124 protein-coding genes, 1 tRNA gene and 3 pseudogenes (2 of these 128 running past the window's edge) are annotated in these 230,686 nt (G+C 40.8%); 49 read left to right on the forward strand and 79 right to left on the reverse strand.

The window, feature by feature from the left end:
* From IR083_RS13890 to IR083_RS13900, 3 genes are all read left to right on the forward strand, one after another.
* Positions 1 to 299 carry the end of a C40 family peptidase gene (locus IR083_RS13890; protein WP_194224761.1) on the forward strand. The gene continues 907 nt to the left of window position 1, outside the view, so only the last 299 of its 1,206 coding nucleotides appear in the window; its start codon lies off the left edge, out of view; its stop codon occupies positions 297 to 299.
* Between the two features lie 86 nt (positions 300 to 385).
* Positions 386 to 1,531, forward strand: a complete 1,146-nt coding sequence (locus tag IR083_RS13895; protein WP_194224762.1) for a dipeptide epimerase — start codon at positions 386 to 388, stop codon at positions 1,529 to 1,531.
* A gap of 784 nt (positions 1,532 to 2,315) precedes the next feature.
* On the forward strand, positions 2,316 to 3,758 hold the full coding sequence (locus tag IR083_RS13900) for a transglutaminase-like domain-containing protein (protein WP_194224763.1): 1,443 nt from the start codon (positions 2,316 to 2,318) through the stop codon (positions 3,756 to 3,758).
* A gap of 242 nt (positions 3,759 to 4,000) precedes the next feature.
* Here the strand turns inward: IR083_RS13900 and IR083_RS13905 are convergent, their stop codons facing one another.
* From IR083_RS13905 to IR083_RS13940, 8 genes are all read right to left on the reverse strand, one after another.
* Positions 4,001 to 4,498, reverse strand: coding sequence for a hypothetical protein (locus IR083_RS13905; RefSeq protein ID WP_006799851.1), 498 nt, complete (start codon positions 4,496 to 4,498; stop codon positions 4,001 to 4,003).
* 29 nt (positions 4,499 to 4,527) lie between these two features.
* The gene (locus IR083_RS13910; protein WP_194224764.1) at positions 4,528 to 5,979 is read right to left on the reverse strand and encodes a SusD/RagB family nutrient-binding outer membrane lipoprotein; all 1,452 of its coding nucleotides are present in this window, start codon (positions 5,977 to 5,979) and stop codon (positions 4,528 to 4,530) included.
* Between the two features lie 18 nt (positions 5,980 to 5,997).
* Complete coding sequence (locus IR083_RS13915) at positions 5,998 to 9,195, reverse strand: SusC/RagA family TonB-linked outer membrane protein (RefSeq protein WP_194224765.1); 3,198 nt, start codon at positions 9,193 to 9,195, stop codon at positions 5,998 to 6,000.
* 173 nt (positions 9,196 to 9,368) lie between these two features.
* Entirely contained in the window at positions 9,369 to 10,856 is a 1,488-nt protein-coding gene (locus IR083_RS13920) for a UxaA family hydrolase (RefSeq protein ID WP_194224766.1), read from the reverse strand.
* 318 nt (positions 10,857 to 11,174) lie between these two features.
* Positions 11,175 to 11,594 carry an HIT family protein gene (locus IR083_RS13925; protein ID WP_194224767.1) on the reverse strand — a complete coding sequence of 140 codons (420 nt, stop codon included), beginning with the start codon at positions 11,592 to 11,594 and terminating at the stop codon, positions 11,175 to 11,177.
* Between the two features lie 62 nt (positions 11,595 to 11,656).
* Positions 11,657 to 13,099 carry a tagaturonate reductase gene (locus IR083_RS13930; protein WP_194224768.1) on the reverse strand — a complete coding sequence of 481 codons (1,443 nt, stop codon included), beginning with the start codon at positions 13,097 to 13,099 and terminating at the stop codon, positions 11,657 to 11,659.
* Positions 13,100 to 13,125: 26 nt separating this feature from the next.
* Positions 13,126 to 14,253, reverse strand: a complete 1,128-nt coding sequence (locus tag IR083_RS13935) for a DUF4861 family protein (RefSeq protein ID WP_194224769.1) — start codon at positions 14,251 to 14,253, stop codon at positions 13,126 to 13,128.
* A gap of 238 nt (positions 14,254 to 14,491) precedes the next feature.
* The gene (locus IR083_RS13940; RefSeq protein ID WP_194224770.1) at positions 14,492 to 18,913 is read right to left on the reverse strand and encodes a two-component regulator propeller domain-containing protein; all 4,422 of its coding nucleotides are present in this window, start codon (positions 18,911 to 18,913) and stop codon (positions 14,492 to 14,494) included.
* Positions 18,914 to 19,302: 389 nt separating this feature from the next.
* Here IR083_RS13940 and IR083_RS13945 point away from each other — a divergent pair, with 389 nt between their 5' ends.
* The 10 genes from IR083_RS13945 (at position 19,303) to IR083_RS13990 (ending at position 35,148) form a co-directional block, all read left to right on the forward strand.
* Positions 19,303 to 22,551 carry a SusC/RagA family TonB-linked outer membrane protein gene (locus IR083_RS13945; RefSeq protein ID WP_006799859.1) on the forward strand — a complete coding sequence of 1,083 codons (3,249 nt, stop codon included), beginning with the start codon at positions 19,303 to 19,305 and terminating at the stop codon, positions 22,549 to 22,551.
* Between the two features lie 22 nt (positions 22,552 to 22,573).
* On the forward strand, positions 22,574 to 24,502 hold the full coding sequence (locus tag IR083_RS13950; RefSeq protein WP_006799860.1) for a RagB/SusD family nutrient uptake outer membrane protein: 1,929 nt from the start codon (positions 22,574 to 22,576) through the stop codon (positions 24,500 to 24,502).
* Positions 24,503 to 24,530: 28 nt separating this feature from the next.
* Positions 24,531 to 26,141 carry a DUF5123 domain-containing protein gene (locus tag IR083_RS13955; RefSeq protein ID WP_044216095.1) on the forward strand — a complete coding sequence of 537 codons (1,611 nt, stop codon included), beginning with the start codon at positions 24,531 to 24,533 and terminating at the stop codon, positions 26,139 to 26,141.
* 66 nt (positions 26,142 to 26,207) lie between these two features.
* On the forward strand, positions 26,208 to 27,845 hold the full coding sequence (locus tag IR083_RS13960) for a glycoside hydrolase family 28 protein (protein WP_194224771.1): 1,638 nt from the start codon (positions 26,208 to 26,210) through the stop codon (positions 27,843 to 27,845).
* 9 nt (positions 27,846 to 27,854) lie between these two features.
* The gene (locus tag IR083_RS13965) at positions 27,855 to 29,021 is read left to right on the forward strand and encodes a glycoside hydrolase family 105 protein (RefSeq protein ID WP_194224772.1); all 1,167 of its coding nucleotides are present in this window, start codon (positions 27,855 to 27,857) and stop codon (positions 29,019 to 29,021) included.
* Positions 29,022 to 29,028: 7 nt separating this feature from the next.
* The gene (locus IR083_RS13970; RefSeq protein WP_194224773.1) at positions 29,029 to 30,402 is read left to right on the forward strand and encodes a polysaccharide lyase family 1 protein; all 1,374 of its coding nucleotides are present in this window, start codon (positions 29,029 to 29,031) and stop codon (positions 30,400 to 30,402) included.
* A 9-nt stretch (positions 30,403 to 30,411) separates the two neighbouring features.
* Positions 30,412 to 31,371, forward strand: coding sequence for a pectinesterase family protein (locus IR083_RS13975; protein WP_194224774.1), 960 nt, complete (start codon positions 30,412 to 30,414; stop codon positions 31,369 to 31,371).
* Positions 31,372 to 31,645: 274 nt separating this feature from the next.
* Complete coding sequence (locus IR083_RS13980) at positions 31,646 to 32,425, forward strand: rhamnogalacturonan acetylesterase (RefSeq protein WP_194224775.1); 780 nt, start codon at positions 31,646 to 31,648, stop codon at positions 32,423 to 32,425.
* The gene (locus IR083_RS13985) at positions 32,425 to 34,056 is read left to right on the forward strand and encodes a glycoside hydrolase 43 family protein (RefSeq protein ID WP_242052420.1); all 1,632 of its coding nucleotides are present in this window, start codon (positions 32,425 to 32,427) and stop codon (positions 34,054 to 34,056) included. Before IR083_RS13980 ends, IR083_RS13985 begins: the two co-directional genes overlap by 1 nt.
* Before the next feature lie 90 nt (positions 34,057 to 34,146).
* On the forward strand, positions 34,147 to 35,148 hold the full coding sequence (locus IR083_RS13990) for an alpha/beta hydrolase (protein WP_194224776.1): 1,002 nt from the start codon (positions 34,147 to 34,149) through the stop codon (positions 35,146 to 35,148).
* Here the strand turns inward: IR083_RS13990 and IR083_RS13995 are convergent.
* From IR083_RS13995 to IR083_RS14045, 12 genes and pseudogenes are all read right to left on the reverse strand, one after another.
* Positions 35,145 to 36,626 (reverse strand): glycoside hydrolase family 28 protein, encoded by a 1,482-nt coding sequence (locus IR083_RS13995; protein WP_194224777.1) that lies wholly within the window; start codon positions 36,624 to 36,626, stop codon positions 35,145 to 35,147. The genes IR083_RS13990 and IR083_RS13995 overlap by 4 nt on opposite strands.
* Before the next feature lie 5 nt (positions 36,627 to 36,631).
* A complete protein-coding gene (locus IR083_RS14000) occupies positions 36,632 to 37,456 on the reverse strand; it encodes a hypothetical protein (RefSeq protein WP_194224778.1) in 825 nt (274 codons plus the stop codon).
* A 5-nt stretch (positions 37,457 to 37,461) separates the two neighbouring features.
* Complete coding sequence (locus tag IR083_RS14005) at positions 37,462 to 39,558, reverse strand: DUF4450 domain-containing protein (RefSeq protein WP_199343235.1); 2,097 nt, start codon at positions 39,556 to 39,558, stop codon at positions 37,462 to 37,464.
* Between the two features lie 491 nt (positions 39,559 to 40,049).
* A complete protein-coding gene (locus tag IR083_RS14010) occupies positions 40,050 to 41,297 on the reverse strand; it encodes a glycoside hydrolase family 105 protein (protein WP_194224780.1) in 1,248 nt (415 codons plus the stop codon).
* Positions 41,298 to 41,323: 26 nt separating this feature from the next.
* Positions 41,324 to 42,592: a rhamnogalacturonan acetylesterase gene (locus IR083_RS14015; protein WP_194224781.1), complete on the reverse strand. Its 1,269-nt coding sequence runs from the start codon at positions 42,590 to 42,592 to the stop codon at positions 41,324 to 41,326.
* Between the two features lie 12 nt (positions 42,593 to 42,604).
* Entirely contained in the window at positions 42,605 to 42,919 is a 315-nt protein-coding gene (gene rhaM / locus IR083_RS14020; RefSeq protein ID WP_194224782.1) for an L-rhamnose mutarotase, read from the reverse strand.
* Between the two features lie 9 nt (positions 42,920 to 42,928).
* Positions 42,929 to 43,624 carry a rhamnogalacturonan acetylesterase gene (locus tag IR083_RS24655; RefSeq protein WP_410492886.1) on the reverse strand — a complete coding sequence of 232 codons (696 nt, stop codon included), beginning with the start codon at positions 43,622 to 43,624 and terminating at the stop codon, positions 42,929 to 42,931.
* A gap of 57 nt (positions 43,625 to 43,681) precedes the next feature.
* Positions 43,682 to 45,079 (reverse strand): annotated as a pseudogene (locus tag IR083_RS24660) (glycoside hydrolase family 105 protein); the annotation flags it as partial.
* A gap of 88 nt (positions 45,080 to 45,167) precedes the next feature.
* On the reverse strand, positions 45,168 to 46,400 hold the full coding sequence (locus tag IR083_RS14030; RefSeq protein WP_242052421.1) for an oligogalacturonate lyase family protein: 1,233 nt from the start codon (positions 46,398 to 46,400) through the stop codon (positions 45,168 to 45,170).
* Positions 46,397 to 48,427, reverse strand: a complete 2,031-nt coding sequence (locus tag IR083_RS14035; protein WP_194224784.1) for a rhamnogalacturonan lyase — start codon at positions 48,425 to 48,427, stop codon at positions 46,397 to 46,399. The genes IR083_RS14030 and IR083_RS14035 overlap by 4 nt, the downstream gene beginning before the upstream one ends.
* A gap of 91 nt (positions 48,428 to 48,518) precedes the next feature.
* Positions 48,519 to 50,585 carry a RagB/SusD family nutrient uptake outer membrane protein gene (locus IR083_RS14040; RefSeq protein ID WP_194224785.1) on the reverse strand — a complete coding sequence of 689 codons (2,067 nt, stop codon included), beginning with the start codon at positions 50,583 to 50,585 and terminating at the stop codon, positions 48,519 to 48,521.
* An 18-nt stretch (positions 50,586 to 50,603) separates the two neighbouring features.
* A complete protein-coding gene (locus IR083_RS14045) occupies positions 50,604 to 53,726 on the reverse strand; it encodes a SusC/RagA family TonB-linked outer membrane protein (RefSeq protein WP_194224786.1) in 3,123 nt (1,040 codons plus the stop codon).
* Between the two features lie 368 nt (positions 53,727 to 54,094).
* Between IR083_RS14045 and IR083_RS14050 the strand changes: the two genes are divergently transcribed.
* Positions 54,095 to 58,423 carry a two-component regulator propeller domain-containing protein gene (locus tag IR083_RS14050; protein ID WP_194224787.1) on the forward strand — a complete coding sequence of 1,443 codons (4,329 nt, stop codon included), beginning with the start codon at positions 54,095 to 54,097 and terminating at the stop codon, positions 58,421 to 58,423.
* Between the two features lie 299 nt (positions 58,424 to 58,722).
* Here the strand turns inward: IR083_RS14050 and IR083_RS14055 are convergent, their stop codons facing one another.
* The 5 genes from IR083_RS14055 to IR083_RS14075 all read right to left on the reverse strand — a co-directional run bounded on the left by IR083_RS14055 (position 58,723) and on the right by IR083_RS14075 (position 68,463).
* Positions 58,723 to 59,667: a glycoside hydrolase family 43 protein gene (locus IR083_RS14055; protein ID WP_194224788.1), complete on the reverse strand. Its 945-nt coding sequence runs from the start codon at positions 59,665 to 59,667 to the stop codon at positions 58,723 to 58,725.
* A gap of 279 nt (positions 59,668 to 59,946) precedes the next feature.
* Entirely contained in the window at positions 59,947 to 60,699 is a 753-nt protein-coding gene (locus IR083_RS14060) for a rhamnogalacturonan acetylesterase (protein WP_194224789.1), read from the reverse strand.
* Between the two features lie 33 nt (positions 60,700 to 60,732).
* Positions 60,733 to 62,805, reverse strand: coding sequence for a beta-galactosidase (locus tag IR083_RS14065; protein ID WP_194224790.1), 2,073 nt, complete (start codon positions 62,803 to 62,805; stop codon positions 60,733 to 60,735).
* Positions 62,802 to 65,588: a glycosyl hydrolase gene (locus tag IR083_RS14070; RefSeq protein ID WP_242052422.1), complete on the reverse strand. Its 2,787-nt coding sequence runs from the start codon at positions 65,586 to 65,588 to the stop codon at positions 62,802 to 62,804. The genes IR083_RS14065 and IR083_RS14070 overlap by 4 nt, the downstream gene beginning before the upstream one ends.
* A gap of 4 nt (positions 65,589 to 65,592) precedes the next feature.
* Positions 65,593 to 68,463 carry a sugar-binding domain-containing protein gene (locus IR083_RS14075; RefSeq protein ID WP_194224791.1) on the reverse strand — a complete coding sequence of 957 codons (2,871 nt, stop codon included), beginning with the start codon at positions 68,461 to 68,463 and terminating at the stop codon, positions 65,593 to 65,595.
* A 208-nt stretch (positions 68,464 to 68,671) separates the two neighbouring features.
* On the opposite strand from IR083_RS14075, the gene IR083_RS14080 reads away from it, so the two are divergent.
* A tRNA-Lys gene (locus IR083_RS14080) sits at positions 68,672 to 68,744 on the forward strand.
* A 216-nt stretch (positions 68,745 to 68,960) separates the two neighbouring features.
* Here IR083_RS14080 and IR083_RS14085 read toward each other — a convergent pair.
* Positions 68,961 to 70,571, reverse strand: a complete 1,611-nt coding sequence (locus IR083_RS14085; protein WP_410492872.1) for a RagB/SusD family nutrient uptake outer membrane protein — start codon at positions 70,569 to 70,571, stop codon at positions 68,961 to 68,963.
* Between the two features lie 6 nt (positions 70,572 to 70,577).
* The gene (locus tag IR083_RS14090) at positions 70,578 to 73,649 is read right to left on the reverse strand and encodes a SusC/RagA family TonB-linked outer membrane protein (protein ID WP_194224793.1); all 3,072 of its coding nucleotides are present in this window, start codon (positions 73,647 to 73,649) and stop codon (positions 70,578 to 70,580) included.
* A gap of 472 nt (positions 73,650 to 74,121) precedes the next feature.
* Between IR083_RS14090 and IR083_RS14095 the strand changes: the two genes are divergently transcribed.
* The 5 genes from IR083_RS14095 (at position 74,122) to IR083_RS14115 (ending at position 85,180) form a co-directional block, all read left to right on the forward strand.
* A complete protein-coding gene (locus IR083_RS14095) occupies positions 74,122 to 78,297 on the forward strand; it encodes a two-component regulator propeller domain-containing protein (RefSeq protein WP_194224794.1) in 4,176 nt (1,391 codons plus the stop codon).
* A 337-nt stretch (positions 78,298 to 78,634) separates the two neighbouring features.
* The gene (locus tag IR083_RS14100; protein WP_194224795.1) at positions 78,635 to 80,965 is read left to right on the forward strand and encodes a GH92 family glycosyl hydrolase; all 2,331 of its coding nucleotides are present in this window, start codon (positions 78,635 to 78,637) and stop codon (positions 80,963 to 80,965) included.
* 21 nt (positions 80,966 to 80,986) lie between these two features.
* On the forward strand, positions 80,987 to 82,441 hold the full coding sequence (locus IR083_RS14105) for a glycoside hydrolase family 28 protein (protein ID WP_194224796.1): 1,455 nt from the start codon (positions 80,987 to 80,989) through the stop codon (positions 82,439 to 82,441).
* A gap of 21 nt (positions 82,442 to 82,462) precedes the next feature.
* Positions 82,463 to 83,872, forward strand: a complete 1,410-nt coding sequence (locus IR083_RS14110) for a glycoside hydrolase family 28 protein (protein ID WP_194224797.1) — start codon at positions 82,463 to 82,465, stop codon at positions 83,870 to 83,872.
* Positions 83,873 to 83,884: 12 nt separating this feature from the next.
* Positions 83,885 to 85,180 (forward strand): histidine-type phosphatase, encoded by a 1,296-nt coding sequence (locus tag IR083_RS14115; RefSeq protein WP_194224798.1) that lies wholly within the window; start codon positions 83,885 to 83,887, stop codon positions 85,178 to 85,180.
* A gap of 698 nt (positions 85,181 to 85,878) precedes the next feature.
* Here IR083_RS14115 and IR083_RS14120 read toward each other — a convergent pair.
* From IR083_RS14120 to IR083_RS14240, 25 genes and pseudogenes are all read right to left on the reverse strand, one after another.
* Entirely contained in the window at positions 85,879 to 87,093 is a 1,215-nt protein-coding gene (locus tag IR083_RS14120) for a trans-sulfuration enzyme family protein (RefSeq protein WP_194224799.1), read from the reverse strand.
* 130 nt (positions 87,094 to 87,223) lie between these two features.
* The gene (locus IR083_RS14125) at positions 87,224 to 89,269 is read right to left on the reverse strand and encodes an alpha/beta hydrolase family protein (protein ID WP_194224800.1); all 2,046 of its coding nucleotides are present in this window, start codon (positions 89,267 to 89,269) and stop codon (positions 87,224 to 87,226) included.
* Positions 89,270 to 89,343: 74 nt separating this feature from the next.
* Positions 89,344 to 90,600, reverse strand: a complete 1,257-nt coding sequence (locus IR083_RS14130) for an OsmC family protein (protein WP_194224801.1) — start codon at positions 90,598 to 90,600, stop codon at positions 89,344 to 89,346.
* Between the two features lie 37 nt (positions 90,601 to 90,637).
* The gene (locus IR083_RS14135; RefSeq protein ID WP_194224802.1) at positions 90,638 to 92,185 is read right to left on the reverse strand and encodes a RagB/SusD family nutrient uptake outer membrane protein; all 1,548 of its coding nucleotides are present in this window, start codon (positions 92,183 to 92,185) and stop codon (positions 90,638 to 90,640) included.
* A gap of 34 nt (positions 92,186 to 92,219) precedes the next feature.
* The gene (locus IR083_RS14140; RefSeq protein ID WP_194224803.1) at positions 92,220 to 95,324 is read right to left on the reverse strand and encodes a SusC/RagA family TonB-linked outer membrane protein; all 3,105 of its coding nucleotides are present in this window, start codon (positions 95,322 to 95,324) and stop codon (positions 92,220 to 92,222) included.
* A gap of 418 nt (positions 95,325 to 95,742) precedes the next feature.
* Complete coding sequence (locus tag IR083_RS14145; protein WP_194224804.1) at positions 95,743 to 96,924, reverse strand: cation:dicarboxylate symporter family transporter; 1,182 nt, start codon at positions 96,922 to 96,924, stop codon at positions 95,743 to 95,745.
* Positions 96,925 to 96,973: 49 nt separating this feature from the next.
* Positions 96,974 to 98,431, reverse strand: coding sequence for an amidohydrolase (locus tag IR083_RS14150; protein WP_194224805.1), 1,458 nt, complete (start codon positions 98,429 to 98,431; stop codon positions 96,974 to 96,976).
* Positions 98,432 to 98,472: 41 nt separating this feature from the next.
* A complete protein-coding gene (locus IR083_RS14155) occupies positions 98,473 to 101,016 on the reverse strand; it encodes a M14 family zinc carboxypeptidase (protein WP_194224806.1) in 2,544 nt (847 codons plus the stop codon).
* A gap of 18 nt (positions 101,017 to 101,034) precedes the next feature.
* On the reverse strand, positions 101,035 to 102,021 hold the full coding sequence (locus tag IR083_RS14160; protein WP_006800067.1) for a TlpA disulfide reductase family protein: 987 nt from the start codon (positions 102,019 to 102,021) through the stop codon (positions 101,035 to 101,037).
* Positions 102,022 to 102,023: 2 nt separating this feature from the next.
* Positions 102,024 to 103,505 carry a RagB/SusD family nutrient uptake outer membrane protein gene (locus IR083_RS14165; protein WP_194224807.1) on the reverse strand — a complete coding sequence of 494 codons (1,482 nt, stop codon included), beginning with the start codon at positions 103,503 to 103,505 and terminating at the stop codon, positions 102,024 to 102,026.
* A gap of 128 nt (positions 103,506 to 103,633) precedes the next feature.
* The gene (locus IR083_RS14170; RefSeq protein ID WP_194224808.1) at positions 103,634 to 106,774 is read right to left on the reverse strand and encodes a SusC/RagA family TonB-linked outer membrane protein; all 3,141 of its coding nucleotides are present in this window, start codon (positions 106,772 to 106,774) and stop codon (positions 103,634 to 103,636) included.
* Positions 106,775 to 106,788: 14 nt separating this feature from the next.
* Complete coding sequence (locus IR083_RS14175; RefSeq protein ID WP_194224809.1) at positions 106,789 to 107,805, reverse strand: TlpA disulfide reductase family protein; 1,017 nt, start codon at positions 107,803 to 107,805, stop codon at positions 106,789 to 106,791.
* A gap of 14 nt (positions 107,806 to 107,819) precedes the next feature.
* Positions 107,820 to 109,289 carry a RagB/SusD family nutrient uptake outer membrane protein gene (locus IR083_RS14180; protein WP_194224810.1) on the reverse strand — a complete coding sequence of 490 codons (1,470 nt, stop codon included), beginning with the start codon at positions 109,287 to 109,289 and terminating at the stop codon, positions 107,820 to 107,822.
* Between the two features lie 18 nt (positions 109,290 to 109,307).
* Positions 109,308 to 112,490, reverse strand: a complete 3,183-nt coding sequence (locus IR083_RS14185) for a SusC/RagA family TonB-linked outer membrane protein (RefSeq protein ID WP_194224811.1) — start codon at positions 112,488 to 112,490, stop codon at positions 109,308 to 109,310.
* Positions 112,491 to 112,574: 84 nt separating this feature from the next.
* A complete protein-coding gene (locus IR083_RS14190; protein ID WP_194224812.1) occupies positions 112,575 to 113,510 on the reverse strand; it encodes a hypothetical protein in 936 nt (311 codons plus the stop codon).
* 165 nt (positions 113,511 to 113,675) lie between these two features.
* On the reverse strand, positions 113,676 to 113,816 hold the full coding sequence (locus IR083_RS14195; protein WP_194224813.1) for a hypothetical protein: 141 nt from the start codon (positions 113,814 to 113,816) through the stop codon (positions 113,676 to 113,678).
* Positions 113,817 to 114,061: 245 nt separating this feature from the next.
* Complete coding sequence (locus IR083_RS14200; RefSeq protein WP_194224814.1) at positions 114,062 to 114,265, reverse strand: hypothetical protein; 204 nt, start codon at positions 114,263 to 114,265, stop codon at positions 114,062 to 114,064.
* Positions 114,266 to 114,558: 293 nt separating this feature from the next.
* A complete protein-coding gene (locus tag IR083_RS14205) occupies positions 114,559 to 116,574 on the reverse strand; it encodes a hypothetical protein (RefSeq protein WP_194224815.1) in 2,016 nt (671 codons plus the stop codon).
* 688 nt (positions 116,575 to 117,262) lie between these two features.
* Positions 117,263 to 117,913: pseudogene (locus tag IR083_RS14210) on the reverse strand (DUF1080 domain-containing protein); the annotation flags it as partial.
* A gap of 353 nt (positions 117,914 to 118,266) precedes the next feature.
* A complete protein-coding gene (locus IR083_RS14215; protein ID WP_194224817.1) occupies positions 118,267 to 119,694 on the reverse strand; it encodes a Gfo/Idh/MocA family oxidoreductase in 1,428 nt (475 codons plus the stop codon).
* 70 nt (positions 119,695 to 119,764) lie between these two features.
* Entirely contained in the window at positions 119,765 to 119,917 is a 153-nt protein-coding gene (locus IR083_RS14220) for a twin-arginine translocation signal domain-containing protein (protein ID WP_194224818.1), read from the reverse strand.
* Positions 119,918 to 120,051: 134 nt separating this feature from the next.
* Entirely contained in the window at positions 120,052 to 121,206 is a 1,155-nt protein-coding gene (locus IR083_RS14225) for a glycoside hydrolase family 105 protein (protein WP_006800054.1), read from the reverse strand.
* A 94-nt stretch (positions 121,207 to 121,300) separates the two neighbouring features.
* Positions 121,301 to 123,298 carry a RagB/SusD family nutrient uptake outer membrane protein gene (locus IR083_RS14230; protein WP_194224819.1) on the reverse strand — a complete coding sequence of 666 codons (1,998 nt, stop codon included), beginning with the start codon at positions 123,296 to 123,298 and terminating at the stop codon, positions 121,301 to 121,303.
* An 18-nt stretch (positions 123,299 to 123,316) separates the two neighbouring features.
* A complete protein-coding gene (locus tag IR083_RS14235; RefSeq protein WP_242052423.1) occupies positions 123,317 to 126,586 on the reverse strand; it encodes a SusC/RagA family TonB-linked outer membrane protein in 3,270 nt (1,089 codons plus the stop codon).
* A 738-nt stretch (positions 126,587 to 127,324) separates the two neighbouring features.
* On the reverse strand, positions 127,325 to 128,281 hold the full coding sequence (locus tag IR083_RS14240; protein ID WP_194224821.1) for a glycoside hydrolase family 43 protein: 957 nt from the start codon (positions 128,279 to 128,281) through the stop codon (positions 127,325 to 127,327).
* Between the two features lie 297 nt (positions 128,282 to 128,578).
* Between IR083_RS14240 and IR083_RS14245 the strand changes: the two genes are divergently transcribed.
* The 8 genes from IR083_RS14245 (at position 128,579) to IR083_RS14280 (ending at position 140,993) form a co-directional block, all read left to right on the forward strand.
* Complete coding sequence (locus IR083_RS14245; RefSeq protein WP_194224822.1) at positions 128,579 to 132,604, forward strand: hybrid sensor histidine kinase/response regulator transcription factor; 4,026 nt, start codon at positions 128,579 to 128,581, stop codon at positions 132,602 to 132,604.
* Between the two features lie 340 nt (positions 132,605 to 132,944).
* Positions 132,945 to 133,736 carry a TetR/AcrR family transcriptional regulator gene (locus IR083_RS14250; RefSeq protein WP_194224823.1) on the forward strand — a complete coding sequence of 264 codons (792 nt, stop codon included), beginning with the start codon at positions 132,945 to 132,947 and terminating at the stop codon, positions 133,734 to 133,736.
* Positions 133,737 to 134,233: 497 nt separating this feature from the next.
* Positions 134,234 to 135,109 (forward strand): hypothetical protein, encoded by an 876-nt coding sequence (locus IR083_RS14255; protein WP_194224824.1) that lies wholly within the window; start codon positions 134,234 to 134,236, stop codon positions 135,107 to 135,109.
* Between the two features lie 51 nt (positions 135,110 to 135,160).
* A complete protein-coding gene (locus tag IR083_RS14260; protein ID WP_006800046.1) occupies positions 135,161 to 136,219 on the forward strand; it encodes a FimB/Mfa2 family fimbrial subunit in 1,059 nt (352 codons plus the stop codon).
* A 71-nt stretch (positions 136,220 to 136,290) separates the two neighbouring features.
* Positions 136,291 to 137,334 carry a hypothetical protein gene (locus tag IR083_RS14265; RefSeq protein WP_194224825.1) on the forward strand — a complete coding sequence of 348 codons (1,044 nt, stop codon included), beginning with the start codon at positions 136,291 to 136,293 and terminating at the stop codon, positions 137,332 to 137,334.
* A gap of 22 nt (positions 137,335 to 137,356) precedes the next feature.
* Positions 137,357 to 138,940, forward strand: coding sequence for a hypothetical protein (locus IR083_RS14270; protein ID WP_194224826.1), 1,584 nt, complete (start codon positions 137,357 to 137,359; stop codon positions 138,938 to 138,940).
* Positions 138,941 to 138,955: 15 nt separating this feature from the next.
* The gene (locus tag IR083_RS14275; RefSeq protein ID WP_006800043.1) at positions 138,956 to 139,510 is read left to right on the forward strand and encodes a DUF3575 domain-containing protein; all 555 of its coding nucleotides are present in this window, start codon (positions 138,956 to 138,958) and stop codon (positions 139,508 to 139,510) included.
* Between the two features lie 13 nt (positions 139,511 to 139,523).
* Positions 139,524 to 140,993 (forward strand): DUF3868 domain-containing protein, encoded by a 1,470-nt coding sequence (locus IR083_RS14280; RefSeq protein WP_194224827.1) that lies wholly within the window; start codon positions 139,524 to 139,526, stop codon positions 140,991 to 140,993.
* Positions 140,994 to 141,183: 190 nt separating this feature from the next.
* Here IR083_RS14280 and IR083_RS14285 read toward each other — a convergent pair whose 3' ends face one another.
* Positions 141,184 to 142,206: a LacI family DNA-binding transcriptional regulator gene (locus IR083_RS14285; protein WP_194224828.1), complete on the reverse strand. Its 1,023-nt coding sequence runs from the start codon at positions 142,204 to 142,206 to the stop codon at positions 141,184 to 141,186.
* A gap of 870 nt (positions 142,207 to 143,076) precedes the next feature.
* Here IR083_RS14285 and IR083_RS14290 point away from each other — a divergent pair.
* The 17 genes from IR083_RS14290 (at position 143,077) to IR083_RS14370 (ending at position 179,304) form a co-directional block, all read left to right on the forward strand.
* Positions 143,077 to 145,731, forward strand: coding sequence for a family 78 glycoside hydrolase catalytic domain (locus tag IR083_RS14290; RefSeq protein ID WP_194224829.1), 2,655 nt, complete (start codon positions 143,077 to 143,079; stop codon positions 145,729 to 145,731).
* A 109-nt stretch (positions 145,732 to 145,840) separates the two neighbouring features.
* On the forward strand, positions 145,841 to 148,987 hold the full coding sequence (locus IR083_RS14295) for a SusC/RagA family TonB-linked outer membrane protein (RefSeq protein WP_194224830.1): 3,147 nt from the start codon (positions 145,841 to 145,843) through the stop codon (positions 148,985 to 148,987).
* 13 nt (positions 148,988 to 149,000) lie between these two features.
* Complete coding sequence (locus tag IR083_RS14300; RefSeq protein ID WP_194224831.1) at positions 149,001 to 150,683, forward strand: RagB/SusD family nutrient uptake outer membrane protein; 1,683 nt, start codon at positions 149,001 to 149,003, stop codon at positions 150,681 to 150,683.
* Between the two features lie 14 nt (positions 150,684 to 150,697).
* The gene (locus IR083_RS14305) at positions 150,698 to 153,100 is read left to right on the forward strand and encodes a glycoside hydrolase family 2 protein (RefSeq protein ID WP_410492878.1); all 2,403 of its coding nucleotides are present in this window, start codon (positions 150,698 to 150,700) and stop codon (positions 153,098 to 153,100) included.
* A 4-nt stretch (positions 153,101 to 153,104) separates the two neighbouring features.
* Complete coding sequence (locus IR083_RS14310) at positions 153,105 to 154,076, forward strand: ROK family protein (RefSeq protein ID WP_194224832.1); 972 nt, start codon at positions 153,105 to 153,107, stop codon at positions 154,074 to 154,076.
* A 10-nt stretch (positions 154,077 to 154,086) separates the two neighbouring features.
* A complete protein-coding gene (locus IR083_RS14315; RefSeq protein WP_006800035.1) occupies positions 154,087 to 154,665 on the forward strand; it encodes an SIS domain-containing protein in 579 nt (192 codons plus the stop codon).
* Positions 154,666 to 154,688: 23 nt separating this feature from the next.
* Complete coding sequence (locus tag IR083_RS14320) at positions 154,689 to 156,269, forward strand: cellulase family glycosylhydrolase (protein WP_194224833.1); 1,581 nt, start codon at positions 154,689 to 154,691, stop codon at positions 156,267 to 156,269.
* A gap of 22 nt (positions 156,270 to 156,291) precedes the next feature.
* Positions 156,292 to 157,977: a hypothetical protein gene (locus IR083_RS14325; protein WP_194224834.1), complete on the forward strand. Its 1,686-nt coding sequence runs from the start codon at positions 156,292 to 156,294 to the stop codon at positions 157,975 to 157,977.
* Between the two features lie 73 nt (positions 157,978 to 158,050).
* Positions 158,051 to 159,211, forward strand: coding sequence for an MFS transporter (locus IR083_RS14330; protein ID WP_410492880.1), 1,161 nt, complete (start codon positions 158,051 to 158,053; stop codon positions 159,209 to 159,211).
* Positions 159,212 to 159,266: 55 nt separating this feature from the next.
* The gene (locus IR083_RS14335; RefSeq protein WP_194224835.1) at positions 159,267 to 161,342 is read left to right on the forward strand and encodes a glycoside hydrolase family 36 protein; all 2,076 of its coding nucleotides are present in this window, start codon (positions 159,267 to 159,269) and stop codon (positions 161,340 to 161,342) included.
* A 469-nt stretch (positions 161,343 to 161,811) separates the two neighbouring features.
* Positions 161,812 to 163,902: an alpha-galactosidase gene (locus tag IR083_RS14340; protein WP_194224836.1), complete on the forward strand. Its 2,091-nt coding sequence runs from the start codon at positions 161,812 to 161,814 to the stop codon at positions 163,900 to 163,902.
* A 92-nt stretch (positions 163,903 to 163,994) separates the two neighbouring features.
* Positions 163,995 to 165,086, forward strand: a complete 1,092-nt coding sequence (locus tag IR083_RS14345; protein WP_199343236.1) for an endonuclease/exonuclease/phosphatase family protein — start codon at positions 163,995 to 163,997, stop codon at positions 165,084 to 165,086.
* 927 nt (positions 165,087 to 166,013) lie between these two features.
* Positions 166,014 to 168,521: a kelch repeat-containing protein gene (locus IR083_RS14350; RefSeq protein WP_194224837.1), complete on the forward strand. Its 2,508-nt coding sequence runs from the start codon at positions 166,014 to 166,016 to the stop codon at positions 168,519 to 168,521.
* Positions 168,522 to 169,607: 1,086 nt separating this feature from the next.
* Complete coding sequence (locus tag IR083_RS14355; RefSeq protein ID WP_242052425.1) at positions 169,608 to 172,790, forward strand: SusC/RagA family TonB-linked outer membrane protein; 3,183 nt, start codon at positions 169,608 to 169,610, stop codon at positions 172,788 to 172,790.
* A 21-nt stretch (positions 172,791 to 172,811) separates the two neighbouring features.
* On the forward strand, positions 172,812 to 174,857 hold the full coding sequence (locus tag IR083_RS14360) for a RagB/SusD family nutrient uptake outer membrane protein (protein WP_194224839.1): 2,046 nt from the start codon (positions 172,812 to 172,814) through the stop codon (positions 174,855 to 174,857).
* 19 nt (positions 174,858 to 174,876) lie between these two features.
* Entirely contained in the window at positions 174,877 to 175,611 is a 735-nt protein-coding gene (locus IR083_RS14365) for a DUF3823 domain-containing protein (protein WP_194224840.1), read from the forward strand.
* Between the two features lie 75 nt (positions 175,612 to 175,686).
* Entirely contained in the window at positions 175,687 to 179,304 is a 3,618-nt protein-coding gene (locus IR083_RS14370; RefSeq protein ID WP_194224841.1) for a glycoside hydrolase family 2 TIM barrel-domain containing protein, read from the forward strand.
* 79 nt (positions 179,305 to 179,383) lie between these two features.
* On the opposite strand, the gene IR083_RS14375 is transcribed toward IR083_RS14370, so the two are convergent.
* From IR083_RS14375 to IR083_RS14500, 26 genes and pseudogenes are all read right to left on the reverse strand, one after another.
* The gene (locus IR083_RS14375; protein ID WP_194224842.1) at positions 179,384 to 181,321 is read right to left on the reverse strand and encodes an MGH1-like glycoside hydrolase domain-containing protein; all 1,938 of its coding nucleotides are present in this window, start codon (positions 181,319 to 181,321) and stop codon (positions 179,384 to 179,386) included.
* Between the two features lie 9 nt (positions 181,322 to 181,330).
* Positions 181,331 to 184,453 (reverse strand): annotated as a pseudogene (locus IR083_RS25000) (glycoside hydrolase family 2 TIM barrel-domain containing protein).
* 99 nt (positions 184,454 to 184,552) lie between these two features.
* Complete coding sequence (locus IR083_RS14385; protein ID WP_194224843.1) at positions 184,553 to 185,155, reverse strand: lysine exporter LysO family protein; 603 nt, start codon at positions 185,153 to 185,155, stop codon at positions 184,553 to 184,555.
* 2 nt (positions 185,156 to 185,157) lie between these two features.
* On the reverse strand, positions 185,158 to 185,433 hold the full coding sequence (locus tag IR083_RS14390) for a LysO family transporter (RefSeq protein ID WP_194224844.1): 276 nt from the start codon (positions 185,431 to 185,433) through the stop codon (positions 185,158 to 185,160).
* A 28-nt stretch (positions 185,434 to 185,461) separates the two neighbouring features.
* Entirely contained in the window at positions 185,462 to 186,973 is a 1,512-nt protein-coding gene (locus IR083_RS14395; protein ID WP_006800017.1) for a RagB/SusD family nutrient uptake outer membrane protein, read from the reverse strand.
* Between the two features lie 33 nt (positions 186,974 to 187,006).
* A complete protein-coding gene (locus IR083_RS14400; RefSeq protein ID WP_194224845.1) occupies positions 187,007 to 190,375 on the reverse strand; it encodes a TonB-dependent receptor in 3,369 nt (1,122 codons plus the stop codon).
* A gap of 115 nt (positions 190,376 to 190,490) precedes the next feature.
* Positions 190,491 to 191,495 carry a FecR family protein gene (locus IR083_RS14405; RefSeq protein ID WP_194224846.1) on the reverse strand — a complete coding sequence of 335 codons (1,005 nt, stop codon included), beginning with the start codon at positions 191,493 to 191,495 and terminating at the stop codon, positions 190,491 to 190,493.
* A 106-nt stretch (positions 191,496 to 191,601) separates the two neighbouring features.
* Positions 191,602 to 192,195 (reverse strand): RNA polymerase sigma-70 factor, encoded by a 594-nt coding sequence (locus tag IR083_RS14410; RefSeq protein ID WP_194224847.1) that lies wholly within the window; start codon positions 192,193 to 192,195, stop codon positions 191,602 to 191,604.
* Positions 192,196 to 192,923: 728 nt separating this feature from the next.
* Positions 192,924 to 194,606, reverse strand: a complete 1,683-nt coding sequence (locus tag IR083_RS14415; protein WP_194224848.1) for a ribulokinase — start codon at positions 194,604 to 194,606, stop codon at positions 192,924 to 192,926.
* A 43-nt stretch (positions 194,607 to 194,649) separates the two neighbouring features.
* Positions 194,650 to 196,074, reverse strand: a complete 1,425-nt coding sequence (locus IR083_RS14420; protein ID WP_199343237.1) for a DUF4185 domain-containing protein — start codon at positions 196,072 to 196,074, stop codon at positions 194,650 to 194,652.
* An 11-nt stretch (positions 196,075 to 196,085) separates the two neighbouring features.
* A complete protein-coding gene (locus IR083_RS14425) occupies positions 196,086 to 197,210 on the reverse strand; it encodes a DUF4185 domain-containing protein (protein WP_194224849.1) in 1,125 nt (374 codons plus the stop codon).
* Between the two features lie 83 nt (positions 197,211 to 197,293).
* A complete protein-coding gene (locus IR083_RS14430) occupies positions 197,294 to 198,502 on the reverse strand; it encodes a glycoside hydrolase family 172 protein (RefSeq protein ID WP_194224850.1) in 1,209 nt (402 codons plus the stop codon).
* 84 nt (positions 198,503 to 198,586) lie between these two features.
* Positions 198,587 to 199,510 carry a hypothetical protein gene (locus tag IR083_RS14435; protein WP_006800009.1) on the reverse strand — a complete coding sequence of 308 codons (924 nt, stop codon included), beginning with the start codon at positions 199,508 to 199,510 and terminating at the stop codon, positions 198,587 to 198,589.
* A gap of 85 nt (positions 199,511 to 199,595) precedes the next feature.
* Complete coding sequence (locus IR083_RS14440; protein ID WP_194224851.1) at positions 199,596 to 201,518, reverse strand: RagB/SusD family nutrient uptake outer membrane protein; 1,923 nt, start codon at positions 201,516 to 201,518, stop codon at positions 199,596 to 199,598.
* Between the two features lie 12 nt (positions 201,519 to 201,530).
* Positions 201,531 to 204,638, reverse strand: coding sequence for a SusC/RagA family TonB-linked outer membrane protein (locus IR083_RS14445; RefSeq protein WP_194224852.1), 3,108 nt, complete (start codon positions 204,636 to 204,638; stop codon positions 201,531 to 201,533).
* A 201-nt stretch (positions 204,639 to 204,839) separates the two neighbouring features.
* Positions 204,840 to 205,250 (reverse strand): DUF4945 domain-containing protein, encoded by a 411-nt coding sequence (locus IR083_RS14450; protein ID WP_185095962.1) that lies wholly within the window; start codon positions 205,248 to 205,250, stop codon positions 204,840 to 204,842.
* 22 nt (positions 205,251 to 205,272) lie between these two features.
* Complete coding sequence (locus IR083_RS14455; protein WP_006800005.1) at positions 205,273 to 207,030, reverse strand: RagB/SusD family nutrient uptake outer membrane protein; 1,758 nt, start codon at positions 207,028 to 207,030, stop codon at positions 205,273 to 205,275.
* A 12-nt stretch (positions 207,031 to 207,042) separates the two neighbouring features.
* On the reverse strand, positions 207,043 to 210,237 hold the full coding sequence (locus IR083_RS14460; RefSeq protein ID WP_148401894.1) for a SusC/RagA family TonB-linked outer membrane protein: 3,195 nt from the start codon (positions 210,235 to 210,237) through the stop codon (positions 207,043 to 207,045).
* 107 nt (positions 210,238 to 210,344) lie between these two features.
* Entirely contained in the window at positions 210,345 to 212,120 is a 1,776-nt protein-coding gene (locus IR083_RS14465) for an L-fucose isomerase (protein ID WP_006800003.1), read from the reverse strand.
* A 28-nt stretch (positions 212,121 to 212,148) separates the two neighbouring features.
* Positions 212,149 to 214,080 carry a glycoside hydrolase family 172 protein gene (locus IR083_RS14470; protein ID WP_194224853.1) on the reverse strand — a complete coding sequence of 644 codons (1,932 nt, stop codon included), beginning with the start codon at positions 214,078 to 214,080 and terminating at the stop codon, positions 212,149 to 212,151.
* 12 nt (positions 214,081 to 214,092) lie between these two features.
* Positions 214,093 to 216,189, reverse strand: coding sequence for a hypothetical protein (locus IR083_RS14475; protein ID WP_194224854.1), 2,097 nt, complete (start codon positions 216,187 to 216,189; stop codon positions 214,093 to 214,095).
* A 27-nt stretch (positions 216,190 to 216,216) separates the two neighbouring features.
* Complete coding sequence (locus tag IR083_RS14480) at positions 216,217 to 217,467, reverse strand: DUF6786 family protein (protein ID WP_194224855.1); 1,251 nt, start codon at positions 217,465 to 217,467, stop codon at positions 216,217 to 216,219.
* A 4-nt stretch (positions 217,468 to 217,471) separates the two neighbouring features.
* Positions 217,472 to 220,051, reverse strand: a complete 2,580-nt coding sequence (locus IR083_RS14485) for a GH116 family glycosyl hydrolase (RefSeq protein WP_194224856.1) — start codon at positions 220,049 to 220,051, stop codon at positions 217,472 to 217,474.
* A gap of 226 nt (positions 220,052 to 220,277) precedes the next feature.
* Positions 220,278 to 221,438 carry a glycoside hydrolase family 172 protein gene (locus tag IR083_RS14490; protein WP_006799998.1) on the reverse strand — a complete coding sequence of 387 codons (1,161 nt, stop codon included), beginning with the start codon at positions 221,436 to 221,438 and terminating at the stop codon, positions 220,278 to 220,280.
* Positions 221,439 to 221,474: 36 nt separating this feature from the next.
* Complete coding sequence (locus IR083_RS14495) at positions 221,475 to 222,722, reverse strand: sugar MFS transporter (RefSeq protein ID WP_194224857.1); 1,248 nt, start codon at positions 222,720 to 222,722, stop codon at positions 221,475 to 221,477.
* Positions 222,723 to 222,795: 73 nt separating this feature from the next.
* Positions 222,796 to 223,797, reverse strand: a complete 1,002-nt coding sequence (locus IR083_RS14500) for a LacI family DNA-binding transcriptional regulator (RefSeq protein WP_194224858.1) — start codon at positions 223,795 to 223,797, stop codon at positions 222,796 to 222,798.
* Between the two features lie 421 nt (positions 223,798 to 224,218).
* On the opposite strand from IR083_RS14500, the gene IR083_RS14505 reads away from it, so the two are divergent.
* From IR083_RS14505 to IR083_RS14520, 4 genes are all read left to right on the forward strand, one after another.
* Positions 224,219 to 225,283: a hypothetical protein gene (locus IR083_RS14505; RefSeq protein WP_194224859.1), complete on the forward strand. Its 1,065-nt coding sequence runs from the start codon at positions 224,219 to 224,221 to the stop codon at positions 225,281 to 225,283.
* Positions 225,284 to 225,685: 402 nt separating this feature from the next.
* A complete protein-coding gene (locus tag IR083_RS14510) occupies positions 225,686 to 227,311 on the forward strand; it encodes a DUF6377 domain-containing protein (protein ID WP_006799994.1) in 1,626 nt (541 codons plus the stop codon).
* 200 nt (positions 227,312 to 227,511) lie between these two features.
* Positions 227,512 to 228,903 (forward strand): SGNH/GDSL hydrolase family protein, encoded by a 1,392-nt coding sequence (locus IR083_RS14515; protein ID WP_006799993.1) that lies wholly within the window; start codon positions 227,512 to 227,514, stop codon positions 228,901 to 228,903.
* Positions 228,904 to 229,091: 188 nt separating this feature from the next.
* A protein-coding gene (locus IR083_RS14520) for a glycoside hydrolase family 38 C-terminal domain-containing protein (RefSeq protein ID WP_194224860.1) crosses the window boundary here: on the forward strand, positions 229,092 to 230,686 show its 5' portion. It continues 940 nt past the right edge of the window; 1,595 of the gene's 2,535 nt are visible here — the first part of the coding sequence; it begins with the start codon at positions 229,092 to 229,094; its stop codon lies off the right edge, out of view.

The raw sequence follows: 230,686 nt of genomic DNA on the forward strand, positions 1-230,686 counted from the left end.
TTCCTGTGGATATAAGCAATGGTTACGAAAACCTGCGTCCGGGTGACCTGATGTTCTTCGGTAAGAAAGCGCAGGACGGAAAGAAAGAACGGATACGCCATGTTGCCTTTTACAAAGGTGACAAGGAGTTTATCCACGCTTCGGGATATATACGAATAAACAGTCTGGATTCGACCAAAGCAAATTACGACGAACTCAATACCCGTGAGTTTGTACGGGCGTCTCGGGTTATCGGGGCTGTGGATACAAAAGGAATCTGGAGTATAAATAATAGTCCGTTGTATAAGGAGCAAAAATAGTTAGGTAGTTATAAGTTTTCTAGCATGCTAGTATACTAGAAACTAGTACACCCATAGTTTTTCATTTTTAATTTAAACAATATACTATGGCACAATCAAGACGTGATTTTCTGAGAAAGACAGCATTGGCCTCTCTTGGTGCCGGTCTGGCTGCCGGCTCACCATTGAGCATATTCGCACAGAAAGGTAAAGATAAGGTGACAGGCAATAAAGGGAAGATGAAATTCAGTTTCAGGCCTTTCGACCTGCAATTGAGACATGTATTTACTATCGCTAATTTTTCACGTACAACAACCCCTGTTGTATTAACGGAGATCGAATATGACGGTATTACCGGATACGGAGAGGCCTCTCTCCCTCCCTATCTGGGAGAAACGCAGGCATCCGTTATGGAATTCCTAAAAAAAATAGACCTGAGCCAGTTTTCCAGTCCGTTCGAACTCGATGATATACTCACCTATGTGGATAAAATAGCGGAAAACAACACAGCGGCAAAAGCATCTGTGGATATAGCCCTGCACGACCTTGTAGGCAAAATAATGGGGCAACCGTGGTATAAAATATGGGGGCTGGATAAGTCGAAAGCACCGTCCACGACTTTCACTATCGGAATAGACACCGCCGATGTGGTGAAAGAGAAGACCAGGGAAGCCGCGCCGCTTTACAATATTCTGAAAGTGAAGCTGGGACGCGACAATGACAAGGAGATGATAGAAGCTATCCGCACAGTGACCGACAAGCCTATTGCCATAGACGCCAATCAGGGCTGGAAAGACAAGCATCATGCACTGGACATGATATACTGGCTGAAAGAAAAAGGGATAGTAATGATAGAACAGCCGATGCCGAAATACAACCTCGATGATTCGGCCTGGGTAACAGAAAGGAGTCCCCTACCCGTTTTTGCGGATGAATCCTTCCAACGGTTGAATGATGTATTACGGCTCAAAGGCGCTTTTACGGGTGTAAATATCAAACTGATGAAATGTACGGGAATGCGGGAAGCATGGAAGATACTGACGGTAGCCCGCGCAGCCAATATGCAGGTAATGATAGGTTGTATGACGGAAACTTCCTGTGCTATTTCGGCAGCATCCCAATTATCGCCTGCCGTGGATTGGGCAGACCTGGATGGAAACCTGCTGATAAGTAACGATATTTATAAAGGGACAACTGTTGTTGACGGGAAATTGATATTGAATGATTTGCCGGGAATAGGGATAGAGAAATAGTAAGTAATAAGTTTTAAGTAATGAGTAATGAAAATAATTTATTTGAGAAAAATTTATCTATATAGTAAGCTACCAGCTTTAGCTGCTTGCTTATAGCTCTTTGATATTTTGATTGGCAGATTTACAAATTAGCATAATAGCAAATGAATGAAAAAGTGTAACCTTTGTTACCTTTTATTTTTAACCACAGAGTAAACGGAGTAGCACGGAGTTTTTAGAAGAAAAAGTGACAATAAAAATTGTGTAAAAAGTCGTCAGGTTTGTCAGGTTTTGTACATAAGCTATCGGCTAACAGCTATCAGCTAATAGCTGAAAAATGTGTTACTTTTGTTACCTTTTTTATTTAAACACAGAGTAAAAAGAGTAATAGGAGCTTTAGTAAAAAGTAACAATGAAAAACAATACAAAAGTGTCAGATGTGTCAGGTTTTAACAAAGTCCTCAATGTAATGAAAAGGGCTTTACCGCAAAGGAAAAGAGTTACGCAAAGAACACAAGTAAAAAGCATTGAGCAAGGTGTTACTTTTATTACCCTCTAACAAGTAATAAGTTTTGAGTAATGAGTTTTAAGTTGAAGAACTGTTTTCTGTTAACTGATTACTGTTGACTGTTAACTGAAAAATGTGTTACTTCTGTCACTTTTTGAAAAACCGTAGGGGCGAAATATTTTTCGCCTGGTTTCAATTTCGGGCGAAAAATATTTCGCCCCTGCAAAACTATAAAAAGCTGTTACTTCTGTTACTTTTTAACTATAAATAGTTAACGAAACAAAAAAAACAAGATCTATGAAACACTTATATCTTATAATAATCACACTGGCAATATGGGGATGCAATAGCCAACAACCCAAATCTGTGAGTCTGGAGCAAATAGATACGGAAGAAAAGGCCGGAAACTTTACGAAAGCCTCTTATCTGATAGACTTATATATTGCTGAGAATAGACCTTCTGCCGATACAATCTACGACCTCAACTGGAGAAAGGATAAGATGCATCGCATAGCTCTGGACTTCAACAAGGACAAAGAACCGGTAATGGAATACATCAAAAAATACTATCCTGATGTAAATGATGATATGTTGGCCAAATGGGAAGCAGATAAATCTCTGGAATATATGGTTGTAGACGGTCAGAAGAGATATTTCAGCCGTGGAGCGGGCAACCTGTTCCGGCTGGATAAAGATGCTATCACAAAGAAAAAGGAAATAGATAAACCGGGGACAGACGCAAAGGAAGAAACCCTGAAAATACATCTGCCGGAAATAGTATCAGTATTGGGAAAAACAGGAAAAACCCAAATGTCTCCCGTGGCAATGAGAGTAAAATATGAAGTGACGCTGAAACCGAATGCAGTACCCGAAGGAGAAGTTGTAAGATGCTGGCTTCCGTACCCGAGAGAGGATGAGCGCAGACAATCGGAAATAAAGTTGTTGTCGGTAAATGACGATAATTATATTATATCCCCGTCTGAATATGCACACCGCACATTATATATGGAGAAAGTTGCAAAGAAAAACGAGCCTCTGAAGTTTGAGATAGAATTCTCTTATAAATCGGCGGCAGAATGGTTCAATCTTGAGGGCAAAGAGATCAAGCCATATAATACAAATAGTGACCTGTACAAGACATATACTTCCGAACGGGCTCCCCATATCGTTTTCAGTGATTCTATCAAAGCCATATCGGAACGTATCATCGGTAACGAAACAGATCCTTATCAGAAGATGAAAAAGATATTCACTTGGGTGGATGAAAATTTCCCTTGGGCAGGCGCACGGGAATACTCGACAATAGACAATATCCCGGCCTATGTACTGGCAAATAATCATGGCGACTGCGGACAGGTAACATTGTTGTTTATAACGCTGGCACGCTACAATGGCATTCCTGCACGCTGGCAAAGCGGATTTATGATGCATCCGGACGGACTGAACCTGCACGACTGGAGCGAATTCTATATAGAAGGTACCGGCTGGATACCGATGGACCAGTCATTCGGTATCAACAGGTTTACAGATGATGAGAAAGTCAGGTACATATATTCTAACGGGATGGACGCGTACCGCTGGATAGTCAATAACGATTATTCCCGGCCTCTATTCCCCGAAAAGATTTACCCACGAAGCGAAACTGTGGATTTTCAGCGTGGCGAGTTGGAATGGAAAGGAGGAAACTTATACTTTGATAAATGGAACTGGGACTTTGACGTCACATATACTAATAACTAACCGGAAGGTTATTCACTGAAACTAACATTTTTTTAGGGTTCTCCCAGAAAAGGCTTTAGCCATATACCTGTACAGGTCAGACTAAAGCCTTTATCTATTCGTTCTTTGATGTCTTGTTTACTATCCGCACACAGATTATTCTTTCATAATCTTATATTCACCTTTCTGCGTGTATGTACGGCCAAATATATAAGCTTCCAAAATCTCTATCTGACGAATATCTACAGATAAATTCCGTATGATCAGTTCCTTGCCTCCATCTTGGCATTGTAATTAAGCAGATTTACCTGCTCAAAAATAATTATAATATCTTCTGTCTTTTTGGCTTTACTTAAAGCACTCTCAAATGCAGCACTGTCTTCATAAAAAACGAAGTAGGCAATGTCCAGATATTTCGAAAACCTGCTCACAGCCTCGTCTCTCGATAATAATTGTTTCTTAACGGCTTTCTTATAATACTTATCCATTTTCTCTACAGATTGTAGAATATCGGGTTTCTGTACTTCAATCTCAGAGTTATTAAGGCCTACCCTTGTTTCGTAACGCAGCAGATATATATTCTCCACAGCCTGTAGTTTACGGGCTATGAGATCTCCGAGTTCATGCGAAGAATAATCTTTTATATCTTCGACTTTAATGCCATCCCCATAAACATCGTATTCGAAATTTGTTGCTTTCTGTGCCTGCAATGACAATACTGTGTATATAAATACAAATGATAAGCAAACAATCTTTTTCATATCTATTTTATTTTATAAGTTAGTATCCTTTATTTTTCCCACCACGATTTTATGTTGATGTTATCACCACCCATATTCTCTACGGCTTTTTGGTAATTAGTACTATTCATCCGCTTTATTTTAGGTGGGTATTGGTAGCGTATGGGCATCTTGCCATTATTGAGTAATCCTCCATTATCCGGAAGTACAGGCAGCCCTGTTCTTTTGTATTCGAACCATTGCTGATAGTCATTGAAGAACAAAGCTAAATACTTCTGAAGCATTATTCTTTCGAAAGTATTATTGTACGCAGCATTTACATTACTGAAATAGTTAGCCGGAACTACTCCACCCCATTGTTCGATAGCCGCTTTAGTACCTTCTTCATAATAGGTTTTTGCATCTCCCGATATTATATTCTTATATGCCAGTTCTGCCATTATAAACTTAACTTCGGCATAAGTCATCAAGACAATATTCAGAGGAGCCTTTGCCAAGGTCTGATTCAGGTTAGACGGAGTATAATTGAATGTCTGAGTAATAGGACTACCACTTGGGATTCCTTTATATCCGATATTCTTTCCATCCAGGTCCTTCGCTTTCGAAGCCCAGATAGGCAATCTCGGATCGTCCATAGCCACAAGGTTATCTATAAAAAATTCTCCTGCAGCCCGTCCTGTAGTAAAATCCTGTGGTCTGGAAATAGGAGGTAACTGTGGGGCCAACCCTGACAGAGCTAAGATAGCCCCATCTGCATTCTTCTCAAAAACAGGGTATTTAACAGGATCATTCACCATCTTCTTCAATTCAGCATATACATTCATTTCCGAGTCCCTCTTGGATATTCGCAATAAACAGCGCATACGTAGAGAGTTACAAAACTTTTTCCACTTCAGTACGCCTTCTGCCTCAGTATTGGCATTATAGAGAAGATCTCCTATATAGGTTAATTTCTGTGATGTAATGAACATGTCATTTGCCGTCTCGAGATCTGATATAATACGGGTATAAATTTCCTTCTGTGTATCAAACACGGGGTTTAATATCCCTTCTTCAGCTCGTGAAGCCTCTTTCATAGGCACGTCACCAAATGCATCGGTCAAATTTGCGTACAACCAGCTGTTTAGGGTCAGAGCGATTGCCTGTGAATTCGGATCTTTAAACTTTACGGAAGCCTCATACATCTCTTTTACAGACGTTAGCCAGTTATAATAAGTACTCCATACACCTTCACCCGATGTTTCCGTCATATAGTAATGTGCCCTGTCTGTTCCACTACTCGGATGACTTAGAGAGACTTGCATAAAATCGAAAGTCACATCATCGGCTCTCAGGTAATTGTAACTGGCCATTTCATATAAAATAGGACTTAACAGTGAACCTTGTGATATTTCATCTATTCTGTTCGGGTCTTTGTTCAGTTCCTCAAATCCACTGTCGCAAGCTGTAAAGCTGGTAGCGAGGATACATAATACTATCGATATTTTGTCTAGTAATCTCATTTCTTAATCTTTTACATATTAAAATTTAACATTCAGGTTTATCCCCATAGTACGTGAAGAGGGCATTTGACCCATTTCAGTTCCGGGAACAATTGTAGAACTATTTAAGGCTGCCGCTTCCGGATCGAACAGAGGGTATTCCTTTGTCCACATCCACAGATTACGACCAAACAAGGCTACAGCAAGGGAATTCAGTTTCAGCTTCTTTGTTATCGACGATGGGAAGTTATATTCTACCCTTGCTTCCCGAAGTTTTATGAATGTAGCGTCAAATGAATTTGTCTCCACATTTGCCCGGCGATAATAGTCTGAATAATATTGGCTTACCAGCACTCTGGTTGTATTTGGAGAATAAGTTCCGTCTCCGTTAGCAATAACACCATCTCCTACCAATTTACCATCTTCTGAGTCACGGCCGTAAAGGGTGTGTTTCAATTTACCTTGTTCTGTCATTTTATGATGCGACTGAGAATAAACCAAACCGCCGTATTGTCCATCTATGGATAAAGACACCCGTACATTCTTGATCGTAAATTCATTTTGAAGGCCGGCTTTCCATCCCGGATATGCATTACCAACATACTCGACATTTTCGGGTTTTGCTGTCAATCCCGTAGCAGCGTCGTATATGACTTTACCTTCCGGATTGCGGAGCAACTTATAACCGTACATATCTCCCATAGAACCGCCTACTTTCGCATAATAATATACAGTTCCGGCTTGCGCTATCATCTGATCCTCATCATTATCCAGATCTTCAGAAAGTTCCATTATCCTATTCCAGTTCTTCGCCCAATTAAAGGAAGCTTTCCATTTGAAGCTACGTTGTTCCATCAATACCCCGTTCAGGACTACTTCCAGCCCTTGGTTTCTTACTTTTCCGGCATTGATTGTGGCTTTGCCATACCCTGCTGTCGGATCGATAGGTACATCTATAATCTGGTTCTTTGTATAATTCTGATATCCTGTAATATCTATACCTAGCCTGTTTTTAAACATCCGGAAATCTATTCCAGCCTCATAGTTAGTCGATATCTCAGGCTTTAGGTTCGCATTATATAATGTTCCCGGTCTTTCAGCGGCACCCGAAAATTCGCTTACCGAGTAATACTTAGCTGTTTTGTACGGGTCTGTATCATTACCTACCTGTGCCCAGGATAATCTCAATTTAGTAAAAGATATCTGAGACGGCATTTTAACGACATCCGACAGGACGAAACTACCGCTGACAGAAGGATAGAAGAATGAATTGTTCTCGATAGGCAACGTACTCGACCAGTCGTTACGTCCGGTCACATCTAAATACAAGAACTTCTTATAATTAATTGTAGCTGTTCCGTACAAGCTGTTAACCTGCTTATCCCGGTTTGTGGACCTCATAGTTGCACTTGTGAAACCATTGGACAATTTATACACACCCGGAGTCACCAATCCTGTGATATATCCCGCCTTGTAACGATATTCACTCTTTCTCATATTGCCTCCGGCAGAAACTCTCAGTCCTAAATCCCGGTTAAACTGCTCTCTGTAAGAGAAAAGAAAGTCTGTATTTATCTCAAAGTAGTTGATATCCTCCTCTTTATAGTAACCTGTAGCAAAGTTGGCCGTATTGTAAGGACGATGCTGTTCTCTCGCCTCATGCGACATTTCTATACCTGTCCTCACCAGTAAGTCGAACTTCCTTGAGAACTGATACGTCGCACTCGCTGTACCTAATACTGAATTCTTATCCGTAGGATTTTCCATCTCATAGGCTATCAGATAAGGATTGTCTATATAGCTGCTGAAAGGATGTATCTGCTCTACCTGATCCTTATCTTTTTTCCATATCGGACGGTACCAGGCCAAGTCGACGTTAGGATTCTGGAAGATCATAAAATAGGAAATAGACTGGTTGTTATAGCCCGTTCCCGGAAGGTTATCACTATTTCTGTTGGTAAAGCTCACCTTGGAAGAAAAGCGAAGCTTGTTTGTCACTTTATAGTCAAACGAAGTAGAGACTGATGTCCTTTTGAAGCCGGTATTAGGCATCATCCATTCATTGTTCTGATGTGTAAGTGATGCCCTGAAACTCGCCTTATCCGAAGAACCTTCAATGGATATGCTATTGGTGAAGTTGGTACCGGTTCGCCAAAAGTCCTTTATATTATTTTTGTATGGCTGCCATAACTGCCGTTCCAGACTCTGTCCTTCAACGTTCGGGTCATACTGGAAATACATTTGTCCATCAAATTTAGGACCGAATGCACTACTAGTAGAGCCGGTGTTCGTTCCATCCGCCGATGCCCCATATGAATAATACCAATTGCCGTTCTTATCCTTAGCTTGTGTTCCTTGCCCATATTCATACTGATAATCAGGCCATTTTAAAACATTATCCAGACTAAAGCTGGAACTGAATGTCACTCCTATCCCTTTCTGCTTCGAACCTGATTTTGTAGTTATTATCAAAGCTCCGTTTGCAGCACGACTACCATACAAAGCAGCAGCGGAAGCACCTTTCAGGACTGTTATAGACTCAATATCCTCTGGATTCAGATCATTCACAGCATCGCCATAGTCGACAGGAATATCACTTCCCGAACCCGCACCGTATGAGTCGGCTCCTGTACCTGTAGCTGAACCTCCAATCGGGACACCATCAATCACGATAAGAGCATTGTTCCCATCCATATTCATGGAGTTATCTCCACGTAATGAGATACGGGATGTTCCTAATGGTCCTCCGCCGGGACTGATTATACTCAACCCAGCGACTTTACCGGAGAGGGCTGTTGCCCAGTTGTTAGACTTAGAGTCATTTAAGGCTTGTCCTTCAATATTCTCTGTAGCAAATCCAAGCCCTTTTTCTTCCCGCTTGATCCCCAGTGCCGTAACAACAACCTCATCCAGTTGCTTCTGGTCTTCTTTTAATGTAATCGTGTAGTGTTTATTGCTCTCTATCTCCATTTCAACCAGCTGATAGCCTATGTATGAAATGCTCAGGATTCCTGTAGCCGGAGTTTCCAGAGAGAACTTACCATCCATATCCGTTACCGTACCTACAGAAGTCCCTTTAACTTTTATTGTGGCCCCAATTATAGTTTCGCCACTCTCATCCTTAACCACACCGGTTATTGAGGTTGCCTTATTCTGGGCATTCAGCATAGAAATACCAAGCAGGAAAAAGAGTATAAGAATGGCTCTCCTGTTTGGTTTCGTCAGATTTACTTTCATCCGTTTATTTTTATTAATGATTAAAAACTCACGGGCAAAAGTATCCCTCTATGATTACAGATTCGTTAACACAAAGTTGTTATATGATTAAATTTTGGTAAAAGCTGACCAGGGTAACAATAGACTCCAGCCAGCTCTTCAAATATATACATTAACAAAATATTGCCTCTTAATTATAGTGTCACTCCCGACTTAAATATGGCTATTTCCTTAAAGCCTGTCTCTTCATGTTTCAGATGCTTACCATCACAAACTTCGACCGTAAAGTTGATGAAATCATTCAGTACGGTTTCCATACCCCGTCCTTCGAGCAAGACTCCGGCATTGAAGTCTATCCAGTTTTGCTTGAAATTATACAGTTTACTATTAGTCGATATTTTCATTGTAGGAACAAAAGCTCCGAATGGAGTACCGCGACCTGTTGTAAACAGCACTATCTGACAACCCGACATAGCCAGAGCCGATGCGGCTACAAGGTCGTTACCCGGTGCATTCAGCAGGTTAAGTCCATGCTTTACTACCGGCTGGCCATAATCCAACACATCCACGACTTCCGAGTTGCCACCCTTTTGGGTACAACCCAACGATTTATCCTCTAGGGTAGTGATACCTCCGGCTTTATTGCCCGGTGAGGGGTTTTCATATATCGGCTGGTCGAACTTACGGAAATAATGCTTAAAGTTATTGATCAACAAAACTGTATCATCAAAGACTTTTTTTGTCTCGGCACGGTTCATAAGTATAGTTTCGGCACCGAACATTTCGGGCACTTCCGTAAGGATGCTTGTTCCCCCCTGAGCTATCAGCCAGTCGGAGAACTGCCCCACCAACGGATTGGCTGTAATACCGGAAAAGCCGTCGCTACCGCCGCACTTCAATCCTACTTTCAATTTCGATAATGGAAGCGGTTCGCGCTTATCGTTACGCATATTCTCTACCAGTTCCTTCATCAGCTGAAAGCCTGTTTCTATTTCGTCCTGTACCTCCTGTGCGATAAGAAACTTAACCCGCTTATCGTCCCATTCGCCCATTACTTTTTTGAAGTCCTTCTGCTGATTGTTTTCACAACCAAGACTCATGACCAGTACACCGCCTGCATTAGGATGTTTGGCCAGTGCTGCCAATGCCTTCTGTGTATTGACATGATCGTCGCCAAGCTGGGAACAGCCGTAGTTATGAGTATAGACACGTATATCGTCTATATGGGAAACATCGAGTTCGCTTTTTATACGGTTGATGATAGCTTGTGCCTGTCCGTTTACACAGCCTACGGTAGGGACAATCCACAGTTCATTGCGGATACCCATTTCGCCATTGTAACGCAGATAACCGTTTATAGTAAGGTTACTCTTTTTTATATCCAGTTTCGGATGAACCGGAACATAAGCGTATTGTAGATCGTCATGCAAATTAGTCTTCACATTCTGGGTATGTACATGCTCACCGATATGAATATCAGTTGTAGCATGTCCTATAGGGTAACCGTATTTGATAACGTCTTCGTTTTCTTTTATCTCGTCTATTGCAAACTTATGGCCTGTAGGGATCGTATTCCTGATGGTGACTTTTTTGCCGTCTATATCCAGAATATCACCTTCACTCAGATCATCTATTGCCACACAGACATTATCTGTAGGGGCTATTTTAAGATATTTATTCATTTCTGTTTTCTCCTTTTTTTCTATTGATCGTAGAAAAAGTTGACAAACTTGACACTTTTTCATTTTTTTTAGTTGTCACATTTTTTTGTATAAAAAGTAACAAAGGTTACACTTGTTTCATGTTACACTGAGAACCACTGAGAAGAGACTGTGTTTCACTGAGGACTTTGTTAAAAAGTAACAAAAGTAACACTCTTTACATACTTTCTTTTTTGTCACTGTTTCAGTAAACACCGGGGTTACCGAACATTGTATCAAAGAACTATAAACCGGCTATTACAAACCGGTAACTTCATCATATAGATAAAGTTTTCAGATTTACATCAACCTACTCCTGATAGATGCCAGTACGTCCATATACTCTTCATCGGATAAATAAACCTTCTGCGGATTCATCGTAAAAGTAGAACCAAAATCCGGGCCATCCGTATATTTAGGGACTAAGTGCATATGCAGGTGCGGCAATTTGTCAGAGTAAGCACCGTAATTAATTTTAGTGGCGGCGAATATATCTTTCAATGCCTTAGCTACCTTATTTACGTCCTGCATATATGATAAAAGTGTATTATTGTCCAATTCGTATAGCTCTTTTGCATGACCTTCGTAAGCAACAATACACCGTCCCAGATAGGTTTGCTCCCTGAAAAGGTATACAGTAGACACATTCAGTTTGCAAATTTCAATCATCAGATCGTGCTGTGTCTGATTTTTATTGCAATATAAACAATCGTTATTCATAATCGTTCATGTGTATATTGACAGTGGACAATGTTTCGGTTCCATTGTCCATCATCAATTAATTAATTTATTAAAGATTGTAATGCGCTCTGCATTCCATGGTTCAATATCAACTCCACATCCTTAGATACTTCATCGATAAACTGAGGTACCGCAGAGAAATTTTCTTTCCACATCTCCTTATTGTTAACAATACCTGCTACCCATCCTTTGATATTGTTTTTATCGTATGTTTTTTGAATAAACTCGATAAATTCAGGGGTATCATTCGGTGTGAAATTCTTCGCAGCCGACTGACCTGTATAAAGCACCAGTAGTGCAGCAAAAGAAAATGTGGTCAGTTTTGCATTCTTATCCAGCTTCTTACTGCAGTCATATACCGTAGGATAATCCCGTGTCTCCCATTTAGAGATGGAATTTAAAGAAATATCTTTCAGATAATGTTTCAGATACGGGTTGTAGAAGCGTTCTAATATTTTAGCAGCAAAGGCTTTCAGTTCTTCCGGATCTTCGTCGATACACGGTAATACTTCTTCGGCCACCATTTTATTGATATACTTTTCTACTTCGGGTGTATTGAATGCATCCATCACCGTTTCGCAACCAAGCTGGAGAGCCACAGGCACCATAGCTGTATGCGAGCCGTTAAGGATACGTACTTTCTTGGCGCGGAAAGCCTTGATATCGTCCATGAATAGGACATTCAATCCGGCTTTATCCAATGGGAATTTTTCTTTGATGATACTGTCGCCGCCGATAGCCCATACATGGAAGTATTCACCTTTGACTACGAGATTATCATCAAACCCAATCTCAGCTTTGATTTCATCGATATTCTCCCGTGGAAAGCCCGGCACAATACGGTCTACCAAAGTATCATAGAAATGACAAGATGTATTTACCCAGTCAATAAAGCCTTCTCCCAAATTATTGTGCCTGGCATGTTTTAGTACATAATTGTGAAGTGTGGAGCCATTATCTTCAATCAGTTCGCAGCAGATAATAAGAAGACCTTTATCTTTTGCCCCATTGAATTTCTGATAGCGTTTATGCAATAACGCTGTCATTTTAGCAGGGAATGATTTTGGTGGCTGGGCATTCAGATCGTCACCTTCTTCGTAGCGGATACCGGCTTCTGTGGTATTGGAAATTATCATCTCAAGCCCTTCGCTCAGAAATAGTTTTTCGTATTCCGCATACTGACTGTAAGGATTCATGATATCCATGATACTTTTTACCAAAGCGACTTCTTTCACAGGTTTCTTGTCTTTTATACCTTCGAGGTAAACATGGTACATACTGTCCTGATCCTTGAACATCTTTACCATATTCTCACCACCGCCTATCGGCTGTACAGCAATGATGCCGTGGTTCATTACATCTGCATTATTCGCTTTATCTATCATCCAGTCTACAAAAGCGCGAAGAAAATTTCCTTCGCCGAATTGAAGTATCTTTACTGGTAAATCTTTTTTCTCTACTGTTGTTTTATTAAGTGGCTTCATGATATAAGTTTTTATTATAGTTGACTTTAATTCTTAATAGTATATGTTATCGGATTATTCAAGCGGGCCAGTACTTCATCTATACATTTCATAAAATCGTCTTTGGTCACAACCGGTTCTTTATCCAGTTCCCATGTAGGCATAAAATAATATTCGACATAACCATTCTCAGGTTCAAGCACCAATATATGATTCAGATCATCACTTGTTATCTCTTTAACCTGCCGTGTGTGCGCAAACACAACAAGACCCTGCATATCGTTATTCAGGCTTTGCTTACCAAAAGTAGCTATGTAAGACCATTTACTGTCCTTACTATTGCTAACGATAAGTTCCGCTTCTTTTATTTTTATAATCCCTGTAGCAATATTAATCTTTTTATCCACAAGCAACTCCATACGTGAAGCACGGCTACCTGCATCAATGGATATCAGCGAAGTAAGATCGCATTTTACACCATTCGCATCCCATCCGTAATAAATTGTTTTCACCTGCGACCGTATTTTACCGTCGGCAGGAATAAAGCAAGTCATACTATCCTTCTTTTCCACTCGGACAGCTTTTTGTCCGTTCCATACAGCGATAGTCCCGATTCCCAAAGCAGTTCCGACTTTCATATTATCCATTCCCCAGTCTGCCATATTATGATAGTTATCAAAACCATCAACCCCTACAGCAGGAAGGACGATATCGGAAGTCTTTTTACCAAATACGTCTATTGCATTACGATTATCCAAATAGAAACGGAAAGCAACTTTATCGCTCTCCCAACCAGGACCTTCATATTTGATATAATAAGAATGATCTCTGAATGTTCCGGGCAGACTTATATAATTGGGCTTCACCCATGAGTAACCGCCTACATATTTATGTCCTTCGAAGTCCCCGCCTATTTTGTGAGATAGTTCAGCATAGCTACGCTTGGGGTAAGCATCGGCTGTACCCGGCCTTAATGAAATCAGAATTTCACTATTAGCATCTATTTTATCAACAGGCAGTATTGCCAGTTGTCTTCCTTTTGCATCCGTAATTATTTCAACGGGAACATCTGTATTATTTATGGTCGCCAAGTAATTACCTAAAGAAAGATTCAGTTCATCAACAGGTATCTCCAAGGTATAATCAACAACTGCCTGCCCCGAATTATTCTTCACTGAGATGTTTTGCGCCGACAAGAAAACGTTTATCTGTAAAAACAAAAACAGACAAATAAAAAATAACTTTTTATACATTATAGAATAATTGTTCATTGGTCTTTTTTTAAGGTTAGAAATTCTTATAAACGGTGTAAAAGTAAACATTATTCTGCTCCTATAGCAAATATAGGAGTAACGAATCAAATACAAAGGGGTGTTTTTGACTTAATTAGTTTCACCCCGTATATTTACATTATTATGAACGATTTTTCAGGTTCTTATACTCACTTGGGATCATTCCATAAACGTTTTTGAAACATTGCGAAAAGTATTTCGTGTCTGATATACCTATCATAAACGAAACTTCTTTTATTGTATATTGCTGCGTTTCTATCAACTTAGCAGCATGTTTTATTTTTATATCACGGATAAACTCGATAGGAGAAAGCCCTGTAAGACTTTTCAATTTCTTAAAGAATACCGTCCTGCTCATGGCAATGGCATTTGCAAGATCATCCACCACAAAATCACTATTATCGATATTCTCTTCCACCACCTCTTTTATCTTCCTGATAAAAGATTCGTCGTGAGGAGTAATCTTGTGTCCCGGTTCTTCTTTTTTCTCCGGTTCGGCAACATCCAAAGGCCTGCCCGCAGAATAAACATCGTAAAGCCGCTTACGCTGACGAATGATATTTTCGATTCTGGCGCGCAGATACTTCACACTGAACGGCTTGGTTATATAATCGTCAGCACCGTAATCCAAGCTATCCAGTTTACTTTCCATATCAGTCTTTGCAGTAAGCAGGATAACAGGTATATGACTGATTTCGGTAGTAGCCCGTATCTTTTGTAATAGTTCGGTACCATCCATCTCCGGCATCATAATATCACTTACTATAAAATCCGGGACATTTGCCACAGCCTTATCATAACCTTCTTTTCCATCAGCAACATCCAATACATTATAATAAGGTTCCAGTATATTAACAATAAAGCGTCTCAAATCAGAATCATCTTCTACGACCAGTATAGTCTCTTTCGGATTTTCTTTTTCTATAGCTTCGTCCGGATTTTCCTGCATAGTTTCTCCTGCTACTTTTTCTTTAGCAACATCGGATTCCGTCTTTTCTGCAACAGCATCTTTTGCAACAAATGTAAAAGAAACATTTGCATCATCTTTCAGATGCTCAATCCCTGTAGGAAAGAAAACGGTAAAGACGGAGCCTTCATTTTCTTCGCTGTCTACCACTATTTTAGCATGGTGCTTGTCTGCCACTTCTTTAACGATAGACAGGCCGATACCTGTACTCGGTTTGTTCTTATCTTTATTAAATGATGCGAAACGGGTAAACAATTTATTCAGTACATCTTTAGTCATGCCACCGCCCTCATCTTTCACCTGAATGGCAACAGTGTTATCTTTTTTATTGCTAAAAACAGTGACTTCTATCGTTTTATCATCAGATGTATATTTAAAGGCATTGGATAACAGATTAAATATTAGTTTTTCTACATTATCACGGTCTATCCAGATTTTTTCATCTCCGGCCCGGTTATTAAATTCCAACCTTATATTCTGGTATTCGGCCGTCTTGGAGAAATTATTACAAATATCAGACACATAATCCCCAAACTGTGTCTCCTGAATATTGAGCTTCATTTTCTGTATTTTCCTGAAATCCAATATCTGATTCACCATGCGCAGCATCCTGTTGGAGTTCTTCAACACCAGTTGCAATTGTGATTTTATATCGCCCGGTGTGCCTTCATTCTCTATTATATTCTCCACAGGTGAAACAATCATAGTCAGCGGAGTGCGTATCTCATGTGAAATATCCGTAAAGAAGCGGGTTTTCATCTCGGTTTCTTCGTGCTCCAGCTTCACTTTATCCCGCAAACGGTAAAATACAAACAGAGTACGCAATATAGTGTACAGAACAGCAATAATGAGAATAACATACAGGAGATACGCCCAGCCTGTCTGCCAGAAAGACGGCGTTATTTCTATATTTAATATATGCTCGTTGTCCATCCATATACCGTCGCTATTTGTAGATCTCACCCGGAAAGTGTAATTTCCCGGCGATAAATTCGTATAATTGGCAATTCGTTGTTTGGAAGTAATGATCCAATCCTGATCAAAGCCTTCCAGTTTGTAAGCATAATTAATTCTTCTGGGTTCTATATAGTCGAGGGCGACAAACTCAATATTGATAAAATTCTGTTTGTGGTTGAGCTTTATATAATCCAGATCATCGATATTCGCTTTCAGTGGAGAATCTTCTCCGATAGGAACATCTTTATTGGCAATCTGGAATTTAGTTAACGCAACATACGGCGTAAATGTACTCTTATTAATATTCTCCGGATCGACAGATAATACCCCCTTCGAATAGCCGACATATACGATTCCCGACTGAGCTGTATACCTGGCTCCTTCCGAAAAGTTCTGACCTTCTATCTGCCTGTTTATCTCACTATAGGTCTCGAATGATTTTCTTACAGGATCGAACTTGGTGAGATTACCTTCCGATGTTACCCACAGATTCCCTTTCTTATCTTCTGTAAGAGTCAATACGACATCTGAGGGAAGCCCGTCTTTGGTCGTATATGATAAAAACTCGGAAGGAAAGCCTTTTTCATCTACAGCTTTAATCTCATTTACCCCGCCACCGAAAGTTGCAATATAAGTTTCCCCTCTCCGTGTTGTATAAATATCGTAGACGTCGTTTTCGCTAATGCTTTCATTATCCTCCGGTATCCGTGTATAGAACTTATAATCGATAGTATTTACCGATCCGAAATCAGATGAAAACATAATAAGTCCCAATGTTGTGCCCACACATATATTACCGTATTTATCGGCACTCATTGCCCTGATCTGTGAACCATATTGAAACGGATAATTCTTAAGGTCGTTCCTATGATTCAGGAAGTGATTTTTCCCTTCATCCAACAAGTTAAGTCCGCCACCGTACGTTCCAACCCAGATTCGCATCTTATTATCCTGAAATATAGCATATACACTGTTGTTGCTCAGGCTGTATATATTATCATCGGAATGTTTGTATTGCGTTATTTTGTATGTATTATTTACCGGGGTAAGTTTGTATATTCCTTCGCCCTTTGTTCCTATCCAGATATTTTTAGCAGCATCTTCCATCATACAATATGCGACACCTTCCAAGGGCTTACCATATTCTATCTTACCATTACTGCATATATATCCCTGCTGTGTTAATGACTGGTCGTAGACAAATATTTTCCCTCCTTTTGTAGATACCCACAAATTTCGTTTACTATCCTCAAAAATACTGCGAATGTCATTATTTATCATGGAATGAATATTCGGATCAACTACAATTGTCTTAAATACTTCATCATTAAATATTACTTTATCCAACCCATGAGAACGCGTACTCAGCCAAAGGTTTCCCTGCTTGTCGGAGAAAGCCGTATGCATCATATTCGAAAATCTCCAGGTTGGCGAATATGGTTCGTTAAAAAACGGGATCAGGCTATCTTTTTGAGGATCATAGCTAGAAAAGCCTCCTCCCCGTGGATGTACCCATAAGCGGTTTTCTATATCCTCGAAAATAAAAAAATTAGACGGAAATACATTCGACACAACGCTTTCTATTTTCATACGAAAGTGCTTCATAATCCCCGTTTCCGGGTTAAATTTAGAAACCCCCGCCTGGTCTGATTCAAACCATATATTCTTCGATCTGTCAACGTAGCAGGATATAATGTGATTGGTAGACATCCCGGATAAAGTTGATACATCATATTTCTTCAAGTTCTTAGAATTACGGTTATAAATAAAGAAACCATCACTTCTGGTAGCAATCAGTATCTGATTATTATCTATATTCCGGATATAGCTAATATATGAATCGGTGCCGGTCTGCAATAAATCGGATTGCCCATTTCCTTTATTGTAAATCCATATTTTCCCGTTATCAGAGCCGAACCATATTCTGCCCTCCTGTTCCATCACAGAATAAAAACTCTGAGCGGGTTTGGATTCTATATAGGCCTTATCCGAGAAAAAACTGGTTATCTTATTATTTTTAGACAAGAGATAGAGCCCATTATCGGTAAGTATCCAGCTATTCAGGTCTTTATCTTCATATACTTCATATATTTTATTGCTGTTCAATTTACCATTTTCCTTATTAAAAGTCTCTATAGCAAATGTTGAATCGGTAACACAAACACAGCCCATATTATCAGACGACAGCCATACCTTACCCGATTGCATTGTCTCTATCCTGGTAGCGATAAAAGTAAGATTTTCATATCCTTTGACCGACCTTATTCCCATAAAAGTTTCGGTATGGGGGTCAAATCGGTGAGGTTCCCGGTCGTAAGGGAGGGTCCATATATACCCGTATTTGTCTTCGTATATATTATCTATACGATTACTGCGCATATGATATTTGTCCCCCTGTTGAATCCTGTATGTATAGAAATTGTACCCATCGAAACGGCAAAGCCCGTTCCATGTAGAAAACCACATAAAACCTTTTTTATCCTGCACAATACTCATTATGGTATGCTGTGGCAATCCATCTTCAGGCCCGTAATGTTCAAAAAAACATTTTTGCTGCCCGGAAACAGATATACAAACAACGAGAATAAACAAAAAACAATAGAAACGATTAAAAATCATGGTACCAAAAGGTTTTGTACAAATATAGTAAAAACTGAGGAGGGATTCGAATAAATTCGAATCTACCCGAGATATATCCTGTATTGTGTATATATAATCAGGCTTAAATAAAATGCTGTATGATACGGGGTCTAGTCAATTCATCCCCCTTAAAAAAATATTTTAACACCCCTCTGTACCAAAAATGATACATACATTGCATTCGAAATCTAATAACATTTTTTAAACAAAATCCAAAACATTTATTAATGGCTAAAAACATATAAACTATCTATTTCCATAAGAAAAGTATAACTAAATTTAAAAAGAAAAGTCTAAACTGGCAAAACGAACCTCGTCCTTTAGGATAAATTTATTAAAAGAAATACAAATCATAAATCTAAACAACCATGCGAAAGACAATCAAAAGAATTTTGTCTCTTATTTGTATCTCAATGTTTCTGGTATGCGGACAAAACGTATACGCCCAGCAACGGGAGATAAAAGGTACTGTCACCGATACTCAGGGTGAACCTCTGGTGGGTGTTACCGTTTCAATCAAAGGTACAACCAAAGGTACAATGACTGATATCGATGGCAAGTACACTCTTTCTGTCAACAATGCTGACAAAACCCTTTCGGCATCATATATTGGTATGAAACCAAATGAAAAGCCGATCTCCGGAAATATAATCGACTTTGTTATGGAAGACCTTAGTTCCGAACTGGATGAGGTGGTAGTAATCGGTTACGGAACGGTTGCAAAAAAAGACCTGACAGGCTCCGTAGCTTCCATTGGGTCTAAAGATATCGGCTCTATCCCTGTATCCAGTGCTGTTGAGGCTATGACCGGCAGACTGGCGGGAGTAAACATCACTACCACTGAAGGTTCTCCCGACGCAGATATAAAAATCCGGGTGCGGGGTGGAGGCTCACTGTCTCAGGACAATTCTCCACTATATATTGTAGACGGATTTCAGGTTTCAAGTATCAGCGATATTGCACCCACTGAAATACAGAGCATCGACGTATTGAAAGATGCCTCTTCTACAGCCATATACGGTGCGCGTGGCGCAAATGGTGTAATCATCATTACAACTAAAAGTGGCCATGAAGGAAAAACCAGAGTCGACTTCGGAGCATATTTCGGCATAAGAAAAGTCGCTAAAATGACTAAAGTGATGAGTCCGTATGACTTTGCTTACTACCAGTACGAATTAGGCAATACCGACTATGGAGATTTTCAGGATCTGGATATCTGGAAATCTATAGAAGGAAATGATTTTCAGGACGAAATTTTCGGACGCACCGGCAACCAGACACAATATAATGTAAATGTAAGCGGTGGGACCAAAGATATAAAGTACAGCGTAAGTTATGCCCATAACGAAGAAAAAAGCATCATGTTGGGCTCCGGCTTCAAGAAGGATAATATTAATGCAAAAATCAATACTAACCTGAACCAATGGTTGAGCCTGGACTTCAATGGACGCTTGAGTTATACATCTGTAGATGGCTTGAGTGGAGGTGCTGATACAAATGAATCGAATGCAGCTAATTCTATCGTTGCCAATTCGGCCCGTTTCCGTCCTGTTAATCCAATATCCAGTAATACGGACGATGAAGAAAACAATACTTCATCCCAGAAAAATCCATTGGAACGTTTACTGGCTACATACAAAAGACGCAACACATTCAATCAGAATTATAACGCAGGGTTGAATTGGAAACCGACAAAGGAACTTACTTTCCGTTCCGAATTTGGTTATGGCTGGAAATATGACGATACAGACCAAATCTGGTCTGCCGATGCTGTTCAGAACTCAAAACTGAAATATGACGGGCAACCTCAGGCAATATTGTTAAGAACTACAACCAAGAACTGGCGGAATGCAAATACTGTGACTTACGATAATAAGAAAATGTTTGACGGACGCGACCACCTGAATATATTATTAGGGCATGAAGTCTCCAGCAGCCAGGCAAAATCAGTTGAAAACACATCTGTGGAATTTCCTGCTTCTATGACTATTGCCGAAGTGAAGGCTAACATGTCGGCGGGATCTCCACTACCTACAATTACGACAATAGGAGCAAAAGAGAATATGCTATCTTTCTTTGGCCGTGTAAATTATACAATGCTGGGTAGATATTTATTCACCGCGACAATGCGGGCCGATGGCTCCAGTAAGTTTGCCCAAGGTAACCAATGGGGTGTTTTCCCTTCTGCAGCATTGGCTTGGCGAATGTCTGACGAAGAATTCATGAGTAGTACCAATAGTTGGCTATCAAATATGAAATTCCGTCTGAGCTTTGGTACTGCAGGTAATAACCGTATTAAGTCTGGTTTGACAAATACCACTTATTCTATGGCCAGTAATACATCAAAAGCTCCTTTCTTTAATGATAACCGCACCAGTATGCTGGAGGTAGGTAAAACTTTATACAATCCCGACCTGAAATGGGAAACAACTGTTACCCGTAACTTCGGTATCGATTATGGCTTCCTGAACAATCGTATTTCCGGTACTTTAGACTTATATTGGAATACAACCAGGGATTTGCTAATGCAAACAGTAATCCCGTCAAATACAGGCTATGACAATCAATTCCAGAATTTTGGACAGACATCGAACAAGGGCGTCGAACTAGCAATGAATACCATATTAGTAGATCAAAAGAATTTTAATCTGAACTTTAACTTCAACATATCTTACAACAGGAGTAAAATTGACAAGCTACCTATAGAAAGTTCGTGGCAAAGCAGTAGCTGGGCAGGTAGTACTCTTTACAAATACGAAGATTTCCGTGTGGAAGAAGGCGGACGCCTCGGTGAAATCTGGGGTTATAAGACCAATGGATACTTTACGGCATACGACCCGAATACTAATCCCAACGGCGAATTGGTATTGAATGGTACAAACTGGGTATTGAGAGATGGTATTGTTGACAACAGTAAAACCATTACCGGAGGTAACTACTATCCGGGCGCATTAAAAGTCGAATGTGACGAAAACGGAGAACCTCTCAAACAGAGATTAGGCAACACTATAGCTCCTGTTACAGGTGGTTTTGGGTTCAATGGTAATATAGGTAATTTTGATTTCAATGTATTCTGTAACTATTCCATTGGAAACAAAATCATAAACGGGAATAAACTGGCATTGGCTTTCAACACAGGATCTGCAAAAGGTTATAACCTTAATAACGATTTTGCGATAAGCAACCGTTATACATGGATTGACCCCGCAACGGGAATGAATCTTGGTAAAATAAGCAATTCTACGATATCTTATTATGGAAGTGCCGATGCTGTAGCTGCACGCCTGAATGAAATAAATGCAGGAGCCAATATATACAACCCGGCTGCTGTCAGCAATATGCAATTGATAGATTATGCCGTAGAGAATGCCTCATTCCTGCGTATAAACAATGTGACTATAGGCTATAACTTTCCTAAGACGTGGGTAAGAAAAGCCTTTATACAAGATGTAAGAATCTACTTAACAGGCTACAATCTGCTGTGTATCACAGATTATTCAGGATCTGACCCTGAAGTGGACACAAGTAGCAAGAGAAACCCGATGACTCCGGGTGTTGACTATGCATCATATCCGAAAAGCCGTTCTTTTGTAGCCGGTATAAATGTATCATTCTAATTTCTAAAGAAGAAAAACGATTATGAAAAATATAATTAAAACAATAGCATTGTCTGCCGGTATACTCGGCTTATCTGCCTGCTCCGATTTTTTAGACCAGAGTTCACCGTCAGAACTAACAAAAGACCTTGTTTTTGAATCGACATATTACACCGGGTTAACAATAAACAAACTCTATGGAGAGATGACCCTGGACCAAACTTACTCACAATATATCCCTATCGTATGGGGAACAAACACCGATTGTGAACTGATAGACGGATTGGGCGGGGATGCCACCAATACTGCCAATGAACGTGGTAATATGAATTACAATGCCAGCCCGGGTTGGGGGAATATTGCCAAACTATGGGACGCTATGTATGGTATGATCGAAAATGCCAACCTTACTGTTGAAGGCATCAATAGCAGCACCCTGGCCCAATCGGGAGGCAGTGATGGCACCACAATGCTTCGTTTCAAAGGTGAAGCATTAACCATTCGTGCTATGCTATATTTTGACCTGATTCGTTTCTTTGGAGACGTACCGTTGAAACTTGAATCTTCGAAATCCGATTTAAGTAATGCCTATCTCGAAAAAACAGACCGGGATGAGATTATGGATCGGTTAATTACAGATTTGGAGGAAGCCATCGGGCTTCTCCCCTGGGCCGGAGAGGTTTCTTCTTACACTACCGAACGTGTAACCAAAGGTTATGCGCATACATTATTAGCTAATATCGCCCTGACCCGTGGCGGGTGGGCTATCCGTGAGAAATCGAAAAGTGGTTATATCACCGCCACTGAAAATAGCGATGGGACCTACCCCACTCAGCGCTGCGACGATGCTACCCGTAAATCCATGTATGAGTTGGCTTTGACTCATTTATCTGCTGTTATTACCAATAATACCCATAAATTGAACCCTTCGGTCGAAGACCAATGGTACTTACTCAACCAGAGCCGACTGGACCAGACTTATCGTGAGAATATATTCGAAATTCCAATGGGATTAGGTGTAAGCAGTGAACTTGGCTATACGATAGGGGTGCGTATCAATGGAGCCAGTGCTCAATACGGAGAAAAAGGCAACTCTTCCGGAAAACAAAAAGTTACCGCTCCTTTCTTCTGGTCATTTGACAAAAACGACCTGCGCCGTGATATTACATGTGCCCATGTACAATTGAAAGAAACCAACGGAGTTTTGGAAGAATCTACGATAGGAAATACTCCGTTTGGTATTTACGTCGGGAAGTGGGATATCCGCAAAATGAGCGAAGCATGGCGTAATGTGGCAATCGCGACGGGCAATGCAAAATGGATGAGTGGTATCAATGTAGTAAGGATGCGTTATCCGCAAGTATTGCTGATGTATGCGGAAGTAATGAACGAGCTGGCCGGCCCCGATGGAGGTTATACCAATTCGGCCGGGTTGACAGCCCGTCAGGCATTAAGCGAAGTGCATTCCCGTGCGTTTGATGATACACATAAAAGTGTCGCGGAAGAATATGTTGCAAAAATCCCTGCTGACAAAGATTCTTTCTTCAATGCAATAGTTGATGAAAATGCCTGGGAGCTGGCTGGTGAAGGTTTCCGCAAATTTGATTTGATCCGCTGGAATCTGTTAAGCAAAAAGATTGATAAATTCAAAACTGATTACGAAGAGCAGTTGGCAAATAAATATCCTGAAAAAATTTATTTCAACTATACCGATGCATCAAAAACAGTCATCGACATGTCCAGTGTAACATGGTATGAAACGCCGGCCAACACAAGTAACTATGATGCTAATGCATCATTCTTCGGAGCCGAAAGGACTGCTGCTACCCAAACGCAGTTAAAAACCAATCTGCCGTCTATTTCATCCGGATTGAATTCAACGGTAAGGAACCGTTACTTATTGCCGTTGGCTTCGACAACGATTTCGGCATCTAACGGAAAATTGCAAAATTCATATGGATACAGCAATTAATAGTGTACAAAAAAATAAAATGAGCAAGATGAAAAAAATAAAATATATAATCGGTCGGGGAGCATTCACGCTTCTGACCATATTTGCCACTGTGTCTTGTACAGATGGAAATGACTGGGATGTAGACAACTCATACAATCGTTTGTTCAGCGTCACTTCTTCATCACTGAGCATTTCTCCCGAAGCTACAACAGCAGAATTCAAGTGGACGAAAACTCCGGGCACCGAATATTATATAATAGAAGTCAGCAAGGATACTTTATATAACGAGGTACCCATGAATAACACTAATAGCGTTGTTTTCGGCGAAGACAAAACGATCACTCAATCTCCTTATGTATTGACAGACCTGGATAGTGACAGTAAGTACTTTATCCGTATTAAAGCCATGTCTTCGGTAAAAACCGAATCAAAATGGGCTTATCCTGAGAAATTTTCGTTTAAGACTAAATCGGAGCAGATAATGAACTCTGTATCAAACAGTGACAAGACATCGAGCAGTATAAGGCTATCATGGACTGCCGGAGCAGCCGTTACTAAAATAGAATTGCTGAAAAACAATCTGGTAGTTCAGGAAAAAACTTTGACTGCTGACGAAATCGCCGCCGGAGAAACTACTTTGACCGGTCTTGAACCGAATACTTCTTATCAGGCCAATCTGTATAATAACATTATCAGAAGAGGCTATGCTCTTTTTATTACTTTCCCGGAAGCACCTAACGCCGACATTATACTATATCTGGCCACTGACGATATCATCGACCAGACATATCTGGATGGTCTGGCAACACAGTACCCGGGTAAATCGATAACTCTGGCACTAGCTGCAGACGCAACCTACACCGTAGCTGAAAAAATAACAATACCGGATGGAATGTCAATCAACTTCTTCGGTATTCCCGGGAGTAATAAAACGGCACTAAGAATTCAGGGAACTGTAGATTATGCCGGAAGTCATGATTTCATCACATTCCAGAATTTAAATCTTGATTGCCTGAATAAAGGCTATATAATGAATCAGAGTAGTGCCGGACAGGTAAATAAGATTGAGTTTGATGACTGTCTTATTCAGAATATAGCGACAAGTTTTTTCCGTATGCAGAGTACGCCGATAAAAGTTGTCAACTCACTCATTCTTAACAATTGTATCTTCCGTAATATCGGTAGCGGTTACTTCTTTATTCATATCGATGCTAATTCAGGAAGTGGCGTATTAAAGAATCTGACTATAAGCAATTCTACTTTCGATAAAGTATGTGCATCAGGGAAAGGATTTATTTACAGTAACAAGACTAATATGGAGAGCCTGACTATAAGCAATTGCACCTTGTATAAAGTAGCAGGAGCCAGCCAGCGTTTTATTGATTTTAACACTGGTTATGGAGCTACGGCCTTCAGTATCAGCAATACTATATTAGGTATGACTGGTGATGCGACAACCTTAGGTATCCGTTCCGCATCTGCTCCATCCATAAACTCTACATATGCGACAAGTAATTGGGCTCAAACTAATGACGCCGTTACTTATTCTACATATAGCGGTACTGCAGCCGACTTATTTACAGATCCTGAGAATGGCGATTTCTCAATTAAAGACGGCTCGTTCAACAATAATGTCGGAGATCCCAGATGGCGTTAATAAAGAATTAATATATTAACATAGAGGAGGATGTAATATCCTCCTTTATCTAAAAAAAGTAATGATATGAATTTTTTGACGAAAATGTCTTTTGTCCTTCTATGTATTTTGCTTTCTGTAAGCACGGCAAAGGCTGAAAACAGATATAACCATCTTTATAAAAACCTGCCATTCGAAATGCCGGCCATTCAACGTCCGGTATTCCCTGACAATAAAGTATCAATTACCGATTTTGGCGGAATACCCGATGGGATTACCCTGAATACAGACGCGTTTGCAAAAGCAATGGACGCCCTGTCTAATAAAGGAGGCGGAACTCTTTTCGTACCTTCCGGAGTATGGTATACAGGTCCCATTGTTTTCAAATCAAATATAAATCTGCATTTAGAAAAAGGCGCTTTAATATTATTTTCCGCCGATTTCAACCTGTATCCGCTTGTCAACACTGTATTTGAAGGACTTGACACACGCCGTTGCCAATCACCTATATCAGGACGTAACCTTGAAAATATAGCTATAACCGGAGAAGGATCCATTAATGGTTCGGGTGAAGCATGGCGACCTCTGAAAAAAAGTAAAGTGACAGAAATCCATTGGAAAAAAGTAATTAACTCCGGAGGTGTAGTCAAAGATGGTAATTACTGGTTCCCATCAAAAGGCTCTCTGAAAGGACTTGAAATAAGTGATATGAACGTCCCCCGTCATGATCTGACCGAAGCCGAATGGATGGAGATCAAAGACTTTCTTCGTCCGGTAATGGTGAGCTTCATCGAGTGCAAAAATGTATTACTGGAAGGTGTTCTGTTCGAAAATTCACCAAGTTGGAACATACACCCTCTAATGTGCGAGAATGTGATCTTAGACAATGTAATGGTACGCAACCCGGGATATGCGCAAAATGGAGATGGCCTGGATATGGAATCATGTAAGAATTCCATTATAGTAAACAGTATCTTCGATGTTGGTGACGATGCTATCTGCATCAAATCGGGCAAAGATGAAGACGGTCGCCGACGCAATCGTCCTACTGAAAACGTATTGATAGATAATTGTAAAGTTTTTCAGGGACATGGAGGATTTGTTGTAGGTAGTGAGATGTCGGGTAGTGTCAGGAATATATTGGTATCCAACTGCCAGTTTCTGGGTACAGACGTAGGCCTGAGATTTAAAAGTTGCCGTGGCCGTGGCGGTGTGGTGGAAAATATTTATATTAGAGACATAAATATGTTTGACATTGCAACCGAGTCGTTCCTTTTCGACCTTTATTATGGCGGTAAATCGGCGGTAGAATCGCTTGAAGATGGCGATACCATACCTGTAACATCTACTATCCTGGCAGTGGACGAAACAACTCCTGCATTCAAAAATATTTATGTAAAAAACCTTGTGTCGCGAAATGCGCGCCGGGCTATGTTTTTTAACGGCTTGCCGGAAATGAAGATTGAAAATATAAACGTTGAAGATGTTACTATCACTTCAATAATCGGTGCAGAGCTTGTAGAATCGAAAGGTATTCATTTCAAAAATGTAAGGATCAATCCGAAAGAAGGAGCTGCATTGATTCTAAAAAATGTAGAAGATGTATATATATCCGGATTTGAATATCCGTCGACATTGAAAGAGGTAGTAAATATCAGCGGAAGCAATAAAGATATACATTTACCAAAAACGATAGATAAAACTCTTATCAACGAAACAAAATAAAAGGACGGTATGAAGGCTAAACTACTTATTTCTTTATTGTCTATAGCTTCCATCATATCAATGGAAGCCCAGACAAAATATTATGTCCGCCTGACCGATTCGGAAATCAAGCGAAACCCCGAATCGTGGATGCTCGATTTTTCCAAAGCTCCCAAATGGAACTATTGCCACGGACTTGAGTTGCAAGCCATATTTCAAACATGGCAAAAGACTTTCGATCAAACATATTACGACTATGTATATAGTTTTGCCGACCTCATGGTAGAACCTGACGGACAGATAAAAACCTACAAACCTCTGGAATACAATATAGACCGTGTAAACTCCGGTAAATTTCTCTTTCCTATGTATGCGCTTACCAAACAGGAGCGTTTCAAAAAAGCTCTCGACCTGATGCGCGACCAGATGCGGACACATCCGCGTACTGCCGACGGTAGTTTCTGGCATAAGAAGATATACCCCCATCAGGTATGGCTGGATGGGCTATACATGGCAGGACCTTTTCTTGCAGAATATGCTAAGACGTTCAATGAACCCGAGTTATTTGATGATGTTGTTATTCAAATACTGGATGTACATAAATACATGTATGATGCCAAAACAGGCCTTTACTATCATGGCTGGGACGAAAGCAAGGAGCAACGATGGGCTGACAAAAAAACAGGACTGTCTCCTAATTTCTGGTCGAGAAGTATAGGTTGGTATATGATGGCAATGGTGGATATACTTGATTACCTACCTGAAAACCACGAAAAACGTGGGGATATAATCAAATTACTGCAAAATCTGTCGTCCGCTATCGAAAAATACAGGGATGAAAAAACCGGAATGTGGTATCAGGTAACCGACCAGATGGGGCGCAAAGGTAACTATATAGAATCGAGTGCATCGGCTATGTTTATCTATACATGGGTGAAAGGTGCTCAGAAAGGATATCTGGATAAAAGTTATCTCGAAAAAGGAGGAATAGCTTATGACCAGTTTGTAAAAAGATTTATAAAAGATAACGGAGACGGTACTATATCACTCATTGACGGTTGTAGCGTTGCCGGACTTGGCGGAGATAAAAGCTATCGCGACGGAAGTTACGAATACTATATAAATGAGCCCGTAAGGGATAACGACCCTAAAGCAGTAGGGCCATTTATTATGCTTAGTATCTTACTCAATAAATAAACTTCAAATGAAAATATTATTACTGTATCTAACCGGAATATTATGCACCATATCATTAATTTCTCAAACTCCCGCATTCCCCGGTGCAGAAGGTGGAGGTATGTATACATCAGGAGGCAGGGGTGGAAAAGTATATTACGTTAACTCCCTCGAAGATACAATAACGGGTAATAAAAAAACGCAGGAAGGTACACTTCGCTGGTGCCTGAAAAGGCCGGGGGCAAAAACAATTCTTTTTAAAGTCGCAGGTATTATTCATCTGAAATCGAAACTGCAAATATCCGACAGCACCACTATTGCCGGGCAGAGTGCGCCCGGTGACGGTATCTGCATCGCAGATTACCCGGTAAGAGTAGAAGGCAATAATATTATAATACGCTATATGCGTTTCCGGCTTGGAGATTTACAAAAAGTACAGGATGATGCGCTATATGGTTTCCGCAACAAGGATATTATCATAGACCACTGTTCTATGAGCTGGAGTACGGATGAATGCTCTTCCTTTTATGATAATGAGAATTTCACCATGCAATGGTGTATCATTTCCGAAAGCCTGCGGGGGTCTGTTCATCAGAAAGGAAATCATGGCTATGGAGCAATATGGGGAGGAAAAAAAGCTTCATTCCATCACAATCTTCTGGCTCATCACGACAGCCGAAATCCGCGCATGTGCGGAAGCCGCTACAGCAACCAGTCAGAGTTGGAACTCGTAGATTTCAGGAACAATGTAATATATAACTGGGGAAGTAACAGCGGATATGCAGGAGAAGGCGGCAGGTATAATTTTGTCAACAACTACTACAAACCTTCTCCCACTTCCTCAAACCCCGACAGGATATTTTCACCGAATGCCGATGACGGAACAAACAAACAGGTCAAAGGAATATGGGGTAAATTCTTCTTGGATGGAAATTATTTCCCCGGAAATAAAAAAGTAAACAAAAATAATCTGATAGGTTTACAACCTAACCCTTCATCTAAGGACATTAAGGATATCGTGGTTGACAAACCATTCGATGTACCATATATATCAACGGATGATGCAAAGGATGCTTATAAAAAAGTATTGGCAAATGCCGGAGCCAGTTATAAACGGGATAAAACAGATACAAGAGTAGTAAACGAGACTGCCAGAAGACTAACTCCTGTCAGAGCCTCGGGTAGACTTGGAACCAAGCCGGGCCTGATTGATTCGCAAAATGATGTGGGCGGATGGGAAATATATACCTATGCCCCTGCAACCGTGCCCGTCGATTCAAATATAGATGGTATTCCGGACGGATGGCTGGAAAAACATTATCCGGGCAAATTGGCAAATGATATAGACAAAGAAGGCTATACCTATCTGGAAGTTTACCTGAATAGCCTTTTAATAAAATAAAGAATAAGAATGAAAAATATAATTTTAACCTGTTTATTATTATTTTCCACCGTCTTTTATGCTCAGGAGAAGACCGAAATGACCGTCGACCGCAACGGAACCGGCGATTTCAGGAACATACAGGAAGCAATTAATTCTGTCCGCACAGCCGATCCCAGAGGGACAATAACCATATTCATAAAGAGCGGAGTGTATAAAGAGAAGTTGATCATACCTTCGCATATCACTAATATACGCTTGATCGGAGAAGATAGGAATACAACTATCATCAACTATGATGATCATGCGAATATCAATAAAATGGGTACATTCAAGACATATACTTTCCTTCTGAGCGGGAACGATATTACATTAGAAAACCTCACGATAGAAAACTCTTCCGCAGAACTCGGGCAGGCCGTTGCCCTGCATATCGAAGGTGACCGTGTCATACTCCGCAATTGCCGCCTGCTCGGTCATCAGGATACGCTCTACGCGGGTAGAGACGGAGCAAGGCAATATTTTGAGAATTGCTACATTGAAGGTACTACCGATTTTATTTTCGGCCCGTCTACTGCCTGGTTCGAAAAGTGTACTATTCATTGCAAAAGGAACTCATATATTACAGCAGCCAATACACCGGAAAATATCAGATACGGATATATATTCAACAATTGTACAATCACGATGGCCAACGGCGTTAATGCTGTCTATCTTGGCCGTCCCTGGAGGGCTTATTCCATGACTTTATTTATGAACTGTACCCTCCCAAAAGAAATAAATACGACCGGATGGGACAATTGGCGCAATGCCGACAATGAAAAGACGGTCCGCTATATGGAATATAACAACAAAGGCGAGGGAGCAAATACATCAAGCCGTGTAAAATGGGCTAAAATATTATCTTCCAACGAAGCAAAAGAATACACTATTGAAAATGTACTGAATGGCTGCGACAACTGGAATCCATTAACTAATACGGATCAGTAATTAAAGGATAAGTGTTACTTTATCCATATAACTTTATCTGTATATAAGGATAACAAGCGTGTTATACGACAAAAGGTGACAGAATGAAAAACGTTGAAAAGGTTGTTACCTTTGTTACTTTTTAACAGTTACAGGTTACTTCGCCCTTAGGGCAGTTACGAGGAAAAAAATTTAGCTCCGCTGACCGTTGGTTCTTAATTTTTCATTCTTAATTCTTAATTGTTTTCCGTGTTACCTTTGTTACCTTTTTTGAATTGACATAATTAAAATAACCATGAATAAGACATCTGTACTTCTGATAATTACCCTTTGCCTGTTAAGCCTTTCGGCGATTGCACAAAAACGTATTTTTATGATCGGTGATTCCACTATGGCCGATAAGGCTTTATTTAAAACAGTTACCGACAGTATATCGGGCGATTCCATATGTGAACCATTTCCTGAAAAGGGATGGGGACAGCTTCTTCCAACCTTTTTCAATGATAACGTTGAAATAAAGAATTATGCAAAGAATGGCCGTAGTTCACGTTCTTTTATTGCAGAAGGTCTTTGGCAGCAAGTAATAGACAACATTAGTAAAGATGATTATCTAATTATACAGTTCGGACATAATGATGCTGCTATAGAGAAAAAAGACCGTTATACGACTCCGGAAGAATATGAAAAAAACTTTACCATGTTTGTAGAGAAAGCCAAGGCCAAAGGAGCAAAGCCCATCATATGTACTTCGGTAGTAAGACGAAGATTCGATAAGAATGGAGCATTCCAGGACTCGCATGGTGAATATCTTGATTTGGCACGGAGTGTAGCCAAAAAAGAGAAGATACCGATGATAGATATGTATGAAAAGAGTAAAGCATTGATCACCGGGCTGGGAGATGAAGACTCCAAGCCATTATTCCTGCACCTGAAGCCGGGAGAAAACAAAAACTTCCCGAAAGGGAACACAGACAATACGCACTTCAATGAAAAAGGGGCCATAGCAATAGCGACCTTATTTGTGGAAGGGCTTAAAGAACAAAATATAGAGGATTTAGTTAAAGAGTTAAAGTAATGGATATAACAAAAAAAACAATTATAGGCTTTTTGTTTTGTATTATACCTCTCGGTATCTTGGCGCAAGACTATGTGTCTAAGGTATGGGTATCGGACTTAGGAAACGGCAACTACAAGAATCCGGTTTTATATGCCGATTACTCCGACCCTGATGCCTGCCGTGTAGGGGACGATTATTATATGACTGCATCCAGCTTCAACTGTATACCGGGTCTACCGGTTCTGCACTCAAAGGATTTGGTAAACTGGACTATTATAGGCTATGCTATAAATAGGATGCCAAAAGATGCTTCGCTCGGAGAAGGTGTAAATCACGGTGGCAGCGTATGGGCTCCGGCTATCCGTTATCATAAAGGTGAATTTTACATTTACTACGGCGATCCCGATTTAGGGATATTCATGACTAAAACCAAAGACCCTGCGGGAGAATGGGAGTCTTTAACCCTAGTCAAAAAGGGTAAAGGACTTATAGATTCCTGTCCGCTTTTCGATGATGACGGCAATGTTTATCTGGCTCATGGCTATGCAGGCAGTCGTGCAGGAATAAAAAGTTTGCTGGCTGTTACACGCCTGACCTCCGATGGTAAAAAAGCCGTAGGCGAATCGAAAGTAATATACGACGGACACGATATAGACCCTACAATAGAAGGCCCTAAGTTCTATAAAAGGAATGGCTATTATTATATATTCGCCCCTGCGGGAGGTGTTGCCACCGGATGGCAGGTAACCATGCGCTCGAAAGAAATCTTCGGGCCATATGAACGGAAAATAGTAATGGAACAGGGAAACTCTCCTATAAATGGCCCTCATCAGGGAGCATGGATAGATACACAGACTGGAGAAGACTGGTTCCTGCACTTTCAGGATGTAGGCGCTTTGGGACGTATTATGCACTTACAGCCAATGGTATGGAAAAACGACTGGCCGGTAATTGGCGAAGACAGAGACGGTGACGGTTGTGGCAATCCGGTACTGACATATAAAAAACCAGATGTAGGAAAGACATATCCGATAGTCACTCCTGTAGAAAGCGATGAATTCAATACGAATGAATTGGGTCTGCAATGGCAATGGCATGCCAATCCTCAGTCGTGGTGGTACTTTACCAATCAGGAAAAAGGCTGTCTGAGCCTGTATTCGGTTCCGGTAGCTGATGATTACAAAAGCCTTTGGGATGTGCCGAACCTATTATTACAGAAAACTCCGGCTCCTTCTTTTACAGCAACGATGAAACTTACATTCAGGCCAGATGCGCGCTTCTATGGTGAACGTACAGGGCTCGTAGTGATGGGAATAGACTATGCCCTGCTTTCTTTCGAAAATACAAAAGAAGGGTTTCTATTGTCCCAGAATGAATGCATCAATGCTGAAAAAGGTAATACAGAATCTACAAATGAATCGGTGACTTTGAAAGACGGAACCATCTTCCTTCGGGTTAAACTATCCCGGGACGGAACTTGCTCGTTCAGCTATAGCGCCGATGATAAGAAATATGCCAGATTAGACAAAGACTTTAAAGCCAAAGAAGGAAAATGGATAGGAGCCAAAATAGGTACATTTTGTACCCGCCCTATCCAGAAAAACGATGGCGGAAGGGTGGATATAGATTGGTTCAGGGTTACTGAGTAATACTTTCAGTTTAGATTGTTTTTAGGTTTTATTGGGAGGTGGGGCAACTACTACTCATTGCCTCTCCCTCCTGATATAAATGAAGTAGTTATGAGATTTTACTGTACACTTATATTCTTTCTGTGTATATCTGCTATTACGCAAGCGCAGACGGTTATGATAGATGGAATCCCCAGAGATACATCGTTCACGCTGCATAGTGCATATACAAAGGCTCTTAAACAATATCCTCAAATAAAAAAAGCCTTGCCCAGTCTACCAGAATCCGTACAGGTAATAGAACATCTGGTATATTCCAACCCCACAGAAAGCAGGAAGCTACATCTCAACGTATATCGCCCGAAAGGTAACAACAAGTACCCTGCCCTACTTATGGTACATGGTGGCGGATGGAGTTCAGGAGACTTGTCTCTCCAAATACCTATGGCACAACAGATAGCAGCAAAAGGCTATGTAACCATCCCGGTTGAATACAGGTTATCTCCCGAAGCGATCTATCCGGCGGCTCTATTTGACCTGAAAACAGCTATCAAGTGGATACGGGCAAACGCAGACACATACGGCATAGATACTTGCAGGATAGCTATCTCGGGTTGCTCGGCCGGAGGACATCTGGCCATGCTTACAGGAATAACCAATGGGCAGACCGCATATGAGAATTCGATTGAATATCACCAATATTCAAGTAAAGTCCATGCTATCATCAACATAGACGGCATATCCGACTTCTCGGGTGATGAACTGAAAGCATCTCGCATATCCCTGTCTAAAAACAAGATCCCCGCATCGGTCAAATGGCTGGGAAGCACTTATGAGGAAGATAAAGAGGTATGGGAAACGGCCTCTCCTATTCACCATGTAACGGATCAATCTCCTCCTGTATGCTTTATCAACAGCTCCATTCCACGCTTTCATGGCGGCCGGGACGAGATTATAGAGAAGCTGTCTACCTTTAATATTTATACCGAAGTACATACCTTGGAAGATACCCCACACCCTTTCTGGCTGTTTCATCCATGGGTCAACACAACTGTTAGCTATATGGTTAACTTTCTGGATCATACATTCAAGAGTAAAATCAATGACTTTTAAAACTCGGAAATCTCACTCAATTCAACTTTGAATCCCTTTACTTCCGACAATACATAAGGCTCTACGCCCTTTGCCACTTTTGCCCGGTAGTTAATCAAACGACAACCGTCCACATCCTTCAACCAAAGAGAAGGACGATAATCCGGAGTCATAAAATCTACCTGCACATTATTGAGTTCTATATTACGTGCATGGCGGATAAAGAATCCCGATGCGGGTATGGAGCCGAACATCCACGGCTCCGGATATAAGTTCTCATTTTCGGGAGGAGTAAGTTTTGCGTCCTCTGCCGTGCCGCCGCCCTTATATAATATGCGGATATCCGACAGGGTCACATCTTCAATATGGTAATCGGGCACACCGCTAATAATAGAAGCATAGCGCGAATCGGCATTATAGACATTGACATTACTGATTGTTATCCTCGACATGCGCCCCATAGGAGTACCCTTCGGACTTCTCATACGCGAGCCCAGACGAAGAAAGATAGGAGCATTTACTATATCCCGCATTGTAATATTGTTGATAACTATATCTTCCAAGAAGCCTCCGTCCACCGTTTCGAGGGCAAGACCACGGCAACGCTCGAATACACAATTAGATATGCTGATATTCCTGAATCCTCCACTCGACTCCGTACCCAGCTTTATACGTCCGGTTACATAACCCTGATCAGGGGCTTGCGGCTCATTCCGGCGGAATGTACCGTCTATTACCGAGCCTTTGTCGTATCCGCTTACATAGCAGTTCGTTATAGTTATATTCTCCGTATCCCGAAAGAATCCTAAACCATAGCTGCTTTTCAGTACGATAGCATCGTCCCATGGTGAATTTACTGAGCAATCCGATATACGGACATTGCGGCAGCAATCTATATCGAAGCCATCCCTGTTTGTATCTACTTTTACATTGTGGATAGTCATATTATCCACACCTGTAGCCAATAGTGCAAAATGTCCGCAGTTGACCATCGTCACTTCTTTAAGGATTACATTGCGGCATAGTTTCAGGCTCAACGCCTTATTCCCCACTCCGGGCAGCCGGCTTTCTTCGCGGGTAAGTCCGCGACCGTCTATCATACCCTGACCGCAAACCGTTATATTCTCAAGTTCTATCCCCCATATCAGGCTATTCTTCCAGTGGCTATGGCCAAAATCCTGAAAGCGGTTATGTTCATTATCCTCTGCCAGATCATATCCTGATGCTTCTCCGGGATAAGCAGCCAATAATACAGACCCTGCATCCAGATAAAGCGTTATATTGCTTTGCAGACGAACCGAATAGCTCAGGTATGTACCTGCCGGAAAGAATATTGTCCCTCCCCCGTTCTTTGCGGCATCTTCAATAGCCCGGTTTATAGCCGGCGAATCTATTTGTGTGCCATCGCCCTTTGCCCCGTAATCTTTTACATTATAAAAAACGGATGCATTCAAGCTCAAAGAACTGATAACCAACAACATTAAATATATATTTTTCATAACATTCATTCTAACGGCATTAAACGGAATGTCCGCAATTCGGAAGCATTCCCGTACATTGTATGATGTCTCGACAGATTCCAGAATCCGTCTTTCTCTTTTCCCTGACTATTATCATAATCAATAACAGCCCAGCAAAGGCCGATCAGTTTATTCTCCCACAATTCGGAAGCGATTGAATGATCCGCTCCTTTGGGTGAAGCATAATCGAACGGACTTATATAAAACTCAAGTATAAGCTTACCGCTTTCGCCCTCTTTGAAATTATAGTTGTATGCATAATCGGAATATGGTTTCTCTTTGAGCCACTGCTGCGGCCCCCAATACATACACCAATCACCGTTTTTGGCCGGGGTGTATATATGATAATTCTGAGCATGCCGCCCGTGAAACAACTGCCAGGCATCTTCTTTACTTACATCCCTGAACGGATAAAACTTATCTATAAAAGGACCACCCGATCGGTCACCATCAACTACAACTTCGAATATATCTACCATAAGATCGTCACGCGTAAAAGACCAGTAATCGTCATAAGCTTCGTAGAAGAAGTATAATCTGTTCAGCCCTTGTACCCATCCTACTTTCACTTTTATATCCAGATTCGCCTTATCGGGGCGGCGGTGCTTCCCTTCGTCCTCGGTCATAGATTCCATGCCTATAGTATAGCTATCGGGCACAATATCCCAGTCATCGGTGTTTCCGTCTATCCGTGGAATTTTATCTGACGGAAAACAAAATACACTGAACACCATATCGGTCTGCCCCCATAGAGGGCTGATAAACACATATTGTATGAAGAGTATAAATACAGCAATACTCTTTTTCATATCATTCACTTTTTAATTATATAGTCCTTCTCTTTTTGAAAGAGTGCAGGTAACATATAATGGTTATAATCAGCCTTTTCGTTTTGCCTATATATACAGAAGTATTCTTTCTGTTCGCTTTTCAGAGGTAAAACAGCCGCTAAAGCCGGAGCATCCGTCTTTTTCCCCGATTCGAAGAAAGAGAGTGGAGACTGTTGCATATAGGCATCCGACAAACGGATTTCGGAAGAAACCGGCATGACAGCATTGATCGTTTTCAGTTTCATACTTTGCCCGTAATACAAAGTAAAGGCTGTCCACTCCACGCTGAACACATTATACTTACAGTAAACCGGCCTTAAACTACCATTACCTGTCTTTTCCAATGCTTCTCCATAAGCTCCTCCGTACGACCAGAACAGGGAAATATCAGCCGGTATTTTTTCAGCGGAGACCTCTATAATAAGTCCATCCGAAGAGCTCAACGCAACCGCATTTACAGTAATTTCTCCTCCTTTCAATACCGGATCGGAAAGCCTGTATATCAATTGCCTGCCGGATTGCTTTACATTTTTTACTTTGAAATCCCTCAGCCATTTGCTGCTCTGCCCTTGCACGATTCCGAACTTTAAATTTCCGGTCATTTCGGGTATAAGAAAGGCAAATTCAGGATGTGCGGCGCCTTTTATTTCCGCCTCTTTACTTACTCCATTCAAGGTATAAGGAAAATCCGTTTCTATAGCCACAACACCTGACGGGAAATGAACATTCTCACTGTTTTCGATTACAACAGGCTCCCGGTTCTTCGCTTTTATATTTATATTGTCAAATTTCCAGTCTCTTGCATATCTGACATCGCCTATCCTGTCTACATTGGCATCTATATCACTGAAGTTGAAATTCTTCATCAGAGAAGTTTCACTCCCTTCCACACTCATAAACGTTTTCGAATTCCGTACCTTAAAGCCGGATAGATATATATCATTGAAGTAAGGCACCCCTTTGTCGGGTTCCACTTCCTCCAGCATTTTCCTCCAGTGTTCAGGTATTTCTTTGTTTGCATATTCTTTGGGCAAAGTAGAATAACTATATGATGGATTCCAATTCATTGTCGCTTCAAACACTGTTCTCACATTATCCATTTCTACATCCCTGATATAGATATGTTCGGTAATGCCACCCCTGTTCATCGCTGATTTAAGGCGGATACCTACCGTTGTTCCCTTCGCTTTCAACCCTTCGGCAAGCACATGACGGATACCGCCCGAAGTCTCACTGCCGCATGTGAGTAATCCTCCGCCTGCACGCGATATACAATTACGTATCACGATATATTCGGTAGGACGGTTTACCCGTAAACCATCGGCATCACGCCCCGATTTGAGACAAAAATTATCATCGTTACAATCTATATCGCAGTTTTCTACTAATATATAGGATGATGAATCTATATCCACCCCATCCGTACTCGGCCCATGCCCTCCCACGTTGTTTTGGATAATAACCCCGTCCACAGTGCAATAAGACGAATAGAGAATCTGTATAGTCCAGAATCCCGCCTGACGAAAAGTAAGTCCCTTTACCGTTACATCCGACGATTCGGAAACCAAAAGTGTACGCGGGCGTTTACAATCGTAATCCACAATCCACCTTAACCCTTTAGCTTCGTAATCCTTACGCATTGCCCAGTAGGAATCCCAGAATACTTTACCTTGTGCATGCACCACTCCTTCGCCGCTCACCATCACGTTTTTTTGTCCCAGAACATTGATTAACGCCGATGGCCACTGCATCTCTATCCCTGCAACCCGTGTATTCATCTCGGGATAATCTTTCAGATCGGTACTGCCGAGTAGAGTAGTTCGCTTAGGAATAATAAAATGAACCCCTTCTTTCAGATAAACGGAGCCTGTAAGGTATTTTCCCGGAGAAAAGGTAACAGTTCCGCCACCATTCCGGGCACATTCGTCGATGGCCTTCTGAATAGCTTTTGTATTCATTGTAACACCATCGGCCACCGCGCCATAGTCCGCTACGTTATACGACCTGTTACTTTTCGGTATATTTCTCGCACCCGTTTTCTCTACCCAGCTCAATTTGGGGATGCGGCTCGCATAAGCCATGCAAGTCACATATAAACAGATTATTAAAATAAAAAAACGGATACTATTTATCATAATTATATTATTTATTAGTCCCCTAAATACAGTGAACAGTTAGCAGTTAACAATAAAATCTTGTTCTTACAACCAGTCATTATTAACTGTCCATTGTCAACTCTCAATTCAAAAAAGGTAACACATGTAACACTTTTTTTATTATTTTTCTACTGTTACCTTTGTTATTCTCGTAGGGTCAGGTCTTGTGCCTGCCCATTATGTAACAGGCGGGCAACCACAAGGGATTGCCCCTACATAAATTCTCAAAAAGTAACAAAAGTAACAGCTTCTTTCAGTTAATAGTAAATACCTCTTTTTACTTTATACTCAATACTTACTACTTTGAAAAAGTAACAAAGGTAACACATATTACATATTTTAAAACCTGCAACCTTTCACTCATTATCAACACTTTGACAACAATATATAGATAAAATTATTACTTTCCGATCACATTATTTCTTCCGGCTCTGAGACTTTGCCAGTTTCATCATTTCTATACCCGTATCGATGATAAGCCCCAGCCCATGCTTTTCGTTCTCGCCTACCGGACGGTTGTAATAGAAAGGCAAATCGTCGGTGATTCCCGTACCGACACATACATTCCTGAAATGTCCTTCTTCTGTTATCTGTGTTTCCTTCAAGGCCTTCCATGCAATCTGGGCCATAGCGGTATAAGCCGGATCTATCCATTTATTGTTCACAGCCTTAGCAATGCCATAGATATACATGGCTGTAACAGATGATTCGTCATACGATTCCGGCTTATCCAGTAACTGGTTCCACATGCCATTGGCATTCTGGTAACGGGATGCACCGATAATCTGTTTTTCGAGTAGGGTTATCAGTTCCCCACGCCTCGGGTGAGTCTCCGGCATTGCATCCAGAAGCATCACTAAGGAGACAGTTATCCAACCATTCGCCCGTCCCCAGAATGCCACACCATTGCGTTTCATATCAGTATAATAGCAATGGTAAAACAGTTGCTTTTCGGGGCACCACAGGTAACCGGCAACATTGATAATCTGGCGCGCTGCCTCATCATAGTATTTAGCTTCCCCTGTCATCTTTGCCATTTGCGACAAAAAGGAAACACTCATATAAACGTCGTCGGCCCAGACGGTCATCTCACGGGGAAATGTCCGGCAAAGCGTACCGTCCGATAAGCGCACCTGCCCGTTCATTATATGATTGGCTGCCGTTTCTATATATGTCTTATATTCCGCTCTCTTATCCAGCATATATACATCAATCACAGCCGCGCCCATTGCCCCGCAATCATCCAGTTCCTTCGTATTCCATAATTGCCCGAAAGGCCAGTGCCAATGTTTACGGTCGTTACGGAATGTATTTTTAAAATATCCGTAATTGGCAAAGCCAAAAGCGACATGATTTTTCGCATAGTCCGTATATTTCGGCTCATTGAGGTATTCACCCAGATGTATCATACTCATATCCAGCACTCCATTGGAATAATGCCACTCTGTAAGCGGACTTTTAAACCTGACGTCTTCACCTTTTGGTATTTCCTTTGTGCTGTTGTATGTAACTCCGGTGGTGACTCCGACAAACTGTGTCACAGGTTGTTTCAATATATTGTCGGCGACAGCCCTTATACATTCTTCATCGGTACGTTGTTGTCCGAATACCGGGATGGATAATAAAGAGAATAGTCCGAGAATGATTGATGCAGTTCGTTTCATATAATTATTTTTTGTTCAGTTTTACCTTAATTACCATCCGGTTTTACCATTGACGAAAATGGTGTGGCCGGAATATCGAATTTATCAGGGTCGTCGGGATGAGCCGGATCGAAAGGCCTGACATCTTTTCTGATGTATTTTTTTACAGGCAGGTTATTATCGATCATGCCTTTTAGTATGCACCTGGCTATTTCGGTTCCTCCATAAGGATTGAAATGTGTATTATCAGCCAGCGGTTCTTTCTGATTCGGGAAAGTACCTGCGGAATAATGAACAAAAGCTCGTTTCGAACCTTCCACGCCCCATGCTTCATATAACGTCGCACTCATATTATTGAGGTCGATGAGCGTAATATTTTCTTCTTTTGCCAGTTGCCTTACAGCGTCGGGATAATCACCGTGTGTGTTTTTCACCTTCCCGTTTTCATCAAAGAAGCGGCGGTGCATGGATGTTATCAATACGGGAACCGCTCCTTTTTCTCGAGTTTTATCGGCCAGATATTTCAAATCGCTTTTATAGCTTGTATAGGGACCTTTCCCCTCTCCTTTCTGTTTCTGGTCGTTATGTCCGAACTCGATGAACAGGTAATCGCCTTTTCTCATTTTAGAAAGGAGTTTGGCAAATCTTTTTGAGGCAACGAATGTATTGGCCGCTTCACCCGATTCCGCATAATTGGCTATCGCAATATCAGAGGTAAAGAAACCCGGGAAAATCTGTCCCCAGCCACACCACGGCTCTTCAGCTTCATCCACCACAGTAGAATTTCCCGCAAGGAATATGGTCGGAATATTATCGGCCTTTTCTATTTCTATCTTTGCCACCACCGGATTCTTGCCGTTAAACTCCAACGTAAGTTTATCATCCCAAATAAGTTTTCCCATCTCGCGCCTCTTTATCCGTACCGAATCCGTATCTCCTATTTTTGTATTACGAATATTCACGGCAAAAGTATGAGTCGAATATTTACCCTTTGAGGTTTTGATATTGGCAAGCATGAGCCTGCGCGATTCGGCTTTCACGGTTGTGTTGCTTTCACCTTTATCACTGCCCAGTACAACCGTCACTTTATAATTGCCTTCGGGTACATCTACAGAAAAGAAAAAGGAATTTCCATTTGTCGGATTTGTATTCAAATCGTATCCGTATACCGAATTTTCGCCATAGATAGTATTCGACGGCACAGAAACGTAACCTTTTACAGGTTTATCCGTAAAGTTGAATTTATAAATCGTCTGCTGTCCGAGAACAGTTATCGAGCTTAAAAGAAGCAGAAAGATGTAACAGGTTTTTCTCATTTGATATACTGTTTAATCCATATGAAAAACTTCCTGCAATGGAATGGATACAGGCGAGTTATCCGGGTTCGTATCCATAATATCAGCCATATAAGCCCACCACTTCTGCACAATCGGATTACCGCCTAAGTCCTGAGACGAACTATCGCCATCAATAATCTGATAACCAAACAATATATTCGTTTCCTTATCCCGGAAAATCGTATAATCGGATACGCCTGTATCTTTGAGTAATTGCTTCAATTCCGGCCAGATAGCGTTGTGTCTTTTCTCATACTCTGCTTCGAATCCCGGTTTCAAATACATTTTAAAAGCTTGTCTTTTCATGATATGTTATTATTTCAATATATACTGGTTCAAAGAAAAACCATTCAGACTTTGTAAGCCTTCTATTACCGACTGCCCGTTTATGATAGCCCCGTCGTATGTTGTATGCACACTGTCAACGAACAGCTGCTTTCCTTTTTCTTCACCTATTGCATCGCATTTAGCAGCCGTACGGTCATTAAGATCGATAAATTCTACGCCTTCTTGTTGAGCCACTTCTTTTGCCCATCTGGTATATGTTTCGGTCATACGGTTCATTTTTCCGTTTGTCCATCTGTTGCCGGGTGTAGGGGATAGCACAACCGGTATGGCTCCGACCGCTTTCGCCTGACGGATATAGATACGCAGATAGTGACCAAAAGTGAACACTTCTTCGGGGCCGCCGTTACGTTCCATTATTACCACCTGAGACTCATCCCCCGTACCATTGAGTGAAGCACGCGCACGCCCTGTATTCAGAGGGCCGCCATCGTTATGTCCGAACTGTATAAACAGATAGTCGCCTTTGCGGATACCCGGCAATACCTTATTCCAGAGATCTTCGGTAAAGAATGTCCGGCTACTGCGTCCGCCTAATGCATGGTTTTCCACTGATATACGTGTTGTATCGAAAAATTGCTGAAAGAAGCTTCCCCAGCCCCACTGACCGCCGTCACCTTTCCCCCGGCCGTTCTTCACGGTAGAGTCGCCGATAAGGAATATCACGGGAGCTTTATCGTTTACCCGTGAACTGCCTGAGGCTATCGCATCGGGGCGCGTAGAGTCTTCAATACCGAATATAGGAGATTTGGTTGTCTGCGGAGATGTGTAATATTGTATGGCACTGTCATTCATACGCGGATAGAATTTTTTCAACAGATTTATCATTTCCGCTCCTGCCAGTAATACCGGCCCGTAACCATGCGCCGCATATACATTCACCGGACGGTAGTAATAGAATGCCGGATCAAATGCCATGCCTGTACCTACACAAGTACCTTCTACCTCTCCGGCACTGTTTATCTTGGTAGAAACCGCGTTCCAGCCCAATTGCGCTACCGGACCGTAAGCCAGGGGATCTATCCAGCCTTTGTTTATAGCACGGGCGATACAATATACATATATCGCTGTAGCCGACGTTTCCAGATACGAATCGTTTCTGTCCAGCAACTGATGCCAGAATCCTTCTCCCGACTGATACGAAGCTATTCCTTTGATATGCGTACGCAGTTGTTCCAGTATGCGTTGCCGTTCAGGATGATTTTCGGGTAATACATCCAGTACTTCGGTCATAGTCAGCACTGCCCATCCGTTGGCACGTCCCCAGAAAAACGCAGGATGCTCTGTCATAGACTCTACCCAGCCATGCATATACAATCCTTTTTCTTTCACAAACATACGTTCCGAGAATTGTTTGATTTGCTTCGCCGCTTCATTATAATATTTGGCGTCTCCTGTCAGTTTTCCCATTTGTACTATCGCAGGGATACTCATATACATGTCGTCGAGCCAGAGCGTGTTCATTTGCGGGCGCTTACGGGCAAACGTACCGTCGCTCAGGCGATATTCCTTATACATGATGTAGTTCATATAATTGTCTATAATGCTTCTCAGCTCATAGTCTGGTTTATCCTGCTGCAGCTTTATCATCGCGGCACACATAGCGCCTGCGTCATCGAGCGCATGAGGGGTCAGCATCTGTTTCATCTGCGGATCGATAACCCCGTAATCGTTCATCAATCTTTTGAAATGAGGGGCGGCATCCGACAGGAATCTGAATCTGTCGTCCACATATTTATAATACGCTTTATCGCCGGTAGCCTTCGCCACTTCAAGCATTCCGGAATAGGTTACTCCCCATTCATAGCTTGCTAGGCGGAAATTGCCACGTTCCAGAATCGCATTTTTATCCACTTTGGATAAGTCGGTAATTGCCTTATGGCTATCTTTATTTACGACACGTGCGGGTGTGGCCTCATCCAGATATTTCAAGACCCGGTCTAAAGATTCTTTTATGTCCTTTTCGGTAAGTTCTCTATATGGAGTTTTATAATCGGGCGTTAAAAGATGTAACGGGGTATTGAAATCATTTACTTTTTCCTGCTTCTTTTGAGCGAAGAGATTAAAATTATTGATTAAAAAGATTAAACTTAAAGTGAGTAGAATTCCCTGTTTCTTCATGGTATTTTTTTATTACAAATAAAGGTTTTCTTATGGGATTAATATATGTAAAATCATTCAAATAGATAGAAATTTAGGTCTAAGTTCCCTATTTCATGGCTTGTGCTATATTAATCACCATCAGGCTTAATTTATTGCCATCAGACAAATATCCCGACTGTATAAGTACGCGCGTATTGTCCGGACTGAACGAAGGATGTGTATGATCCGGCTTCATCCGGTGATTAGCAGTTAACAATTTCCGTTCTCCTGTCATACTGTTTATAAGGTAAACTTCCCCTTCGAAATTATCCGATGCGCCCCACTTTCCATCCGAAGTACCTCCGCAATGCCAGAACCCTGAACCATAATCCAGTTGTCCGAGTAACTGCACTTCATCTGTTCTCACATTAATGCGGAATAATCCTGTCGGCCTTTTTCGCAAACGGGGCAGATGCCCCATCACATTGAAATAAACATGATCCCTGTCTACCCATGTTTCGTGAGTAACCCAATCATTGGCATCTTCTGCAAATAAGGGACGGTTATCCGAGCCATCCGCTTTTGTAATCCACATACGTTGCGGTGCATCACCTCCCGTTTCCTGACAATACAGGATTTCTCCTGCCAGAAAAGGATTTGCCTGTACATGTCCCATTGTAAAAGGCACATCGATAACAGTAGATATATCTCCTGTTTTCAGGTCAATAGCCCTTATGCCGGAAGGTACCTGTGCTATACGGAATTCATTATCATCTTCTGTTTTTTCTACTTTTGCCCCAACAAGCCGTACACCAACATATGCTTTCGTTTCATCAGCGTCGAGAGTAAAACCACCCGACTCTGCCAGATCGGAAGGTAATATTGTAATAGTCCGCTCGTATACTTCTTTTTGCTTTATGGTATTTCTGTAACTATCATTAAGTAATGAATCGAGATTTAGCTCTATCAGTGTTTTTACATTATTCTCCGTTCTGAAATAATATAATTTATTAGAAAGGCGTGCTACATTCAGACTGCCTGTACCTGTACCCTCGCCGTCTGTCAGTTGAATAATCTCCCCGGTCGCCTCCGACATGGCAAATGCCTGTGAATGCTTATCTGCCGAACGGTCGGAAGACCTGAAAACGATATACTTCCCGTCCGAAGTCCATTGCGGATGCGTCGGATACAATTTGGCATCGCTATAAGTACCGTTTGTTAGTGCCGTAATTGTATATCCGGTACGGGTATCCACCATCATAAATTTCTCAGAAGGAAAACGCTTGCCGATATCCGAAGCCCGGGTAAAAAGGGACAGGCAAAGGAGTACAATTAAGATTACAGTATATCTATTCATCATTTAAATGTTATATAAACATAGTCCTTAAACTCGTATCCACGGTAAGCCACAGTCAGTTCAACTTTTGTTTTCTTACCTACGGGAATATCTTTCGTTGTTATTTTTCTTACTCTTTCATTTCCTCCTACCGACCAGCTATATGTGTCATAATCCATTCCGGCATCGAGTTCTATATAATCTTTATCTACAATAATATCCTTTACGGGGAAACATTTACCCAGATCGGCCCCGAAATAAAATCCGGGTTGGGTAGGCTGATTATAAGCTACATTCTGAGTGGCGATACTAATCCTGTAAACAGGGTCTTCGAGAAACGTATGAAATCGGTAATCGGTATCATGTGTAGACACATATAATCTCAGGTTCCGATTGTCTTTTGTCCTGAAAAGTATCTCTTCGCGCCAATCGCCGATAATATCGCCTTGCAGGCACGGAGTAGCCTTTGTCCCACTGTTGGAAAGGCATTCATCGGCAGAAAATAAAACATTCGATGTCTTATTCTTATAATCATATTTTGTAATACTTACTTTATCCAATAACTCTCTCAGCAAGTCCCCATCCCACCAGCAAGCCATATTTACCGATACATCTTCTATAGAAGGATTAATACACTGCCCATCCACATTGTAAATACCATTGCTGAAATGCGACCACATCTCCACTCCGAAATGCTCAGGATCAATATCAGCAGCCATACAACGTCCGACATCTTCGGTTGATTTTATCTGAAAAAGCACTTCTCCTGTCGCGGCATCACGGTAGCTGGAACCATCGCGCCTGTTTTCGTGACAATCCCAGACCTGCATTCCTTTTCTGTGGGGATCGAACACAGTCATATGCATCGCATCACCATGCCCCATCTGTGTGCTATACAGGCCTTTCCCATCATGATCTATTGCACAAGAACCGTATATAATCTCATCGCATCCGTCCCCGTCCACATCTCCTACCCTGAGGTTGTGATTGCCTTGCCCGGCATATTTCCCGTTTCCGGGCTGGTCGGAATCAAATATCCAGCGGTTCGTAAGTTTACCGTTCCGCCAATCGAAGGCAGCGAGAACAGTGCGTGTATAATATCCGCGACACATAACCACACTCGGGTACTCTCCGTCGAGATAAGCGACACAAGCAAGAAAACGGTCTACCCTATTGCCTCTGGCATCGCCCCATGCGCTAACATCGCCGCGTTGCGGTATATAGTCGATTGTAGACATTGCTTCGCCGGTTTGCCCGTTGAAGACTGTAAGATATTCAGGTCCTTCTATTATAAACCCATATTTATTTCGGTAGTCGGCATCAGCCTCACCTATGATATTTCCTTTTCCGTCGGTAGTCCCGTCTGCTGTTTTCATAACAATCTCGGCTTTGCCGTCATTGTCCAGATCGTAGACCATAAATTGTGTATAATGCGCGCCTGCACGGATATTCCGTCCGAGGTCTATACGCCATAATTTTTCACCGCTCAATTTGTAGCAGTCTATATATACATTTCCGGTATAACCGTTATGTGAGTTGTCATGGGCATTTGAAGGGTCCCACTTCAATATTATTTCATATTCTCCGTCACCATCGACATCTCCTACCGAAGCGTCGTTGGGTGCATAGGTATATGTTTGTCCGTCGGGAGTTATACCTGACGAAGGTATGTCTAATGGAATATTTAAGCTGCCAATAGGTGCATCGGCGGGTAATACGTAAGATTGTTCATCAACCTCTTTCCCTTTTCGTATTTGTTTTAACTGGTAGATAACGGCTGCATCTGATTGTATTTTGTCTTCAAAGTACGTTTTCCCTGAAACAGGTTCTGCATTTATCTTTTCCCCGTTTCTGTATATATTAAAAGATGCATCTAAAGCATCAGATGAAAGATAACGCCAGCTTATAGAATTTGTGCTGTTATTCTTCTTTACCGCAACGAATCCTCGTCCTAGCTTTTCCCTTTTGAGCTTAGAGTAGTCATAATTGGGTTGGGAGACAAGATGTGTTGTAATAAGTAACAACAAGGTAAGTAATATATAATATTTCATAAACAGCAATTATTTACAGGATGGCTAAATAAGTCCGGCTAATAAAGCTATTAACCGGACCTGACTTTTCATTATTGAATCTATGCTATAATTAATAGCCCGGATTTTGTATTTGTTGCTTCTCCTCTGAGGTTAAAGCTGCTCCGCTCTCATTTGTTATACCGTCCAGAAAAGATTGAGGTATCGGGCGGTAATAGTGTGTCGTAGCTTTAAAGGCAGTATTACCTCTGACATATCCGTCATTAAATGCTTTCCAGCGGGCCTCCAGAGTCTTGGTGCGGGCAAGATCCTCCCATCTGTATGTTTCGCCACAAAGTTCACGAGTACGTTCATTCAATAAGAAACACATCATCTTATCCGCATTGGAAGTACAACCCAATTTTTCATAAATAGGAGTGTCTACTGTCGAATTATATACATCGCTGACAGAGTTTATAAGCATGGACGATTTTGTTTCCGCTGTAGTTGATGCGATATTATTAGATTCGTAGTATGTATTTTTATCCCAATAAATTGCGCCATCGGCAGAATAACCTCCACCTTTACCATTACAATAAGAGTTATTTTTATAAGATTGACCACCATCAACATGTTTTGTACGGTCTTCGCCATTCTTATATGCTGCACGGTCGCGTAGTTTATTTATCCAGGTTATTGCATTCGAATAATTTGATTCACCCTTACGGATATATGCTTCTGCTATCATTAGTACATCTTCTGCCGAACGAGCCATAATGGCATCGCGTGTTCCAAACTGTGATGCAATGCTGATGCGGTATCCGTCACGATATTTAGACAAGGCCACCGATCGTTTTTGCACTCCATAATAGCCATTATTACCATGAATTCCAACCCATTGCTGAGGCTCCCCTTTAAAGTAACGAACAAAAGTATGTGTATTTTCCATTACTCCATTTTTCAATACCCCTGTTGCATCGTTAGCTACCGCTTGGTAACGGGTATCACCGGCATTATTTACAATATATTTAATTGCTAATTCGCCTCCTACAAAACGTTTAGCACCAGCTACTGTACCGGCGGGACCCAGTTTAGCATTTTCTTCAGTCCATGTTGGCGCTGCAGCTGTAGTGTTACAGCCATAATTAGTGATAAAAGATTTCCAGAAACGGGAATCGTTTACTCGGTCAAATACATCCAGTGCATAGTTTGTCGCCCGCGCATACGAGAATTCACGTCCTCCGGAAATATCACGTGCAGTACCTGCAATATCCTGATACACCGATGGATAATACAGATGCATCTGATTTCCATAACGTCCCCATGTAGCCTGATCATCAGAGAACTGTGCAGCCAGGACTACCTCTGTAGCTTTCTCGTTTGCACTGTTTGCTTTCTGATAATCCCACAATTCGACAAAATCATTACACAAAGGATGAGCAGCTACTACTTCGCCTCCATATTTTATTACAGCGTCGAGATCCGCAGAGACCAAAGAAGAATTCCATGAAGAATACAATTCACTGGCACGTGTCAGGTGAGCTTTTGCCAGATAGTGCGCAGCAGCCCATTTTGTAATGCGTCCTGTTTCTGACGGGGTTGTAGGTAATATATCATACGCAGCTTTAAGATCGGAAATAACCTGAGCAAAACAATCTGCTTCAGAGGCACGAGTAAAATAAGTCTCAACAGATGTAGACGGAGCCAACTTCAGTGGCACGCCTCCAAACTGAACTACTAATTGTAAATAAAAATAACCCCGCATAAAATATCCTTCACCCAGACGGGTATTGTAAGTTGCGCTGTTCTGATTGTAATAAAGAGGCATATTCTGTATAATCGTATTGGCTGATTCTATGCCACCATACATATTATCCCATAATGGGGAAAGAGATTCACCTTCCGAGGAACTCAGGTCTAAACTATAACAATTGTAACTAGGAATAGAGTTATTCGCATCTGTAAATTCGTCCACACCTAAATTGAACATGTTAATTCCCCAAACGTAATTGAATTTGAATTTCAACTTAGAATAAGCTCCGGTAACCAATGCATCAAGTCCTTCCTGTGTCTTAAAATAGTCGGTACTATACTGCGTCGTTAATTCTTCATCCAAAAAACTTTCACTACATGAAGGCAGGCTTGACAGGCCTAATGTACCTACTATAGCTGAAGCCATTAATATCTTATTTATTTTCATTTTATTCTTCTTTTTTTATTAAAAACCAATATTAACACCGAATACAAGCCCTTTTATCGTCGTTGCCGAACCTGTAGAAGTCGTATTATTGTCATAGCTGGAAAGGTCTGTGTCCAGATAATCGCATTTAGAATATATCGTAAATGGATTCATAAGTTGTCCGTAAACTTTCAGATTATTTATTCCCAGCTTCTTCAGATGTTTTGGAGCAAAGTTGTATCCGAAACTTATATTTCTCATTTTTATAAATGAACCATCTTCATAATTCATTGAAGAATTATAAACATCAGCGGCTTCACCATTTGATCCCGGAGAGTAATACCTTGCATGCTCATTTGTATCTTTCACCCAATAATCTATTTTACGCATCTGGTAACGGCCATCAAGAGTTACGGCTCCGCTTCTGAATGTAAAACCCCAACGGGAATAAATGAAGAAAGACAATTCGAAATTCTTATAATTAAATGTATTCATTATACCTCCCGACCATTCCGGACGTGTAGTACCTACAATCTGCCTGTCGTTATTAGCATCGATAGCACCATCGTCATTCAGGTCCTTCACCTTTATTTGCCCGGGTTTGCGACCATATTTAGCAGCTTCCTCGGCTTCCGATGTTTTCCATATACCATCATATACATAGTCATAATAGACTCCGATCTCTTCTCCTACAAACCATGCATTGCTCAAATCCTGAATTCTACCGTTTGCAAGAGCTTTAATCTTACTTTTGTCTTTCGACCATGTAATATTAGTCGCCCATGTAAAGTCCTTAGTCTGAACATTTATAGTATTCAATTGAAGATCAATACCCCATCCTTCAGTTTCTCCTACATTTGCATAAGTTGATGTATAACCGGTAAGAGAAGGGATAGACATCGCCATCAATAAGTCTTTTGTCTTTGTAGAGTAAATATCAATACTACCATTAATCCGACTATTAAGGAAACCATAATCCAATCCCCAGTTGTACTGAGTCGTTCTTTCCCAGCCCAGTTCGGAATTAGCCATTTTTGATGGATCCTTGAGTGATGGGTCTGAGGCCACATAGCCCGGTGAAGAAGTAGTAGTACCCCAATTATAATATAACTGATTTATAGCTCCTTTGGTAGCATAAGCTCCTATTGCCGAGTTACCGGTAGTTCCTACACCAAAACGAAGTTTCAATGCATTGATAAAACCCAGATTCTGCATAAACTTCTCTTGTTCCATACGCCAGCCTAACGCCATAGAAGGGAAAGAAGCCCATTTATGTCCTTCTGCTAATTGAGATGCACCGTCCCAACGGACAGAAGCCGTCAGCAAATATTTATCTTTAAGACTATAATTTCCACGCACCATATAAGAAGTCATCTGAGTCTCAGTAAGACCTGTGCCAAAAGAGCTTAATGCACCACCAGAATAAAGATTGTACCATAGTTCGGAAGAGGATGCTACATCTGTAGCTTTCATTGTACCATATTCGTAATGATAGGCAGATGCCGATTGCATCAATGTAAGTCCCAATTTATGATCTATACCGATATTGCGATCATAATAAACAAGATTATCAAGTGTCCATGCACGTGTCTGATAGTTATTGTATGAGGCTGTATTGTTTCCATCACCATTTATACCTTCTGCATCATAAAAAGAGCCTGTACGATAGTACTTAAATTCAGGTCCAAATTGAATGCGATATTTTAAACCTTTCAATGGGTCGAACATTTCGCCAAAGTCAAGTTGTCCGTAAAAACTTCCGTTTGCAATAAAGGTTTGTCTATTATTTACTGTATATTTTAGCTCATTTATCGGATTAATAATATTCACATCACCTGCAGCAGGATTTCGTATATAGCTGCCATTCTCGTCGTAAGGTGTTGTCCATGCCAACATACCGCGTAATGCCGAATAAAAATCTCCGGCTCCGGTTACTGATTTTGCGAAATTATAGCCATAATCCTGATCACCCCATGAAGCGTTAATTGATGTCCCCATTTTAAACCATTTTGTAGGTGAAGCGTCAAAATTTACTTTTGCTGTGAAGCGTTCATATTTTTGCCCCGGCTGAGTCCCTTCTTGGCTCAAATAACCAAACGATCCGTAGCCCTGTGATTTCTCACCACCACCGGATATACTGATTGTATGTTCTGTAGAAACAGCATTTTGTTTACCATGGCTAGCCCAGTCGTAACTACCGACTTTACTTCCATCCCAAACGGTATTATTGTTTGTCCAACCGGCAGCAATATTAGCCCATGAAGCAGCAACCGAACCCCATGTTGCATAATCGGCTTCATAAGATGGTGTAGCCGACTTATATGTACCCATATTGTATTTTGCCAGACGGGCATAATCGAGCCATTCTGATGCACTCATATTTTCTGTTACATCATACATTTTCTCAAATGTTACAGAACCCGAATAGTTTACAGATAGAGACCCACTCTTTCCTCGTTTAGTAGAAACCAATATCACCCCGTTTGCTCCACGAGAACCATAAATAGCCGTAGCTGAAGCATCTTTCAATATATCAATAGCCTCAATGTCACTTGGATTTATATTATCTATTCCTCCGGATTGAATGACCATACCATCTACTACATATAAAGGACCCTGATCTGCATTCAAAGAACGAACTCCCCGCACCCTGATACTTCCTGTTTGTCCGGGACGTTGATTTGATGTAATATCCACACCGGCTGTCTTTCCCTGCATAGCCTGTAGTGCATCTTTGACAGGCATCGCTTTCATTTCTTTTTCTCCTACACGGGCCATTGCTCCGGTCACATCGCTTTTTTTCATTGTGCCATATCCGACTACAACTACTTCATCCAGCATTTGTGTATCTTCCTGAAGTACAATTTTAATGTGAGTTTGTGATCCTACCGTAATATTCTGCTCAATATAGCCGATGAGCTTTACATTGAGTACGTCCTGAGCACCTGCCACAACAGTAAAATTTCCATCATGATCAGTTACAGTTCCTTTTGTTGATCCTTTTACTGTTACTACAGCACCGATTACACCGTCTCCCAGATCATCGATAACTGTACCGGTCACTGTCTTCGTCTGTGCAAAAACTAATGTTGACATAAAAACGAGAATCAATGTCAACATACCTCTGGCTCTTAAGAGCCGTTTTCCATGGTAATTCCTCATAAATATTAATTTAAAATGGTAATTGAGTTTCGTGTGTTTAGTTCTTCTACTTTAATTTCCAGAACTAATGTTTTTCATATTCGATTTATCAACGGCAAAACTAAGATTAACATATTTTCAGGAAAATGTATTTTTGTTCATAGTTATGGAAATTCATTTCTGTTACAATAAAACAAGAAATAATACGACAAAAACGGACTTCACAAACTGGCTACAGAAAACGATTTAACAGAAGAAATCCTCATTACGCAGAACAAGCAGATGCAACGACTGTAAAATCGTTCAATCTTATAGATTATTAGTCACCCGATTTCGAATAAACATTAGTTTTCGTACTTTTGAAAAGAGTTTCAAATATTGTTAGCCATATGAATCTATTGAAATCTATAACCTTTATTATTCTCCTCGTTATTTTACCGATAAAATTGTTCCCGGTAAAAGACAACAACTTGCAGTTTACACAAATCAGCACAAAAGACGGACTGTCGCAAAATACTGTCCGGGCAATTCTCGAGGATAAAAAAGGTTTTATTTGGGCAGGAACTTTAGATGGTCTGAATAGATATGATGGCTATAACCTTATTGCTTATAAACCTCAGCTAGACAATCCTAATTCACTGATCGATCATCGTATAAAAGATGTCTTCCAGGACAAAGACGGATACCTATGGATCAAGACATATAAGAACGAATTTAGCTGTTATAATCCTGTCTCCGACTCCTTCATAAATTACCATTCGGAGCAAAACCACACCCATGAAAACAACGCATATTATATAAACTACTATGAAGCTACGGATGGCACTATCTGGCTATGGGGTAATACTAATGGTTGCTTGCGAATACGCAAAACTGGAAGCAGATTCTCAACAAAACCATTTCTTACCGAGAAAAGTGCAGAAAATAAGAAAGACTGCAAGTTCCTCTTCGAAGACTCCAAAGCCACCATATGGGTTGGCGGAGAGTCCGGCCTGTTCATGATATCGAGAGATAAGACTGATGTTCTCTTTTCCAACAAACATTCTTTTACTAAAGCAATAGAACTTAATAATAAAATATACTTCATATCTGAAAAGTCGGGTATCATCGAATACGATATTAAACGAAAGTCTTTTCAGGAAACGACCAATTCTATACTTAATGACGTTTATACCGATGTGACCAGACTCTCAGATAATGAACTATTAATATCAACAAAATCCTCTGGTCTTATTTCATATAACATAAGTACCAACCTATTTGACAAGCCTGCGTGGGCAAAAGACCCGCAACTTGCAGGTAACATCGAGTTTATAATCGATAAGAATCAGGGTATCTGGATGTATAATCATTCAGGTATAGTCTGGTATTATAATCAAAATAGCCGAAAAGTAAAAAAGATGGAACTAATACCGCCGGCTATTGCTCAAATCATCGACTTGGAAAGATATAATGTATTCATAGATTCTAAAGGTTTTATCTGGATTACGACATACGGGAATGGACTATTTTACTATAATCCTGAAACTGATTCTCTACACAACTATAAGTATAGCGCCGACAAGAACAGTCCGGCATCTGATTATCTCCTTTCCATCACAGAAGACAGGTATGGTAATATATGGATTGGAAGTGAATATGCCGGTATCATTAAGGTTACCAAACCCAATTACGATATACAGGTTGTCCGTCCTGAGATAGAGACTTCGATTGGTAAGAACAACAATGTGCGCACAATATATGCAGACGCATTCGACAAAACATGGGTAGGAACTAAGAATGGCAGCTTATATGTATATGAAGACATCCTGGAAGCAGGAAAATGTATATATAAAGATATGAATCCTTATACTTTGACCGAAGACTCCAAGAAAAGAATGTGGGTAGGAACTAAAGGAAAAGGCTTATACATCATAGACCTGGCCACATACAAAGAAATAGCTCACTACACGAATATAGAAACAGATGCCAATTCGCTAAGCTACAATACCATTTTCAATATTTGCAAAGACAATAAAAACCGTATGTGGACAGGTACTTTCGGAGGAGGAATAAACCTCGCAGAAGATACACCCGCCGGTATTAAATTCAAACGCTTCTTCTTCGACGATGGCAACCGTAGTTATATACGATATATATATCAGGATAGTAAAGACCGTATATGGGCGGGAAGTAGTGACGGCATCATTTTATTCAACCCTGAAGAATTGATAAAGAATCCCAAAGCCTATAAAACGTACCGTATGAATCTGAATAAGAAAAACGGTATTAACTGCAATGATATAAAGACGATATTTGAAGACGGAGAGGGCATCATCTGGATAGGTACTGCCGGAGGCGGACTAAATAAGTTTGTTCCAGCTACCGCAGAATATGATGAACATTTTATAGCCTATACTACTGCAAACGGTTTGTCCGGAGATTTCGTATCAGGTATACAAGAAGACAAAGAGCATAATCTGTGGATCAGCACAGAAAGTGGGATAACCAAGTTTAATAAGCATACAAACACATTCATAATCTATCAGTTTTCTGAGAAAACATACGGCAATCATTTCAATGAGAATGCAAATATCCACTATAAAAACGGTAATATGCTGTGGGGTAGCCTCGATGGACTAATCGTTTTCAATCCCGAATCGTTCGTGCCCGACCAAAATACCCCGCCTGTTACGTTGACGGACTTTTTTATTTATGATGTCAAAGTTGAGGCTGGAAAGAAAGGCTCCCCCCTGAAACAATCGATAAGCTATTCCGATGAAATAAACCTAAACTATAAGCAGAATACATTCACCATCGAATTTGCCTCCTTAGTATTAAAAGACCCGGCAAAGAACAGGTACGTCTATATGCTGGAAAACTATGATAAGCAATGGAGCGCAATAAGCCATTATAATACAGCCACCTACAAGAACCTTTCACCGGGAAAATATATATTCAAAGTAAGAGGGACAAACAGTGACGGAATCTGGAATGATGAAGTCACCCGGCTTGAAATCATTATTGCACCTCCTTTCTGGAAATCATGGTACGCCTATATTATTTATGGCCTGTTAGTAATGCTCCTCTTATACATCGCGTTCAAGCTTATCTATAAATTTAATATGCTTAATAATAACGTAAAGTTAGAAAAAGAGCTGACAAACCATAAACTGCGTTTCTTTACCAACATATCCCACGAATTCAGAACTCCGCTGACGCTGATCAGGGGGGCTGTAGAAAATCTGAATGAACAAACAGGTGTATCTCCGCATGCGATGAAACAGATAAACATTTTGGGTAGAAACTCCGTCATACTCACCCGGCTTATTGATCAGCTACTAGAATTCCGAAAACTACAAAACAATGTATTGACACTCGATTTGGAGGATACCGATATCATTGAGTTCTCCAAAGACATATATTCCAATTTTCAGGAAGCCGCCAATCAGAAGAAAATAGAATACTCATTTATCAGTGATACCGACTCATATCAGATGTTTATCGACCGCCGCAAGGTAGATAAGATCTTGTATAACCTGCTATCCAACGCATTCAAGTTTACTCCTAACGGGGGACAAATAGACCTTATAATTTCTATCGACCGGCAAAAGCAAGTATGTCTTTTCAAGGTGAAAGATAATGGTATAGGTGTAGACAAAGACAAACAGCATATGCTCTTCAGCCGTTTTATGCAAATCAACTTTTCATCGTCCGGAACGGGTGTAGGCCTGTCTCTGGTAAAAGAGTTTGTCGATGTGCATAAGGGCAAAATCTGGTACGAGAATAATGAAGAGCAAGGCTCCATATTCAATGTCGAGATATCTGCAAACAAGGATACTTACAAAGGCGAGAATTTCATTACTCCAACTCATTCCGGCATTCTCCCTGCAGAAAACAACAGTAAGATTCTATATCCATCAGACAATACCGAAAACATCCAGTTACCGGATATAGACGATTCCACACTCTCCAATTATAAGATGCTGATAATTGACGACAACGATGATATCCGCAATTTCCTGATCGATGAATTCAGCAAATACTTTATGGTAGAAGTTGCCGAAGACGGACAAAAAGGTTTACAGAAAGCAGTCGAAATAAACCCTGACCTTATTATCTGCGATGTGATGATGCCTGCCATGGATGGATTTGAAGTGACACGAAGACTGAAAGAGGATTTCCAGACCTGCCATATTCCTATCATTCTGTTAACGGCGCATTCGTCGATAGAACATCAACTGGAAGGTATCCAGAGCGGGGCCGATGCATATATAATGAAGCCATTCAGTCTGAAATATCTTGTAACCAGAGTGTTTAAACTCATTGAACAACGGGAACAACTGAAAAAACGTTTTTCGAATGAGTATGTTCTCGATGGTAACCTGATTACATCTACAGACAAGGATAAAGAATTCTTCAACCTGATAGATAAAATACTGGAAGAACATCTTGCCGACACAGAGTTTTCTGTAGATAAGTTCGCCGAATTAGCGAAACAAAGACGTACCATTTTCTATAAAAAGGTGAAAGGCATAACCGGACTTTCGCCCAACGAGCTCATAAAGATAAAACGGTTGAAACGGGCTGCCGAACTCCTTTTGCAGGGAGATCTTACTGTATCCGAAATATCTTACAAGGTAGGCTTTGACGATCCGTTCTATTTCAGCAAATGTTTCAAAGCCCAGTATAAATGTTCCCCATCGAAATATGGTCAACCGATAAATCAGAAAGAGTAAATCTACGAATGTTAAAAGGTAACAAAAGTAACACTTTTTATACTATATTACCTCTGTCACTTCCAGCACAAAAAGTAACACCTTTTATGGCATTTGTAGGGGCGAATAAATATTCGTCTGCAATGTATCGGGCGTAAGATTTTACGCCCCTACAGTTCACAAAAGGTAACAAAGGTTACACCTTTTCACTCATTTGCTAATATACTAATTTACCAATCTGCTAATTAATTTTTTCAAAGAACTAATAGCTATTAGCGAACGGCTAAAAGCTAATATATAGATAAAGTTTTATAATATAATTACTCTAATAAACCACTCAATATATCTTCAGAAACAGTTAAAGCCGTACCATGCCGTATTCCTGCAGGAAAAACAATCGAATCGGAAACATCCTCCCACACTTTCATATCTTTCGACCTTACCGCCCCATATTTATGGTCCCTGTATTTATCAAAATATACATACACATATTCCCCTACTTGCAATGGAGCAGGCCCTTCCGCCCAATAGTCTCCCGTAATAGTCTCCGACACTGTAACAGGAAAGCCGAAAGGTTCATCATTGGATACTACACGGATATTCTTCTCTGCCGGACTTGAATTTTCATTCTTTACAAAAAGATAATAAATCCCGTCCTTATCCAGTATCGCTCCGTCAATTACACTGAACCCGGGTTCAAAAAACAGCTTGGTATCACTGAACGCTTTGAAATCCTTAGTGGTTACATAATATTGCCTGTGATTCAATCCCTTCTCGCTTTCAGAAGTAGGTAGATCCGGAAACGCACCCGGTATAGTCGAGGCCCAAAAGATATAGAAAGTCTTGTTTTTCTTATCATAGAATAGTTCCGGCGCCCATGTATTCTTCGTTCCTGCAAATTTTTCCATAACCGGAATATTCATTTGTCGCGACCATGTTTTCAAATCTTTGGACGATGCATAACCGATACCCTGATCCCACCAGCCCGATGTCCATACCATATGGAAGGTCCCTTCTTCATCCTGAACGATACTGGGGTCACGCATCAGTTTGTCTTTTCCAATTTCAGGTTTCAGGTAAATGGAGTCTTTATTCAATGTTTCCCATTTCAACCCGTCTCTGCTATATGCCAAATGCAAGCCGTCTCCATTTCCTTTGAAATAAGAGAATAAATATACGGGTTTTGCGACTTCTATCGTTTGTTGCTTTCCTACACAGGAGAAAAGAAGTGCTGATAATAGAATAAGGTTAATTAGTTTCTTCATTTTTCTCTGTTCTTTTTAGTTCTATAATAGAGTTATTATTGTATAAAAATGTTCTATTTTTAGTTACAAGTTACTACGCCCCGTGGGCAGTTACGAGTTACGAGTCGGCTGACGCACGTGGGGCTAAAGCCTGAAGAGACTCTGTCCTGTCGCCGGGGGACGCAGCCTTGATTTTTTGTTTCGTTTTGCATCAAGGCAAAATGAATTGGAGCGAAGCGGAAATCGGCGGAGCCAAATACAAGCCGGCTGGTGCGTTAGAAAAAATAGAACATTAAATAATCAATCATTATTTAATCTCACATATTCACTCAATCCCTGCAAATTCAATTCCTTTATACCCTCTGCCACAAAACAGGCAACCTGCTTCGCTCCTTTTTCCATCATATGCGTATCATCTTTCAACCCTTCAGGCTTCGCATGATCTATTCCAGGCTCCACCCAACGATAATAAGGTTTGGAGTCCTCATCTCCCAGCATCGTAACAAAATCACGTGTCTTGAGATTTATATCTATCATCGGCACATCATATTCTTTAGCTATCCGGCGAGTGATTACAGGATATCCTTTCAAACGGTCATCGATAAGCGAGCCATCCCTAAAAGTGCGCATTACAACGGATGTCAGCAATACAGGATTACCACCCTTAGCTTTTACATCCTCAACCATCCTAACGAGATTCTTCCGATAGTCATCATACGATGCATGCCGGTCCGGACGGGTAGATGCATCATTATGTCCAAACTGGATAAAAACGTAATCCCCGGCTTTTACCTCCGACAATAACCTGTCCCAGCGGCCTTCACTTATAAATGTCTTGGTGCTGCGGCCTCCCATAGCATGATTTACAACCTTTACATTGTCAGAGAAAAGCAAAGGTAACATCTGCCCCCATCCTTTTATCAGGCCATCTTTCTCTTCATTATAAGTCTGTGCAGTAGAATCTCCCGCTATAAATATAGTTATTGGTCTGTCCACAGTTTTAAAACCTAAAACTGAAACTATGATGAAGAAGACTAATAGATATTTTTTCATATTTCCGTTTTATATTCTGAGTAGATTATTGTATCATTTCTTCCAGACTGATACTCCCGCCGTAGGAATATCCTTACTGCCAATCACATATTTTGTGTTTGCAGGCAAAGGCAGCGAGTATGTCTTGTCCGCATAGTTCACTGCAATTCCAAAACCGTCACGATATTCGATATGCAATCCCTCAGGCAAATCCGCTAATGTAATATTTAAAATGCCATACAGTTTTTTCAAAACAGCTTTTTCCATCTGCCCATTTTGAGAATCCACACCTACATAAGTGACTGTGCCTTTACCCAAACGATGAAAGATGATTGCAGGACTTCCTTCATAAAAATCGCCCTCATATGTAGCCCATGTTTCTGTATTTACTTCGGGAACCAATATTTCGCCCCAACTTGTCCAGTCATATTTCCGGCCGTCGAATGCTATCTGGTCGGGAGTGCGGGGTTGCAGCAAATCATAAAAGTCTATCTTTGCTCCTATCAAAGAATAGATAGGTTCACCAAAAGGAGCCTCAAACAATTGTCCGTTGCGTGATTTATGACCAGTGCGACTCGTTAAGACCAGATTTCCACCTTGCTCCACATAGTTCCGCCAACGTAGCACCAGTTCCCTGTCCACCATCTCATATGCGGGAGCGATCATTACATTATATTCCGAAAAGTCGTTTCGTTCATCTATAAAATCCACAGGTGCCCCGAAATTCTTCAATGCATTGTAATACTTGTCTATATGCTTTTCAGTGTCCCATTCGGTTGTCTGCCTGTTTCGCTGCATCTCCCATGCATTCTCATGGTTATAAAGAATAGCGGTACGGCGTTTCTCATAACTGTCCGGATTTTTTGTACTACCCTTATATTCCCTGCGCAACTGTGCGATCTCTTTTATAAACCGGGAATATTCCAATCCGCTTTTGGTAGGTGTCACGCCATCCGGGCCAACAATTCCATAGTGGTAAAGTTCCGTTCCATATATCGGCTGGCGGTAGCGGTAAGTACATGTAAACTTGCTTCCTCCCGCAAATACATGCCACAGCCACAGCCTGACAGCACCGGGCAACGGTTGCGAGTTTATCTTGCCCCAGTTCACCTGTCCGGGTTGCAGTTCCATCACGCCATACACCCCATCTATAGTGCGGAAAAAGTCATTAGCCTTTGCTATTCTTTCCACCGGCCCTAAACGATAACCTTTGCGCCCGATACCATAATCTTCACCGAATACCATATAGCGGGTATAGGAGTGGAAGTCCAGTTCATTGCTTTTCCTCAGATGTCCGTCACTATATTCGGGGATGTAATTAGTAGTAATCCATTGTTGCGGATTCGCATATTTACGTATAAGTACCGCCTGCTCATCCAGAAAACCAGCCATTTCGTCTGTTGTAAAACGATGGTAGTCGAGTATTTGATGAGAATTCATAAACATCTGTGATAAACGGGGAATATTTATCTCCGAAAAACCGGAATATACCTGACTCCAGAATGCGGTACCCCAAGCCTTATTTACGGCTTCTATAGTCTGATATTTAGCCTTCACATAATCACGAAACCGTTGCTGTGCATCTTTTCCGTAATCCTGTGCTGGACGCGGTTCATTATCGAGTTGCCAACCCATTATACGTTTGTCATTTCCATAATGCTGTGTCAGTTTCTCTATCATCTTCATCGAATATTCCCGATAGAAGTTATTTGAAACCGAGGGGTGCTGGCGTGCGCCGTGATCCATCTTCGTACCGTCCTCATGTTCTATCAGCACATCAGGATGCTGGCGTACAAGCCATACGGGAGGGGTAGCCGTGGATGTACACATAATCACTTTCAAGCCGTTCTTATCGGCAATATCTACAGCCTTGTCGAGCCATGCAAAATCATATACACCTTCTTCCGGTTCAAGCTGCGCCCATGCAAATTCGGCATAATGCACAAAATCGAAGCCGAGCTCCTTTATTTGTTTCAGGTCACGCTCCCATTGCGATTCGTCCCAATGTTCGGGATAATAATAAGTCCCTACTATGGTAAGGTCTTTCGGATTAAACCTATCCGGATTTTGGGCTGTGAGGCCAAGCCTTAAAAGCAAAAGGAAGGTCAATAAAAACGTCTTCTTCATGGTTGTATTTTTCTTAATTCTTTTATTATTACCGGGCCTAATAATCCTGACGGAACAGGATTCCACATATCGAAACGCACATCTTTATAAGTGATGCTCACAAAGTTTATTTCCTGAAACATACGCCATTCAACGCCTCGTTTATCATAGTCGGCAATACGGTTGGCTGGCAGGTTGGTAACTTCAATCTCCAGGATATTCTCGCCGTTGACAAGCAACTGTCCGATATTTGTCTCGAATGGTACGGCGAATAATGTACCTGCTTCTTTCCCGTTAACTCGTACCCTTGCACTTTCACGGACATCCCCCAAACACAAACGGTATTCTTCATTCGCAGGTTTCTTAAAATCGAATTTTATCGTGTAGCGGGCAGTCCCCATATTCTTTTTAAGGGTGTCATTATTTAGTTCTGTCCACGAGCCTAGAGTATGCAATTTAAAAGTTTCATCAATGGCCGGCTCACTTTCTACGAAGTTCATCTCCCATCCGTCTTTCAGTTCTGTCTGATTCCCTGCCGGCTGGTAATAAGCCCAATTATCCGTTGTTATTTTGGTTTTAGTAAATGTTTTCAGAATAATGGATTCACCCGGTTGTAATTGCATATAAACTTCTGTTTTTCCATTCTGCTTTCTTAAGGCCGTCTTACCCTTTTGTCCCGTCATCGGATCAAAGAACATAGCACTTTCTGCATCTACACCCAAAGTTACCCAGTCGTCTACACGTTTATTTTTCAGCATAGTAAAGAAATAGTGATATCCGGTAACGTTCTTGCGGCGAATAAGTTGCCCGCCAAGTTCAGACACAAACATTTCTTTGTTGATATGACATTCCAATAATATTTTCCCATAATCATTTCCTGTAATGATTTTTCCTTTCCCTAAGGCATTCACAGAAACTTTATCGAATGAACTTATAACCGGGAACGACTTCAATACCGAAGTAAACTTTGCTCTCCTTTCTTCCAGATTGGATAATCCCGGAACATCGGAAGGATATTGTTCGGCAAAAATTACCGTAGCGCCTTGTTCCGCCAGTTTCTGAATCCGGGTCAGTGTTTCAAGCGGGATCAGTTTTGCTGCCGGAAGTATTAGGGCTTTATATGTTGCCCCACCCACAGTCTTCAGCAATCCGTTTTCTATGGTGGTTGTTTGTATAAAACGATCCGAAATATAGTCCAGATCATAGCCATTAGCCATTATTTGTTCCACAGCCCCGCAAAAATCAGGAAGACGGTCGCGCATTCCATGTATGGCAAAGGTGGTAAAATAATTTCCGCGTTGCCCTTTCCAAATATCATACATTGGCAAATACAATAAGAAGTCGTTATCCGGAGTCCCTTCCTGTAAGAACGACTGTATCCTTGTTATATAGCTGAAAAATGCAGGAGCATCGCACCAGATAGAATTCGTCGGAGACATATCCACCGAAGCGTAAAATTTCCAGCCCGGCCATGCCGCATCTTTCGGCGAATAGGTAGAGCCATGAAAGTAAACATGGTTTACACCTGATGTAAACATCTGGTCAATCTCAGGCTTACACTGCGATAAGGATGTGCGAAAATGCTCTGTTAGCCAGGTAAATGTTTCGGATGAAGTGTACTTCTTTCCTGTTATATGAGCAGCTGACGATGCATATTTCAGCGTGGTAGGATCACCGTCGTTCTGTTTACGTATGGAATCTTTTCGCAGATAAGGAATATCAAAATCGGTGATACCGAAAGATTCACATTCGGGAATATCCACCGCGGCATACAAATCCAGCAAGTTCGCAGGTGACCCGTGAGCCTGATTCTTAGTAGTTATATTGCGTGAATGCGCCCATGTAGTCCATGCCTGAGTAAAGTTTTCCCGCAACATGTCTCCGATAGTTTCACGATAATCGCAAATGACACGTACAGAAACATCTGTCGCTCCATCTGCCAGTAATTCGGGGAAATAATCTTGTAGTTTATATCCACGCCTGCGCTCGAACTGATCGAGTAGATCCGGTGTCCAATCCCCGCCATATACTTCATACGAATCGTTGAAAAAGCTATGCGGAAATGATACCTTATTATCAGTAAAAGCCTTGTCAAACTCACCTAAATAGCGTTGTACTGCATCTGCATCAAAGTGGTTAAGAACATAACCCTGACCTCCGGGCGCGGCACGCTTTACCTGTTGGAATGTTTTTCCTATAAACAGAGCAACCAGTTTGTAATTATCACCTGCGGGCGCTATCCACATCAGTTTTGCGTCAGAGCCTACTTTATCTGTTATATCCAGTTTATCTCCTTTTGAAGAATAGGCGATCAGTTTACTCAGATAAGCAACTTCCTTTTGCTTATCATCTTTTATCTGAACAGATTCTTTCAGTTCCTGTCCTCCTTTTAGCTCATATTGCTGAAAGATTGCTTTGGTAGCAGCATCCTCCATTGTAATTTCAGGCCCTCCGAATGGCCATCCTGTACCCATATTCATATCTACCGCCATTCCTAAACGGCTGGCTTCCGATTCGGTAAAAGCTAACATTTGCATCCATTTTGGAGTCAGATAATCGATGTAATGGCTTTCACGGGCTTTGACTCCATAGATAGGGGTAATTTCCACACCCCCGATTCCGGCCCTACCCATCTCCTCTAGATTGTAAGTTAGATTCACAGAATCTACATCGCTCCCCATCCACCACCAACGGGTCCACGGCTTTGCTTCTTTTGTTACTTCGGGCCAGTCGGTTATGACTTTATCCTGAGTACAATTTATGAATGTTGTCAACAGTAAAACGACTGCTAATATTTTCTTCATGCTATTATCTTATAATATTTTTCAACTCATCCGGAGCATCTGTTGTATGTGTATTGATACGCTCGCCTTCATTCCTCAACAAGTCCTCTATAATTGACAGTTGTACTGAATTTTCGGGTACAAAATGAATTGTATTCATATAGTTTATTATCGAATAATACAACTGCCTTGCTACAATACGCTTATCCGGTTCGGTCGTAATATCGGCACTGCATACCATTATTTTACCATTACCTACGTTGGCTTCAAACAATGTACCTAATTTACGGTTGACAAACCAGGTATCGATCGGCTGAATGATCGGCTGGAAACCGGCAGGGAAATTATTCATCTCCATTACCTGCCCTTTTTGCACCAGCTCCCACCACTGCAATCCGGTATAGAAGTCTGTAGGAAAATCTTTAAATACAGGATGATAATTATTTATCAATGAACCCTCTGTATGCGGCGGGCGCATTTTGAACCATGAAGTATTCCAGAACGAAGGGGTCATATATTGTACGACGTCTTTGCCCTGTTCTACTTTTCCGGCTAAAAGCAGGAGGACTTTACCTCCTTTATCCAATACGCTTTTTGTTTGTCCGTCTATCAGGTTGGTTATGTATATATCCGAAGTATCCGCTTCCGGTAACTGTGCCGGATATACCCAGAAATCCCAATTATTGGAAACATCCGTACAATCGAACGATATCTCAAGATTTAGTTTCTGTGCTTTATCGATTGATTGAAGTGCAAAAGAGACTGTGCCCAACTGCTGACAATTACCTATCTGAACATCTTTGGGCGGAAGTTTCCCTTTCGCCAGTGTTTTCCCGTAAGTATCCGTTATACGCCATTTGACCGATTGTTGTCTCAATACATTTTCTCCAAAATGAGCGACCTCGATACGGGCGGTCATTGTCTCGTCATTTTTAAATGTAAATTTATCCATGCGGGACAATAAGACGGTAGGCGCACAAAACTTACGGAATTCGCCGGCATCGATATATCCTTTTTCTTCCCAGAAAGCATTTAATACACCAACCAGAGCGGTACCCTGCCCCGAGTAATCATTCAGGCTTAATAACTGAAATCCTGCATATTCGGGAGTACGCAATGTCTTTTCTATTTCGTGTTTATAACATAATGCCTGTAATTTACCCGAAGCCATCAGGAAATCATGGGCTAAATCTCCCATGTGCCTGTCGGACAAATCTTCACGGAACAGTTCAAAGTTACGGGCACGCATTACCCCTGTATATTTCTTTATCTCCGAAAAGTCGGGAAATACGCACCATTGCCCTGTTTCATGCGACACATAGGGCTGTTTTACAGTGTCTATACGCGATAAGTAATCCGAATTCGATTCCGGTTGATTATCCCATGCAAGCCCTCTGGCCCCTGCTTTCACATGAAACTGATTGCGAGGCTGCCATGCCCAGCTATTCCCCACCGAAGCACCTGTGTAAACACGTCTTGTATCCGTTTCTTTCCAATAATCGACAAACTTACTTACCCATGGCACCCAACGCCCTCGGGGTTCATTGCCTATAGCAAACATGCAGAATGAAGGGTAATTGCCATATTGTTTCACTATACGCTCGGCCTCTTTCCACAGATAATCATCTACTGGACGACCGTCGCCTAAAGACGAGCCATGATTAGGCCAGCTAGGGCCTTCGGGTTGCAAATAAAAGCCGGTTAAATCGGCAGCTTCCATTGCTGCTTCGGGGGGACAGAATGAATGGAAACGCATATGATTAAGCCCGAAACTACGGCAAATACGGAAAACCCTTTCCCAAGACTCCACATCCATAGGAGCATAGCCTGTAAGGGGAAAAACACAATTTTCGACAGTCCCGCGAAGCATGGTCTTCCGGCCATTTACATAGAAATATTTCCCTTCTACCGTAAACTCACGCATACCAAAGCGGACTTCTTTTGTATCTGTTCCTTTCGACGTTTTTAACGAAACGGATAATTTATACAAATTGGGATGAAACTCGTTCCAGCTAAGCATATCATCGCCCATCGACAGTTCCAGTTCCATCTTTGTAGATTTACTTCTAGCTGTATAATTTTGTAAAACCGGCTCTACCGTATGTACTTTCTCTCCGTTGTAACTTTGCGCTTTAAGTGTTATCTGACCTGATGACTGACCTATGATGATGAGTTTTACCAATACTTTCTTATTTTTCAGGTCGGGATATATTTGTATATCGTCTATATAAGTAACAGGTGTGGATTGCAGTTCCAGTTTGCCTACTATTCCGTTCCAGTTTCCTTGTGTCTGGTCGGTTATACTGTGTGAATCTTTGCCGACATCTATATCTTTTGTACGATTGTCGATGCGTAAAGTAATAGTATTACTTCCTGTTTTAAGAAATTTGCTGATATCAAAAATATGAGGAACGGAAAGAGAGTTATCCATACCGACTTCTTTTTCATTGATCCATAGGCGGGATTCCGTATGTGGACGCTCCAAAAACAAAGTAATCCGTTCTCCCTTCCAATCTGCCGGAATAATCATATCTTTCTGATACCATGCCGCACCCACATAATATTTTACAGGAGTAAGCCAAAACGGAAGTTTAAGGTTGTCCGGTTTACGGAATTTTTCCAACCGCGGATTGAAGAAAAACGAACTGTCGTATATACTGGCTGTCCATTGCGTTGTGAGCGTGACATCGTCTCCTTTGTGATTTTCGGTCATGGAGCCCGGCAAATAGATATTATCGTTTAGTTTTTTACTAAACCATTTCTCTTTCTCCCCTATATCAGACCTGTCTATCTGAAACCGCCACTGCCCTTTTAAATCTATCGTTTTATTTTGCGCGTGAGATATCTGGCAAATTAATAAAAATAGCGTACTGAGTAATATGGAAACGTATTTCATGGTTTTTCCCCTGTTTTATATTTTAAGGTAAATTCAGACTATTACATGATACAAAAATACCGTTTAAGGGCATAAACAGGTATGTAATTTCATTCAAATACCTATATATTTTGACAAAACCGGGATAAAATAATCCATATGAAGAATATTTTTTAGAGATTAATTTCCTTAAAAAGAATAATTATTATACTTTTGCACCTACCAAAAAGACTCCGTAGCTCAGTTGGTAGAGCAATTGACTCTTAATCAATGGGTCGAGGGTTCGAGCCCCTCCGGGGTCACTTTTATAAAAGAAGAAAGCGTGTGAATATTAATTCACACGCTTTTTTTATAATATAAAGAAGCACTTATAAGATCTATCGTTCCATATCGTAGATTTTTTGTACTTTGACCAAACAAGGCTGGCTTATTAAAAAAGTCTTGCATTACAATTAAACAAATAAGATATTCAACTGTAATGCAAGGTTTTCAACTAAAGATACTAAAAGGAAGCGATCTTAATATCCTTTATTTTGTGACCAATTGGTATTGGTATTCAGAATATATTTTGGAACAGGGAAGATACGACGATAAAGTTCTGTTTTAGCACTCGGATTGATAATATGCTTATAACCCCAGTCATTTTCAAACTTACCGAAACGTATCAGATCATTACGGCGCCAGTTCTCATCGGCAAATTCACGGGCACGTTCATCAAGAAGTTCTTCCAGCGTTGGGTTTTGTGTAACTTTCGGAGCATGAACATAATCACGGATCTGGTTCATCAGAGACATAGGAGTGTCCCCATTAGTAGCAGTAGCTCCACGTAAAATAGCTTCTGCCTTCATTAACAAGACATCTGCAAAACGGAAGATAGGCACATCATTACTCTGATTACGGCTTTGAGAAGCTGTCGTTTTCAGATCCATGTAGAATTTGATGGAACGATAGCCCTGTGAACGACCACCATGAGCTGTATTGTCAACCGGCATAGTTTCATCCAATTTGTTCAACGTAATATTTTTCGTTAATGTCACTTGTTTTCCGTCAACCATCCAGGGAGTAGTCGTTGCTTTGTAAGTACTCGCAGAACGTATATATAATGGTCCGCCGATAATCTGTTCATTACGATCATCTCCTGTCAGATTGAATTTATCTACAAATTCAGAGTTAACAGCAAAACAACCGCCCACACTACTTGGTAAGTCTACTCCATAGAATTCCTTATTTCCATTACGGTGCGTCCAAAAGCGGGCATATGTCATACCTTGCTGAGTTTCGCGGTCGAAAGGCATAGCATAGATGAAATCTTTGATATGTGCCCCATTTTCGGAATTAAATTTAGACATGTAGCTATCTGTCAAATCAAATTTACCGGAAGCAATGATGTCATCACAGAATTTTACTACATCATTTAACTTGCTGTTAGCCATTGCCGGAGTATAAGTCGCAACATCACCGCAAGTATAAACGGCCCAGTTCAGATAGAGTTTTGCCAACAGGGCATCGGCCATCCAGCGTGTAGGCTTCCCATATGTTGAAATGTCAACATTCGTCGACAATAAATCGATGACAGCCAACAATTCCGATTCTATAAACCGGGCTATATCAGCACGAGGTGAGCGATCTATAGCTTCGTCTTCCGCCAATATACGATTAAGCAAAGGTACATCACCATAGCTATCCATCAATACCCATAGGTAATAGGCACGGACAGCACGGATAGGCGCGGTTACAGCAGCCTCATCACCACCCATTTCGGCAATCAGACCATTACAGGTTGTAATACCCTGAGTGAAATTTTCCCAATAGCCGATTGTAGCATCATCCGGCGTCCAGTTGTGCAGGGCCATGTGATTATAGCGACCATTGTCATAATAGTCGGAACCATTAAAAGAGTAAGACATCGTTTCATCCGAAGACAAAGTCTGAGCGTGATTATAGTCACGTCCCAACGGGCCGCGCATAGCAAAATAAGCATTAGCCGCTTTTGCCTCGGCAGCAGTCTCCGAATCAGGAAATTCCGTATACTGAGATTTGATGTCTACATCGAGATCCGTACAGCTCGCTGCCAAAATCAGCAGGGCAACTGTCATAAATGATTTTATATATTTAACTTTCATATTCATAGCATTTTAGAAATTGACATTAACTCCGAACATAAAGGTACGCGTACGTGGATAAGTCTGACGATTGTCGATACCCGGTTCGATACCGCCCAGATTCACTTCCGGATCAAGGCCTTTGTAACCTGTAATAGTAAATACATTATTACAAGTAGCATAAACACGAAGTCCTTTGATGTAATCATTCATTCGGCCAAAGTTATACCCCAAAGTAAGTGATGACAGACGTACATAGCTACCATTTTCCAAATAACGATCAGAGGGTGCATGAGAGTTATTATCAGTTACCGGATTCTCTTCTGCAATAGAGGCCAATACATTCTTACCTGCTGTCACATTGCCGATATTGCTCAGGTAGGCACGCGAAGCATTCAGTATCTTATTACCGAATACACCTTGGAAGAATGCGGTCATTGTCCAGTTTTTATAAGTGAATGTGTTGCTCCAACCCGCATTTAGTTTCGGTTGAGCCGAACCTGCTTTAGCCCGGTCATCGTATAAAGGTTTGCTGGTAGTCACATATTCTCCGGTTTCATTATCGATATAGCGGCCGTCCTCTTGCTTTGTTACTTTACCTTCAAAACCGCCCTGATCTTTGTAAACTTCAGTCAGACTGCTTTCACTATATACATAAAAGTTAGAAACTCCATCTTTAACTCCGGCCCATTTCCAGAGGTAGAACTGACCGATAGGAGAACCTTCCATCACACGTTGGTTAGTTGCTGTTGAAAAACCTGCCGCATCCACATTCGCTTTATCGAAATAGTCTACCGAGAATGTACTGTTGGATAATTTAACAACCTTATTTTTATTGTGGGAAAGATTCAATGAAGTCTCCCATGTGAAGTCATTTGTTTTTACCGGCATTGCATTGATCGTTAACTCAATACCTTTATTACTTATTTCGCCGACATTGGTAGTCAACCAGTTATATTGATATTTAGTAGTTGACACCGCATAGTCGGCAATCAGGTCTTTCGTACGCTTATCATAATACTCGATAGTACCGCCCAGACGGTTATTGAAGAAACCAAAATCTAATCCTATATTGAACATACCTGTACGTTCCCATTTCAAGTCCGGATTAGCGTTGCGGGTAGCACCGAGTATATGAACCTGCTCCGATTCTCCAGTTGAAGTCAAATGGTCGTACCATCCGGTTGCCCCATAAATCTGAGTAGCCGTAAATACATCGAAACCTAATGAATTACCACTGACTCCATATCCCACTCGTAGTTTCAGATCATCAAATATATTAAGATCTTTAATAAAACTTTCCTCCGAAATACGCCATGCTCCCGAAAAAGAAGGGAAAGTTGCCCATCGGTTGTTATTCCCAAAAGCTGACGATCCGTCACGCCGGACAGTTGCCTGGAATAAATATTTGCTGGCATAAGAGTAATTAAGACGACCATAGAACGAAATCATACGCAAGGTAGAAAGTGCCCAGCCACCCAGACCATTCTTATCAATCTTATTTGCCATTCCCATATTATGATAAGTCAAATCATCATTATAATAATCATAAGTAGTCAATTGGAATCCATCATTATCATTTGATTCTTCCCATGAATAACCGCCCATTAAACCAAGTTTATGAACATCTTTGAATGTTTTGTCATAGTTCAGGTATGTCTCAAAAACTTTCTTTTTATTCGTTACAGAAGAACGTTCCGCCTTACCATCCATACCATTGGCTATCAATGATTTGGTAGAATTATAATTGCTATAGATATTCTGTTCATTCTGATAGGCCAGACTCAAATTATAAACCAGTCCATCTATGAGTTTCAACGAAGCCTTACCATTCCCCTGAATACGTTTACTTTCTGTATCATAGATATTTTCATTGATCAAAGCTACCGGATTATAGTTTTGGGAAATACCACTATTTTCGTACCAGCTACCATTATCATTGCGAACAGGAACCAATGGAGAGTAATAATACATGGCATCCAATACGCTCTTTCCCTGAGTATCCATAGGAACAGTGTGGTTGTTAGTTACACTCGCATTGATATTGAATGACAGAGTAAGTCGGTCTTTTAAGCCTTTTGACTGAACAAACGCACGTCCAATCAGTCGATCCATATCTGTACCTCTGATCACACCCTGACGTTCCATATAGTTGATACTGGTATTGTAAGAAGTCTGTTCGGTACCTCCACTGATAGAGACATTATGGTTGTGGCTGAAACCTGTACGTTGTACTTCATCCTGCCATCTGGTATCCGCTCCTAAATCGTTGACCAGCTCGATACCTCCCGATTGTGCATAACTACGAAGTTGCGCGGCATTCATCACATCATAATTCTTCATCACATTATCCACTGCGACATAAGCACTGTAACTGATGTTTGTATGTCCTGCCTTACCTTTTTTAGTAGTAACGATAATAACTCCATTAGCCGCTTTCGAGCCATAGATAGCAGTTGCCGTAGCGTCACGAAGAACATCGATACTTTCAATATCGTCCGGCGAAATCAGGGATAAAGACATTCCCGGGATACCATCAATCACATAGTAAGGTTCCATAGCTGCTCCGGTACGTAAAGTAGAAGCACCACGTAATGTGATGGAAGGGGCAGCATTGGGGTTACTACTTTGGGTTATTGTCAGTCCGGGTACTTTACCTTGCAGTAACTGCGCCGGGTCCGAATAAACTCCGACATTGAGTTTGTCGGCGCCAACGGTAGTGATAGAACTGGTCACATCTTTACGCGTCATGACACCATAACCAACCACCACGACCTCTTCCAATGTCTTGGCATCTTCTTCCAAAGTAATATTAATTACATTCTGAGTTACTTTCACTTCTTGTTTGGTAAAGCCAATGAAGGAAAAGATCAGGGTTTGCCCTTTTTCCGCTTCTATTGTATATTTACCATCCACGTCAGTAATGTAACCAGTTGTAGTCCCTGCCACTACTACATTGGCGCCTGTCAGTGGCTCTCCGGTCTTATCTGTCACTGTACCGGTCACCTTGTTCTGGGCAAATGCCAAGGCACTACTTAGCAAGAGCACAACAAAGAGCATTCCTCGTGTAAATGTTCTTTTTCTTTTTATTTGCACATTCAGCATAAAATAAAGTTTTAGTTAGAAATTCAGTTCCTATTTTCCTATGTATCTATAAGTATTGTTCCAATTGCAGAAATATGATTTACCTGTATACAGACATATCCCCAAATGTTACAACACAAATTACGGTTATTTGATCAGTTATTTAATTGAAGAGTTAGACAAATAGTTTTCACAGTATATCACGAATAAAAAGTGTTGCAAGAGGTACAGAGTATCTTTACTGTCCTTCATAATAAGTATCAGTTGAAGGGTAAAACGAAAATGTCTTAGCTTCCATAGTATTCTAGATTTTAACTACAGCAAATTTAAACCAACAAAACAATAAACAGGGGGAAAATGATGCAAAAGAAGAGGAAAATAGTGAAGTTAACATTCCGGATACCCGCAGAGGGTATTAAAAATAAAAAATAAAGTTGTACCTTTTCCGCACTAATCGCACCTAACGAATAGAATACTAAAGCCGGGAATTATCATGAAACGACATATATTACTAGCCTTCGCTTGGTTAATACAAGTATTGGCGCTTTTCGCTCAAAATACTGACCGTTTTTTCGACCAATACAACTTCAAGTTCATAACAGAAAGCAAAGGGCTGCCTTACAGCTTCGTGAGCGATATTTTCAAAGATTCGGATGGATATATCTGGGTTGCAACACATCATGGGATAGGAAGATATGACGGTTACGAATTTCTGAATTACGACGCACAAGCTACACCTATACATCTGAAGAACAACTTCATACACAAAATATGTGAAGACAATCACAAACGGCTCTGGGTTGCCTCCGAAGGAGGAATTGATATCATTGACCTCAATACATATTCTTCCGTCGAACTGAATCTATCCCCTGACAGCCCGTTGAAACAACTAATGAATGAATATGTCAGCACGATTTACAAAGACAAACAAGGTGATTTATGGATTTCCGGTAGCAAAGACCTGTGGTGTATAGAACTGGATGAGAAAGGAAATATCAAAACCTATTATCGCCTGAAGAATGCTTCCGCTTCACCTGTGCATGCCATCCTTGATATAGGATGGGCCATCTGTGCAGGTATAGACAATGAAGTATGCAGTATAGAGAAACAACCCGGTAATCTCCTGAAAACAAAAATCCTATCCGATAGCCTGACCTCCTTTAGTGAAGACTGGCGTATTTCATGCATGGAGGCTGACGGCGAATATCTGTGGATTGGTTCGAACCGCGGAGTATTCAAGTATAATCATACAAAACACAGTCTGAAAAGATACCGTTACTCTACACATCGTTCAGGGATGTTGAGCCAGGCATATATAACAGACATCAAACTGACCGACAAGGAACATTTAATTGTATCTACTCTTAACGGACTGAATGTCTATCATAGAGATACGGATACTTTCTCTTTTATCCGCCAGACCAGCGAACAAAATCGCGCTACAATCAACTGTAATGCCATCAACTGCCTGCTCACGGACGGGGAGATAATCTGGCTGGGAACAGAAACCGGAGGTGTTAATGTGCTTTCCCCGAAACGTCTGCAAACCGAACTATGGTCGTGCGAAACTTCTTCTGCCAATATGGATACTCCTACTCCTGTAAATGCAGTGGGTGAAGATAAAATTGGTAATCTCTGGATGGGAATGGTGGAGCATGGGTTAATGAAATGGAGTAAGGAAAATAAGGTCTGTACTCATTATCTTTTTTCACCCAATGATATCACTTCCATTAGCAATAATACGATTAATGGAATCCTGATAGACTCTGACAACTATTTATGGGCATATACCTGGGGAGTCGGCATAAATGGCCTGGACCTGAACACTCCAAATAATCGTAGCTTCAAACGCTATACCCGTGAGATCATCCCCGAACTGGAAGGCGATTTCATTAATAGTGCCTGTGAAGATAAAATTAATCATGGGATCTGGTTTGGGTCTACCCGTGGAGTACATTTTTACGATAAACGAAAAAACACTTTCACCAGAATATTATTCGATCAGTCCGATAACGAATTTGAGGCTATACACGCCCTTTTAATCGACCGGAAGAAACGTTTGTGGATAGGAACAACCCAAGGGGTCTTTATCCTCGACCTGCCATCTTTTGCCAAGTCCAATAAACGATTCGATTATAAATATCTGAAGTATAAACTGGACAATCCGGAGTCAACGCAACTGGAAAAGATAAACAGTATAATAGAGGATAAAAACGGTACAATCTGGCTGGGGGGTAATGGAAGCGGGTTATACCAACTGACAAATGACAAAAACAATCATTTCATCTTCAAAAATTATACGACAAGACACGGACTGCCTAACAATACGATTATCGGTATGGCAGAAGACGGACAGGGAAACTTATGGCTGGCAACCAATGACGGAATTTCACGATTGAAAATCCAGTCGATGACATTCAGTAATTACACGCAAGCTGACGGATTGCCTGCTACTCAGTTTTATTGGAATGGCATCCATTATTCGGCAATACATGATTTTATATATCTGGCTACGATAGACGGCATGGTGGTTATCCATCCCGAAAGTGAAACTTTATTACCTCCCGACTCGCAAGTAAAATTCTCATCTCTGGCAATCGGGGGAAACACTATTTATCCATCCAGCGGCAATTATCTCGAGACAGACATAACCTCTGCTTCTAAAATCTTTCTACATGAAAAGGATAATCGTTTCTCCATCGGCTTTACTACACAGGATTATGGGAACAGTAGCCGTATCCGCTTTGCATACCGGCTAAAAGGGTATGAGGAAGAGTGGAACGAAACGCAACCCGGAGAGCATCTGGCACGATATACTTCCATACCTTCCGGAAACTATACATTACAGGTGCGTGCAACAGATGAACTGGGACGCTGGTCCGACAAGATCACAGAAATAGAAGTGGATATTACTCCTTATTTCTATAAGTCCGGCTGGTTCTATCTGTTACTTATTGGAATCGCCTGTTTGTCAGCCTATTTATTGTATAAGAGAAAAATCCGGACTTACCGTGAACAGAAAGTACGACTGGAAAGGAAAGTCAAACAACGCACACAAGAACTGGCAGTGCAGAACAAACAATTGGAAGCTATGGCACAACATATAAGGGAGATTACGGAAGAAAAGATATCTTTCTTTACCAATATTACCCATGAGTTCCGTACACCCGTCACGCTTATTCATGGCCCTATCGAACATGCCCTGAAAGAAGCAAAAGACGAAGGAATAAAAGCACAATTGGAGATTGCCGAACGGAACTCCCGCTACTTACTCTCTCTGGTTAATGAACTAATGGACTTCCGAAAGCTGGAAATGGATAAAGTTGTATTGGATAAGCGCACGGAGAACTTTCCAGATTTCATGTCTGAGTTGCTTCTGCCTTTCAGAGTCTTTGCAAAAGAAAGACATATAGATATACAAACCTATTTCCGGCTGGATGATCCTTTCCTGATCATCGACGCCGCATATATGCGTAAAGTGATGGTAAATCTGATTTCGAATGCCATCAAGTTTACACCGGACAATGGACGTATCAGCATTTTTATAGCATCAGTCAAAAGACACGACAGGGAAAAGGCTCTTTATATAAACGTACGCGATACAGGACATGGTATCGTGACAGAAGACATGGAAAAGATATTTGACCGCTTTTATCAGTCCAAAAAAGTGCAGAAATACCCTGTTTATGGTCAAAGCGGTACAGGGATCGGACTTTTCCTTTGCTGGAAAATCGTAGAACTGCATGATGGGGAAATATGGGCGCGTAATAATCCGGATCAGGGAGCCTCGTTCCGCATACTGATGCCACTAATTCCTGCCGGAGATATAGAACTAACTGCGGAAGAAGAGTTGAAAGCACCGGTAAACAATTACCGGCTGAATATATTACAACCGGCTGACGGAACAAAGAAAGAAACGATTCTTATCGTAGAAGACAACAAGGATATGCGTTCATATATCCGTATGCTACTTGAGGGTGATTACCGTCTGTTCGAGGCCGAAGATGGAAAAGAAGCCCTGCAGATTGTACAGAAGCATACCATTGACCTGATTGTTTGCGATCTTATGATGCCTGTAATGGATGGCATGGAACTATCACGGCACATCAAAGAGAATCTGGCGACTTCACATATTCCTGTCCTCATGCTTACAGCAGTCCGTTCGGAACTCCAGGAAAAAAGAAGTTTTGAAATCGGCGTAGATGAATATCTCTGTAAGCCTTTCGATGAAGAGGTGCTACGGCTCCGTATCCGTAATATACTCAACTTGCGGAATAGGTACAAAAAGATGTTTTCGGCAAGCAGTAATGTGGAAGAATTACACGTACAGGAAGAATCGAGGGATAAGACATTTATTACCAACGCCGTGAACCTGATGAAAGAAAATTATGCTGATCCGGAGTACAATCTGGAATGCTTTGTCCGTGACATGGGGTACAGCAAGACTTTGGTAAACAAGAAAATGCAGGATCTGACAGGACAACCCATCGGGCAATTCATGAAGAATTACCGGTTAAATGTATCGCAAAGAATGCTACAAGAAGGTCCGGGAGATATAAATGTCTCTGAAATAGCTTATGCCGTAGGATTCAATGATCCAAAATATTTCACAAAATGTTTCAAGGAGTTTTTCGGATATCTGCCAAGTTCTAAACTTAATAAAAGATAAGTATTTCGTAGGCTCTACCGCATATTTATATATAGCTCTCGTTAGAGTTGAATAAATGCTTTGATAAGATCTAAACTGAACATAAATAGTAAAGTGTAAATTCTCCACTTTACTATTTTCTGCCCAATCTTTCTTATTTTCCTCTTTTCTTAAAGGATAAGCCACTAATTTTGTATATCACCCTAAACAATGAATACTATGAAGATGGAGTCTAAGTTCTATTTACTCATTTTGCCTGCTTCCTGCCCGTCAATCAACAGGACTATTGCTGATTCGAAAATCTTAACAGGCATTGCTTCACCCCTCATTTCCCAAATAGGATATTAATAATATATAAATGAGACAAACCATTTACACATATTGCTTCGCACTGCTGTCTATTATATTGCTACAGTCTACCATGTCGTGCTCCGGAGGCTATCGCGATACTATCGAGGATTCGCGGATAAAATACATTGATAGCCGTATCGGCACTGCTGCGAGCACAACTCATACGGCAGGTAAATTCGGAAAGAATACGGAGGAATACGGACAGACACTTCCTGCTGTACTCGAGCCGAATGGCATGAATTTCTGGACCCCTCAAACACGCGATACAGAACAGAAGTGTATCGCTCCTTATTATTATGCAGACACATTGTTGCAAGGGTTCCGAAACTCTCATTGGATTGTAGGCGGATGTACTCAGGATTATGGTTCAATGACGCTTATGCCTCTTTACGGAACTCTGCGCTGCCAGCCTGAATCACGGGCAACCCGTTTTTCGCACCAGACAGAAAAAGCAACCCCGTCTTATTATGCCACTCTCCTACCCGACGAGAATATTTATACCGAGATGACTGCCCGTTCCCGTTCGGCTATCTACCGTTTTACGTATAAGAAAGCAGGGAAGGGATATTTGATTGTCAATCCTAACAGCGACGAAGGACAAGGATACATCTCTATCGATACACTCAACAATCTGATTTACGGATATAATCCTGTTCACCGCATTTATCAGGGCTGGGGAGAACCTGCCGGATACAGTGGTCATTTTATCATCAGCTTTAAGAAGAAAATAACAGGCTATGGGACATATAAGGGGGACTCCTTATTTTCGCATACCACACAAATAGAAAATTCTAAGCAAATAGGCTTATATTTAGAATTCGATGTGAAGGAAGGGGAAGAGGTCTTGATAAAGGCCGCTTCATCTTTTGTCAGCAAAGGAGGAGCTATGCATAATCTGGAAACTGAAATTCCTCATTGGGACTTTGACCATACAAAAACAGAGCTAAACAAGATATGGGAGAAACACCTTTCCACAATACAGGTGGAAACAGAGAACCTTGTGGATAAAGAAAAGTTTTACGGCGCCTTCTACCGTGCCTCTTTCCTGCCACGTACGTTCAACGATGTGGATGGGCGTTATCCGTCTTTTGCCAAAGGCCTTCCGATACGTCAGTTATCCGAGGGGGAAACATACTATGAGGATTACAGCATGTGGGATACTTACCGTGCACTACATCCGCTGATCAACATACTCTCTCCCACCAAAGGCGGAAACATGATGCAATCACTTGTACATAAATACGAACAAGGCGGCTGGCTACCCATTTTTCCTTGCTGGAACAGCTATACTGCAGCCATGATAGGCGATCATTCTATTGCCGCTATCGGCGACGCATATAGCAAATGCATCCGCAATTTCGATATTGAAAAGGCATATGAAGGGATGAGAAAGAATGCTTTCGAGACTCCTGCGAATCCGGATGAATACAGAAATGGTATGGGACGCCGGGCGCTGACATCTTATCTCAAATATGGCTATATTCCCCTTGAGGATGCCGTACCGGATGCATTTCATACCAATGAACAGACTTCGCGGACTTTAGAATATGCCTATGATGATTTCGTACTTGCACAGATGGCTAAATCTTTAGGTAAAACGAAAGATTACCAGGAATTGATATCACGTGCGGCTAATTACCGGAACGTCATTGATCCCCGCACAGGATACGCTCAGGGACGTCATGCCAACGGTACTTTCCTGAATGAAGATAATGCTTTCGACTTTGCCCAGTTCATTACCGAAGGAGCCCCTTGTCACTATACATGGTACGCTCCTCACGACCCATATGGCCTGATGGAGTGTATGGGTGGTAAAGCAAACTATATAGTGAAGCTGGACTCCATGTTCAGCGAACAGCGCTATTGGCACGGAAACGAACCATGCCATCAGATTGCCTTTATGTTTAACTATGCAGGAGAACCGTGGAAAGCCCAACGTACCGTACGCCATATTATGGCAACAGAGTATATGAATACACCGGGGGGACTTTCGGGTAATGATGATGCGGGACAGATGTCAGCATGGTACATGTTTGCAGCTATGGGATTTTATCCTGTCTGCCCGGGTACGCCATATTACATGCTTGCCAGCCCGTCATTCCCCAATCTTACCCTGCATCTGGAAAATGGAAAGGCCTTTACAGTAAAGGCTCCGAATACATCCGGAGAGAATATCTACATACAATCGGCAACGCTAAACGGAAAACCTTATACGCGTAATTACATTACACATCAGGATATAATGAATGGTGGAACAATCGAATTTGTTATGGGTAACAAGCCTAACCGGGAATGGGGAACCAAACCGGAGGATTGCCCGCCTGATATGATGAAGTAAAGATATAAAGAAAGGATATACATGATAACATCTCTAAGAATTACTATACTGTTTCTGCTTGCCCTTTGCAGTTCTGCGGCATGGTCTCAATCAGTTTATAACATCGTAGACTATGGGGCTGTTCCTGATACTACACAACTCTCTACAAAGGCCATACAAAAAGCAGTGGATGATTGTGCGGCTCATGGAGGAGGTATAGTATTAGTCCCGCCCGGCAATTATCTCAGTGGTACAATTCAGCTCAAAAGCTTTGTAAACCTGCATCTCGAAGCAGGTGCTACACTTTATGCCAGCAGAAGAAGCGAAGACTTCAGTAATTTCACCAGAGAGATCGGTGCGGCCGATAATGCCGAGGCCGAGATGCTGGTCGGCGCAGTCAATGCCCAGGATATTTCCATCACCGGACAAGGTACATTACATTGCCAGGCAGAGCGTGTTGGATACCGTAGAGAGCCAAAGACTGAAGTTACAGACTCTATAACCGCGCGGGAGATCGTCAATGCCGGATTATATGGTATAGACTATCAGAGCAAGTTCAAGAAAGTACCGCCTTGTCCGGGAGCGATCAACTTCACTGGATGTACTAATATTCGTATCCGGGACATACAGGTTGTTGAATCTTCTTTCTGGTCGGTACACCTGCAATGGTGCAACAGAGTATCTGTTGACGGTATATATATCATATCCGATCCTCACAATGGCGTTAACGCGGATGGTCTGGATATTGACGGTTGCAGCAATGTGACGGTCAGTAATTGCCGGATTGATACCGGAGATGATGCCCTGTGCCTGAAAACAACCCGCCAGAACGGGAAAACTCAACCCTGCCAATATATTACCATCAGTAATTGCATTCTGACTTCCTCTTCAGCAGCCTTGAAGATAGGGACAGAATCACACAGTGATTTCGAATATATAACCGTATCCAACTGTGTAATCAACCGGGCCAACCGGGGGCTAAACATCATCGTCCGCGACGGAGGCACTGTGCGCAATGTGATCTTCTCTAATATGACTATCAATACTGTACGCAAAGAAACATTCTGGTGGGGAAATGGCGATCCTGTCTGGTTCACGATACAGAAGCGCGGGAACATTCCCTCAGCCGGAAACATAGAGAACATTACGCTTAGTAACATCATTGCCTACGGACAGAGCGGTATCCGGATGGAAAGCTTCAGTAACCGGATGAAAAATATCCGCCTCCGCGACATACAGCTATTTATGGAACCGGAAGACGCTATTGATAAAAGATCACGTAACGGATTCCTGTTTCATGGCGTAGATGAACTATCCCTTGTCGATTGTCTTGTACGCTGGAACAAAGACAAACCGGAGAAGCTCTGGGAAAGCGCTTACCTTTTCAGGGAAATCAACGATTTGACCCTGATAAGGGTGAAAGGAGAGAAAGCGCCGGATAGTCAATATGAGGCCTTCAGATATGAAGGCTGTGAAAAGCTAACTATAGACAAGTAATCAATCAGAAAAGCTATATTTATGAAAATTAAAGCACTTTTGTTTATCTTATGCGCCATCTCCCTGTTAGGTGCCTGCAATAGTCCGAAAACAGGCGAGAGCACCTATAACATTATAGATTATGGTGCTAAGGGAGACGGAAAGACCGATGATGCCACAGCAATACAGGCAGCTATTAACGCATGTTCTCAATCGGGTGGCGGCACAGTACTTATCCCCGCAGGACATACTTTTATGTGCAGTCCCTTTGAGCTGGCTTCATATGTCGAACTCCGGTTGGAATCCAATTCCCGCCTGCTCGCCAATCCTGATGAGACGGTATATACACAAAGTGCTTTCCGCGACAACCGGGGCGAAGGCATGATGTGGATACACGGGAAAGATCTGAAAGAAGTCTCCATTACCGGAACGGGTACGATTGACGGGAACGGCATCGCATTCATGGGAAAAGAGTTGGAAGACTCTTATGAACTGAAGCCTGTGACCGACTTCGATCCCCGCCCGCATGTATTGACTCTCATCAATGTGGAGAAAACCGTGATAAGAGATATTACCATCCGCAACAGTGCCTATTGGACTGTTCACCTTATCGGCTGCAACGATGCTTCCATCGATGGCATTACCATACTAAACGACCTGAAGATACGCAACGGCGACGGCATCGATATAGACCATTCCAAGAACGTACGCATTGCCAACTGCCATATCGAGTCCGGTGATGATTGTATATGCCTGAAAAACCGGCGGGAGTTTGAAGAATACGGTTCTTGCGAGGACATTGTTGTAACAAACTGCACTATGATCTCCCGTTCGTGCGCCATCAAGATAGGGTCGGAGAATATGGATAAAATCAATAATGTACTGTTCAATAACTGCATTATCAAGAACAGCAACCGTGGCATAGGCATCCAGAACCGCGACGAAGGAACTGTCACCAACGTAATATTCTCAAATATGATCGTGGACTGCATGTTCTTCTCCGATGTATGGTGGGGAAAAGCCGAACCGATTTACATCACCTCTTACCCACGTGCCATAGGCAATCACAAAGATGCAGGCTGGCGTTTCCCGAAAGGAGCTACCGAAGGCCGATGCGGAGAAGTAAGCCGTATCTATTTCTCGAATATCAAGTGTACCAGTGAGAACGGTATCTTTATAGGCGGAGATACTCCCGACAAAGTCAATCATATCTATTTCAAGGATGTAGACCTGCTATTACAGAAACGTACTGCATACGAAGGCGGCATCTATGATAAGCGTCCCTGCGACGGTGAAGGCTTTATCCACGACAAGACTTATAGTTTCTATCTGGATACAGCATCTGATATCCGGCTCGATGACTGCACTGTTACCTGGGGCGATATCCGGCCCGATCATGCGGCTGAAGGCATTAAACAGAAAAATGTCCGTAATCTGAAGACTAATAATTAAAAAATAATGCATATGAGGCAATGTATCATACTCATATTATATTTGCTGTGTACCCTTTCAGTCCGCTCTCAACCGACTCTAGAACAAACCGGAAGTATTTATTACGCTTATCCCGCTCCTCCTGAGATTTATACTCCTGCACCGGAAGGATACGAACCGTTCTACATCAGTCACTATGGCCGTCATGGTTCCCGCTGGATGACATCGGACGAACGTTATATAGAAGTCCTGCACGTTTTCGATTCGCTTTATCAGCGTTCCGAATTGACTCCGCTGGGCATAGATGTCCGTAAACGCCTGCAACAAGTATGGGAAGACGCCCGGGGCAAGAGCGGCAATATAACCCCTCTGGGTGAACGGCAGCAACGTGAAATAGCCGGGCGGATGTACCATAATTTTCCTCAGGTATTCCGCGGAGATGCATATATTGACGCCCGTTCGTCCACCTCGCTACGCTGTGCCATGAGTATGAGTTATTTCACAGAACGTCTGAAAGAACTGAACCCTGCATTGCACGTAGATCGGAGGCCTTACCAGCGATATATGGATTATATCGCCTACACCTCACCGGAAGGAGAAAAGTTTTCTTCTGAAAAAAGACCAGCTCCATGGAGACGCAGTTTCCGTGATTTTGAGAAGAAAAACGTTCGCCCGGAACGCCTGATGGCTTCACTATTTGTAAATCCCGATGCAATAACAAATCAGGATGCCCTTATGCGTGGAATCTACTGGATTGCAGCCGATATGCAGAATGTAGACATAGATGTTACTTTCTATGACATCTTCCAATACGAAGAACTAGTCGGCATTTGGAAAACGGTAAATGCACGCATGTATGTCTGCAATGCCAATGCTCCGCTTAATGGTGGTTTGATGCCCCGTTGCGCCATACCTTTACTACGCAATATAGTGGAAAGTGCGGAAATCGCTATAAAAGAAGGAACTCCCGCGGCCGATCTCCGTTTCGGACATGATACGCACCTTATCCGATTGCTTGCACTGATGCAGGTCGAAGGATGTAGTAATAAGGAGACCGATATGGAAAAATTCCATCTCGCCTGGCAGGATTATCGTATTTCTCCTATGGGAGCTAATCTGCAACTTATCTTCTTCCGCAATAAGAAGAATGAGATACTGGTAAAACTTCTTTTAAATGAAAATGAAGTAAATTTACCGTTAAAGAGCCATACCGCCCCCTACTATTCATGGGAGACAGTTAAGGCATTCTTTAAAGAGCAATTAAAACAGGACCAAACCGAAGTACACCCGGCTACCCATAGCCCGCTCTCTGAAGATACGGACTATTAAAGCGACGAGTGTGAGATTATCACTCTTAATCAACTTTTATCCGCCTGCTTTTGAACCTCGAAACCAACAATAATTTACATTAATTAACTATATATAGTTAAAAGGTAACAAAAGTAACGGAAACAATTAAAAATTAAGAATGAATAATTAAGAATTGTGTTTTTGTTACTTTTTCAAAAACCTGACAAAGTTGACACTTTTGCAATGTTTTTCATTGTTACCTTTCCAATTTAAAAAAGTAACAAAGGTAACACTATTTTCAGTTAACAGTTAGCAGTCATCAGTTAACAACTGGTAAGATATAAAAACTTTGCGCCTTTGCGTCTTTGCGTGAAACAAAACAGGGCGCCAGCCAACCAGTAACTTGTAACTGTCCAAAGGGCCAAGTAACTCGTAACTGTTAAAAGGTTACAAAGGTTACACATGTATCAGTCATCAGTTAACAGTTAGAAGCCCTTTATACTTATTACTCAATACTTACTACTTTGAAAAGGTAACAAAGGTAACACTTTTTCTACCTATTACTTTTTAGCCTCTCTGTAGCCTCCCTTTGGAGAGAAACAACGTTCGACGGAACGAAGTGTAGTCAATGGAGGGGCCATTCCAATCTGTCAAAGAACTATCAGCCGGCGGCTAAAGGCTATCAGCTAAATACATAGATAAAGTTTTTAATATCTGATTCGCTTTGGCAATATTTTTCAGACAAGCGCCCTCTCCAGATCGCTAATTAAGTCTTCGGCATCTTCCAGACCTACAGATAATCTAAAAAGTCCATCTCCTGCAAAATCATTCCATGATTCCAGTTGCTGAGGAGTTGAGAATTTAAACGAAGTTTTTAATAATTCATTGCTATCCAGATAGAAGATCAAAGAACGATGATGACCGAGCGAAACTGCATAATGAATTATTTGTAATCTCTCCACAAATTTGCGGGCCTGTGACCTTCCGTTATCTATCTGGAACGTAATAATTCCCGAGAAATTTTTCATTTGCCGCTTTGCCAGTTCATACTGAGGATGTGACGGCAAACCCGGATAAAATACACGCTTAACTTTCGGATGTTTCTCCAGATATGCTGCAATTTTGAGAGCATTCTCCTGATGAACCCGCATACGAAGAGGAAATGTAGCTAAACCTCTTAATATCAGCCATGCGTTAAACGGGCTCAATACTCCGCCAAAACGGATGGCTGTCTTTTTCCTTAAAGGAACCAGATTTTCTTTACTACCCAGAATGACTCCGCCCAAAGCATCACCATGTCCGCCTAAATACTTGGTAAGTGAATGTACCACAAAACCGGCACCCAGTGCCAAAGGTTTCGTAGCGGCAGGTGTTGCGAATGTTGAATCTACAGCCAACTTCGCACCTGCTTCCCGTGCAATTTCCGCCACGGCGGCGATATCTGTAAGGCGCAGCAGGGGATTACAAGGGGTCTCTATATATATCAGGCGGGTGTTTGATCTGACAGCCTCTTTCAGAGACTTCAGGTCGGAGGTATTCACTTTTGTGATTTCAATGTCCAACCCGGGAATCATTTCATTCGTCAATTCAGCAAGGGCTGCATAGGCTACATCACTTACAATCGCATGGTCTCCGCCCTTCAGTAAATGGAAAAGTAATGCGACGATGGCGCCCATCCCGCTTGCAAAGGCAACAGCCGTTTCGGCCCCCTCGCAAATAGCCAGTTTTTCCTCCAGTTGATGAACGGTAGGATTACCCCAACGGGAATAAAGCCATGAATCATTTTCGTCAAGACCTTCAACGGAAAATCCGGCGTCGGCATCTGTAATAAAAGTTGTGGACATTATTAGATTCGGGGAAGAAGCTTTAGTCACAGGATCGGGAAATTCCCCTCCATGAATTGCTTTGGTTTGCTCTCCCGCATTCAGTAAAAAATCAGATTCTTTGGACATATTCTTCTCTTTTATGTTACTCCGTACTCTATTTTCCGGATGACTTTAATACCAGCGAAGTTATATCCTTTATAAAAAAAGAAAAATACCACTAACATGGTATTTTCCAAATGAGAACAAAAATCTCCGTCTATAAATATTTCTGAAACCACCGGGTAATTTCATCCAGGCGTTTGATCCGGTTTGTAGGTTTCCCTGACCGGGATAATTCATGGTTTTCATTGTTGAATATTATCAGGCGGGTCGGGACTTCAAAATATTGAAGGGCGTAATACATCTGCACACCTTCAACCAACCAGCATCTGTAATCCTGATCGCTATGGAGGAACAACGTTGGTGTATTTACCTGATCTGCATATTTCAGGGGAGACTGGTCCCACAGTAGCTCACTGTTTGTCCATAGATTATGACCGATATACGATTCGGTAAAAGTATGTCCGATATCACTCGTGTTGCTGAAGGAAATCCATGAAGAGATGCTCCGTTGCGAAGCCGCCGCTTTAAATCGATTGGTATGTCCGATTATCCAGTTGGTCATATATCCGCCGTAAGATCCGCCGGTAACCCCCAAACGTTCTCTGTCGATAAACGGAACCTCTTCTATCGCTGCATCCACAAAAGCCATGAGATCGTTATAATCTACAGAGCCGAATTTACCCCGCAGATCAGTAAATGCGTTTCCCCTCCCATTACTGCCTGTGGGATTGGTATATAGAACGGCATAACCCTGATTTGCCCAATACTGCATCTCGTGAAAGAATACTGTCCCATAAGTTGCTTTCGGGCCTCCATGTATATTTAATATAGCCGGGTATTTTTCGTTCTTCTTATAATTGGCCGGAGGCAGGATATAGCCGTTTAGTTCCCGTCCATCTTCATTTCTGAATTTTATTTCTATAGGTTTCACAACATTATGGTTCTCAAACAGGGCCGTATTAATGGAACTCAAAAGGGAAATCTCTCCTTTACTGTTGAGAAAATACACTTCTTCACCCTGTTGCTCTGCCATGGCTACAATCAGAAAGCCATCCTTATAGGGTACATAATCGTTTATAGAGATATTTTCCGGCGAACGAAAGGATATAGAGGTGTCCTTGTAATTTATGTGGATAAGTGGAGCCTGATCTATCACCGTTGAAACAAAATTAAGCCCGTCTTTATCAAATGTGATTTTGCTACGGCCCCCCGACTTGATATCAGAGCCTATGCTATTGCCTATCGCATACAAATCTCCGTCATATATTTCATTAATATTCCCCGAAGTCAAATTCAGACGATAAAATTCAGGATTCTCCTGTTTGTTACGTTCTAAACTGCGATTGACCAGAACGACAAATTCATTATTGTCCGCAAATTGGATTTGGGAGCAAACGGCTTTATTGAACAAATTCCATTCTTTTTTCTCCAATGTTCCGGTATTCAATGATACCAGACTGTTATCTTGTGAAGCCTTCCTCCGGTATGTTTTACGGATATAAGCCAGATGCTTCTTATCGGGACTAAGTTCTATGTCGGAAACCGTTTCCAGAGAATCTGACAAGCCGGTAATTTTTCCTTTATCATAATAATAAAGATGGGTACGGGTTCCACTGATATCACCCTGACCATTCGACCAAAAGGGTAATTCATCGAAGATACGATACTTTCCATTTTCTTTTTTGTCTTTGAGTATCTCCGTCCGGGATTCTTCTTCCGGAGCCAACCGATAAGAAGCTGTAAAAAAGAAACGGTTTCCGTCTATCAGCCGGATATCTTTTACAGCATAAGGCAACCGCAACCATTCTGTTGTTTCCTGATAACCTTTGGTCAATTTCTGAAATATTGTGAGCCGCTCTCCTTTCTTTAGTCTTTCTTTGTCCTTTTCATCGCGTACACTTTTGAAAATAATAGTATCGTTAAGAAAAAAGTAGTCGGAGACATTTTCTGAAGATGTCAGTCTTAACTCCCTTCCACCCACCAGCTGATATAAGTCACTCCGGTATGTGTCTCTCTCTAAATCCGGCTGTCGAAGGATAAAGAATATATCCCCTTTATTTTCTTTCAGATTAGAAATGCTCCTAACTTTCGTAAAAAAGTCGATACCGACCGGTTCTTTGCCATAGGCCGAATATCCGTAACCTGCATAAATGGGAAAAAGAAAGACAGTCAGCAATATAATGGTATAAATTCTCTTCATATTTTTCGAATTAATTATAAAAATTGGAAGTGCCTGCAAGAAGCACTTCCAACAAATCCACGATCTGGATTTACCTAATCACCTATTTTAACTATACGGCCTTCTATTGTTTGTTCATCCTTCAATAAGTTATATATCGGACAAACTGCTTCTACGGCATCCCGCAACACTTTTATTTGTTCGTATGTTGCCGGAGATTTCACATGCACAGTATAATGAATCCCATACGGATAGCCGGGGACATTCTCAAAACCACTGCGCCCGGCACGAATATCGGAAGTGGCTTTTACATTCACTTCCAGCGAATCGAGCGGAATCTGGCGGGCAGCAGCCTGAATCAGGAAAATATGAGTAAGGCAGCTTGTCAACACGCCTAACTGATGTTCCTGAGAGGTAGGTCCGAGATCGCTTCCTCCCAGATATGCAGGATTGTCGTGCAATATACGGAACTGGCGGATCTGAAGCTGGCGGACACCGTTATTGTTTACTGTAACCACCAGAGGATTACGGTTCTCATTATTCGCCAGCGATGGATTCTTCTTTCTCTCTTCTTCCCGTTTCTTACCTTCTTCCTGAAGATGTAAGTACGCGGCACGCTTATATTTCAGATATTCACGGAGTCCGGGCTGCCCTCCTTCCGGTATCACCAGCTTATCGGGAGTCCGGGTATAATCAATTTCCCCGGTCACTACCTGCGGTTTAAGGATAAAATTGAATATCGGAGAATTTGCTTCCGCGGCTTTCCGTAATTCTTCCAGTTGCTTATCATCCGCTGATGATTTTATGTATGCAGTGTAGAGGAAGTTACGAGGATAGTTTACTTTATTTGTAGGGGCGGCATCGGGGCGATTTATAATTTCGATTCTTAATGAATCGACAGGTATATTTCTCAGAGCTGCCTGACTAAGGTAACTATCCGCTAAATCGCTGGCTATGATCGCAACCTGCGATTCAGGTGAACCCGGCCCTACATTGTAACCCGCAAAGTCCGTCCCGCTATCGCTTATGATCTGGAAGCCGCGGATACGCATTCTCCGTAAGCCCGACCTCTGCTCTGCTGTGGTACGGGCTTCTAATGTCACAGCCTGTAATTCCTCACTTGGCAGGCTTTGCAATTTAATGAGAGCTTCCCGCCTGCTGAAAAGATAGTTGCGCAATGGACTGGCATTCTGTTCAAATACCTTTTTAACCGCATCTTTTACAAATACAGAACCGGGGCCTGTATTAGCATTATCGGTCTGTGCATCAACTGACGTTGTTCCAAATACGGAAAGTATAATAATAGCCAATATACTTATCCGTTTTTTTGTATCCTGTGAATAGATTTTCATATTGCTCTTTTTAATGGGTTTATATTATATAATTTATTTATTCGAATCCGGCATAAGGATTTGCACCAGTCTTCGATTCGTTATAACCGTCATATCCCCAGTTCTGCCATAAACCTTCAGGATTTATATTCCGTTGGGATTGAGGTATAGGAAAACGGTAGTTTTTGAGGCTTACGGAACTTTTCTTGTAACTCTCGTCTAATCCCGATTCCTTTAAGGTCTTGACGTAAATTCTCCATCTTACCAGATCGAGCCAGTGGCTTTGCTCATAGGTAAGTTCAAACATCCTTTCCTGCTGAACCGCTTTTCTGAAGCCGTTGTAATCAAGTCCTGCCGGCAAATCGTCCGGAGATGTCTGATTTAGAGGAAAATGTTCGAAAGCTCTTCTCCGCACCTGGTTTATTGCGTCATAAGCATCTGTTGTCGGTCCGTTATTCAGTTCATTGATTGCTTCGGCTTTTACCAGCAAAATATCGGCATAGCGTATGATAGACCTGTTGATATTGCGGTTACTGGCCGATCCCAACGGGTCGCTGGCATCGATATATTTACGATAGCGGGGACGGGTGAATGTAAAGACCGAATTTGTAGAAGGATTGTATAACTCTTTGGCATATGTCCCGCTCTTCCGTTGATCACGGTCGTCGAAAGCGTCATAGTATTTATTATCCGAAATAAGTACGTGAGGAGTAGAATTGCTGAAACCGCTGGAAAAGGCACAATGGGCCAAATGGTTTCCTCCGCTACCGTCGGTAGCAGTACCGGAAGCATGCTGAGTTGAGAAAATACTTTCTTTCCCGTTCTTATTATTTACATTCCAGTTGTCCAGAAAATCTTCTTCCAGTTCGTATCCTGTTACACTATTGGCTGCGTCTACAGATTTCCGGAATCTGTCTTTGCGGGCTGTGTCGCCCCCGCTTTCAGATGTTTGCGCCCATACCAGATATACTTTTGACAATAATGCATAAGCAGCGCCTTTGCTCGCCCTGCCTTTATCGCTGTCTGCATAACTGCTTACATCCGGCAAATTATCCGCGGCATTTTTCAGGTCGTCTTCAATCTGTGCATACACCTCATCTATCGACGCACGGGTCGTATTTTTTCCATCAACATTATGTAAGACAAGCGGCACTTCTCCCCAAAACTGCACTGCATAATAATAGTAGTATGCCCTCAGGAACCGGGCTTCGCCGATAGAGCGTTTCTTAACGGATTCTGAAACGGTTTTGGATTCCGACAATTTATCTATGGCATCGTTTGCGCTTGTAATGCCTACATAAAAAGCAGTCCATACCGATGTCACATAACTATTGGTCGGCTCCCACTGTATCAAACCCAATAATCCTCCTCCACTATTCGGATTCTCCCCCGAAACAGTGGTTTCGGTGGTCAGATCTATCATGTACGCCAGCGAGGTACTTATGCCGACATTCGGCGTATAAATCCCGTTGGTGAGGGCTATGGCGTCCTCATCCGTTACGGGAAAGTTTCCGCCCATCAGTTTGCCTATGGGCGTCACATCAAGACTATCGCTGCATGAAAGAATTGTCACCGATAATATTAAGGTATATAATAACTTCTTCATCTCTTTCTGATTTAATTATTTTATAGTAAGCTGTTTAATAAGATATATTCACGCCAAAAGATATTGTCTTCGCTGTGGGGTATGCTCCGGAATCTATACCGCTGGACACTTCAGGGTCGTATCCTTTATATTTGGTAAAGGTCAATAAGTTTTGCCCCGTTGCAAAAATTCTGAATTTTGTCTGAGGAGCCTTTGTTATTTTCACAGGAAGGACATAACTCAGAGTTATATTTTTCAGACGTAGAAAAGAGGCATCTTCGATATAGCGGCTATCGAGCCATGTGGCCGATGTGACAGAGGCTTTAGCAATTGTGTTTGACGGATTCTGCGGCGTCCATCTGTCACGGAGTGTGGCTAATACATTGTAGCTGGTGGATGGTGATTCCAGTTCCTGCCGGAGCTGATTGTATAGCTGATTGCCTTTACTACCCTGAAAGGCTGCAAATAAGCTCAATGATTTATATCTCAGTGTGGTCGAAAATCCGTATGTGAAATCAGGCTGAATAGAACCTAAAACAACTCTGTCCTCATCCTGAGTAACTTTGCCATCGTTGTTTTGATCGACATATTTTACATCACCGGGTTCAACATTCGTTTTCCAGCTCGGCGCAGGCACTTTCGAAATATCTGTTCCTGTTTGTACTATTCCATCGAAGGCAACACCATAGAAAGAGCCCAAAGATTCCCCTTTCTTTATGATCGTATTACCGGACAGGAAATAATCCAGATTACCGATATTGGTGACTTCATTCACATTTTTAGCGATATTGGCAGACAGATTCCATTGCAGGTCTTTCTGGTCTATAATGCTGCCTGTCAATGCGAATTCCACTCCTTTATTTGTAACATTGCCCACATTCATAAGCATGGTACTGAATCCTGTTGTTATTTCCACAGGCACATCCAGCAGCAGGTCGCTTGTCTTTTTATAATAAACATCGGCTGTAATGCCTAGTCTGCGGTTAAGCAGATTCAGATCAAAACCCAGATTATATTGCGATGTTTCTTCCCATTTCAGGTCGGGGTTTTCAGCATTAGCCCTGCCATAAGCCGTAACGAGCTGATTATTGAAAGAATATACCTTTGTAGCGTATGTCGCTTCATACCGGTAGTCACCTATCTCCTGATTGCCGACAACCCCGAAACTTCCCCTCAGTTTCAGATCATTGATGACCTTATTATTTTTCAGGAAAGGTTCCTCGCTGACGTTCCATGACAAACCGATGGACGGGAAATAACCCCATTTATGATTTTTTGCAAACCGGGAGGAACCATCCGCCCTGAATGTTCCGGTAAGATTGTACCTGCCGAGGAAAGAATAGTTGACCCTTCCCAGTACCGAATTGAGGATAGATTCCGAACCGCCCGAACTTGGAGACAAGAGAGTGGCGCCTCCCTGCAGGTTATGGTAAGACAATTGTTCGTTAGCGAAATTACTGGCCGATGCTATCGAGTATTCTATATCAGTGGTCTGGGTCGTATAACCGGCCAATATATCCACATAATGGTCTTTATTCAGCTTCTTTGTGTAATTGAGCGTATATTCATATTGCCACGAATCGAACCGCTTGTTTCCGATACTTCCGTATCCTTTAGCCAGAAAACCTGCCGCAGCGCTGGAAGGCGCGAAAAAATTAAGGGTCGTATTACTCAGATTGGTTCCTGCGCTGACCTTAGCCACCAACGAGGGGATGATGGTATATTTAGCGAAAAAGTTTCCGATGAGAGTATTATTTTTTGTCTGCGATGTAGTATTAACCAGATCCGATATGGCATTTACGGTACGGTCGCCAAATCGCAAATCCCCTTTTTCGAAAAGGTTATTGTAATTATAGCTTCCATCCTGATTGTATATAGAAACTACCTGCGGTATCCTCAATACATAATCGAGCGAGTTTGAAACACCATTTACATACAGTCCGTTATAGCTGCTCAATCCGCTTTGATCCATTTTACTGGCTGTAACGTTCAAACCTACGGTCAGATTCGAGAATAAATCCCTTTCAAAGTTGAACCGTCCGCTATAACGCTTAAAGCCCGTGTTCAGCAAGATTCCATCCTGATCGCTGTAATTACCAGATAAGAGAAACCTTGTCTTATCATCTCCGCCGCTTATCGAAAGCTGATGGTTCTGGGTTGTCGCTGTGCGCAGGGCCGCATCTTGCCAGTTTGTACCTTCACCCAATTGTGCTACTTTTTCAGCGGTAAGTCCGGTTTCGCTGATATTCTCAGCCGATGCGATTTCCAGATAAAGTTCGCCCCATTCCCGAGCGTTCATCAGATCGAGCTTTTTACGGGCTTGCTGCCAGCCGATAGAATATTGATATTCAATATTCGTCTTCCCTTTTCTCCCACTTTTGGTAGTAATAATAATTACACCGTTTGCTCCACGCGAACCATAGATGGCCGAAGCGGACACATCTTTCAGCACCTCTATGGATTCAATATCACCGGGATTCAATGCAGCTAACGGATTCAATGCCCCGGCAGCACGGCTTATCCCGATATTGGCCGACGAATTGTCGTTATATATTATAACCCCGTCTATCACATACAAAGGCTCATTCCCTCCGTTTATAGAGTTTCCTCCACGTATGCGAATGTTGGAAGTAGTTCCGGGCTGACCGGAGTTTTGGGATACATTCAAGCCGGAAACGGCTCCCCCCAGTAATCCATCGAATGAAGTGGATAATTGCGATAACGCATCTTTTGAAACCGAAGAAATAGCCCCGGTAAGTTCTTTACGCTTTTGGGTACCATATCCGACCACGATTACTTCGTTCAGATAATTTAAATCTTCCGTCAAGGGAATAATGATCGGCCCGTTATTTTCATATACATCCAGTTCCTGCGATTTGAAACCCACAAGAGCCACCCTGATAGTAACAGGTAGCTGACCCGAAACAGGGAGAGAAAATGACCCGTCTATATCAGTGAGACTACCCTGTGTGGTAGAAACCAATGCGACCGATGCCCCGACCAGAGGCTCCCCGGTTTTTTCATCTACAACTGTACCTTTTATTACTGTTTGCCCTATCATATTACCGGACAACAATAGAAAGAATATGAAAATGTAATAATACTTATTTACACGATACCTGTCTCTTTTATCGCTAAAAGAGCTAATTGTTTTTGCCATAATTTTTTAATGAATATCTATTATAGCCATGCATAGAAGGCTACAAGAAGTGTTTGTTTATAGATTGCTTAATTGAAGGATAATATCTTGCACATTTATTAGTTCAGGGGTTCAGAACCTTTATAGTACAGTTCGGACTACTCCGGAATATATGCAGATATCAATCAGGGGAAATAAACCGACGGGTTTATTTTCGGAATAGTAAAATATAGGTTAACAACACATTCGCATGTGAAAACAAGAAGTTGGGCATTGATCGATGGATGATGATATGTGTAGAGAATAAAACCGGGACAAATTCCTTTGTTCCTCATGTTCTCCTCCGGATATGGAGGAGGCCTTAATGGTAATAAAATTTTTCATAGAGTCTTTTTATATTAGTTAATACTTGAATAACCTCATTTTCGTATATAAGTGCTTATTGCGGCAAATCTGCACTAAGATTCTTTTTATCGGTGTAAGTTGATAAGGCAAGAGTAAGAGCTCCGTCGCTGGTTATATTATGAGTAGTCCCGAAACTATCGAGAAGAGCAAAAATCGTTATCATCAGAGCTGCTCCGGCATCATCTATTCCTAAGACAGCATGTATCAAGCCTAAAGAAGTGATAAGTGTTCCTCCGGGCAACCCCGGAGCAGCTATCGCGAAAATGCCAAGTAGCGGAATAAAAATGAGTATCTGAGTTATATCCGGCATAGTTCCGTATAATAATTGAGAAACAGCAAGGGACAGGAATACAACATCCAGTATAGAACCCGGAAAGTGGATATTACCAAACAGGGGTATGGCAAAATCCCTTATCTCCGGCTTCAACTCAGGACATTTCTTTGTTTGCTCTATGGCGACTCCCAGACTGGCGGCCGATGACTGTGTTCCCAATGCAGTCAATGCCACCGGTCCGTAGTATTTGAGTACTTTCCAGGGATTTACACGGGCATACAAACCCGAAGAAATATAAAGAAAACTTATCCATATAAGGTGACAAAGCACAGTTATCACCAATATAGCTAGAAATACAGGCAGTCTGGATGCCAATGCACCTTCGTATGCCAGAATACTGAAATTAGCGGCAATAAAGAAAGGAAGTATCGGAATCAGGATTTTCTTTACCATCGCAAAGATCAGATCCTGAAATTCATATAAGGCCGCTTCTATTTTCACAGCTTTGGTCCATATGACAGACAACCCCAATAAAAAAGCAAATACCAAAGCGCTTAATACGGGCATCAAAGGAGGTATATCCAGACGAAAAAGCATCTCGGGAAGGCTATTTGTCGCTTCTTTGACCGGAACTATATCAAGTAGCGGAATTATCTTATAGCCCACAAAGGCAGCCAGTGAAGCACTTCCGATACACGACACATAGGCCAGTAATAAAGAACTCCCGAGTAACCTCGATGCGTTCTTCTTGAGACGAGTTATAGATGGAGTAATAAATCCGAAAATGATAAGAGGTATAAGGAAAAAGATAACTTGCCCAAGAATATGTTTGATTGGTAATACAACCGCGATTAAAGATTCAGAAGCAAAAAGTCCGAGTACCACACCTCCCAGAACACCCAGCAAAAGTCTCAGGGTGGTGTTTGATAATAATTTTCTCATGCAGATACAGTTTGAATAATTTATTCTTTTAAAATATTACAGATCACAATTATTTCTTCACTCTGTAATCGAGTGCCGGCTTCCGGTCTCCAAGTAGTGGTACATACTTGAAGCCAGCTCCCCTGCGGGTATCGAATTCGTCTTTTATCTCCTTTACCAATTCCGGATTTGTGTATAATTCTATAGCTGAAAGGCTGAATACTTTAGCTGTATTTATCAGCGATTTTGTTCCTATAGTAGAACCTCCCGCCGCTACATTTTGCCAGCTATGCCCGGCACTTCCCGGTACAAAGGTCGCCGTATTGAAACTTACGGTAGGAACTACCCAGCTAACGTCACCCACATCCGACGAGCCACCTCCCAGCGAAGGTTTTTCTTCTTCCAGAGGCTTCACCGATCCGGCATCTTTCAGTATGCTGATATCTTTATTCAGTCCCTTTACTATTTCCTCGGCGAAGGCCTTTTCACGTGCGTCATAATGCACGCCACCCACTATTTCGAGTTTACGCTGTACCAGTTCCGACAGTTTGCGGTTATTCAGACGCTCATAAAAACCGGATACAATCTCAGACTTAACTTTTGTCTGTGTCCCTAAGGCTGCACCTTCGGCTGCCTGCCCTATCCATTCCACAAGGTCTTTGAGAATCTCTCTTTTCGGACTCCGTATGTAATAGGAAACCCTGGCATAATCGGGTACTACATTGGGCGCTTCGCCTCCATCGGCTATAACGTAATGTATCCGAGATGACATCGGTACATGCTCGCGTAAAAGATTGACCATATAATTGAGTGCTTCTACGCCATCTAAGGCAGACCGCCCCTTATCAGGACTTGCCGCAGCATGAGCCGCCACTCCAAAGAAGCTATAGTCTATCATTTGTATGGCTGTTCCCGTATCGGTTGTAACTCCATTCCCGGTAGAAGGATGCCAGTCAAGGACGACATCTACGTCGTTAAACAACCCGTCCCGTACCATGTAAACTTTACCGCCGCCGCCTTCTTCGGCAGGTGTACCAAATACTTTGATTGTACCTGTGTGTTTTTCCGTATCGAGCCATTGTTTTATAGAGACAGCCCCTGCGACTGCTCCCACTCCGAATGTATTGTGACCGCAACCGTGGCCGCTCCCTCCTTCAACCAAAGGTTTACGATAGGGGACTGTATCCTGCGATAATCCGGGTAAAGCATCGAATTCGGCCAGCACAGCTATCACAGGATGCCCTGATCCGTAAGTGGCGACAAATGCGGTAGGCATGCCGGCAACTCCGGCCTCAACTGTAAATTCATTTTCTTTGAGATGGTTTTGGAGCAAAGCAGAACTTTCCGTTTCAAGAAAACCCAGTTCAGGATTACGCCATATCGTTTTCTGTAATTTATCATATACAGAGAAAGACTTGTCCAAATAGTTGATGGACACATTGTTTAATGGGGTATTCTTTTTATTTCTCTGTGCAAATACAGTGACAGCTAATGTTGTCAGAGCGATTGCCAACAATACTTTTTTCATTTTATTCCTTTCGTTTTATATCAATATAGGTCTGATCTGTTTTATCTGAAGCTATTGTACGCGTTTATATTATTTCCGAAAACAACAGCATTAACAAAGGTGCGGGCAGTAGCATCCCAAATACCTCTGAAAAGCGGGTCTTCAGCGAATAATACAATATTTCCGGAGCCTTGTCTTTCCGCTATTATCGAAGCCGATCCTTTCAGGTTGCTTAACTGTGAAGCGGAGATATATCCATTCAGGAGCGGGGTATCTGAATAAACTGATACCGTAGCCAGCGGATTCTTCGACGGAGCCAGAAAGAGGCTGCTCTCGCGGGTAACAGGCAAAGACTCATTCGTTAACCCAAACGCTAAAGGATGCTTCAGGTTTATCTTTGTTTCGAATACCGATGTCGGAATTCTGTCTCTCTCCTGTGAGAATTGTTGTTCTGATTGTTTTTGCTGGAGAGAATCGGTCTTCAGTTTCTGTAACTGTGTTGCACTTATTCCATTATTTAGAGCCCATCTCGAAGCAGAGTTGATTGTAATCAATGTTCCTCCGTTGCGCACCCAGTTTTGCAAATCCTGAATTCCCTGTTTCCCGAGAAATGAATAATCGCCACCTGCCAATACAATCCGGTTAAAGCTGTTCAATGGAATTCTGGGAAATACGTTGTAATCAGCACGGGTTAACTGATAATTCAGTTTCTGGTCGAAGAGATGCCATACTTCTCCGGCTTCGGTAGAAGATATATTGCCTCCGGTGATAACCAGTACCTTCGGTTGTTCCACTGTGCGGAAAGCACTACTACCCAGATCCACTCCTTTTACACTATAGCCGGTAGAGACGGGTATTATCTCCACGTCCGAGGCGACCGCCAATTTCTGTAATGTGGCATATAATTCATCCGGACTTATAGTCTGGTTGCTGACAGGAATAAGAAGACTTCCATAGGAGAAATCTTTAGTTCCATTCCCGGTTTGGACCGAAAAAGAGCTGAATGATGTCTTTACGAGAATGTTTTTTGCTAATAATTGGAAAAGCAGATGCTGGCTATGCGAATCCCTGTAATCTACAATGTAAGCATACTGTGATGTAGAAAATGATGTATTTGCTGATTTCTCCAGTTTCTCAACCCTGGCTCCGCGAACAGCTTTTGTTATGGAAGCATGCGACAGGCCGGATGAGTAAGCGACCGAAAATCCCGCGCCATAACCCAGTTTGGACGGATCGGTATAATCTTTGGTTTCGTCAAATATGATATTGACCAACGCACTGTTGGGTTGTCCGAGTGGAACAATGTATGATTTCCCTTTTTCGTATTTTACCTTATCCACCGTTATGTCCTCCTGATTTTCATATACTTCGATACGATGGTCAAGTAACAACTGAACAAACTTACGCAAACGCGAAATATCATAACTGTCTCCTACTATAAATGATTTGGAACTGTCTTTTCCTGTACGTGATGCATTGAAGAATTCTTTCTGCAAGTCGAATAAGCCGTTTTTGTTAGCATTAGCAGCATCCACTGTAGCAATACTCGATACCAGCTGGTTGCGTACAGTAAAAGCAAATGTAACGATCCCATTTTCAGATTCCTGATGTATACCCCTCGAAGAACCTTGTTCGAATAAAATGCCCACAGCCCCGTTGTAATCAGGGTATGTAGACCCGAAGGTTGGGTTCTTATTATCGTAAGACTCTTTCGTATAGTAAAACGAACCGATTTTATCCAAAGCTTTTGAATAATAATCCGCAAATAAACGGTTCAACTTATAAGTGGTCTGCGGAACAAAGCGGCTCTCATTTCCATCCGGATCGGTGGGTTCGAAAAAGAATGTACTGTTTGTACCCATCTCATGATGATCGGCCTGTACATGCGGTAACCAATCCTGATAATGTGCAACCCGGGCTTTACTCTCGGGATGGACAATATTAACCCAGTCGCGGTTCAGGTCGAACCAATAGTGGTTCCCTCTTCCGCGCGGCCATCCTTCAGTATGTTCCCTGTCGTACTGCGATGTATTATAGTTGGTTATACTTGTATTCGAATTTACCCATGATACAAAACGCTCCTGTCCGTCAGGATTACGCACCGGATCAATAAAGTAAATTCCATTTTCGAGTTGTTCTTTTACAAAATCGTTTTGAGCAGCCACATAGTAATATGCAGACAACAAAGCTGCCTCCGAACCCGAAGCCTCATTCCCATGAACGGTACTTCCCAGAAAAACAATTAGCGGAGTATCCGGCTTCTCCCCTTTTCGGGCTTGCTGGCGCGTCTCTTTGTATTTGTCTATATTCCGGATATTCTCAGGGGAAGAAACAATCAGCACATACAGCTTACGGTTTTCGTATGTCCGGCCTATCTCCACCAACGAAACGCGGTCAGAGAGGGAAGCGAGTTTCTCAAAATAAGCATTTATCTTATAATGCTCTGTTATACGACTACCTATTTCATACCCGAGAAATTCTTCAGGAGAAGGTATTTTGCTATCGAACTGGATGGACGGATCGAAAAAATATGTGATTTTTTCAGCTTTGATACCTGTTGCCACCAATAAAAATAAAGAAAAAAAACTGATTATAATGGTCTTCATAACGCCCTTTTATTCTGATTAGTTCAGTAAATCCTTCAGTGTCTTACCCAATTCTTCACCTCTTATATTTTTAGCGACTATCACCCCATCCTTATCTACAAGCAGATTGGATGGGATTGCCCTTACCCCGTACAACTTAGCTGGCTCACTATCCCAATACAGAAGGTCTGAAACATGTGTCCATGTCAGGTTATCTTTTTTTATAGCTGCCACCCAGGCTTCTTTACTTTTATCCAGCGAGACCGCAAAAACATCAAAGCCTTTTCCTTTATATTCATTATACACTTTCACAACATTTGGATTTTCTCTGCGGCAAGGGCCACACCACGATGCCCAAAAATCGATAAGAAGATATCCTTTTCCCAAATGATCGGATAGTTTTACCGGATTCCCGCCAGGATCTTTAGCTGTAAAGTCCGGAGCTTGTTTTCCGACAGAAACTGTCTCCAATGTTTTTGTCAATTCTTCGAGTACCTGCACATACGGAGTTTTCCACAATGAAGAATCGAGCAACTGGATATTTGCCTTGATTTCATCAGGAGATAATCTATACGAAAAATCCCTATACAGAGCATATGCTGAAACCAGCGATTTAGGATTCGCTTTAATAAATTCATCTATCTTGACTCCTCTCTCTTTTTTATAAGCGACAAACAAGTCCTGAAGTGCAGAACCTGTGACTACACTATTACGGTAATAGGATGATGAATCCAATTTTACAACCACAGGATTTTTATCGAGAAACAGGAGTAATGAGCCTTTAGTCGTATCTAATGTCAATCCATATATTTCCGGTAATTGTACATTTTTAGAAAAGCTGAATTGTCCATTTATAACTTTAGCAGAATCTATTACGCGATACATTTTATTTTCAAACTTCTGCAAATATACTTTTCCCTCCGAAATCCCTTCTACACTACCGTTCAAGGATAGTCCCTCTAGCTCTCGGGTTCCACAGGAGAATGTGGCCAGAGATATTAATATTAATAGGATATACTTCTTCATTTTCAATTATTTAAGTTGGGATTATTGTTTATTTCATTTACGGGAACAGGAAACAGATAATACAGACTATTCGGAACCAATGCCGTCTTATCAGGGAATGTCCACACGTAGTGTCCCTTTATGGTTATTGTTTGTCCTGACGGCAACGTGTATGTTTCTGTTGATTCTTTTCTATCGGGGGCTATCTGCAAGCGTAGAATATCGGGTAGACGAAATCCTTCGCCCCAAAGTTCGCGGCGACGTTCGACCAGAATCTCGTCTATCAATTGACTCTCCGTATAATCCGAAGCCAAAACCTCTTCCAGATTTCTTTTTACACGTAATTCATTCAATGCTTTTGCGGCTCCGGTAAGATCATGGTTACGGGCTTTTCCTTCAGCTTCTATAAGTACCATTTCTGATGAACGCATTAATGGAATATGACCGGACTGATCTGATTTATTGACAAATTTCTTGTACTTATACCAGCGATACATCGGGTCGGACTCTTTCGTAACAAGCTCAAACAATGAGAATCGTACGTCTTGGGGGTTAAATAATTTCCTGAAATTCGGATCAGGCATAATACTCCGGTAGCCGGTAGCCGGCGTTACATCGAGATACGCGAAATACGAGGCTCCTCCCAAATTCTGATCGGCTGTTTGAGGATGTCCCCATATCCATTCCACATTACTTACGTCATTGAAGCCTAGTGTATATTGGCTCGCTTCCATTACCGGATAGCCGCTTCGGGCTTCAGCCGCATATTCTGCAGCCAGTTCCCATTGCCCTGTTGTCAGATAAGTTCTTGCAAAAAGACCTCTTACTACATTAATATCGGGACGGTTTTTTACCGAACGCTTGAATCCGGTGAGTAATTTCTCTGCTTCTGTGAGATCGGAAATTACACGTTCATAAACCTCTTCAACCGTAGCTTTCGGATTAGGAACGGAGCTTGGCACAGTCGGCTCTGTATATATAGGGACTGCTTTAGCGTTCTTATCCTTTAAGTATGTGAACTGATACTGGCGAACGAGGTTGAGGTAAACAAAAGCACGCAGCGCATAAGCTTGTCCCTTCAAATACTTCTTTTCTTCATCCGTACCTTGTGCTGCATCTACTTTTGCAATAATATTATTTGCATTATCAATTATTTTATATTGCAATGTCCAGAAGAAAAGAGCGCGGCGTGTTGTATTATCATACGGGTCACGATAAGGATAAGAGTCCCTGTATCCATAAACTCCGTCACGGGCTATAGCATCTTCCCCCATCACTTCCTGTGTGAGTAGTATTGCGCCATACCCCGGATTATCCTGCGATGTGGCATTCTCCATCAGATAACGCAAAGTCCCGTTGACTACTGCATTTATATTAGATGTCGTAGAATATGTTTCACTTCCTGTCAGGTCTCCCGATGGCGACGTTTCAAAAAAGCTGTCGCTGCAGGAAACAAATAGTACCGATGAAACAGATAGTATATATATAATCAATTTTGATTTCATAATTGTCCTTTATTTTACTGATTAAGGTCTCAGACCTATTTGTTACTTTGGTAAGTATAACAACTCATGTAAGTTACCGTTCGAAAATCTATCTTTAAATATCTTCTGTTACTTATTATTGTTATGCATTAAAACGTTATATCTATCCCTAACGAAAATGACTTTTGAGCAGGATAACGGTAAAATGTAACACCATCTACGGCCTGTTCCGGATCCATTCCTTTATGTCCGAAAAATGTCAGAAGATTCTCTGCATTAGCTCTCAGTTTCACCTGTTTCAACTTTGCATGTGACAATACGGATGCAGGAAGACTGTAAGTAAGATTCAGATTCTTCAGACGTGCATATGTGGCATCATATAAGAAACGTGAGGAAATCGAGTTCCAGTTTGTAGTTGTAGTCGTAAGACGGGGGTAATTGGTATTTCGGTTCTCAGGCGTCCATCTGGTCAAAGCTTCCTGTGTCCATGTCCGGCCCTGATTGTTCCCGGTATGGGCAATCATCACTTCGTCGAGATCGAGGACTTTACCTCCAATGCTGTATGAAAGAAGGAAAGACAACTCAAATTGTTTGTATGTAAATGTATTTGTTATACCTCCATATACATCAGGTAATGAACTTCCCTGAAAATATTGATCGGCATCTGCATACACATTCGTTGTAGTACGTCCCGATATCACCTTATTTCCATTTGCATCCGTCGTATATTCATTTTTATACCACAGGGCATCGCCATTTTCGGGATTTACACCTGCCCATTCGCGGATAAAGAAATCATAGACAGACCCTCCAACAACCATCTTTTTTGTAGACCCCAGTTGTCCGACAGTCCCTGCGATAATCTCTTTTTGCGGAAGTTCTGTTATTTTATTCTTATAATGTCCAAAATTAAGGCTCACATCCCATCTGAGATCTTTGTTTCGTACAGGTACAACCTGTATTTGCCCTTCGATTCCCCTGTTGCGTAATGCTCCTATATTTGCATCTATTTGCCCGAATCCCTGCGATGGTGCAAGCGGACGGCTAAATAAAAGATCCTTTGATTTGCGTTCATATATATCTACCGATGCCACCAGCCTGTTATCAAACGCTGCAAAATCAACACCAAAATTGAGGTTAAGGTTTGTTTCCCATTTCAAATCCGGGGTTGGAAGTCTCGAGCTGATCAACCCCGCTTGGCCTAAACTATTGTAAATAGAGTATAGATCCTGATAGGCGTAATAAGTACCGAGATTATCATTTCCCTGCGCACCATAACTTGTACGGACGGTCAGATTGTCTATCCATTTTACAGGAGCCAGAAAATCTTCTGATTTTGCATTCCACGAAGCACCTACCGACCAGAAGTTACCCCAGCGCGAATCTTTGCTGAACCGGGATGAACCATCGCGGCGAAAGCTAGCCGATAAATAGTAACGATGCAGATAATCATAATCTATTTTACCTAAATAACTTGCTAATTTATAGTTATCCGCTGCTCCCGTAAAGCTGTTCAATAATGAAGCGGCTGCCGGTTCTTCCTTATCGAGAAAACCGAAGTTACTACGGCTTCCCGACAAAGAGGATACGTTATAAACATATACTTCGGGGCCCGCAAGTATATTTATAAAATGCCTGTCCTTGACATTGAAAGTATAATCCAGAAAACTATTCACTGTATAGCCGATAGCCCTGCTGGAACCTTTGCTTACAGAACCTCCGTTACTGATGCCGGAGCCATAAGCGGGATTGGTATATGAATGATTGGTACGTGCATTGTAATCAGCATTAACACTATTTTTCCACTTCAAACCTTCCAGAAATGTAATAGTTGCGTTTGCCCTGACTGAAACTATATCCTGTTTGTTGTCATATTTATTATATTTGGAGCTGCCTAAAAGATTGTTCCCTGTCGCAGCGGAACTTGGACGGTAATTACCATAATCGTAGATTTTGTCGCCATTCGCATCAAGGACATACGACCCATCTGCATTGCGTTCATAGATCGGATATATATCTGCTACTAAGCGTTGAAAATTGGCAAAGTTACCCTGACTGCTGTCTGTTTGCGGTGGAGCGCTCTGTTTACTGGTAGAAGCAGAGATTCCGAAGCCGGTTTCCAACCATTTGTTCACTGTAGAAGTTACATTCGCACGGGTGTTGAACCGCTCGAAATCGGAGCCTATTATAAAACCTTTTTCATTCAGATAGCCTCCTGAAACGAAGTATTTGGAATTATCGCTTCCACCGTTCACACTCAAATCATATTGCTGACGTATACCTGTACGGGACAAAGCGTCAGCCCAGCTATCGTTCCACAATGATTCAGCCCCGGCCACTATTTTCCCATCAGTACCTACCGGTTGCGGATATTGTGAGCCGAAGGGGTTTATCTTTAATGAACCCACCAGTTCGGCCGATGCGTACAAAGCAGCGTTTTCCGCCGACTTGCCCTGATCCAACTGGTTATTGCGAATAGCCTCCCATTGCAGTTCATAGTATTCTTTAGTTGTAAGCGTTTTGTAATCCTTAATCGCCCTTGAGGTAAAACCGATAGAGGATGAGAATGCAACCGTCGGCTTCTGGTTAGATGCACCTTGTTTGGTACTAATGATAATGACACCATTTGCCCCACGGGAACCATATAACGCACTCGCTGTAGCATCTTTCAGTACGGATATCGACTGTATATCATTTGCATTAATGGCACTTATGCTACCTGCAAATGGCGCCCCGTCCACTACATACAAAGGAGTACTGGAAGCATTTACTGATCCCACTCCCCGCAAAAAGATGGCTGCATCGCTTCCGGGCTGTCCGGCCGACGATACGGATTGAAGCCCGGGAATAGACCCTTGCAATGCTTTGCTGATATTCGTTATTTGTAATTTCCCTATATCTTTATTACCTATAACAGCAATAGCCCCGGTGTAGCTGGATTTTTTAGCTGTTCCGTAACCGACAACTACAACTTCATCCAGCACATTCCTATTTTCCGAAAGCGAGATTGTAATTTCTTCTCCAGATTCATAGACATCTATTTCCTGCGTTTTAAAGCCCAGAAATGAAACAAGAAGTGTAATCGGGAACGGCTTATTCTCCGACAGCTGGAATTTACCATCATAATCTGCCTGAACGGCATTATTGGTCGACTTTACTTTTACCAGAGCTCCCGATACGGGAATTCCGCTGCGCTCATCCAATACTTTTCCTCTAATTACTGTTTGCCCCTTTGCCGGGAAAGAAAAGAAAAGCAGAAAAAGTAAAATATAAACAGAAAAATTCTTCATCTTTTTATTTGAACTTATTGATTGAATAAATTGGCTAATGTTTTCTCTAATTCCTCGCCTTTTAAATTTTTGGCAACAATATTTCCTTCTTTGTCTATTAGGAAATTTGCAGGAATAAGCCTTACCCCGTAATTCTTCACTCCTTCTCCGGCCCACGCATTCTCATCTATCAGTTGAGGCCAGGTAAGTCCGTCAGCCGCTATGGCTTTTTTCCACGGATCGGTCGCGTTATCTAAAGAAACACCTATTATTTCAAGATCTTTAGCCCCGTATTTTTCATATACTTTTACCAGATTAGGATTTTCTTTGCGGCAAGGCGCACACCATGAAGCCCAGAAATCAATCAAGACATAGCGTGTTCCCAGATAATCCGAAAGTTTCACGCTTTTTCCCTCCGAATCAGTAGCGCTAAAGTCCGGAGCTTTATGACCAATGGAAACTTTGCTTAACGTATTTGCAAGCTCTGTAAGCACTTTCACATAATCGCTGTTTTTAAGAGAGGGGTCCAACAATTCTATATTCGCATTGATTTCTTCCGGTGACAACCTGTAAGAATAGTACCTGTATAGTATGTACAAGGCTGCAATAGACGATGGATGCTCTTTTATTATATCATTGATATTCGCTTTTTTCTGAGCCCTGAGTTCCAGATATAAGTCATGTTCTTTCGAACCGGTCACTATCGTTTTTTCAAACTCGTTGATGGTGTCGAATTCTACTTTGATCGGATTATTATCCAGAAACAAAATATATGAATCGAATGGATTCTCGCCGGAACCATATAGGGATAAACCGTATATCTCCGGCAGCTTGGTCTCTGTATTGAATTTGAATCTTCCACTTATAATATTAGTGGAATCGATGGTGACGAATGATTTATTTATATACTGTTGCAGATATATTTTACCCGTAGCCACATTATTTACTGTTCCGGATAAATCCAGTTTATTCGGATTCTTGCCGCAAGCTGTAATAATAGTAATCAGGAAGATAGCCGCAAGAGTATATTTGTAAAACTTATTTGTTCTCATTGTATTTCTGTTTTTTAATCGTTTATAGCCTTATTCGTTAAGATTTCAGTATTGGGTATTGGAAATATATACCCATCGTCAGTAGGTTTCACTTCACGCGGAGTCAAACTACTCAGCGAAAGTTTAGTCGGGAATGTCAACAGATCACGCAAAATGTCCGTAGCTCTGAATCCCTCGCCCAATAACTCAATACGTCTTTCTGTCCTAATTGTATTCAGTATCTCTCCCTGAGCTAAAGATGCCGGAGGAAAAGTATAAGAAGGGTCGGAACGTTTTCTCACAGTTTCCAGCAATGCAACAGCTTTGCTAAGACTTCCAGCTCTGGCCTCTGCCTCTGCATAATTCAGCAATACTTCTGCATAGCGAATTACAGGTATATAATCTATAGCAGGGTTTGTCTTTGCATACTTCGACAGTAAATACAGACCAAGTGTTCCATTATATGTCACAAAAGACCGGCGTGCATCTGTACTTTTCCACTCTGTATCTGCAATTATCCCTTTGGTATCGGAATTAAGGACAAAGTCGGGGGCTGTATAATAGATATTAGCCAAAGCTGTACCCGAAGGCGGGTTGGCTGCGGTCATCGGCATTGAAAAGATCGACTCTACAGATGTATAATCGGATGAGAATATATTGACAATATTCGATTGCAATTCATTTTTAACTCCCGATGTAGCGGCAAAAGGAGCCTGTGCCTGAGGGGCAATCTTTTTAGCTTCTTCTATAACTTTTCCAAATTCCCCTTTGCTCAGATATACTCTTGTTTTCAGCGCAATGGCTGTATTTTTATGGGCTCTCGTTGTATTCAGCAAATTTGTAGAATAGCTATCGGGGAGATTCTGCTCTGCAAAATCCAGATCTGAAATAATTTGCCCGTATACAGAAAAGACCGAACTTCGTGCCAAGTCATTATTGGCTGATGACGATTCGGCTTGCAGTCTCAAAGGAACGGCTTTGGCCTCCCCGTTTTTTTCAATATATGGCCTTCCGTAATAAGTAACCAGATTGAAATAAGCAAGGGCTCTTAGGAAACGGGCTTCGCCCAGATAATTATTTTTGAGTTCATCACTGATTACTCCCTGCGACTTGCTCAAGCCTGCAATCAGTACATTAGCATTATTTATCACAATATATAATTGCCCCCAAACCTCATTGACATCACCTGTTATATTGGAGAAGTTATTAGCCCATACATATCCTCCTGTCAGGGCATTCTCGGTGCGGCATACAAAATCTTCGCCTCTGACATCTCCATACAGAAGGATACGACCACTATATAAATTAGCACTTTTAAGAGAATTATAATTTCCATTGACAAGTCCTTCAATTCTTTTAGGCGTATCGAAGATTGTGGCAGAGCTGACAGAAGTTTCTGAAGTTTTGTCCAACAGGTCGTCGCATGCACTCAGAGTGCTCAAAGCCACCAGTCCTAACACTATTGTAATCTTCTGCCGGATATGTTTATAAATTGGAATATTCATATTTGTAGAGATTTTTATTTAAAATGTGACATTTACGCCGAAAGTAAAGGTCCGCCCAAGTCCTGTTGTATTGTACTCAACCCCGGGTGCCGTATTTGAGTTTCCGTTGGCTGAAACCTCAGGGTCGATACCCGAATAATTAGTGAACAGTAAAGCATTCGTTATCTGACCATAAACCCTCACTGCATTTAATCTACTAAATGCTAATGCCTTTTTAGGAATATTGTATGCAAGGGATACGTTTTGCAGACGAAGAAAATCTCCCTTTTCCACATGTTCGGATATGGGAGTGGAACCACCGAAAGAAATTCTATCGCCATTTACTACCCTTGGCATATCTGTAATCTGTCCCGGTTCTGTCCACCTTCTCAGAATATCCGTAGAATTGTTGAAAAATATCTGATCGGTTAAAGTAGACTTTGTTCTGTTCATTATATAGTTACCACCTGCATAGGTAAAGTTCAGATTAAGGTCGAACTGTTTGTATCTTAAATTACTGGTCAGGCCGCCATACCATTTGGGAAGCGTATTCCCCAATACATAAAAATCATCACCGGATAACGCCTGAGCTGTTCTACCATCTAAATATGTCCATTTACCAAGACCATTGTACTGTACTTCCTCACCTTCTCCGTTAAGAAACACGCGCTGGCCGTTTTCAGGATTCACATATAATGTTTTAAGCCCGTATAAACTTCCTATCGACTCGCCCACCCGTGTAATATTCGTATTTCCTGAACCGGTAGCACCGATAATGTCCTGATTATTATTGGCTAGGGCAGTCACTTTGTTTCGTATAGCGGAATAATTAAGCGTTACATTCCATGACAGGTCTTTCCGGCTAATAATCTCATAACCGGCACTAACTTCAATACCACGATTGTACATTGAACCCACATTGGCGAGAATAGAGTTACCGGGAATGCCCTTAGACGGTGACTGAGCCACGCTCAGAATCAGCCCGTCCACATCATTGTTGAAGTATGCAAATTCGAAATGAAGCCTGTTTTTCAAAGCGTTCAGTTCAAGCCCTACATTCGTTTGCTCACTGGTTTCCCATGTCAAATCAGGGTTTCCCTGTTGAGTAATGGCCCATGTGGCTGCACCTCCGTACAAAGAGGCCGAGTACAAGTCATAGGAACTATAATCGTTGGACAGATTACCATTACCCACCCGTCCCCAACTGGCATTGAGTTTTGCATCACTGAATACCTTTGACAGTGACGATGATTTAAAGAAATTTTCTTCCGACAACAACCAACCGGCAGACACACCGCCAAAATTACCGTATTTACGTCCCACTGCAAGTGCAGAGTTACCATCCCTCCTGAAATTCCCGGTAATGAAATATCTGTTTTTCAGTTCATAGCTAAGACGGGAGAAGAAAGAGGCAAAAACCCTCTCGCCTTTCTGATTGCCGGCAGCTACCACATTAGCCCATCCACCCTGATAATATTCGAAAAAATCGTCGGAGGCTTTAGTCGCATTTGCTCCCCATGCCGAGACCTTATAGTTCTGTATATCCGTTCCTATCAGCAGGGAAACATGGTGGTCCTTAAAAAAAGTTTCATCGAAACCGAGCGTGTTCGTCCAGGCTTCTGTTTGCCGTGTTGTCGAGATATTGGACACGGACCCACCACTTGTGTAGGCGCTCGATCCTAGTTCCGGGCTTTGATATGCTACATCTTCACTTCTTATTCTGTCGATTGCATATCGCACCGTGAGTTCCAGTTGTTTAACAGGTTTGATGACAGCATTTACATTCCCTACCAGATGGTCGTTCTCTGATGTATATCTCGACAACTCGAACAATGCCGCCGGATTATATAATGGTATAGTTGCTTTGTTGTTTCCTGAACCAAGTGTCCCGCTACTTGGGTTGAGATTGAAACTTCCGTCGGCATTATAAGCTCCCACATTTGGAGGCAACACGAGAGCAAGCCGGGTAGCCCCTGTTGTTGTCATAGATGCACCGGGTAAACTTCCCGAATCGAAAGATTCATTGTTACTTATATTATAGACCGCACCTCCCGACACTTTGAGCCAACTTGTAACCTCATTGTCAAGATTGAAGCGTATACCTTTCCTCTTAAAATTATTACCTATGAGAAAGCCTTGCTGATCGGAATAGTTAAGAGACAGGTAATAATTTACTTTTTCGGTTCCTCCCGAAATATTCAGTGAATGATTATGTGAAACCGCAGTTCTATATACATAGTCTTTCCAATTGGTATCAACTACCGAGCCATCAGGGTTATAAGACAAGGCGTAGGCCGCATCACGGGCTACGCCATCTATAGATGTTGCATTAGATATTGCTTCATTCTTAATATCTGTATATTGCTGAGCATTCAGCACGTCGGGTAAGCGGGTAGCGTTTGTGATTCCAAGCCACCCTTCGTAAGTAGTGGTAATACGCCCTGTTTTACCACGCTTAGTGGTAATAAGAATAACCCCACCGGCAGCTCTCGATCCATAGATCGCTGTTGATGCTGCATCTTTCAGTATATCGATTGAAGCTATATCAGCCGGATTGATATCACCTAAAGGATTGTTTGACGCACGATTCGATGAAATATTCCCTGTACTTACAGGGATACCGTCCACGACAACTAAGGGATAGGAACTTAAGGATATTGAGTTTACACCTCTGATTCTGATGACTGGCTGCGAATTGAGCTGTCCGTTAGGTAAAGCAATGCTTACTCCGGCAGCCTTACCTTGCAGGGCCTGTTCAAAACTCTGAACCGGAACATCTTTTATCAAATCTCCGTTGAGTGAGGATATAGCTCCCGTAAACTCCCGTTTTGTCTTTGTGCCGTAACCCACAACTACAACTTCATCAAGTACATTCAGATTTTCCGAAAGTGAAATTGTAATTTCTTCGCCGGATTCATAAACATCTATTTCCTGCGTTTTAAAACCAAGAAATGAAACAAGAAGAGTGATTGGGAAGGGTTTGTTCTCCGACAACTGGAATTTACCATCATAATCTGCCTGAACAGCGTTGTTTGTAGACTTCACTTTTATCAGAGCTCCAGATACAGGTATTCCACTGCGCTCATCCAATACTTTTCCTCTGATCACTGTTTGTCCTTTTGCCGAAAAAACAAAGAAAAATAGAAAAAGCAAGGATAGAAAGAGATATTTTTTCTCCTGTAAGAGTATTTTTTTACCCTTATTAAATTGTATATTTGTCATGTTCTAATACCTATTTTAGAATATTAAGTGCTTCTTTATCCGGCTGCAATTGGAAGGAGAAGCACTTTCTCTTACATTTAACTATTATTTCAGATTCATTGTATAAAGTACTTTTTCCAGTTCTTTTATCTGGTATGTAAGTACTTTTTCATCCGGGTTTAGAATACCATAACTATGGTTGAATGTCTTGCCTTCAGTCAGAACCCATACAAGAAACTCCTTCACCGCCTTATTTCCGGGAGAATATGCAAACCCGATATTATCTACAGGGATTAAATCGACAGGCTCCGACTCCAATAGCTCAATCACGTTGTCTATATTGACCGATTCCGTAAAATAATTGCGGTATTCTTTCTTTACATCCAACGGAAGAATGGTGATATTGTCTTTCAACCCCCGGGTATTAATATCGAATATATTACCCAAAGCGTTGAATGTGACACCCGTTTTATCTTTCTGTATGGCATTTATGAGAAATGCATCATCACCCGAGATCTTTTTACCCTTCAGGCTTGAGGAAGTATATCCGAAATACGAAGCAAAGCTATGTGCTACTGATTCGTTGTTATTTCCGGAATATACGGTTACATCATAATCCTGTTTTGATGAATTTGTATCTTCGCTAAGTATATCCTTCTCAAAGAAGAGCTCTTTAAATCTTTTATCATTTAACTTTTTCTTAGAAAACTCAGCTAGTAAAGGATTATCTTTACCAATGACAGGCAAGATTGCGTATCGACCGAAGATCAGGATTTGTTCGCCAATCTGCAATCCGTTTTTACTATTGTCCGATACCACTACTTTCAGGGCAATATTTTCTGCCTTTACACTATTATCAGCCAGCCTGAGCTGTGCCTGGGGATTCACTTTGGTATATTCATTTATCCATTTTTCAATCAGGGGAGATGCAAAGCGTGAACTTTTGATATATATGGTTTCGTTTACATTATTTTGAGCAAATATTGGAGATGAAATAAGAAGAGTGACCAATATTGATTTGAAAAGCTTTATTGTTTTCATATTTATTATATATTATTGTTTTATATGCTTTTATATCAGAATATATAAAATTCCAGACCTTAATCAAGGTTATATTATTATCGGGTTACCTATGGGGAAATAGGAAGATTTTATTTTTGAGAATAAAGAAAAAGCGAAAGATATAGCGGAAGCTATAATAAGGAATTAGAAGCAACACATCGACATTCGCATGCCAGAGATTGTAGAAGGAGTAAGATAAGTGGAAGCAGAAGTGATATTCAGAAGGCCATGTACCCCGGAAGGATCATATCGCCGTTCTTTCTGTCGTTTAGTAAATCTTTTCATTTTGCTATTTTTTAGAAATTTAAAATCTTTTTGTTATTTGATTTTCATGAAACAAAATTATGATTCGCTAGCATTATATAAAATACCATGATCATGGTATTTTTATACCATGCATTAGGTATATGCTATAAAATAGAAAATGAAAAGATCATATTTTTTATATTATATGAATTATATATTGAGAAAATTAGTATAATTATATTGCTACTCTAAAAATAATCAATAACCATTAATTATTATATACTTCATAGATATTCGTATTCCGGTTCAACAACGCCATATGAAATAATTTCTTCATAGCCGCTTGGTATGGAATTTACAATCACTCCATCTTTACGACGTAAGGTGAAGTTCTCTCCATCGGGATCAACAACTTGAAATATTATACTAAAGCCGCTTTCATACCGGGCTGAATACCAGTGATCTTTTGTAAAATGTTTTGGGGTCATTATGCTATAAACTTACAACACACAAAAGTAAGACTATTGTAATTGTTTATCAAATTGTAGCCAATAGAGTTATGAACATTTGAGATAAAACAATACAACTAACTAATAATCAAAAAAAATAAAACATACTCAAAAAAGGTAATCCATTTACAACGTCTAAACCTTGTTTATCTATATTATCCGGAAAAGCACTTAAAGAATTGAAGTATTTCAGAAATAAGGTCCCCAATATAAACGAATATCAGGAAGTAAATAAACAAACTTATTTACCTCCTAATACCCTTTATATACTATTATTTCTTATCAAAATAACCCGAAACTCTCTCCGGACTGAGCATCTGCCAAAGAGAAGCGACAGTCCAGCCGGGAGCAAAAATGTCATTATAGAAACCTTTGCCATTTTTCCCGTAATCCCAATGAGTATGCTGTACTACTTCGGGATAGTACCCAACCTTACCTATATCGAACATATGTCCCTCCACAGGCATCAATTGAAGCATCGAGCTTTTTATTACAGACGAAAACTCAGAGAATCGAGGCTCTTTCCTTTCCACTGCCAGCCAATCGAGAATAGTGGCAAATTCAAAGATAAATACATCGATATGATTATTTTCAACCGATACATTACCCCAGCCTCTCGACTTAAAGCCTACATCACCCAGCATTTGTCCCTGGGCAAACGGTACGTCCCACATATAATACCACGAAAGACAGAAGTAAGCCGACTCCTTACACAGGTCGATATAGTGTTCGCGTTCTTTCCCCTTGGTTACAAAAGATAGGTAATACATAGCTGTAGACGCATAAAGCGAGGCTTCTTTATCTTCGCAGTTAGCATCGAGTGTGGATGAAAAATAATCCGATTTGGATATTAACTCTTTTTCGAGATAAACAGCGGTTTTCCGTGCACTCTCCAGATAGTTTTTATCCTTAAAATAGCTATAAGCCATAGTCAGTGGCAGTGTTGCCGATGGAGTACTGCCCCCTGATGCATCTGTAATATTAAAATTATCATTGAACTTGCGCGGAAAACTTCCGTCTGCCTCTTGCAGTTTAAGGAAATTCCCCAGTATATTTTTAATCCGGCTCTCCCATTCCGGATGCGAGCGTCCTTTTTTCTTCTCATATTGAAGATAGTTCAGGATGGAGAATACCCCTTCCGACTGGCGGCGAATACTGTAAACATCAGGCTCGGCATTATGAGAATAGTCAACAAATTCGCGGAAGAAGCCGTTGGTAGTAAAACCGTTTGTCAAATAACTATCAAGTACTGCATTGGCCTTCCGGACTAAATCGGGGCGATTATTTTGTTCTCCATATTCCAATGCATTGAATGCATTTATCAAAACACGTCCCACAAATCCGACTTCGGCTGATCCTGTGCTTTTGCAATCATCGGTACGTAGATGTACACCGGAAAAATACTTCAGGTCATACTTATCCACGTAACTTTCTGTAAAGAAATTGGTCATTACCTTTTTAGCCGACTCCGCATTATAACCTGTCTCAACAGTCTGAGGCTTAAATCTGTCGTATGAATACGTCCATACATCAGAGACGAAAGCAGAATAGTCTTTTACATTTCCTTTTCTTACCTCCCATACAAGATCGCGTGTTTCACCTTTTTCTAACTTTTCGAAAGCCTGTACAGGTGGGATCAATGTGAGTTTGCGGACATATGCTTTTGGAGCTTCGTGGTAAGGAAAGCCAAATACCAAAGTCGAATTCTCGTCAATATTCCGGAAACCAGTATAACCAATTGAAGTTTTCCCTGACAAGATGACCTCACCCGAAGCATGTTGAGCAATAGTCTCGTCCGCAAACTCATCGATCCTTAATATAGTATAGTAATCGCCTGATTTTTCATTATATATTCCTGTAAGAGGTGTGCTCAACCGGTCCTCTCTTACCTGCCAGCTATCGCTCGTATGGAAAGACGGAGCTTCCTTAGGGGAACGCATATTGCGGTGATACCAGAATCCCGGCATATAGAACTGGCAATCGCTATGTTTCATTTCAGGGAGCAGATATGCCTGGCTAAAATTGTAATAAGCCTTTTCTTTTGCTTTAATACTAACTGTGATACGGACTATATCGCCATCTGATGTTAGCTTTCTGCTTATCTGCAAAGGCAAATCCGACTCTGACTCCAAATTACCATCTTTATCGGCTGTCAGCTTGTATGTTACTGATTTATTGCCGGGAACCTTTATCGAAATATTACTTGATAGCTGTTTGTCTATGGAGTTTGCATTTACGCAAAGAACAGATGCTATAACAGTAATAAACAATAATACTTTCTTCTTCATATTTTAGTAAAATTTATTTGTAATGTGAATCTGGAGTTAAAGCAGTTAGCAGTTTTCAGCTAATAATAAAACCTCGTTTAGTTGTAACTTTTTCAAAAAAGGTAACAAAAGTAACAGTTATCTCAGCTTTCAACCCACTGGCGCGAACTTGTAGTCAGTGCTTTGCTCAATAGAGCTAAAAGCCTTACTACGCACCACACAGGTTGAAAGTCTGCGCCAGCTTGAGTATGTAAATGTAACAGTTATTTCAGTTAGCAATTAGCAATTATTGGTCAACAGCTAGCAGTTATTAGTCAACAACGAAATTTCATAACCTTATTACCGCCTGTTTTGGACCGTCAAGTAAAAAAGGTAACAAAAGTAACACGGAAAACAATTAATAATTAAGAATGAAAAATTAATAATTAACTTGTCATACAGAGCAGAGCGAAATATCCCGCCAATGAATAGTCGTCAGTTAACAACTTGTATCTCGTACCTCGTCTACTTGTACCTCTTTACTTATTACTTAAAACTTACTACTTGTTAAAAAGTAACAAAGGTAACACCTTTTGCATGTTGTCTTCGTTGTTACCTTTTCATCCGACAACACGCTTGTTATCTGCCCTATATAGATAAAATCAGATAAAAAAGTTACAGTTATTCTCAACTATTGATTCACATTAAATACTTCTCAACTTTTAACTTCTTATTCCAGTTCTTTTATTTTTATATTCTTAAAGAATACCTCATCACCATGATCCTGCAATAAGATATTGCCTTCGGTAAGATTTCCGAAATTCGGCCAGTTCTTATATTTGCTATAAGCAATAAGGGCATTAAACATTTGGTTATTACGCTCATATTCCACAACCTTCACCCCGTTTAACCAATGTTCGACTTTATTACCTTTAACAATTACTGTTGCAGTATTAAAATCATTTATATCAAACTTAAATGAAGCGCCTCTTTGCGATGGTATAAGGTCATACAAAGACCCCAGTGTTCTGTTACCTTTTACTCCTAATTTGGCATCCGGATGGTTTTCATCATCCAATATCTGGAATTCACAGCCAATAGCAGACCCTTCACCTTTATTCAGGTCAGAATCAACAAAATATTTTACGCCGCTGTTTGCCCCTTTGGTAATCTTGAAATCAACTTTCAGAATAAAATTCTTATATTTTCTTACAGTAACAATATCCCCACCGTTAGCAGCCTCAGCACCGCCACTCTTATGAACCCGGAGTACGCCGTCTTTTATACTCCATCCTTTTTGAGGAAAAGCATCGAGTTTAGCTCCTCTCCAGCCATCGGTGGTTTTTCCGTCCCATAGCAATTTCCATCCTTCGCGTATTTCTGTTTCGGTCAGTACATTCGGTTTTTCATTCTGAGCCAACAGGCTGATAGTAAATAAAGAGACTGATATCAGTAATAATAATTTTTTCATGTCTTTAATATTTTAAATAATAGATAGAATTTAATGATGTATTCGTATTATAATTAATTCTTGTTGTTTTGCTTACTTAACTAGGGCGAACGTTTCAAATTTTCATAGTGTGTTTCTGGCACTTGTAGGGGCGAATTATCATTCGCCCACTGATCTTTTTATTTCGGGCGAATGATAATTCGCCCCTACAGCAACCCTAATAGAGGGTAAGTCTTTGATACGTTTGTCCTATACTTAAGTAATAAACAAGTCTGAAACCCTGATTATACTTTATAAAAGTCCTCCCAACCCTTACGAGGCGGCACTCCGGCCAGCATATCATTTGCGAACGCATTATTGGTTACAACTTTTGTATTCCGGTCAAATTTGATCGGAACATTCAGCCTCTGAGCCATCACCCCTAATGAGAATACCTGGCTAAGCGGACCGAATACTTCGAATGGTGAGCGTGTTTTCTCTTTACCCTGACAGGCCAAAAGGAAATTAGCAAAGTGGTTCGATGTACTCTCAGGTACTTCGGGTAATCTCGAAGCCATTTCTTTAGCCTTCTCTTCGGGTATGATAGATAATGTACTACCGTGCGATCCTCCTTTGAAAATCAAATCTTTCGAATAGATTATTTTTCCGGGATTCAGTTTTTTTGCTTCCATTTTACCACCGGCTACTGTCGGTATATTAGGGTCTAATTCAGAGGTCCCATATCCATTCGGCAATTTTGGTTGATTATTCACGCCATCGTACCAGGTAATATCCAACGGCGGCATATCGCCACGCCGAGGGAAACGGAACTGTATGGTAGAAGACATCGGGAAGAAATAATCGTTATGTCCTTCCAGCATCACCGGATTGATTTCATAAGGTAATCCGAGGTCAAGAAATTCATGTACTGTATCTAAGATATGTGCACCCCAATCCCCTAAAGCTCCCATACCGAAATCGTACCAGCAACGCCAGTTCCCATAATGGTACTTATCGCTGTAGTCGTGATAAGGGATGGCCATCAGCCATGTATTCCAGTCCATACCTTGCGGTATCGGCTGCCCTTCGGGTAATTTATAAATATTGGTATCCCAGCCATGCCATCTGCGGGGAGAATTCATATGAGCCACCACTTCTGTCACATCCTTTATGATACCGGCTTCTTTCCATGCCTTAAACTGAAAATAGTTTGCTTCGGAATGCCCCTGATTACCTACCTGCGTAACTACATTCGGATATTTCTTGGCGGCCTGCATCATCAATTCAGCTTCGTAGAAAGTACGTCCCATGGGTTTCTCTACATATACATGCTTCCCGTAGGCCATAGCCATCATACAAATAGGGAAATGAGAATGGTCCGGAGTACCTACCGATACAGCCTCTATCTCATTACCCATCTTGTCGAACATTTCCCGGAAATCTTTGAACCGTTTCGCTTTAGGAAACTTACCCATGATTTCCTGAGTATGTTTAGCCCCCATATCCACATCACACAGAGCGACAACATTTGCCAAACCTGTTTTCTCAAATTCCTTGATAATATCGCTGCCACGATATCCGATACCAACGCAGGCAAGGTTGATTTTCCCGTTCGCACCATTCACCCGTTTCAGGCTCTCCTCGCTTAAAGCGCTCACAGAACCGATACTGCTTATAGCAAGTCCTGCGGTTGCAATTCCTGCCTTCTTTAGAAAATTTCTTCGTGTTACCATTTTTATCTTATTTTCTTATATTTTTCTGAATAATATTATCAGAAAGTATATATTGTTGCTTCAAAATGTTTCAAAATATCATGTCTTTTCCCGGATTATGCAGCAAAGTATATCTAACCTCCGAGGATACAGAGAGCCGGGGACTGGATACGAACAAAGCTGCTGCTCCTGCCAATACCGTCTTTTTTAAGAAATATCGCCTGTCTAAAGAAATATCTTCCATAAGATTTATTTTAAGCAGCAATAGACAGGCAATATTCTGATGCCTGCCTATTACTGTTAACAATTTTATATCAACAATTCATGCCGGTAGTTGAACATGATGTATCTAAACTACAGACCTCCAATTTAACTAAATCATTTTCTTTTTACATCATCACTGGCTAAGCCATATGCACACCACATAAGTGCGGCTTGTCCATGCATATCTCCGATCAGGCGTTTGCGATTGATATAATGGTTATAGTCATTTTTCGTACCGGTACCTTCACATACATTCCTCAGATTATAATCTTCATTCAGGTATGTAAGTAATGCAAGCCAGCCTTTACGCGCGGCGGCCCCATATGTTTTCTTATCCAGCCAGCCATTCTTTACTCCAACAATCATTGCGTATGTAAACATTGCCGTACCGGATGTTTCTCTCCACGAGTTAGGATCGTCGATAAGTTGTCCCCACATACCATCATATCCCTGATATCGCAGTAGGGTTTTCATCATCTTTTTATAGGCTTCTTTTATTTTCTCATTATGAGGATTATCCTTGGGAAGTATTCTTAACAGTTCGGCCATTCCCACAGCCATCCAGCCATTTCCCCGTCCCCAGAAGAAAGGAGCTTCCGGTGCATGATAAAACAATCCGTTTTCGCGTTGTATACGGTCAAGGTAAAGAGCCATCTCATTGGCCGACCTATCTATATATTTCTTATCTCCTGTAACCAGATACGCCTGATCCTGAACTGCTGTTATCATAAACATGTCATCGATCCAGAGACGGGTTTGCCAAGAGTAACCTTTATCATGCCATTCTTTTTCATAATCTTTAGGATTCTCCGGCAATATCCATTGACCGTCTGCATATTTCATCCCAAGATCGAGGTATTTTTGTTCTTTTTTCTTCTTATATATCTCTAGCGGTACAGCCCCAAATACATACCAGTCTACAACATTATGTGCAGTAGGACGCAGAGTGGGTAAAAAATCCTTTTCGGTGGTGAACAACGGATCGAATCTGTCGACCAGTTTGTTGTACAGATTCTCATCTTTTACAGATTGGGTAAACCATAAAGCACCCAGCCACGCGCACACATCAGGATAGGTAACAAACGTTACTTTATGTTCAGAGTTGATATTACCCCAGTGTGAATGCGGAGTCTGTAGATATCTTTCTGTAAGTTTTTTGCCGATAAATTCAGGTTCACATCCTTCAGGAAAATTTTTCAGATCATAACTCTGGGCAAATGATAATTGAGTAGAGAAAACAAATAATAATATAAATATTTTTTTATACATAAAGTTCTTTTTTGTTCATTAAATAAACTAACACTATTAACCGGCTAAATTGTAGTTTCACCGGTTAATAGCATTTAGGTACACAGACTCTAATTTACTCTGTTTTATATTCGTCTGCTACAGCATCCTCCCAGTTATCCCATACCGGGGTATTAGGATTATAGCCATCATAACCGTAATTTTGACCTAAGTCACCTTTGTTGTTCGCTCTGATCTCCTTGTTAGGAATCGGCCAATAAATATTCTTTTTATCCATCATATAGTTAATGGAGCCTTTGGTCGCATTAACGCTTATAGGACCTTTATTATACATACCTTTTTTGGTAACACGCTGATACCAGTAGCTTCCGCCGGCAGCATCCGTACCACTCTGTTTGTCGAAGGTATCCAGTTTATAAGTATTTCCCCATTCGTCAGGTTTACCGCTACGGGCTAGACACAACGATACACGGGTCAACTCTACATTACGCCATTCTTCCCAATACAATTCACGGGCACGCTCATCCATAATATCCCCGATGGTTACGGTAGAATAAAGTTCGGTACATTTCGCCCTCTTTCTCACTTCATTCACATCATCCTTTGCTGTGGCATCACCCAGGTAAAATTTCGCCTCTGCCCTTATCAGATATGCTTCTGCCAGACGATAAAGATACCAGTCGGCTATACCTCCATTTGTAGCACCCCTGTTTCCGTCAGAACCGCTTATATTAGCTTCATTGACAGGATCGTCCAGATAGAATTTGTAATGAGGAACATCGAACCAGCGACGGATAGTATCACTGCATAACAGCTTTCCTTTGTCATCGAAAAGTGTTACAGGATTTCCGAATTCTGAAGACGCCTTATTATTTACGCGGTAATCTTCCATCCGTATCCAGTTACCGGTGGCTGAACTGTGACGCAAGTCGGTGGCATCCATTTTCCCGTTTACTTCCCATACTTTATGAGTCTGGAAGTAAGACGGACGGAATGTAGCGATACCACGTCCGAATGCACGCATATAATCATACTTGGAATTGTAATCAGCGCTATTGCGTTTTATGTTCATCAGTGCCTGTTTGCTGTCTTTTGTCTGTACCTTTCCGTCAAAGACAAAAGGATATAAGATACGCATTGTTAACATCTTAACAAAAGATTCAGCTTCTGCCCCACGATTTGGCATCCCCATAATAACCTCTTTGTTTGCAGAAATAAGTTTATTTTCAGCACGGTGCATATCCCAGATTACATTACGTGTAATAGGCCAGGTAGCAGGTTCGCCGCCGTCGTTGAATGTTCCGAAATTTTCAGTCATTAGCGAGTAGCCCGATTGGTCGATCACTATATCCATCAGGTCTTTAGCTTTAGTATACTCGCCTAATGCCAGATAACATTTTGCCAGCAACATGCGGCAGGCTCCTTTATTTATCATACCTATCACGGACATATCTTTCTGGTCAGGCACCCATTGCACAGCAAATTCCAAATCTTTGACAAGCATTTGCAAAATGGCATCGCGTTTGGTCCTGCGGTAGTTTTGTTTAGGCACTTCTACCACTTTGGCTGTAAGCGGCACATCTCCATATTGAAAAACCAAAGCATAATAACGGAATGCACGATGGAAGTATGCTCTGCCTTTGAAGGCGTTTTTGGAGGCTTCATTCATTCCTTCAACTCCATCCACATATTGGATAATGGTATTGGCGTACATAACTCCTTTATAAGTTTCCTCATAGAAATACCACATGCTGTTTGTCCTGTCCAGATTGTTTTGAGACGATTGATCGCTTGTCGGCGTTAGCATACTTGCTATATTGTCGAGCATTCCACTCTTGTCAGTGGCTGAGCCAACCATCAGGTCGGAGAAGATATATTCCGTCCCCAGCGTAAGCATCTCGTTATGGTCGGTCGAGTAATATCCTCTGAGATGACGGTCGCATATAGCCATTGCCGCCATCAGGCCCGATTCGGTAGTGAACGTAGCCCCTGGTTCGTAAATGGATAACGGTTTGGGGCTCAGAAAATCCTCCGAACATCCGCTAAATAAAATTGTGCCTCCCATCAGCAAGCTGAGGCATATATAGTTTATTTTCTTTATTATCTTTTTCATATCTGTTACTATTAGAGGTTAAAAGGTTAAATTCAATCCCAGCGTATAGACACGTGTAGCTAATCCACCATATTTCCCATTACCTGAATCGAAAGCCGGATCTACTTCAGGATCACCATATTCCCAGTCTTTTGCCCATGTGGCAACATTGCGAACAGAAGCATAAACTTTAACATTCTGTATATCGAATTTTGAAACCCATTTTTTTGGTAATGTATATCCTACAGAAATATTCTCAAGACGAATAAATGAACGATCGTATAATCTACCCGGACTGGCAGGCCCCCCTATCTTACTAGGTCCCTGGGCATTGATCCGTCCATACTTATCTGAAGGGTTATCGATACTCCAGTATTCTTTTTCCGGCACATTCTGCAAAGCATAAGTCATGCGTCCTCCATCGTCATCAAAGTTCAGATAGTAACCTGCCAGACTCTTATGTCCCATATAAGAATAGATATTAAACGAGAAAGTCAGGTCTTTCCACAATGTAAACTCATTACGCACAGACCAATGGATAGGAGGCGATGTTTGTCCAAGAAATTGTCTGTCCTTGTCGTTATACACAGGCGTAATAGAACCATCTGCATTTACGATATCATCAGCAGTGTAGCTGTTTTCTACTTTAGGGTCGCCCGGAACTTGTCCGTGTCTTGCAGCTTCTTCCACTTCATCTTTCTGCCATATTCCGGTAACACGATAGTTCCATATCTGGCTAACAGGTTTTCCGATAAACCAACCGTTTGTCAGGTCATCCATCTCTTTGCTACCCGTTACATTGCCATTGGCGTCCAGCACGTCTTCATACTGGTAATACAAGTGCTTTATTTCGTTCTTGTTGTATGAAAACCCGAATCTGGTAGTCCATTTAAAATCCTTGGTATCGATATTCTGCGTATTTAATGAAATTTCAACTCCACGGTTATCCACCTGTCCCAAATTGGTAGTAATATTATTAAATCCGGTAAAGGTCAGCAGGCTTTGTCTCATAATCATATCATGGGTTTTCATGTTATAATATTCGATAGTACCTGATATCCGGTCGTTGAGGAATCCAAAGTCAAGTCCAAAGTTCCACGATGCGGTTTTTTCCCACTGAAGATTTGGATTTGCCATCCGTTCCGCCATTAAGTAACGGTATAGGTTCAACTCCCCCTTCGAATCGATATAGCCATGCATTTTACCGGCTCCCGCATAAAGATTGGAGAGATACTGGTAAGGATCTGATAATCCTCTGTTTCCATTCTTTCCGTATGATACACGCAGCTTACCGTTATTCATTATATTGCCCCATTTGAAGAATTCTTCGTTTGCAAATGTCCATGCAGTTCCTACCGAAGGGAAAGTCGCATATTTATTGTTTGACCCGAATCCGGAATATCCGTCCCGGCGGATAGACCCGGTTATCATATAGCGGTCGTCGTAGGAATAAAATAAACGGGCTAACAATGCGTCTGCCGTTTGGTATGTATCATAAGATTCGAACGTACTGTTTTCTTTCGTGCCATTCTTGGTATTGTGGAATCCTAATGCATCTGATGGCTGGATATTACGGGCTTCGATGCGGTCCTTCCATGATTGCAGTATCTCGGCTTCCTGCACAAGTGTCAACATTGCGTGATGCTTTTGATTGAAAGTGTAATCCCAGGCAAGGGTATTGTTATGTGACCAATCGAAACGCTTTGTCTGCTCGCGGTTTACTCCACGTGATGCAGGATCGGAACCCGGCAATTCGGCCGACATAAAATAACGGTCGTAGAAAAACTGGTAGCGTGGCGAAGCATTGAATGTATAAGTAACATTGTATGGCAGTGTTATTTTGGCATTGAGTATAGTATTCAATGTTGTATAACCTTTTTCCAGTTCCAGATATTGTTTCTGGAAATCATAGTTATAGCCTCGTTGGCTATAGCTTCCGTCGAGAGGATATTGTACCGGGTTGCCGTTCTCATCCGCATAATCGGCATAAGGGCTGTTGCGCATCTGATAATCCAAATCTATACCGACTTCACCATCCGAACGGTTCTGAAAGTTTACGTTGGCGCCTATCTGTAGCCATTTGGTAACATTAGCATCCAGTTTCATATTGGCGCGTATAGCTTCATATTCATCACTTTTTGCAGCTCCTTGATTTTTCAGATAGCCTAGCGAGAAATAATAATTTACATTTTCTCCCGCACCACTTATACTTGCATTATAGTCCTGATTGAATCCTGTGCGATAAGTCTTATCTGCCCAATCGACAGTCCTTCCCGCAAGAAGGTTATCGAGAGCATTCCCTTGAAATTCCAAACGCCTGGCCCAGACGCTCAAATCAGAATCATCAGTTCCGTTAACAGTGTAGCCACGCCATGTATCCTGAGATACGCCATAACGGTCAAGACCGTCTACCCTTGCAAAATATCCGGTCGGAAATTGCAGGCTGCCATCTGTTTTTCTTGCCTGATATGCTTCATAAGCGCCGGTTTCCGGATTCACGCCATAAGTTCTCTGTTCGAACCAATCCTGACGGTGTTGCAAATAGTCTTCCGGGCCGAACCTTTCACGATAGTTGCTCCGTTGTGTAAGTCCGATGCTGGTAGTAACATTTATAACGGGTTTACCCTGCTTTCCTTTCTTTGTAGTAATGATAATAACACCACTTGCTGCTTTCGCCCCATAAACAGCTGCTGCTGAAGCATCCTTAAGAACGTCTATCTGGGCGATATCATCCGGATTAATTTCCGATAGTTCTCCATAAAACTGCATTCCGTCAAGAATGAGCAGAGGGTTATTATGGCCACCGTCGGTATATACCGAACGTTGTCCGCGTATTTCCATGTTACCACCACCTTTAGCAGTTGCACTGTAACCCACCTGCAAACCGGGTGTACCCCTCAGGATATCCTGAACAGTTTTCGGATTTTCATTTGCGAGGTCGTCGGGACGGATTTGAATAACGGAACCAGTCAGATCTTTTTTCCTCATAGTACCATATCCTACGACTACAACTTCTTCAAGATTAAGAGCGCCTTCACTCATTACTATTTCATAATTGGATTTCTCGGTTATTTCCAGTTCCTGAGTAGTATATCCAATATAAGAAACGACAAGCGTGCCTTTCGATGGAACACTCAGCTTAAACTTACCATCCACATCCGTCATAGTCCCCAGAGTAGTGCCTTTTACCGCAACTGTGGCTCCAATTACAGGCTCTCGCTGGGTATCCAAGACCGTTCCTGTAATATTTTTATTACTTGTTTGCGCATTCAGGTGAATGCATAAAAACATGCTGTATAGAATCAGCATACAAAATCTAATTTTTGAAATCATACAATACAGATTTATGGTTTAACTATTTACAATTGATATATTTCATAGGTATAAATAATTGGGTTTCGTTAGGTATAATAGATTTATCTCTAATTATTAATCCTCAAATTATCAGTAAGATTAATTGAACGAATTCATTAATCCCCTGTCACTTCATTGTTTTTCCATAGGCATAAACTTTGGGGTTATCTAATTAATTTTTAAGTATATAAATAGATGATCTTCATCTTTATTTCAGGATGCTATGATTACCGGTAAACACAAAAACCTTCTTCCGCGAACAGATTCGTTCCACGGAAGAAGGTTTTCTTAAAACAGAAATAACTGGCCGGATTGTATTTACGACATCCAGACTGTTGTTTTTTCGCCCTTTTTTTAGTAAGATTATTCTCTCTCTCTCTCTCTCTCTCTCTCTCTCTCTCTCTCTCTCTCTCTCTCTCTCTCTCTCTCTAACAAAATACAGTTAACCGACAAATTTTCAAGCAAAAAAATGTCATTCATAATCGTTGTATTTTGTATTATATGGAGCATATATTATAAGTATAAAGGTTCTTCTTTCTGGTATTCTTTAAATGAAGTTTCAAAGGAAAATAATTATGAATGAAACAGGTAAAACAACCTGTGCATTAAAAGAAAAATTCCGGTCAACACGACCTCGTTGGCTAAAAAACACCATTTTTTATTCTATTTTTTACATTCCCGTACAGATAAATATCATTCAATGGTTACTACTACAGGCTTCAAAATATCACCGTGTACCTGCATAACCGGCACTTCTTCATTCGTAAACCGAACAGAAGAAATATACATATGTCTCGGATGGATCTTTTCCTGATTGTTATGAGCATGGAATACAATTCTCAACTGCCCTTCTTTATCTTTAAACATAGCACTATGTCCTACACCAACAAGAGTGTCCGGCTTTTGGAGAATCGGGTTTTTGTCATATTTTGTCCAAGGGCCCACAGGAGAAGTAGCTGTAGCATAACCTACTCCATAAAAAGGACTTTCGTAGCTGTTTCCTGAATAAGTCATATAATATATACCATCATGTTTAGTAACAAAAGCGCCTTCGTTGACACGTGGATGTACCTCTTCCCATGACTGGGATACATTGATACATTTTGCTAAAGTTGGGAGCTTGATAGTTTTAAGATCCTCCTCCAGTTCGGCCACCCATATATTAAGTCCGTCGTTAAAACGGTCGAAGTACAAATACGGTTTTCCATCATCGTCGATAAACAATGAATTATCTATACATTTTTCATCTGCAATCATTGGTTGTTTCTCATCCTGTACAAAAGGGCCCAAAGGAGAATCGGAGACAGCCACACAAATATGTTCATCTGCCGAATAATACATGAAAAATTTATTTTTTTCTTTTATATAATATACTTCGGGAGCCCAAAACCAGCGCTCACCCCATGAATCATTCTGATGTAAGGCCAGCGACTCAGCTTTTTTCCAATGTACCAAATCGGCAGACGTATATACTTCTATACCTTCTTTGGCATGTGTACCATATACATAGTAAACATTTTCATAAAGCATAATAAAGGGGTCTCCAAGAGAGATAGCCTCGACCTTTTCTTGTTTGATTGTTCCATTATTCTGACAGGATGCAAAGCCAAAACTAAACAATACGGCTATCAGGACGTTGAGTATTTTCATTTTATCAGATCTTTTTTCGTTTTTCAATATTGTTTGATAATTTTCTCTTTTTCTGATCTCTTTATATACTGGATACAATTAAAATTCAGGGAGAAAAAAACTATGCACAAATTTAGCAGGAGCAAAATATGCCTGAGAACACTTTTAAAATAAAAAGAGTAAAAATCGGTCAACAAAGCCCGTTTGACCAAAAATTATCATACATTGGTTATTTTTTATCACAAATATGCTCGGCTGCTTACATTACCGATTCATATATAAAGTAATTTTACCTTATCAAAAAATGTTTGTATAGATATGAGCGTCCTTAAATATATCATCCTATTACTATTTCTCGCAATTAATTTGTCTCTGTTCTCCCAAATTGAATCAGATTTTCATTTCAAAAAAATACAAGTTGATGAAGGTTTGTCCGAGAATGCAGTTTATTGTATACTACAAGATTCGAAAGGATTCATGTGGTTCGGGACAAAAGACGGGCTAAACCGGTTTGATGGAAATAACTTTCGTGTTTTCCGGCATAGTGTAGAAAAAACGAATTCAATAGGAAATAATTTTATACGATGCCTCATAGAAGGAAATGACCGGAATCTTTATATCGGCACCGATGCAGGATTATACATAATGGATCCGGTGGAAGAAACATTTAAAAAAGTTTCCGGAGCGTCAAATAATGAAAAGAATTATTTGACGTCTGCTGTCAATGCCCTTTACCAGGACCAGGCCGGTGATATCTGGATAGCATCTATGAATCAGGGTATATTCAAATATAATCCTAAACAAAAAAAACTTTCGAGAGTAGAGCTTTCGAGACACAATTTGGATAACAACGCCAGTTGGGTGATATATGGAGACTTATCCGGAAACATTTGGGTGGGGACTCGGCTCGGCTTACTTAGATACAACAAGGAAACGAACAAACTAGACCCTATAGAGTCTATGTTTGGTTTCTCTGAGAATTTTTCTTACGAAACTTTATCCATCCTGGAAGACAACAAAGGCAATTTGTGGCTGGGCACCTGGTCCAATGGGCTCTGCCTGTACGACAAACAATCGAATAGTCATATATCGTACCTTGGGCGCAACGATATATTTCAGTATGTAACACATATCAGAGCTATTTTTCAATATGATGACAGATCCTTATATATTGGTTCGGATGACGGATTGTATCTATTCGATTTGGAGACAAAAAAAGCCAAGAGAATAGATATGCCTCAATTACAGCATAGCCTTAGCGACCAAAATGTATATTCTATCTATAAGGATAAGGAAAACGGGATATGGATAGGAACTTATTTTGGAGGAGTTAACTATCTGAACCCATCTCAATTAAATATTGAGACTTATTATCCGGACCGCCGCCCCGGAACATTGTCGGGAAAAGCGATCAGTCAGTTTTGTGAAGATCAGTTCGGCAATTTATGGATTGCAACCGAAGACGGAGGGATAAATTATTTCAACTCTGTAACCAAAAGTATCAGTCAGCCAATAACAACATCTTATCACAACACGCATGCGTTGCTATTAGATGGAGATAATTTATGGATCGGGACATTTTCGAGAGGTATAGATGTATATAATACCAAAACCAGGTCTTTGACTAACTATAATAGTATAAGTGGAAACAAAAATACATTAAATGATAATTGTGTTTTTTCATTATATAAAACCAGTAACGGAGATATTTATGCCGGCACTCCGGTAGGATTAAATAAATATAACAAGGCCACCAATAGTTTTACCCCCATAGAATCCATTGACGGTTTTATCTACGATATAAAAGAAGATCATTACGGAAACCTGTGGCTGGCAACATATGGCGGTGGTGTTATAAAACTGGATATTAAAACGAATAAATGGATATATTATGATGCTATTCTAGATAGTGAGAATCCCATCGTAAAAAGTAAACTAACCAGTGTGTATATAGATAGTCAGAGAAGAATTCTTTTCTCTAGCGAAGGAAAGGGTATTTTTATTTATGATGCAAAAAGAGATAATTTCTCAAATATATCCGAATCGGATGGTTTGCCTAACAATGTCGTTTATGGCATCCTCGATGACCCTTTTGGAAATCTATGGATCAGTTGTAATAAAGGGTTAGCATGTTTTAACTTGTCAGCACCTCAGAATTCCATATTGTACAATAAAGAAGATGGACTACAAAGCAATCAGTTTAATTACAAGTCAAGTTATAAGACCAAGAACGGAAAATTTTATTTTGGTGGTATAAACGGCTTTAATTCCTTTTATCCTCAAGATCTCAATGCAAACAAGAATATAGTAGTGCCTCCTGTAGAGATTACCGGAATAAGTCTATTCAGCAATTCTGATTCTGAAATGGAAGACGAAATACAAATTAAATTAAACAAGGGACAAAAAATAACACTGCCATACAATAAATCATCCTTTACAATATCATACGTCAGCCTTAGCTATGTTACTCAGACAAAAAATCAATATGCCTATAAACTGGAAGGAGCTGATACAGATTGGAATTACACAGGGAATAATAAAAGCGTGACATATGTCAATCTGCCTTATGGAAAATATTGCTTCTGGATAAAAGCAACAAATAATGATGGTTTATGGAACGAGACCGGAGCCAAAATAGAAATAGAAATACTTCCTCCATTCTGGCTTTCTCTACCGGCAAAGGCATTATACTTCATAATACTTATATCTTTAGTGTATATTGTCATGTCTTATTATTGGGCTAAGGATAGGAAGAAACGGCTACAACAACTGGAAGCATACAAAACCGAACAGGAAACCTTGGCATTCAAGTCGAAAATAGATTTCTTTACAACCATAGCTCACGAAGTAAGAACCCCGTTAAGCCTTATTACAGCACCATTGGAAGAGGTTATTAATACAAACGAAGATAATAGTGAGACTAAACAAAACCTTCTCATAATAGAAAAAAACTGTAATCGCTTAACCGTACTGATCAATCAATTACTCGATTTCAGAAAGATGGATTCCACTGTATATGTTGTAAATCCCGGGGACATTAACCTGAAAGAATTTATTTATGAGCTATATGAGCGTTTCAAAAAAACTGCTCAACGAAAACAAATAGACTTTATATTAAATTTACCTCAGGATAAAGAAATCAGGATAAATGCCGATGCCGATGCTTTGACAAAAATAATCGGCAATTTATTGACAAATGCGTTGAAATACACTAAAAACCAAATTATATTATCTTTAGCCTGTAACAGTGATAAATCATACACCATAACTGTCGAAGATAATGGAAGAGGGATATCCGACGACCATAAATCGCTGATATTCGATCCGTTTTTTCAGGTCCAGACTGAGGATCGTAATATCGGAACAGGCTTGGGATTGGCACTAGTAAAAAATCTGACCGATATCCTGGGAGGAACTATCGATGTAGCGGACAGGAAGGATGGAGGAACGGTATTCATTTTCCAATTTTCCGATATAGAACCATCATTTGAGAAGACACCATCTGTATTACCTGATCAATCTATAGCTCTTACAACCGAAAATGCACCCCACACAGAAGCAGGATACCAATTTTCAATCCTGATTATTGAAGATAATTCCGAGATGGCTCTATTTATAAAAAAGACTTTACTTAGCGATTATATAGTTGATTCTGCTCCAGATGCCACAATAGCATTATCTCTACTTGAAGAAAAGAGTTACGATGTCATTATATCGGACATAATGATGCCGGGTATAGATGGCATTTCTTTTACAAAGAAACTAAAGTCAGATATTAATTATAGCCATATTCCTCTGATATTATTATCTGCCAAAACAGAGAATGCTGTCAAAATAGAAGGATTGCTTTCCGGAGCCGACGTATTTATAGAGAAACCCTTCTCCACCTCTTTTCTCAAGGCCCAAATCCTAAGCCTGCTCGAGAATCGCAAAGCAATGCTGGAAGCGTTCAACCGTTCTCCATTAACATCCTATTCAGTTCTTGTCTCCAACAAAAATGACGAAATATTCCTCAACAAACTAAATGAAGAGATAGAAAAACACATATCGGAAGAAAACTTTTCCGTGGAATCGCTGACCGGTATACTCAATATCAGCCGTTCCAACCTGCAACGAAAACTGAAAACAATAAGCGGAGTAACCCCGGGTGATTATCTGCGAAACTACCGTCTAAGGAAGGCTTGCAAGTTACTGATAGAAACTGATATGCGAATCAATGAGGTTGCTTACAGTATAGGATTCAATTCTCCATCTTATTTTACGAAAGTCTTTCAGAAAAATTACAACATGTTACCTAAAGAATTCGTAAACAAGCATTTAAACGAAGGAAAGGATAAAATGTAACCAACTTTATCACAAAGACATAATCTCTATAATTTAATATCACCTAAAACAGAAAAGATAACAGATACCAGAAGTATGCCAGATTCTTACCGTATGAAGGCCTTAACCAATAATTTAACAAAATAATAGTTAGTATACATATTATTACGGAAATCTATCATTGTGTAATTATTGACTTATCAAAATTAATACTATTTTTGCAACTGTATATTGTAAATAAGACGACCCATTAAATAATTTACCTTTTGGCATTTGCACTAAGAACAAATGCAGCAATACTGTTTCCGTAGCATTTACAATTTAATGTTATATTAATTTAGATTGTCATAATACTGCACGTATGAGCAATAAGGCAAGAGAGAATGTAGCTGACTCTGCAAAGAAAAGGTACCGTAGGACTAAAAAAGACATTGAACAATCCCTGTTCGATGCTGCTATTACATTAATCGAAAATATCGGATTTAACAATCTCACGGTCAAAGCACTTAGCCAGGAAGCCAAAATAGATCCGCCTGTATTCTATAACAGGTATAAAGATATGAACGATTTTCTGGAAAAATTTGTTCGTAATTATGATTATTGGCTAAATGATAATATAAAATTCAATCAGGACAATCTTCATCCGGTAGTAAACGCCTATACTACCATAAATGCTATTGCAGAATCGCTATTGAATGATATTTGTATGCAAAGGCTAATAGCATGGGAGATAAATGAAAAAAATTATATTACCCAACGAACTGCACAAAACAGAGATATTAGTTCTAAGTATATAATGAACTTTTTTGACGAAAAGTTCAAGAATTGCGATATCAATTTTTCACATGCATCCTCACTTATAATAGGTGGGATAATATTCCTGATTTTACATCGGGGAGCAGGCACATTTAACTCCATAGATTATACTGAACAAAAAAATATTACAGAGCTAAAATCCAGTATAGAAAAAATAATACTCAAAATATTTGATGATTATGAAGAAGAGGCACCCTCTGCTGATGTTCCTCCATCAAAACAACAAGCTGTAAGCATTGCAAAAAAACTAATAAAAAATAATGTTGAATATGATATTATAAAAATATCGACAGGATTAGGTGATAATATATTAGAAAAACTATATAAGAATTATTAGACTACCTTTCCCCATATAGAAACTACATATCACAAAAACTATATATCAGATCAGTTTCGTCGACTGTATAAAATTCAAGAATAAACTTTCCACAATAGGTGCTATATTCACTTCCATAGAGCTATTAACACTAATGGCTAAAGATTATATATTTTAGAAAAGGATCTATTTAACTAGATTCATCTATTTATTCCGGAATAATAAAACAAATTATATATAATATACAATATATTAAACAAGCTTACAAAACCAATATCTATTTGTAAAATAAATATTTTATATAAAAAAACAAATATCTGTTATATAACATATTATATTAACAAAATAGTCCCACAGATATCTGTAGATAATATCACATATACGCAATTATAGTTATTCATAATATGAATCATAAAAAACTACTATTTTTTATATATTCATGAATAAACAAATTAAATACAATTGATGTTAATAGCTAATAAAAAGTATAAGATATTCACGACCTAAAAACTTGTACGATGAGAGTAACCATATGCTTGCTATTTTCTATTTCACTCCTTGCTTCATGTGTCAGAGAATCCCTACCAGAATGCCCTTATCAGTATAACATACAGCTAGTTGTAAAAGACAAGAACTACCTCAATAATTCGGGAACAGAAGGAAATATTGTTGACGAAAATCTGCCTTTCAACCAATATATCTCTAATATATACTATACATTAGAGAATATCAAAACAGGTAATACAAATATAAAGTCACCTATAAATAAAATATTGGGAGAAGAGAAAAACACAAATATAATTCTGGACCATATGCCCGACGGACAATACCTGCTGACTGTATGGGGAAATGTAAATGAGTCTGTGATAGAAACTCTTGCTTTACATACTGATAATACAGAAAGTACTGATATATACCTTGGCTCTGCCACATTGAATATCATAAACGGATTAGCACAAGATACTATTTTAGGAATGGACCGGACAAAGGGCAAGCTATCAGTAAAGATGAATAATCTTCCTGAGTCTATTGTTAAAATAGATCAAAACATATCAAATATCTACAAATATGTAAATGCACAGCGATTGTATAGGGATATGGCAAATGTAAAAACCACATTCCGAAAAAGCACACAAGTATTAGACAAAACATCTACATATCTGGCTCCTACACTCAACAACGAAATATCTAAATTAACCATCTCTTTTTATACAACAGACAATTCTTCCCCAACACTGACTCTGCCTTCTATAGATTTGGAAATCAACAGGAACAACATAACAGAAGTCACAGTCAATTATAATTCCACACAGGATGAAATCGAAATATGGGTCTACATTGATAGTGAATGGACTCTTGTAAAAAAACTGAATATAAGTGAAATCGAAATATAAGATTACAAACAATTAGTTATTTATCAGGTTTAATTTTAATTTTTTATTGTTATGAAAAAGACTTTTTTTCTGCTTTTTGCAAGTGTCGCCTTTTTTGCTTGCTCTAGTGACGAACAAACTATAGACAATGGGCAAGACCCCGAAGGCTTAGTATTTGAAATTGCTGCAAAAACACAGCTTTCTACAACCAAAGCCGGAACCCCTGTATATAGCCAGGATGCATCACAAAGTGTTACACGTGTATCTGTTCACGCCTTCAAAAGTAATGGTACGGACTATCTCTATGTAAAAACATATGATATTTCAGACTGGACTGCAGGCTCTACATTCAAACGCTATGCTGTACCAATTGGAGACAAATTAGACGCCGGCGATTACAAATTCCTTGCAATAGGACGTGATGCATCAGATTTATACCAGTTACCAACATTGGGCTCCACCACCAAAATAGAAGATGTAACAGCAACTATCACAGCATCAGGCGACGAATCCGAAATATTTGCAGGAACAGTTCAGGCACAAGTATTATCGCAAGGTACACGCGTCAGCCTCACTATGACCCGCAAAATAGCGGGTATTCTGGGATACTTCAAAAATGTACCACAGATGCTGGATGGTAAAACAGTAAGATACCTCCGTCTGTCTGCCAGTGCAGGCAATAAAGTCGTAAACCTGGGATCTGGAATCGGTTCTACATCTGCAACTACCTACAATATAATCAACATTGACCTAAGCACACAAAGCGTTGCAAATGAGATGTATTCCGGCAATGACTTATCTTCTGCAGGAATTGTAAAATTGCCAAATTCTCAATTAAGCGGAGCATATATGATACCGGTAAGCGGAATTACACTAACCCTTGGTTTGTACGATGCTGCCAATGCCGTGATCAAAACATGGTCGGTAAGAGATGGTGCTTCCAGTACATTTAATATTACAGCTAATCACTTCTATTCATTAGGAGTAAAACATAAACCGGGAACAACAACAGGATCAGACCCTGGCGATCCGGGAGATGACGACGATGCTATTGACTTATTACAAGACCAAGCTATAACAATCACTATAGACCCGGCCTGGAATACAATACATCCGTTAACAATACAATAAACAATAAATAAATGAGGCTGCCTGAAAGGAACATCTGCTTTTGGGCAGCCCCATAAAACGACAAAGCCGTTATGAATAATAATATCTGTTTCAAATACGCAAAATGGCAGTGCTTACTATGGAGCATTGCAATTTTAATGCTCTCAGGATGCTCTCAGAATGAAATTGCTGAAGAACCAGACCGACAGATAATATCTGTACCTGTCGAAATAACCGGCTTGCAAACTAATAAGGAAAAATCGATAGAAACACAGCCATATACAGTCAATAGAGTATTACTGCTCCCTTTCAAAAAAATAGATGAAGGTATCTCTGCCAACAACGAAAGCAATTTTGCTCCTGACTATACAGCAGCCAGACAGGTAAATGTAAACGCACTGACTTCATATATGACAATGTTGAATCTTTCAGCCAACTCTACTTATAAAATACTGGTAATAGGATACAATCAGAACGATTATAACTTTAACGACCAGAGCAACGTAAACAATAAATTCAGTCTAGGTTCAGTAAGTAACCCTACCCTATTGAACAATATACAATTACTTACAAAATCAGCAGCATCTGTACCTGAATTTTTCATTGCGACATGCCAATCCTACAACAACACAAATGTTATCGGAGAATATTTTAAACCCTCACAAATAAAAACATTAAAGGGCAACTTAACTCGTCTTGTTAGTGGCCTTAACATAGAAATAACAAATATTCCTACCTATGTTACTTCTATCACTCTAATTGCAGAAAAACTTGTAAAAGGCATACAACCAGTCAGCACTATCGCAACCGTTGTCCAATCGGCTAGCGATGCTGACAATCTTAAAACATTTTCGACACAAATTCCGGCATCGGCAAAAGTGAGTTTCAATCATTATCTTCTGCCGACACTGGATATAAATAAAACTAAACTTTACCTGGATATAAAATATGGTATTTTCACAGAGAGATATATCATTAAAGTACCCGATACGAACGGAGTATCGTCCGGAAACAGCATAACCTTTTCGCCTAATCATGTTGTAAAAATATCCGGAAATTATTCGAACATAAATATCGGGTTTGTCCTAAGCTATAGTATAAACCTGGACGACGACAACTGGGACGGCATACAATAATTCGGATAAAACAAAGTAGCATATGAAAACAAAGATATTACTATTCAGCATATTAACATCGCTTTTCTTGACTAGCTGCGACAACCGGGAAACGGATGACTTAATCGATATAGATGAAAAAGAAACCCCAACTTCGAACAGTCAGGTTCCTGAGGGACATTTTGTAGTCAACTTCGCGACTTCAACTTTTGATATACAGACAAAAGCAGCCGTAACCGGTCCCGACACAAGGGTACAACATATCCGTTATGTAATCTACAAATCGACCGGAGAATATGTAAAAGAAAAAACAGTACTATTACCGGCTCAGGGTACTCCTACGTGGCCTCTTGCTGTAGTAAGAGATACTTTGCCCAAAGGCAGTTACAAAGTGATATTCCTCGGAAATGTGGAAAAGACTTTGTTTCCTTATGCAACAAGCGGCTCATCTCAAAATTATGCGGATATTTTGTTAAATTATAAAACAACATATGCAGATGCCCGCATTGCACTTCCTCCGGTTGAATTCTCCAATAATGCAGAATACTATTGGGCCAGAGCATCTTTCTCCGATGCAGCACCCAACCCTAATATTTTATTACAACGGATAATAGGGATGTTGAGACTGCACCGGAATTTCGTTGACACGAATGATGCCGTAAACAAACTGGTTCAGAATATACTTACACAAGTAGGTTACAGAAATATAATAAAAACAGCTTTAACCGGGTCGTTAGCGAATCATTCAGATGGTATCTTGTATCCTTTGCTACGCCCCATACTGGTAAACCAACTGACCGGACTGCTGACTGCAGTCATCGACCCGCTGCTAAATCAACTTATTTTGGATTTAGCCGACCCTATAGCGAATGCTTTATACGATCAATTAGCACAGTCGCTTATCAATCAGATAGAACTAGCACTGGCTGCGAACGCCACAGGAAACGAAACAGGGCTTGCCTATCTGGGCCGGATATTGAATCCCTGGGCATATGGAGCCGAAGCTATTGTTACTATAGATAATTTCCCCAAGACAACAGACTTTGATCTTAACGTCAAAGACTATTACCCTGTAGGGCAAAGATTCAAATACGGACTAAAGACCGATACAGGTGGTACTGTAAATGACAGATTCGTAGCCATCAAAGGTCTTAATGGAAATTACGATGTTAAGAAGATAGACATACTGGCACAAGGATTAGTAGCCGGACTGGTAATAGATCAGGTTATTGACAGTAATCTGCTTCTGCCGGGAGCATTCATGGATATATCGGATCCGGTTTCGGCAACAGGTTCTAAAACCAATCTGAGATATAGAGCTGATTATTCATTCTTGGATTTACGCCTCAAATCATACACTCAGCAAACAGACGGCAATCACAGACTTACATTAACTGTAAAAATCGGTGATATCGCAAATATCGACGGAATCCTGGCAAATACAATCAGCACTGTTAAAAGTTTACCGGTACTTGGAGCTATAATAGGCCTTCTAACCAATGGCATCGTTAATTTAATTTTAGGTGATATCAAGGCCTTAACTGTTTCTGTGCCGGTCAATCTACCATTACTTGGCGTTGACAATCTAACTATAAGCGGAAGCTGGAGTACAGTCAATTCATACTAAATTAAAACAGAGAATATGAGAAAGATAATATTTATATCCCTTTTCATCTTGATTTTACCCCCATTACACGGACAAAACTTTGGCTTAAAAACAAATGTGCTGTATGATGTTACAACTACATTTAGTCTGGGCGCTGAGATCGGATTAAGCAAAAAAACATCTCTCGATATATCCGGAGCATATAATCCATGGGAATTTTCGGATGTGAAAAGAATGAAGCTGTGGTTGGTCCAACCCGAATTCCGGTATTGGTTTTGTGAAAGACTAAATGGGCACTTTCTTGGGCTGCATGCACACGCCGGGCAGTATAACTTCAGTGGTATAAATTTCTCGGAAAAGATGAAAAACGGGAACTATCAGGGTAACTTTTATGGAGGAGGAATAAGCTATGGTTACCAATGGATATTAAATAACCGGTGGGGGCTCGAAACTGCCATTGGCCTTGGATATACACATTTCAAATACGACAAATACCCGTGTGCCGAATGTGGTACGATAATCAAAAGTGATACTAAAGATTATTGGGGTCCGACAAAGGCTAGCATCAGCTTTATTTATTTCATATTTTAATTATATATTGTCTATGAAAAAGAAAAATATTTTCCTCTACATGCTGGCGATATTATTTTTCACCAATAATATTATTATAGCCCAACAAATTCACAATAATATACATGTGAGTGATGCTAAAGCCCGGCAAACCGGAAGCAGATTGGCTATAGAAATGACTGTAGATGCAAGCAAGGCCAAGTTACAATCAAACGAAGCAATCATACTGACTCCTGCGATCAAAGATGATAATAATATAATGGAATTGCCCAAGATTATAATCAAAGGAAATACCAGATATAAGGCCGACAACAGGGTCCGATTCTTTCATAAAAAAAATACAGACAATAATACAATCTTACTAAAGAAATCAGAGTCATCTAAAGTTAGCTATACCCAAAACGTCTCTTTTGAAGAATGGATGAGAACAGCGTCATTAACTATCAAACAAGAGGTTACTGGCTGTGCAGAGTGTAAGAAAAATGAAGATTGGGATAATATCGGTGATGGAATTATAGTGGAGAAAGTAAACATAAGCAAGCCTGAAATCAGATTTACTATTTCTTACATAACACCCAAAACCGAAGCAGTAAAGAACCGTGATTATGAGGGTTCTGCTTTTCTCGATTTTCAAGTTGGAAAATCGGTGGTAATTCCGGATTTTCGAAATAACTTTAAAGAACTAAGTAAAATTGAAGACATTCTAGGTCAATTGAAAAATGATAAAAATGCCACTATAACATCCATTAATTTATGCGGATATGCTTCTCCGGAAGGAGGCTATGAACTAAACAGCCGTCTGTCGGCCTCAAGAACCCAAGCCTTGAAAAATTATCTTCAAAACAGATATAGCTTTGACAATAGTTTATTTAATACCAACTCGGTAGCTGAAGACTGGGTTGGCCTGAAGAAAATTGTTGAAGAATTATATCTTCCGGATAAGGACAAACTAATGGAAATAATTAATTCATCCTTAGCTGAAGATGCTAAAGAGCAAAAATTAAAAGTTCAGGCTTCTTACAGAACACTTCTCAACGAACATTTCCCCACATTACGCAGAGTAGATTACAAACTTAACTATATAGTGCGGGCATTCAGTCTTGAAGAAGGTAAGGATATTGTGAAAACGAAACCCGGACAAATGAGTCTCAATGAAATGTTTCTTGTAGCAAACAGTTATGAAAAAGGGAGTGACGAATTTAAAGAAATATTCGATATAGCCGTCCGGGTGTTCCCTAAAGATATTATTGCCAACATAAACGCTGCGGCTATTGAACTGGAAAAAGGAGACACGGCTGCCGCTCACCGTTACCTTGATAAATATCAGGACATTCCTGATTCGTGGAATAATTTGGGTATCCTATATGCGCTTGAAGGAAATATGGATAAAGCCAAAGAACTTTTTCTAAAAGCTCAGATCAACGGTTCATCTGAAGCCTCTGGAAATTTAGAGAAAGTAAAGTTGTTAGAAAATTATGAGAAGGATATAAAAAATCAGAAATAAATTTAATTCAGCGAGTTGTTCTAATTCTTTGATCACAGCTTTTATATATCACATCGGCTTTACATTTTATTGACATCGCCTATATACCTGTTTTAAACAGATATATAGGCGATTTATTTCAAAATTGAGAAAAAAATAACCTTCACAAACACCGTTTATACGGATTATTTTTATTCCAGTTTTAATAAAACTAATTATTTAAATAAAGAGTACAAGGTAAAACAACTTTGTATTGTCCTTTTTCTCCCGATTGCTCATTCTTTTCCCGAATCTCTCCAAGTAAAATATCTATAGCGTTCTTGCCTATATCGGAAACCGGCATTCTTGCTATATTTATTTTTGGAGCTAATATTTTAAACAAAGATACTCCATGTATACATGCCAGTTGAAATTGCCTGTTAAAATCTATTCCTCTATTATTAAAATAAAGGAAAGCCTCCAAAGCAAGTATATGCGTGGTGAAAAAGAAACCATCTACATCCGGCACCTTTTCAAATATATTATCCAATATCTTCACTATTTTGGTCTCGTAATCTTCATATTCTACATTTCCTACCAGCGTGGGATTAAACTTGATTCCCGAATCTAATAACGCTTGTTTGTATCCCTCATTTCTCTCACCCATTGTCGTCAGATATGAGTTAGTTGTAATAAGTGCTATATTTTTACAGCCTCTACTCACAAGATGTTTTGTTAATTTGTAACTGCTTTCTTTATTATCAATAATAATATAGCTCGTCTCTAATTCAGGAAAATAACGGTCAAAGGTAACCAAGGGAAATTTCTCCAGCATAAGCCGCTCTATCTCTACTTTAGACCGCTTTGTCGGAGCTATAATAATCCCATCCACCCCTTTAGATTTAAACATCTGTATGACAAGCTCTTCTTTATTAAAATCAGATTCCGAACTTGCTATCATAAGAGAATAACCATGCAGATTGGCTTGATTTTCTATTTCTCTGGCTATGGAAGAATAGAAGAAATCGGATATGGAAGGCAAAATAAGGCCGATAGTCTTAGTCTGGCCTATATTAAGGCTCCGGGCTATTAAGTTAGGCTGATAATGTAACTCCTTAGCACAGTTCAGTACAATCTCCTGCGTATTCTTACTGATACCTTTTTTTTCTGCTTGTCCATTCAGCACCCATGATACTGTAGTTTTTGACAAGTTCAGTTTTTCTGCAATATCCTTGAGTGATGTTCTTTTTTTCATTTTCAATACGCAAATAAGATTGTTTATTCTATTGAACGGTTAAATATCGAATAATAACAAAACATATACAAGAAGATTAGATATTTAAATTAATAATTAATTTATCATTATTGTTCGTTACATTTCTCTTATCTGAATCCTGTTCATAGTATTCATATAGGAGCAGGTCCAATTTGTTTTATCAAAGATTCATCTTGTATATGATTACCGATATCATCCTGTGCATTAAAAGCCTAGAAGTGATTATCAATATTATTCCGCTATACAAATATAACATTCAATTTAGATTTCTACAAAAATAGACTATTTTACTTTCACGGTAAAATTAAAATTCCTTTTTTATTTATAAGAGATAAACCATATTTAAAAATGTAATCTGACAATATGATTCATATATTATTTACATATAACTTAAATATCTATATATCATAAGATTAAATACAATATTATTTTTTTAATATATGTTTCTTCATTTTTAACAAATGTTAATCACGAAAGAAATTCGATCTTATTGTTGGAATTATTAAAATAAGCATTAAATTTGCATTACTTAACCGATTAAGTTAATTGTAAGTTTATCAAAATAAGCCATTAGAGGTACCATGACCTATTTATGCAGGAGATTTTATTTACTTGAGATTAGGAAAAGTACTTTTGTGTGTATCACACAGTATATATAAGAAGTTATGAATGCCTATATTAAAAGCCATCATAATATATGAAAAATACAATAAAACCATAATTTAATAACTTTGAAACAATTTATTAGCGAAGAATCCTCACTTTTGCGGACAAGTATAAAATGAGATTTTATTTTTTTGAATATCATACTAAACCGTTAAAGTTAATTCACCATATAATAATAAGATTATGCCTAAATCTAAATCAATCCTAGCTGTTTTATTGTCGGCAAGCCTTCTTTTAGTTCTTGTAGTGCAATCATGTCGGACCAAAAGCGTCAAAATAGACAATTTAAGGTGTGAATATATGCATAACCCCATGGGGATCGATGTGTCCAGCCCACGTTTTACATGGAATTACGAAACAGCTTCCGGTCACGATTTCAAGCAGGAAAGTATCCAACTCCTTGTATCTAAAAGCCCGGACGCTCTTTCCGGCAAAGTTTCCGATAATGTATGGCGTTCTGAAATAATGAGCACAGAAGAATCTTTCATCACCACAGGCTCCGGCTATAAACTCGAACCAAACACCACTTATTACTGGCAAATCATAGCATGGGACAAAGAAAACAAACAGGAAATAACATCATCCATAGCTCAGTTTGAAACAGCCTTTATGCAGTCTTCAGACTGGCAGGCAAAATGGATATCGGACAGTGAAGCTATAGATAACCCGAGATCACCTATGTTGCGGAAACCTTTCGAAACAAGCGGTAATAAGCAAATAGAAAAGGCCAGATTATATATCAGTGCAGCAGGATATTACGATGTATCAATTAACGGAAACCCTGTCGATACATCCGTATTTTTGGCACCGGGATACACTCATTACGACAAACGCAACCTGTACAACACTTATGATGTAACCTCACATTTACAATCCGGTAAGAATGTCATAACATCCGTTCTCGGAAATGGATTCTACAATGCATTTGCTCCGGTTGCAACATGGAGTTTCGAACAGGCACGCTGGCGCAATCGCGCGTTGATGATCTGCGAATTACATATTACTTATACAGATAATACAAAAGATGTCATAGTATCTGACTCTACATGGAAAGTTTCCCCATCAGGGCCTTATACGCAAAACAATATTTATAGCGGAGACACGTACGACGCAAATAAAGAGATCGAAGGATGGGACAAACCTGCATTCGACGACTCTGCATGGCCACAGGCAAAAATAATGAAGGCTCCGTCAGAGCACCTGGTTGCTGAGACAGAACCCGTAATAAGAAAAGTAAAGAATATACAACCAGTAGCGGTAAAGTCTTTTGGCGACACTGTGTTTGTGTATGATTTTGGAGTGAATATGACAGGTACGTGCCAGCTGAAAGTAAAGGGCGAGAAAAACACAAGAATTGAAATGCAATATGGTGAACTCCTGAGACCTGACGGACTTATAGAAATGCGGAATCTCGATATCTATTACAAACCGCTTCCGGGACTGGCTTTCCAGACAGATGTCCTCATTCTTAACAGCAAAGAGCATGTTTTCACTCCTAAATTCTCATACAAAGGATTTCAGTATGTGGAGGTACGTTCAGACCGTCCGGTAAAACTCGATAAAACAAATATAACAGCGCTTAACTTCCATTCCGATCTGAAAAAAAACGGGCATTTCAGCTGTTCCAACGACTTGCTGAACCGGATATGGGAAGCCGCAAACAGGTCATATTTATCAAATATAATGAGTATCCCGACAGATTGCCCTCAACGTGAGAAAAACGGATGGACAGCAGATGCCCATATCACAATGGATCTCGGATTATTGAATTTCGACGGTATTCGTTTTTACGAAAAATGGATCGAAGATTTAATCGATAATCAAACTCCGGAAGGACGCATCTCCGGCATTATCCCAAGCTCCGGTTGGGGATATGACGATTGGATCGGCCCGGTGTGGGACGCAGCCATGTTTATTGTCCCAATGGCTCTATACGACTATTACGGAGACAAACAAAGCATAAGCAGAGTATATGATACTTGCCAGAAGTATCTGGCATATCTGGCAGCACGTGAAGACAAAGACGGCTGTGTCACCTATGGAATCGGAGATTGGGTACCATACAAGACCCAAACGCCGACTGAATATACGACATCGTGTTACTATTATCTGGATAATCTTTATATGTCCAAATTTGCTGATATACTGGGACGTGACGGGGCAGCCTATAAAGAAAAAGCTGACAGGCTGAAACAATTGATAAACAATAAATATTTCGATTCGCAGAAAAACACCTATGCCAATGGATCGCAGACTTCACAAGCATTAGCCCTTTATCTGGGAATAGTACCCGATGGACAGGAACAAGACGTAGCAGACAATTTGTACAGGATAGTAAAAGAAAACAACGGATATCTCGATTTTGGCGTATTAGGAAGCAAAACCGTACTGAGAATGCTATCAAAATACGGCTATGCGGATATGGCTTACCAGATGGCTTCTAAAGAAGATGAACCATCATGGGGAGCCTGGATAAAAAAAGGATTCAATACAATGCCCGAAACATGGACGCTATCCCCCGAATTCAGGGACGCGTCTATCAACCATATGTTTTTGGGAGATATCAATGCCTGGATGTACAATGTGTTGGCAGGCATAAACTATGACCCCGAGATTCCCGGATTTAAACACATACTTATCCGGCCTCACTTTGTAGAAGGTCTGGATTGGGTGAAAGGAGAATATAATTCAATCAAAGGACTTATCCGGTCCGAATGGAAACGCGAGGGGAGTAAAATCCGTCTGGAAGTAGAGATTCCCATCAATACTACCGCCACAATCGAAGTCATGGACAAGAAGATTCCTGTTGAAGGAGGTAAACATACATTCAAATTTTAAGAAATAAACAAATGAAAGGAGGTAAGGATATGAAAGTATAAGTAACCTGAATGCAAAAATATTAAAGGCAATTTACATCAGTAAAAAATAAATTAAATAATCTTCATCAATGAAAAACAAGCTTAATTGTTATCGAAAGGTATTTTTGGTAATGTTTATGTCCCTTTTGTTTATAAACATTGTACATGCTCAAAATATATCGACAAATGGCAATATAAAAGGATCCGTTTTTGACAAAAAAGGGGAACCTATTATTGGTGCAACAATAATAAACAGTATAACAAAGGCAGGGACCGTTACAGACCTTGATGGACTGTTTACTATTGCCGCACAACCGGGTGAAACGCTCACTATATCTTATATAGGTTTCAATTCCAAGACAGTACGGATTGGAACTGAAAAAGAATATCAAATAGTTTTAGAAGAAAATACCTCGCTACTGGATGAAGTCGTTGTTATCGGATATGCGACTCAAAAGAAGAAACTGGTAACAGGTGCGACATTACAGGTAGACGGGAACAGAATAAAAGAATTGCATACGCCTAATCCACTGACAGCCTTACAAAGTATGTCTCCGGGTATGCAGATAACCAAGACGTCCGGAGAACCCGGATCTTCATACAAAGTTTATATCCGGGGGATGGGAACTATCGGAAATGCCGATCCGCTCTACATCGTGGATGGTGTACCCGGAAATATATCGAATATAAATCCTGCGGATATCAAATCTATAGATGTATTGAAAGATGCGGCATCCGCTGCAATCTATGGAGCACGTGCAGCCAATGGCGTGGTACTGATAACCACACACCGCGGAGAAGGCGAAGACAAGGTGCGTATCGCTTACGATACATATCTGGGTTTTTCGAATGCTCCCGACTATAAATGGTACAGTGATGCTACCACACAGGCAATGCTGGATGATGAGTATTCGAAAAACACTTACGGGTACGGAATCAATTTTTCCCAGATGGTCCCTCACTGGGATAAAATACTATCGGGGGAATGGAAAGGTACCAACTGGTACAAAGAAATAAAGAACAAAAATGCGTTCTCGCAAAACCACTCTATAACAATATCGGGAGGAAGTAAAAAATCGTCCTATTTTACCAGCTTCTCATATTCATCACAGGAAGGTACTCTTGGCAAGCCTGTACAAACAAAACAGGATAGATATACTTTTCGTCTGAATGCAGACCAGACTCTTTTTTCCGCAAACGGACGGGATATCATACGCATGGGAGAAACAATCAATTTTGTGTACGCCAACAAAGACGGGTCGTTGAGCGGAAGATCTACCGAAGGCTTGGGCGCGCTAGGTATGATAATGGGAGGAAGCCCCTTTATGCCTATATATGACGACAATGGAAATTATCATGGACCTATTGCATATGCCCCATATGCTCCTAACCCGATTGCATATCTGGTGTATAACAGTAACAATACCAAAAAGAATTACCAGTTAAATACAAATGCATTTATAACAATCGAACCAATTAAGAATCTAGTATTCCGCTCAAATTTCGGTTTAACGATGGATGGTGAAGAAAGCCGGTCTTATATACCTAAATATAATCTGGCACCCGAATACACAAGCCAGGAAACAAAAGTAAGTCAGGATATATCACTGGGTTTTAGCCGCATGACGTTCGAGAATACCCTCAACTATAAATTCTCACTGGATGAAAACAAACATAACTTTGATGTATTAGCTGGTACGAGTGCCGAAAAAGGAGGCTTGGGAACAAGTGTTTCCGGATTTAATACCAACTCCATTTTCGAAGGGTTCAAATATGCCTATCTTATAAACACACCTAAAGTAAGCGAAACCTCGACACGCCTGGGTGGTTCGCCTTGGAGCAGGTCGGCATTGCTTTCATATTTCGGACGTATCAATTACGACTTCAAGGAAACCTATATGCTATCCCTTATTGCACGTTCCGATGGCTCTTCAAACTTCGCTCCGGGAAAACGCTGGGGATTCTTCCCTTCAGTTTCAGCCGGTTGGGTTATAAGCAACGAGAAGTTCATGGAGCCATTCAAAAAGCATCTTAATATGTTCAAGCTCAGAGCAAGTTGGGGGCAGAACGGAAATCAAGCAATCTCCCCATTCCAATATGTAGCAAAAATGCGGGTAGGCGGACAAAACACAGGTGATTATTCAAGTGTAGAGTACAGCTATTATTATCCGGGAGTGGATAAAAACAGTTATACGATTGCTTCATATCCGATCAACCTGCCCAATCCTAACATTACGTGGGAAACCTCGGAACAGCTAAATCTCGGCTTTGATGCCTTATTGCTGAAAAACAGATTATCATTCAATTTCGATTGGTATCGCAAGACAACAAAAGACTGGTTGGTAGCTGCGCCTGTACTTGGTTCATACGGAGCTAATGCACCCGATATAAACGGAGGGGATATAAGAAATACAGGTGTAGAATTAGCTGTAGTATGGAGAGACCAGATCAGTGATTTCAGCTATGATATAAACGTCAACTGGGCGTATAACAAAAACCGGGTAACCCGCATCGCTAACGAGGAAGGAATCATTCACGGCAGCGCGCGGACTGTCGGCACATGGAGCCCCGAATTCTATCGCGCGCAGGTAGGCTATCCTATCGGCTACTTCTGGGGTCTGAAAACCGATGGTATATTCCAGAATCAGGATGAGATCGACGCTTATCGCAATTCGAAAGGAGAGCTGGTTATGCCGAATGCGGTACCGGGCGACGTCAGATATGTGAATCAGAATGACGATGGCGAAATCAATGAAGAAGACCGTGTATTGATCGGTGACCCTAACCCCGACGGGATATTTTCTTTCTCATTCGGAGGAGCATGGAGAGGATTCGATTTCCGGGCATCATTCTCGGGTGTGTACGGCAACCAGATATACGGAGGCCAGCATGACCCGCTAGATCGCTGGCATGGAGAAGGCACTTCCAACAAGTGGCCAAGGCTGGGACAATCGGCATATACCAATATCGTTTCCGACCTTCATTTATACGATGGGGATTATATCCGGTTGAATGACCTTACCATCGGTTATGATTTCGCAACCTTACTAAAGAAACAAAATATCTTTTCTCAAGTACGGCTTTATCTTACAGGGCAAAACCTGTTTACATGGACAAAATATACAGGACTCGACCCGGAAATAGGCGCCGGCCCTACAGGATGGATGAGCGGTATAGATCATGGATTCTACCCGAACTCCCGTACATTCTTATTTGGTCTTAATCTCAAATTTTAAAATCTAAGGCAAAATGAAAAAGATAATCATAATATTAATTTCTGTCTTTATAGTTAGCTGTTCCGATTTCCTGGACACAGATCAATTAACACAAAAAGACTCATCCAACTATCCCCAGACTCCGGACGAAGCATATACCGCGCTGATGGGCGTCTACAATGCTTTCGGGTCCCGTGTGGGGGGTGGTGAAACCGAACATTCCTTCATCGTTCTAAACCTCATGGCTGACGATATGCTGGGTGGAGGAGGAAAAGACGACCTTACGGCTCATGCTATCGACCTTTTCAAATTGACATCGAGAACAATGTATACCGACCTCTGGGAATGCACATGGCGTTCGGTTTACAGGGCAAATTTACTGCTCGGTTCTCTGGACAATATAGAATGGCCAACCCCCGAATCCAGGAACAAGATAGAGGGTCAGGTACTCTTCTTACGCGCTTTCACCTACTTCCGTCTGTGTTCCATGTTCGGGCCGGTACAATTAGTAACAAGCCCCGAGCCGGTAAACTTTCCACGGGCATCGGCCGAAGATATATATGCGCAGATGGGAGCTGATTTGAAACGTGCAATCGAAATATTACCTGCCACTAAATTTCAGGATATACCCAAAACCGAAAATGGATTAGCCACACGCTGGGCCGCTCAGGCTCTGATGGCCCGTGTCTTCTTGTTCTATACCAACTACTATAAACAACCCCGGATGGGAGATATTACAAAAGATCAGGTAATAGGCTGGGTGGATGATTGTATTGCCAACAGTGGGCATGACCTGCTTCCCGACTTTAGAAACTTATGGCCATATTCGATAGTAATGTCCGGCAAAACAAGATCCGATTACAAATATGCGGCGGACAATAACCTGAAATGGATAGGCGAGAACGGAGACAATTATGAAACTATTTTTGCTATCAAATGCTCAACCGCAGCTCAGGGCAATAATTACGACCGCCGGAACACTGTAAACCTGCACTTCGGGTTCAGGGGAAACCAAGACTTGTTGCCTTTTGGCTCAGGTTGGGGTAAAGGGCCTGTCAACAGCAAATTCTACAATGAATGGCCTAATGGCGATGTGCGGAAAAGAGGCTCGGTACTAGATGTTTCGGACGCAACACACGAAGGCGAAGGCTCCACCACCAAGTACAAATGGGGGCAAGCCTATCAATGGAATGAAACGGGCTATTGGTCAAAAAAATATATGCCGGTCAATGTATACGACGATAAAGGAAATATCGTATCCTACAGTTCTATCCTGTGGAATATGCCAAACGACCCGCAGTTCAACAGCACTCAGGATATTGTACTGATCCGTTTTGCCGACCTCCTGTTAATGGGCGCGGAACTTGGTGGTCCCAAAGCGCAGAGATATATGGACCGTGTGCGTGGGCGTGTAGACCTGCCAACTGTTCCGGCAACATTGGAAAATATCAAAAACGAACGTAAATACGAACTTGCATTCGAAGGCATACGCTGGCTCGATATATTACGATGGGGAGACGCGGAAACCATTGTTAACGATATGAATGGTATAACCTTGAAAAATAATAGCCAGAATGCCACATATAAAATAAAATTCCGTCCGGAAACAGGAGGATTCCTGCCTATTCCGGAAGCCGAAATAACATTGTCGAATGGAGTCTTGACTCAAACACCGGGGTGGAACAGCAACGATGCCATGCTACAGCCGGGTGAATAAGAAAAAGAATAATTATGACTATAATTAAATACATATTATTAACCCTATTAACCGCAATCCTATATATGGGGAATATGGCAGCCTCACCAGGCAATATTCCTTTGAATGGAAGATGGCAGCTTTCGTACTGGAAACAGCCGGCTGAAGCAATTGTTACCCCGCAAGCTATCAATGATATGCAGGTGGAAACAATAGAAGCGACTGTTCCGGGAAATGTAGAGCTGGACCTGATGGTTGCCGGATTAATTCCCGACCCGATGACAGGAAGTAATGTGAACGCCCTGCGAAAATATGAAAATTATCAGTGGTGTTACACAAAAACATTCGAGGCGCCATCGATACAAAATGGTCAACGGCTCGAACTGTTCTTCGGAGGAATAGACTGCCTGGCCGATATATGGCTGAACGGGGAGAAAGTGGGAGAAGCCGCAAATATGCTGATCGAACACAAATTCGATATAACCGACCATCTGAAAAGCGGAGAAAACACCCTGCAGGTTATAATCAGGTCGGCGGTTATGGAAGCCCAGAAACATACACTAGGCACATTCAGCATCGGCAATTTTCCTGCCGAGGAGGCTGTTTATATCCGGAAGGCTCCGCACATGTACGGATGGGATATTATGCCCCGTCTGGTCAGTGCCGGATTGTGGCGCGATGTTGAGCTTCGGGTACTGAATCCTACCCGCCTGAAAGATGTGAACTGGATGACCATCAGCATAGATACGACAGCGCACACTGCACGTATTTTCACTGATGTGCAACTAATCATGCCTTTCGACAAATTCGACAAAGTCAAAGTTCAATTCACTCTCCGCCGTAAAGGGAAAGTCGTATATCAAAATTCGCAGCCAGTAAGTACTCCGGCTTTCCGCCATATATTCGAACTGGATAATGTCGATTTCTGGTGGCCGAGAGGTTATGGCGAAGCAGCCCTCTACGATGCCAGTGTACAGTTAATAGATTCGGATGGTAAAGAGTTGGATACTAATAATTGCAAAATCGGAATCCGCACCGTAAAACTGGACATGGATGACATCAATCTTCCCGGTAAACCCGGACAATTCCGTTTCATAGTGAATAATGAACCGATATTCATTCACGGAACCAACTGGGTACCGATGGACGCGTTGCATAGCAGGGACAAATCACATTTGAATACCATGATCAATATGGCTGTGGATATCAATTGCAATATGATCCGCTGTTGGGGAGGCAATGTTTACGAAGATACCGCCTTCTTTAACCTTTGCGATGAAAACGGAATTCTCGTGTGGCAGGATTTTGGGATGGGTTGTACATTCTATCCGCAACGGGACGATTTCGCTAAAATGATCGAGCAGGAAGTTACTTCTGTCGTACTCAAATTCCGCAATCACGCATCTCTGATTCTTTGGTCAGGCAACAACGAAAATGACCTTGCGATGCGCTGGACACTGCAACCACTGAATATCAATCCGAATAAGGATGTCATAACCCGTAAAGTTATCGCCCGCGTTCTCTACGAATTTGACCCGACACGCCCCTACCTGCCAAGTTCTCCCTATTATAGCGAAGCTGTATGGGAACACGGAGGAGGTGACGAACTCTTGCCGGAAAACCATCTATGGGGGCCACGAGGTTATTATAAAGAGCCGTATTACACGAAGGCCAACTGTCGCTTCGTCAGCGAAATAGGGTATCATGGATGTCCTAACGTAGAAAGCCTGAATAAAATGATGACCAAAGATGCTGTGTATCCCTGGACTAAAGATAAAGAATGGAATGACGAATGGGTTACAAAATCGACACGCCGCTTTCCATCCCAGGGAAAAACTTTCGACCGTAACAATTTAATGCTCAACCAGGTGAACCTGCTTTTTGGCGAAGTACCGACCAGGCTCGAAGATTTCGCTTTCGCATCACAGGCCGTACAGGCCGAAGTCATGAAATTTTTTGTAGAGCTGTGGCGCGGGCAAAAGTTCAGCCCCAAAACCGGGATAATCTGGTGGAATCTGCGTGACGGATGGCCAATAATTTCGGATGCCATTGTAGATTACTACAATTCGAAAAAAATGGCGTACTATTTCATCAAAAACGCACAGACAGACCTTTGTGTACTCATAAACGACCCTGTCGATAACGCTTATCCCCTGATTGTTACCAATGATACCCGCAACGCTCAAAAAGGGCAGGTAGTAGTAATTGACGTCGCATCGAACAAAGAAGTATATAAGGGAGACTTCGAGGTATCGGCAAATAGTATGAACAAAATAGCTTCATTGCCTCAGCAAAAAGGACAAGGAATACTTCTCATCAAATATAAAGTGGGGCAGAAAGAATTCAGCAATCATTATTTATACGGAGAAGCTCCTTTCAATTTGCAAGAATATAAAAAGTTATTAAAAAAGACAGGATTGTACCCTAGCATTAAGTAGTTATATGGAAGATAATTTATTAGGAATTGATATAGGAGGCACTAAATGTGCTATCGTCTACGGAAAAAGAATAGGTTCTGATTTACAGATAGTAGATAAAATAAGAATAGAAACTACTGTAGTTACAGAGACTATCAGCAATATAATAAGCGAAGCAAAAAAAATGATGGCACGCTATAATCTCACCGCCGATACAGTCCGCGCCATAGGTATTAGCTGCGGCGGACCACTCGACAGCAAATCCGGGATGGTTATGTCTCCGCCCAACCTGCCGGGATGGGATAACATACCTATCGTGAAAATCATAGAAGATCAGCTTGGCATAAAAGCCGGATTACAAAACGACGCCAATGCATGTGCATTAGCCGAATGGAAGTTTGGAGCCGGCAAAGGAACAGAAAACATGATCTTTCTTACATGCGGGACAGGACTTGGAGCGGGAATCATTCTTAATGGCTCTTTATATTCGGGGACAAACGACAACGCAGGAGAAGTAGGGCATATCCGTTTGACGGAAAACGGGCCTATAGGATATGGCAAAGAAGGCTCGCTTGAAGGATATGCCAGCGGAGGAGGAATTGCTCAATTGGCCCGTAGCATAGCGGAAGATGAAATGAACCGGGGAGGCCATGTTTCATGGTGCCCGTCCCGTGAAGATTTAGATATGATAACTGCCAAGCTGGTTGCCGAAGCCGCCGACGCAGGCGACAAACTCGCCCTGAAAGTGTATGGAACATCTGCGTCTTATTTGGGAAAAGGGCTGGCCATTTTAATAGACATTCTAAATCCCGAGCTTATTGCCATCGGCAGCATATATGCCCGCAACAAGGATATGATGGAGCCTTACGCATTGGAACAAATATCAAAGGAAGCGCTGGAAGGTGCAAGAGTAGTTTGTAAGATAGTTCCGTCTGCCCTTGGGGAAAATATCGGAGATTATGCAGCCCTTTCCATAGCTGCCAATTTAATCGATTAAAAACAATTTTATGAAAGATTTGATAATAGAAAGCTCTGAAGCTATACTGAAAGAAGCTGATATATTCTGGAACAATCCCGGAACAATAGATACAATCGAACGGGCTGCCGCACTATTGTCCGAAGCGTTGGCGAACGGAAATAAGATAATCAGTTGCGGAAACGGAGGGTCGCTATGCGATGCCATGCATTTCGCAGAAGAACTGACCGGACGCTACCGCAAAAACAGAACATCCCTGCCTGCCATTGCAATAAATGATCCTGCATACATAACATGTGTAGGGAATGATTTTTCGTTTGATGAAATATATTCCCGCTATGTGGAAGGAGTCGGGAACGAAGGAGATGTGTTATTGGCCATCAGTACCAGTGGTAACTCGGGTAATATCGTAAAAGCCGCAGAAAGCGCCCGGTTGAAAAAGATGAAAGTTTTGGTTCTGACCTCTACCGGCAATAATCGTCTTTCTTCTTTGGGAGATGTTGTGGTGGCTGCGCCGAAGGCCGATTATTCCGACCGGGTACAGGAGATACATATTCAGGTAATACATATTTTGATTCAAGCGATAGAAAAACAACTGGGTTTTGAATAACTGAATTTATAAAAAGATAATCAATGAAAACACTGAAATATTTTAAACAGACCTTCCTTATAGGTTTGACTTTAAGCATGGTAACCATTTCAAGTGCCTGCTCGAATATAGATGAAGGTTATAATAGTATTCCATCCAATTTTTATCCGGTGGAAGTGAAAGAATCGACAGGAGTAAAACTGGTAGGAATGGGAGTCGAACTGGATCCGCATTTCTTCTCTCAGAACTTAACCCGTCCACAGGACGGATCAAAAGCTGAGGATTGGAATATAGTGAAAGAACGAGTAAAGAAAATGGGTATCCAGAACTTCCGCGTAATGGTACAGCCTCATTGGTGGGAGCCGCTGAACGACAACGATGATCCCAATGTTGCGGATATGAGTAAATTCACATTCGACTCTCAGGAGATGCAGTCATTGTATAAAGTACTGGAACTGGCACAGGAGAACGATGGAGAAGTAACACTTGTCTTATGGGGTTGCCCTGTGAACATGGACCTGATAGCAGGGACACCGACCGGAAAGCATTTTCTTTGCGACAGCAGGCCGAATGCGCCTTGGGTCTGCGGAACCGACAAATATGAAGAATTTGCAGAAAACTTTTCGGTATTGGTCAAATACCTGATCGAAACGAAAGGTTTTACATGTGTGAAAGCGATAACTCCCTTCAACGAACCGGACAGCCATACAGCCAATTACGGGAGAACAATGTGGCAAGGAGAGCCGGACAGCCATCCTGACCAATACGCTCCTATGGCAAAGGCTTTGGATGCAAAATTTAAGGCTATGGGTGTTCGGGACAAAGTCCGGTTCAATCTGTCGGATAATACGGACGGCAGTCCGAATTATCTAAAATCATGTGGTGAAACTCTACAGGCAGAAGCAGATTTGTTTAATACCCATACTTATATATTCGGATACACAACGCCGAATGCAGACATCGTTAACTGGGAAAAAAACAATGTAGCCATGTCGAACGGAAAAAAACACTTTATCGGCGAGTTCGGCTCCAATCAGACTTCGGGCTCTTCCCGTCAATTGGATATTGATAAATACGAACGGGGAGTATTGTTGACCCGTATTGCGGTCAACCTGCTTAACGGAAGCGCAGCAGGCGTAAGCTACTGGTCGCTGATAGATCAATATTACAGCAGAAATGGCAGTTACTCGGAAATGCAGCAGCTCGGCCTGTGGAAATATGTAAAAAAAGCTTATGAACCCGACCCGGAAATTTATAACGCTATAAAAGAAGACTATGAGGTCAGACCGCATTATTATGCATATGGCATGTTGACCCGCTTTATCAAAAAGAACGCGGAAGTGTTCCCGTTGGATCTGAATGAAGACCTTGTTGCCGGAACGGCCATTCTGAACGAGAATAATAAATGGGTGTATATTTTTGCCAATGGTTCGGAACACAATAAGCCGGTAGAAATTATAAACAGTAAATCTCAGGCAAATGGAGAATACGCTGCATACAAATACATTGAAGGAAGTCTTCCTGCCGGGGATGATCTCATCCAATCTTCGGAAACTATCAATATTAAAGACAGGGCTTCATTCAGCATTCCGCGCTCCAGTGTATTAATATTAGTTCAAAAATAAACAATAATTAAAACCGAATAAGATGCATAAGTTTAGATTATTAATATTATTGGTTTCGCTAACTTGTTTTTGGAGTTGCGATGATGTAACCGAATATGATTTATCGTTCGGTATATCCGGCGTTGTTATTCCCGAATATGAAGATGGTATTCAAGGCACGGAAGTGACAATCGAAGGACGTGGTTTTCAGTCCGGTGACCGCCTGCATTTGCGTCCGTTACTCAAACCGCTTGATAATTCTTTCGACATAGATGTGGAAATAAAAGAAGTGACATCTTCCCATCTGAAGTTCTTATTCCCTCTCAATGCACAGGAAAGCGGATATTCATTAGTGCTCATCAGAGGAGATAAAGAGATATCGCTGGGTAGCATGCAGCAATGGTTGCCTAAAGGATGGGTAGCGGATGTAAATCTGCGAAATTCTTTGAAAGTAATAGGGCCGCAGCTTTTCGACGCTCAGGACAGTCTAAAACTTTCCGTAGCGGCTGACTTCGAATTCGAAGGTGGAACACTGAATGTTTCGGGTAAAGGAATTACCAACTTAAGCGGTTTGGAAAACTTCCCTAAACTGAAAACACTCTGGGCTACCGACAATAACCTTGGTAATATCGAATTAATTGGAATGAATGGTATTGTCAGCATCTTTGCATGGAGCAGCAATATTACCAGCATGAATATACAGTCTAAAACATTACAGACATTATACATGGGTAACAATCCCCTTACGGAGCTTGACCTGAGTAAATGCCCGGCATTGCTTAGTATTGTATTGGACAATATCAAGTTCCGCAAATTGGATATCAGCAACTGTATGTGCTTTGGCTCGTTCGACAATTTCAAGTTTGACTTCGATACCAGTCAGGAATGTCAATTACTGGTGAGCAACATCTGGTTCTGGCACATGGATATGTTCAACAGGTCTACATCTGTAAGAACTGCCGGCTTGTCGGGAGTGAAGGTAACAACAGTAGGCCTTGACCGGGAAGTTGTATTCGACAAAATCAATTGGGGGAATACAGGTACGGCAGCAATGCCTGACGCCAATCTGCGTACTATAATGAAAGGTTATTGTCCTCAGGCTTTCAGTGGGAATGATATTATAATCAGTGAAGCCAGAAATGCCAAATTGCCTACAAATCTGGCTAACAAGCTGGATATATCGAACAAAAATATAGCATCGCTGGACGGTTTGAAATATTTTGACGACGTATGGCACCTGGTATGTGACAACAACAATATAAGCGAGATAGACATGGCCGGATGGTTCAACCTGACAACCATATCGGCGAAAAATGCAGGACTGACTTCGTTTGTAACGAAAGACCAGCCGTGGCTGAGAGATATAGACCTAAGCAACAATACTGCATTGACACATATAGATATGCGTGGTATTTCATTGCTTAGCAACTATGATATCCGGTTCATAGCCACAGGATGCCCGATAGAGTATCTCGATATACGCAATGGATATGCCTGGTCTACATGGGCACAGAGTGGCGATAAACTGGCTTTCGATTTTACAACGAATACGTCCAAATCGCGCATACTGAAAGTAGAAACCGCCGACAACGGAGGTTGGAGCAGTACATGGAACTCAGGAGTAAACCCTGTACAGAAAGCAATCGAAGCCGGCGTGCGTGTCGAATACTATAACTGGACAAATGCAGCTACGGGCAACTATGGAGAGCTTTTAAAAACGGTCAACTAAAAGTATAATCAAAACATTCCAAGCTATCCCGGAATTAGTCCGGGATAGCTTTAATCAAACGAATTTGTAAAGGATGAAAAATAATACTTCCGCCATAAGAATTCTATCCGTGATGTTCGGTTTTTTCATTATGGGATTTGTAGATATCATCGGGATTTCTACAAATTACGTAAAGAATGACTTCAGTCATCTCACCGATTCCATGGTGAACCTTATATCACTATCCTGTTTTTTCTGGTTTCTGATCTTATCTATCCCTACCGGGATGCTGATGAACAAGATAGGCCGAAAAAAAACAGTGCTGATAAGTTTTGCATTTCATGTACTGGCTATGTGCCTGCCACTGGCCGCTTACGATTTTACTACTGTACTTATTATGTTCGGGCTGATCGGAATCGGCAACACATTGCTACAGGTATCGCTCAACCCTCTTGTAGCCGATGTTGTAAACTCCGATAAGCTGACCGGCACCCTTACTCTGGGGCAGTTTGTGAAAGCGGTAAGTTCCTTTATCGGCCCTATTCTGGCAGCATCGGTAGTAGGTTCCACTCTGGGATGGAGAATGATATTCCCTATATACGCCGGGCTATCTCTCGTTGCTTTCATATGGCTGTGCTTCACCCCGATAGAAGACAAGCGAAGTGAAAAATCAAATATTTCGATAAAAAACACACTCGAGTTGTTCAAGGACAAATATATCGTAGCCTTTTTTATCGGGATACTCGTACTGGTCGGTGTCGATGTAGGAATGAATATGACTTTCCCTAAGCTGTTGATGGAAAAAGCCGGGCTTTCGGTCGAAGACGCAGGTATGGGCAATAGCGTATATTTTCTTTCCCGTACAGTGGGCGCTTTCTTAGGCGGGATATTGCTGATGAAAAGTTCCGAATCGAAGTTCTTTATCTACAGTGTGTGGATAGCATTAGCAGGATTAATCCTTCTATGCATCAACGCCAACCTGTGGGTAACGCTGGCCTGTGTCGCGGTTTTCGGTCTGGGCTACGCCAACCTGTTCTCGATCATATTCTCGCTGGCATTGAAGCGCATTCCCGAAAAGGCAAATGAAATATCGGCCCTGCTGATTGTAGGAGTCTCGGGGGGAGCTATCCTGCCTCCTGTACTAGGCGTTGTCACAGACGCGTTCAAAACTCAGGTATCGGCGATCATTCTCATAGCTGCCATATGGTGCTATATGTTGTGGCTGATCAGCATCGTCAGAAAAACCAGTAAATAGAAAAATTGGAATCAATAAAAAACATTACAAATCTGTTGTACAAAATAAACGTTTCATGATAAAAAATATTTGCAGTAAAACAATCATTATATTCCTCATTTTTATCTGCGCAACAATCAGTTCGAGAGGACAAACTACGGCTAAGATAACAAAAGCTCCCGTCAATGTGGAGAATCTGGTATCAGCTCTGTTTGCCAAAGGGAAGACTCCTCCTTTCTCCTTCGTATACGGCGGAATCTCATCGAAAGAGTTTATCCGCAAATGGAAGCACTCCATAGAGAAACAACCCGGCAATGAACCGGGGGTTGTCCGGTATCTGGCGACTTATACAGAATCGGAAACCGGATTGAAGATTGAATGTGAGATTAAAGGATATCCGGCCTTCAAGGCGCTGGAATGGACAATCCATTTCACAAATATGGGTGCCGCCAATTCAAAAAACCTCAAACAGGTGAAAGCCATAGATATGGAGATGGAATATCCCGCCGGAGGGGATTTCAACCTGCATTACGCAGATGGAAACCATATATCCAAATATGACTTCCATCCCCGTACGCTGACGCTAAAACCCGGTGATAGCAAATCGATGGAGCCGATCAACGGCCGTTCATCCGAAGGAGATTATCTGCCTATATTCAATATAGAGTCGGCCTCCTCGCAGGGCGTATTTGTGGGTATAGGATGGAGCGGTAGCTGGTATGCAGATATCCGCTGCGAAAAAGAAAAAAGAATATCCATAGAATCGGGGATGAAAACAATGGACCTCTATTTGTATGGAAAAGAAAGCATACGCACACCAAGCATTACACTCATGTATTGGAACAGCGACGACAGGATGGACGGGCACAATCAGTTTCGCCGTTTTGTGTTGAGTCACAAGACACACAAGATAGATGGAAAGAATGCCCCCTACCCTCTGGCTACAGGATTCAACTACAAAGACCCTGCCCCTTATACCGAATATTCAGGTCTGACCGAAGAATACGCGACAGCCATGATGAAGCGTTATAAACAATTCAATATAATGCCCGAAGTATTCTGGCTCGACGCCGGATGGAATACCGGAGCCGCGGATTGGGAACACGGAAAAAGCTGGGCTAACACAGTAGGTAACTGGACAGTAGATAGCACACGCTTTCCTAAAGGCTTAAAGCCTATTTCGGAAGAAGCTCATAAGTTAGGCGCAAAATTCATGGTATGGTTCGAACCTGAACGTGTGATTAGGGGTACGCAATGGGCAGTGGAGCATCCCGAATGGATGCTGGATATCCCCGGACACAATGATGATACTTACCTGATGTTTGACTTAGGCAACGCCGAAGCCTGCGACTGGCTATGCAGATATATCGGCGATATGATAGAAGAGAACGGGGTGGATCATTACCGTCAGGATTTTAATATGCATCCCGATATTTATTGGGCGGCAAATGAGGAAGAAGGGCGAACCGGGATGAAAGAAATACGTCATATTGAAAATCTGTATAAATTCTGGGACTATCTGCTCAAGCGTTTCCCGAACCTGTTTATAGATAATTGTGCCAGTGGAGGAAAACGTATCGACATGGAGACTATTCCAAGAAGCGCGCCTCTGTGGCGAAGCGATTATTACCATTACGACGACCCCGATGGTTATCAATGTCATACTTACGGACTGAACTTTTTCCTTCCCCTACATGGAACGGGTATTTTACAAACCGACCCCTATGCATTCCGTTCGAGTATGAGCACCTGTCTGACCTGCAACTGGAAAATAACGGATAAGAGCTTTTCGATATATGAGATGCAAGCCCGCTTAAATGAGTTTCGGGATATCCGCCCCTATTATTACGAAGACTATTATCCGTTAACGGGAATAGAAGACACCACCCTCGATAATATCTGGCTGGCATATCAACTGAACCGTCCGTCAGATAACAGCGGCGTCATAGTCGCTTTTCGCCGCAAAGCCTCGGAAAGAAACAATATCACGGTGAAACTTTCCGGTATTAATCCAGATAAGAAGTATGAATTGACAGATTTGGATAAAAACGAATCAGTCATCATAGACGGGCATAAGCTTGCCAACGAATTTGTTTTGACATTGGATAAACCCAACCAATCGCTGTTGATAAAATATAAGTGTATAGAATAGGGAACTGCTAGAAAAGCGTGTAAGAAAGAGCAGAATACTTTATCTATATATAAAAGCGATCCTTGAAAAGATTATTTGTTGGCTGATAGCTAAAAAGCCGGAAAAAGTAACAAGAGGAAAGGTGTTACCTTTGTTACCTTTTTATTTTTAACCACGGAGTATAAGAAGTAACACGGAGTTTTTAAGTTGCGACATATAAGAAAGGGTTAACGGCTAAAAGCTGTTAGCTAATAGCAAAACAACTGTTACTTTTTAACTATATACAGTTAATGAATATAAAAATTACAAGATAGAAATAATGGAAAAACTGTCAGATGTGTCAGATTTTAACACTATCTAGTTAATAAACACAAATACGGTAATAAGTTATGAATTATGAGTCGGACTTTGTGGTTTTGCATCTTTACGTGAAAATATTGTCAACTGTTTACTGATATATTGAGTTGTAAATTGAAAAATAAAATATATAATGAAAAAAAACATAGTTTATCTGATTTTATTATTATTTGTCTCGTCTTTTGTCACAGGACAATCGACAACACAAATAACAGATAATAAGAATGATATAAATAAATGGATTTCCTCCAATTTCAGGAAAGGAGCCGCTCCGCCTTTCTCGTTTGTTTACGGAGGAAAACATTCCGGTACTTTCATAAAACATTGGAGTTACAGCGTAAAAACTATCAAGGAGAATGATCCGTCCATCATCAGACGTATTTATTCATACAGGGACCCTGCATCGGGACTCACGGTAGAATGCGAAGTAAAAGGCTTCACAGATTACAATGCGGTGGAATGGGTGCTTCGTTTTATAAACACAGGCAATAAAAACACCGCCGAAATATCATCGGTCAACGCCTCCGACGTCACATTTGCATACAAAGAGAACGGAGATTTCAAACTGCATTATGCCGACGGTAGCCATGTATCGAAAGAAGACTTTCATCAAAGGATCAAAGTCATGCAACCGAACGACAGTGTCTGCATGCAGCCATACGGAGGACGTTCCTCCCAGAACGCGTTCCCATTCTTCAACATACAGGCTCCCAAAGGACAGGGAGGCGTCTTAGCTGCTATCGGCTGGACAGGCACATGGTTTGCCAAAGTAAAGGCTGAGGCAGACAACAGGACAAACCTAAAAACGGGTATGGTAAACTTAAAAACATACCTTTATCCGAAAGAGGAAATCCGTACCCCGAAGGTATGCCTGTTATTCTGGTCCGGTAACAATCGTTTTGTAGGGCACAATGCCTTCCGGCGGCTTGTTCTCGAACATTATACATGGAAGCAGGATGGCAAGCCGACGGTTTATCCGGTATCGACCAGTTTCAATTACGGCGACCCCGCCCCGTGCAACGAATACACATGTATGACCGAAGATTATGCTATCGCCCTGATTAAACGCTATGCGCAATATAAACTGATCCCTGACATCTTTTGGCTGGATGCGGGATGGTATATCAAAGCTGCCGATGTTGCAGGTAAGAAAAACTGGGCTAATACTGTCGGGAACTGGACTATCGACCCCGAACGATTCCCGCGCGGATTCCGTCCCATCGCAGATGAAGTGCACAAACAAGGAGCAAAATTCATGGTGTGGTTCGAACCCGAACGTGTGATGAAAAATTCGGACTGGGCAAATCAACATCCTCTGTGGATGCTGGATGCGAAAGGCTCAGTAAAGCAGGAAGAATGGCAAAAGGATGGAGAGCATGACGCCGTTCTGTTCAATCTGGGAAATCCGGAGGCTTGTAAATGGCTGGGGAAATTTATAGGCGACTTTATGGAAACGAACGGAATCGATTATTACCGTCAGGACTTTAACATAGAACCGGCCGGTTTCTGGTACAACAATGATGAAGAAGGACGCCGTGGAATTTGCGAGATACGTTATATCGAAGGCCTTTACAAATTCTGGGAATACCTATTAAACAGATTTCCGAATACGATAATTGATAATTGTGCCAGCGGCGGGCGGCGGATCGACCTGGAAAGTATATCCAGAAGCGCCGCCCTATGGCGGACTGATTATAACTACGGTGAACCGACCGGATCGCAATGCCATACTTACGGACTCGAACTTTATTTGCCGTTGCATGGCACAGGCGTACAACAAGCCGACTCATATACCTTCCGCTCCAGTTTAGGCACATCTGTTATCTACAACTGGAAAGTGACAGAAGGAAGCTACAATGTAGTGGATATGCGCAACAAACAGGCCGAATTCAATGAAATACGTCCTTACTTTTATGAAGATTATTATCCGTTGAGCGGATCAGGCGACGTCGATATCACTGCCGGCACTATCTGGATGGTATACCAGTTGCACCGCCCATCGGACGACAGCGGATATATTGTAGGTTTTCGCAGACCAGACTCTCCTGACAAAACCTATATGATAAAGTTACAGGGGCTAAACGCAGATAAAAGCTATCAGCTGACGAATAAAGATACCGGTGCTGTCCTCATAAAAAAGGGCAGTGAACTATCCGAAGGGTTGGAGCTTTCTTTGGATCAACCGCGTTCGAGCCTTTTAATCAAGTTTGAAATTAAGCCTTAATATTTATTGCAAAAGATAGTATCAGGAATGGCTGTTTTTGATAATAACCGGGAATGGTACTATCTTTTTTTACTATTAAAAACAGCACAACCATGTCCAGAATATTTTCTCTAATATATAAGATAGTATTGACATTTTCTCTACTTATCCTCTTCTTATCCAATACTTACTGTTCAAAAACATCTAAGCCGGATCCAGATACAGATGATAAGGAAAACGTGACAGAACTCACCGTCTTGCAACTTAATATTTGGGTCGAGTGTACTAAAGTACCCAATGCTGTTCAGGCATTGACAGATCAAATCATAGGTTTGAAGCCTGATGTAGCCACATTTTGCGAACTATACAAAGGAGATGCCGACGACCCTGTAATGCCCAAACTGATATCTGAATTAAAAAAAAACAATATTCATTATTATAGTGCACGCATCGACGGACGGGCTATTATAAGCAAATATCCTATCATCGAGCAGCAACGGGTCAACAAGTGGCAATTCAAGGCTGTACTCAATGTGGATGGAAGGCGCGTCGCGGTTTATCCGGCACATTCCGAATACAGATACTACACGTGTTATTATCCGAGAGGTTATAACGACGGCAGTAAGAACTGGAACAAGCTGAAAGCGCCGATCACGGATGTGGATACAATACTGGAGGTCTGTAATCTATCGGGACGTATCGAGTCGGCTCAGGATTTTATAAATGATGCCAGGACTGAAATCTCGAAAGGGGCTCTGGTTATTTATGCCGGAGATTTCAATGAACCGTCCCATCTCGACTGGCAGGCCGGAACAGCGAATATGTTCGGTCACAACGGCTGCATCGTAAACTGGGGTGTCTCTTCTTTGTTGTACAGGAGCGGATTTAAGGACGCTTACCGGGAGATACATCCGGATGTAGTAAATTATCCGGGCTTCACATTCCCGGCCAACAATAAAGATGTTGAACCTGACGCGATAACATGGGTTCCCGATGCGGATGAACGGGAACGTATCGACTTCGTATATTATTATCCCGATAAGCATTTGGTAGTAAAGAAGGCGGAATTATTCGGCCCAAAAGGTTGTATTGTAAAAGGAAAAAGGGATAAAGAAGTGGCTAAAGATCCGATTATTTTACCGTTCAATAATCATTGGCCGAGCGATCATAAAGGTGTTCTTATTACTTTCGAAGTTAAAAAGTAAAGCTTTGGTAATCCGGCAAGAACAGGGGTCATTATCCCCTAAAATAAGAAAAGACTGTCATCCCGACAGCCAATCTTCATTGTTAACCTTAAATCTAATACCATGAAAAACACAGTACAAAGATAGAACAAAAATATGTTATAAAACATATTTATAGAAAGAATCAATGAAGAAAAGATAAAAACTATTGGAGATGCATACAAGAGCGTTATTCTTTATCCTGTTTTTATTATAACCTTCTGTTCGGGCATATAAGGAAGGTAGGACCTATTGAAAAGGACTAGTTATCCATTTATGGGGTGTAACGGGTAATGAATACATGCTTGCATAGCAGTTAACTATTTATAACAAAACACCTTACTCTTGATATATTAATTCCATGATATACTTATTTCCCTTAATACTTATTGGATTTTGTGATTAAGAGCCAGGATCAATGTTTATAACATAGAGCATTTCTACTGAATAGATTAGCGAAGAGCTTCATAAGACTTTAAGGCGGTTTATATAATACAAACAAAATATTTACATTCTTTAACTATATATTTTCTGTTAAGATTCTCCTTTGATTTAATTTTGATAAAACTTAAAATTTGCAGTTATGAATCACTATGCTATTCTGATTCAATATCATCCATAATATGATGGAGCCAGGATTTAATGATTTCGAAAAAAGACTAAGGAAAATTTATCTAATACTATATAAAAATCAAGAATCGGATGGGTGTGGGCAATAGCGCACTCTTGATAAATATTGACTTTTCTTTAAATAATTAACTCTGAAAATGGTATTCAAACAGCAAGAAAGAATATATTTGTTAAGTATTTAGACACCTTATATATAATATAGTGAAGTTTCCTTTAAGAAAAATCATCTTACTATACTGCCTGATACTACATATTATACCCTGTGTAATTGCACAGGATGTGGAATACGGGTTAAAATTCAGATCATACGAAGTAGAAAAAGAAAAACGTACAGGCCTGAATCTTACGCCTGACACACCACTATCCCTGCCAGAAAACTATCATTTTTCGTTTGATCTGAAAATAGATTCTGCTGCGCTATATCCATTTGGCTATGTATTCCGGATGATCAATAAAAACGGGCAACATATAGATTTCTTACTCAACGAAAAAAAGAATACAGGAGAACCTAAATTCTTAATGGCTCATTCATCCGGTGAGATTTTCAGTGAAGTATTTAAAGAGGCACGAATAAACTATAGCAAATGGATATTTGTTGATATTCACATAGATACTAAAACTAATACACTGACTGCCAGAATAGGAGATAAATCATACACACAACAGATAGAATCATTACATGAGTTTCGCCATGTTTCTATAGTATTTGGAAAGAATAACTATCAGGGATTTCAGGTGACCGACATCCCCGCTATCTCTCTGAAAAATATAAAGATCACAACTGAAAATAAGAAAACATTATATCAGTGGGTATTAAACAAATACACATCAAACGGAGTTTACGATGAAATAAAACATCATAAAGCTGTATGTGAGAACCCTGACTGGATCATAAATCAGCATATATTCTGGCAAATGCAGACTTCCTTTACTACCAAGCTGAGACCTATGATCAATTATAATCCTGATAATAATGAAATAGCTGTATATGACCAGACATATTTCTATAAGTATAATCTAAAATCCAATACGATAGACCGGAAAAAGGTAAATAATTCCGTACCGTATATCGTACAATCCAACAACCTTATATACAACCCCGTCATAAGAAAATATGTCAGCTATACTTTCGAATTGGAACAAGAAAAAGACGTCTTGCTATACGATACCCTTAAGAACCAATGGGACATAATACCGGATATAAAGTTGCCACCCGACTTTTGGCATCACAATCGTTTTATCTCCAACAAGGATAACTCCCTCTATCTTTTCGGCGGATACGGGCATCACAAATACAAGAATGACTTGCGAATATATGACTTCGAAACCCATACGTGGAAAAAAAATCAATTGGAAGGAGATAATCCTCAGCCCCGCTATCTGAGTGGCTTGGGTAAACTTGATGATGATCATTTCTTAATTTTCGGAGGATATGGTAACCAAACAGGGAATCAGGAATTATCACCTCAGTATTTTTACGACCTGTATGAAGTGGATGCACAAACTCTGCAATCGAAAAAACTATGGACGCTACAGCCTCCGGCGAATAACTTTGTAGTAGCAAATTCTATTGTAGTAGATATCGCCAACAGATCATTCTATGCATTAAGCCATCCGTTGCAGCAGTTTCATACAAAAATGACACTATTAAGATTTTCGATAGACAAACCCGAATATGAAGTACTTGGAGACAGCATTCCCGTTAATTTCGAAGATAATAAATCATATGCAGATTTGTATCTGGACAAACAAAAAAACAGACTGGTGGCAGTAACCTCGGGTCCTGGTAGCATCGGGGACACCCTCAATACCGTATCTATCTACACACTATCATTCCCACCTGAATCCAGAGAGGAGTTATATCAGGAAGATCGCGCCGAATCCGGTTACCGGCCGTTTATCATAGGTGCATTCCTGTTTGCTATTCTACTAATATGTATTGTAATATTTATCTATACTCATTATAACAGGGAAAAACAGGTATATGCAGAAAATAATGACCAACTGCAAGATTACAGCAATATTGCAGTAAAACCTATCAGTCCCCAGAAACGGAACAAGTCGATATCCCTATTCGGCGAATTTTGTGTTATCGACAAAGATGGAAATGATATCACAAAAGAGTTTTCTCCTATGCTCAAACAGCTGTTCACCCTTATTTTGCTGCATACATTCAAAGGTGGAAAGGGAATATCGTCTGTAAAACTAAAAGACACATTATGGTTTGACAAAACCGAAGAGAGTGCGAAAAATAATAGAGGTGTATCTCTTAACAAGCTGAGAATGATATTTGATCTGGTAGGACAAATAAACATAAAAAGTAATAACTCATACTGGACTGTCGAATTCGGAGACGATGTTTATTGTGATTATTCACAGGCACTCTATCTCATAGATAAACTATCTAAAAATAAAGAAACAGATACCAATGATATAGTAAAACTCTTGTCGATAGTCTCAGGTGAACTATTACCCAGCCTCCAAGTAGAGTGGGTAGACCCGTTCAAAGCTGATTTTTCGAATACACTTGTCGATCTTTTACTTGATATATCAAAAAAGACTGAAATAAGATTAAACCCCCAAATAGCTATCACTCTGGCTGATACCATTTTCATCCATGATTCACTAAATGAAGACGCACTTCGGCTAAAGTGTTCTCTTTTAGTAAAAATGGGAAGAAATAGGCTTGCCCAAAAAGCATATGCAGCATTTACCAAAGAATATAATATACTGTTTGGAACAGAGTTTGAATATTCTTTTGATCAGATTATCAACGGTAATAGTTAAAATCACACTACTTTACCTGCGAAACAATTCCCGCCTGTAACCAGCTCTGTAAAAGTTTTAGGGAATTTAAGCATTTCTTTCCCAATCCGGGTAGAGAGAAAGAGCTATATCCCACTCTTGTTTCTTAGAGGCCTGGAATATAAAATAAGAATAACAGATTTACGGTAGAACCCGGCATATTCCAGGGAAAACGCACGAAAATCGGGAATTTTAGCCATCGCCTTATTTATATTTATTAACCATATATCGTTAAAACCTGACACATCTGACAAAATTTTCAGTAAACAGTAATCAGTATTCTCATATAAAGACTAACCCATCACTATCTTTACGTTTATTAACTGTATTCAGTTAAAATCTGACACATCTGACAGTTTTTTTATGGTTTTTGTAGGGGCGAAAGATCTTTCGCCCGTTGGTCATCGCGGGCGGAATATCTTCCGCCCCTACAGCTTTCCAAAAGGTAACAAAAGTAACAGTCTTTTCAGTCATCAGTTAGCAGTCATCAGTTAACAGAAATATAGTTCTTCAACTTATTGCTTATTACTTAAAACTCATTACTCATTACTTGTTAAAAGGTAACACATATTTCAGCTTTTAGCTGATAGCTATCAGCCGTTAGCTTAGGCTATCGCACAAGAGACTTTAGGGTAAACATAAATACAGTTCTTTCAACTTTGTACTCATTACTTAAAACTCATTACTTGTTAAAAAGTAACAAACGTAACACCTTTTCATTCATTTGCTAATATGCTAATTTACAAATCGGCTAATCAATCTTTCAAAGATCTACAAGCCAACAGCTACCGGCTATCAGCTAAAAAAATGTATAGATAAACTTTCGGCATAAAAATACATATCTCATTTATTCTTGGCGTGTTCTTCTATAATCGGAAGTGCTTTCGAAAACATCTGTCTGACTGTTATATTTAAGATCAAACATCCCGATTGACTAAAAACTAAAGGAAAGTCAAAATTTCGCAATCTATTAACCAAATCATTAACCGTCTCATTAGGCCTAAACATGCACTTTTGCAATAAATAACTCTGCCCGGTTATATTTTATTAATCTTTAAATTCATGCCTATGAAAAATTATTTTTTAAAGAAAGGGAAGGAATACATCCCCTTTTATCAAAGAAAAGTTCACTTAAGGATGTTTGCGGTTTTACTGATATTTATCAGTTCTATCCATTTAGGATATACGCAAAATATCAAAACTATTACAGGTACGATAACAGATGAATCCAGCGAACCTATTATCGGCGCCAGTATAACCGTAGAAAACACTTCTGTGGGAACTGTTACCAATAGTGACGGAAACTTCAGCCTTAATGTCCCTGCCAACACACAAAGATTGAAAATATCGTATGTCGGATTCATTTCACAAACTATAGATATTACAAACAGAGTGAGTTTCAATATCGTGTTAAAAGAAGATCAGAAGATGCTGGACGAAATTGTAGTAGTAGGATACGGTACCCAGAAAAAGGCGACTCTGACAGGATCAGTAGCAGCTATCAACAGCGAGGAACTGATGGCAACAAAAAACTCGAATGTACAGAACATGTTAACAGGAAAAATAGCCGGGGTACGTGTGATTCAGAAAACATCGGAACCGGGAGAATTCAATAACCAGTTCGACATTCGTGGTTTCGGTAATCCGTTGGTAGTTGTGGATGGTGTACCCCGTGGAGATTTTTCCCGTATGGATCCGAATGATATAGAAAGTATCTCTGTCCTCAAAGATGCATCTGCGGCCGTATATGGCGTACGTGCGGCAAATGGTGTGGTTTTGATAACGACAAAGAAAGGGGAAAAAGGAACAGCCAAGATCGAATATTCGATGTATTATGGCATTCAAAACCCGATAGAAAAACTAAAGCCTGTAGGAGCCGTAAACCGTATGACACTGTTTAATGAGAGAAGCATGCGCAGCACTACCGACCCAAAACTTACATTCAGTCAGGACCAGATTAATGAATACCTTACCGGCCAAAAAGTAAGTACCGACTGGTATGACGAGGTAATGAAAAGCACAGCGACCCAACAGCAGCACAATGTATCTGTAAGTGGTGGTGGCGACAAGGTCGATTACTATGTAAACTTCGGTTATACCGAACAAGGCGGATTCTTCAAGAGTAATTCCCTGAACTATGACCGCTACAACCTGCGTTCGAACCTGAACGCCCAGATTATCAAAAACCTGAAAGCCTCTTTGAGACTAAACGGGATCATAGATCAAAGAGATCGCCCGCGTGCTTCTACATGGGAAATATACAAAACTCTATGGCGTTCGATCCCTTCAGAATCTGTATATGCCAACAATCGTGCCGGATATTATGACAAACCGAACGGAGATATACAGAATGTGGTAGCTATGGCAGATGCAGATGTATCGGGTTATGTGAACAATAAGAAAAGGCTCTTTCAGTCAACAATGGATCTGACTTATGATATCCCGTTCATTACAGGGTTGTCTGCCAAAGGCTTGTTCAGTTATGATACGACTATAGACGACAACACAGAATATACGAAAGAATATAATGAATATAATTATGACGAAGCCACAGGCATATACACAGCTGTGCCTAAAAATGTACCATCCAGATTATACCGTAGATACAACACCTCGTATAGCAGACTATGGCAGCTGTCATTAAACTATAACAGGTTGTTTGCACAAGCGCATAACGTTAGCGGATTGCTCTTATGGGAAGAGTCATACAATCAGGGCGACAATATATGGGCGCAGCGCGATCTTGAGATACCTATCCCATATCTGTTTGCAGGTAACTCTACAAACCAGATCGGAAATGGCGACGGCATAAGCGAATATGCTTCTACCGGTCTGGTCGGAAAATTCAACTATGATTATAAAGGTAAGTACCTCGCCGAATTTAGCTTTCGCTACGACGGTTCATCCAAGTTCCCAAAAGATTCCCGCTGGGGATTTTTCCCCAGTGCGTCAGTAGGCTGGCGCTTATCGGAAGAGGAGTTCATAAAAAGTGCTATTCCTTTTGCCGACAATCTGAAGGTCAGGGCTTCATACGGGAAAATGGGAGATGACAGCGCCGCCAAATATCAGTTCCTGAGCGGTTACAACTATCCGAATACAGATGGCAACACTCAGGATAATTATCCTAAAGGATATGTTTTTGGCGGAGACTTTATCAATGGATTAGGATTCCGCTCCGTAGCCAATCCATATATTACATGGTACACTGTAAAAACCCTGAATATCGGATTTGATGCAGATTTCCGGAAAGGTTTGTTCGGCTTTTCCATCGACTTGTTTCAGCGCAATCGTGACGGCTTGCTTGCCGACCGTCTGATATCTCTTCCCGGAACATTCGGTTCTACTATGCCCCAGGAAAATATCAACAGTGACAGGACAAAAGGATTTGAACTGGAACTCAGACACCGTAACAAGATAGGACAGGTAAACTACAATGTTACCGGCATAGCCTCTATAACAAGATCTATGAATCGCTATGTGGAATCGGCAACACGTGGCAACTCATACGATTACTGGAGGAATAACCTGGCTTATCGCTACAATGACATTTGGTTCGGAAAAGGTGACAACGGACGTTACACTTCTTATGATCAGATAGCAAACTCACCTATATTCACAGGCAATGGAACCCTTCCGGGCGACTATATATATGAAGACTGGAATGGTGACGGTATTATCGACGGTATGGACGAATATCCTATAGCCACTACCACCGATGCAAGTAAAGCAGACCTTCAGGACAAGCGCAATTACCCTCTGATGAACTTCAGTATGAATATTTCTGCAGACTACAAAGGCTTCGATCTGAATCTCATGTTCCAGGGGTCGGCCATGTCCTATGTCGCCTATGGTGAACAATTATCTATGCCTCTACTGTGGGAAGGCAATGCATTAGACATGATGATGGATCGTTGGCATCCGTCAGACCCGAATAAAGATCCATTCGACCCGAGTAACCAATGGGTAAGCGGCTACTACGCATATGGTGCTATCGGTTATGACACAAACTCAAGGTTTGCAATCCAGAACGGAGCTTATCTGCGTCTGAAAAGTGCCGAGATCGGCTATACCCTGCCTGCATCTCTGATCTCAAAAGTGGGAATCAAACGTATGCGTATATATACAAACGCATATAACCTGTTCACCATAACATCGGTAAAAGGTGTCGATCCTGAAAGACCTACAGAGCTATTCGGATATATGTATCCACTTAATAGAACTATTAATTTTGGAGCAAGCATTACTTTCTAGTTATTATAATAAGAAAACAATATGAAAAATTATAAATATATATTACTGGTCTTCTCCTTCCTGTTTATGGGAGCATGTCAAGACTTGGATATTCCTCCGACAAACATACTCACCGACGAGGATATATACAATGAAGCTGGGATAAAAGCATATATGGTGGGTTTATACAACCATTTGCCAATGGATGATTTTAATGTAAGCCAGGAAGGAGATAAAGGCGGTTATTATAACTGGAACAATATCGTATGGCCTATGCTCAGTACCGGAGAAACAGGCAATAGAAACAATACGGGTATATACATCCCCGAAAAAGGATATTGGAGCCAGGGATATCAGATTATCCGTCAGGCAAATACCCTCATCCAGAATCTGCCAGCCTACATCGGTCAACTGGATGGAGCCGAATCATGGATAGCAGAAGCTCGTTTTATACGTGCTTATGTGTACTTTCAGTTAACCAAACGTTATGGAGGTATACCTCTGATTGATAAACCTCAGCCATTACCTCAGGGCGAAAACAGCGAAAGTTCTCTGTGGGTGGCACGTAACAGCCATGAAGAAAGTTATGATTTTATCTTAGCCGATCTGGACTATGCTATCGAAAATATGACAGCAAAAAGTGCGGCAGGAAGAGCCAACAAATATGTAGCTGCCGCCCTGAAAAGCCGCGTTGCGAACTTTGCCGGTTCGATAGCCCGCTATGGACAAAAATACAATTATTCTGTAGAGGGTGTAATGTTATGCGGAATACCCGAAGCAAGAGCTAACGATTACTTCCAGCAAGCATGGGATGCATCTGTTATTGTAGAAAAAGGTGGATATAAACTGCTACAAGCAGAGGGTGGCCCTACCGAAGACAATTTTGCTAATATATGGCAAAAGGCTGACGATAGCCCCGAATCGATATTTATAAGACAATACGATTATATAAATTATCGTCACAGCTTCGACGCCGTATATTGTCCACCACGCATGACCACTACATATGGCGACCGCTACAATGTTACTTTAGACTGGGTGGAATTATTCGATGGATTACCTATAAATCCTGCTACAGGCAAAATAAGGACAACAGATGACGATAACAATTACATTGTATTCAATACTTCACGCGAACTATTCCAAAATGCCGAACCTCGCCTGAGGGCATCTATCCTTTTACCGGGAAATACATACAAAGGCATAGAGCTGGATATACGCAGGGGCATCATCAAAGAAACAGTAGACCCATCCGAAAAGATCCAGAAAATGAGTATAGATGATGGACAAAATACCCAATCGTACTCTACTACTGGCGGAAGTTTCTGGAAAGATAATATTCTGGAAACCACAGAGAATATTACACAACAAAAACCATACGAACTGGCAAATGGGGTAAAACTGAATAAAAATGGCATGGATGGCCCTGCAAACGGAGGCTCAAATAATACCATTACCGGTTTTCACGGAAGAAAATGGCTGAGTATGGATTTGACTGTAGGCGCCACCAAACTGCACGAATCACATCAGACCTGGATAGATATCCGCTATGCGGAAGTTTTGCTGAACCGGGCGGAAGCTGCCATAGAATTGTCACAGAACGGAGTAGCTACTTACGGAGGTAAAAATATGATAGATGATGCCTACGAATCTATAAATAAAATAAGGACAAGAGCCGGAGCAGACCTGCTGAGCAGTAGTGGTGAACTTTCTACTGCCCCTGCCTATGAAAAAGGCGCCGGTAAAGGGGGATTCGTTCAGGCTCCTAACCGTGCGTTACAGATACTCCGCGTGGAACGTTACAAAGAGCTTGCATTCGAACACAAGATATATTGGGATTTACGCCGCTGGTTCACATTCGATACTCAGATATATAACTATCGCAGGAGAATGCTGAATCCGTTCTTGTTCGCCAAAGGGGCAACTGTAAACGAAAACGGTAATCCGGAAGGTAAATATATATATGATGCACGTGTATCTGAAAGGGCCAATAATAATCTCACATTTGCTACCAAGTATTATTATGAAAAAATACCTGATGGGCAGATCAAAACGAATCCGCTATTGAAACAAAACAACCAATATTAATTGTAAAAATCAGACAGATATGAAAAAGTCAATTACTTATATAATTCCCCTGATATTTGCATTGTGCATTTTCGTTTCATGCGAAAAAGACAACTATGACGCACCCGAAGCGACGATACAGGGTAAAATATTAGATCATAACGGAAACCTGTTACAAACAGAACAGGGTAATGGAAATATGAGGATCAAGATGGAAGAACTGAGTTGGGCCGGCGATAATGAAAGCATAGCCATTACTCCTCAGTATCTGAACATGAGACAGGACGGTACTTATATTAATACGAAATGGTTTGCCGGAGAGTATCGCATGACTCCCGTAGAAGGAGCTTTCTACCCATACAAAACAGAAGGCGAGAATGTACAGGTCAAAGGAATCTCTACCCAAGATTTCACTGTGATACCTTACCTCGACATAGAATGGGTAAAAGAGCCGGTACTGACATCGGATAATTTTATAGAGGCCTCTGTCCGTTTCAAACGTAACGCCAAAGAAGGTGTAAATATGCCTAATCTCAACAATGCCATACTATGTGTTGCTACAACCCAATATTGCGGCAACAATAACAAAGACGGGCAATTGTTCAACGGCACAAAGAAAATCACTAACGATCAGGAAGGAACCGTTATAGATTTCAAAACCTCGATGGCTGTAAAATATACAAACACTACTTATTGGGTGAGAATAGGTATTTGCTGTGACGACACGTACAAGAAATATAATTATACGGATATCAAGACCGTAAAGGTTCCATAATTATCAATTACTTATTATTAAACAAGGGGTCTGTTACGACCCCTTGTAATTCAATTTATCAAACCTGGTAGAATAATGAGAAACAGAAAACTAACGAGTATTTTATGCCTGCTTACAATTATCTGCAATCTGGGAATGGAAGCTCAGACAAAAGAAACATTCAGTGATCCACAGTCGAAACTGACGATAATTGGCAGAGGGAATTGCCGTATAGAGAACGGTGTATTCCTGTCTAAAGACGCATATGCCTGCTTTGGAGATCAAGAGATGAAAAACTATACGTTTACATTCAGGGCACGTGCGCCGAAAGATGCCGAACAGGTCCAGATATGGGCCGGATTCAGGGCATATAACCGCTTCGATCGTTATATATTGGGCGTAAAAGGTGGGCTGCAAGACGACATATACCTGAGCCGAATGGGCTATATGGGTACAGATGAATTACTTGACATACGGCCATTGGACTTCCACCCGGTTGTAGGTCAATGGTACGATTTCAAAATAGAAGTATGCGGAAACCGTATGCGTGTATTCATCAACAATGAAACCCTTCCGCGAATAGACGTAACAGACAAGAACGGAAATCTGGCTCCGGCAGGGCCTGTTACACTAGGTGGCGGATGGATCGAGACCGAATTTGACGATTTATCAATATCTGAACTTCCTGCCAATAGCCTGGACAAGATACCGTCCACAATATATGAAGTAAAAGCTAATATTCAGGATAAGGAAACTGAAAGAAAAAATTTACGGGCTACTTATCAGTCTGTCAAAATAGATAAGATCAATACAACACGCACAGAAATAGCACTAAACGGCAATTGGCTTTTTCTACCCGGATATGAATCAAAAAATGCAGAAAAAGAAGCTGATCCGAATATCTCGGACAATCAATGGCACACGATGAATGTACCTGATTTCTGGAATCCTATCCGCATATGGCTACATGGCGAAACTATGGGTAAATTTCCGAAAGGTGTATCAGATACATATTATCAACAGGAAACAGCACGTTGCGAAAACTATACTTTCGATTACAGGAAGACCAAAGCCGCATGGTATCGTAAATGGATAGAATTGCCGGCCGATGTGAATGGTAAGAATATGGAACTGGTATTCGATGCCATTTCTAAAATGGCCGATGTATATGTAAACGGAACTAAGGTCACATCAAATGTAGGTATGTTCGGAGAAATCAAAGCCGATGTTTCTTCGTTGCTAAAACCCGGGAAAAATCTCGTAGCGGTATATGTTACACGCGACTATATAAAAGATATAGAGGATGCCGATAAGATAGTGGATGTTGCGGTTACAGTCCCTGTTACCAACAAGATGCTGAAAGACATCGCTCACGGCTTTTACGGAGATGATCCGGCCGGAATATGGCAACCTGTTTCGCTCGTTATTTCCAATCCGGTGAGGATAGAAGATGTATTCATCAAGCCCAACCTCAATGGAGCAACGTTCGAGATTACATTAAAAAACTACTCGGGTAAGAAAGCAATATTTAGTTTATCAACAGATATTACAGATCATAATACAGCAAATCTCTTCTATGGTCAGGAATCTTTAAATAAGATAGAACTCAATTCGGGTGAAGAAAGAGTAGTCAGCTATTCTATCAGTAACCTGAAGCCACGGTTATGGACACCACAGTCTCCGAATCTTTACGATTTCACATTCAGACTGACGGCTAATAACCAGACAATAGACAATACCACTGTCTTGTCAGGATTCCGCACATTCGAGTCCAAGAACGGATTATTGTACCTCAACGACAAACCGTACTGGCTGCGGGGAGGCAATCACACGCCGTTTGCACTGGCCCCTAACGACCTGAAGTTGGCAAACAGCTTTTATCAGATAATGAAAGCCGGAAATATAGACGTAACTCGTACTCATACTACTCCCTATAATAAACTCTGGATAGAGGCAGCGGATATAAACGGCAGCGGCATTAGCCACGAAGGCACATGGCCATGGCTGATGATACAGCAGTCTATGCCCGACAGAGTACTCATAGACATGTGGGCTAAAGAATATCTCGGCTTGATCAAGAAATACAGGAATCATCCTTCCATCCTGTTTTGGACAGTAAATAACGAAATGAAGTTTTATGACAATGAACCTGATCTCACAATACGAAAAGAAAAAATGAAGATCATTTCAGATGTTGTAAAACAAATGAGGAAAATAGACCCTACACGCCCGATCTGTTTCGACTCCAATTACCGAAGAAACATAACCAAACAAGGTAACGCTTTTTATGAAGGGATAGACGACGGGGACATAGACGACATACACTCATACATCAACTGGTATGATCACACGATATTCAAAGAATTTAATGGCGAGTTTCAAAAGAGGAACCGGAATGAAGGCCGCCCGCTAATCAGTCAGGAAATGTCTACCGGATATCCGAACAACGAAACAGGGCACCCTACTCGTTTCTATACACTTGTACATCAAAATCCACAAACATTAGTAGGATATCAGGCTTATGCCTATGGTAATCCGGAGGCATTTCTCGAAGTACAATCGTTTATTACAGGCGAACTGGCAGAAGCGCTGCGCCGCTCTAATGATAAAGCGGCAGGCATACTGCATTTTGCCCTGCTCACATGGTTCCGCAATGTATACAACGCAGAAACAATAGAGCCTTACCCTACTTATTATGCAATGAAAAGAGCCTTGCAGCCGGTATTGGTAAGTGCCGAATTATGGGGACGCAACTTTTATGCAGGAGAAAAGATTCCTTCCCAGATATATATTGTGAATGACAGAGAAAACGGCAAAGATCTGGAACCATCCTTATTATACTGGTCATTAGAGTCTGAAACCGGGAAAGTGTTGGCAAAAGGACAGGAAAAGGTAGTTGGGGTAGCACACTACGGACGGCAGATAATTACTCCTTCCATAAAAATACCGGACATCTTGCCTGCGCAAAAAATAAAAGCCAGACTAAAGCTAAGATTAACTGAGAAAGGCGTACAGGTTTCTGAAAACGAATATAAAATATTGCTCGCCGAGAAAAAGTGGAATACAATACAAACGGGTGATAAAAAGATTATACTGGTAGATTTTAGTGATATAAAACCGGCATTAGATCTTGCGGAAATAAATTATAACACAGTTATGTCTGTAGACGCTGCCTTGAAAACCAAAGCCGACCTGTACATATTTTCGGGGATAGATAATAAATGCAGTATGAATGAGATCAGACAGATCAGGGAGTATGTAGCCAAAGGCGGTAAAATATTTATCTCAAATTCACCCGAAACCGCACAACAGATATATCCGGAATACATATCAGGTAATATGAAACCTACCGAAGGAGATATTGCAAATATGGAGATACCCGAATCACCTGTATTCGATGACATTGACCTACTCGAACTGAGATATTTCAACAACAATAAACGCGAGATTCCTACCATCTGCAATACCGTACTGAAAGTAAACAGAAACGCGAATATAGAGGAATTAGCCAATCAGACCAAGATACACGGATATATAAACGGTGACATGGCACAGCGCTCCGAGTATGTAAAAACCATAAAAGGGTATCCATTGCTGAAAATACATGACAACAAAGGTGTGGCAACCATATCAACCATGTCTCTGGAAAAAGCCGTAACCGATCCTGTTGCGGGCAAACTACTTACTAATATAATATACGATCTTCTCAAATAGACTAAATAGAGAGTATCTTATTCGTACCCTCATATATGGTTCTTAGTGCTATTCTAAGAACCATATATAGCGGGTAAGTTTATTTATATCCCTTTTTATATTCCTTATACAATAAAAACAGATGTGCCGCCGACCAGCTGAAATGCGAAGCTTTTAGCCGTTCTCCTGTATACACGTCATAGTTTTCATGTATCGGCGCATCGTCTTCCAAACCTTGCAAACGGTCAAAAACCTGCTGTGTATACATATCCGCCTCTTTTGCATATCCATACTTCCGTATGCCGGATATGGCAAAATAAACCTGATCGATCCAGATAGGTCCCCGCCAGTATCCCCTCGGCGCAAATTCAGGATTGTCTGCGGCAGCAGTAGGAAAAGGAATGTATGTGGAGAACTTTTTCGCATCGAACATGATTTTAACGGCTTCATCCGCCTGCTCTTTAGTTGCCAGTCCTGTCCATAGCGGAGTCCACCCTTCGGGACCGAATACTTTTATGAACGGTTTATTCAGTTTCTTATCAAAAAAGTACCCTGTTTCTTTATCGAAGAAATAATCCTGAATAAGGCTTTTACTGTCCGGCTCGTTAAAAGGAATATTCAAGATTGCGGCGAACTCTTTCAACAGCGAATATTCGTATTGCAGATAAGCATTCAGGTCGATGGATTCCTGATCCATACTCCATGCTTTCTCTCCGTTTTTCACCATTTTTGCATCATCGAAACGTATGGCGTTATCCATGCCGCTCTCCCACTTGGCAGCTTCTAAGGTTCCGTCGGTTGCTCCATATTCACAGATACCGTTCCGGTCGTGATCCCTGAATTTATACCACCATTGATGATACCTGAGTAGTTTCGGGTACATTTCAGCCACAAAAGAAGTGTCCTTATCGGCTTGGAATATTGCATTTACAGCCCAGGCAGCCAAAGGAGGTTTCGTATCACGGTAATTATTCTCCGCAGGATCAGTATAGATACAATCTGCAATCATCCCGGCATCGTCCTGATAATCGAACATCGCCCGTATCTGGTCTTTTGCCAGAGCCGGATCGAGATACGACAGGGCAACAGCATGCTTCCATGAATCCCATGCCCAGAATCCGACAAAGTAGTTCATCGCATGCGAGGGTACAATACCCGTATGCAGCAATGCCCCTTTGGGACTGCGCCAGTTACTCATAAGCGTCATGATGCTTTTTACCATTATCCGGTTATTCTTATCCGGCATATCCTGACGGAGATTCTGCCCGATATAATGATTCCAGCATATATTGCGTTCTTCAGCTCTAGTATCGGAATTAGCTAAAATATCAACTATTTCCCCGTTCTTTTTTAAGAAATCCTCTTTTGTATTGAAATATGAAATCACAATATCGAATTGCTTACCCATATCTTTCGATGTAGCAATATAACGGCCAGCCGATAGTTCCAACAGAATATCTTCAGGAAAACTAATCATTATTATTTCTCCGTTTTTTAAAGACGCCGTAATCCCGTGCGATTCTTTATTCCATATCAGACTGTCATTCAGGTATCCCTCTGTCACGAAATAAACTTCATTATCCGATTTACACCTCAGGAGAGCATGATTAGCTGTTATGAAAACCAGCTCCTGCCGGATGCTTTGCTTATCGCCTGACAGGTTCAGAGTCAATTTGCCCGGATAATAGATTGCCGTATCTTGCCTTAATGCAATAGATGTGCTTTTTTCATCCAGAACCGAAACTTCACAAATAGAATTACTGATCCACTTGCGATGGTCTAAATCGACAGGGCCGCAAAATCCACAGCTACCAGCTTCTTTATCAGGTATAGAGAAACCCATCCATGAGCCTTGGTCAGTAAAATAGCCCTGTCCCTGCCGGACTTTTCCCTGTGGGGTATGAACCACATTAAGTAGATTGGGAAAGTTGAGGGTTAAATCTTCTTTCTGAAGTTCCGCATTGTCTCCGGCCTTACAGGAATGCAAAAGCATTCCTGTAACAACAGCCAGAAGCATAAATATTTTTGATCTGTTCATTTCGCTCTTTTAATATTGTTTACCGGTCTCTACAAGGTTTGTGTCTTTATCTACCGGAATAATAGTGAATCCGTACGACATGTTTTCCGGGGTAATCGTATATTCAGGGTGAGTCTGGGCTCCCCAAGTATTATCCCCGCCTACGCCCATCTGCATATAGTCTATATTCACCCATACCATATCCTGCTTTCTTACACTGCCGCCATGCTTGCGCTCTACATCGAAAGGTATATACATCAGGTCTTTCATCGGAAAATTCCATGCACTTATACTCAGAGGCTGTTTACCTTTTATCAATAGCCCGTCTCCGGTTGCATTTTGCAGGCTAAACCACCGGACATCGGATTTATTTGCAGTTTCCTGCGGACGTATATACGGGTGGAACTGGCTCCAAACATCACTTTTATACAAATCGACCATAGCTGATGTTTTCCTGTCCCAATAATTTTCATGAGGTCCGCGGCCGAACCATGTCATCTGGTCATATTCACCCTGCAGCACCATATATAAGCCTACTTTCGGTATTTCGGGCAAAGCGATATCTCCTGTCGTCAGCTTATAATCCGTTTCGATAGTACCATCCGGGTAAATTATATAACTGATACCAATTTTACAATTTTGTTTTCCCAGATTATAGGCAACCTTTATGAGTGTGTTATTACCGGACTTCTCGCTTGTCAGATTTTCTAATGTCATTTCCCCGGTCGCTTCCTTCCATGTCAGGCTACGTGTACCCAATCCGTTAGCAACGTCATTATCGGTCAGCGGTCGCCAGAAATTCGGAGTAATGCCCGTTTGCAGTAGCTCTTTACCATTTCTCCTGAGTGAATACAATTGTCCGTTTTCCTTTGAGAATGAGACCTCGAAAGCATTACCCGACACAACAATATGGTCGGCATATTCAGTTGATTGGGTATTACCCTGTACCCTATTCTTTACAATATCTTTATTACCCACAGACAGAGGAAACTGTTCATATGCCTGTAAGTGTCCTTTAGGTATAAATGGATGGCTACCCCTATAGTAAGCATTAAGATGCAGAAAATATTCAGTGTTATCCCTGACGGAAAAATCGGGAATATCGAGTGTAATATTTCTCGATTGATGCGCATTTAATCCTTGTACATCAAAATTTTTCCGGGCTATAATTTCTCCGTCTGCTTTCACCTGCCATTCGAAATCAAGGTCATCCAGATTTATAAAATCGAATTTATTGGTAATACGGACTACATTATTTGTAAACGGAACAGATTCGAAATGTACAGGTTGATATACTTTTTTCACTTCCCATATATGCGGGCGAAGCTTCCTATCCGCCAAGACCAATCCATTGGCACAGAAGTTGGAGTCGTTGGGGATGCCGACGAATCCCATATCTCCTCCATATCCCCAGATATCATTACCGGCCTTATCTTTGATAGGGAAAGTCTGGTCTACTCAGTCCCATATAAATCCGCCTTGCAACTGGTCGTGCTCATCTATAAGATCCCAGTAATCCTTCAGATTACCGACACTGTTTCCCATTGCATGTGCATATTCGCAGAGAATTAACGGGCGGCTCTGGCGTTGATTGACATGCTCTCTCAATTGCCAGATGCGTGCATACATAGGACAATAAATATCTGAAAGACCTGTCTTACGCGCACCTTCATATTGTACAGGACGCGAAGCATCGAACTTTTTCAGCCAGTGATATACCGTTTCGAAATGTTCTCCGTATCCGGATTCATTCCCCAGCGACCATGTAACGATACTGGTATAATTACGGTCGCGAAGCGCCATTCGTTCCACCCGTTCCTGAAACGGTACAATCCAGTCCGGAAAGTTTGCCAGTGTACGGGCTTCCGTTGACTCCATACCATGAGACTCTATATTAGCCTCATCTACAAGATATAAGCCATATTCGTCGCATAGTTCGTACCAGCGCTCTATATTCGGATAATGGCTACAACGCACGGCATTGATATTGAATTGCTTCATTAACCTGATATCTTCTATCATGCTGCTCTCCGTGATGGTACGACCTGTTTTCGGCTCAAACTCATGGCGATTTACTCCCTTAATAGTAACAGGTACGCCATTTACCATAAAGAGTCCGTTCTTCATTTCCACTGTACGGAAGCCGAAACGATGGGAAAAAGCTTCTGAGACTTTCCCTCCTTTATCCAATGTGGAAACAATCAGGGTATAGAGGTCAGGCGCCTCCGCACTCCATGGTTTCACTGCCGCAAATGTATTTTCCATGCTGATCGTGCTGCCCGTTTTATCCGATAATTTTTTAGTTGAAGAATAAATGATTTTTCCGTTTTCAGCAATTTCTATTTGCAGCGAAGAATTGGCAAAAGAAGTATTCTTATCCATCTCTATATTGAGTCTGAACAGGCCGTCTTTATAGCCATTGACCAAATCGGCCTTCAATTCAAAGTCCTGAATCCTTACTTTAGGACGGGCAAGAAGAGACACGCTGCGTTCTATACCGCTATACCGCCAGTAATCCTGCCCTTCGAGATAAGACCCGTCGCTGTATCTGTACACTTCTACCGCGATGTCGTTAGTTCCGGCCTGCAAGTAATCGTTGACAAGGAATTCGGCCGGGAGCCTGCTATCTTCACTGTACCCGACATAATGCCCGTTTATCCAGCAATAAAAAGCGGATTCAACCCCTCCAAAGTGCAGGATTATATCCATTCCTTTCCAATGCGCAGGGAGTGTAAATGTGTGTTTGTACGAACCTACCGGATTGTAATCGTGCGGAACATAAGGAGGATTTGCGGGGAACGGATAAGCCACATCCGTATAGATGGGCGAATCGAAGCCCTGTAGTTCCCAACTTCCGGGCACCGTAATTTTACTCCATTCCCTTACATCAAAATCCTTTTGATAGAAAGCGGCCGGACGCGAAGCCGGATTTTTTGCATAATGGAAATCCCATGTGCCATCGAGGGATAATTCTCTGTCGCTTACCTGTTGTTTTATTGCAGCTTCTTTAGTCGAATGTGGCCTGAAAAAAGCATGCATAGGCAAACGGTTGACCTGATTGACCAATGGATTTTCCCACTCTTTGGGTTGTTGTTGAGCCAGACTGTATTGTAAAAATAGAAACAGCCCGATTAAAAGATTTATTTTTTTCATAATGATTTAGGTCGCAGACCTATTTATTACGTTGTTAAATTCAAATACAACAAGAAGTTAAACTGAAACAGCATATCATTAAATCCCTATTATACTTATTTACAAATAGCAAAAGAAAGTAACAAGGAACGGGACGGTAAGATCGAGTGTAATTCCATGAAATATGGCGATTATTACAAATTCCGGCCCGGAATATTTAGTAATGATGGGAAGTGTAGTATCCATTGTCGTCGCTCCGCCGGATGAGATAGGCGCCAATTTTCCGAAATAAGTAACAAGCAACGGCGCCGCGAGCAGCGTAAACAATTCCCTAATAATATTTGAGACTAAAGCGATTGTTCCTAATTCAGCCCCCTTATATTGAGTAATAAAAATACTGGATAACGAGTAATACCCGAATCCCGAACCTACTGCCATACATTCGAAAATGCTCCAGCGGGGAATGAAAAGGCCGACAATAGCACATCCCGCCAAAGTGCCGACCAGTGTAGCCGCTGGTACGAGTATCACCTTATGCTTATTATTTTTGAGAGCGGATAATGCTTTCTTATCATATCCTATATTAATCCCAACCAGAAACATAAGGCCATAAAGGATATACACGCTTAAATCGTTATCAAGAACGACCTGAGGCAATATGCCCATATATGAAGCAAGGGCTCCGGCTATAAAAAACGCAAGGATTATCAGACTGCCTTTCATATTTATTCTTTCTCTTTTACAAAGAATTTCTTATAGACAAACCATGCCAGCAATATGCTGCCTGCAATAGCTCCCATCGTGATAATGAGAGCCTGCAAGCCAATTGTTGTCAGATTGTTTACTATCTTTTCATTATGTCCTACCGATATCCCCAGAAAGAAAAGGAGCAGGAATATGAAACAGGTTATCAGTTTCCCGATTATTTTTATATCCGGGATGCGGCGCAGAAAGTATCCGGCACCTATTCCTAAAAGCATAATGGCAAAGACTGTAAGCATAATTAAGTAATGAATTGAAAAGAGTTTTTTAATTTATTTGGTCGTTCGATTTTATTTCCAACAAAGGTATAGGGTAAAAATTATTTTTGTCGGAAGAAAAACCCGTCCGGCCAACAGCGGTCAAAGCTTCCTTAGCCTTACCCCAACGGCGCATATCATAGAAACGTGTGTTTTCGAGAGCAAATTCCAGTATCCGTTCATGCTCGATCTGTTTCTTCACAAAGTCCTGATTCGAGTCAGCAGGAATCTCCGGCATATCCGCCCTGTCCCTTACCTGATTGATAAGCGGTATGGCTTCCGGCGTTTTTCCCTGTTCGTTCAGGCTTTCGGCAAGCAGCAGCAATACATCCGCATAACGCATCAGAGGCAGATTGACCGCTGTCCTCGATTTATTCAGGTCTTCCAGAGTCGCAGGAAGATATTTTCTAAAACAGGCTTTTTGTGAAGTAGCCCCGAATAATTCATTATAGGTATAACCGTACACTTTCTTGTCTGTCACATCATTGAAATATGAATCGTTAAAAAAGACGGTTTGGTATAGCCGGGAGTCGTACAGGCCTGTAGTGGCTGTCTTTCCTTCTTTTTTATATTCATCGATAAGTATCTGGTTAGGAAATATTTCGTCCCATCCTCCCAGTTCCCCGGTCGATATCCATTTGTGCAATGCAGTCCTGTATGCCGCACCATTAGCAGTATTTTCTGTAAACTGTAATTCAAAAATTGATTCTTTGGAATTTTTATTTGTCCCATTAAACATAGACAGGAAATTCTTTTCCAATTCATAGCCTTTCACCTTTTTAAAGGCAGCTTCGGCCTTAGCCAGATATTCAACTTTCTTACCTGTGTCTTCATAAGCCCGGGTAAGGAGCGAATATCCCATGTACGCATAGGCTGCTCCCTGTGTGGCACGTCCGGTACGTTCAGGTGTTTGTTTCTGAGGCAAACCCGTAGCCGCTTCGAATTCAGCGATTATAAAATCCCATGCAGCGCCCCTGTCTGACAATGGCTTGCTGATCTGCCCTTCACTCGTAATATATTCGTTACGGATAATTATTCTCTCCCAGTTAAGCAAAAGTTTCATGTGGTAATATCCTCTTAAGAAGTGAGCTTCGGCCAGGATTTGTTTTTTATACGTTTCATCCATATTGATAGAAGGAACTTTTTCCAGCACCTGATTAGCATAAGATATCCCCTGATAGTGAATTTCCCAATATTTGTAAAACTGGCTGTTGCCATTCGTATAAGTGAAATTGAATAACTCTACCCAGGTAGGATAATTGAGTGCATCACTTCCGATATTGCACACGTCCTCCCTGTAAGCCTCTACGGGAAATTTTACTTCAGCAAATTCCCAAGTTTCAGTCGCACATTCCAGTTTTGAATAAACTGCCGCAAGCCCTGCTTCCGCATCAGTTTGGCTGCGCCAGAAGTTACCTGAAGTAAGTTCATCCGGAGAGACCACATCGAGCCTGTCATCACAAGACGATACAAAAAGTCCTGTAAGTACCAGACAAAGTATAATATATAGATTTTTTTTCATGTCGATAAAATTTATAAATTCAACAAGCCTCATTTAAAATGTATATTGGATACCCAGTACATATGAACGTGTGAAAGGGAATATATAACGGTCTACCCCTGTATTTAATACACCTGAAGGTGCGAATTCAGGATCAATCCCTTTATACTTAGTCCATGTAAGCAGGTTTTCGCCACTGATATATATCCTCAGATTTTCGGATTTCATCTTCGCAAGTAATGACTTAGGCAATGAGTATCCGATCTGTATCTGACGCAAGCGGATAAAATCGCCGGACTCAAGAAAACGATCCGATTCACGGGTATTTCCGTTAGGGTCCTGTAAGACTGCGCGAGGTACGCTGGTATTCGTATTTTCCGGTGTCCATGAATCCAGAGTGGATGCAAGGAAATTTGATCCTGAGTTCATGCCCTCGTAAAAATATCTGTTGGCATTGTATAACTTGTGTCCCCAACCGCTACCGATAAGAGCACTGAAATCAAAACCTTTGAACGATGCTCCTAAAGTCAGGTTTATTTCTGCTTTCGGAAGACCTGTTCCGGAATATACCTTGTCGTTATCGTCAATTACACCGTCGCCGTTTGTATCTGCAAAGCGGATATCGCCGGGTTTTGCATTTTCCTGCAACAATTCTCCCTTATCGTTTCTGTGAGCATTAACTTCAGCTTCCGTCTGGAAAATACCGTCTGTCTTGTAGAGGAAGAATGCCCCAATAGGATATCCCACCCTCGTCTGATTCGGGAAATGCTCCGTATCAAATTTCAGTCCGGTTCCCAATAGTATCTGGTCTTCATCGGCCAGTGCAACCATTTTGTTTTTCAGCAGGGAAACATTAAATCCTACATTATATTTAAAATCTCCTGAATTTTCCGCATAGGTAAATTCAAATTCCAGTCCGGTATTACGCATTTTTCCTACATTGAGTGTCGGATTCTCCAATCCGGCAGAAGGTGCAAGTCTTTTAGTTATCAGCAAATCCTCTGTAGTATTGTTGAAATAATTTATCGTACCCGTAATTTTATTGTTCAGAAATCCGTAATCCAGTCCGATATTTTTGGATACTGTGGTTTCCCATTGCAGTTTTTTGTTCTCCAGTCCCATTGCTATACTTCCGGGCCAAGGGTTATTGCCATCACCCTGTACATATCCCATATAGAGACTGTTATAAGTGCTTATCAATGCCTGATGGGCATAATATCCCAGAGCTACTTCATTTCCCAGTTTACCCCAACTTGCTCTCAGTTTCAGGTTCGAAACCGGAGTATTTTCAGGGAAGAATGCTTCCTCGGTGATTCGCCATCCTAAAGCCAGTGACGGGAAATTGCCGAAACGACTGTCTTCTCCGAACTTGGATGAACCATCACGACGGAATGTAAACTGCAACAGATAGCGGTTATCGAATGAATAGTTTACACGTCCGAAATAAGACATGCGGTTATATTTATATTTGGAGCCATCGGCACTGTATGTACCACCTTTTCCAGCTCCTATAGTCATAAAGAATGGATCAAGGAAACCCTCTGGTAACTCACTGGTTATAATAGACCCGTTATCTATAGAGTAAATTGTCTTTTTACCTTCGACACCGACGCTGTTCCAGTTGTACGACTGCAAATCGAGAGATGTTCCCAGCATTGCATTAACCGAATGCTTATTGAAGGTGGCATTATAGTTCAACAGGTTATCAAACACCTGTTCGTCCCAATAGCTTCTGTTCTCCTCATAATATGCATATTCGTACGGATTTTTGATATCAGAAGTGAAAGGCGGGTTATGATAATATGACTGAGTATTGTTACCCCTGTATGAGTAGCTGGTTTTGAAGGTCAAACCTTTCATTATGTCCACTCCTACCGCAATATTTCCGGCAACCTCCTGACTCTTTGTCCAGCTTGTGATATAGTGATTGTTTGCCATCACATTCACATTATTTGGAATATCACCCCAGTTTGTAAGAGCAAAACCGTCTTTTTCATTCTCATCATATACAGCCACCAAAGGGGAAATCATGTACACTTCCTTCAAGCTGAAATTCGGGGTTTTCTGCTTCTTTCCGGTAAAAGCCAGATTGCCATCAATGGTGAATATATTTTTCTTGGTGCTGATTTTCATTCTGGCATTCTGCTGCATAAGATTATTGGATAGAACGATTCCTTTTTCCTCTGTGAGATTACCTGATAATGCGTAACGTGTGTCTCCCTGTCCACCGCGCACAGCGATACTCTGAGTAGAGGAAAGACCAGTTCTGAAAACCTCATCCTGCCAATTGGTATTGTTTGCACCCGGATTTGTAAGATAAGCCGGAAGGTCAACAGGTGCTGAAGCATGTTTGTTATATTCATCATACATTCGCTTGTGCACAGTAAGGTAGCCGTTTGCATCAAGCATTTTTAGTCTCTTGGCTGTTTCCGTAATACTTACATAAGAATTTATATCCACCTGAATTTTTCCCTGCTTACCGTTTTTGGTCGTCACTATGACTACCCCATTGGCTGCTACGGAGCCATAGATAGCAGCTGCTGCCGCATCTTTCAGTATTTCCATCGACGCTATATCGTTTGGATTAACTGTAGATATGTCTCCCGGAAATCCGTCGATAACATAAAGAGGCTCATTGCTCCCGAATGTATTGACTCCTCTGATTTTTACAGCGGCTCCGGAACCGGCTAGACCGCTGTTCCTTTGAATATTTACACCGGCAACCACACCTTGCAATGCTTCTACCGGATTACTTGTTGCCTTGGTAGTTATATCTTTTGTATCGACAGAGGCCAGCGAGCCTGTCAAATCGCTCTTCTTCAATGTACCATAACCGATAACGACAACTTCATCGAGAATTTTATTGTCTTCTTTCAGCCGGATATCAAATGAAGTCTGGTTTCCGATTCTGATTTCTTGTTTTTCGAAGCCTACATATGATATGAGCAATGTTTCGCCGGATGATGCGTCGATATCGAAATTACCGTCCACATCGGTGGTAGTACCTCTGGTTGTGCCTTTGATAACAACGCTTACTCCGATTACAGGTTCATTAAGGTCATCGACAATATTTCCCCTTATCTTTTTCTGAGGTTGCGTTTGTTGAGGTGCTATACCTCCGGCTTTAGTAAGAATTATTTTATTTGACGATATTTCGTAACTGATAGCCTGATTTTTGAGGGCGCTGACGAGCAGCGAATTTATGTCTGCATTTTTTTCGTCTACAGATATACGTTTGCTGTCATCTATATCGACATTACTATACATAAATGAATACCCCAGTTTTTTCTCTATCGTAGAAAAAAACTCCTTTAAGGTTACATTGTTCAGGGTAAGGTCTATTTTTTCTTTGCTCTGAGGAAAAACCGCCAGTGAAAAGCAAACAAAGAACAGAACGCAAAGTGAAAGTGTTTTTCTTTGCATAGCAAAACTTATTTATATTGTTAATAATTAATATATTAAGAAATAGAGTTCATGTCTATTCCGGAATCATAAAGAAAGGTTAATTAATCTGTTTCAATAGTATTGATATCTAAGGTCACTTATTGATAATGGTCACCTCCTTTCCATTTATTTTATAATCGATTGGGGTTAACTTATTAAATAATTCGAGCAATTCGCGCAAAGATTCGGTTTTTACCGAGAATGTATATTTCTGTTTTTCATTAGGGTTTACCAGTTTAATATTAATACCATACCAGCGTTCCAGTTTCTTGGCCACTTCATATATATCCTCATTATAGAATATCAGTTGATCCTCTGTCCATGAGCGATAAGTATTCGCATCATCCTTAAACAGGGTGTACTTCAGATTTTGTCGCGAAATGATAGCCAGTTCGTCGGGATTAAGGTCTGTCATATATTTTCCCGTTTTATCGGTAATGACCACCTTTCCTTCCAGGAGGGACACGCTTATTTCTCGGTCGTCGTTATAAGCCGATACATCAAAGGAAGTCCCCTTTACCACTATATCGACACCCGATGTTCTTACCTTGAATTTTTTACTTTGATTTTTTGTCACATTAAAAAAAGCTTCTCCTTCAAGGTTTACAATACGTTCGGAACGATTGAAGTCTCCTGCATATGTCAGCTTCGAGCCGGAATTGAGCCATACTTTTGTACCATCGGGAAGAGTCATTTGCATTTTCTGTCCCTGCCTGGTTTCTATCGTTGTGACCGATTGGGATAGAAAAGCCGAATCTATGGTAGATTTCACAAAAACAGTAGCTGCAACACCAACGATAATCGCAAGCATAGCTGCAATACCCGCAACTTTGATAAGAATCTTCCTTGTATATGATTTTACCGGAAGCGATGTCCTTATGTGTGAAGATATGCCCGACCATATTTTGTCCTTGTCTGCGCGAACCGACTGTTCCGGACTGTCGTAGATATTTTCCCACTCATTTAATAATTGCTCGAATAGTTTACGGTTTTCGGCAGAACTATTAATCCACATATCTACTTTATGCCTTTCCTGTTCAGATAATTCCTGACGGATATATCCGGCTATTTCATCATATGGAATATGTGCATGATTCATATTTCTGCTTTGTTTTATTATTAGACACGTAAGCTATCCAAATACCCCTAAACTATTTTCATTTTTTTTGAACGAAATTGAAAGGATCACCATATTTCTATCATTATCAATCAAATAAAGACAGAAATTGTATAGCCAGGGTTATTATTATTGTAGGTAGAATATTCTTTCCATTGTAATAATTAAGAATATACTCTCTCACCTTTTTTATTGCAATAGACATTTGAGCCTCCACTGTTTTTACAGATAAGTCTTTCTCTCCGGCAATTTCCCTGTATGTTTTGTTTTGCTCTCTGCTCAGAGTGAATATTTCTCTGCATTTTTCAGGTAAACTATTAATAGCCTGCTGATATACAGAGCTAAACTCTTCCATATTTATACAATCCCGGGCCTTTTGCTTTTCCAGTTCCCGGCTGGCCCACCTTTCGAGCAAAAGAGATCTGTTTTGTTCGTCGCGCAGGGAATTTAATACTTTGTTGCGGGCGGCATTGTAGAGGTATGTTTTTATGTAAAAGATATTTATTGTATCCCGTTCTTCCCAAAGACTGATAAAGACATCCTGTATGATATCTTCTATCAACTGTTTATCATGGGTGTAATAGTTGAGGAAAGTACACAAGCTATCGGAATATACATTAAAAAGTTCTTTCAATGTAGATTCATCTATAATAATTCCTTTGTGTTCAGGATCTTTTCGCATCCAATAAGTCTATAAAGATCAAATTGTACGAAACTATAAATTTTATTGAGATCTTTCTCTTTTTTTAAGGTTAATTTTGTTTGGAACCTGTTTAAATTTTCCACAAATTATAATCCAGCATTCTTTAATTTGAAAAAAAATTAATGAATACAGACTGTAAAATACCCCAAAATCCCATTCTGTTAGAAGAATATAACCAGGGCAAGCCCAAATTTTTTTAAAGAAGTTTATCTATACAGTAAGCTGAGAGCCTTTAACTGTTAGCTGAGAGTTCTTTGAAAGATTGGAATAAGTAGAAAGTAGTGAGTTCTAAGTAATAAGTGATATTTGTGTAACCTTTGTTACCTTTTTTAAGAGTTACGAGTTACTGCGCCCTGCGGGCAGTTACAAGTTACGAGGGGGAAATTATTAATTATTAATTATTAATTGTTTTCTGTGTTACCTTTTTGGTGAAACTGTAGGGGCGAAAGATGTTTCGCCTGTTGGTCATCGTGGGCGAAAGATGTTTCGCCCCTACAAAAACCATAAAAAAACTGTTACGTTTGTTACCTTTTCAAAGTAGTAAGTACTGAGTAATAAGTATAAAGGGCTTCTAATTGTTAACTGATGACTGCTTACTGATATATCTGTTACCTTTGTTACCTTTTTGCATCTTAGCGTCTCTGTGTGAGAATATTATTAACTGAAATATTGCCGACTTTCGTACCTTTAGCCTAAGAATATAATGTTTATGAATTTAGTATATGACCAGATTCAGTAAACTTTCCCAAAGACAAATACTTCCCGTACAACTCTTTATATTGCTCAAAATTCTCCCAATCAGGTTTGTACTCATAAATATAACCTTGTCCCATTTTCAACTGTGCTTCCTGTACTGTATTATACTTTCCCGCAACGACAGCCGCAAACATCGCAGCCCCTAATGCACAGGTCTGCTGCGAACGGGCGACTTTTATCGGTAAACCTATTACATCTGATAACATCTGCATTACAAAAGGAGCTTTCAGCGAAATACCTCCAATGCCGATTACTTCTTTTATTTCGATGCCGGATTCTACAAAACGTTCTATAATCGCCTTAGACCCAAATGCCGTAGCCTCAACCAATGCCCTGAAAATCAATGGGGCAGAACTTCCGAGAGTCAAGCCTGCAATTGTTCCTGTAAGCAGCTGATTTGCATCCGGTGTACGGCGTCCATGCATCCAATCGGTAGCTACAATTGTACTTTTTTCCACGGGAACTTTCATCGCCTCTTCCGAAAGGAGGGGAATAATAGTATCACTCACTTCTTCTACCAGTTTAGATTTCAATTCGTCGTTGAGTAATTCTGATCTGGATAGAATATTGGTTAGCGGCCATTCCAATAATTTCCGGAACCAGGCATACAAATCTCCAAAAGCCGACTGTCCCGCCTCAAGGCCTATATATCCGGGAAAAACCGAACCATCTACCTGTCCGCAAATACCGGGAATAAGCTTACCCTTCATCTCATCATAGGGCACAACCATTATATCGCAGGTAGATGTTCCCATAACACGAACAAATGCTCCGGGTGTAATACCCGCACCGACCGCTCCCATATGGCAATCTATTGCCCCTATGCCAACTTTAACCTTTGTTGTCAGTCCCAGCCGTGAAGCCCATTCGGCTGTAAGAGTCCCGGCACAGGTATCCGAAGGATATGTTTTCTCAAACAGATGAGATCGGAATCCTGACAATAATGGAGAAAGTTCTGTGAGAAACTCTTCGGATGGAAGGCCATTCCATTGCTCATGCCACATCGCTTTATGGCCTGCAGCACAACGGCTGCGGAGAACACTCTCCGGTCTTGTATTACCGGTCAGTAATGCCGGCATCCAATCGGTATGTTCTATCCATGAATAGGCCTTTTCGCGGACTTTTTCATCTACACGAAGTACATGTAATACTTTAGACCATACCCATTCGGCGGAGTAAATACCTCCTTCATAAGCAGTGAAATCGACAACCCACTCTTTCGCCAGTTCATTAATCTCGATGGACTCCTTTATGGCCGTATGATCTTTCCATAAAACAAACATAGCGTTAGGATTATCCTTATACTCATCCAGTAAAGCTAAAGGTGTTCCGTGTTTATCCACAAGTACCGGCGTACTTGCGGTCATATCGAATGAGAGACCTATTATATCTTCGGCAATATTCCCCGGTGCGTTCGATAAAGAATCCTTGACTGCAGCTTCGAGCGTATCAATGTAATCTTGCGGATGTTGCCTATATTGGTTTACTTGCGGATCGCAGTATAATCCTTTCTTCCAGCGAGGATAGTACTTTACTGACGAAGCCATTTCTTCTCCATTCTCTACATCGATTATCACGGCACGGCACGAATCTGTCCCGAAGTCTACTCCTATTACATATTTTCTATTCATCATATATCTTTTTATTATTAAATAAGTTCTTTTATATTTCGGGATGTTAGTCGAAACTGCCCATATCTGCCAATTCCGCTTTCATCAGGAATACATTGTATGGCAACCACATCGACATCAAAAAATACAGGTTGTCGCCATCAACCGACAACGGATGAAAATAAGAACCGTACAACTGCGCATATTCCACTCCCGAGGCCAATTCATAAGGTTCACTCCAAGGTCCGGTTATTTCTGTTGCCGTACGCATGGTTATGTTATATCTATCGGCATTAAAATAGGATATGATCCATTTATTATGCTTCTGGTTATATATAAATGACAGTTCTCCCACTTTATCGTTAAATATGTTCGTAGCCTGTTCTTCATCACCCTTGAGCCATTGTTTGGTTAAGCTATTCCAGAATTCATAATTAGCCTGATCCTCTATATGCTGTTCTTTGAACCGGGCCAGGCGAGCATTACTGTCACGTCCTGTTTGAGTTCCAATCATATACACATATCCATCTTTCTTAAAATATCCTCCCTGGCCAAAATTACTATTGGACGAAAAACGTACGTTTTCACATTTTGCCCATGTTTGACCGTTATCGATAGATTTATACATACCTGAATAATTGGTAATCCATCCTGTCCAGTTTTTCATATTAAAATAATGTACATAATCTATATTATTTGCGCGGATAGCTGCTGTCGGAATAGAAGTCCAGTCTCCATTACCCGACGCGTCTTTTCCTCCATATATAATTTCACGGGCATTACCCGACGCGTCTACAGCCATACTATTGAATGTCAATCCATCTTCCAGATCATTATCATCCGAGAAGGCGAGAACATTACTGCGCCAGCTACCTCCGTTAGGACCGGGAGCGGCGAAGTTAGGCGAAAAGTCGCGTCCGAATGTATCCCCAAAGAAAATTCCATATTTTCCCGGATTCATTTCCCAGATAATACCCAGATCGGTTCCTCCCACATTCCATTTCTGTGCTGTATTATTCGGGGTAGGGAATTGTTCGCCAGACATAGGGTTTCCAGTTATACGTGCCGTACGGGAAACCTTACGAATAAAAAATCCCCAACGATTATCTATAGTCAGAACTTCTTCTTTCGATTTATTTCCGTCCTTGTAATAAGCAGTCAATAACAGCCGAAAGGATTCCGGATCTGTTTTTTTTACCATATATCTGAATGGATAAGAGGCAGACAATTCCGGTTTTTCTATCTTCGCAGAATAACTCTCACCTCCGCTTTTTGTAATCAACAGATAATCTATCTCTCCTATATTTTTAAAAGTAAGTGTCGTAGAAACTGCTTTTGTTTCCTTATCGGGTACCAGTTCCGCTATTGAGACCGTAATTTCGTCAATAGGGATATAGGGTTCATCCTCACCATCTTTACTACATGAATAGAATCCTGTAAAAAAGGCTAACGCCCATATATTAACTATATATTTAAATAATCGAGTCTTCATATCAATATTTATTATTCCAATTCTGCCCTCATCAGGAACACATTATACGGCCTCCACATCGACATTAAAAAATACAGGTCATCACCATCCAGCGACACAGGGTGTATATATGAACCATATAACTGAGGGTATTCTTCCCCTGTAGCCAATATCTGAGGTTTACTCCACTGACCCGTCAATTCTTCTGCATAGCGTATCGATATATTATACCTGGCTGCACAGAAATATGTTATAATCCAACATTTATACTTGTTGTGATATGCAATAGACAGTTCACCCACTGTGTCTTCAAACAGGTTAGTAGCTTGAGATTCATCACCTCTGATCCACTCATTGTGATCCTTATTCCAGTATTCATACAAGGATTGATTTTCTATATCTTTTTCGTTGAACCTTGCCAGGCGGGGATTGCTATGCCGGCCAGTTTCCGTTCCTACCATATACACATAGCCATCCTTCTTATAATATCCGGCTTGTCCAAAATTACTATCTGAAGTAAAATGGACTGTTGTACATTTTCCCCATGTTTTCCCATCGTCTTCCGATTTGTAAAGGCCTGAATAGTTGGTTATCCATCCCGTCCAATTCCTCATATTGAAATAGTGTACATAATCCTTATTGTTTGCCCGGATAGCTGCTGTCGGGATAGATGTCCAGTCTCCATTACCCGACTTATCTTTTCCTCCGGGAATAAGTTCTCTGGCGTTGCCATTTTCATCTGAGGCCATGCTGTCAATGCTCAATCCGTCTTCAAGATTACAGTCATTAGAAAAGGCTAAAACGTTGCATCGCCAATTATCACCGAAGTCTGCCGGGTCATTTTGGTCGGGGATGAATCCTTTACCAAAAGTATCGCCAAGAAAAATCCCATATTTTCCCTGATTCATTTCCCAAACAATACCGAGGTCCGTACCTCCCACATCATACATGGTAGTTGTGTTGTTAGAAGAGAGCAGATTTTCACCATCTACCGGAGTTCCCGTTATACGGGCAACCCGCTCTACTTTTTTTACCTTTAGATGCTTTCTGTTTTTTGAAGTGCCGGAATCTTCTTTCACATCGTCGCTCATTACGACTAAAGGTGAAAGAAATCCACCTAAGAGAAATATATGTTTAATTGCGCGTGATAATTTCATATCAATATCATTCGTAAATTCTTCTGATGAAAGACAATACCCCCTCTCTGACTTTAGGAAGGGGTATTATGGCTTATTTACAATTATTGTTTAGGCATTTCATTACCCCAAAGTTTAGAATCTTCTCCCCTGTTTTTTCTCCACTCATGACGCCAGCGATGCATATCCGGCACATTGATAAACGGCTTCAATTTACGCACTTCTTTCGATGGAGCAGGAGGTAAAGGGCAGGCTTCCGACTGATACCAGTATGCGACGGTAGCCAAATCCAATGTAAGATTATTTGCATGTCCGTGTTCTATACTTGCTTTCAGGCTTTTTTGGAAGAAAACAGGATCTTCTATAAAGAAGCGATATATATGTGTACGTCCCAGCCAGCCAACATCATTGTTTACACGAGGATATCCGAAGTATGGATGCGAATAAGCCTCCTTTGGACACCATGATGTATTGAAAAGGTCTTCCGTACCCGTCCCCAACAATGAAGCTTCTTCTTCACCATCAATAAACCAAAAGTCGTCCCCTTCACCATACCAGATTGGAGAAGGACAATGGACATAATAATTAAGCCCTACAAAATGTCCTTTACCTTTGATATCAGCAAATACATAATTGCGGTCGCCTGTTGTATTGTTGTCTTGTTTTCCGATTACAGCCCATTCTGTTTCCCCTTCCGGCGCAGCCTCTGTCAGCTCCTGATTGTACCAAGCATGGAATCGTCCCAAATCGGCCGGTAATTTTTTAGTCTCATAATAATCTACATAGAAATAAAATTTTTCAAGATTTACATCCGACTGGTTTTCAATTTCGATCCTGGCCCCCTGAGCAAAAGGCATGGAGAAATACGATACCATCGAGGTACCATTTGCAGGACCTGCAGTAATAGGCAACGCCGAGTAATTGTACCGTTCATTCCATCCCTGACCAAAGAACGGCCCGATAGGAGATTCAACAGAAGGATAAGCATTGCCATCCCAGTACATACGGATTATAACATCGCTACGGTTCAAAACATGAGGCTCGGGAGCCATTGTTATCCATATATGGTTTATAATACCGGAGCCGGGTATATCGGCGATTATACGTTTTTCCCCCGGACGTATATCTGAAAGATGATCCAGAACTCCTCCTGCGGGATCATTACTGCTAATGCGCCGGTTTCGCATACCGTTTTTCATTTGCGATAGCTCATACATAGTTCCGGGAACGGGATTCTGCGCTACTAGATCCGGTATACAAAATAACGTAAGTAATAAACAAATCAAGACCAGTTTTAATGGTTTCTTTTTCATAATAATAAATTATTTATCTAAAACTTCTCAAGATCTGCCCCCCAAAAAGAGGCAGACCAAGATATTAATACTCACAATACACGATCATTCAAATTTCAGAGGAAAAGCAAGTTCATCGTACTCTGAAATAATGATCATTGCATTAATGTTATAGAATCTTGCCCATTGAGTATTATTAGGTCCGGCTTGTAAGGTTATATGTATTTTGCCATCATCATCCGGAATAATATTCTTAACGGTTGCTACTCCCGATTGATTATGAGCCGTACTAAGCGTTGCCGAACTGCGGTTCAAACCTTCAACTATATATTCATTTTCAGTATTATTATCGTCGATCGCCGAATAAAATATGAATGAATACTTAAAGTCTTTATTCAAGGCCGATAGAGTAAAACCAGCAGAAGATACATTTATTCCATCATTGAAAAACATGTCATTGGAAGCCTCTGATGGAAATCCCAAAGTATTAGGGATATTGCGAATTATTTCAAAATCGTTGAAAGAGCCTGCAATTTCAATTGAATACCCGGTATCCTCTCCATATTTATTTATTAAATTCTCAAGTTTTTTATCGGATGGCTTTTGAAAATTATTAAATGGCGAAGGAGATATTATAGGACCAAAATCTATAAATATAGGCTCAAAATCAGGCGATTTCATCACATTCACGGTTGAATAATATTGTAATTTCCCATCTTCAGATTCTAGCTTGAGGGTTGTTTGCCCAGGAACAAGACCTTTGATTGTGAGAGAATTATCCGAATGAGTATGAAGAGAGACAAGGCTCTCATCAGATACACTCCACACAAATTTCTCTTTCGCCGTTTCTTCACTGTCAAAAATCGGATGTATCGTTACATTATATCTTTCTGCAGTTTTTACAGTTATCGTTTTTTGAATAATTCTTGCATATTTAGTTGGAAATTCAGGCATATCATTATCACTCTTGCAAGAACTGATTCCCAAAACTATTAAAAGAATATAGAAAATATATTTAAAAGATTTCATAAGATAATATTTTATATTCACTATTACTTGTATCAGTAAGGAGAACAGGAGTCAGTCGTTTCCGTTCCTGTTCTCCTGTTTGAAATTAATAACCGGGAGCCTGAATCAGTTTAGGATTAATATCAATTTGGGCTTGCGGCACAGGCCATAGATACATCTTCTTGTAAAATTTACGATTTTTGTAAAAAGTACGTTTATAAAATGCATCCGGATTATTGATATCATCACTTTTCGCAGATCCTTTAAAGTTCATCCCGTAATACGGGCGATTAAGCTCGGTTTCTGCAACTTTCCATCGGCGTACATCGTGGAAGCGGATACCTTCACAGTTAAACTCAACCCGCCTTTCTTTTTGAATCAGCTTACGGATTTCATCCTGAGAACCAGATGTTACATCCGGAATTCCGGCTCTCTGCCTCACATAATTAATGTATTTTAAAATATCCGCATTACCCGGGTCGGATTCATTCAGGGCTTCGGCATAACCCAGGTATGCTTCTGCCAAACGGTAAAGAATACCAGGCTGATACGGATGGGTCGGAGTCCTGGGGAAAACTTCGAGACTAATCCTCTTCCTTACATTATAACCATTTTGCGGAGCATCGAAGGTATTTCCTGTATCCCGTCCTCCATTCTGGTAAAACTCAACGCGTCTGTTATCTACTCCAAGCCACGCCTCATTATATATAACCGATACATAGAAACGCGCTTCTCTATTACAATACATGTTAAATGTACCTGGGAGTGTCACCTGTCCGTGTACATTGTCCGGACCTGATGCTCCTATCCAATTTGTATTTCTTATTTCTCCTACCGTAGAAAATCCATTTTCGGAATATCCGGATGCAGTATTAATAATTGGCATATTATTTGCGTCGTATCCCAGTATAGGGCTCGTGCCGTTTTTCATATAAAAAGCATCTACCAGTTCCTGAGTAACACCCATCCCTGCATTTCCGTTTATTCCTTTTGGCAGATGATGTGCCTGCCAACTGCCCAAACCTTCATAATAATCTCGGCCCGGATCCCATGTCCTACCAAATATAATCTCTTTGTTACCTTCCGAAAACTTTTTCAGAGACATATTATAATATGACATAAAAGGATCTATCGTACCATCGTTATTATATTCCTTATATAACTGATAGGCGTTTGCATGCGCCAGGTCGATCAACTCTTTATGGGCTGTTGCAGCACGTGCCCACTTACCAGTCTCTGCTGTAGGTTTAAATAAATTGACACCATCATTATTCTTCCAGTCTTTAAGATCCGGATTTCCGTTAAATAAAGGGCTTGCTGCAAAAAGAAGCATACGTGCTCTCACTGCATGGCACATTACGGAAGTTGCTCTACCCCAATCAGTTTCTTGAGGATAAACTGCAGGCAGATGTTTGGCCACCTCTATCAATTCATTATCTATCCAGTTTACAATATCATCATATGGAGTCTGAGTGATCATCAGTTCCGACTCAGGTGCATCCACTGATTCTATAACTCCGGGCTTGAACGGGATCGGACCGTATATCTCCAACATTAACGCATAGTAATACGCAATCAGAAAGCGGGCTTCATATTTCATTCTAGTAACATATTCTTCGCTCATACCCTGCGCCTGATTTGGCCGAGCATTTTCTATAAATATCAATGCACTGCGTATTTTCTGAGGAAAAGTTACCCAATAATAGGGATTCCAGGCCGATTCCGGATTCCAATCCCCGACAGTATATGCATATACATTCTTCCATCCAAAAGGCTGCCACTCTGAAGGAATAGTCATATCATCTGACATTATATTCCACCCCTGCTCTTTAAAGTATCCCCACATTGGATTAGGAACACCTGAATATACACCCGCCAACCAGTCTTCAGTTCTGATCTTATCAGAAAAAATCATCTCCATCGTCAGATAGTCATCAGGTTTCTTATCCAGAAAATCGGAGCATCCTGTTGTACCAATTATTAGTAATGAAGAAATAAGGACCAGTATTAAATATTTTATATTTTTCATATTCATCATTATTTATTGGAAATTAACACTTAATCCAAATGATATTGACTGAGTCATAGGATACTTAAGCCCATCGGTTGTGGCCAGTTCCGGATCCCATAGTTTAAATTTAGAGAAAGTAAGGATATTAGACCCTCTCGCAAAAAAACGCAAATTTTCTACACCTACCGATCTCGTCCATACCTGAGGCAGTGTATAACCAACCTCCAAAGTCCTCAAACGCAAGAAGCTCATATCTCTTAACCACCAAGTAGATGCCTGTTCATTATTAGTATTCGCACCATAAGTCAATCTTGGCCAGAATACGTTCTGATTCGGATTCTCCTTTGTCCAGCGATCATCGATATTAGTGAAGATATTCCCTGTTGCACCTAAAGCGGTTCCGGGTAACCAGTTCTCTCCGCCAAGCATTTGGTATGTATTAGCTGTACCCTGGAAAAAAAAGCCAAAATCTATAGCCTTATATTTTATATTGACACCAAAGCCGTATACAATTTCCGGATTAAAGGTTCCCCCAATGGCTGTCCGGTCTCTTGCATCGATCGAATTATCACCGTTTACATCTTTATACTTGATATCACCCGGGCGGACTGTACCAAACGTATGAGCAGGTATTTCCGGCTTTAAATTGCCATTGGTGTCAAAATCATCTTCAGTAAAAAGCCCCTCTGAGACAAGTCCGAATATCTGGTTGATAGGATGTCCCGTTTCAGCCCTGTTAGTTCCTATTACAGCAGCAGGTTCATCTTTCTCAATAATTTTGTTTCTGGCAAAAGTATAATTTGCCATTGCCGAAATATGCCAGTCGTCAGACAATTTTTTATTTGCATTCAGAGACAGTTCAAACCCTTTATTTTCTACTTTGCCAAAATTGGCATAAGGAGTTTGCATAAATCCGGCCGAACCCGGAACTGTCCGCCTTTGCATAAAGATATCCCTGCGCTTATCCATGAAAACATCCGCAGTCAGGTTTACTGAATTGCCCCATAAGCCCACCTCTAAGCCTAAGTTCGTCTTGGTCGATGTTTCCCATGTTAGCGCAGTATTTTCGGCATTCCCTTCTGCTTTTCCGACACGATGGAAATTACTATCTGTGCCAAAAGTATACCATCCGTAACTTTCGTTGATTGTTGAAAGATACGCAAACCTGTTATCCCAGATATTTACACCAAGTATGCTATTACCTACTTCACCCCAAGACCCTCTAAGTTTCAGATTGGAAATAGTGTTTACCAGACCTTCCATAAAGCTCTCCTGAGAAATGATCCAGCCTAAAGAAACCGATGGAAAAAATCCGAAACGATTACCTTTGGCAAAGTTTTCCGAGCCATTGTATCCAAAGTTGAACTCCGCAACATAGCGTGTATCGTATGTATATGAGAATCTTCCGGCAAATCCCTGAGTACGGTAAGGCAAACGGTCCCAATATTCAGTTCCTCTTTCGAGTTCCCTCTGATTATATAGAAGCATGGAATTCACCGCATGTTTTTTGTCAAAAGTTCTTTCATAGTTGATTGCACCTTCCATATAGATACTTTGTTCACCCCATTCGGAACCGACATCATAACCCAGAAATTGCTGGCCATAAGTATATATAGACAACGCTAAATTTCCATTAGCATCTCTTTCCGTAGCAGGTGTATAATAATCAGGATTTTTCCCCCTAACCTTATAAGAACCCGAATATCTGTCGAAAGAAAAGCTCAATTTTGCGCTTAAGCCGGGAGTGATAAATTTCAGATCTTGCTCAACGGATGCCAAAGATTCAATTTTATGGCGGTTCAAAGTTTCATATCCTCGTTGTGTAGCCCAAGCCCACGGATTTTCCCTTGCGTATACCCGAGGTATTTCCCCGGTTGAATAAACGGGTGGGTGAACATATGGAGGAATCCTCGAAGCCTGGTAGAAAATACCCACATCTGTTTCATTCCATCCCGGAGGAGAGTTACGGGCGATCAGATGCCCTCCCAGATTGAAACGAAATAATGTTGTTTTAGTCAGGTTAACATCTACATTTGAACGGACATTATAGCGTCGAACCTTCAGAGAAGAGTCCCATGCCTGATTTTTATCTCTCTCTATAATTCCACTCTCATCATAAAGTCCTAATGTTAGAGCATAACGTAATATATCACTCCCCCCGTTGATATCTAAATTGGCAGTAGTACTACTTGCAAAGTCCTTTGCTACAACATCCCACCAGTTGATATCGGGATATAGCTCGGGATCTGTTTGATTCCTGTAATTCTCGATTGTTGCGTTGTTGAAGAGCGGAGACTGATTAGGATATGCGTCCAGATAGACATCGTTCATCAATTCCAGATACTTCACAGAACCTATATATTTCGGAAGTTTCGTTGGTTTAGTATATGCCTGTTCTATGCGGGCGCTTACTTTCGGGGCCCCTATTTTACCTCGTTTTGTGGTAATCATTATCACACCATTAGCACCTCTTACTCCATATACGGCACTGGCCGCAGCATCTTTTAATACAGAAAATGATTCGATTTCATTCGGATCCATATCATGTAAGGAGCGCTCAATTCCATCTATCAATACTAAAGGCTTAGAATTTCCAAAGGAACTCATACCTCTAATCCAAAAATCAGAATCGTTAAACCAAGGATTGCCACTTCTTTGTACAGCAATTACCCCGGCTAGCTTCCCTGCAAGATTATTACTGACCGAACGAACAGGAGCTGTAAGTAACGACTGAGGCTCAACAGTACTAATAGCTCCAACAACTGACGCTTTCTTCTGAGAACCGAATCCTACTACTACTACTTCATCCAAGAAAGCGACATCTTCATCTAAGGCAACATCAATAACCTTTCTGTTCCCTATTTCTTCTACTTTCTCTTTAAAACCAATACATGTAAATCTCAGTACAGCACTGCTTGATTTTGTACCAATGGAATAAGTTCCATTCTCATCTGTGATCACTCCATTTGTAGTGCCAACTTCCGTAACTACTACTCCGGCCAACAACTCTCCTTTAGAATCGCTCACACGTCCTGTTATTACTCTCCCTGACTGAGCAAAAGCAAAAACTAGGTTTAGGAAACAACACATCGACAGCAGGAAATATTTTCCATTTTTTTTTCGTTTTATGTGTCTCATAATAATGTTAATTTTAGCATAAGTGTCTCATATATAATATTTAATAAGATCATTTTTTATCGTACCGGATATTGGTAAATTTCGTTTCTTAGATTTTGCTTTTCAGGTCTCAGACTAGAATTCATATTCTATAAGCAAGTCTTACACAGAAAAAGACCAATACCCGATAGAATCATCAAATCCTCAGGTATTCCTATACACTCATTCAATATGAATAACCTGCCCTTCCGAATAAACCCTGTCTGTTTTACCCTCTTCTTTTGCTTCGTTGGTCAGATAACCCAGTAGTTTCACAACAAACCGATATTTTTTGCTTGTATCGATTGTTATATCACGAGATGTTCCTTCATTTTCGACTATAACTATTTCTCTGTAAATATTATTCTCTACTACCTGGATACTGACTTCCAATGGCCGTCTGAAATCATCCGATATATTTGCAGGAATCTGCCATGATAATTTGACAAGATTATTCTGCTTTGTATAACTCAAATTTTCAATCTCAGGTAAAGAATGATCGAATTCTTTATAATCAATGACATCTCTATCATAACAACTTGTAAATGAAACAATGGTAAGTGCTATGATCAGCATTCTAGCTATATTTTTCATAATTATATCTTTATATTCAATATTAATACCCCGGATTCTGTGTATAATTACCTTTCGCCCATTTCATTTGAGGTAATGGAATTGGGAAATACTCATCTCTACCCGCTGTAAAGCGCGCATTATCCATCCAGGAAAATCTATTTTTCTCAACAGCAAAATAATCATTCATCGTTTTTTCTAAAATCCCCCACCGCTGCAAATCGAAGAACCGGCGCCCTTCACAAGCCATTTCCAAACGGTTCTCCCATTGTAATGCTTTCATCGCAAAATCTTTTGTCCAAGTACAATTGGTTCCGGGCTTATATGTTTCACATTTGTAATTCAATATGGGTGAGCCATCTGCTTTCCTCAAACGGATAGTACTTTTTGCCGCACGCTCCCGAATTTTGTTGATTAATGGCAAGGCTTCATCCCATCTATCCAACTGTATGAGAGCTTCGGCTTTCCATAGCAATACTTCATCGTAACGAATCATCCGTTTATTCATCGAATTGAACTGCCAGCCATCATACAACAAGCAATTACAATTAGGATGTACCAGTTCCTTTATTGATTTCAGATATCCATATTCAGCCGGGTTACGAATCGCTTTTTGTTCGAAGATCAAAAATGGGTCATATTTATAGGGTTGTCCGGGAACAGCCGCTGTATGACTAAAACGAGGGTCGAATGTATTTTTACCGAAAAATTCGCTATCCCCATCAGCATAGCTACCGACATTGTAAGTATCGAACATTGGCAATCCGTCTGCTCCGGTTTTGAAAGCATTTCCCATTGTATAACTCACATGGTGAAAACCACAGCACTGAAATCCGGCCCATTGCCATGGATGATTCAATCCTTCGCTTCTGTTTATTTTGCCTCCGGTAGAGCTACCGTCATCGATCGAATATTGTATTTCCCATATAGATTCTTTCGTATTATTATCAAAAGCGATATCAAAATTATCGCCAAAATCATTGCACAATCCAACGGCTTTACCTTCCTGCTCGGTCAACTTATTGAGATACACCAGAGCTTCTGTTAATCTGTCTTTATTGATGGTTGTTACACGGTGTCTTTCATCCTGCTCATAAGCCATAGAAAGCAATACCCGGGCAACCATTGCCGTTGCTGCATTCTTTGTTATGCGCCCTTTATCCATCTGGCTTTCGGGCAAAAGGTTTTCCGCGTCTTTAAAATCGTTCAACAGTTTTTCCCACAAGTACAGATCGTTTGGCATATCTTTTTCCCTGTTCGGTACCGATTCAAAAGCAGAGGAAGTTCCAACAACCGTTTCATCAATATAAGGCACATATTTCCAAAACAGCTTAATACGATAAAGCGTAAAAGTCCGTATAAACTTCATTTCTCCCATTCTGGCGTTCTTGGCGGGAAATTCATCTTCTGTGATTGTTTCCAGTCTTTGCAAAGCAGTATTACATCTCTGTATTACCTGATATGATACATACCATGGATAATCGAGAGGCCATCCATTTGGAGTTAGGCCGACAAAGGTTTCCATAAAATGCCAGCCATCTCCATCCCATGTACCTCCTCCACCTTTATAAGAATCGTCGGAACGTAATGAACCCGACCACCAGGGGGCAAAAGGTGAATCCCACGACGGTATATCTGTCATTCTTGCATATGCTGCCGTTACAAAGCCTTCCATATCTTCAGGTTTCGTAAGCAACGATTCATCTAATACTTGTTTAGGAGCGACATCTAAGAAATCGGAACAACTATTTGCCGTAAAAAAGAAGGCCAAAACGAATATTATTAATTTAAACTTTTTCATAGATACTAAGATTTAGAATGTAACATTAAGTCCAAATGTTAATGAGAATGGAGTCAAATAACCATAACCAGGCATCTCCGGATCGAAACTTGTATATTTATCTTTACCCCACCCTTTCTTAAGGGTTAAGACATTTCGTGCCGAAGTATATATTCTTAGGTTCTGCATCAACATCTTACCTGATATTTTCTTTGGGAGCGTATACCCTAGTTCTATATTCCTTAGTTTGAGGTAAGACCCATCCTCTACAAAATAGCTCGAGAAACGGTGTTCTGCATTTTGTGTCGAATTAGATATAGCAGGGATATCTGAATTAGGGTTATCGAAAGACCAGGCACCTAAGATTCTCTCAGGATGATTTTTATGAGCCGGTACAGTTATATTCCATAAGTCGGATTCTTGTTTCCAGATATTATTTACTTTATTGCCATAAACGCCCTGGAAGAATATATTCATATCAAAATTGCGGTACTTAAGGTCAAATGTAATCCCTCCGAAGAAATCGGGATCTGTAACTCCGATATATGTTCTGTCATATACTTCGTCTACTACTCCATTTCCATCGAGATCTTTGTAGCGAATACGACCTACAGCCTTTCCTTTCTGTTCGGCATGGTTATCGACTTCCTCCTGTGTCTTAAATATACCATCAGCAACTAAGCCGTAAAGGATATTAGGTGTTCTTCCGGTAACAAGGTCAAGAACTCCATCGCCAGGATATTTATTAATTACATCTTGCGGAAGATCTATGATCTTTGTTTTATAGGTTCCTATATTGGCCGAGATAGTGTACTGAAATGCAGATTTAGGATCATTGCTGTAACTAATGGAAAATTCTATCCCTTTATTATTCATATCAGCACCATTAATCCAAGGTTCGCCACCTTCACCCATGGCTGCAATGTAAGGTGTTTGAACTAATATATCTGATGTCCTCTTATAATAATATCCTAACGAGCCGTTTATCCGTTGATCAAGGAATCCGAAATCCACAGCCAAATCGGTTTGTGTTGTCGTTTCCCATTTAAGATTGGGATTACCCAACCAGGTTCTCCTATAACCCGAATATAAAGGTCCGGTCTCGTTTCCTTCTATAGGATAAGATGTCCCGAAATAATCGGTTGTGAACGGAGTGGATGTATAACCTCTGGGTAAACCTTGTACACTACCGTTTGCACCCCAGCTGGCACGCAACTTAAGATCAGATATAAAGTTAAAGTCCGCCATAAAAGGTTCGTTATTGATTCGCCATCCTGCCGAGAATGCCGGGAATGTAGCATATCGATTATTTGCACCGAAAAGTGAAGAACCATCCCGACGCAATGTGGCTGAAAACAGATACTTTGTGTCATAAACGTAATTGGCTTTTCCAAATACAGAGAAATATGTATACTCATCGGCAGAACTTCCAAGAGAATATTTTGAGCCGGTAGTTATTCCTAAGTGAGCGAAGTCACGGTCTTCAAGATAAACCCCTTCTCTTCTCGCCGAAAACCCTTCTTGTACAAACCTTGTCAACTCTACTCCAAATACGGCATCAAGACTATGTTTCCCTTTATTCATATTATATGACATAGTATTAGTCCAAACATAACTAAGCGGATGAGACTGGCTGCTTCCTACATAGTTTTCGCCGTCACTATTCCGGCCTCCGTTTTCGGACCAGGCACGATCCAGAGTCCTGTTATATGCATTCCCGTAATCGACACCAAACTGTGTGCGGGCAGATATCCCCTTCCAAATATCAAGGTCCAGAAAAACATTCCCTATCACTTTTACATAATTATTAGTATTGTCTTTATTATTTGTCAATACACGTACAGGGTTTGTAAAGTCATCAAAACCAGCTGCTCCTGCCCATCCTCCATTGACGTCATAAACAGGGACCGCCGGAGGCATAATCATAGCCCAGCGCATCTCGTTGCCATCTCTGTACTGCAAATAGGATACAGCAAGATTTTCTCCCAGCTTCAACCGGTTATTTATCAGGTTATATTCAGTATTGACACGTATCGAGTATTGCCTGAAATATGTATGAATTTGTGTTCCCTGATTATCATAATAACCTAACGAGAATAAACTCCTCGATTTATCCGATCCACTGGAAACCGTTAATTGATGATTAGTCATTATTGCTGTCCTGAGAACCTCATCCATCCAATTCGTATCAGAGCCTCTTACCGTTTTGTCGGCGTTAAGCCATTCAGCCGGTCGTGCCGCATCCAGTATAGCTCTTCCGTTAGCATCTCTATGCCACGTGAAATCGTAGGTAGATGGTAATGACATCGCCATCCCATATATCTCTTCGTCATATGCCTGTGCTCTGAAAGTCGCAATCCCGTATTGTTCAGCATTCATCAGTTTCGGCTTATTCAATACGGTATTAAAAGAAACACTTCCATTATATTCAACCTTGGTTGTTCCGGCTACTCCCTTTTTAGTCTGAACCAACACGACTCCTCCCGAAGCCCTGGCTCCGTATATACTTGCAGAAGCCGCATCCTTCAGGACTTGAATAGACTCAATGTCCCCTGAATTTATATCACGAAGATTCAGGTTTTCGGTAGGCATTCCATCTAATACTATCAACGGTTTAATCCCTCCCGACAAAGACGAAAGCCCCCTGATTTGTATATTAACTCCCTCTGCCGGGTCACCTCCGTTAGTAGTAATATATACTCCTGAAAGCTTCCCTTGCAGTGATTTCATTGCATTTGCTGACGGATTTTTTGCTAAATCGGCAGCATTGGCAATAGATAGTGATCCCGTCAGATCGGCCTTCTTCTGGGTCATATAACCGGTATAAATCACTTCTTGTAACATGGTAGCATCGTTTTCCATATTTACATTAATCGTGCTCTGATTCCCGACTACAACTTCAATCGTTTTTTTTCCAATAAAGTTAAAAACAAGAATAGCACTTTCTGAATCTACTTCCAATGTATACTTTCCATTAGTATCAGTCATTGTACCTTTTTGTGTGTTCTTAATAAAGACACTCACTCCGGGGAGAGTCTCTCCGGTTTCAATTTCAAATACTGTACCTGTAACTATTCTTTTTGGGGATGTTTCATCAGTACCATTTACCGCAAACAGGCCAACTGATGCGAAAATCATAAGCATTAGAATAAGTGTCTTTCGATACATGTTTTTCCATAGTTTTAGAAACAATATAATTCTGAGATTACATAGCAGTTCCTTTTTCATAATTTTTAGTTTAAGGTGAAACAGTGTAAAAAATCTTATTATTGATTTTAAAGATTATAAACAGGAAGAGTTTAGGAGAAAACTCTTCCTGTTTTTATATCAACCTTCTATTTATAGATCGGGCCATATGTATTACATGCCCTATAATCAGAACCCTCGGGATCAGAACCAAAGGCACTCCATGCCGATGGACGGAATATCTTATCCTCATCCACATTATGCATACAGACAGGGATAGAACACATGGAAGCAAGTGAAATCAGATCTGCTCCGATATGCCCGTAACTGATAGCTCCATGATTGGCTCCCCAATAATTCATAACAGAGTACACATCTTTAAAATGGCCTTGTCCGGTAAGTCTGGGCACAAAGAATGTAGACGGCCAGGTTTTATCTGTACGCTGATCAATAACATTAAATATTTCTTCCGGGAATGTAGCTGTCCATCCTTCTGCTATCTGAATAACAGGCCCTTGTCCTTTCACCAGATTAATGCGGCACATTGTAACAGGCATTCCGGCTTTTGACAAAAGCTTGGAAGAATAACCACCTCCACGGAAATATTCTAAGGAAGAAGGCCCCCACTTTGTCGCTTTAAGCATAGCGTTTACTTCCTCTTCGTCTATTTCCCAGAAAGGTTTCATTACAGGTTTACCATATTTGGTTTGCTCTCCTGTAGCATCCAAAGTACATGCTCCGGAATTGATGAGGTGGATAGCCCCATTCTCCAACAGGCCGTCCGGTTTCCAGCCTGTAACCCTTTCCAGAGCTGCAGGACTCCAATATGTTCTTACATCTGCAAATATCTGAGCCGTATTTGTTAATAATTTACCAAATAACATTGATATCCCGTTCAGATGATCATCCTCTGTCGCAAATGTAAAAGGTTCCCGTATGCCATTCCAGTCAAAAGATGTATTAAGAATTGCTTCAGAAAAATCACCGTTCGGAAGAAAATCTGTCCACTGGCGCTGTCCCTGGAATCCTCCGGCAATAGCGTTGTGCCCCATTGCTTCTTCTCCAAATCCCATATCCCATAACTTATCATTGCCTATCATCAGATCGCGCATGATTAAAGTCATCTTCACTACAAATTCCCAGTCTTGGTCTTTCTGCTCACGTGAACGCCGGATTGTTTCAGGATTATGATCCGGTAATTCATTCACAACACAGTTTTTCTTGGTCCAGGCCAGTGCTTTTTCAAATTCATCCTTATCATATATCTCCTGCTGAATCCTCCGAAGCACTTCGGAACAATCTACATATTCGGTACGCATACCCAGATATTCCTGAAGAAAATCAGGGTTTACGATAGATCCACCTATCCCCATCGAGACAGATCCGATAGCCAAATAAGATTTCCCCCGCATGATGGCTACTGCAAGGCCTGCTTTGGCAAAACGTAACAATTTTTCCTGAACATCTTCAGGTATTACAGGATCACCCATATCCTGAACATCGCGTCCGTAAATTCCGAAAGTAGGGAGGCCTTTTTGCGTATGTGCGGCAAGAGCAGCAGCCAGATATACGGCACCCGGACGCTCAGTGCCGTTAAAGCCCCATATTGCTTTTGGTATCAAAGGGTTCATATCTATTGTTTCTGATCCATAACACCAGCATGCTGTTACGGAGAGCGAAACTCCAACATTTTCCCTTTCAAATTTCTCTGCACAGTCAGCCGCTTCTTTAACACCGCCGATACATGTATCCGCGATAATGCATTGCACAGGTGATCCATCCGGATAGCGAAGATTCGTGCTATAAAATTCAGCAACCCTTTTTGCCATATTCATCACTGTATCTTCTAAAGACTCACGGATACCTCTCCTTCGCCCATCAATAATAGGGCGAATCCCAATTTTTGGATAGTTCGTTTTTTTCATTTTTTACTTTTTTAATATTACTTTTTCTTTATTGTTTCTCAAGGGTCAGAATATCGAAGTGAAATTTTGATCCCTTCTCTGTTTTTTTCACTTTAATTGAAATAGAATTTGTATGTCTGGTGAGGGTGAATATCCCTAACTCTGCATTCTCCATTTTTTCTTCAGCCTTACTGTACACATCTTCCCACGATTTTATCTGCTTTTGCCTGTTCCAGACTTCAAAAGCCCCTCCATCGGGAGTTTTATAATAGGTCAACTTAATTTTATAGACACCTTCTGGCACTTCATCGAGCATAATGCGCACCATACCTTCATTTTCTGTATCGGCAATCAAACGATCTTTGTTTTCAACTTTCAGTCCATGACCAATCGACAGATTCATTAACTGTGGATAAAAAATATGTGTAGAAGGCTCATAGACTGTACGCAGTTCTTCGGTCGGTAACATACTACACTCAACAGGTTTTGATCCGTAATAGAATGCCAGAGATGTATAATCGACAGGAAATCTGTTTTGCTCAGGTCCATGTTCGATCGTAACCAGAAGGTTCTTATCGAATGTAACCTTATCCGTTATAAAAAAGCGATATCCTCCGGTGCGTGACATTGGCAAGGAATAATCGAGAGAGCCATGTATAGGCAAACTCACACCCCGATCCCATCTATCGAGTAAAGCATACCACCCTCCATTGTAGTAATCTTCCGACCCTGTACCATGCATCCTCAATTTACTATCGACCACAGTAGAATCATCTCCTTCGAAAAACAGAGTCATACCGGGACGTAAGGCCTGCGCAATATGAATGATCCCTATATAATGCCCTCTATCTTTGATGTCTGCGAATAAATAGGGCTCGAATTCCTTTGGGTCGATCTCCCGGCGCCAGATACTATATAGGCGGCCTTCTTTTTCGGGGTTCTGCACTTCTTTTGTATAAAATACCCTGGCTTTTACTTCTACCTTCGATTGATTCATATCCTGCCTTTTTTCATATACAAGGTTCAACCTCGCTTTTTTACTGTACGGCATAGGGATATATGAATAGTTTATTGACTGAAAAGAGCCCAGTAAAAGACTTTGCATGGCTGGTTTTCCATATGCGTAGCCAAAGAAATCGGCGGCGGGACTGTAAATGGCAGGGGACTCATCATCATCCCACTGCGCCTTCAATATAATATCTTTATATTTACCTTCCAGAGCCGGGCCAAAATCCAATTCAATACCAAATATACGTCCTCCTTCATTGGCTGAGAAAAAAGGAAAAGTTTCTCCCGGAGCAATAAAAAATTCCTTTGTCTCTACCAACTGCTCTGCTTTGTCCAAGTTAGTTAAAGGTTTAACTTGACGGAGCCAAAAATTACAAGCCGTGTTCAGAGCCTCTTTTTGCTCTGTATTCCATACCATATTGAAAGACTCTGTTTGCGTATTCTCCGGATAAGGACGGTATTGTATCTGATGAAACATGATCTTCTCACCGCAAAATACTATTTTACATGATTTTGTAAATTGAATAGGTACATAACAATAGTACCCTCCTATTTCATTTCCGCAAACAGGATTAACAAAAGGAAAGATCTTTCCTGAAAATAAGTCTATAAAAGGAATACTGATACGTGGCGTTTTTTCGCCATCAATATAGAATTGTATTGTATCTGTAGTCGGTGTGGGCGTCCAAATACGATTTATAACGCCGGGTCCCTTGTAATCGGCTAAAACCAGATTCCCGTTTTCCTTGCGTAGATAGGAATATTTTCCCGAAAAACCATCATCATTATTCCCCGTACGGTCATAACTTGATTCTTGTTCAATTATACCGGTCCGGTATTGTGGCAATAATGCAAGATTGTATAACTGCTCCAATTCACTGATCAAGGTAATGCCACCTGCATTTTTCTTATTTTGCGAATAAGCAGAAAAAACAAGTAAAAATCCGAAAATAATAAAAATTAATTTTTTCATATTTAGTATATATTATCTGAATATCTCAATGCCAAATTTATCACGAATGCGATTATATGCCTCAGCAGCAGCCCCATTACCCCAATCATAAATAGTGAATTCTCCTATGCCTATTCCATCCTTACTTGTCCGGCCGTCATGCCCATAATTCTCCATCGTAAAGCCATAGTCTTTTTCATTGAAGAATGGCCAGACTCTTTCCCACTGCTCTTTGGCTAAAGGATTCTCAGGACAATACATCATTGAGAATGAAGCCCGGATTGCGGATAAACCCCGCTCATTGTATTCTTTTTTATTCAGCAGTTTTCCATATTGAAGAATCGTTTCGGCAAAAAGGCTTTGACGAGAATCATTCCATTCCCCGTCAGCATTCATTACACCAAATCCACCTACTGTATTTACATAAATATAGGGAGGTTGCCATACGGTTTGTGTCATAAGCATTTCATCGAGTGTACGCTGACCCAGTTTGAGATATTCCTTATTCTTAGTTATTCTATAGCTATCGAGAAGAGCTTCCGCTGTCCAGAAGATAGAAAAGTTACATTGTTTGTACATATTGTTCCTCTCTATTTTCTTTCCTATCCACTCCGGTGTTCCCAGACGGCAACATGACCAGTAAGTCTCAAAATCCTCCCAACGTCCGACAGGCACAATTTCCTTACATACAGCATCTATCGCTCTTAATGCAGATGAACGGTATTTTTCATTTTTAGTTAACTCGTACAGCTTGAGCAAGAAAGTAACGCTCATCGATGTCTCTGGCGAATCGTTAAGATATTCCATCGGTTCCAAAGTATCCAGATCGAGCCATCCCGGGAAGAAGCCTTTTGCATCCTGTTTTTGTAATAAGGCGTCTGCGTATTTCCGGGCATATTCCAGTAACCGTTCATCTTTTTCTAATTCTTCATACCAACGCAGCATCAGGATAGCAGTCCAACTCATATCCAGAATATGAAAAGGAGATTTCCGGGCATCCCAGGTGTATGGATTTCTATTGGAGTTTCCCCAATAATAAGTATCCCAGCCCTTCGAACGGTTATATTGTTTCCCTTCAGTTTCTACTGTTTCCATCTCTGTACCGATCAGACCATAGAAAAAACCTTCCTTCATAGGAGCGGCCAAAGCTAATTCTTTTGAGAGTAGCGCCTTATTCAATAATCCCTTATTGCCTTTGCGACGGGCATAACGGTACAATCCACTTGCCGAACGCAAAGAACTAAACCATGCCTGATTCCATATCGACAGAAACTCCCTTTCGTTTACCTTGCCGGGGTAATTAGGACTTTGAGTTGTATTTACGATAAACACCGGAGCACCCACTTTCTTGTCACCTAACATAAATTCTTGCCAAACGGCATCTTTCCATGTATTAAATGCCCAGTTATAAGTGTAATCAACATAAGGCTCCAAATCTCCTTTTATAGGATTTCCTTCTTCATTCAGCTTCTCTCCCCAATTTGTCCAGAAAAACTTTAACGGTCTGCGAAAAGGATTTTCCAGATCTTCTTTATCCGCATATTTCATCAGATAAAAGCCGAATTCAACCCTCCCTTTAGGATATACAGCTCCTTCTTTGCGCTCATAGATAACATGTCCTGATACAAGTGTTTCACTCATACCTAATACAAGCTTATTTTCCGGAGCGATCATATCCATATACCATCGTGTAGGAGTGCCATTTTTCATAATATTGATATCCGGTATTACAGCCAATCCTTGCTTGTTATCGGTCACTATCATAGCAGGACTACGAAAAACATGCTGATCGATAATATTCATATCTCCGGGAGTAATATGAGGGGCCCAATTAAAGTCTGGGATAAACGCAGGCTGTATCGTTAGTTGCCAGTCATCTTGCTTGATTTCGGCAGGCAAATCAAATATAAGCCTGACATGAACCAAGCCTTTGTCTATGTTCTTTATTTCCTGCTGCGGTTTAATCGAACCTAAACGATCAAACCTGATACTGTGAATTACGGCCTGAAATTCTTTTGGTAGTTTTCTTATCTCTAACAGCTCTTCACCTAATACCCTAACCGGAAAAAGAAGACTTGAAAAGAGAGACAGGAAACTAATTACTAACAAATAATATATTCGTTTATTCATACCTAATATATTGTGCCCCTTTTATAATTATTTCATTGAAAATGCACTGGTAATATCATCTATAGAAACTCCAAGCAGCTTTTCTGCAATTTCTGTTAAAAGAGCAGGATCTCCCACAAAATGGAATACATTATGATTATGTGTCTGAGACTGATTTGGCTTGAGGAAAGCGGCCGGAGAGCAACTCTCCACTTCCAGGAAAGGCCCCATGATACTGCCATCTTCAAGAGGCCCATCGTTATATGCATTCATAGCATCCCCAACAAGCGGATCTTTCGAAGGATTCCATTCCTGATTAAGATAAGCAGCACCTTTTTCCACATCGAAAGTAGTGATAGTCAACCTATTCAATTCAGGATCATAATTCCCGGCAATACCTTTCGTCCTGAATGAATTCAAGCCCAATTTTCCCCGCTGAGCGCCATCTGTCTTCAGGTAGATAGTCTCTTCTTTTACAGCTAATCTGTCGGCGGGAATTTCTCCGAAATAATCACTGGTTACGATTTTACCCATCGTTTTTTCATCACCCTTATTAAATGGTATAATAGTTACAGCTTTCGGTGCCGGAATAAACATATCCAATATCCATGTAGAGATTGTTCCTGTAGCTTTAGTCCATTCAAAATCATTCTTATTCGTAATAATATTCCGGGTACTATATGCAACATACTTTACTCCATCTGCTAACCGGATACCCAACAGAGACTTTATTTGCTCTCCATCTAATAATTCGACAGTACGGTCTACATCTAGTTTGAATTGTGTATCAAGAAAGTTCTTTACCTCCATCCCTTTCTTCATTACAACTTTCTTTTCTGTAGCCGAAATCAATTCCCATGGTTCTGTATCAATAGGCTTAGGTGAATGCCAGTTATCATAGATCTGCTCCTTTCCCTTTTCGAAATAGACAGAGTATTTTCCACCTTCAGGCCCAAGCCAAAAACGATTTTCGCCTCCATAGCCATTCATATGTTCATCAGGAACAGCCAGTTCGAAAGCTTTATAACCAATAAAACCCATACTCCTGCCATTTGGCCCATCAACAGTACTGGTAAATACTTTTGCCTGATATTTGGGAGAGATGATTACCTGAGCATCATTATCCCCTTTCAGTATTACCAAACTGTCTTTTTCAGACAGATAATTCAGATCATATCCGAATGTTCCTTTTTCATAATTTTCCATAACGGTTTCTTTTCCCTTCTTGTTAGAATTAGCACAACTGAACAATAGGCCTAAAGCCAAAATCAGGGCTATAAATTGACTGATTTTAATCATATTATTATTTTTTTATATCTATTTGGTGATGTTTTCCCGAAACCAGACACTCTTGAATATCGATTTCTCCGTATTTAACCTCTACAAATGGCTTCCCATTTTTCAATCCCACATTTGCAAATCCGTTATTAGTAGAGAGAAAAGACACAAAATCATTCCCAATGCGGGAGTCGAAATAAATTGTCTTATCTACTGCATCGTAGCGGACACCGGTCAGTCCTTCCAATAGAGCATAACTCGCCATTGCACGGGCATACCACGCTCCGCATTCATACTCATTGAAAGGATTACGTATTTTTCCATTATAACGGTCACGGCATGTACGCACTATTTCCAAACCTTTCTCTACTTCGCCCTCGAACATCAGATGTGCAGCAACCTGATATTCAATACCTGTCCATACCTCATCACTATATACAAACGGGAGTTGAAGTTTACCTCCTTTTGGCCAGGAGCAGAGAAGCAGGCCACCTTCGTTGCCCAATGCAAATGTTGGGCGTTGAGGATTGGCATGTTCGCGCAAATCATGTTTCAGGTTATATTTATGCACAGCATTCAAGTGACTCGTAACTTTCGTTTTATCTATTATCTCAGGCATTCCGCATACAAGAGACATCCATGAACCTAATATACCATCCGACAAACAGCCCTTGCCGTATTGATATTTAGGGCCTTCTGCTTCTAATATTTTAAGGGCTTCAACCGAATAGCCCGAATTAAATGCCTGTACTTTGGTCGGATCGTCCGCATTCAAACCTTTCCATTGTATATTCTGAATAAAATATTCGCCATCGAAAAGCTTTGTTTCCATATATATTTTACTCTTGTCCATCAGCGCTTCGTAACGTGAAATATCTTCTCCCAAATATTCCCCCATCAAACACATCGCCTGTAATGCTCCGGTATAGAAACTCGTAATCATACCATCAGCTCCCCAGAATTCGATATCATAGGTATTATGATGAGGCTCTTCTATCGCCCCTACTTCGCGAGGGTCCCATGTCTTGATACAGTAGTCCATGCTTGCTTTTACGAAAGGGTATATTTCTTTGAGCCAGTTATTATCGCCGGATATACGCCATTCACGATAGATCTTCATGATACCACCGAGCTGTCCGTCCGCTGCCGAATGGAAATCGTGAATAACAGGACGTATAGGCAAATTGTTGCGGAATACCTGATGGCCTTCCTTATTTTGGCCTACGTAATATTCCGTTTCCCGCAATGTACGCTCCATTGCCGGAAACAAATGTGGCACTGCCTGCGCATAATTCCAAACATGTGTACAGGAACCATGACACGAACCCCAGGTATCTCCGCACCCTTCCCAGTTCCACATACGTCCATCGTACTGACGGAAGACTGTCGGAGATTTTAATATTGTAAGATTAGCAGCGACGGCTTCAATCACTTCCGCAGGAAGCGTACTATTATAAAAAGCTTCTGTAAATAGTTTGGTCTTTGATTTTAGATCATTATAGTTTTTAAGCCAGTAGGCAGAAACTTCTTTTATGTTTTCAAATTTATTACTATACCATGGACGGTAATTCCCATCCCCTTTATTATCATAAGGATAGCATTTCGTTGTACTATCTGTGCATTCAGGGATATTTGGATAGTCCGATCCGGATTTAGGATCTCCACCTATGCGCAGATTAGAGTAAGGTACATACCAGGCCATATAGAGTCTCACTGTTTTAACTTCTCCGGGTTCTAGTTTCACGGGAACAAATAATGATGCTCCGGTAGCTCCCTCTAATTCGGGCGGATTGCTTTCTATTATTCCTGTAGCTAAATTATTCCAACAAATAGTCAGTGGGTCAAACCAGCCTCCTCTGAACCAGTTATGATTTACCTTAGTTTCAGGATTATCAGTAAATATAGCAAACTCACCCTGATGAAAAGACTCATCCCCCGTTCCGGACTGATATAGAATGAAACCATTCTCGTGTGATTTTATGCAAGAGGTACCTTTCCCGTTTATATACATAAAATTGCGTGTATTGTAGGAAAAGATCGCTTCAATGACAGTATCTCCTGTATTTTTGAATTCATATTCAAATCCCCCTACCGGCAGACTTGAGTTATCAGCATCTGTGGGGATAAACGGATTCCACGCGTTTATCTTTATATCCACAGGCATTTGATCGTCTTTCAACTCTATTTCGGCAAATGGGAAACGAGCGGTAAAAGTATTTTCCTTATAACGGGGCAGTCCCCATGTCCCACCCCCTCCTAAAGCAGAGAGTGGCATCCCGAACTTTTTCCAGTCAGGAACCTGGCCTTCTAAGATTTTGGTTGTATTGTTGACATCTTTTATATGAAGCGCCGCAAACATTGCAGGTTCATGAAAAACCTCTGGACGGTGCCGCAGCGACATATTTGATATCGCGCCACTTCCTTCGATACAGAACATCCCTGTTCCCATTCCCCCTATCGGGAAGGCAATCCGGTTTGTATAATCTCCTGTATATTTTTCATTATAGATCCGGGGTTGTTCCCTATTGCTTTTATGAGTACAGCAAATAAGAGATGTCAGCCCAATCACAGCCATACATAACAGGCTATGGTGTACTTTTTTCATAGATACAGTCTCGTTAAATTAAGGATGACGAATACACCTTTATAATAATAAGGTATCAAAAGACATTGAGAGTAGTTTATAATAAGCCTTCAGGGCTTATACGTTTTCGTTTTCTTACTTATTATCTTAAGAGAGACAAAGAAATATCTTATAAATATATTCCCGAACAGAATCTAAAGGGGGAGAATTAGACCGATATCCCCCTTTAGATAAATAACCTAAATTATTAATTAACCTCTAAATCCTGCCAACCCGGGAATTTCGGGAATTTAGCATGTGGTTCACCTTGATACCAAAAAACGACTGAAGATATATCCGATTTTTGAGGCAAATAACGTCCGCCTACTCTCCAACCCAAATCTTGAATTGTTATTTTGAGATCTTTTTCGAAACGTACAGGATCCGCTATATGCCATCTGTACATACCGAAGCGTTGTTGCGAACGGTAAGTCCCATCGGGACGAATAACCTGATGTAATCCTGCATAAGCTGTACAAAACTCTTTATACTGTCCTTCACGGTCAAAGTTGTAAGATCCACAGAAATAATCTTCTGCGCCGGTACCACAAATAGTAGGATATTTAGTATCTCCATCCATAAAGAATTTGATTTCTCCTTCACCCCACCATCCATTATTGTGTACTCCCTGGGCCATATATGTACCTACGTAATGTCCTTTTCCCTTAACCCCGTCAATCATTGTATAATCTGAGGTTTCATTATAATGTGTGCGACGGAATTGTGCGTGGAAATATCCTGCATCAGCCGGAACATCAGTCAGTGTATAGTCGACTTGATAATAAAGTACCATTGCATCTTCCGGATTGACATTTTCCATTGTGATCTTACATTTCTTACGGAAAGGCATTGTCCAGTAACAATTGAATGCACTTCCCGGATTAACGCATATAGCCAATGAATTTAGAGGAGCATAAACACCCCATCCCATGCCAAAAAAGTCTCCGACAGGACATTCTACCGATGGTTCTTTTTCATCGTCCCAATAAAAGCGCAGGATAGAAAAACGCCAGTTGCCTGTAGGTGTCATCCAAATATGCTGGATTGCTCCAGGGCCTTCAATCTCAGCTAATGTAAATGTTTCGCCGGGTGCTATATGGACATACGGATTAACTTTCCATGTTTGCCCGAGGTCTCGGGCAGCATGGTGTGCATTCGCTACATTTCGTTTATCTCCCTGCATAGCCGGATCGGCCATTCCTCCTTTACCCTTCTCTCCTGTAAAATTTTCCGGACTGATAGAACGTGTTTTTGCATTAGATAGCCGATGCAGATTACTCATATCCACACCAAGACCGTTAAACCCTTCTTGCGAGAATAAAAGCTGCGTTATAAAAAAAAGACTAATTAGAAAACAAATTTTTTTCATGGTATTTTATTTTTAGATAATAATTGAAAGTTCGGTCTAATTTTTCACCGGTTTATAGCCATGCAGACCAAAATATAAAATAAATAAGAAGCATGCGAGCGGGATAAAGAAACCGATAGCCATATTTTCTTCACCTAGCGCACCCATTATAATCGGAGAAAACGCTCCTCCTGCTACGGCCATAGTTAAGAATGACGCAGCACGTTTTGTGTACTCACCCATTTTCACAAGCCCCAATGCATAAATCGTAGGAAACATAATAGACATGAAGAAGAAATTTATATAAAGGGCATATAAAGATATTTTTCCTAAAGAAAGAATAACCAGAACCATTGATATAGTACACATTAATGCATAAAGAGACAAAATATGCTGAGGTTTGAATTTTGCCATAATAAAACTCCCCGACAGTCTGCCAATCATAAATAAAAGCATGCCTCCGAATGACAACAATTGGGTAGCCTCTATTTTTGTTATGCTATGATCCTGCTCCATCACATAATTGATAAAAAAACCAAATATTCCCGATTGCGCCATCATATATGCGACCAAGGCCGCTATCGCCAGCACAAAATGCCGATGTTGAAACAAAGGCAGAGTTTTATCATGTCCGGTTTCGGAAACTTCCTGAACAGCTTCGTCGTCGGACTCCTGTATATCCGGAAGTTTGACAAAAAAGAACAATACTGTAATAACGAGCGTACAAATACCAAGCAGAATATAAGGCTTTGTTAAAGCTAAGGTATCCCCTTCTTCTGCACCGAAAATAAGAGCACCTCCAATAAGTGGGCCAAGAATCCAGCCTAATCCATTTAGCGACTGGGACAAGTTGAGCCGCTGTGCACCTCGCTCTTTAGGACCTAAAACTGTTGAATAAGGATTTGCCGCTGTTTCAAGAAAACACAACCCGCATGCAACGACAAACAGGGCTATAAAAAATGGATTGGCTGAATGAAGATAGGCTGCCGGAAGAAAAGAAAAAGACCCCACGGCGTAAATCAACAAGCCAAATATAATCCCCTTTTTATATCCAAAACGACGCATGAACATCCCTGCGGGAACACTCATAAGACCATATGCTATATAGGTAGAAAATTGGACAAACCCCGATTGGGCCTTAGTCATAGTAAAGGCTTCCTGAAAATGCTTATTCAAAACATCAAGTAGTCCATGAGCAATTCCCCACATTAAAAACAGACTACTAACCAGAATAAAAGGGATTAAATAACTCCCTCCGCCAGGTGAGGCAAACAATGATAATTTCTTTTTTTTGTGTTTTTCCATTATAGTATTATTAATAAAAAGTGCTTATACGTTTAACTAAAAATAAAAAAAAATTATATTTTTTTTATTTTCATTAATTTTCCCCGGGGACTACGATATTTGTTTGTAGTGTCACGCTTTCAACAATCTTATATTTTGGATTCTCTATATATTTGAATAATATATCCAGAGTCCTTTCCCCCAATTCCTTCACAGGCTGCTCTATACAAGTAATATCTATATCTGCAAAAATATACTCATCAGGATTATCTATACTTACATACTTCAAATCGCGATAATTTTTAAACTCCCTCAAGGCAATTAACGACTGTACCCCTACCCTGTTCGTCGCAAAAACAACAGAATCAACCTTTTTGGCCATTAGCGCAGCTATAGCCTGCTTTACATTTTCTTCAAAATTCTCGAATGAAACAGAACGAACAAGATCATTATCGACAAGAACACCATTCATCTCTAAAGCTTTCGCATAGCCTTCATATCTCTTCTTTATATTTGGCAGGTTAATATTATAAGCCATAAAACCAATACGCTTGCAACCTTGCTCTAATAGAATATTAGTCAACTGAAAAGAAGCCCCTATATTATCAATCTGAATAGAACTTACGGGCAAACCTTCGAGACCTCTGTCCACTGAAACTACCGGCACCTTACGCTTCACAAGTTCCATCATAGCTTTTTCACTATCTTGAGGCGGCACAACAATTATACCATCGACATTTTTCTCTATAAAAAGATGGATAAGGCCCTCAAATTTCGCACTTGACTCATCAGAGCTACCAAACATAACCTGATACCCCTTTACCTCCGCAATATTTTCAATATGCCTGGCCAGTTTCGCAAAGAAAGGATTGGATATATCGGCAACTATCAGACCAAGGGTTTTTGTTTTCCCAGTCCGCAAACTTCTTGCAGCCATATTAGGCCTATAGTTCATTTCAATTGCAGTCTGTCGAACTTTCTCAGCGACTTCTTTCCCAATACGGGAGTCTTTATCTTTTTCATTCAAGACCAAAGAGACCGTAGCACTGGACACTCCTAATTTTTCTGCAATATCTTTTATAGAAACTCTAGCCATAGTATATTATCCTAATCAATTCCACCGGGTTTTACACTCTTAAATAGACTAATTACAGCAACCCATGATGCAAACGTAATATTATTAAATCGTTTTAGCAAATTTATTTATTGTTTTTTTTAACGGACTATAAATTTTAACATTTAACATAATTATAAAATAAATAAACATGTAACTTAATCCATAACTTCTATACATTAAATATTAAACAGAAGAAATAAATATCTCTCGCGATAAACACGCAAACAACTATATACAAGCAATATAACAACAAAATAAATCCCAAAAATAAGAATAACTATCACTCTAAACCTGAATTACATATAGTCTATAACGAAAATATTATACTCACCCCCGTATTTATTTTCAATTATTTTATACATTTGTTCAAGTTAATCGTTTTATTAAAACTAGAAATATTATGAAGAATATAATTAACATTGCTTTACTCTGCCTATTACCATTATTATCAAAAACACAGCCTGCAAATCTTAAATTCGAAAATCTGGCAACTCCCGATACTGGCAAAATATGGATACAACCATGTCAAGGAAGGCCGGCAATGGCAATATGGGGACACACAAATGGCCTTTCTGTCGCGATTCCCCAATTAAACATTATGCCCAGAGGACTAATTAGAATCTTCACGCCCTATTTAAACCATGACCGACACGTAGTCACAAACTTTATAGCAATGGAGCCTGTACCTTCAGGACAAGAACAACGGGGACTCTCGGAACTGGAGATGAGTAGTTGGGATCCCGACATCAGAGGTAAACGCTTTTGGAGTTCAGATAATGCAAATCAAACCTCCGGCAGTAATGAAATATTTCCGGCAAGAGGAATTATTGAAAAAGAGAATGGCATAGAAACGTTAAGCGTCTACATTTTTTCAGAGCCATTCGATAATGGGGCAAAAGTATATGTCCGGTTGCGTTTTTTTCAGAATCGCCCCTATGAATTTGAGCTGACAAGCTATACTTATGAAAACTCAATTGAGCTGAATAACTTTATTCTGACCGCCACTATGGGAAATAAGGCCCGCCTGAGGACACTGTATCTCGACAAATATGAAAAGAGTTCTGCCGACATATGGCCTTATTACACAGATGATGCTTTTACTCCACACACCTTCTTTCCATTAAAGGACATGATACAAGATGCTAAAGGATTTGCCTACTTTATAGTAGCTCCAAACGAGAAGGACCCCTCTACTGCTATTTATGCAGAAGGCACACATCAACATTGGAAATATACCGGAAAAGTAGCTACACAATATTGGATAAGTACAAATCCGAGTAAAGAAACACAAGGAATTGTCAATGGGCGCTATACGTACTGGGCAAGTAAATCACCAATTCCGGGAGGAATTTCATTTGAAAATTTTGAAATAAAGGAGCCTTTCAAAAATGGAAACCGATATATATTTGGTATTACACCTGAATCTCCTTTGGACTTTATTAAAAAAGTACGCGAGGACAATTAATCGTATTTGGAATCTTCAATACCCCATTCAGTATATCATAACCATCAGCATATTCATGTTCATAGGTATCTCAATAAAAGTCCACCATTATTGGGACAAAAAAATTAATCTCTCTCCCTGTTTCTTTCCATCGTGCGTATACGCTCTCTACGCAATAACTGGAGTTTTTTCCCCTTGCGGATAAACCGTGTGATATAAGCATTGTTTTGCATGAGTATGTTATTAACCAAGACTGTTATTGTCATTAACCAATCAGGCTTACATGATGGTTTTCTCTATGACGGCAGGTTTCCTTTCTCTTACCTGAATAAGCAGTACCCAAAAGAAATATCACGCTGCCATATGATTATTATATCAGATTTATATGTACTTTTATCCGTGACATAAGAATCTTATAACTAAATGAAAAAGACACTTCTCATCCTACTTTGTATTATATACAATACAACAGGGTACATATATTCCAAAAATGAAATAGACTCTCTTCTTAGAGTTCTGGATAAAACTATCTCCGAACGCCCTACATATATGAAGGAAAAGATACTAAGAATAGAGCGTCTTAAATTAAAATTAAACAATAGTCTTCCTCTGAATAAAACATTTAGCATAAATGAAGATATTATCGCCGAATACGAATCTTTTGCTTGTGATTCCGCTATTGCATACATTGATAAAAATATAGAAATAGCTAAAAAATTAAACAATAAAGATTTTTTATCTCAAAGCAAACTGAAGCTTTCTTTTGTACTGTCCTTGTCCGGTTCATTCACTCAGGCTCTGGAAGAATTAAACAGCATAGATTATAAAGAACTGCCTACGCATCTGAAATCCATGTATTGCTGGACATATATACGATACTACGAAAACCTTATAAAATATACCGACGATCCTCAATATGAGAAAAAGTATCAGACAGAGAAAATGCATTACAGGGATACAGTCATGTCCTATCTTGGGGTAGGGACAGATATGTATGTAAAGGAGGAAGCGTTTAAGCTTCAGGATGAAGGTCGCTACAATGAGGCTCAGCAGATACTATCCGATATATTTTCCAAACAGGAACTTCGGACACACAACTATGCAATGTCTGCAATGAGTCTGGCATTGGTTAATAAATATCTGAAAAATAGCGAACTGGAAGAAAAGTATCTTATTCTGGCTGCAATAACAGATACTCAGCTTGCCGTGAAAGAAAACGAGGCGCTTTTGGCATTGGCTATAAACCTATATAACAAAGGTGATGTAAATAGAGCATATAATTATATAAGAGCGGCTCTCGATGATGCAAACTTCTATAACTCCCGTTTCAGGAATACGATGATTGCACGCGTACAGCCTATTATAGAAGATACATACCTGAACAAAATAGAACAGCAGAAGAAAAACCTGAAAGCGTATGCTGTTATTATCAGCTTGTTTGTTATTGTACTGGCAATCGCTTTATTCTTCATATACAAGCAGATAAAAATAGTATCCCGGGCAAGGAAAAACCTGAAGGCTATGAATGAAAAGTTGGCCAGTATCAACCAGAAACTGGACGAAGCAAGCCTTATAAAAGAGAAATATATCGGTTACTTTATGAATCAATGTGCCGTATATATTGACAAACTGGATGATTACAGGAAAAATGTAAACCGTAAGATAAAAGCAGGCCAGATAGACGAATTGTACAATATGACTGCTTCCACCCGCAGTTTTGAAAAAGACGTGGAGGAACTTTACACCACCTTCGATAAAGCATTCTTTAAGATATATCCCAACTTTGTGGAAGAATTCAATGCCTTACTCAGAAAAGAAGAGCGTTACAAACTGGAGAAAGAACAATTAAATACCGAGCTCCGGATTTTTGCCCTGATAAGATTGGGCATAACGGATGTCAACCAGATAGCCGTCTTCTTACGTTATTCCATTCAGACGATCTATAATTATAAAAGTAAAATAAAAGGAAAGGCTATAGTAGAAAGCGAAAGTTTTGAAGAAGAAGTGAAGAAAATAGGAGCTTTTTCTCTCAAAGAAGGTTCTATCTGATTTACCAAAACAAATAAAAATTAAATTGATAAATTATTGACACACAATACTTTCATCATATTTTAATCTAAAAATAACTTACTTAAAGGCTTACTTCGAACAGGGGTGAGCTTTTTTTGTAAATATATTTGCATATAGCTTCACGAAGCGGTATTATGTTAACCATATAAGTATAACTTAAAAACTAAAATTTAATACGGATGAAAAATATACTTGCCATCGTAATCTTTTTCACTTCACTATGTTTTTGCACAATCTCAAGTGCACAGAACGTCACTCCTTTCAAAGATGGAGAAAGAGTAGTATTTCTGGGAAACAGCATCACCCATGCCGGGCACTATCACTCATATATATGGCTTTATTATATGACTCATTTTCCTGAAATGAGGATTAAGATAATGAATTCCGGAATCGGAGGCGACAGAGCCATTGATATGGTAAAACGGCTGGACGGTGATGTTTTCAGTAAGAACCCCACAGTCATAATAGCTACTTTCGGCATGAACGACTCGGGTTACTTCGAATACAATGGAGATCAACCCGAAAAATTTGCGGACGAAAAGGTCAAAGAATCTTATGATGCTTATAAACAGATGGAAGCCAGGTTCAAAAATCTGGAAACCGCGAAGGTTGTACTCATGGGCAGTTCTCCTTACGACGAAACTGCTGTTATAGAAGGGAACACTCCTTTCAAGAATAAGAATAAGGCAATGCTCAGGATAGTCGATTTCCAACGCGAATCGGCAAAAAATAACGGATGGGAATTCTTCGATCTCAACGGGCCTATGACTGCCATCAATCAGCAATTCCAACAAAAAGACCCTAAGTTTACCCTTTGCGGGACCGACCGCATCCATCCCGATAATGACGGGCATATGGTAATGGCCTACCTGTTCCTCAAAGAGCAGGGATTTGCAGGTAAGGATGTTGCTGACATAAATATAGATGGCTCAAAGATGAACGTCGTATCTTCTTCGAACTGCGAAATTACCAACCTGAAAAAAACATCGACAGGAATTACATTCGACTATCTCGCAAAATCATTGCCATACCCGATGGATACAATATCCCGCGGATGGGGATATAAGAAAAGCCAGGCCGAAGTGGTAAAATCAGTTCCGTTTATTGATGAAATGAACAGAGAAATGCTGTCTGTAAAAGGACTGAAAGGAAATTATAAACTAATGATAGATGAGGAAAATATAGGAACATGGTCGGCGAAAGAACTGGCAGAGGGCATCAACCTTGCCACACTTACCAATACGCCACAGTACCAACAGGCTCTCAAGGTTATGTTTCTGAATGAAGAACGCTGGGAGATAGAGTGCCGTTTTCGTGAATACGCATGGGTGCGGTTCAACTTTTTCCTGAACAAAGGCATAACCGATCCGAATACCAGGGAAGCTATCAAGGTACTGGATAAATATAAAGGTAGCGATGGCTGGCTTAACGGCAGGCGCGATCTTTATTCGAAGGCAATGTATCCCGAAGTAAGACAGGCATGGCAGGATGAAATGGATTTACTTCTTTCAGCCATTTATGAAGTAAATACGCCTGTGAAAAGAAAGATAAATCTTGTACGCGTAAACTAAGACTGTGAATTGAATATTAATTGTAAGTAAGAAAAAAAATCAGAGAGTAATTATATTAAAACCACTTCACTTACGCTTGAATGAGAACTATAATCTAAATTCAAGCGGAGGGTGAAGAACACCCGGAGTAAAGGACTTCGACAATTTCATAAACCAACGTATTCGAAAAATAAACCCCCAATTAATATATGAAGCGGATTTTTGCTTTTGTACTGATATCTGTATCTATACTCGGAAAAGTATCTTCCCAGCAGCAGGCATACTTTGTCGACGGCTACCATGGCGGTGTCTACGGGCATTACCCGATGTGGGTAACCCAGTTTATGACAGATAAACTGTCCCAATACCCCGAGTGGCGCATCGGGCTCGAAATAGAGCCTGAGACGTGGGATACAGTGAAAGTAAAAGAGCCTGTTGCATATAACAATTTCAGAAATATCGTAACGGATAAAAGAATCGAGTTTACGAATCCTAGCTATACCCAACCCTATTTATACAACATATCAGGGGAAAGTATCATACGTCAGTTCGAATATGGAATTAAGAAGATACATCAACATTTCCCGGATGTGACTTTTACGACATATTCTGTAGAGGAACCCTGTTTTACAAGCAGTTTGCCACAAATCCTGAAATCGTTCGGATTCAAATATGCCGTACTTAAATGTCCGAATACCTGCTGGGGCGGATATACGGCAGCCTATGGCGGTGAACTGATTAACTGGGTCGGGCCTGACGGGACTGCAATCCTTACTGTGCCGCGCTATGCCTGCGAAGAATTGGAAGAAAACTCCACATGGCAAACCACGGCATGGGGCAACTCTGAAGCCTATCTCAAGGCATGCTTCGACTATGGAATAGAAAATCCTGTCGGGATGTGTTATCAGGATGCAGGATGGAAGAACGGGCCGTGGATCGGTCACGGAAATAAGATAAGGAACAACTCCGTATACGTGACATGGAAAGAGTATATAGAAGGTAAGTCGGTGGGTAGTACCTCTGATAATCTACACTTTTCACAGGAAAATATGCATATTAATCTGATGTGGGGAAGTCAGGTACTTCAGAAGATTGCACAGGAAGTACGCATATCCGAAAATAAAATTGTGATGGCCGAAAAAATAGCAGCTATGGCAACTATCGAGAATAATTATACCCCGTTGGAAACGTCGTTGGATGAAGCATGGCGTACCCTGATGTTGGCGCAACATCACGACTCATGGATAGTGCCTTACAACCGTCTGCATAAAAATCGCACATGGGCGCAGGAAATCACCCTGTGGACAAACAAAACAAATAAGATTTCGGATAATATCATTAAAGAAGCTACCGGAACTTATGATTCCGAAAATGCAACACATTTTCATAATTCAAGCTTTGTAAAAATATATAATACTTTGGCAACAAAAAGGTCGGAGTTAGTAACCGTAAGCTTGCCCGCTACCCGTGTCAGGCAGGGATTAGCGGTATATGATTCGAAGAAAAAGAGAATTCCTTCGTGTCGAAGACTCGAAGGAGATTCCATCTATCTCACCTTCAGAGCTGAGGTACCTTCTTTCGGTTATGCAACATACAGATTACAGGATGAGATACCAAATAAGGAAACATATTCCTCGGTAAAAAATAATTCAGAAGGCGATTATATACTGGAAAACGATATGTATAAGATCGTCATAGCCCCCGCAAAGGGAGGAACAATAAAAGGCCTGATTGCCAAAAAAGAGAAAAATAAGGAATATATCGACGCTGCCAACCAGTATAGCTTCGGGGAGTTGAGAGGTCA

The organism is Dysgonomonas sp. GY75 (assembly GCF_015234155.1).
Taxonomy (GTDB): domain Bacteria; phylum Bacteroidota; class Bacteroidia; order Bacteroidales; family Dysgonomonadaceae; genus Dysgonomonas; species Dysgonomonas gadei.

Bases quoted from the DNA above. Each gene is read 5' to 3' on its own strand.
- IR083_RS14120 (WP_194224799.1), bottom strand. From the start codon at position 87,093: ATGTCCAAAGAATCTGATTTTTTACTGAATGCGGGAGAGCAAACCAAA.
- IR083_RS14365 (WP_194224840.1), top strand. From the start codon at position 174,877: ATGAAAAAGTCAATTACTTATATAATTCCCCTGATATTTGCATTGTGC.
- IR083_RS13920 (WP_194224766.1), bottom strand. From the start codon at position 10,856: ATGAATAAATATCTTAAAATAGCCCCTACAGATAATGTCTGTGTGGCA.
- IR083_RS14485 (WP_194224856.1), bottom strand. From the start codon at position 220,051: ATGAAAAAAGTACACCATAGCCTGTTATGTATGGCTGTGATTGGGCTG.
- IR083_RS14060 (WP_194224789.1), bottom strand. From the start codon at position 60,699: ATGAAAAAATATCTATTAGTCTTCTTCATCATAGTTTCAGTTTTAGGT.
- IR083_RS14160 (WP_006800067.1), bottom strand. From the start codon at position 102,021: ATGAAGAAGTATATCCTATTAATATTAATATCTCTGGCCACATTCTCC.
- IR083_RS14315 (WP_006800035.1), top strand. From the start codon at position 154,087: ATGAAAGATTTGATAATAGAAAGCTCTGAAGCTATACTGAAAGAAGCT.
- IR083_RS14430 (WP_194224850.1), bottom strand. From the start codon at position 198,502: ATGAAAAAGAAACCATTAAAACTGGTCTTGATTTGTTTATTACTTACG.
- IR083_RS14015 (WP_194224781.1), bottom strand. From the start codon at position 42,592: ATGAGAAAAACCTGTTACATCTTTCTGCTTCTTTTAAGCTCGATAACT.
- IR083_RS14090 (WP_194224793.1), bottom strand. From the start codon at position 73,649: ATGCTGAATGTGCAAATAAAAAGAAAAAGAACATTTACACGAGGAATG.
- IR083_RS14455 (WP_006800005.1), bottom strand. From the start codon at position 207,030: ATGAAAAAGTTTAAATTAATAATATTCGTTTTGGCCTTCTTTTTTACG.
- IR083_RS13970 (WP_194224773.1), top strand. From the start codon at position 29,029: ATGAAAATATTATTACTGTATCTAACCGGAATATTATGCACCATATCA.
- IR083_RS13945 (WP_006799859.1), top strand. From the start codon at position 19,303: ATGCGAAAGACAATCAAAAGAATTTTGTCTCTTATTTGTATCTCAATG.
- IR083_RS14385 (WP_194224843.1), bottom strand. From the start codon at position 185,155: ATGAAAGGCAGTCTGATAATCCTTGCGTTTTTTATAGCCGGAGCCCTT.
- IR083_RS14435 (WP_006800009.1), bottom strand. From the start codon at position 199,510: ATGAAATCTTTTAAATATATTTTCTATATTCTTTTAATAGTTTTGGGA.
- IR083_RS14505 (WP_194224859.1), top strand. From the start codon at position 224,219: ATGAAGAATATAATTAACATTGCTTTACTCTGCCTATTACCATTATTA.
- IR083_RS14235 (WP_242052423.1), bottom strand. From the start codon at position 126,586: ATGCTGATTCTATACAGCATGTTTTTATGCATTCACCTGAATGCGCAA.
- IR083_RS14450 (WP_185095962.1), bottom strand. From the start codon at position 205,250: ATGAAAAATATAGCTAGAATGCTGATCATAGCACTTACCATTGTTTCA.
- IR083_RS14470 (WP_194224853.1), bottom strand. From the start codon at position 214,080: ATGAAAAAATTAATTTTTATTATTTTCGGATTTTTACTTGTTTTTTCT.
- IR083_RS14220 (WP_194224818.1), bottom strand. From the start codon at position 119,917: ATGGAAGATATTTCTTTAGACAGGCGATATTTCTTAAAAAAGACGGTA.
- IR083_RS13955 (WP_044216095.1), top strand. From the start codon at position 24,531: ATGAAAAAAATAAAATATATAATCGGTCGGGGAGCATTCACGCTTCTG.
- IR083_RS14125 (WP_194224800.1), bottom strand. From the start codon at position 89,269: ATGAAGAGAATTTATACCATTATATTGCTGACTGTCTTTCTTTTTCCC.
- IR083_RS14185 (WP_194224811.1), bottom strand. From the start codon at position 112,490: ATGACAAATATACAATTTAATAAGGGTAAAAAAATACTCTTACAGGAG.
- IR083_RS14145 (WP_194224804.1), bottom strand. From the start codon at position 96,924: ATGAGAAAATTATTATCAAACACCACCCTGAGACTTTTGCTGGGTGTT.
- IR083_RS14230 (WP_194224819.1), bottom strand. From the start codon at position 123,298: ATGAAAAAGATAATAAAGAAAATAAACTATATATGCCTCAGCTTGCTG.
- IR083_RS14360 (WP_194224839.1), top strand. From the start codon at position 172,812: ATGAAAAATTATAAATATATATTACTGGTCTTCTCCTTCCTGTTTATG.
- IR083_RS14370 (WP_194224841.1), top strand. From the start codon at position 175,687: ATGAGAAACAGAAAACTAACGAGTATTTTATGCCTGCTTACAATTATC.
- IR083_RS14165 (WP_194224807.1), bottom strand. From the start codon at position 103,505: ATGAAATCAAAATTGATTATATATATACTATCTGTTTCATCGGTACTA.
- IR083_RS14410 (WP_194224847.1), bottom strand. From the start codon at position 192,195: ATGCGAAAAGATCCTGAACACAAAGGAATTATTATAGATGAATCTACA.
- IR083_RS14480 (WP_194224855.1), bottom strand. From the start codon at position 217,467: ATGATTAAAATCAGTCAATTTATAGCCCTGATTTTGGCTTTAGGCCTA.
- IR083_RS14065 (WP_194224790.1), bottom strand. From the start codon at position 62,805: ATGAAGAAGACGTTTTTATTGACCTTCCTTTTGCTTTTAAGGCTTGGC.
- IR083_RS14035 (WP_194224784.1), bottom strand. From the start codon at position 48,427: ATGAAATATTATATATTACTTACCTTGTTGTTACTTATTACAACACAT.
- IR083_RS14310 (WP_194224832.1), top strand. From the start codon at position 153,105: ATGGAAGATAATTTATTAGGAATTGATATAGGAGGCACTAAATGTGCT.
- IR083_RS14290 (WP_194224829.1), top strand. From the start codon at position 143,077: ATGCCTAAATCTAAATCAATCCTAGCTGTTTTATTGTCGGCAAGCCTT.
- IR083_RS14100 (WP_194224795.1), top strand. From the start codon at position 78,635: ATGAGACAAACCATTTACACATATTGCTTCGCACTGCTGTCTATTATA.
- IR083_RS13950 (WP_006799860.1), top strand. From the start codon at position 22,574: ATGAAAAATATAATTAAAACAATAGCATTGTCTGCCGGTATACTCGGC.
- IR083_RS14465 (WP_006800003.1), bottom strand. From the start codon at position 212,120: ATGAAAAAAACGAACTATCCAAAAATTGGGATTCGCCCTATTATTGAT.
- IR083_RS13995 (WP_194224777.1), bottom strand. From the start codon at position 36,626: ATGAAAAATATATATTTAATGTTGTTGGTTATCAGTTCTTTGAGCTTG.
- IR083_RS14115 (WP_194224798.1), top strand. From the start codon at position 83,885: ATGAGGCAATGTATCATACTCATATTATATTTGCTGTGTACCCTTTCA.
- IR083_RS14010 (WP_194224780.1), bottom strand. From the start codon at position 41,297: ATGAAACGAACTGCATCAATCATTCTCGGACTATTCTCTTTATTATCC.
- IR083_RS14075 (WP_194224791.1), bottom strand. From the start codon at position 68,463: ATGAAATACGTTTCCATATTACTCAGTACGCTATTTTTATTAATTTGC.
- IR083_RS14305 (WP_410492878.1), top strand. From the start codon at position 150,698: ATGACTATAATTAAATACATATTATTAACCCTATTAACCGCAATCCTA.
- IR083_RS13940 (WP_194224770.1), bottom strand. From the start codon at position 18,913: ATGATTTTTAATCGTTTCTATTGTTTTTTGTTTATTCTCGTTGTTTGT.
- IR083_RS14085 (WP_410492872.1), bottom strand. From the start codon at position 70,571: ATGAATATGAAAGTTAAATATATAAAATCATTTATGACAGTTGCCCTG.
- IR083_RS14000 (WP_194224778.1), bottom strand. From the start codon at position 37,456: ATGAAAAAGAGTATTGCTGTATTTATACTCTTCATACAATATGTGTTT.
- IR083_RS13895 (WP_194224762.1), top strand. From the start codon at position 386: ATGGCACAATCAAGACGTGATTTTCTGAGAAAGACAGCATTGGCCTCT.
- IR083_RS14205 (WP_194224815.1), bottom strand. From the start codon at position 116,574: ATGAAGAAGAAAGTATTATTGTTTATTACTGTTATAGCATCTGTTCTT.
- IR083_RS14510 (WP_006799994.1), top strand. From the start codon at position 225,686: ATGAAAAAGACACTTCTCATCCTACTTTGTATTATATACAATACAACA.
- IR083_RS14415 (WP_194224848.1), bottom strand. From the start codon at position 194,606: ATGATGAATAGAAAATATGTAATAGGAGTAGACTTCGGGACAGATTCG.
- IR083_RS14295 (WP_194224830.1), top strand. From the start codon at position 145,841: ATGAAAAACAAGCTTAATTGTTATCGAAAGGTATTTTTGGTAATGTTT.
- IR083_RS14300 (WP_194224831.1), top strand. From the start codon at position 149,001: ATGAAAAAGATAATCATAATATTAATTTCTGTCTTTATAGTTAGCTGT.
- IR083_RS13990 (WP_194224776.1), top strand. From the start codon at position 34,147: ATGAGATTTTACTGTACACTTATATTCTTTCTGTGTATATCTGCTATT.
- IR083_RS14490 (WP_006799998.1), bottom strand. From the start codon at position 221,438: ATGAAAAAAATTTGTTTTCTAATTAGTCTTTTTTTTATAACGCAGCTT.
- IR083_RS14200 (WP_194224814.1), bottom strand. From the start codon at position 114,265: ATGACCCCAAAACATTTTACAAAAGATCACTGGTATTCAGCCCGGTAT.
- IR083_RS14070 (WP_242052422.1), bottom strand. From the start codon at position 65,588: ATGAAGAAAATATTAGCAGTCGTTTTACTGTTGACAACATTCATAAAT.
- IR083_RS14405 (WP_194224846.1), bottom strand. From the start codon at position 191,495: ATGAATCATGCACATATTCCATATGATGAAATAGCCGGATATATCCGT.
- IR083_RS14110 (WP_194224797.1), top strand. From the start codon at position 82,463: ATGAAAATTAAAGCACTTTTGTTTATCTTATGCGCCATCTCCCTGTTA.
- IR083_RS14240 (WP_194224821.1), bottom strand. From the start codon at position 128,281: ATGAAAATACTCAACGTCCTGATAGCCGTATTGTTTAGTTTTGGCTTT.
- IR083_RS14440 (WP_194224851.1), bottom strand. From the start codon at position 201,518: ATGAAAAATATAAAATATTTAATACTGGTCCTTATTTCTTCATTACTA.
- IR083_RS14275 (WP_006800043.1), top strand. From the start codon at position 138,956: ATGAGAAAGATAATATTTATATCCCTTTTCATCTTGATTTTACCCCCA.
- IR083_RS14460 (WP_148401894.1), bottom strand. From the start codon at position 210,237: ATGAAAAAGGAACTGCTATGTAATCTCAGAATTATATTGTTTCTAAAA.
- IR083_RS14390 (WP_194224844.1), bottom strand. From the start codon at position 185,433: ATGCTTACAGTCTTTGCCATTATGCTTTTAGGAATAGGTGCCGGATAC.
- IR083_RS13900 (WP_194224763.1), top strand. From the start codon at position 2,316: ATGAAACACTTATATCTTATAATAATCACACTGGCAATATGGGGATGC.
- IR083_RS14335 (WP_194224835.1), top strand. From the start codon at position 159,267: ATGATAAAAAATATTTGCAGTAAAACAATCATTATATTCCTCATTTTT.
- IR083_RS14285 (WP_194224828.1), bottom strand. From the start codon at position 142,206: ATGAAAAAAAGAACATCACTCAAGGATATTGCAGAAAAACTGAACTTG.
- IR083_RS14270 (WP_194224826.1), top strand. From the start codon at position 137,357: ATGAAAACAAAGATATTACTATTCAGCATATTAACATCGCTTTTCTTG.
- IR083_RS13905 (WP_006799851.1), bottom strand. From the start codon at position 4,498: ATGAAAAAGATTGTTTGCTTATCATTTGTATTTATATACACAGTATTG.
- IR083_RS14225 (WP_006800054.1), bottom strand. From the start codon at position 121,206: ATGTATAAAAAAATATTTATATTATTATTTGTTTTCTCTACTCAATTA.
- IR083_RS13915 (WP_194224765.1), bottom strand. From the start codon at position 9,195: ATGAAAGTAAATCTGACGAAACCAAACAGGAGAGCCATTCTTATACTC.
- IR083_RS14005 (WP_199343235.1), bottom strand. From the start codon at position 39,558: ATGGCTTATGCGAGCCGCATCCCCAAATTGAGCTGGGTAGAGAAAACG.
- IR083_RS14045 (WP_194224786.1), bottom strand. From the start codon at position 53,726: ATGAGGAATTACCATGGAAAACGGCTCTTAAGAGCCAGAGGTATGTTG.
- IR083_RS14175 (WP_194224809.1), bottom strand. From the start codon at position 107,805: ATGAGAACAAATAAGTTTTACAAATATACTCTTGCGGCTATCTTCCTG.
- IR083_RS14500 (WP_194224858.1), bottom strand. From the start codon at position 223,797: ATGGCTAGAGTTTCTATAAAAGATATTGCAGAAAAATTAGGAGTGTCC.
- IR083_RS14400 (WP_194224845.1), bottom strand. From the start codon at position 190,375: ATGCAAAGAAAAACACTTTCACTTTGCGTTCTGTTCTTTGTTTGCTTT.
- IR083_RS14280 (WP_194224827.1), top strand. From the start codon at position 139,524: ATGAAAAAGAAAAATATTTTCCTCTACATGCTGGCGATATTATTTTTC.
- IR083_RS14345 (WP_199343236.1), top strand. From the start codon at position 163,995: ATGTCCAGAATATTTTCTCTAATATATAAGATAGTATTGACATTTTCT.
- IR083_RS13975 (WP_194224774.1), top strand. From the start codon at position 30,412: ATGAAAAATATAATTTTAACCTGTTTATTATTATTTTCCACCGTCTTT.
- IR083_RS14170 (WP_194224808.1), bottom strand. From the start codon at position 106,774: ATGAAGAATTTTTCTGTTTATATTTTACTTTTTCTGCTTTTCTTTTCT.
- IR083_RS14325 (WP_194224834.1), top strand. From the start codon at position 156,292: ATGCATAAGTTTAGATTATTAATATTATTGGTTTCGCTAACTTGTTTT.
- IR083_RS13930 (WP_194224768.1), bottom strand. From the start codon at position 13,099: ATGAAGCCACTTAATAAAACAACAGTAGAGAAAAAAGATTTACCAGTA.
- IR083_RS14375 (WP_194224842.1), bottom strand. From the start codon at position 181,321: ATGAACAGATCAAAAATATTTATGCTTCTGGCTGTTGTTACAGGAATG.
- IR083_RS14195 (WP_194224813.1), bottom strand. From the start codon at position 113,816: ATGAAAAGATTTACTAAACGACAGAAAGAACGGCGATATGATCCTTCC.
- IR083_RS14055 (WP_194224788.1), bottom strand. From the start codon at position 59,667: ATGAAGAAACTAATTAACCTTATTCTATTATCAGCACTTCTTTTCTCC.
- IR083_RS14445 (WP_194224852.1), bottom strand. From the start codon at position 204,638: ATGAGACACATAAAACGAAAAAAAAATGGAAAATATTTCCTGCTGTCG.
- IR083_RS14095 (WP_194224794.1), top strand. From the start codon at position 74,122: ATGAAACGACATATATTACTAGCCTTCGCTTGGTTAATACAAGTATTG.
- IR083_RS14260 (WP_006800046.1), top strand. From the start codon at position 135,161: ATGAAAAAGACTTTTTTTCTGCTTTTTGCAAGTGTCGCCTTTTTTGCT.
- IR083_RS14255 (WP_194224824.1), top strand. From the start codon at position 134,234: ATGAGAGTAACCATATGCTTGCTATTTTCTATTTCACTCCTTGCTTCA.
- IR083_RS14250 (WP_194224823.1), top strand. From the start codon at position 132,945: ATGAGCAATAAGGCAAGAGAGAATGTAGCTGACTCTGCAAAGAAAAGG.
- IR083_RS14395 (WP_006800017.1), bottom strand. From the start codon at position 186,973: ATGAAAAAAAATCTATATATTATACTTTGTCTGGTACTTACAGGACTT.
- IR083_RS14105 (WP_194224796.1), top strand. From the start codon at position 80,987: ATGATAACATCTCTAAGAATTACTATACTGTTTCTGCTTGCCCTTTGC.
- IR083_RS14150 (WP_194224805.1), bottom strand. From the start codon at position 98,431: ATGAAAAAAGTATTGTTGGCAATCGCTCTGACAACATTAGCTGTCACT.
- IR083_RS14140 (WP_194224803.1), bottom strand. From the start codon at position 95,324: ATGGCAAAAACAATTAGCTCTTTTAGCGATAAAAGAGACAGGTATCGT.
- IR083_RS14515 (WP_006799993.1), top strand. From the start codon at position 227,512: ATGAAAAATATACTTGCCATCGTAATCTTTTTCACTTCACTATGTTTT.
- IR083_RS14155 (WP_194224806.1), bottom strand. From the start codon at position 101,016: ATGAAGACCATTATAATCAGTTTTTTTTCTTTATTTTTATTGGTGGCA.
- IR083_RS13910 (WP_194224764.1), bottom strand. From the start codon at position 5,979: ATGAGATTACTAGACAAAATATCGATAGTATTATGTATCCTCGCTACC.
- IR083_RS13985 (WP_242052420.1), top strand. From the start codon at position 32,425: ATGGATATAACAAAAAAAACAATTATAGGCTTTTTGTTTTGTATTATA.
- IR083_RS14135 (WP_194224802.1), bottom strand. From the start codon at position 92,185: ATGAAGAAGTTATTATATACCTTAATATTATCGGTGACAATTCTTTCA.
- IR083_RS14355 (WP_242052425.1), top strand. From the start codon at position 169,608: ATGAAAAATTATTTTTTAAAGAAAGGGAAGGAATACATCCCCTTTTAT.
- IR083_RS14330 (WP_410492880.1), top strand. From the start codon at position 158,051: ATGAAAAATAATACTTCCGCCATAAGAATTCTATCCGTGATGTTCGGT.
- IR083_RS14245 (WP_194224822.1), top strand. From the start codon at position 128,579: ATGAGCGTCCTTAAATATATCATCCTATTACTATTTCTCGCAATTAAT.
- IR083_RS14050 (WP_194224787.1), top strand. From the start codon at position 54,095: ATGAATCTATTGAAATCTATAACCTTTATTATTCTCCTCGTTATTTTA.
- IR083_RS14425 (WP_194224849.1), bottom strand. From the start codon at position 197,210: ATGAAATTATCACGCGCAATTAAACATATATTTCTCTTAGGTGGATTT.
- IR083_RS14495 (WP_194224857.1), bottom strand. From the start codon at position 222,722: ATGGAAAAACACAAAAAAAAGAAATTATCATTGTTTGCCTCACCTGGC.
- IR083_RS14130 (WP_194224801.1), bottom strand. From the start codon at position 90,600: ATGAAAATCTATTCACAGGATACAAAAAAACGGATAAGTATATTGGCT.
- rhaM (WP_194224782.1), bottom strand. From the start codon at position 42,919: ATGAAAAGACAAGCTTTTAAAATGTATTTGAAACCGGGATTCGAAGCA.
- IR083_RS14215 (WP_194224817.1), bottom strand. From the start codon at position 119,694: ATGGTAACACGAAGAAATTTTCTAAAGAAGGCAGGAATTGCAACCGCA.
- IR083_RS14420 (WP_199343237.1), bottom strand. From the start codon at position 196,074: ATGAAGACTCGATTATTTAAATATATAGTTAATATATGGGCGTTAGCC.
- IR083_RS14190 (WP_194224812.1), bottom strand. From the start codon at position 113,510: ATGAAAACAATAAAGCTTTTCAAATCAATATTGGTCACTCTTCTTATT.
- IR083_RS13980 (WP_194224775.1), top strand. From the start codon at position 31,646: ATGAATAAGACATCTGTACTTCTGATAATTACCCTTTGCCTGTTAAGC.
- IR083_RS13965 (WP_194224772.1), top strand. From the start codon at position 27,855: ATGAAGGCTAAACTACTTATTTCTTTATTGTCTATAGCTTCCATCATA.
- IR083_RS14040 (WP_194224785.1), bottom strand. From the start codon at position 50,585: ATGAAAATAAATAAGATATTAATGGCTTCAGCTATAGTAGGTACATTA.
- IR083_RS14340 (WP_194224836.1), top strand. From the start codon at position 161,812: ATGAAAAAAAACATAGTTTATCTGATTTTATTATTATTTGTCTCGTCT.
- IR083_RS14320 (WP_194224833.1), top strand. From the start codon at position 154,689: ATGAAAACACTGAAATATTTTAAACAGACCTTCCTTATAGGTTTGACT.
- IR083_RS13960 (WP_194224771.1), top strand. From the start codon at position 26,208: ATGAATTTTTTGACGAAAATGTCTTTTGTCCTTCTATGTATTTTGCTT.
- IR083_RS14265 (WP_194224825.1), top strand. From the start codon at position 136,291: ATGAATAATAATATCTGTTTCAAATACGCAAAATGGCAGTGCTTACTA.
- IR083_RS14030 (WP_242052421.1), bottom strand. From the start codon at position 46,400: ATGATGAATAGATATACTGTAATCTTAATTGTACTCCTTTGCCTGTCC.
- IR083_RS13925 (WP_194224767.1), bottom strand. From the start codon at position 11,594: ATGAATAACGATTGTTTATATTGCAATAAAAATCAGACACAGCACGAT.
- IR083_RS14180 (WP_194224810.1), bottom strand. From the start codon at position 109,289: ATGAATATTCCAATTTATAAACATATCCGGCAGAAGATTACAATAGTG.
- IR083_RS14475 (WP_194224854.1), bottom strand. From the start codon at position 216,189: ATGAATAAACGAATATATTATTTGTTAGTAATTAGTTTCCTGTCTCTC.